The 230,686-nt window shown below is 69.7% G+C and carries 191 protein-coding genes, 2 tRNA genes, 4 pseudogenes and 2 riboswitches (1 of these 199 running past the window's edge); of the genes and pseudogenes, 88 read left to right on the forward strand and 109 right to left on the reverse strand.

Going from position 1 to position 230,686, the window contains the following annotated elements:
* The first annotated feature begins 111 nt into the window (after nucleotides 1-111).
* A riboswitch (glycine riboswitch) is annotated at nucleotides 112-215 on the forward strand.
* Nucleotides 216-348, forward strand: a riboswitch (glycine riboswitch).
* Nucleotides 349-386: 38 nt separating this feature from the next.
* From gcvT to IM697_RS35975, 7 genes are all read left to right on the forward strand, one after another.
* Nucleotides 387-1,505 (forward strand): glycine cleavage system aminomethyltransferase GcvT, encoded by a 1,119-nt coding sequence (gene gcvT / locus IM697_RS35945; protein WP_194040341.1) that lies wholly within the window; start codon nucleotides 387-389, stop codon nucleotides 1,503-1,505.
* A gap of 171 nt (nucleotides 1,506-1,676) precedes the next feature.
* Nucleotides 1,677-2,054: a glycine cleavage system protein GcvH gene (gene gcvH / locus IM697_RS35950; RefSeq protein ID WP_194040343.1), complete on the forward strand. Its 378-nt coding sequence runs from the start codon at nucleotides 1,677-1,679 to the stop codon at nucleotides 2,052-2,054.
* A 38-nt stretch (nucleotides 2,055-2,092) separates the two neighbouring features.
* The gene (gene glyA, locus IM697_RS35955) at nucleotides 2,093-3,364 is read left to right on the forward strand and encodes a serine hydroxymethyltransferase (protein ID WP_228045089.1); all 1,272 of its coding nucleotides are present in this window, start codon (nucleotides 2,093-2,095) and stop codon (nucleotides 3,362-3,364) included.
* 91 nt (nucleotides 3,365-3,455) lie between these two features.
* The gene (locus IM697_RS35960; protein ID WP_194040344.1) at nucleotides 3,456-4,823 is read left to right on the forward strand and encodes an L-serine ammonia-lyase; all 1,368 of its coding nucleotides are present in this window, start codon (nucleotides 3,456-3,458) and stop codon (nucleotides 4,821-4,823) included.
* Nucleotides 4,824-5,006: 183 nt separating this feature from the next.
* Complete coding sequence (locus IM697_RS35965) at nucleotides 5,007-5,621, forward strand: type IV toxin-antitoxin system AbiEi family antitoxin domain-containing protein (RefSeq protein WP_194040346.1); 615 nt, start codon at nucleotides 5,007-5,009, stop codon at nucleotides 5,619-5,621.
* Nucleotides 5,621-6,520 (forward strand): nucleotidyl transferase AbiEii/AbiGii toxin family protein, encoded by a 900-nt coding sequence (locus IM697_RS35970; protein WP_194040348.1) that lies wholly within the window; start codon nucleotides 5,621-5,623, stop codon nucleotides 6,518-6,520. The genes IM697_RS35965 and IM697_RS35970 overlap by 1 nt, the downstream gene beginning before the upstream one ends.
* Nucleotides 6,521-6,850: 330 nt before the next feature.
* Nucleotides 6,851-7,408 carry a glycoside hydrolase family 25 protein gene (locus tag IM697_RS35975; protein ID WP_194040351.1) on the forward strand — a complete coding sequence of 186 codons (558 nt, stop codon included), beginning with the start codon at nucleotides 6,851-6,853 and terminating at the stop codon, nucleotides 7,406-7,408.
* Nucleotides 7,409-7,454: 46 nt separating this feature from the next.
* Here IM697_RS35975 and IM697_RS35980 read toward each other — a convergent pair whose 3' ends face one another.
* Together IM697_RS35980 and IM697_RS35985 are read right to left on the reverse strand one after the other, a co-directional pair.
* The gene (locus IM697_RS35980) at nucleotides 7,455-7,673 is read right to left on the reverse strand and encodes an EF-hand domain-containing protein (protein ID WP_194040353.1); all 219 of its coding nucleotides are present in this window, start codon (nucleotides 7,671-7,673) and stop codon (nucleotides 7,455-7,457) included.
* A gap of 76 nt (nucleotides 7,674-7,749) precedes the next feature.
* Nucleotides 7,750-8,664, reverse strand: a complete 915-nt coding sequence (locus IM697_RS35985) for a helix-turn-helix domain-containing protein (RefSeq protein WP_194040355.1) — start codon at nucleotides 8,662-8,664, stop codon at nucleotides 7,750-7,752.
* A 66-nt stretch (nucleotides 8,665-8,730) separates the two neighbouring features.
* On the opposite strand from IM697_RS35985, the gene IM697_RS35990 reads away from it, so the two are divergent.
* Entirely contained in the window at nucleotides 8,731-9,366 is a 636-nt protein-coding gene (locus IM697_RS35990) for a GNAT family N-acetyltransferase (RefSeq protein WP_194040357.1), read from the forward strand.
* A 65-nt stretch (nucleotides 9,367-9,431) separates the two neighbouring features.
* Here IM697_RS35990 and IM697_RS35995 read toward each other — a convergent pair whose 3' ends face one another.
* Nucleotides 9,432-10,628 (reverse strand): YncE family protein, encoded by a 1,197-nt coding sequence (locus IM697_RS35995; RefSeq protein ID WP_194050020.1) that lies wholly within the window; start codon nucleotides 10,626-10,628, stop codon nucleotides 9,432-9,434.
* A gap of 267 nt (nucleotides 10,629-10,895) precedes the next feature.
* Between IM697_RS35995 and IM697_RS46115 the strand changes: the two are divergent.
* Nucleotides 10,896-10,961, forward strand: a pseudogene (locus tag IM697_RS46115) (hypothetical protein); the annotation flags it as partial.
* Nucleotides 10,962-11,096: 135 nt separating this feature from the next.
* On the opposite strand, the gene IM697_RS36005 reads toward IM697_RS46115, so the two are convergent.
* From IM697_RS36005 to IM697_RS36020, 4 genes are all read right to left on the reverse strand, one after another.
* Nucleotides 11,097-11,600, reverse strand: coding sequence for an ATP-binding protein (locus tag IM697_RS36005; RefSeq protein WP_194040359.1), 504 nt, complete (start codon nucleotides 11,598-11,600; stop codon nucleotides 11,097-11,099).
* Between the two features lie 290 nt (nucleotides 11,601-11,890).
* Complete coding sequence (locus tag IM697_RS36010) at nucleotides 11,891-12,658, reverse strand: enoyl-CoA hydratase/isomerase family protein (RefSeq protein WP_194040361.1); 768 nt, start codon at nucleotides 12,656-12,658, stop codon at nucleotides 11,891-11,893.
* A gap of 91 nt (nucleotides 12,659-12,749) precedes the next feature.
* Complete coding sequence (locus tag IM697_RS36015; protein ID WP_194040363.1) at nucleotides 12,750-13,988, reverse strand: L,D-transpeptidase; 1,239 nt, start codon at nucleotides 13,986-13,988, stop codon at nucleotides 12,750-12,752.
* Between the two features lie 179 nt (nucleotides 13,989-14,167).
* Nucleotides 14,168-15,406 (reverse strand): L,D-transpeptidase, encoded by a 1,239-nt coding sequence (locus IM697_RS36020; protein ID WP_194040365.1) that lies wholly within the window; start codon nucleotides 15,404-15,406, stop codon nucleotides 14,168-14,170.
* Nucleotides 15,407-15,563: 157 nt separating this feature from the next.
* Between IM697_RS36020 and glgX the strand changes: the two genes are divergently transcribed.
* Complete coding sequence (glgX, locus tag IM697_RS36025) at nucleotides 15,564-17,819, forward strand: glycogen debranching protein GlgX (protein ID WP_194040367.1); 2,256 nt, start codon at nucleotides 15,564-15,566, stop codon at nucleotides 17,817-17,819.
* 98 nt (nucleotides 17,820-17,917) lie between these two features.
* On the opposite strand, the gene IM697_RS36030 is transcribed toward glgX, so the two are convergent.
* The 4 genes from IM697_RS36030 to IM697_RS36045 are packed head-to-tail and all read right to left on the reverse strand — an operon-like array spanning nucleotide 17,918 to nucleotide 21,482.
* Nucleotides 17,918-18,565, reverse strand: a complete 648-nt coding sequence (locus IM697_RS36030) for a response regulator (protein WP_194040369.1) — start codon at nucleotides 18,563-18,565, stop codon at nucleotides 17,918-17,920.
* Complete coding sequence (locus IM697_RS36035; protein ID WP_194040371.1) at nucleotides 18,558-19,820, reverse strand: sensor histidine kinase; 1,263 nt, start codon at nucleotides 19,818-19,820, stop codon at nucleotides 18,558-18,560. The genes IM697_RS36030 and IM697_RS36035 overlap by 8 nt, the downstream gene beginning before the upstream one ends.
* 25 nt (nucleotides 19,821-19,845) lie before the next feature.
* Nucleotides 19,846-20,580: an ABC transporter permease gene (locus tag IM697_RS36040; RefSeq protein WP_194040373.1), complete on the reverse strand. Its 735-nt coding sequence runs from the start codon at nucleotides 20,578-20,580 to the stop codon at nucleotides 19,846-19,848.
* A complete protein-coding gene (locus IM697_RS36045; RefSeq protein WP_194040375.1) occupies nucleotides 20,577-21,482 on the reverse strand; it encodes an ABC transporter ATP-binding protein in 906 nt (301 codons plus the stop codon). The genes IM697_RS36040 and IM697_RS36045 overlap by 4 nt, the downstream gene beginning before the upstream one ends.
* 206 nt (nucleotides 21,483-21,688) lie before the next feature.
* On the opposite strand from IM697_RS36045, the pseudogene IM697_RS36050 reads away from it, so the two are divergent.
* The 4 genes and pseudogenes from IM697_RS36050 to IM697_RS36065 all read left to right on the forward strand — a co-directional run.
* Nucleotides 21,689-23,473: pseudogene (locus tag IM697_RS36050) on the forward strand (ABC transporter ATP-binding protein); the annotation flags it as partial.
* A 587-nt stretch (nucleotides 23,474-24,060) separates the two neighbouring features.
* On the forward strand, nucleotides 24,061-25,914 hold the full coding sequence (locus tag IM697_RS36055; protein ID WP_194040376.1) for an ABC transporter ATP-binding protein: 1,854 nt from the start codon (nucleotides 24,061-24,063) through the stop codon (nucleotides 25,912-25,914).
* A gap of 37 nt (nucleotides 25,915-25,951) precedes the next feature.
* Nucleotides 25,952-27,655, forward strand: coding sequence for an ABC transporter ATP-binding protein (locus IM697_RS36060; protein ID WP_194040378.1), 1,704 nt, complete (start codon nucleotides 25,952-25,954; stop codon nucleotides 27,653-27,655).
* A gap of 131 nt (nucleotides 27,656-27,786) precedes the next feature.
* Nucleotides 27,787-29,529 (forward strand): ABC transporter ATP-binding protein, encoded by a 1,743-nt coding sequence (locus tag IM697_RS36065; RefSeq protein ID WP_228045098.1) that lies wholly within the window; start codon nucleotides 27,787-27,789, stop codon nucleotides 29,527-29,529.
* Between the two features lie 12 nt (nucleotides 29,530-29,541).
* Here the strand turns inward: IM697_RS36065 and IM697_RS36070 are convergent, their stop codons facing one another.
* The 5 genes from IM697_RS36070 to IM697_RS36090 form a co-directional block, all read right to left on the reverse strand.
* Complete coding sequence (locus IM697_RS36070) at nucleotides 29,542-30,057, reverse strand: DUF1990 family protein (protein WP_194040380.1); 516 nt, start codon at nucleotides 30,055-30,057, stop codon at nucleotides 29,542-29,544.
* 80 nt (nucleotides 30,058-30,137) lie between these two features.
* Nucleotides 30,138-31,790, reverse strand: coding sequence for a M4 family metallopeptidase (locus IM697_RS36075; protein WP_194040382.1), 1,653 nt, complete (start codon nucleotides 31,788-31,790; stop codon nucleotides 30,138-30,140).
* A 209-nt stretch (nucleotides 31,791-31,999) separates the two neighbouring features.
* On the reverse strand, nucleotides 32,000-34,066 hold the full coding sequence (locus tag IM697_RS36080; protein WP_194040384.1) for a M4 family metallopeptidase: 2,067 nt from the start codon (nucleotides 34,064-34,066) through the stop codon (nucleotides 32,000-32,002).
* Nucleotides 34,067-34,367: 301 nt separating this feature from the next.
* A complete protein-coding gene (locus tag IM697_RS36085) occupies nucleotides 34,368-36,434 on the reverse strand; it encodes an NAD(+) synthase (protein WP_228044307.1) in 2,067 nt (688 codons plus the stop codon).
* A gap of 56 nt (nucleotides 36,435-36,490) precedes the next feature.
* Nucleotides 36,491-39,109: a glycosyltransferase family 1 protein gene (locus IM697_RS36090; protein WP_194040386.1), complete on the reverse strand. Its 2,619-nt coding sequence runs from the start codon at nucleotides 39,107-39,109 to the stop codon at nucleotides 36,491-36,493.
* 342 nt (nucleotides 39,110-39,451) lie between these two features.
* On the opposite strand from IM697_RS36090, the gene IM697_RS36095 reads away from it, so the two are divergent.
* The 5 genes from IM697_RS36095 (at nucleotide 39,452) to glgB (ending at nucleotide 48,875) form a co-directional block, all read left to right on the forward strand.
* On the forward strand, nucleotides 39,452-40,654 hold the full coding sequence (locus IM697_RS36095; RefSeq protein WP_194040388.1) for a S8 family peptidase: 1,203 nt from the start codon (nucleotides 39,452-39,454) through the stop codon (nucleotides 40,652-40,654).
* 237 nt (nucleotides 40,655-40,891) lie between these two features.
* Entirely contained in the window at nucleotides 40,892-43,003 is a 2,112-nt protein-coding gene (locus IM697_RS36100; RefSeq protein WP_194040390.1) for an alpha-1,4-glucan--maltose-1-phosphate maltosyltransferase, read from the forward strand.
* Complete coding sequence (gene treS / locus IM697_RS36105) at nucleotides 43,000-44,700, forward strand: maltose alpha-D-glucosyltransferase (protein ID WP_194040392.1); 1,701 nt, start codon at nucleotides 43,000-43,002, stop codon at nucleotides 44,698-44,700. The genes IM697_RS36100 and treS overlap by 4 nt, the downstream gene beginning before the upstream one ends.
* An 84-nt stretch (nucleotides 44,701-44,784) precedes the next feature.
* A complete protein-coding gene (locus tag IM697_RS36110; RefSeq protein WP_194040394.1) occupies nucleotides 44,785-46,230 on the forward strand; it encodes a maltokinase N-terminal cap-like domain-containing protein in 1,446 nt (481 codons plus the stop codon).
* Nucleotides 46,227-48,875, forward strand: a complete 2,649-nt coding sequence (gene glgB, locus IM697_RS36115; protein ID WP_194040396.1) for a 1,4-alpha-glucan branching enzyme — start codon at nucleotides 46,227-46,229, stop codon at nucleotides 48,873-48,875. The genes IM697_RS36110 and glgB overlap by 4 nt, the downstream gene beginning before the upstream one ends.
* 151 nt (nucleotides 48,876-49,026) lie before the next feature.
* Here glgB and IM697_RS36120 read toward each other — a convergent pair whose 3' ends face one another.
* The 4 genes from IM697_RS36120 to IM697_RS36135 form a co-directional block, all read right to left on the reverse strand.
* A complete protein-coding gene (locus IM697_RS36120) occupies nucleotides 49,027-51,252 on the reverse strand; it encodes a HelD family protein (RefSeq protein ID WP_194040398.1) in 2,226 nt (741 codons plus the stop codon).
* A gap of 176 nt (nucleotides 51,253-51,428) precedes the next feature.
* A complete protein-coding gene (locus IM697_RS36125) occupies nucleotides 51,429-51,743 on the reverse strand; it encodes a thioredoxin family protein (RefSeq protein ID WP_194040400.1) in 315 nt (104 codons plus the stop codon).
* 14 nt (nucleotides 51,744-51,757) lie between these two features.
* Nucleotides 51,758-52,144: a MerR family transcriptional regulator gene (locus IM697_RS36130; RefSeq protein WP_194040402.1), complete on the reverse strand. Its 387-nt coding sequence runs from the start codon at nucleotides 52,142-52,144 to the stop codon at nucleotides 51,758-51,760.
* Nucleotides 52,145-52,191: 47 nt separating this feature from the next.
* Nucleotides 52,192-52,710, reverse strand: a complete 519-nt coding sequence (locus IM697_RS36135) for an Lrp/AsnC family transcriptional regulator (protein WP_194040404.1) — start codon at nucleotides 52,708-52,710, stop codon at nucleotides 52,192-52,194.
* Nucleotides 52,711-52,755: 45 nt separating this feature from the next.
* Between IM697_RS36135 and IM697_RS36140 the strand changes: the two genes are divergently transcribed.
* Together IM697_RS36140 and IM697_RS36145 are read left to right on the forward strand one after the other, a co-directional pair.
* Complete coding sequence (locus IM697_RS36140; protein ID WP_194040406.1) at nucleotides 52,756-53,667, forward strand: NAD-dependent epimerase/dehydratase family protein; 912 nt, start codon at nucleotides 52,756-52,758, stop codon at nucleotides 53,665-53,667.
* A 1-nt stretch (nucleotide 53,668) separates the two neighbouring features.
* On the forward strand, nucleotides 53,669-54,574 hold the full coding sequence (locus tag IM697_RS36145) for an aldo/keto reductase (RefSeq protein WP_194040408.1): 906 nt from the start codon (nucleotides 53,669-53,671) through the stop codon (nucleotides 54,572-54,574).
* 253 nt (nucleotides 54,575-54,827) lie between these two features.
* On the opposite strand, the gene IM697_RS36150 is transcribed toward IM697_RS36145, so the two are convergent.
* On the reverse strand, nucleotides 54,828-56,213 hold the full coding sequence (locus IM697_RS36150; RefSeq protein ID WP_194040410.1) for a cation:dicarboxylate symporter family transporter: 1,386 nt from the start codon (nucleotides 56,211-56,213) through the stop codon (nucleotides 54,828-54,830).
* Nucleotides 56,214-56,403: 190 nt separating this feature from the next.
* Here IM697_RS36150 and IM697_RS36155 point away from each other — a divergent pair, with 190 nt between their 5' ends.
* Both IM697_RS36155 and IM697_RS36160 read left to right on the forward strand, forming a co-directional pair.
* Nucleotides 56,404-58,092 (forward strand): ATP-binding protein, encoded by a 1,689-nt coding sequence (locus tag IM697_RS36155; RefSeq protein WP_194040412.1) that lies wholly within the window; start codon nucleotides 56,404-56,406, stop codon nucleotides 58,090-58,092.
* Nucleotides 58,089-58,793, forward strand: a complete 705-nt coding sequence (locus IM697_RS36160; protein WP_194040414.1) for a response regulator — start codon at nucleotides 58,089-58,091, stop codon at nucleotides 58,791-58,793. The genes IM697_RS36155 and IM697_RS36160 overlap by 4 nt, the downstream gene beginning before the upstream one ends.
* Nucleotides 58,794-59,056: 263 nt before the next feature.
* On the opposite strand, the gene IM697_RS36165 is transcribed toward IM697_RS36160, so the two are convergent.
* Complete coding sequence (locus IM697_RS36165; protein WP_194040416.1) at nucleotides 59,057-59,617, reverse strand: hypothetical protein; 561 nt, start codon at nucleotides 59,615-59,617, stop codon at nucleotides 59,057-59,059.
* A gap of 142 nt (nucleotides 59,618-59,759) precedes the next feature.
* Between IM697_RS36165 and IM697_RS36170 the strand changes: the two genes are divergently transcribed.
* From IM697_RS36170 to IM697_RS36180, 3 genes are read left to right on the forward strand one after another with little or no spacing between them, the layout of a single operon-like run.
* Nucleotides 59,760-61,136 carry an extracellular solute-binding protein gene (locus tag IM697_RS36170; RefSeq protein WP_194040418.1) on the forward strand — a complete coding sequence of 459 codons (1,377 nt, stop codon included), beginning with the start codon at nucleotides 59,760-59,762 and terminating at the stop codon, nucleotides 61,134-61,136.
* Between the two features lie 10 nt (nucleotides 61,137-61,146).
* Entirely contained in the window at nucleotides 61,147-62,010 is an 864-nt protein-coding gene (locus tag IM697_RS36175; RefSeq protein WP_194040421.1) for a carbohydrate ABC transporter permease, read from the forward strand.
* Nucleotides 62,011-62,015: 5 nt separating this feature from the next.
* On the forward strand, nucleotides 62,016-62,855 hold the full coding sequence (locus IM697_RS36180; protein ID WP_194040423.1) for a carbohydrate ABC transporter permease: 840 nt from the start codon (nucleotides 62,016-62,018) through the stop codon (nucleotides 62,853-62,855).
* A gap of 32 nt (nucleotides 62,856-62,887) precedes the next feature.
* Here the strand turns inward: IM697_RS36180 and IM697_RS36185 are convergent, their stop codons facing one another.
* On the reverse strand, nucleotides 62,888-63,325 hold the full coding sequence (locus IM697_RS36185) for a PPOX class F420-dependent oxidoreductase (protein WP_194040425.1): 438 nt from the start codon (nucleotides 63,323-63,325) through the stop codon (nucleotides 62,888-62,890).
* Nucleotides 63,326-63,512: 187 nt separating this feature from the next.
* Between IM697_RS36185 and IM697_RS36190 the strand changes: the two genes are divergently transcribed.
* Complete coding sequence (locus IM697_RS36190) at nucleotides 63,513-64,250, forward strand: XRE family transcriptional regulator (RefSeq protein ID WP_194040427.1); 738 nt, start codon at nucleotides 63,513-63,515, stop codon at nucleotides 64,248-64,250.
* Nucleotides 64,251-64,307: 57 nt separating this feature from the next.
* Here IM697_RS36190 and IM697_RS36195 read toward each other — a convergent pair whose 3' ends face one another.
* Nucleotides 64,308-65,333 (reverse strand): ATP-dependent 6-phosphofructokinase, encoded by a 1,026-nt coding sequence (locus IM697_RS36195; protein WP_194040428.1) that lies wholly within the window; start codon nucleotides 65,331-65,333, stop codon nucleotides 64,308-64,310.
* A 200-nt stretch (nucleotides 65,334-65,533) separates the two neighbouring features.
* On the opposite strand from IM697_RS36195, the gene pta reads away from it, so the two are divergent.
* The 3 genes from pta (at nucleotide 65,534) to pyk (ending at nucleotide 70,346) form a co-directional block, all read left to right on the forward strand.
* A complete protein-coding gene (pta, locus tag IM697_RS36200) occupies nucleotides 65,534-67,624 on the forward strand; it encodes a phosphate acetyltransferase (protein WP_194040430.1) in 2,091 nt (696 codons plus the stop codon).
* Nucleotides 67,621-68,829: an acetate kinase gene (locus IM697_RS36205; protein WP_194040432.1), complete on the forward strand. Its 1,209-nt coding sequence runs from the start codon at nucleotides 67,621-67,623 to the stop codon at nucleotides 68,827-68,829. Before pta ends, IM697_RS36205 begins: the two co-directional genes overlap by 4 nt.
* An 86-nt stretch (nucleotides 68,830-68,915) precedes the next feature.
* Entirely contained in the window at nucleotides 68,916-70,346 is a 1,431-nt protein-coding gene (gene pyk, locus IM697_RS36210; protein WP_194040434.1) for a pyruvate kinase, read from the forward strand.
* A gap of 153 nt (nucleotides 70,347-70,499) precedes the next feature.
* Here the strand turns inward: pyk and IM697_RS36215 are convergent, their stop codons facing one another.
* The 4 genes from IM697_RS36215 to IM697_RS36230 all read right to left on the reverse strand — a co-directional run bounded on the left by IM697_RS36215 (nucleotide 70,500) and on the right by IM697_RS36230 (nucleotide 74,880).
* Nucleotides 70,500-71,888, reverse strand: coding sequence for a hypothetical protein (locus IM697_RS36215; protein WP_194040436.1), 1,389 nt, complete (start codon nucleotides 71,886-71,888; stop codon nucleotides 70,500-70,502).
* Nucleotides 71,878-72,441 carry a DUF6114 domain-containing protein gene (locus tag IM697_RS36220; RefSeq protein WP_194040438.1) on the reverse strand — a complete coding sequence of 188 codons (564 nt, stop codon included), beginning with the start codon at nucleotides 72,439-72,441 and terminating at the stop codon, nucleotides 71,878-71,880. The genes IM697_RS36215 and IM697_RS36220 overlap by 11 nt, the downstream gene beginning before the upstream one ends.
* A gap of 134 nt (nucleotides 72,442-72,575) precedes the next feature.
* Nucleotides 72,576-73,235, reverse strand: coding sequence for a DUF6230 family protein (locus IM697_RS36225; RefSeq protein WP_194040440.1), 660 nt, complete (start codon nucleotides 73,233-73,235; stop codon nucleotides 72,576-72,578).
* Between the two features lie 658 nt (nucleotides 73,236-73,893).
* Entirely contained in the window at nucleotides 73,894-74,880 is a 987-nt protein-coding gene (locus tag IM697_RS36230; protein ID WP_194040442.1) for a tetratricopeptide repeat protein, read from the reverse strand.
* 213 nt (nucleotides 74,881-75,093) lie between these two features.
* On the opposite strand from IM697_RS36230, the gene IM697_RS36235 reads away from it, so the two are divergent.
* Nucleotides 75,094-75,717 (forward strand): TetR/AcrR family transcriptional regulator, encoded by a 624-nt coding sequence (locus IM697_RS36235; protein WP_194040444.1) that lies wholly within the window; start codon nucleotides 75,094-75,096, stop codon nucleotides 75,715-75,717.
* Nucleotides 75,718-75,798: 81 nt separating this feature from the next.
* Here the strand turns inward: IM697_RS36235 and IM697_RS36240 are convergent, their stop codons facing one another.
* From IM697_RS36240 to IM697_RS36250, 3 genes and pseudogenes are all read right to left on the reverse strand, one after another.
* Nucleotides 75,799-76,542: a hypothetical protein gene (locus tag IM697_RS36240; protein WP_194040446.1), complete on the reverse strand. Its 744-nt coding sequence runs from the start codon at nucleotides 76,540-76,542 to the stop codon at nucleotides 75,799-75,801.
* Nucleotides 76,539-80,999 (reverse strand): RICIN domain-containing protein, encoded by a 4,461-nt coding sequence (locus tag IM697_RS36245; RefSeq protein ID WP_194040448.1) that lies wholly within the window; start codon nucleotides 80,997-80,999, stop codon nucleotides 76,539-76,541. The genes IM697_RS36240 and IM697_RS36245 overlap by 4 nt, the downstream gene beginning before the upstream one ends.
* A 473-nt stretch (nucleotides 81,000-81,472) precedes the next feature.
* A pseudogene (locus IM697_RS36250) lies at nucleotides 81,473-81,892 on the reverse strand (methylmalonyl-CoA mutase family protein); the annotation flags it as partial.
* A gap of 242 nt (nucleotides 81,893-82,134) precedes the next feature.
* Between IM697_RS36250 and IM697_RS36255 the strand changes: the two are divergent.
* Nucleotides 82,135-82,491 (forward strand): hypothetical protein, encoded by a 357-nt coding sequence (locus IM697_RS36255; protein ID WP_194040450.1) that lies wholly within the window; start codon nucleotides 82,135-82,137, stop codon nucleotides 82,489-82,491.
* Nucleotides 82,488-82,739, forward strand: coding sequence for a hypothetical protein (locus IM697_RS36260; RefSeq protein WP_194040452.1), 252 nt, complete (start codon nucleotides 82,488-82,490; stop codon nucleotides 82,737-82,739). Before IM697_RS36255 ends, IM697_RS36260 begins: the two co-directional genes overlap by 4 nt.
* A 100-nt stretch (nucleotides 82,740-82,839) precedes the next feature.
* Here IM697_RS36260 and IM697_RS36265 read toward each other — a convergent pair whose 3' ends face one another.
* The 5 genes from IM697_RS36265 to IM697_RS36285 all read right to left on the reverse strand — a co-directional run bounded on the left by IM697_RS36265 (nucleotide 82,840) and on the right by IM697_RS36285 (nucleotide 87,209).
* A complete protein-coding gene (locus IM697_RS36265; protein WP_194040454.1) occupies nucleotides 82,840-84,540 on the reverse strand; it encodes a coenzyme B12-dependent isobutyryl-CoA mutase large subunit in 1,701 nt (566 codons plus the stop codon).
* A 74-nt stretch (nucleotides 84,541-84,614) separates the two neighbouring features.
* On the reverse strand, nucleotides 84,615-84,947 hold the full coding sequence (locus IM697_RS36270) for a DUF3817 domain-containing protein (protein WP_194040457.1): 333 nt from the start codon (nucleotides 84,945-84,947) through the stop codon (nucleotides 84,615-84,617).
* Nucleotides 84,948-85,012: 65 nt separating this feature from the next.
* Nucleotides 85,013-85,522 (reverse strand): MarR family winged helix-turn-helix transcriptional regulator, encoded by a 510-nt coding sequence (locus IM697_RS36275; RefSeq protein WP_194040459.1) that lies wholly within the window; start codon nucleotides 85,520-85,522, stop codon nucleotides 85,013-85,015.
* A gap of 83 nt (nucleotides 85,523-85,605) precedes the next feature.
* Nucleotides 85,606-85,935 carry an antibiotic biosynthesis monooxygenase family protein gene (locus IM697_RS36280; RefSeq protein ID WP_194040461.1) on the reverse strand — a complete coding sequence of 110 codons (330 nt, stop codon included), beginning with the start codon at nucleotides 85,933-85,935 and terminating at the stop codon, nucleotides 85,606-85,608.
* Entirely contained in the window at nucleotides 85,932-87,209 is a 1,278-nt protein-coding gene (locus IM697_RS36285; RefSeq protein WP_194040463.1) for a cytochrome P450 family protein, read from the reverse strand. Before IM697_RS36285 ends, IM697_RS36280 begins: the two co-directional genes overlap by 4 nt.
* A 103-nt stretch (nucleotides 87,210-87,312) precedes the next feature.
* On the opposite strand from IM697_RS36285, the gene IM697_RS36290 reads away from it, so the two are divergent.
* Both IM697_RS36290 and IM697_RS36295 read left to right on the forward strand, forming a co-directional pair.
* Complete coding sequence (locus IM697_RS36290; protein ID WP_194040465.1) at nucleotides 87,313-89,010, forward strand: FAD-dependent oxidoreductase; 1,698 nt, start codon at nucleotides 87,313-87,315, stop codon at nucleotides 89,008-89,010.
* A gap of 177 nt (nucleotides 89,011-89,187) precedes the next feature.
* Complete coding sequence (locus IM697_RS36295) at nucleotides 89,188-90,153, forward strand: amidohydrolase family protein (RefSeq protein WP_194040467.1); 966 nt, start codon at nucleotides 89,188-89,190, stop codon at nucleotides 90,151-90,153.
* Between the two features lie 51 nt (nucleotides 90,154-90,204).
* Here IM697_RS36295 and IM697_RS36300 read toward each other — a convergent pair whose 3' ends face one another.
* From IM697_RS36300 to IM697_RS36340, 9 genes are all read right to left on the reverse strand, one after another.
* On the reverse strand, nucleotides 90,205-90,528 hold the full coding sequence (locus tag IM697_RS36300) for a TcmI family type II polyketide cyclase (RefSeq protein ID WP_194040469.1): 324 nt from the start codon (nucleotides 90,526-90,528) through the stop codon (nucleotides 90,205-90,207).
* Entirely contained in the window at nucleotides 90,513-90,968 is a 456-nt protein-coding gene (locus IM697_RS36305) for an SRPBCC family protein (RefSeq protein ID WP_194040471.1), read from the reverse strand. Before IM697_RS36305 ends, IM697_RS36300 begins: the two co-directional genes overlap by 16 nt.
* Nucleotide 90,969: 1 nt before the next feature.
* Nucleotides 90,970-91,236 (reverse strand): acyl carrier protein, encoded by a 267-nt coding sequence (locus tag IM697_RS36310; protein WP_194040473.1) that lies wholly within the window; start codon nucleotides 91,234-91,236, stop codon nucleotides 90,970-90,972.
* A gap of 34 nt (nucleotides 91,237-91,270) precedes the next feature.
* Complete coding sequence (locus IM697_RS36315; RefSeq protein WP_194040475.1) at nucleotides 91,271-92,521, reverse strand: beta-ketoacyl synthase N-terminal-like domain-containing protein; 1,251 nt, start codon at nucleotides 92,519-92,521, stop codon at nucleotides 91,271-91,273.
* Nucleotides 92,518-93,789, reverse strand: a complete 1,272-nt coding sequence (locus IM697_RS36320) for a beta-ketoacyl-[acyl-carrier-protein] synthase family protein (protein ID WP_194040477.1) — start codon at nucleotides 93,787-93,789, stop codon at nucleotides 92,518-92,520. Before IM697_RS36320 ends, IM697_RS36315 begins: the two co-directional genes overlap by 4 nt.
* Nucleotides 93,786-94,250, reverse strand: coding sequence for a cupin domain-containing protein (locus IM697_RS36325; RefSeq protein WP_194040479.1), 465 nt, complete (start codon nucleotides 94,248-94,250; stop codon nucleotides 93,786-93,788). The genes IM697_RS36320 and IM697_RS36325 overlap by 4 nt, the downstream gene beginning before the upstream one ends.
* Nucleotides 94,251-94,294: 44 nt before the next feature.
* Nucleotides 94,295-95,422: a SchA/CurD-like domain-containing protein gene (locus tag IM697_RS36330; protein ID WP_194040481.1), complete on the reverse strand. Its 1,128-nt coding sequence runs from the start codon at nucleotides 95,420-95,422 to the stop codon at nucleotides 94,295-94,297.
* Between the two features lie 479 nt (nucleotides 95,423-95,901).
* Nucleotides 95,902-96,195 (reverse strand): MTH1187 family thiamine-binding protein, encoded by a 294-nt coding sequence (locus tag IM697_RS36335; protein WP_194040483.1) that lies wholly within the window; start codon nucleotides 96,193-96,195, stop codon nucleotides 95,902-95,904.
* Complete coding sequence (locus tag IM697_RS36340) at nucleotides 96,192-96,536, reverse strand: DUF3817 domain-containing protein (protein ID WP_194040485.1); 345 nt, start codon at nucleotides 96,534-96,536, stop codon at nucleotides 96,192-96,194. Before IM697_RS36340 ends, IM697_RS36335 begins: the two co-directional genes overlap by 4 nt.
* 196 nt (nucleotides 96,537-96,732) lie before the next feature.
* Here IM697_RS36340 and IM697_RS36345 point away from each other — a divergent pair, with 196 nt between their 5' ends.
* From IM697_RS36345 to IM697_RS36360, 4 genes are all read left to right on the forward strand, one after another.
* Nucleotides 96,733-97,365, forward strand: coding sequence for an AIM24 family protein (locus IM697_RS36345; RefSeq protein WP_194050023.1), 633 nt, complete (start codon nucleotides 96,733-96,735; stop codon nucleotides 97,363-97,365).
* A 1-nt stretch (nucleotide 97,366) separates the two neighbouring features.
* A complete protein-coding gene (locus tag IM697_RS36350) occupies nucleotides 97,367-98,017 on the forward strand; it encodes an AIM24 family protein (RefSeq protein ID WP_194040487.1) in 651 nt (216 codons plus the stop codon).
* A complete protein-coding gene (locus tag IM697_RS36355) occupies nucleotides 98,014-98,811 on the forward strand; it encodes an AIM24 family protein (RefSeq protein WP_194040489.1) in 798 nt (265 codons plus the stop codon). The genes IM697_RS36350 and IM697_RS36355 overlap by 4 nt, the downstream gene beginning before the upstream one ends.
* A 112-nt stretch (nucleotides 98,812-98,923) precedes the next feature.
* The gene (locus IM697_RS36360; protein ID WP_194040491.1) at nucleotides 98,924-99,400 is read left to right on the forward strand and encodes a MarR family winged helix-turn-helix transcriptional regulator; all 477 of its coding nucleotides are present in this window, start codon (nucleotides 98,924-98,926) and stop codon (nucleotides 99,398-99,400) included.
* An 18-nt stretch (nucleotides 99,401-99,418) separates the two neighbouring features.
* Here IM697_RS36360 and IM697_RS36365 read toward each other — a convergent pair whose 3' ends face one another.
* Both IM697_RS36365 and IM697_RS36370 read right to left on the reverse strand, forming a co-directional pair.
* Complete coding sequence (locus IM697_RS36365) at nucleotides 99,419-100,846, reverse strand: sensor histidine kinase (protein WP_194040493.1); 1,428 nt, start codon at nucleotides 100,844-100,846, stop codon at nucleotides 99,419-99,421.
* Nucleotides 100,843-101,511 carry a response regulator transcription factor gene (locus IM697_RS36370; protein WP_194040495.1) on the reverse strand — a complete coding sequence of 223 codons (669 nt, stop codon included), beginning with the start codon at nucleotides 101,509-101,511 and terminating at the stop codon, nucleotides 100,843-100,845. Before IM697_RS36370 ends, IM697_RS36365 begins: the two co-directional genes overlap by 4 nt.
* 116 nt (nucleotides 101,512-101,627) lie before the next feature.
* Between IM697_RS36370 and IM697_RS36375 the strand changes: the two genes are divergently transcribed.
* Nucleotides 101,628-102,248, forward strand: coding sequence for a PepSY domain-containing protein (locus IM697_RS36375; RefSeq protein ID WP_194040497.1), 621 nt, complete (start codon nucleotides 101,628-101,630; stop codon nucleotides 102,246-102,248).
* 226 nt (nucleotides 102,249-102,474) lie between these two features.
* Here IM697_RS36375 and IM697_RS36380 read toward each other — a convergent pair whose 3' ends face one another.
* The 3 genes from IM697_RS36380 to IM697_RS36390 form a co-directional block, all read right to left on the reverse strand.
* Nucleotides 102,475-103,710: an MFS transporter gene (locus IM697_RS36380; RefSeq protein ID WP_194040499.1), complete on the reverse strand. Its 1,236-nt coding sequence runs from the start codon at nucleotides 103,708-103,710 to the stop codon at nucleotides 102,475-102,477.
* A 163-nt stretch (nucleotides 103,711-103,873) separates the two neighbouring features.
* Entirely contained in the window at nucleotides 103,874-104,830 is a 957-nt protein-coding gene (gene meaB, locus IM697_RS36385; protein ID WP_194040502.1) for a methylmalonyl Co-A mutase-associated GTPase MeaB, read from the reverse strand.
* 35 nt (nucleotides 104,831-104,865) lie between these two features.
* Nucleotides 104,866-106,068, reverse strand: a complete 1,203-nt coding sequence (locus IM697_RS36390; protein WP_194040504.1) for an acetyl-CoA C-acetyltransferase — start codon at nucleotides 106,066-106,068, stop codon at nucleotides 104,866-104,868.
* A gap of 148 nt (nucleotides 106,069-106,216) precedes the next feature.
* On the opposite strand from IM697_RS36390, the gene mce reads away from it, so the two are divergent.
* The 7 genes from mce to IM697_RS36425 all read left to right on the forward strand — a co-directional run bounded on the left by mce (nucleotide 106,217) and on the right by IM697_RS36425 (nucleotide 116,131).
* Nucleotides 106,217-106,657 carry a methylmalonyl-CoA epimerase gene (mce, locus tag IM697_RS36395; RefSeq protein ID WP_194040506.1) on the forward strand — a complete coding sequence of 147 codons (441 nt, stop codon included), beginning with the start codon at nucleotides 106,217-106,219 and terminating at the stop codon, nucleotides 106,655-106,657.
* A gap of 233 nt (nucleotides 106,658-106,890) precedes the next feature.
* A complete protein-coding gene (gene scy, locus IM697_RS36400) occupies nucleotides 106,891-110,739 on the forward strand; it encodes a polarized growth protein Scy (RefSeq protein ID WP_194040510.1) in 3,849 nt (1,282 codons plus the stop codon).
* 183 nt (nucleotides 110,740-110,922) lie between these two features.
* The gene (locus tag IM697_RS36405) at nucleotides 110,923-111,861 is read left to right on the forward strand and encodes a coiled-coil domain-containing protein (protein ID WP_194040512.1); all 939 of its coding nucleotides are present in this window, start codon (nucleotides 110,923-110,925) and stop codon (nucleotides 111,859-111,861) included.
* Between the two features lie 85 nt (nucleotides 111,862-111,946).
* On the forward strand, nucleotides 111,947-112,915 hold the full coding sequence (locus IM697_RS36410) for an ABC transporter ATP-binding protein (protein ID WP_194040514.1): 969 nt from the start codon (nucleotides 111,947-111,949) through the stop codon (nucleotides 112,913-112,915).
* A 2-nt stretch (nucleotides 112,916-112,917) separates the two neighbouring features.
* Entirely contained in the window at nucleotides 112,918-113,688 is a 771-nt protein-coding gene (locus tag IM697_RS36415) for an ABC transporter permease (protein ID WP_194040516.1), read from the forward strand.
* A 293-nt stretch (nucleotides 113,689-113,981) separates the two neighbouring features.
* Entirely contained in the window at nucleotides 113,982-115,262 is a 1,281-nt protein-coding gene (locus IM697_RS36420) for an ABC transporter ATP-binding protein (protein WP_194040518.1), read from the forward strand.
* Nucleotides 115,259-116,131 carry an ABC transporter permease subunit gene (locus tag IM697_RS36425; protein ID WP_194040520.1) on the forward strand — a complete coding sequence of 291 codons (873 nt, stop codon included), beginning with the start codon at nucleotides 115,259-115,261 and terminating at the stop codon, nucleotides 116,129-116,131. The genes IM697_RS36420 and IM697_RS36425 overlap by 4 nt, the downstream gene beginning before the upstream one ends.
* A gap of 14 nt (nucleotides 116,132-116,145) precedes the next feature.
* Here IM697_RS36425 and IM697_RS36430 read toward each other — a convergent pair whose 3' ends face one another.
* Complete coding sequence (locus IM697_RS36430) at nucleotides 116,146-116,487, reverse strand: ATP/GTP-binding protein (RefSeq protein WP_194040523.1); 342 nt, start codon at nucleotides 116,485-116,487, stop codon at nucleotides 116,146-116,148.
* Nucleotides 116,488-116,709: 222 nt separating this feature from the next.
* Between IM697_RS36430 and IM697_RS36435 the strand changes: the two genes are divergently transcribed.
* Entirely contained in the window at nucleotides 116,710-117,738 is a 1,029-nt protein-coding gene (locus IM697_RS36435; RefSeq protein ID WP_194040525.1) for an LLM class flavin-dependent oxidoreductase, read from the forward strand.
* A 102-nt stretch (nucleotides 117,739-117,840) separates the two neighbouring features.
* On the opposite strand, the gene IM697_RS36440 is transcribed toward IM697_RS36435, so the two are convergent.
* Nucleotides 117,841-118,233 carry an SCO5389 family protein gene (locus IM697_RS36440; protein WP_155060615.1) on the reverse strand — a complete coding sequence of 131 codons (393 nt, stop codon included), beginning with the start codon at nucleotides 118,231-118,233 and terminating at the stop codon, nucleotides 117,841-117,843.
* A gap of 273 nt (nucleotides 118,234-118,506) precedes the next feature.
* On the opposite strand from IM697_RS36440, the gene nucS reads away from it, so the two are divergent.
* Complete coding sequence (nucS, locus tag IM697_RS36445; protein ID WP_194040528.1) at nucleotides 118,507-119,178, forward strand: endonuclease NucS; 672 nt, start codon at nucleotides 118,507-118,509, stop codon at nucleotides 119,176-119,178.
* A 78-nt stretch (nucleotides 119,179-119,256) separates the two neighbouring features.
* On the opposite strand, the gene IM697_RS36450 is transcribed toward nucS, so the two are convergent.
* The 4 genes from IM697_RS36450 to IM697_RS36465 all read right to left on the reverse strand — a co-directional run bounded on the left by IM697_RS36450 (nucleotide 119,257) and on the right by IM697_RS36465 (nucleotide 124,715).
* The gene (locus tag IM697_RS36450; protein WP_194040531.1) at nucleotides 119,257-121,809 is read right to left on the reverse strand and encodes an ATP-binding protein; all 2,553 of its coding nucleotides are present in this window, start codon (nucleotides 121,807-121,809) and stop codon (nucleotides 119,257-119,259) included.
* A 274-nt stretch (nucleotides 121,810-122,083) separates the two neighbouring features.
* On the reverse strand, nucleotides 122,084-122,407 hold the full coding sequence (locus IM697_RS36455; RefSeq protein WP_093906575.1) for an STAS domain-containing protein: 324 nt from the start codon (nucleotides 122,405-122,407) through the stop codon (nucleotides 122,084-122,086).
* Between the two features lie 176 nt (nucleotides 122,408-122,583).
* Nucleotides 122,584-123,432, reverse strand: a complete 849-nt coding sequence (locus tag IM697_RS36460) for a 3-hydroxyacyl-CoA dehydrogenase family protein (protein WP_194040534.1) — start codon at nucleotides 123,430-123,432, stop codon at nucleotides 122,584-122,586.
* A 161-nt stretch (nucleotides 123,433-123,593) separates the two neighbouring features.
* Nucleotides 123,594-124,715 carry a DUF4190 domain-containing protein gene (locus IM697_RS36465; RefSeq protein WP_228044308.1) on the reverse strand — a complete coding sequence of 374 codons (1,122 nt, stop codon included), beginning with the start codon at nucleotides 124,713-124,715 and terminating at the stop codon, nucleotides 123,594-123,596.
* 160 nt (nucleotides 124,716-124,875) lie between these two features.
* On the opposite strand from IM697_RS36465, the gene IM697_RS36470 reads away from it, so the two are divergent.
* On the forward strand, nucleotides 124,876-125,448 hold the full coding sequence (locus IM697_RS36470; RefSeq protein WP_194040536.1) for a cob(I)yrinic acid a,c-diamide adenosyltransferase: 573 nt from the start codon (nucleotides 124,876-124,878) through the stop codon (nucleotides 125,446-125,448).
* 16 nt (nucleotides 125,449-125,464) lie between these two features.
* Here IM697_RS36470 and IM697_RS36475 read toward each other — a convergent pair whose 3' ends face one another.
* Nucleotides 125,465-126,052 carry a hypothetical protein gene (locus IM697_RS36475; RefSeq protein WP_194040539.1) on the reverse strand — a complete coding sequence of 196 codons (588 nt, stop codon included), beginning with the start codon at nucleotides 126,050-126,052 and terminating at the stop codon, nucleotides 125,465-125,467.
* A gap of 152 nt (nucleotides 126,053-126,204) precedes the next feature.
* On the opposite strand from IM697_RS36475, the gene IM697_RS36480 reads away from it, so the two are divergent.
* The 3 genes from IM697_RS36480 (at nucleotide 126,205) to IM697_RS36490 (ending at nucleotide 129,971) form a co-directional block, all read left to right on the forward strand.
* On the forward strand, nucleotides 126,205-127,392 hold the full coding sequence (locus IM697_RS36480; protein WP_228044309.1) for a sensor histidine kinase: 1,188 nt from the start codon (nucleotides 126,205-126,207) through the stop codon (nucleotides 127,390-127,392).
* Nucleotides 127,389-128,030: a response regulator gene (locus tag IM697_RS36485; RefSeq protein WP_194040544.1), complete on the forward strand. Its 642-nt coding sequence runs from the start codon at nucleotides 127,389-127,391 to the stop codon at nucleotides 128,028-128,030. The genes IM697_RS36480 and IM697_RS36485 overlap by 4 nt, the downstream gene beginning before the upstream one ends.
* 117 nt (nucleotides 128,031-128,147) lie before the next feature.
* Nucleotides 128,148-129,971, forward strand: a complete 1,824-nt coding sequence (locus IM697_RS36490) for a glycoside hydrolase family 18 chitinase (protein ID WP_194040547.1) — start codon at nucleotides 128,148-128,150, stop codon at nucleotides 129,969-129,971.
* Between the two features lie 16 nt (nucleotides 129,972-129,987).
* Here the strand turns inward: IM697_RS36490 and IM697_RS36495 are convergent, their stop codons facing one another.
* The 26 genes from IM697_RS36495 to IM697_RS36620 form a co-directional block, all read right to left on the reverse strand.
* Nucleotides 129,988-130,434, reverse strand: coding sequence for a DUF2550 domain-containing protein (locus tag IM697_RS36495; protein ID WP_194040549.1), 447 nt, complete (start codon nucleotides 130,432-130,434; stop codon nucleotides 129,988-129,990).
* Between the two features lie 162 nt (nucleotides 130,435-130,596).
* On the reverse strand, nucleotides 130,597-130,971 hold the full coding sequence (locus IM697_RS36500) for a F0F1 ATP synthase subunit epsilon (RefSeq protein ID WP_194040551.1): 375 nt from the start codon (nucleotides 130,969-130,971) through the stop codon (nucleotides 130,597-130,599).
* A gap of 130 nt (nucleotides 130,972-131,101) precedes the next feature.
* On the reverse strand, nucleotides 131,102-132,538 hold the full coding sequence (gene atpD / locus IM697_RS36505) for a F0F1 ATP synthase subunit beta (protein ID WP_194040553.1): 1,437 nt from the start codon (nucleotides 132,536-132,538) through the stop codon (nucleotides 131,102-131,104).
* Nucleotides 132,538-133,455 (reverse strand): F0F1 ATP synthase subunit gamma, encoded by a 918-nt coding sequence (locus IM697_RS36510; protein WP_194040555.1) that lies wholly within the window; start codon nucleotides 133,453-133,455, stop codon nucleotides 132,538-132,540. Before IM697_RS36510 ends, atpD begins: the two co-directional genes overlap by 1 nt.
* Nucleotides 133,456-133,476: 21 nt before the next feature.
* Nucleotides 133,477-135,084 (reverse strand): F0F1 ATP synthase subunit alpha, encoded by a 1,608-nt coding sequence (gene atpA / locus IM697_RS36515; RefSeq protein WP_194040558.1) that lies wholly within the window; start codon nucleotides 135,082-135,084, stop codon nucleotides 133,477-133,479.
* Nucleotides 135,085-135,215: 131 nt separating this feature from the next.
* Nucleotides 135,216-136,031, reverse strand: a complete 816-nt coding sequence (locus IM697_RS36520; protein ID WP_194040560.1) for a F0F1 ATP synthase subunit delta — start codon at nucleotides 136,029-136,031, stop codon at nucleotides 135,216-135,218.
* Nucleotides 136,028-136,570: a F0F1 ATP synthase subunit B gene (locus IM697_RS36525; RefSeq protein ID WP_194040562.1), complete on the reverse strand. Its 543-nt coding sequence runs from the start codon at nucleotides 136,568-136,570 to the stop codon at nucleotides 136,028-136,030. The genes IM697_RS36520 and IM697_RS36525 overlap by 4 nt, the downstream gene beginning before the upstream one ends.
* 39 nt (nucleotides 136,571-136,609) lie before the next feature.
* Entirely contained in the window at nucleotides 136,610-136,843 is a 234-nt protein-coding gene (gene atpE, locus IM697_RS36530; RefSeq protein WP_033275524.1) for an ATP synthase F0 subunit C, read from the reverse strand.
* 75 nt (nucleotides 136,844-136,918) lie between these two features.
* Nucleotides 136,919-137,746, reverse strand: coding sequence for a F0F1 ATP synthase subunit A (gene atpB, locus IM697_RS36535; protein WP_194040564.1), 828 nt, complete (start codon nucleotides 137,744-137,746; stop codon nucleotides 136,919-136,921).
* 225 nt (nucleotides 137,747-137,971) lie between these two features.
* Complete coding sequence (locus tag IM697_RS36540) at nucleotides 137,972-138,418, reverse strand: Cg1360 family ATP-synthase-associated protein (protein WP_194040566.1); 447 nt, start codon at nucleotides 138,416-138,418, stop codon at nucleotides 137,972-137,974.
* Nucleotides 138,419-138,798: 380 nt separating this feature from the next.
* Complete coding sequence (locus IM697_RS36545) at nucleotides 138,799-139,134, reverse strand: hypothetical protein (RefSeq protein WP_194040568.1); 336 nt, start codon at nucleotides 139,132-139,134, stop codon at nucleotides 138,799-138,801.
* 314 nt (nucleotides 139,135-139,448) lie between these two features.
* Nucleotides 139,449-140,825 carry an MraY family glycosyltransferase gene (locus IM697_RS36550; RefSeq protein ID WP_194040570.1) on the reverse strand — a complete coding sequence of 459 codons (1,377 nt, stop codon included), beginning with the start codon at nucleotides 140,823-140,825 and terminating at the stop codon, nucleotides 139,449-139,451.
* A 140-nt stretch (nucleotides 140,826-140,965) separates the two neighbouring features.
* Nucleotides 140,966-142,204 (reverse strand): serine hydroxymethyltransferase, encoded by a 1,239-nt coding sequence (locus IM697_RS36555; RefSeq protein WP_194040572.1) that lies wholly within the window; start codon nucleotides 142,202-142,204, stop codon nucleotides 140,966-140,968.
* Nucleotides 142,205-142,278: 74 nt separating this feature from the next.
* A complete protein-coding gene (locus IM697_RS36560; protein WP_194040574.1) occupies nucleotides 142,279-142,959 on the reverse strand; it encodes an arsenate reductase/protein-tyrosine-phosphatase family protein in 681 nt (226 codons plus the stop codon).
* A complete protein-coding gene (locus IM697_RS36565) occupies nucleotides 142,956-143,603 on the reverse strand; it encodes an L-threonylcarbamoyladenylate synthase (RefSeq protein ID WP_194040576.1) in 648 nt (215 codons plus the stop codon). Before IM697_RS36565 ends, IM697_RS36560 begins: the two co-directional genes overlap by 4 nt.
* Before the next feature lie 49 nt (nucleotides 143,604-143,652).
* Nucleotides 143,653-144,492, reverse strand: a complete 840-nt coding sequence (prmC, locus tag IM697_RS36570) for a peptide chain release factor N(5)-glutamine methyltransferase (RefSeq protein ID WP_194040578.1) — start codon at nucleotides 144,490-144,492, stop codon at nucleotides 143,653-143,655.
* Nucleotides 144,493-144,596: 104 nt separating this feature from the next.
* Nucleotides 144,597-145,670 (reverse strand): peptide chain release factor 1, encoded by a 1,074-nt coding sequence (gene prfA, locus IM697_RS36575; RefSeq protein WP_194040580.1) that lies wholly within the window; start codon nucleotides 145,668-145,670, stop codon nucleotides 144,597-144,599.
* Between the two features lie 106 nt (nucleotides 145,671-145,776).
* A complete protein-coding gene (gene rpmE / locus IM697_RS36580; protein WP_194040582.1) occupies nucleotides 145,777-146,001 on the reverse strand; it encodes a 50S ribosomal protein L31 in 225 nt (74 codons plus the stop codon).
* Nucleotides 146,002-146,136: 135 nt separating this feature from the next.
* Nucleotides 146,137-147,273, reverse strand: a complete 1,137-nt coding sequence (locus IM697_RS36585; protein ID WP_194040584.1) for an LCP family protein — start codon at nucleotides 147,271-147,273, stop codon at nucleotides 146,137-146,139.
* Between the two features lie 298 nt (nucleotides 147,274-147,571).
* Complete coding sequence (gene rho / locus IM697_RS36590) at nucleotides 147,572-149,602, reverse strand: transcription termination factor Rho (RefSeq protein WP_194040586.1); 2,031 nt, start codon at nucleotides 149,600-149,602, stop codon at nucleotides 147,572-147,574.
* Between the two features lie 408 nt (nucleotides 149,603-150,010).
* The gene (thrB, locus tag IM697_RS36595; RefSeq protein WP_194040588.1) at nucleotides 150,011-150,928 is read right to left on the reverse strand and encodes a homoserine kinase; all 918 of its coding nucleotides are present in this window, start codon (nucleotides 150,926-150,928) and stop codon (nucleotides 150,011-150,013) included.
* A 337-nt stretch (nucleotides 150,929-151,265) separates the two neighbouring features.
* Entirely contained in the window at nucleotides 151,266-152,324 is a 1,059-nt protein-coding gene (thrC, locus tag IM697_RS36600) for a threonine synthase (protein WP_194040590.1), read from the reverse strand.
* Nucleotides 152,325-152,330: 6 nt separating this feature from the next.
* A complete protein-coding gene (locus IM697_RS36605; protein WP_194050025.1) occupies nucleotides 152,331-153,620 on the reverse strand; it encodes a homoserine dehydrogenase in 1,290 nt (429 codons plus the stop codon).
* 192 nt (nucleotides 153,621-153,812) lie between these two features.
* The gene (lysA, locus tag IM697_RS36610) at nucleotides 153,813-155,204 is read right to left on the reverse strand and encodes a diaminopimelate decarboxylase (RefSeq protein ID WP_194040592.1); all 1,392 of its coding nucleotides are present in this window, start codon (nucleotides 155,202-155,204) and stop codon (nucleotides 153,813-153,815) included.
* A gap of 13 nt (nucleotides 155,205-155,217) precedes the next feature.
* Nucleotides 155,218-156,366, reverse strand: a complete 1,149-nt coding sequence (nrtL, locus tag IM697_RS36615; protein WP_194040594.1) for an ArgS-related anticodon-binding protein NrtL — start codon at nucleotides 156,364-156,366, stop codon at nucleotides 155,218-155,220.
* 211 nt (nucleotides 156,367-156,577) lie between these two features.
* Nucleotides 156,578-157,060 carry a response regulator gene (locus IM697_RS36620; protein WP_407699568.1) on the reverse strand — a complete coding sequence of 161 codons (483 nt, stop codon included), beginning with the start codon at nucleotides 157,058-157,060 and terminating at the stop codon, nucleotides 156,578-156,580.
* A gap of 175 nt (nucleotides 157,061-157,235) precedes the next feature.
* On the opposite strand from IM697_RS36620, the gene IM697_RS36625 reads away from it, so the two are divergent.
* Together IM697_RS36625 and IM697_RS36630 are read left to right on the forward strand one after the other, a co-directional pair.
* Nucleotides 157,236-157,307: transfer RNA gene (locus IM697_RS36625), tRNA-Arg, on the forward strand.
* Between the two features lie 534 nt (nucleotides 157,308-157,841).
* A complete protein-coding gene (locus IM697_RS36630) occupies nucleotides 157,842-158,189 on the forward strand; it encodes a chromate transporter (protein WP_265582687.1) in 348 nt (115 codons plus the stop codon).
* A 226-nt stretch (nucleotides 158,190-158,415) separates the two neighbouring features.
* Here the strand turns inward: IM697_RS36630 and IM697_RS36635 are convergent, their stop codons facing one another.
* From IM697_RS36635 to IM697_RS36695, 14 genes are all read right to left on the reverse strand, one after another.
* On the reverse strand, nucleotides 158,416-159,543 hold the full coding sequence (locus tag IM697_RS36635) for an LLM class flavin-dependent oxidoreductase (protein ID WP_194040596.1): 1,128 nt from the start codon (nucleotides 159,541-159,543) through the stop codon (nucleotides 158,416-158,418).
* Nucleotides 159,544-159,563: 20 nt separating this feature from the next.
* Nucleotides 159,564-160,673 (reverse strand): LLM class flavin-dependent oxidoreductase, encoded by a 1,110-nt coding sequence (locus tag IM697_RS36640; RefSeq protein WP_194040598.1) that lies wholly within the window; start codon nucleotides 160,671-160,673, stop codon nucleotides 159,564-159,566.
* A 240-nt stretch (nucleotides 160,674-160,913) separates the two neighbouring features.
* A complete protein-coding gene (locus IM697_RS46050; protein WP_407699569.1) occupies nucleotides 160,914-161,042 on the reverse strand; it encodes a putative leader peptide in 129 nt (42 codons plus the stop codon).
* A 12-nt stretch (nucleotides 161,043-161,054) separates the two neighbouring features.
* Entirely contained in the window at nucleotides 161,055-162,038 is a 984-nt protein-coding gene (locus IM697_RS36645) for a glutathione S-transferase C-terminal domain-containing protein (protein ID WP_194040600.1), read from the reverse strand.
* Between the two features lie 400 nt (nucleotides 162,039-162,438).
* Complete coding sequence (locus IM697_RS36650) at nucleotides 162,439-163,608, reverse strand: LLM class flavin-dependent oxidoreductase (RefSeq protein ID WP_194040602.1); 1,170 nt, start codon at nucleotides 163,606-163,608, stop codon at nucleotides 162,439-162,441.
* A 188-nt stretch (nucleotides 163,609-163,796) separates the two neighbouring features.
* Nucleotides 163,797-164,354 carry an NADPH-dependent FMN reductase gene (gene ssuE / locus IM697_RS36655; protein WP_194040604.1) on the reverse strand — a complete coding sequence of 186 codons (558 nt, stop codon included), beginning with the start codon at nucleotides 164,352-164,354 and terminating at the stop codon, nucleotides 163,797-163,799.
* A 92-nt stretch (nucleotides 164,355-164,446) separates the two neighbouring features.
* Nucleotides 164,447-165,778, reverse strand: coding sequence for an NtaA/DmoA family FMN-dependent monooxygenase (locus IM697_RS36660; protein ID WP_194040606.1), 1,332 nt, complete (start codon nucleotides 165,776-165,778; stop codon nucleotides 164,447-164,449).
* Complete coding sequence (locus tag IM697_RS36665; protein ID WP_194040608.1) at nucleotides 165,775-166,899, reverse strand: LLM class flavin-dependent oxidoreductase; 1,125 nt, start codon at nucleotides 166,897-166,899, stop codon at nucleotides 165,775-165,777. Before IM697_RS36665 ends, IM697_RS36660 begins: the two co-directional genes overlap by 4 nt.
* A gap of 100 nt (nucleotides 166,900-166,999) precedes the next feature.
* The gene (locus IM697_RS36670) at nucleotides 167,000-167,983 is read right to left on the reverse strand and encodes an ABC transporter substrate-binding protein (RefSeq protein WP_194040610.1); all 984 of its coding nucleotides are present in this window, start codon (nucleotides 167,981-167,983) and stop codon (nucleotides 167,000-167,002) included.
* Between the two features lie 71 nt (nucleotides 167,984-168,054).
* Nucleotides 168,055-168,828: an amino acid ABC transporter ATP-binding protein gene (locus tag IM697_RS36675; RefSeq protein WP_322734538.1), complete on the reverse strand. Its 774-nt coding sequence runs from the start codon at nucleotides 168,826-168,828 to the stop codon at nucleotides 168,055-168,057.
* Nucleotides 168,825-169,862 (reverse strand): amino acid ABC transporter permease, encoded by a 1,038-nt coding sequence (locus IM697_RS36680; protein ID WP_194050028.1) that lies wholly within the window; start codon nucleotides 169,860-169,862, stop codon nucleotides 168,825-168,827. Before IM697_RS36680 ends, IM697_RS36675 begins: the two co-directional genes overlap by 4 nt.
* 38 nt (nucleotides 169,863-169,900) lie before the next feature.
* Nucleotides 169,901-170,857: an ABC transporter substrate-binding protein gene (locus IM697_RS36685; protein ID WP_194040613.1), complete on the reverse strand. Its 957-nt coding sequence runs from the start codon at nucleotides 170,855-170,857 to the stop codon at nucleotides 169,901-169,903.
* Entirely contained in the window at nucleotides 170,854-171,408 is a 555-nt protein-coding gene (locus IM697_RS36690) for a GNAT family N-acetyltransferase (protein ID WP_194040615.1), read from the reverse strand. Before IM697_RS36690 ends, IM697_RS36685 begins: the two co-directional genes overlap by 4 nt.
* Nucleotides 171,405-172,532 carry an LLM class flavin-dependent oxidoreductase gene (locus IM697_RS36695; protein ID WP_194040617.1) on the reverse strand — a complete coding sequence of 376 codons (1,128 nt, stop codon included), beginning with the start codon at nucleotides 172,530-172,532 and terminating at the stop codon, nucleotides 171,405-171,407. Before IM697_RS36695 ends, IM697_RS36690 begins: the two co-directional genes overlap by 4 nt.
* 713 nt (nucleotides 172,533-173,245) lie before the next feature.
* On the opposite strand from IM697_RS36695, the gene IM697_RS36700 reads away from it, so the two are divergent.
* The 17 genes from IM697_RS36700 to IM697_RS36775 all read left to right on the forward strand — a co-directional run bounded on the left by IM697_RS36700 (nucleotide 173,246) and on the right by IM697_RS36775 (nucleotide 189,044).
* Entirely contained in the window at nucleotides 173,246-174,301 is a 1,056-nt protein-coding gene (locus IM697_RS36700; protein WP_194040620.1) for an amino acid ABC transporter permease, read from the forward strand.
* Nucleotides 174,302-174,592: 291 nt separating this feature from the next.
* The gene (locus IM697_RS36705) at nucleotides 174,593-175,162 is read left to right on the forward strand and encodes a winged helix-turn-helix domain-containing protein (RefSeq protein ID WP_194040622.1); all 570 of its coding nucleotides are present in this window, start codon (nucleotides 174,593-174,595) and stop codon (nucleotides 175,160-175,162) included.
* 13 nt (nucleotides 175,163-175,175) lie between these two features.
* Entirely contained in the window at nucleotides 175,176-176,405 is a 1,230-nt protein-coding gene (locus IM697_RS36710) for an acyl-CoA dehydrogenase family protein (RefSeq protein WP_194040626.1), read from the forward strand.
* 483 nt (nucleotides 176,406-176,888) lie between these two features.
* Entirely contained in the window at nucleotides 176,889-177,932 is a 1,044-nt protein-coding gene (locus IM697_RS36715) for an ABC transporter substrate-binding protein (RefSeq protein ID WP_194040629.1), read from the forward strand.
* 4 nt (nucleotides 177,933-177,936) lie between these two features.
* On the forward strand, nucleotides 177,937-178,773 hold the full coding sequence (locus IM697_RS36720) for an ABC transporter ATP-binding protein (protein WP_194040630.1): 837 nt from the start codon (nucleotides 177,937-177,939) through the stop codon (nucleotides 178,771-178,773).
* Nucleotides 178,770-179,714, forward strand: coding sequence for an ABC transporter permease (locus tag IM697_RS36725; protein ID WP_194040632.1), 945 nt, complete (start codon nucleotides 178,770-178,772; stop codon nucleotides 179,712-179,714). Before IM697_RS36720 ends, IM697_RS36725 begins: the two co-directional genes overlap by 4 nt.
* A 97-nt stretch (nucleotides 179,715-179,811) precedes the next feature.
* Entirely contained in the window at nucleotides 179,812-181,167 is a 1,356-nt protein-coding gene (locus IM697_RS36730) for an LLM class flavin-dependent oxidoreductase (protein ID WP_194040634.1), read from the forward strand.
* The gene (locus tag IM697_RS36735) at nucleotides 181,164-182,777 is read left to right on the forward strand and encodes an FAD-dependent oxidoreductase (RefSeq protein ID WP_194040636.1); all 1,614 of its coding nucleotides are present in this window, start codon (nucleotides 181,164-181,166) and stop codon (nucleotides 182,775-182,777) included. The genes IM697_RS36730 and IM697_RS36735 overlap by 4 nt, the downstream gene beginning before the upstream one ends.
* The gene (locus IM697_RS36740) at nucleotides 182,774-183,142 is read left to right on the forward strand and encodes a 4Fe-4S dicluster domain-containing protein (RefSeq protein ID WP_194040638.1); all 369 of its coding nucleotides are present in this window, start codon (nucleotides 182,774-182,776) and stop codon (nucleotides 183,140-183,142) included. The genes IM697_RS36735 and IM697_RS36740 overlap by 4 nt, the downstream gene beginning before the upstream one ends.
* Before the next feature lie 41 nt (nucleotides 183,143-183,183).
* Nucleotides 183,184-184,083 carry a TauD/TfdA dioxygenase family protein gene (locus IM697_RS36745; RefSeq protein WP_194040640.1) on the forward strand — a complete coding sequence of 300 codons (900 nt, stop codon included), beginning with the start codon at nucleotides 183,184-183,186 and terminating at the stop codon, nucleotides 184,081-184,083.
* Nucleotides 184,084-184,190: 107 nt separating this feature from the next.
* Nucleotides 184,191-184,649 (forward strand): RrF2 family transcriptional regulator, encoded by a 459-nt coding sequence (locus IM697_RS36750; RefSeq protein ID WP_194040642.1) that lies wholly within the window; start codon nucleotides 184,191-184,193, stop codon nucleotides 184,647-184,649.
* 138 nt (nucleotides 184,650-184,787) lie between these two features.
* Nucleotides 184,788-184,889 carry a putative leader peptide gene (locus IM697_RS46055; protein ID WP_407699570.1) on the forward strand — a complete coding sequence of 34 codons (102 nt, stop codon included), beginning with the start codon at nucleotides 184,788-184,790 and terminating at the stop codon, nucleotides 184,887-184,889.
* Between the two features lie 318 nt (nucleotides 184,890-185,207).
* A complete protein-coding gene (locus IM697_RS36755) occupies nucleotides 185,208-186,314 on the forward strand; it encodes an aliphatic sulfonate ABC transporter substrate-binding protein (protein WP_194040644.1) in 1,107 nt (368 codons plus the stop codon).
* Between the two features lie 39 nt (nucleotides 186,315-186,353).
* Complete coding sequence (locus tag IM697_RS36760; RefSeq protein ID WP_194040646.1) at nucleotides 186,354-187,151, forward strand: ABC transporter ATP-binding protein; 798 nt, start codon at nucleotides 186,354-186,356, stop codon at nucleotides 187,149-187,151.
* Nucleotides 187,138-188,064 carry an ABC transporter permease gene (locus tag IM697_RS36765; RefSeq protein WP_194040648.1) on the forward strand — a complete coding sequence of 309 codons (927 nt, stop codon included), beginning with the start codon at nucleotides 187,138-187,140 and terminating at the stop codon, nucleotides 188,062-188,064. Before IM697_RS36760 ends, IM697_RS36765 begins: the two co-directional genes overlap by 14 nt.
* Before the next feature lie 306 nt (nucleotides 188,065-188,370).
* The gene (locus IM697_RS36770) at nucleotides 188,371-188,634 is read left to right on the forward strand and encodes a CopG family transcriptional regulator (protein ID WP_194040650.1); all 264 of its coding nucleotides are present in this window, start codon (nucleotides 188,371-188,373) and stop codon (nucleotides 188,632-188,634) included.
* Nucleotides 188,631-189,044, forward strand: coding sequence for a DNA-binding protein (locus IM697_RS36775; RefSeq protein WP_194040651.1), 414 nt, complete (start codon nucleotides 188,631-188,633; stop codon nucleotides 189,042-189,044). Before IM697_RS36770 ends, IM697_RS36775 begins: the two co-directional genes overlap by 4 nt.
* Before the next feature lie 77 nt (nucleotides 189,045-189,121).
* Here the strand turns inward: IM697_RS36775 and IM697_RS36780 are convergent, their stop codons facing one another.
* The 3 genes from IM697_RS36780 to IM697_RS36790 form a co-directional block, all read right to left on the reverse strand.
* On the reverse strand, nucleotides 189,122-190,567 hold the full coding sequence (locus IM697_RS36780; protein WP_194040652.1) for an argonaute/piwi family protein: 1,446 nt from the start codon (nucleotides 190,565-190,567) through the stop codon (nucleotides 189,122-189,124).
* Entirely contained in the window at nucleotides 190,564-191,841 is a 1,278-nt protein-coding gene (locus IM697_RS36785) for an HNH endonuclease (RefSeq protein ID WP_194040653.1), read from the reverse strand. The genes IM697_RS36780 and IM697_RS36785 overlap by 4 nt, the downstream gene beginning before the upstream one ends.
* Nucleotides 191,842-191,990: 149 nt before the next feature.
* Nucleotides 191,991-193,256, reverse strand: a complete 1,266-nt coding sequence (locus IM697_RS36790; protein WP_228044310.1) for a tyrosine-type recombinase/integrase — start codon at nucleotides 193,254-193,256, stop codon at nucleotides 191,991-191,993.
* Between the two features lie 376 nt (nucleotides 193,257-193,632).
* Between IM697_RS36790 and IM697_RS36795 the strand changes: the two genes are divergently transcribed.
* The 4 genes from IM697_RS36795 to IM697_RS36810 all read left to right on the forward strand — a co-directional run bounded on the left by IM697_RS36795 (nucleotide 193,633) and on the right by IM697_RS36810 (nucleotide 197,432).
* Nucleotides 193,633-195,033 carry a hypothetical protein gene (locus tag IM697_RS36795; RefSeq protein WP_194040655.1) on the forward strand — a complete coding sequence of 467 codons (1,401 nt, stop codon included), beginning with the start codon at nucleotides 193,633-193,635 and terminating at the stop codon, nucleotides 195,031-195,033.
* Between the two features lie 924 nt (nucleotides 195,034-195,957).
* Nucleotides 195,958-196,021: transfer RNA gene (locus IM697_RS36800), tRNA-Arg, on the forward strand.
* Between the two features lie 416 nt (nucleotides 196,022-196,437).
* Complete coding sequence (locus IM697_RS36805; RefSeq protein WP_194040656.1) at nucleotides 196,438-196,758, forward strand: hypothetical protein; 321 nt, start codon at nucleotides 196,438-196,440, stop codon at nucleotides 196,756-196,758.
* Nucleotides 196,758-197,432 carry a nucleotidyl transferase AbiEii/AbiGii toxin family protein gene (locus tag IM697_RS36810; protein WP_194040657.1) on the forward strand — a complete coding sequence of 225 codons (675 nt, stop codon included), beginning with the start codon at nucleotides 196,758-196,760 and terminating at the stop codon, nucleotides 197,430-197,432. The genes IM697_RS36805 and IM697_RS36810 overlap by 1 nt, the downstream gene beginning before the upstream one ends.
* A gap of 41 nt (nucleotides 197,433-197,473) precedes the next feature.
* On the opposite strand, the gene IM697_RS36815 is transcribed toward IM697_RS36810, so the two are convergent.
* Complete coding sequence (locus tag IM697_RS36815) at nucleotides 197,474-198,694, reverse strand: tyrosine-type recombinase/integrase (RefSeq protein WP_228044311.1); 1,221 nt, start codon at nucleotides 198,692-198,694, stop codon at nucleotides 197,474-197,476.
* Between the two features lie 771 nt (nucleotides 198,695-199,465).
* Between IM697_RS36815 and IM697_RS36820 the strand changes: the two genes are divergently transcribed.
* From IM697_RS36820 to IM697_RS36840, 5 genes are all read left to right on the forward strand, one after another.
* Nucleotides 199,466-205,543, forward strand: coding sequence for a DEAD/DEAH box helicase (locus tag IM697_RS36820; RefSeq protein WP_194040659.1), 6,078 nt, complete (start codon nucleotides 199,466-199,468; stop codon nucleotides 205,541-205,543).
* Between the two features lie 68 nt (nucleotides 205,544-205,611).
* The gene (locus IM697_RS36825) at nucleotides 205,612-208,020 is read left to right on the forward strand and encodes a hypothetical protein (protein ID WP_194040662.1); all 2,409 of its coding nucleotides are present in this window, start codon (nucleotides 205,612-205,614) and stop codon (nucleotides 208,018-208,020) included.
* Nucleotides 208,021-208,163: 143 nt separating this feature from the next.
* Nucleotides 208,164-211,694, forward strand: a complete 3,531-nt coding sequence (locus tag IM697_RS36830; RefSeq protein ID WP_194040664.1) for a hypothetical protein — start codon at nucleotides 208,164-208,166, stop codon at nucleotides 211,692-211,694.
* Nucleotides 211,695-211,736: 42 nt separating this feature from the next.
* Nucleotides 211,737-212,486, forward strand: coding sequence for a transposase family protein (locus IM697_RS36835; protein WP_194038166.1), 750 nt, complete (start codon nucleotides 211,737-211,739; stop codon nucleotides 212,484-212,486).
* Between the two features lie 12 nt (nucleotides 212,487-212,498).
* Complete coding sequence (locus IM697_RS36840) at nucleotides 212,499-215,039, forward strand: nSTAND1 domain-containing NTPase (protein ID WP_194040666.1); 2,541 nt, start codon at nucleotides 212,499-212,501, stop codon at nucleotides 215,037-215,039.
* 1,769 nt (nucleotides 215,040-216,808) lie between these two features.
* Here the strand turns inward: IM697_RS36840 and IM697_RS36845 are convergent.
* From IM697_RS36845 to IM697_RS36855, 3 genes and pseudogenes are all read right to left on the reverse strand, one after another.
* The gene (locus IM697_RS36845) at nucleotides 216,809-217,288 is read right to left on the reverse strand and encodes a hypothetical protein (protein ID WP_194040668.1); all 480 of its coding nucleotides are present in this window, start codon (nucleotides 217,286-217,288) and stop codon (nucleotides 216,809-216,811) included.
* A gap of 143 nt (nucleotides 217,289-217,431) precedes the next feature.
* A pseudogene (locus IM697_RS36850) lies at nucleotides 217,432-218,198 on the reverse strand (transposase).
* Between the two features lie 111 nt (nucleotides 218,199-218,309).
* Nucleotides 218,310-221,606, reverse strand: a complete 3,297-nt coding sequence (locus tag IM697_RS36855; RefSeq protein ID WP_194040671.1) for an AAA domain-containing protein — start codon at nucleotides 221,604-221,606, stop codon at nucleotides 218,310-218,312.
* Between the two features lie 142 nt (nucleotides 221,607-221,748).
* Between IM697_RS36855 and IM697_RS36860 the strand changes: the two genes are divergently transcribed.
* Both IM697_RS36860 and IM697_RS36865 read left to right on the forward strand, forming a co-directional pair.
* A complete protein-coding gene (locus IM697_RS36860) occupies nucleotides 221,749-222,012 on the forward strand; it encodes a CopG family transcriptional regulator (RefSeq protein ID WP_194040673.1) in 264 nt (87 codons plus the stop codon).
* A complete protein-coding gene (locus IM697_RS36865; RefSeq protein ID WP_194040675.1) occupies nucleotides 222,009-222,422 on the forward strand; it encodes a type II toxin-antitoxin system VapC family toxin in 414 nt (137 codons plus the stop codon). The genes IM697_RS36860 and IM697_RS36865 overlap by 4 nt, the downstream gene beginning before the upstream one ends.
* A gap of 354 nt (nucleotides 222,423-222,776) precedes the next feature.
* Here IM697_RS36865 and IM697_RS36870 read toward each other — a convergent pair whose 3' ends face one another.
* The 4 genes from IM697_RS36870 to IM697_RS36885 all read right to left on the reverse strand — a co-directional run bounded on the left by IM697_RS36870 (nucleotide 222,777) and on the right by IM697_RS36885 (nucleotide 225,317).
* Nucleotides 222,777-223,769, reverse strand: a complete 993-nt coding sequence (locus IM697_RS36870) for an MBL fold metallo-hydrolase (RefSeq protein ID WP_194040677.1) — start codon at nucleotides 223,767-223,769, stop codon at nucleotides 222,777-222,779.
* Nucleotides 223,770-223,919: 150 nt separating this feature from the next.
* Nucleotides 223,920-224,114 carry a hypothetical protein gene (locus IM697_RS36875; RefSeq protein WP_194050155.1) on the reverse strand — a complete coding sequence of 65 codons (195 nt, stop codon included), beginning with the start codon at nucleotides 224,112-224,114 and terminating at the stop codon, nucleotides 223,920-223,922.
* Between the two features lie 27 nt (nucleotides 224,115-224,141).
* Nucleotides 224,142-224,492, reverse strand: a complete 351-nt coding sequence (locus IM697_RS36880; protein WP_194040679.1) for a hypothetical protein — start codon at nucleotides 224,490-224,492, stop codon at nucleotides 224,142-224,144.
* A gap of 255 nt (nucleotides 224,493-224,747) precedes the next feature.
* Nucleotides 224,748-225,317, reverse strand: a complete 570-nt coding sequence (locus IM697_RS36885) for an ATP-binding protein (RefSeq protein WP_228044312.1) — start codon at nucleotides 225,315-225,317, stop codon at nucleotides 224,748-224,750.
* A gap of 198 nt (nucleotides 225,318-225,515) precedes the next feature.
* On the opposite strand from IM697_RS36885, the gene IM697_RS36890 reads away from it, so the two are divergent.
* A complete protein-coding gene (locus IM697_RS36890) occupies nucleotides 225,516-225,746 on the forward strand; it encodes a DUF397 domain-containing protein (RefSeq protein WP_194040681.1) in 231 nt (76 codons plus the stop codon).
* A gap of 262 nt (nucleotides 225,747-226,008) precedes the next feature.
* On the forward strand, nucleotides 226,009-226,932 hold the full coding sequence (locus IM697_RS36895; RefSeq protein WP_194040683.1) for a helix-turn-helix domain-containing protein: 924 nt from the start codon (nucleotides 226,009-226,011) through the stop codon (nucleotides 226,930-226,932).
* A gap of 26 nt (nucleotides 226,933-226,958) precedes the next feature.
* On the opposite strand, the gene IM697_RS36900 is transcribed toward IM697_RS36895, so the two are convergent.
* On the reverse strand, nucleotides 226,959-227,774 hold the full coding sequence (locus IM697_RS36900) for an SAM-dependent methyltransferase (protein ID WP_194040685.1): 816 nt from the start codon (nucleotides 227,772-227,774) through the stop codon (nucleotides 226,959-226,961).
* A 327-nt stretch (nucleotides 227,775-228,101) separates the two neighbouring features.
* Between IM697_RS36900 and IM697_RS36905 the strand changes: the two genes are divergently transcribed.
* The 3 genes in view from IM697_RS36905 to IM697_RS36915 are tightly spaced (at most 28 nt apart) and all read left to right on the forward strand, a layout consistent with a single transcriptional unit that may run on beyond the window.
* Nucleotides 228,102-229,511: an MFS transporter gene (locus IM697_RS36905; protein ID WP_194040687.1), complete on the forward strand. Its 1,410-nt coding sequence runs from the start codon at nucleotides 228,102-228,104 to the stop codon at nucleotides 229,509-229,511.
* Nucleotides 229,512-229,513: 2 nt separating this feature from the next.
* Nucleotides 229,514-229,720, forward strand: a complete 207-nt coding sequence (locus IM697_RS36910; RefSeq protein ID WP_194040689.1) for an MbtH family protein — start codon at nucleotides 229,514-229,516, stop codon at nucleotides 229,718-229,720.
* A gap of 28 nt (nucleotides 229,721-229,748) precedes the next feature.
* Nucleotides 229,749-230,686 carry the beginning of a non-ribosomal peptide synthetase gene (locus IM697_RS36915; protein WP_194040691.1) on the forward strand. 2,581 nt of this gene lie beyond the right edge of the window, so 938 of the gene's 3,519 nt are visible here — the first part of the coding sequence; it begins with the start codon at nucleotides 229,749-229,751; the stop codon falls past the right edge of the window.

The raw sequence follows: 230,686 nt of genomic DNA on the forward strand, positions 1-230,686 counted from the left end.
GGATCTCTCGCTTTTTCGTTCGCTTCCTGCCACAAGCCGGTTACAGACATGCCCTGCCGCGGGGCGGTCCAGGCATGCAATGATGTCCGCGCCAACTGCATACCGGCCGTTTGAATCCGCGCGGGAGAGTTCCCAGCAGTGCAGTGCAGCGCTGGGACGCCGAAGGAGCAAGTCCCTCCCTTGAATCTCTCAGGCCCCGTTACCGCGCGGGCGAGGCACATCTGAAAAGCGGGCCGCCCCCTCGCCCTGGACGACAGGCGAGGCGTGGCCCCACCCAAGGTGCAAGCCGTGATCGTCCCTGTGGCGGTCGTGGCGAACCTCTCAGGTTCCGATGACAGATGGGGAGGAACGACCTCGCCCGTCCTGCCTTGGGAGACGACCGTCCGATGAGCAGTACCCCACTCCGTCACACCGCGCTCGATGCCCTGCATCGCTCGCTCGGCGCGACGATGACCGACTTCGCCGGCTGGGACATGCCCCTGCGCTACGGCTCCGAGCGCGACGAGCACAACGCCGTGCGGACGAAGGCCGGGCTCTTCGATCTCTCCCACATGGGCGAGATCACCGTCACCGGCCCGCAGGCCGCGGCCCTGCTGAACCACGCCCTGGTCGGCAACATCGCCTCCGTCGGCGTCGGCCGCGCCCGCTACACCATGATCTGCCAGGCCGACGGCGGCATCCTGGACGACCTGATCGTCTACCGGCTGGCCGAGACCGAGTACATGGTCGTGGCCAACGCCTCCAACGCCCAGGTGGTGCTGGACGCGCTGGTGGACCGTTCCGCCGGCTTCGACGCCGAGGTGCGTGACGACCGGAACGCGTACGCGCTGCTCGCCGTCCAGGGCCCCGAGTCCCCCGGCATCCTGAAGTCCCTCACCGACGCCGACCTCGACGGCCTGAAGTACTACGCCGGCCTGCCCGGCACCGTCGCCGGAGTCCCCGCGCTCATCGCCCGCACGGGCTACACCGGCGAGGACGGCTTCGAGCTGTTCGTGAAGCCGGAGCACGCCGTCGAGCTGTGGCAGGCGCTGACCAAGGCGGGCGAGGGCGTCGGCCTGGTCCCCTGCGGGCTGTCCTGCCGGGACACGCTGCGCCTGGAGGCGGGCATGCCGCTGTACGGCCATGAGCTGTCGACCTCCCTGACCCCCTTCGACGCCGGGCTCGGCCGGGTGGTGAAGTTCGAGAAGGAGGGCGACTTCGTCGGGCGCGAGGCGCTGGCCGAGGCCGCCGACCGCGCCGATCGGAACCCGCCGCGCGTCCTGGTCGGCCTGATCGCCGAGGGGCGTCGCGTCCCGCGCGCCGGGTACCCGGTCGTCGCCGGCGGCGAGGTCGTCGGCGAGGTCACCTCCGGCGCCCCCTCCCCCACCCTGGGCAAGCCCATCGCCATGGCGTACGTCGACGCCGCGCACTCGGCGCCGGGCACGGCGGGCGTCGGTGTGGACATCCGCGGCAGCCACGAGCCGTACGAGGTCGTGGCGCTGCCGTTCTACAAGCGGCAGAAGTAGCGCCAGAAGAAGAGACTGACAGCGGTGCGTGCGTGGCCCCGCGCACATCCCCCGCCGATCACACACGCGCCGATCACACCTGCATCGTTCCCACCTGCATCGATACATATCGATACATATCGAGCAGTCCCCCTTTCCCACCACTCCCGCGCGTACAGGAGAATTCAGGCCATGAGCAACCCCCAGCAGCTTCGCTACAGCAAGGAGCACGAGTGGCTGTCGACCGCCGAGGACGGCGTCTCGACGGTCGGCATCACGGAGTTCGCGGCGAACGCGCTCGGCGATGTCGTCTACGCCCAGCTCCCCGAGGTCGGCTCGACCGTGACCGCGGGTGAGACCTGCGGCGAGCTGGAGTCGACGAAGTCGGTGTCCGACCTGTACTCCCCGGTCACCGGCGAGGTCACCGAGATCAACGAGGACGTGGTGAACGACCCGGCGCTGGTGAACTCCGCCCCCTTCGAGGGTGGCTGGCTGTTCAAGGTGCGCGTCGCGGAGGAGCCGGCCGACCTGCTCTCCGCCGACGAGTACGTGGCCCACACCGCCGGCTGAGGAGTCGTATCCGCATGTCTTCCCCCATGTCTTCTCCCATGTCCGACAAGTCCCTTCTGAACACGCCCCTGCACGAGCTCGATCCGGCGGTGGCCGCCGCGCTCGACGCCGAGCTGGAGCGTCAGCAGTCGACCCTGGAGATGATCGCCTCCGAGAACTTCGCGCCGGTCGCGGTCATGGAGGCGCAGGGCTCGGTCGCCACCAACAAGTACGCCGAGGGCTACCCCGGCCGCCGTTACTACGGTGGCTGCGAGCACGTCGACGTCGCCGAGCAGATCGCCATCGACCGGGCCAAGGAGCTGTTCGGCGCGGAGTACGCGAATGTGCAACCGCACTCCGGCGCCTCCGCCAACCAGGCCGCCCTGTTCGCCCTCGCCCAGCCCGGCGACACCATCCTCGGCCTGGACCTGGCGCACGGCGGCCACCTCACCCACGGGATGCGGCTGAACTTCTCCGGCAAGCAGTTCAAGGTCGTCCCGTACCACGTGGACGACTCCGGTCTCGTGGACATGGCCGAGGTCGAGCGTCTGGCCAAGGAGCACCGGCCGAAGGTGATCATCGCCGGGTGGTCGGCGTACCCGCGGCAGCTCGACTTCGCCGCGTTCCGGCGGATCGCCGACGAGGTCGGGGCGTATCTGTGGGTGGACATGGCGCACTTCGCGGGGCTGGTCGCGGCGGGGCTGCACCCGAACCCGGTCGAGTACGCGGACGTCGTCACCTCCACCACCCACAAGACCCTGGGCGGGCCGCGCGGCGGCATCATCCTCGCGAGGAAGGACTTCGCGAAGAAGCTGAACTCCTCGGTCTTCCCCGGTTTCCAGGGCGGCCCGCTGGAGCATGTGATCGCGGCCAAGGCGGTGTCCTTCAAGGTCGCCGCGTCGCAGGAGTTCAAGGAGCGCCAGCGCCGTACGGTCGAGGGCGCCAGGATCCTCGCCGAGCGGCTGACGGCGGCCGATGCCCGTGCGGCCGGGGTGAACGTGCTGTCCGGCGGCACGGACGTGCATCTGATCCTGGTCGACCTGCGCGCCTCCGAGCTGGACGGACAGCAGGCCGAGGACCGGCTGCACGAGGTCGGCATCACGGTCAACCGCAACGCCGTCCCCAACGACCCGCGTCCGCCGATGGTGACGTCGGGCCTGCGCATCGGCACCCCCGCCCTGGCCACCCGCGGCTTCACGGCCGAGGACTTCGCCGAGGTCGCGGACGTCATCGCCGAGACGCTGAAGCCGTCCTACGACGCGGACGCGCTCAGGGCCCGGGTCAAGGCACTGGCCGACAAGCACCCGCTGTACCCCGGTCTGAACAAGTAGTTCCTTTTTGTGGGGTGTCCCGCACACTGGTCGGTGAGCGGCGGGGCACCCCGCGGAAACCTTTCGCACCACCCCGTATTGAGGAGTCCCCGTGGCCATCTCGGTCTTCGACCTGTTCTCGATCGGCATCGGCCCGTCAAGCTCCCACACGGTGGGCCCGATGCGCGCGGCGGGCATGTTCGCCCGCCGGCTGCGCAACGAGGGCGTGCTGCCCTCCGTCGCGTCGATACGCTCCGAGCTGTACGGCTCGCTCGGCGCGACCGGCCATGGCCACGGCACCCCCAAGGCGGTGCTGCTCGGCCTGGAGGGCGATTCCCCGCGCACGGTGGACGTGGAGACCGCCGACGAGCGGGTGGAGAGGATCAGGTCGGAGGGCCGGCTCAGGCTCCTCGGCGACCACGAGATCCCCTTCGATTTCGACAAGGACCTCGTGCTGCACCGTCGTAAGGCACTGCCGTACCACGCGAACGGCATGACGCTGTGGGCGTACGACGCCTCCGGCGCCGAGCTGACGTCCAAGACGTACTACTCGGTGGGCGGCGGCTTCGTCGTCGACGAGGACGCGGTCGGCGCGGACCGCATCAAGCTCGACGACACGGTCCTGAAGTACCCCTTCCGCACCGGCGACGAGCTGCTGCGCCTCACGCGGGAGACCGGCCTGTCGATCTCCGCGCTGATGCTGGAGAACGAGCGGGCCTGGCGCACCGAGGACGAGATCCGCACGGGCCTGCTGGAGATCTGGCGGGTGATGCGGGAGTGCGTGACCCGGGGCATGTCGCGCGAGGGCATCCTGCCGGGCGGCCTCAAGGTCCGCCGCCGGGCCTCGAACACGGCCCGCAAGCTGCGCTCCGAGGGCGACCCTAAGGCGCTCGCCATGGAGTGGATCACGCTCTACGCGATGGCGGTGAACGAGGAGAACGCGGCGGGCGGCCGGGTCGTCACCGCCCCCACGAACGGCGCGGCCGGCATCATCCCCGCCGTCCTGCACTACTACATCAACTTCGTACCGGGCGCCGACGAGGACGGCGTCGTCCGCTTCCTCCTCGCCGCCGGCGCCATCGGCATGCTCTTCAAGGAGAACGCGTCCATCTCCGGCGCCGAGGTCGGCTGCCAGGGCGAGGTCGGCTCGGCCTGCTCGATGGCGGCGGGCGCGCTGGCAGAGGTGCTCGGCGGCTCCCCGGAGCAGGTCGAGAACGCCGCGGAGATCGGCATGGAGCACAACCTCGGCCTGACCTGCGACCCGGTCGGCGGCCTCGTCCAGATCCCCTGCATCGAACGCAACGGCATGGCCGCGGTGAAGGCGGTCACGGCGGCCCGGATGGCGATGCGCGGCGACGGCTCGCACAAGGTGTCCCTGGACAAGGTCATCAAGACCATGAAGGACACCGGCGCCGACATGTCGGTCAAGTACAAGGAGACGGCGCGGGGCGGGCTGGCGGTCAACATCATCGAGTGCTGAGAGAACAGGCCCTGACCAGCACGTTCGTGTCTTTCAGTGCTGTCGGGGCCTTCCCTTCTTACTCGGAAGGGGTTCTTGACCTGCGGGTTCGCGGTACGTGATCAACGCCGGATACACCGATCACCCATCGCTGGATGTATTAAATCGATCCCCTGAGCTGACGCGAGGGGTATCATTCGATACATGGACGCTGCGGAGAACTCGCGCCTGGAACAGCGGCTGGCCCGCCTCTCCCCCACATTCACGACGGCGCAGGCACGTCAGGCCCTGCTCTCCCCTCGCGATCTGGCGCACTTGGTCACGGAATCGGAGATAGACGAACTGTCCCGTGGGGTGTACCGGCGGGCAGACGCCCCGGAGACCGCGCACGCGGATCTGCTAGCCGTGTGCGCACGGGCCCCTCGCGCCGTCGTATGCGGTGAATCCGCCCTGGCCCTGCATGAGCTGATCGACGACATCCCCGCAGCAGTACACATCGCCGTGCCGCGCGGTACACGCCGCCCGACGATTTCCTACCCGCCGACCGTGGTGGCGCAGTACGCCGCAAAGACCTTCGGCCTCGGCGTCGAACGGTTCGAAGCGGCCCCGGGAGAGAGCATCCCCGTGTACAACGCGGCCCGCAGCGTCGTCGACGCAATGCGCCACCGCAGCCGCATCGGCGAGACCCTCGCCCTCTCCGCGCTCGGCCGCTACCTGCGCCGAAGCGGACGCGGCGGGGTCGGCGAACTACAGCACATCGCACGCGAGTTGGACGCTCTCTCCGTCATCCGCCCCGCCGTAGAAGCAGTGCTCGCCTGATGGCCAACCCCACCCGCGACACCACCACCGGCCGCGTCTACAACGACCTGCGCAAGCTGGCCCGCCGCAACAGCCGGTCCACGGACGAGGTCATGGTCGAGTACGTCCTCGAACGGTTCCTCTACCGCCTGGCGACATCGCCCCTCGGCCGGGAACACTTCGTCCTCAAGGGTGGCCTGCTGCTCGCCCAGTTCGGCGCACGTCGAATGACTCGCGACATCGACATCCTCGGCCGCTCGTTCCCAGGCACCGAAACCGAGATCATCCGCAGGGTCGCGGCCATCGCCGCCACAGAGATCGACGACGGCGTCGCATTCGATCCCGCGACGCTCAAGACCGTCCCCATTCGTGAGGAGGACGAATACCACGGTCTGCGCCTGTCCATGGCCGCCTCCATCGCCCGAGCACGACTCAAGCTCCAACTCGATATCAGCTTCGGCGACCCCGTCACCCCCGGCCCCAGGATCATCGACTACCCGCAGCAACTCACGACGGGCAGCTTCCAGATCCTCGGCTACCCACTCGCCACCGTCATGGCCGAAAAACTCTCCACCGCCATGTCACTCGGCGACCTCAACACCCGCGACCGCGATTACGGCGACCTCTACCGCCTGCTCACCCTCAACGACCTGGATGGCCAGGAACTCACCACAGCGCTGACCGCCACCGCCACACACCGCGGCATCGCCCTGAAACCCCTCAGCACCACCATCACCGACCTCGGTGAGCGGCGCCAGACCTCGTACGCCGCCTGGCGCCACCGACAAGGCACCGCCGCAACGAGCTACCCCGAACGCTTCACGGACGTCGTCCGGCAGGTCACTGCCTTCGCAGACACACTTCTCAACGGCGACGCCGTCACCCTCACTTGGAGTGCGGCGACCCTCACGTGGTCATGAACCAGACCTGGCCGACCGACCAGGCCTTCGGGGCGAACCCGGAACCTACGTAGTGCGAGTGCGGGGTTCACCGAAGCCATCGCATGCCGCCCGAGCATCAACTGCCAATCCCGCAAGCGACCAAGCATGCCAAAACTGCAGGTCAGTCAACCCCATGATCAACAGCTGTCCACAGGTAGGTCAAGTACAAGGAGACGGCGCGGGGCGGGCTGGCGGTCAACATCATCGAGTGCTGACAATTCCGCATCAGGTACGCGTCAGCAGTGGCACGGTGGGGCATACACCCAATCCAACTCCTCTCCCCCCACCGGCACTTCAGGGAGTCCCCCCATGATCCGCGGCATCGATGTCAGCGCGTACCAGTCGTCGTCCTACGGCACCGATGGCCTGTCCTTCGTCTTCATCAAGGCGACGGAGGGCCGCTCCTACATCAACCCCAAACTCGCCGCCCAGACGAAACGCGCCCGCGACGCCGGCCTGGTCGTCGGCTTCTACCACTTCCTGTGGCCAGGCAACATCTCCGCCCAGGCCGAGTACTTCGTCAGCAAGGCCCCCGAGAAGGCGGGCGACATCCTCGCCGTCGACTGGGAGACAACGAGCGAGGGGACGCACGCGAGCAACGCGCAGAAGGACCTGTTCATCCGGAAGGTGAAGGAGAAGCGGCCGAACAACCCGGTCATCCTCTACTGCAACCGGAACTACTGGCTGAACGTGGACACCACGTCCTACGCCGGCGACGGCCTCTGGATCGCCGACTACGTCACGGCGGGCAAGCCCCGCATCCAGGCCAAGTGGCGCTTCCACCAGTACACGGACAACCCGCTGGACAAGAACGTGGCGGATTTCTCCAGCAAGGCCGCCCTGCGGGAATGGGCCGAGAACGCATGACGAAGGGGCGCCCTTCCCGCTGGGGAGGGCGCCCCTTCCAGGGGCGTCACTTGCTCAGGAAGGCCCAGAACTCGTCGAACGACAGCAGCTTGTCGCCGTTGAGGTCACGGCTCTTGATGATCGCCTCGGCGACGGACTCGGTCACGTTCCAGTCGCCGCCCTGAGCCAGGGCGGACTTGAACTCGGCTGCGGTGATGGTGCCGTCACCGTCCGCATCGATGCGCTCGAACTGCTTGCGTGCTTCCTCGATGTCGATCTGCGCCACCGATCCGCCCCTTTTCGTCGTACTCTTCGTCGCACGTTGATGTCGTGCCTTGACGTTTTTGCTGACGACGGTCAGATTAACCGGCCACGCGTGCCTCCAACGCGGCGACCACCCACGCGAACTCCGCACGGTAGGTCGCCTCGGGCCCGCGGCCCTTCACGACCGACACCAACTCCCGATAGCGGGCGACCTCGTCGCTCACCGTGGACTTCAGGCGTGCGAGTACGGCGGCCGGGTCGGCGTCGCCGAGCAGGTCCCGCAGGATCCGCCCGGCCTCGGGCGACTCCGGCGCGATGCCCTGTCCTCGTGCCTCGGCGGCCAGCTGCACCAGCTTGCGGGAGAACCACATCGACGCCCCGGCAGGCGTCCCGGCTCCTCGGTCGGCCGCGTTGAACTCGGCCACCTGCCGCATCCGCGCCCGGAACCGGGGGTCCTGGAGCAGCTCGGCCAGCTCCACCCAGGCGTCCACCTGCTCGGCCGTCGCCTCGTCGGGCAGATCCACGGCCATCTCCCGCATCCGGTCGCGGATCACGGGATCCGCCGTGTCCAGGCCGTGGAACATCTCGTCCACGAATTCCTCCAGGATCCGTCGCCGTTCGGCTGCCGACAGTCGGGCGAGTCTGTTCATCAGCGTCATCTCCTCAGCGGTCGAGCCGCGTCGCGCCACGGTCGACAGCACCGCACGGGTCACCTTCAAGGAACGGATCTGGGCGTCCAGCGCGGCGACGTGCGCGGCCGCGACCGACGCCACGTCCTTCTCGCCGCTGATCACCTCGCGTACGTCGGCCAGGCCCAGACCCAGCTCGCGCAGGGTGCGGATCAGCTCCAGGCGGGCGACGGACTCGGCGTCGTAGAGGCGATAGCCGCCCGACGAGCGGGTCACCGGGTGCAGGACGCCCTCGTCGGACCAGTAGCGGATGGTCCGGACGGTGAGTCCGGTGACCCGGGCCAGCTCGCCGATGGTGAGAAGTCCGGTGCCGTCTTCGATCATGTCTGCGAGTGTGGGCCTTCCAGTGGGTGGAGACTCAAGGAGCGCGAGGATGGCGGGGTGGCGGCCGTGACGGAGACCTTGCGGGACATCCTGGACGCGGCGGCACGGGGTGTCTTCCCACCGCCGGACGGCCGTACGACGGTCGTGCCCCAGCCGTCTCCCCGGAGCGCGGGCGTCGTCGCCTTCACCGCGCACTCGGTCGTCTTCACGGACGAGGATCCGCGGTGGGTGTACGACACCCTGCGCGCGGCGGACTGCGACGCCCTCGCCGCGACGATGAACCCACGGTTCCTGGCGGCCTTGATGGAGCGGACGGGACGTACGACCGAGACCATCGACTCGGTCCTGGTCGGCACCCCGCTCCCGGGTGAGCCGCCGCTCGCCCTGAAGGAGATCGCGGACGCATGCCATCCCCGGATCGGCTACGCCCAAGGGCGGCGCGACGAGGTGCGCGCCTGGGCGGTGGAGGGCGGTGTGCTGGTGATGGGGCGCGGGGTCGCCGGGCGGCTGGAGGTGTCGGTGGAGGTGGACGAGTCCGTACGGCGGCGGGGGCTGGGGCGGCTGCTGGTGACCACGGCCCGGCATCTCGTGACCGAGCCGCTGTGGGCGCAGGTGGCGCCGGGGAACGCCCGCAGTGTGCGGGCGTTCCTGGCGGCCGGCTATCGGCCGGTGGGCGCGGAAATGCTGCTGCACGGCACGTAGACGTGCGCCGGGCATCTTCACCCGTTCGGCGGCGTGTCCGATGACCGGGGGCAACCTTTCGTCGGCTAGCGGAAGATGCCGGTGTGGCCGAGGGAGTAGCGGCCCGGCTGCGGGTAGACGGCGAGACCGTGCGGGCCCTCGCCGACCTCGATGCGGGCGAGTTCCTCACCGGTGCGGGTGTCGATGGCGTACACCTCGGAGTCATAGCGTCCCGAGAGCCACAGGACCTTGCCGTCGGCGGAGACGCCGCCCATGTCGGGGCTGCCGCCGTCGGGGAGGTGCCACTTCTTGGTGAGCTTGTCGCGGGTGAAGTCGAAGACGGAGACGCTGCCTTCGCCGCGGTTGGAGACGTACATCTCGCGGGAGTCGCGGCTGACGTAGAGGCCGTGGCAGCCCTTGCCGGTGGGCAGCAGCTTCGGGGTGTCGAACTTGTCGCCGTCCAGCACCCACATGCCGTCGGCCATCATGTCGGCGATGTAGAACTTCTTGCCGTCCGGGGAGACCTTGACGTCCTGCGGCATGGCGCCGTCGAAGGGGAGTTTCTGCTGGCCGACGACCTTCATCTTCTCGGTGTCGACCTTGAGGAGTTCACCGCTGAACTCGCAGGAGACGATGAAGTAGCGGCCGTCGAGCGAGAAGTCGGCGTGGTTGACGCCGTAGCAGGTGACCGGCTCGGTCTTGAGGCGCTTCATGGTGTGGGGGTCGCGGAAGACGAGTTCGCGGTCGAGGGAGGCCATGACGACGGCGTACTTGCCGTTGGGGGTGAAGTAGAGGTTGTAGGGGTCGTGGACCTTCACCTCCTTGCCCGCCTTGCCGGTCCTGGGGTCGATGGGGGTGAGGGTGTGGCCGCGGTTGTTGTTGACCCAGAGGGTCTTCAGATCCCAGGACGGGACGACGTGCTGGGGCTGGCGGCCGACGGCGATGGTGTCGATGATCTTGTAGGTCTTGGGGTCGATGACGGAGACGGTGTCCGACTCGGTGTTGGGGACGTAGACGCGGGAGGGGAAGTCCTTGACGACCGGGGAGAGCTTGTTGGGGCGGTCGGCGGCGTAGACGTCCTTCGGGTCCAGGACGGGGGGCATGCCGGGGAGGCCCCGGACGGTCTGCTCCTTCGCCGGGGCGGGCACGGCGGCCTGGGTGCCGTGGGGTGATTCGGGGTGGTGGCGGTCCCTGCCCTTGGCGGACTCGGTGCCGCAGGCGGCGAGGGCGAGGAGAGGGAGGGCGGCGAGGAGGGTGCGGTGCGTGCGGTGGGGGCGATTCATCGGCAGTTCTTCCGGTACGGCGCGGGTGGGGGCGCGGCGGTCACCAAAGATCACCGCACCATTTAATGAGCATTACGCCGAAAATCACGCTATTTACCCGATAAGCGGCGACTACGGGTCGCCGTCGCCGGCCTGGGAATCGCCGAGCCCGTTGATGAAGCCGTTACGACGAGGTCGTCGCGGCGCCGAAGGAGATGGTGGAGTCCCTGAAGGTCGGCGACCCGTCCGCGCCGGGGAGCCCGCCTCTGCGTCACTCCCGTCCTGGCCGTGATCGCCTACGACTCGTCGTACGGCCTGTCCGGAGGTGTCTGGTCGTCAAGCACCGACAGGGCCATGGCCGTTGCCCGTCGGCTCCGCACCGGAACGGTCACCCTCAATGGTTCGCCCATCGGCTTCGACGGGGCGCGAGTACGGCATGGCCGGTCTCTCCGAGTACGTCGAGCAGGAGACGATCGCCCACCACAACCCCTAGCGGTCCGCCACCCTCATCTCGAACCAGGTCGTCTTGCCACGCGGCAGCAGATCCACGCCCCAGCGGTCGGAGAGTTTGTCGACGAGGAACAGGCCCCGGCCGCTGACGTCCATCTCCTGGACCGGCATCAGGCAGGGCAGGCCGCGGGACGGGTCGCGGACCTCGATGCGGATCCAGCCCCGGCGGCGGCGCATGCGGAGGCCGAAGACGCGGGCGCCGGTGTGGCGGACGGCGTTGCCGACCAGTTCCGAGACGAGCAGGACCGCGTCCTCCGCCATCTTGGGGGTGAGGCCCCACTGGCGCAGAACGACCACCTGGGCCAGTCGGCGCGCCGTAGCGGCGGACTCGGGGCGGGACGGGAGCGGAACCTCGGCCTCCGTGGGATTGCCGAACAGTTCCAGCGCCTTTGATGCAGCTTCGTCCTCGACCGCCGGCGACCAGCGTGCCGCAGTCGCACGGCCGTTTCCCCGCGGGTGTTCGACACCCTCCAGCCCCGCCATGCCCCCATCATGGCCGCCCGTGGCGCCCCCCGGGGCCGTTCCGGAGGAATACACCCCCCGGAAGACCTCATTCCGGATCATCCGACTGGCATATGACACCGGCAGTTCGGAGGCCTTCACAGCCCGTCTGGCCTGCGACGAAGGGTCCACTGGCGGCAATCGACGGGCTCCCTCGACAAGACAGGCTTAAGGTTGCCTTAAGGCTGCCATAAACCGCCCCATCGAGGGACCCCGGATCAGACATCCCGTCAATTACAAGGGACGCGGACGACTTTGGAGGCGGGCAGCCGTCAGCGGAACTTCGCCTTGCCCGGGCCCTCCTCCACGAAGCTCCGCATCCCCCGCTCCCGGTCCTCCGTCGCGAACAGCCCCGCGAACCAGCTCCGTTCCACCGCCAGGCCGGTCTCGATGTCCGTCTCCAGGCCCGTGTCGATCGACTCCTTGGCCGCGCGCAGCGCGATGGCCGGGCCCTGAGCCAGCTTCGCCGCCCAGGCGTGCGCCTCCGCGTAGACCTGGTCCGGCGCCACGACACGGTCCACCAGGCCCAACTCCCGCGCCTCGTCGGCCTTGACCATGCGACCCGTGAAGATCAGGTCCTTCGCCTTGGACGGGCCGATCAGCCGGGCCAGCCGCTGGGTGCCGCCCGCGCCCGGGATCAGGCCGAGCAGGATCTCCGGCTGGCCCAGCTTGGCGTTGTCCCCGGCGATCCGGTAGTCCGCGCACAGCGCCAACTCGCAGCCGCCGCCGAGCGCGTAGCCCGTCACCGCCGCCACCACCGGCTTCGGGATCCGGGCGACCGCCGTGAACGACTCCTGCAACGCCCGGGAGCGCAGGACCATCGCGGTGTGGTCCATGGCCTGCATCTCCTTGATGTCCGCGCCCGCCGCGAACACCTTGTCCCCGCCGTAGATCACCACGGCGCGTACGTCGTCCCGCCGGGTCGCCTCCTCGGCGAGTTCCTTGAGCCGGTCCTGGGTGGCGACGTCCAGCGCGTTCATGGGCGGGCGGTCGAGACGGAGGGTGCCGACGCCTTCGGCGACTTCGAGATTCACGGTCATGCGAGCAGGTTAACGGGGGCTAACGGCTACGGCCCCGGTGCCGTACCTCACATCGAGGCGGGCGCCGGGGCCGTACGTCCGAAAGGGGGCCCTAGGCCTTCCACTTCTCCCACGACATGTTCCAGCCGTTCAGGCCGTTGTCGGGGGCGACCGTCGCGTCGTTGGAGTTCTTCACCACCACCACGTCGCCGATCATCGAGTGGTTGAAGAACCACGCGGCCGGTGTCCCGCTGTCGTAGGCGCCCTTGACGTCGCGCAGGCCGATGCAGCCGTGGCTGGCGTTGTAGTTGCCGAAGGCGCCGCCGCCCCAGTAGTTGCCGTGGATGAAGGTGCCGGAGTCGGTCAGGCGGGTGGCGTGCGGGACGTCCTTGATGTCGTACTCGCCCTCGTAGCCGACCGTGTCGCCGTTCATCCGGGTCTGGACGAACTTCTCGGTCATCACCATCTGGCCGTTCCAGGTGTCGTACCCGGGCTTGCCGGTGGTGACGGGGATGGTCTTGACGACCTTGCCGTCCTGGGTGACCTTCATCTGCCTGGTCTTCACGTCGACGACCGAGACCTGGTTGCGGCCGATGGTGAAGGTGACCTTCTTGTCCTGCTCGCCGTAGACGCCGGGGCGGCCCTCCACGCCGTCGAGGTTGAGCTCGACCGTGACCTTCGTGCCGGTCTTCCAGTACTTCTCGGGACGGAAGTCCAGGCGGTCGTTGCCGAACCAGTGGCCCGCGACCTCGACGGCCGGCTCGGTCTTGATGGTGATCGCCTTCTCGACGTCCTCCGGGTTGGTGATGCCCCGGGTGAAGCGGAGGGAGAACGGCATTCCGACGCCGACCTTGGAGCCGTCCTCGGGAGTGAAGCGTCCGATGAAGGTGTTCTTCGGAGTCAGAGTGGTGAAGTCGGCCTCCTTGGCGGCCTCCAGGCCCGCGGAGTCCTTGGCGACCGCGTGCACCGAGTACGTGGTGGCCGCGGCGAGGTGCGTGGACGGCGTCCAGGTCGCACCGTCACCGGATATCTCGCCGTCTATCGCGTTGCCCTTGGCGTCCTTGACCTCGACGCTCGTCAGCTTGCCCTTGGCCGCGGTCACCTTCAGCGCCCCGCTGGTGTCGACGGACTTCGCGCCGTCGCCCGGCGCTATGGTCACGACCGCCTGGGACTTCTCGGCCTTGGCCGTGCCGGCGTCCCCGCCCTTCCCGTTCCCGGCGCCCGAGTCCGATCCACCGCCCCCGCCGCACGCGGTGACGGCGAGCAGCAGCGCCCCCGCCACCACGGAGAGCCCCTTGCGGCTCCGTCCTCGCGCCCCCACCGACGCCCCCGATATCGGCCGCACGTTCAAGTCCTACTCCCCTCCCCGGGCACCAAGGCCCCGTCCCCCCGCGCGCCCGCCGCGCGCATCGGCGCATATTAACCTCCAGGCCAGGGGCGTCGGCGCCGTCTGTTTGTCACCGTTCCGTTCCAACATCGGCAGTTGGCCGGCTGTTCGGGCGGCGCACCGCAACTCACCCCCCTGTCGGATTACTTCACCGCACTACCTGCCTTCCACTCCTTCCAGCCCATATTCCATCCTCCGAGGCCATTGTCGGGAGCGACCTTTTTGTCTTTGCTGCGGACGACTTCGACGACGTCCCCGACCAGGCTGCGGTCGAAGAACCAGCCCGCGGGCGTGTCGGAGCCGCCGCCCTTGACGTCCATGAGGCCGACGCAGCCGTGGCTGACATTGGTCCGGCCGAAGATCGAGGCGTCGGCCCAGTAGTTGCCGTGCAGGAAGGTGCCGGAGTCGGTCAGGCGCATGGCGTGCGGGACGTCGGGGATGTCGTACTCGCCCTTGCCGTTCTTCTTCTTGAAGCCGACGGTGGCGCCGTTCATGCGGGTCAGTTCGAGCATCTCGGTGACCACCATCTTGCCGTTGTAGGTGGTGGTCTTCGGGGCGCCCGCGGTCACGGGGACGGTGGCGAGCAGTTCGTCGTCGCGCCGGACCTCCATGGTGTGCTTGGCGGCGTCGACGAGCGAGGCCTGATGGCGGCCGACGGTGAAGGAGAACGTCTTGTACTGGAGGCCGTAGACCCCGGGTGCCCCCTCGACGTCCCGCAGGCGCAGGGCGACGGTGACCCTGGTGCCGGGCTTCCAGTAGGTCCGGGGGCGGAAGTCGAGGCGGGCCCTGCCGAACCAGTGCGGGCTGACCTCCACGGCCGGCTCGGCGGTGACCTGGACGGCGCGTTCGACGGCCGCCCGGTCGCGGATCTCCCGGTTGAACTCCAGGGAGACGATCATCCCGGTGCCGACGGTGGAGCGGTTCTCCGGGGCGACGTAGCCGATGAACCGCTCGTCGGGGACGTACGTGGTGAAGGTCGTGTGCCGTGCGCTGCGGCGCCCGTGGCCGTCGAGGGCCACCGCGTCGATCGTGTACTTGGCGGCCAGCGCGAGCCTGTCGTCCTCGGGCTCCCAGCGCAGGCCGTCCTTGGAGATGTGCCCGGGGACGGGGGTCTCCTGGGCGTCCTGGGACTTGACGACCCTGACCGACTCCAGGCGCCCGCTGGGCACGCGGACGAGCAGCCGGTCGTCGGGGCGTGCGCCCTTGGAGCCGTCGTCTGGGGTGACCCGGATGACGTCCTCGGGTGCCGGCGCCTTGCCCAGCATCTCGCCGATGCCGCCGTCCGAAGTACAGCCGGCCGCCCCGGCCAGCAGTCCTGCCCATGTCAGTACGGCGGCCAACGCGGCCCCCGCGCGCCGCGCGCGCCCTTGTGCATGCCTCACGAAGACCCCAACGACCGGGGCGGCCCTGGGGAAACGTGAGTGCGAGCCATGCGGTGGGCAGAACATGTGGGAGGACGACGCGAAGGGGAGCCGCGGCTGGACGACCGCGTGCCCCCTTTCCACATCGTGTGGTCCGTGAGCCGTGGGAGGCCGACAGGTGTCGAGCGCAGCCGAGCAGGAGGCGGTGGCCGGGGCGGTCGCCGCTGAGGAGGGGCGCCCGGCCGCCGTCGTGAACGGCGCGCGGCACAAGGCCCCCGGGGTGCCCGTGTGGCCGGGCACTCCCGTGCCGCTCGGCGCCCGCTTCCGGGTCGGTCCGGACGGGGTGGCGGGCACCAACTTCGCGCTGTGGGCGGGCGGTGCGGAGGCCGTGGACCTGTGTCTCTTCGACGAGGAGGGGAAGGAGACACGGGCCCGGCTGACCGAGCTGACGCACGAGATCTGGCACGGGTTCGTGCCGGGTGTGATGCCCGGTCAGCGCTACGGCTACCGGGTCCACGGCCGCTGGGACCCCTGGACCGGCGGCCGCTGGAACCCGGCGAAGCTGCTCCTGGACCCGTACGCGCGCGCGGTGGACGGCGACTTCAGCCTGCCGCCGGAGGTGTACGGCCATGTCCGCGACTGGCCCCAGCAGCATGTCGCGGACACCGTGCGCGACGACCGGGACTCGGCGCCGTACGTCCCGAAGGGCGTGGTCGTCCACGACGACTCCCCCGACGACGAGTGGAGGGACGACCGCCGGCCGAAGACGCCATGGGCCGACTCGGTGATCTACGAGGTGCACGTACGCGGGTTCACCAAACTGCACCCGGGGATACCGCGCGAGCTGCGGGGCACGTACGCCGGTCTCGCGCATCCGGCGGCGGTCGAGCACCTCGTCAAGCTGGGCGTGACGGCCGTCGAACTGCTCCCCGTCCACCAGTTCGCGCACGAGGACCACCTGCTGCGCAAGGGCCTGCGCAACTACTGGGGCTACAACTCCGTCGGCTACTTCGCCCCGCACGCCGCCTACGCCGCCTCCGGCACCACGGGTCAGCAGGTCGGCGAGTTCAAGCACATGGTGCGCGCCCTGCACGCGGCCGGCATCGAGGTCATCCTCGACGTCGTCTACAACCACACCGCGGAGGCGGGCGAGCTGGGCCCGACGCTGTCGCTGAAGGGCATCGACAACCGGGGGTACTACCGGCTGCAGTCGGACGCGCGCAGGTACGCCGACTACACCGGCTGCGGGAACACACTGCACGTCGTCCAGCCGCACGTCCTGCGGCTCATCACGGACTCACTGCGCTACTGGGTGACGGAGATGGGCGTGGACGGCTTCCGCTTCGACCTGGCGGCGGCGCTGGCCCGCTCCATGCACGACGTCGACATGCTCTCGCCGTTCCTGGCGGTGATCGCCCAGGACCCCGTGCTGCGCCGGGTGAAGCTGATCGCCGAGCCGTGGGACGTGGGGTCGGGCGGGTACCAGGTGGGTTCCTTCCCGCCGCTGTGGACGGAGTGGAACGACCGGTACCGCAACGCCGTACGGGACTTCTGGCGGGGCGCGCTGCCCGACGTGCGGGATCTGGGGTATCGCCTGTCGGGCTCCAGCGACCTGTACGCGTGGGGCGGGCGGCGGCCGTACGCCTCCGTCAACTTCGTGACCGCGCACGACGGTTTCACGCTGCGGGACCTGGTGTCCTACGAGCGCAAGCACAACGAGGCGAACGGCGAGGGCAACCGGGACGGCTCCGACGACAACCGGGCCTGGAACTGCGGGGCCGAGGGGGAGACGGACGACGAGCGGGTACGGGCGCTCAGGCGGCGACAGTTGCGGAACCTGCTGACGACGCTGCTGCTGTCGACGGGCGTGCCGATGCTGGTCGCCGGGGACGAGCTGGGGCGGACCCAGCGGGGCAACAACAACGCCTACTGCCAGGACAACGAGATCAGCTGGCTGGACTGGGGGCTGTTGGAGGAGCCGGGCTGGAGGGCGCTGTTCGACCTGACCTCCCGGCTGATCGAGCTGCGGCACCGGCATCCGGTGCTCCGCCGCCGGGCGTTCTTCTCCGGGCGGGCGCACTCGGCGGACGGGCTGCGGGATCTGGCCTGGTTCACCGCGCGCGGCTCGGAGATGACGGAACGGGACTGGTACGCGCCCGCCGCGACGCTGGGCATGTATCTGTCCGGGCGGGACATCCCGGGCCGGGACGAGCGGGGCGCGCCGATAGTCGACGACAGCTTCCTGGCCGTGCTGCACGCCGGGGAGCGGCCGGTGAGCTTCGTACTGCCGGGGCCGCCGTGGGCGCAGCGGTACGAGGTGGTCGTCGACACCTCGCGGGAGGAGCAACAGGAGGCGCCGGGGGTGGAGCACCGGGCGGGGGCGGCGATCACGGTGCCGGCGCGGGCGGTGTTGTTGCTGCGGGTGGTGGGGTGAGGGGTTTTCGCCCCCGCCGCCCCTACCCGTCCCATCCCCAGGGGCCCCGCCCCTTCGACCCCGGACCCTTTCTGGGGGCTGCGCCCCCAGACCCCCCTTCAGCCCAGGATCCCCCGCTGGTAAGCCGTCGCGACCGCCGCCGCGCGGTCGTTGACGCCCAGCTTGGCGTACAGGTGGGTGAGGTGGGTCTTCACGGTCGCCTCGCTGATGAAGAGCTCACGGGCGATCTCGCGGTTGGAGGTGCCCTTGGCGACCAGGGCCAGGACCTCGCGCTCACGGGCGGAGAGGGGCTCGCCCGCGGGGGCCTTCGGCGCGCGGACGGCGGAGACCAGGCGGGAGGCGACGGCCGGGGAGAGTACCGTGCGGCCCTCGGCGGCGGCCCGGACCGCGGTGCACAGCTCGTCGCGCGGGGCGTCCTTGAGCAGGTAGCCCGTGGCTCCCGCCTCGATGGCGGGGAGGGTGTCGGAGTCGGTATCGTACGTGGTCAGTACGAGGATCTTGGCGCGGGCGCCGACGCGGGTGAGGTGGGCGATGGCCGCGACCCCGCCGCCGCCCGGCATGCGCAGGTCCATCAGGATCACGTCGGGGTCGAGGGCGGCGGCCCGTTCCAGGGCCTCCTCGCCGTTCGACGCCTCGCCGAGCACCTTGAATCCGGGTGCGGACTCGAACATGCCGCGCAGACCGTCCCGTACGACGGGATGGTCGTCGACGATCAACAGGGAGATGGCCGCCTCGTCGCTACTCATGGCGCACCAACGGTACGCGAGCCGACAGCGCGGTGCCGCGCCCCGGTTCGGACTCGACGGTCAGGCAGCCGGCCATGCGCTCGGCGCGGGCGCGCATGCCGGGCAGTCCGAAGCCGCCGTCGCTGCCGCGCTCGGGGAGGCTGAGCGGGTCGAAGCCCCGGCCGTCGTCGCGGATGTCGAGGATCACCTCGTCGCCGAGGAAGGAGAGGGTGACGCCGACGCGGGTCGCGCGGGCGTGCCGGGAGGCGTTGGACAGGGCTTCCTGGGCGATCCTGAGCAGGGTCGCCGACAGCTCGTCGTGGAGCTGTTCCGCGGTGCCGGTGACGGTGAAGTCGGCGCGTACGCCGGTGCGTTGCGCCCATTCGGTGACCGTGCTCCGCAGCGCCTGCGGAAGCCCGTCGTGCTCCAGCGCCACGGGGGCGAGGTTGTGCACCGAGCGGCGGGCCTCGCCGAGGCTGTGGCGGGCGAGGGCGCTGGCGCGGTCGAGGTGGACGCGGGCGGTGGGCAGGTCGGGGGCGTTCGCGACGACCTGGAGCTGGGCGATGATGCCGGTCAGGCCCTGGGCGATGGTGTCGTGGATCTCGGCGGCCAGCCGACGGCGCTCGTCGGCGACGCCGGCCTCGCGGGCCTGGACGAGGAGTTGGGTGTGGAGGGCGGCGTTCTCGTCGAGCGCCTGCTGCAACGCGGTGTTGGTGCGTTCGAGTTCGGCGATGGTGGCGACGCGTTCGCGGGAGCGCTGCTTCTCCTGCGCGGTGAAGTGAGCGACGAACAGATGCAAGGCGGCGTTGACGACGACGAGCCCGGCGAACGCCACCCCCTGGCCCGTGCTCTTTGGCGGCAGCCCGCCGGACTGTGAGCCGGCCATGGTGACGGCGGCGGCGAACACACCGAGCCGCCGCCACCCGCCCGGGAGCAGTTCGTCGGCGTCCATCAGCCCGGTGGCCGCGTAGAAGCCGAAGAGCGGGTTGATCCAGGTGAGCGCGAAGGCGATCGCCCAGCGGACGACGTAGTACGCGATCCCGGCCGGGGACGGCGCGCGGCCCCGGTCGGCCCGCCGGTGGCGGGTGCCGTTCCACCACAGCTGGAGCGCGATCGCGGCGACGAGCAGGACCCCGGCGGCATACCACTCGGCGGGGCCGTCCATCAGGTCAGCGGCGGCGGCCGAGAGGAGGACGCTGACGCCGAGCAGCCCGTACGGCCCCAGCCTGTGCAACTGCTCCCAGCGCTGCTCGAGTTGGGTGTCCCCCGCGGTCATCCCCCCAGTCTGCACGGTCGGCCCCCTACTCCCAGCGGAACCAGCGCGCCGCCGTGGCCGACAGCAGCACCGCCCAGCCGGCCATGACACCCAGGTGGGCCCAGCCGGGCCAGTCGCCCACCGCCGCCTGGTTCAGCGCTTCGGAGGCCGCTCCGAACGGGGTGAAGCCGACGATGTCGGCCAGCACGTCCGGCATGGTCTGCACCGGCAGCCACACCCCCGCGCAGAACATCGCCGGGAAGAACACGACGGACCCGACGGCCCCGGCGATCTTCGTCGTCGGCGACAGCGCGGAGACCACCGCGCCGAGCGCGAGCGCGACCAGGACGGCCAGGACGAGCGCGAGGGCGTATCCGAAGGGCTGGCCCGGCAGCCGTACGTCGAAGCCGATCCGGCCGACCGCGAGGGCCAGCAGCGCGGACAGCAGGGCCGCGCCGCCGTAGACCAGCATCTGCGCGGACAGCAGGGTGGACGGCCGTACCGGGGTGGTGGACATCCGGCGCAGGATGCCGCGTTCCCGGTAGCCGGTGAGGGTCTGGGGCATGGCCTGGAGCCCGCCGACGATCAGGCCGAGCAGCACGGCCACGGGGACGTAGACGTCGATGGTCCGCAGCCCGCCGAGGCCGGCCTCGGCGTCGCGGAAGGCCGGGATGGAGCCGAGGATCACCAGGAGCAGGTTCGGGAACAGCAGCATCCAGAAGAGGGCGCCCGGTTCGCGGCCCAGGAGGCGGATCTCGGTCCTCAGGACGGCGGGGTTCATGCCGAGGTCTCCTTGGTCAGGTCGAGGAACGCGTCATCGAGGGTGGCGTCGGTGACGCGGAGCTGGTGGGCGGTGACATGGCTGCGGGCGAGGAGGGTGATGACGGCGTTGACGGTCTCGTCGGTGCCGGCGAGCGTGACGCGGCCGTCCTTGTGCTCGACCGAGGCGAGCCCGGGCAGCGCGTTCAGGTCACTGTCGTCGAGCGCGGCGGACGGCGTGAAGCTGATGACGGTGGCGCCGGCGGAGCGGCGGATCAGTCCGGCCGGGGTGTCCAGGGCGGCGATCCGCCCCTTGTCGATCACGGCGATCCGGTCGCACAGCCGCTGCGCCTCCTCCATGAAGTGCGTGACGAGCAGGACGGTGACGCCGCTGGCGCGGACGTCCTCGATGAGCTGCCAGGTGTCGCGGCGGGCGCGCGGGTCCAGGCCGGTGGTGAGCTCGTCCAGGACGACGGCCCGGGGGTTGCCGATGAGGGCGAGGGCGATGAACAGGCGCTGCTTCTGGCCGCCGGACAGCTTCGCGAACCGGGTGGTCAGCTTGGCGGTCAGGCCGAGGCGTTCGGCGAGCGGCCGCCAGTCGAGCGGGCGCGGATAGAACGCGGCGTACAGCTCCAGCGCCTCGCGCACGGTGAGCTTGGCCTGCAGCTCGCTCTCCTGGAGCTGGGCGCCGAGGACGCGGGCCACGCGCGCGTGGTCGGCGACGGGGTCGAGGCCGGTGACCCGGACGCGGCCCGCGTCCGGGACGCGCAGTCCCTCGACGCACTCGACGGTGGTGGTCTTGCCGGCGCCGTTCGGGCCGAGGATGCCGAAGATCTCGCCCTCCTCGACGGCGAAGGAGACGCCGTCGACGACGGTGCGGTCGCCGTAGGACTTGCGCAGATCGGTGACTTCTATGACGGACATGGCATCAGGGTCGCGGGACGGCGGGGCCCGGCACATCGGCCGTCGCGCTCGAAAGAGCATCACCCGATCGGCTGATGAAGCGGGTACGACTTCACGGCCGCGCCTGTACGCCCCCTCGAACGCGCAGGTCGTAGGACCAGCGGCCGATTGCGGACCGGCCAAAACTCGGTGGGCAGTGTCAGTGGCGATCCGTAGGCTCGCTGCTGATGGTGACGACACGTGCAACCGCCGAGGACAGGTCCGAACGATCCGCCGTACGTACGCTTCTGCGCCTGTGGCCGTACGTCCGGCCGGTGCGGGTGCGGCTGTTCACCGCCGCGGGCGTCGCGGTCCTCGCCTCGTGTCTGGCGCTGGTCATCCCCCTCGTCCTGAAGTGGATGGTGGACGGGCCCGTCGCCGACCGCGATCCGGCCGGGGTGTGGCTCGGGGCGCTGGGTCTGCTGCTGCTCGGGTTCGCGGAGGCGCTGCTGTTCGGCCTGCGGCGATGGCTGGTGGCGCGGCCGCTGGCGGGCGTCGAGGCGGCGATGCGGGCGGATCTGTACCGGCATCTGCAGCGGCTGCCGGTGGCCTTCCACGACCGGTGGGCGTCGGGTCAGCTGCTGTCGCGGGGCACGACCGATCTGATGCTGCTGCGCATGTTCCTCGCCTTCCCGCTGACGTTTCTGCTGGTCAACAGTGTGACGATCCTCGTCGGCGTGATCATCATGCTGCTCCAGGACTGGACGCTGGGGCTGGTGATCCTCATCCCGGCGGTGCCCGTGATGGTCACCTGCGTGGTCTTCGAGAAGCGGTACGCCGATGTCGCGCGCCGCGCGCAGGACCAGGTCGGCGATCTGACGACGGTCGTCGAGGAGAGCGTCCTCGGCATCCGGATCATCAAGGGGTTCGGGCGGCATCGCAGTCAGGCACGGGCGTTCAGGGACCTGTCGCGGACGCTGCGCGGCACGGAGCTGCGCAAGGCGCGGCTGCTGGCGACGATCTGGGGCGTCATCGTGACGCTGCCGGAGGTGGCCATCGGGGCGGCGCTGGTGCTGGGCGCGGTGCGGGTGGCGGACGGGGAGCTGTCGGCGGGCACGCTGGTGGCGTTCCTGTCGACCGCGCTCGCGCTCAGGTGGCCGGTGGACTCGATCGGGTTCCTGCTGGCGATGAGCCAGGAGGCGGCGACGGCGACGGAGCGGTACTTCGAGGCGATGGACGCGCAGCCGGAGGGGCACGCGCTCACCTCGGCGGAGCAGGACCGTGCGGACCTCGGACTCCGGTTCCACGACGTGCGGTTCCGCTACCCGGACGCGCCCGCCGACTCCCCACCCGTCCTCGACCGCGTCGACCTGCACATCCGCCCCGGCGAGTCCATGGCGCTCGTCGGCGCGACGGGCAGCGGCAAGACGACGCTGACGGCCCTCGTGCCCCGCCTCCACGAGGTGACGTCCGGCCGGATCACCCTCGACGGGCGGGACATCACGGCGATGAGCCGCGAGGAGCTGCGCACCCTCGTCGCCGTCGCCTTCGAGGAGCCCACGCTCTTCTCGGCCAGCGTCGCGGACAACGTTCTCATGGGGGCGACGGACGGGGCGGGCGAGCCCGAGTTGGAGCGGGCGCTCGGCGTCGCGCAGGCCGGCTTCGCGCACTCCCTTCCCCACGGCACCGAGACACAGGTCGGCGAGCAGGGGCTCAGCCTCTCCGGCGGTCAGCGGCAGCGGCTGGCGCTCGCGCGGGCGGTCGTGGGCCGACCCCGCTTCCTCGTCCTCGACGACCCCCTGTCCGCCCTCGACGTGCACACCGAGGCCGCCGTCGAGGCCGCCCTGCGGGACGTGCTCGCCGAGACCACCGCCCTCATCGTCGCCCACCGCCCGTCCACGGTGCTCCTCGCGGACCGCGTCGCCCTGCTCTCCAACGGCCGCATCACCGCCGTCGGCACCCACCACGAACTGCTGCGCGGCAACGCCGAGTACGCCCATCTGATGGCCGGAGCGGAGGCAGCGGACGACGAGGACGCGGTGAACGGAACGGTTGCCGGGGCGGACCGGGCGGAGGGAGGGGGCCGGGTGGAGGAAGGGAGCCGGGCGGAGGGAGGGAGCTGGGCGGAGGGAGGGAGCTGGGCGGAGGGAGGTGGCCGGATGGACGAAGTCGGCCGAGCGGGCGAAGGCAGCCGAGCGGGCGAAGGCAGCCGGACGGACGAAGGCAGCCGAGCGGGCGAAGGCAGCCGGACGGACGAAGGCAGCCGGACGGACGAAGGCAGCCAGGCGGACCGGGTCACCCGGGCGGACGAAGAGAGCCAGGCGAACGAAGCCAGCCGGACGAACGAGGAGAGCCAGGCGGACCGGGTCACCCGGACGAACGAAGTGGACCGGGCGGACGTAGCAGGCCAGGAGGACCAGCGGCACCGAACCGGCCAGGACGACCAGCCGCACCGAACCACCCGAACCGGCCGAGAAGACCGGACCGGCGAAACCAACCGAGCCAGCCGAAGCGACCAGCCGCACCGGGACAGTCGAGTCGGCCCAGAAAGGCAGGCGCGCCGGACCGGCCCAACAGGCGACGGGCACCCGGCGGACGGAGCACACGAGGAGGCCCACCGATGAGCGCGCCCGCCACGACCGCCACCCCGGCCAAGGGCGGCGGCCGGCCCGGCGACGCGAGCCAGGACCCCTTCGACCGGGACGTCCTGCCCACTCCCCCGGGCGCCACCGCCGCCCTCCTGCGCTCCCTGCTCACCCCGATGAAGGCCCGCGTCGCCCTCACCACACTCCTGCTGCTGCTCCAGCAGGCGGCCGTGCAGGCGGGCCCCCTGCTGGTGGCGTACGCCATCGACACGGCCGTACCGGCGTTCCGGCGCGACGACCTCGGGCCGCTGGTCGCGGTCGGCGTCGGCTATCTGCTGTGCGCGCTGGTCTCCGGCGCGCTCCAGTACGCGTTCATCCTGGTCGCCGCCCGCGTCAACCAGGACGTCCTGCTCGATCTGCGCGGCCGGATCTTCCGCCACGCCCAGGCCCTGAGCATCGACTTCCACGAGCGCTACACCTCGGGCCGGCTCATCTCCCGCTCCACCACGGACGTGGAGTCCCTGCGCGAGCTGCTGAACGAGGGCCTCCAGGAACTCGTCACCGTCATCCTGTCCTTCGTCTACATCTCGGCGATGCTGCTGTGGCTGGACCTCGGCCTGGGCGCGGTCGCCGTGGCGTCCTTCGTGCCGCTATACCTCCTCGTACGGCTCTACCGGCGGCGCGCCGCGCGGGTGTACACCCTGCGGTCCACCGCGATCGCCGCCGTGATCGTCAAGTTCGTCGAGACGATGAACGGCATCCGCCCGGTGCGCGCCTTCCGCCGCGAGGCCGCCAACGACGCCGACTTCCGGGTCCTCAACACCCGGCATGAGCGGACCAACGGCGACGCGCTGCTGGAGATGGCGCGTTACGTCGTCGGCTCCCGGCTCGTCGCCAACACCGCCGTCGCGGGGATCGTGCTGTGGGGCGCCTACCGGGTCGCGGGCGGCACACTGGCCCTCGGTGTGCTGGCGGCGGCGGTGCTGTACCTGCGCCGGCTGTACGACCCGATCGACCGGCTCGGCATGTTCCTGAACTCGTACCAGTCGGCGGCGGCCTCCCTGGAGAAGATCGCCGGACTGCTGGCCCAGACGCCGTCCGTGCCCGAGCCGCGGGAGCCCGGGCGGCTTCCGGCGCTCCGGTCGGAGCACCCCGGCCGCGAGGTCGTCTTCGACGGCGTCCGGTTCGGCTACCGCACCGGCGGCGAGGTGCTGCCCCGTTTCGACCTCACGATCCCGGCCGGGCAGACCGTCGCCGTCGTCGGCTCCACCGGCGCGGGCAAGTCGACGCTGGCCAAGCTGCTCGCCCGGTTCTACGACCCCTCCGAGGGCCGGGTCCTGCTGGACGGCGTGGACCTGCGCGAGCTGGCCGTGCCCGAACTGCGGCGCGGGGTGGTGATGGTGACGCAGGAGGCGTTCCTGTTCTCCGGCACGGTCGCCGAGAACATCGCCATCGGCCGCCCGGACGCCACCCACGAGGACATCGAGCAGGCCGCGAAGGCCATCGGCGCGCACGACTTCATCAGCTCCCTGCCCGAGGGCTACGACACCGACGTACGCAAGCGCGGCGGCCGTATCTCCGCGGGCCAGCGTCAACTCGTCGCGTTCGCGAGGGCGTTGCTCGCCGACCCGGCGGTGCTGATCCTCGACGAGGCGACCAGCTCCCTCGACATCCCCGGCGAGCGGGCCGTGCAGCGCGCGATGTCGACGGTGCTGCACGGGCGCACGGCCGTCGTCATCGCGCACCGCCTGTCCACGGTCGAGATCGCCGACCGGGTGCTGGTCATGGAGCACGGGGAGATCGTCGAGGACGGCACACCGGCCGAACTCGTCGCCGGGACGGGCAGGTTCGCGGATCTGCATCGGGCGTGGCGGGACAGTCTGGCGTAGGTCGACGGCACGAGTGAGAGACGGGGCACGGGGAACGATGATCGACGCGTACGAGGATCCGGGCGAGCCCGACTGTCGTGGCGGCGGACGGTATCTGTGGTGGCTGGTCACCCAGCAGGCCGGACGGTCCGCCGCCGGGTCGCTGATCTCCGCCGTGTGGATGGTGCTGCTGGCGGCGACGCCGTACCTGCTCTCGCGTGCCGTGGACGAGGGGCTGGCGACGGGTGACCACGCGGCGCTGGGCGGGTGGACCGGCGCGCTGGTCGGGGTGGGCGTCTTCAACGCCTGGCTGAGCATCATGCGGCACCGCACGATGACGCGGGTGCGGATGGACGCCCTGTTCCGCACCATCAAGCTCCTGGTCGGGCAGTCGGTCCGGCTGGGTGCCGCCCTGCCGCGCCGGATCGGGGCCGGCGAGGTCGTCACGATCGGCGTGGGCGACGTCCAGACGATCGCCGGCTCCCTGACCGTCATCGGCCCCGGGTTCGGCGCGGTCGTCGCCTATCTGGCCGTGGCCCTGCTGCTGGTGTCGATCTCGGTGCCGATCGCCGTCGTGGTGCTGCTCGGCATGCCCGCGATCGGCGTACTGGTCGGACCACTGCTCGGACGGCTCCAGGGCACCGAGACGGAGTACCGGGAGCGGCAGAGCGTGCTGACCGCGCGGATCGCCGACCTCGCGGGCGGACTGCGCGTCCTCAACGGCCTCGGCGGCAAGGGCCTGGTCGCCGACGCCTTCCACCGGGACTCGCAGCGGCTGCGGGCGCAGGGGTACCGGGTCGGGGCGGTGACCAGCTGGGTGCAGGCACTCGGGATGGGGCTGCCGACGCTGTTCCTCGCCGTGGTGACGTGGCTGGCGGCGCGCCTGGCGGCCCAAGGCGCCATCACCGTGGGCGAGTTGGTCTCCGTGTACGGCTATGTGGCGGTCCTGGTCCGTCCGGTGGCGTTCTTCGTCGAGTGGGGGTACCAGGTCGCTCGCGGTCTGGTGGCGGCGCGGCGGGTCGTACGGTTCCTGCGGCTGGAGCCGATGGCGGACACCGGCACCCGGGACGCGCCCGCCGAACCGGCGGTGCTGCACGACCCCGAGTCGGGGGTGCGGGTGCTGCCGGGACGGCTGACCGCGCTGGCCGGTTCGCTGCCCGCCGACGCCGCGGCCGTGGTCGACCGACTCGGCCGGTACGTCCCGTCGACGGCCACGTGGGGCGGCGTACCCCTGGACGAGATCGCGTTACCGAAGCTCCGGGAGCGCATCCTGGTCGCCGACCACGAGGCGGACCTGTTCGCGAGCACACTGCGCGAACTGGTCGGCGGCCGCGACGAGGCGGCGATCGCGCAGGCGGTCCGCACGGCCGTCGCCGACGACATCGTCCGTGGCCTGCCCGACGGCCTGGACACCCCGATCGACGCCCAGGGCCGCAACCTCTCGGGCGGCCAGCGCCAACGCGTCCGTCTGATCCGCGCCCTGCTGGCCGACCCCGAGATCCTGCTGGCCATCGAGCCCACGTCAGCGCTCGACGCCCACACGGAGGCCCGGGTCGCCGAACGCCTGCACGAGGCCCGACAGGGCCGTACGACGCTGGTGACCTCCACGTCCCCCCTGGTCCTGGACCGCGCGGACGTCGTGCACTACCTGGTCGACGGCAAGGTGGCGGCGACGGGCACCCACCACGAACTGCTGGAGGGAGAGCCGGGATACCGGGCTCTGGTGGCCCGTGACGAAGACGCCGAGGAGGCTGTCAGGTGACGGAAGTACAGCCCACCCAGGGGCGCGGGGCAGTGACATCATGCGGCTCCGCCGCGGGGCGCGACAAGCCACAACGCACCCGCACCCGGCAGCGCACCCAAGCCCCCGAGCTCTCCCCCGCCCGCCTCCCCATCGCAGAACGCGCCGAAGTCCGCCGCGCCGCCCTCCACCTGCTCCGCGCGGACGCCCGCGCCTTCACCGCCGTACTCGCCCTGAACTCCCTCGCCGCCATCGCCGGACTCGCCGGCCCCTGGCTGGTGGGCCGCATCATCGACGAGGTACGCGCCGGCACCGGCGTAGGCACCGTGGACCGCCTGGCCCTGGCCATCCTGATCTGCTCGGCGGCGCAGCTGTTCCTCGCCCGCTGGGCAAGCTACGTGGGGCACCGGTTCGGCGAGCGCACACTGGCCCGCGTGCGCGAGACGTTCGTGGACCGCGCCCTCGCGCTGCCCGCGTCGGTCGTGGAACGGGCCGGCACCGGCGATCTGACCGCGCGCGGCACCGCCGACGTCGCCCTGGTCGGCACCACCCTGCGCGACGTCGGGCCCCAACTGCTCATCAGTTCGGTACAGGCGCTGTTCCTGCTGGGCGCGGTGATCGCGCTGAATCCGCTGCTCGGCGCGTGCGGCCTGCTCGGCTTCGCCGGCATCTGGTGGGCGCTGCGCTGGTATCTGCGCCGGGCCCGGGACGGCTATCTCGCCGAGGGCGCGGCCACCTCGGACGTCGCGGAGATCCTCGCGGCGACCGCGACCGGCTCCCGCACGGTGGAGGCGCTGCGGCTTCAGCGGCGGCGGGTGGCGGCGAGCCGGGACGCCCTGGAGACCTCCCGGCGGACCCGCTTCTACACCCTCTTCCTGCGCACCGTGTTCTTCCCGGCCGTCGAGGTGTCGTACCTCTTCCCCGTCGCCACGGTCCTGCTGCTCGGCGCCGTCCTGCTCGACCGGGGCACGATGAGTCTGGGCTCGGTCGTGGCGGCGGCCCTGTATCTGCAGCGGCTGAGCGAACCGCTGGACGAGATCCTGATGCGGGTCGAGCAACTGCAGTCCAGCGGCGCCTCGTTCGCCCGTGTGGAGGGCCTGGCCCAGGCCCCGCGCGCCACGGACACCGAGTCCCCCGTCCCCGCGGACGACCGCATCGACGTGACCGCCGTGCGCTACGCCTACGACCGCGGCGGCGAGGTGCTCAGCGACGTCGACCTGACGGTCCGCCCCGGGGAACGCCTCGCGGTGGTCGGCCCGTCCGGCGCCGGCAAGACGACCCTGAGCCGGCTGCTGGCGGGCGTGGACGCGCCGACCGCCGGATCGGTGACGGTCGGCGGGGTGCCGGTGGTCGCGCTGGGCCCGGAGCAGTTGCGCCGCCAGGTCGTGCTGGTCACCCAGGAGCACCATGTCTTCCTCGGCACGGTCCGCGACAACCTCCGTATCGCCGAGCCGTCCGCCACGGACCAGGACCTGTGGGCCGCCCTCACCGCGGTCGGCGCCGACACCTGGGTACGGCGGCTGCCCGACGGCCTGGACACGGCGCTGGGCGACGGGGGGCACGGCACGGACGGCTCGCAGGCCCAGCAGCTCGCCCTCGCGCGCGTGGTGCTGGCCGACCCGCACACCCTGATCCTGGACGAGGCGACGGCCCTGCTGGACCCGACGACCGCCCGGCACACCGAGCGCGCCCTGGCCGCCGTTCTGAAGGGCCGTACCGTCATCGCCATCGCGCACCGTCTGCACACCGCGCACGACGCGGACCGCGTGGCCGTGATGGAGAGCGGCCGCCTCACCGAGCTGGGCACCCACGACGAGCTGGTCGCGGCCGACGGGGCGTACGCGGCGCTGTGGCGGTCCTGGCACGGGGAGCGGCCCGCCGCCGGCGGCGCCTGACACCCAACGGCGTCACTCGTCATCACCACCGCACATCCGCCTGAGCACCACCCCGCACCGCCTCGCATACGCGTGCTGCAGACCACGGGTGGCCGGGCCGCCCGCTCGGGCGTACCACTTGGCCGGGCGGCTGAAGGCGCGGACGGTCAGCCACACCGTGCCGTCCCCCGTGCGCTCCACCAGGAACGCCTCCTCGCCGCACTCCGGATGGCCGGAGAGCGTGCCGTACGCCCAGCCGATCCTGCGGTGCTCGTCCACCGTCCAGACCACCCGGCACGGGGCCTTGATGACACCGGCGAGGGTGACCGTGACGTCGACGTCGGGGGCCGCGCGTTCGGCCGTGGCGTCGATGCCGACGCCCATCGCGCGGTGCATCTCCCAGGTCATGACCGCCTCGGCGGCTCTGTGGAAGACCTTTTCGCCCTCGCCGATGCGGGTGCGCACGTGCAGGGGGCGAAAGCCGGGCGGGCAGAAGCCGTTCTCCCGGGTCGCGCCGACGTCGTCGTACGTGAAAGGCCCCAAAGACATGGTTCCCAAGAGTAGGACGGCACCCGGGAATGCCTTCGTCCCGGGTGCCGTCCGTCAGCCCTGTGTCAACAGGTCCGTGCTCAGCTCACGTTGACGGCGGACCAGGCCGCCGCCACCGCCTTGTACTCGGTGCTGTCGGCGCCGTACAGGTCGGACGCCGCGCTCAGGGTGGCCGTGCGGGCGGCCTTGTACTTGGTCGTCGACGTCATGTACTCGGTCAGCGCCTTGTACCAGATCCGCACCGCCTTGTCGCGGCCGATCCCGGTGACCGTCGAGCCGTCGGACGTCGGGGAGTCGTAGCTCACCCCGTTGATCGTCTTCGCTCCGCTGCCCTCCGACAGGAGGTAGAAGAAGTGGTTCGCGGGGCCGGAGGAGTAGTGGACGTCCAGGCCGCCCAGCGAGGAGGACCAGTAGTCGGCCGAATTGCCGTCCTTGCTGGGCTTGTCCATGTAGCGCAGCGGGGTGCCGTCGCCGTTGATGTCGATCTTCTCGCCGATGAGGTAGTCGCCGACGTCGGAGGAGTTCTTGGCGTAGAACTCCACGGCCGTGCCGAAGATGTCGGAGGTGGCCTCGTTCAGGCCGCCCGACTCACCGGTGTAGTTCAGGCCCGCCGTGTTCGAGGTGACGCCGTGGGTCATCTCGTGACCGGCCACGTCCAGCGAGGTCAGCGGGTTGGTGTTGCCCTCGCCGTCGCCGTACGTCATGCAGAAGCAGCTGTCGTCCCAGAACGCGTTGACGTACGCGTTGCCGTAGTGGACGCGGGAGTAGGCGGCCTTGCCGTCGTTCTTGATGCCGCTGCGGCCGAAGGTGTCCTTGTAGAAGTCCCAGGTCTCCTGTGCTCCGTAGGCGGCGTCGACGGCGGCGGTCTGGGCGTCGGAGGCGTTGCCGGTGCCCCAGGTGTCGTCCGCGTCGGTGAACAGGGTGCCGGTGCCGGAGGTGCCGCGGGCCAGGTCGTACGTCTTGTGGCCGCCGCGTGTGGTGTCGTGGAGCTGGTACGTCGAGCCCGACTTGGTGGTGCCGAGGGTGACGGTGCCGGAGTACAGGCTCTTGCCGGAGCCGGTCTCGATGCCCTGGTACTCGTAGAGCTTCTTGCCGGTGGCGGCGTCGGTGATGACGTGCAGCTCGTTCGGGGTGCCGTCGTCCTGGAGGCCGCCGACGACCGTCTCGTAGGCGAGGGTCGGCTTGCCGTCGGCCGCCCAGATCACCTTGCGGGGCGCCTCGTCCGCCTCGGTCTTCTTCGAGCCGGCCGACTTGGCGAGCGAGAGGGCCTGGCCCTCGGCCCTGTCCGCGGTGATCGCCGGCTTCAGCGAGGCGACCTCGATGGTGGCCTTCGTCGCCTTGGTGACGCCCTTGGTCTCGCCGGCCGCCGACTCGTGGACGACGAGGTCGCCGCCGAGGACGGGCAGGCCTGCGTAGGTGCGCTCGTAGCGGGTGTGGACGGTGCCGTCGGCGTCCTTGACGACGTCCTTGACGACCAGCTTCTCCTGGGCGCCGAGGCCGATCCGGTCGGCGGTGTCGGCCGCCTGGGCCTGCTGGTCCTTGATGAGGGCGGTTCGGGCCGCGGGGGCGAGCGCCACCGGGACGGCGAGCGGGGTGGCCTCGGTGCCGGCGGCCGCGGGGGCCGCGGCGGCCGAACCACCGGTGGTCAGGGCGGTGGTGAGGAGGGCCCCGGCCGCCACGGAGGTGGCTATGGCCAGGGTTGTGCGCTTGCGACGCGCGTAGAGGGAGGTCACACAAGCTCCTTTGTGGGGGGAACTGCATTGGTGCTGTGCGGCGGGTGGTGGAAGCGTGACACCCAAGGCGCGTACATGTCAGGAGTGATCGATGATGTTGGCCAAAACTTGACCGTCGGGTGAACGTTTCAGAAAGGCGAACGGGCGCCGCCCCGGCGGGAGTTGAACCCACCGAGACGGCGCCCTGTCCTGGCCGCGTCGCGAACGGCTTACGGGAAGGTGAGCTTCCAGCCGTTGATGTAGCCGGTGTCGATGGCCGCGTTGTCCTGGACCCGCAGCGTCCAGGTGCCGTTGGCGGTCTCCGAGGAGGCGTTCACCGTGTACGTGGTGTTCAGGTTGTCCGAACTCCCGCCCGCGCCGTACGCCTTCAGCGTGTACGCCGTGCCGTCGGGGGCGAGCAGGTCCACCTTGAGGTCACCGACGTAGGTGTGCACGATGTCCACGCCGACCTGGAGGTTGGACGGCGCGTTGCCGGTCCGGCCGGAGACGGTGATCGCGGAGGTCACGGCCGCCCCGTTGTCCGGGATCGACACGTCGGTGCCGCTCTCGAAGGTCGTGCCGCCACCGCCGCCGCCCCCGTCGGAGCGCGTGCCCACGTTGACGCCGGCCCAGGCGTCCTGCACCGCCTTGTACTCGGCGCTCGTGGTGCCGTACAGCTCGCCGGCCGCCGCGAGGGTGCCGGTGCGGGCGCCCGAGTAGTTGGTGGTCGAGGTGAACTTGGTGGTCAGCGCGCGGAACCAGATCTTCTCCGCCTTGGCGCGGCCGATGCCGGTGACCGGAAGGCCGTCCGAGGTGGGCGAGTCGTAGGTGACACCGTTGATGGTCTTGGTGCCGCTGCCCTCGCTCAGCAGGTAGAAGAAGTGGTTCGCGGGCCCGGACGAGTAGTGCACGTCGATGGAGCCGATGCCGGAGTACCAGGCGTCCTTGGACGCGCCGTCCTTGCTGGGCTTGTCCATGTAGCGCAGCGGGGTGCCGTCGCCGTTGATGTTGATCTCCTCGCCGATGAGGTAGTCACCGACGTCGGAGGAGTTGTTGGCGAAGAACTCGACGGTCGAGCCGAAGATGTCGGAGGTGGCCTCGTTCAGACCGCCGGATTCGCCGCTGTAGTTGAGGCCCGCGGTGTTGGAGGTGAGCCCGTGGGTCATCTCGTGCGCGGCCACGTCGATGGACGTCAGCGGGTTGGCGTTGCCCGAGCCGTCGCCGTACGTCATGCAGAAGCAGCTGTCGGACCAGAACGCGTTGACGTAGTTGTTGCCGTAGTGGACCCGGGAGTACGCGCCCACACCGTCGCCGCGGATGCCGCTGCGCCCGTGCACGTTCTTGTAGTAGTCCCAGGTCAGCGCGGCACCGTAGTGCGCGTCGGCGCCCGCGGACTCGAGGTTGGACGGGCTGCCGTTGCCCCAGACGTCGTCGGAGCCGGAGAAGAGGGTGCCGGTGCCGGAGGTGCCGCGGCCCAGGTTGTACGTCTTGTGGTTGCCGCGCGCGCCGTCGGTGAGGTTGTACGTCGAACCCGACTGGGTGGTGGTGAGGTCGACCGTGCCGGAGTACACCGTGTTGCCGGTGCCGGTCTCGATGGCCTCCCACTCGTACAGCTTCGCGCCGGTGGTGGCGTCGGTGACGACGTGCAGCTCCTGCGGGGTGCCGTCGTGCTGGAAGCCGCCGACGACCGTCTCGTAGGCCACGGTCGGCTTGCCGTTCGCGGCCCAGATCACCTTGCGGGGCGCCCGGTTGACGTCGGGGCTCTTGGCGTCCTCGGCCTTCGCGGCGGCCAGCGCCTGCTTCTCGGCCTTGGCGGCGGGTACGGCGGCCGCGGTGGTGGCCGGCTCGATGGCGGTGCGGGTCGCCTTGACGACGGCCTCGGTCGCGCCGGACTCGGCGGTCTCGACGACCAGGTCGCCGCCGAGGACGGGCAGGCCGTCGTAGGTGCGCTCGTAGCGGGTGTGGAGCGTGCCGTCGCCGTCCTTGAGGACGTCACGGACGACCAGCTTCTCCTTGGCGCCCAGGCCCAGGTCCTTGGCGGTGTCCGCCTTGGTGGCGTTGGCCTCGCGTATCAGCGCGGCGCGCTGGGCGGGGGAGAGCTTGACGGACTCGGCGCCCGGTATGACCTTGCCCGCGGCCGACGGTGCCTTCTCCGGGGCTGCGGTGGCGGCGCCCGTCTGGACGGCCGCGGCGATCAGGGCGGAGACGCCGACGAGGGCGACGGCGGCGGCCCGGCGGTGCGTCGTGTGGCGTTGTGCTGTGTGGGGGGTGCGTCTGTGGGAGGAACTGTCTCTCAACACTGACTCCTTCTGCGCGGCCGCGGATCACGCGGCCAGGGGAGACCGGCCGGCGGGTGGGCCGTCCGGGCGGAACGTGGTGGTACGCAGAACGACGTGCGGGTGCGGGAGCTCGGCCGCGGGCACCGTCGGGCGACCGTGTGACGGTGTTGTGGGGTTGCTGTGTCGCGGCCGTGGGAAGCGTGTCAGGTGACCGCAGTTCCTGTCAGGGCCGCGTCAGAAAGTTGGCCGGAAATCGTCCGTTGTCCGGGAGTTCACGTTCGATAAACGAACCGGACGGCTTGGGCCGTGTCCTTCGGGCTCAGTCGTCGATGCGGGCGAGATCCCGCAGCCAGGCGGCCGCGTTGCCGTCCGACGGCGCGCGCCAGTCACCGCGCGGCGAGAGCGAGCCGCCGGCCGAGACCTTCGGGCCGTTCGGCATGGCGGACCGCTTGAACTGTGCGAACGCGAAGAAGCGACGGCAGAACACCTCGAGCCAGCGCCGGATCTCGGCCAGGTCGTACGCCACCCGCTTCGCCTCGGGGAACCCCGGCGGCCAGGCGCCCGCGTCCGCCTCGTGCCAGGCGTGCCACGCCAGGAAGGCGATCTTCGACGGCCGGAAGCCGTACCGCAGGACGTGGAAGAGCGTGAAGTCGTGCAGCGCGTACGGCCCGATCTTCGACTCCGTCGACTGCATCTCCTCGCCCGGCACCAGCTCCGGGCTGATCTCGGTGTCGAGGATCGCGGCCAGCGTCCTGCCGGTCTCCTCGTCGAACTGCTCGCTGCCGATCACCCAGCGGATCAGATGCTGGATCAGCGTCTTCGGCACACCGGAGTTGACGTTGTAGTGGCTCATCTGGTCGCCCACGCCGTACGTGGACCAGCCCAGCGCCAGCTCCGACAGGTCGCCGGTGCCGAGCACGATGCCGCCGCGCTGGTTGGCGAGGCGGAACAGGTAGTCGGTGCGCAGGCCGGCCTGGACGTTCTCGAAGGTGACGTCGTACACCGGCTCGCCGGCCGCGAAGGGGTGGCCCATCTCCTTGAGCATCAGGCGGGCGGTCGGCGTGATGTCCAGCTCGGCCGCGGTGACGCCGAGCGAGTTCATCAGCTTGTGGGCGTTGTCCTTGGTGTGGTCGCTGGTGGCGAAGCCGGGCAGGGTGAAGGCGAGGATGTCGCTGCGCGGGCGGCCCGCGCGGTCCATCGCCCGGGCGGCGACGATCAGCGCGTGCGTGGAGTCGAGCCCGCCGGACACCCCGATGACGACCTTCGGGCCGCCGATCGCGCCCAGCCGCTGCTGGAGGCCCGCGACCTGGATGTTGTACGCCTCGTAGCAGTCCAGGGCGAGCCGGTCGGCGTCGGCGGGCACGAACGGGAACCGCTCGACACGGCGTTCGAGCCCGAGGTCCGCCGTGGGCGGGTCGAGCCGGAAGCCGATTCTCCGGAAGTCTCCGGTCCGCCCGGCGTGCGCGCGCCGGTTGTCGTCGAACGTGCCCATCCGGTGCCGCTCCTGCCGCAGCAGGTCGAGGTCGACGTCGGCGACGGCGTACTGGTCGTCGAGCGGGAACCGGCCCGTCTCGGCCAGCAGCGCGCCGTTCTCGTAGATCATGGTCTGCCCGTCCCAGGACAGATCGGTGGTCGACTCCCCCAGACCGGCCGCCGAGTAGACGTACGCCGCGAGACAGCGCGCGGACGCCGCCCGGCACAGCAGCCGCCGGTCCTCGGCCCGGCCCACCGTGATCGGGGAGCCGGAGAGGTTGGCGAGCACGGTCGCCCCGGCCAGCGCGGCCTCCGCGCTCGGCGGCACCGGCACCCACATGTCCTCACAGATCTCGGCGTGCAGGACCAGCCCCGGGACGTCCTCCGCCTCGAACAGCAGGTCGATGCCGAACGGCACCTCCTCGCCGCCGACCCGGATGGTCCCGCCGCGCTCGTCCTCACCGGAGGCGATCTGCCGGCGCTCGTAGAACTCCCGGTAGTTCGGCGGGTACGACTTCGGCGCCACGCCCAGGATCCGGCCGCGATGCACGATCACCGCGCAGTTGTAGATCCGGTGGCGATGGCGCAGCGGCGCCCCGACGACCAGCACGGGCAGCAGCTCCGCCGACCCGGCGACCACGGCCCGGACCGCCTCCTCGACCTCGTCGAGCACCGCGTCCTGCAGCAGCAGGTCCTCGATCGAGTACCCCGTCAGCCCCAGCTCGGGAAAGACGGCGACGGCGACCCCCTCCCGCGCACACCGGCGCGCCTGCCGCAGCACGGCCTCCGCGTTGGCGCGCGGGTCGGCGATGACTGTGTGGCCCGTACACGCGGCGACCCGCGCGAAGCCGTGCTGGTAGATCGACCAGAAGTTCAACGGGACTTCCCCAGGAGAGGCGGACAGTACTGCCATCGAGCATAGATCGCCTGCTCAGCCGGGCCACCGGTACCGGTCCCCCGGTACCCCTGTCACCGCATCAACACCCCGGCCCCCTCCCCCACCTCCTCGGAAGGCACGGCCACCAGTCCCAGCTCCGTGCTCGACGCCAGCAGGCGGTGCGCCGGGAGGATGCGGACCGTGTAGCCGTACGGTCCCGTGCGGTCCAGGGACAGGGGCCCCTCGTACACCCAGCGACCCTCCGCGTCCGGGCTGCCCTCCGGTTTCAGCGGCACCGTCGACGCGTCCGCGATGCGGTCCTCCGAGTCGACGCGGCCCGAGACGACCTGGACCTCCACGTCGTCCGGTCCCAGCCCGCCCAGCCCGACCCGCACCCGCAGACCGAGCGTCGAGCCCAGTTCCGCCGTGGCCATGGCCGCGGACGTCTCCACGTGGTCGACGCTCACGTCGTGCCACGCCGAACGGACCCGTGCCTTCCAGGTGGCCAGCTCACGCGCCGCGTCCGGCGTCATCGCGCGGTGGGCGTGCGCGGCGGGGGTGTAGAGGCGTTCCACGTACTCGCGGACCATCCGGCCCGCCAGGACCTTCGGGCCCAGCAGGGTGAGGGTCTGGCGGACCATCTCGATCCAGCGGTCCGGCAGGCCGGCCGGGCCGCGCTCGTAGAAGCGGGGCGTGACGCGCTGTTCCAGCAGGTCGTACAGCGCCGCCGCCTCTATGTCGTCGCGCCGGTCCGGGTCCGTGGCGGTGCCGTCCGCCGTGGGGATCGCCCAGCCGAAGTCGGGCTGGAACCATTCGTCCCACCAGCCGTCAAGGACCGACAGGTTCAGGCAGCCGTTCAGGGCCGCCTTCATGCCCGAAGTGCCACACGCCTCCAAGGGCCGCAGCGGGTTGTTCAGCCAGATGTCGCAGCCCGGGTAGAGCTTCTGGGCCATCGCCATGCCGTAGTCCGGCAGGAAGACGATGCGGTGGCGCACGCGCGGGTCGTCCGCGAACCTCACCAGCTCCTGGACCAGGCGCTTGCCGCCGTCGTCCGCCGGGTGCGCCTTGCCCGCCACCACGATCTGGATCGGCCGCTCCGGGTGCAGCAGCAGGTCCATCAGGCGGTCGCGGTCGCGCAGCATCAGCGTCAGCCGCTTGTACGACGGGACCCGGCGCGCGAATCCGATCGTGAGGACGTCGGGGTCCAGCACCCCGTCGATCCAGCCCAACTCGGCCGTTCCGGCGCCGCGTTGCCGCCAGGAGACACGCAGGCGCTCGCGCACCTCCAGCACGAGCTGCTCGCGCAGCGCCCGCCGCAGTTCCCAGACGTCCTGGTCGGGGATCTCCCCGACCGCGTCCCAGCGGTCCGAGCCGCCGACGGTCATCGCGTCCTCGGTGCGCCGGGCGCCGATCTGGCGGGCGCCGAGGCGGAAGACCTCGGGGGCGACCCAGGTGGGGGCGTGCACGCCGTTGGTGACGGAGGTGATCGGGACCTCTTCGGGGTCGAACCCCGGCCACAGTCCCGAGAACATCTCGCGGCTGACGTTGCCGTGCAGCAGCGAGACGCCGTTCGCCCGCTGACCAAGGCGCAGGCCCATCACGGCCATGTTGAAGAGGTTGGGCTCGCCGCCGGGGTAGGTCTCCATGCCGAGCCGGAGGATGTGCTCGACCTCGATGCCCGGGAGTTCGGCGTCGGAACCGAAGTGGTGGGCGACCAGCTCGCGGTCGAAGCGGTCGATGCCGGCCGGGACGGGGGTGTGGGTGGTGAAGACGGTACCGGCGCGGACCGCCTCCAGGGCGGAGTCGAAGTCCAGGCCCCTGGCGGCCAGTTCGGCGATGCGCTCCAGGCCCAGGAAGCCGGCGTGCCCCTCGTTGGTGTGGAAGACCTCGGGGGCGGGGTGGCCGGTCAGGCGGCAGTACGTACGGACCGCCCGGACCCCTCCTATGCCCAGCAGCATCTCCTGGAGCAGCCGGTGCTCGCTGCCGCCGCCGTAGAGCCGGTCGGTCACGCCGCGTTCGCCGAGGTCGTTGTCCTCGACGTCCGAGTCGAGCATCAGCAGCGGCACCCGGCCGACCTGCGCCAGCCAGACGCGGGCGTGCAGCGACCTGCCGCCGGGCAGGGCCAGGGAGACCTGGGCGGGGGTGCCGTCGGGCTCCTTCAGGAGGGTGAGCGGCAGCTCGTTGGGGTCCAGGACGGGGTAGTGCTCCTGCTGCCAGCCGTCCCGGGACAGGGTCTGGCGGAAGTAGCCGTGCCGGTACAGCAGCCCCACGCCGATCAGCGGCACACCGAGGTCGCTGGCCGCCTTGAGGTGGTCGCCGGCCAGGATGCCGAGGCCGCCGGAGTACTGCGGCAGGGCGGCGGTGATGCCGAACTCGGGCGAGAAGTAGGCGATGGCGGCGGGCAGTTCGGCGGACTGGTCCTGGTACCAGCGCGCACCGGTGACGTAGTCGTCGAGGTCGCCGGCGACCGCGGTCAGGCGGCGCAGGAACCGGCGGTCCTCGGCGAGCTCGGCCAGCCGCTCGGACGACACGCTGCCCAGCAGCCGGACGGGGTCGTTGCCCGAGGCGGCCCAGCGCTCGGGGTCGACGGACTGGAAGAGGTCGCGGGTCTCGGCATGCCAGGACCAGCGCAGATTGCGCGCCAGGTCGCTCAGGGGCCGGAGGGGTTCGGGGAGGACAGGTCGGACGGTGAATCGACGGATCGCCTTCACGGTTCACCTCGGGCAGCGCGTGGCAGGGGGCCCACGGCGGTGTGGGTCCCGTCATCGCCCCCGACGGTATCGGTATGCGGGGCTTCGTAACCACAGCGCGTTTTGCGACTCTCCAGCCAAGAGGGCGCCCGTCCGCAGGTCGGCAGAAGCCGTGCCTCCGGCTGAAATCGGCCGCAACCTTTACACATCCCCCATGGCCGGTATGGCCGATTCCGCCCCCGTAGGCGTCCTTGTGGCGACTTCTCACCTCACGAGAGGGTGACAGTCGGCGCATCGGCCGGGCCGGGTGCACCTGGCGTTCCAGGGCCGCGGTGCGCCGAGTCGAGGAGGGGAACTCACACCATGGCACGGACGCTTTCGCGGCGTCTGCGCCGGGCGGGTGGCCTGACCGCGGTGACCTGTGTCGCCGCACTTTCGGCCACCACCATGCCCGCGCACGCCGCACCGGAGGGGCAGATACTCGGCGCCGGGAAACCCGGCACCGTCAGCGGCAGTTACCTGGTGACACTCAAGGGGGGAACGAAGGCTCCGTCGTCGGCCGGAAAGAGCCTCGCCGAGAAGTACGGGGCGAAAATCAGCCACACCTACGGCACGGTTCTCAACGGCTATGCCATCCAGGCGGGCGAGAGACAGGCCAGGCGCCTCGCGGCGGACCCCCGGGTCGCCTCGGTCGTCCAGGACACCCGTGTGACGCCGGCCCACACCCAGAAGAACCCGCCGTCCTGGGGGCTCGACCGCATCGACCAGCGCAACCTGCCCCTGGACCGGAGCTACACCTGGCCCGAGTCCGCGGGGGCGGGAGTGACGGTGTACGTGATCGACACCGGCATCCGCGTCTCGCACAAGGACTTCGGCGGCCGGGCGAGCCACGGCTGGGACTTCGTCGGCAATGACCGCGTCGCGAGTGACGGCAACGGTCACGGCACCCATGTCGCCGGCACCATCGCGGGCAAGAAGTACGGCGTCGCCAAGAAGGCCAAGGTCGTCGCCGTACGCGTCCTCGACAACGCCGGCGGCGGCACCACGTCCGACGTCATCGCGGGCATCGACTGGGTGACCAGGCACGCCAAGAAGCCGGCGGTCGCCAACGTCAGCCTCGGCGGCTACCGCAACACACAGCTGGACGCCGCCGTACGCAACTCCATCGCCTCCGGCGTCACCTACACGGTCGCGGCGGGCAACGACGGGCTGCCGGCCGGCCTGTACTCCCCCGCGGCGGTACGGGAGGCCATCACGGTCGGCGCCACCGACCGCAAGGACGCACGGACGGGCTTCTCCAACACCGGCCCGGCGCTGGACCTGTTCGCCCCGGGCGTGTCGATCACCTCCGCGTCGTACCGGAGCGACACCGGCCGGGCGACCTTCTCCGGTACGTCGATGGCGTCGCCGCACGCGGCGGGCGCCGCCGCGCTCTATCTGGCCGACCATCCCAAGGCACCGCCCGCACAGGTGTCCAGGGCGCTCGTGGCGCAGGCCGCGTCCGGCAAGGTGTCCGGCCGCGGGCTCGGCTCGCCGAACAAACTGCTGCAGGTACCGGGCTCGTAGCGCCCTCTTCACGCCGAAGTGCGGACACCGGCCCCGTTCTGCTGGAACGGGGCCGGTCTTGTGCGTAGACATACGCGTGAGTAGTTAACAAAGTGCCGGATTGCCCACCCGAATAGGGTGGGAAGGCTCCTTCGGTACACCCCACCCGTGCGCCCCCGGGCGCACTGCGCACCACCACGCAGGACCCACCTCCCCACAGCCATCCGCCCACCCACGTTGACGCGGACAGGAGCGGTCATGCCCGCCATGCACCACCAGTCGTCCTCACCCCCGACGCCTCGCGCCGAAGCGCCACCGGCGCCCCGCACCGTCACCGCCGACCCCGGACCGCCGGCCCCGGAGCGATCCTCCATGACCGACCTGGCCGGCGGCGTCGGGCGCATACCGGTTCTCGACGTCCGTCCGATCGTCCAGCACGGGCGCAGGCCCGCGAAGGCGGTGACCGGCGAGACCTTCGAGATCTCGGCGACCGTGTTCCGCGAGGGCCACGACGCCGTGGCCGCCAATGTCGTGCTGACCGACCCGGACGGCCGTCCCGGCCCGTGGACACCGATGCGTGAACTGGCCCCCGGCACCGACCGCTGGGGCGCCGACGTCACCGCCGGTGCACCCGGTCACTGGACCTACCATGTGGAGGCCTGGGGCGACCCGGTCGCGACCTGGCGGCGCCACGCCCAGATCAAGATCCCGGCCGGGATGGACACGGACCTGGTGCTGGAGGAGGGCGCGCGGCTGTACGAGCGCGCCGCCGCCGATGTGCCCGAGGGCGAGGGTCGGCCGGTGATCCTCACGGCCGTCGAGGCCCTGCGGGACGAGGACCGCCCGGCCGCCTGGCGGTTGGCGGCGGCGCTGACGCCTGAGGTCGACGCGGTGTTGGGGCGGTATCCGCTGCGGGATCTGGTCACCGCGTCGGATCCGCTGCCGCTGCTGGTGGAACGCGAACGGGCCCTGTACGGCTCCTGGTACGAGTTCTTCCCCCGCTCCGAGGGCACCTCCGAACACCCCCACGGCACCTTCACCACCGCCGCCCGCCGACTGCCCGCCATCGCCGCCATGGGCTTCGACGTCGTCTACCTGCCGCCGATCCACCCGATCGGTACCACCTTCCGCAAGGGCCCCAACAACACCCTCTCCGCCGGCCCCGACGACGTCGGCGTGCCCTGGGCGATCGGCTCCCCCGAGGGCGGCCACGACGCGATCCACCCCGGTCTCGGCACGATCGAGGACTTCGACCGGTTCGTGGCGCGGGCGGGTGAGCTGGGCCTGGAGGTGGCCCTGGACTTCGCCCTGCAGTGCTCGCCGGATCACCCCTGGGTGGACAAGCACCCCGAGTGGTTCCACCACCGCCCCGACGGCACCATCGCCTACGCGGAGAACCCGCCGAAGAAGTACCAGGACATCTATCCCATCGCCTTCGACGCGGACCTGGACGGCCTGATCGCCGAGACCCTGCGGGTGCTGCGGCACTGGATGGCCCACGGGGTGCGCATCTTCCGCGTCGACAACCCGCACACCAAACCGGTGCTGTTCTGGCAGCGGGTGATCGCGGACATCAACCGCACCGACCCGGACGTGATCTTCCTGGCCGAGGCGTTCACCCGCCCCGCGATGATGCACACCCTGGCCCAGACCGGCTTCCAGCAGTCCTACACCTACTTCACCTGGCGCAACACCAAACAGGAACTGACCGAGTACCTGACCGAGCTGTCGGGGGAGGCGGCGGCCTACATGCGGCCGAACTTCTTCGCCAACACCCCCGACATCCTGCACGAGTTCCTGCAGACCGGCGGCCGGCCCGCCTTCGAGGTCCGCGCCGTCCTGGCCGCCACCCTCTCCCCCACCTGGGGCATCTACAGCGGCTACGAACTGTGCGAGAACACCCCCCTGCGCCCCGGCAGCGAGGAATCCCTCGACTCCGAGAAGTACCAGCTGCGCCCCCGCGACTGGGACACCGCCGAACGCGAGGGCCGCACCATCACCCCCCTGCTCACCCGCCTCAACGCCATCCGGCGCGAGAATCCGGCCCTGCGCCAGCTCCGCGACCTCCACTTCCACCACGCGGACAAGGAACCGGTGATCGCGTACTCGAAGCGGCACGGCTCGAACACGGTTCTGGTGGTCGCCAACCTCGATCCCCACCACACCCAGGAGGCGACGGTCTCGTTGGACATGCCGCAACTCGGCCTGGACTGGCACGAGTCGGTGCCGGTGCGCGACGAGCTCACCGGCGAGACCTATCACTGGGGCAGGGCCAACTATGTGCGCCTCGAGCCGGGCCACGCGCCCGCGCACATCTTTCGTGTTCTGCGACCGTCCACCCCGCAGATCGGAGGGTCACCCACAAAATGATCGTCAACGAGCCCGTTCAGGACACCTTCGAGGACACCCCTGCCAAGGATCGTGACCCCGACTGGTTCAAACGTGCCGTCTTCTACGAGGTCCTGGTCCGCTCCTTCCAGGACAGCAACGGCGACGGCGTCGGCGACCTCAAAGGCCTGACCGCCAAACTCGACTACCTGCAATGGCTCGGCGTCGACTGCCTGTGGCTGCCGCCCTTCTTCAAATCCCCCCTGCGCGACGGCGGCTACGACGTCTCCGACTACACCTCGGTCCTGCCCGAATTCGGCGACCTCGCCGACTTCGTGGAATTCGTCGACTCCGCCCATCAGCGCGGCATGCGCGTCATCATCGACTTCGTCATGAACCACACCAGCGACCAGCACCCGTGGTTCCAGGAGTCGAGAAGAGATCCCGAAGGGCCCTACGGCGACTACTACGTATGGGCCGACGACGACAAGGCCTACGCCGACGCCCGGATCATCTTCGTCGACACGGAGGCGTCCAACTGGACCTTCGACCCGGTCCGCAAGCAGTACTACTTCCATCGCTTCTTCTCCCACCAGCCGGATCTGAACTACGAGAACCCGACCGTCCAGGAGGAGATCCTCTCGGCGCTGAGGTTCTGGCTGGATCTGGGCATCGACGGCTTCCGGCTGGACGCGGTGCCGTACCTGTACGCCGAGGAAGGCACGAACTGCGAGAACCTTCCCGCGACGCATGAATTCCTCAAGCGGGTGCGGAAGGAGATCGACGCCCACTACCCGGACACGGTGCTGCTGGCGGAGGCGAACCAGTGGCCGGAGGACGTCGTCGACTACTTCGGCGACTACCAGAGCGGCGGCGACGAGTGCCACATGGCGTTCCACTTCCCCGTGATGCCGCGGATCTTCATGGCGGTGCGCAGGGAGTCGAGGTATCCGGTCTCGGAAATCCTCGCCAAGACCCCGTCCATTCCCTCCCGCTGCCAGTGGGGCATCTTCCTGCGCAACCACGACGAGCTGACCCTGGAAATGGTCACCGACGAGGAACGCGACTACATGTGGGCGGAATACGCCAAGGACCCCCGCATGCGCGCCAACATCGGCATCCGGCGCAGGCTGGCGCCGCTGCTGGACAACGACCGCAACCAGATCGAACTGTTCACCGCCCTGCTGCTGTCGCTGCCGGGCTCGCCGATCCTGTACTACGGCGACGAGATCGGCATGGGCGACAACATCTGGCTCGGTGACCGGGACGCCGTCCGCACGCCGATGCAGTGGACCCCGGACCGCAATGCGGGATTCTCGTCGTGCGACCCGGGACGGCTGTATCTGCCGACCATCATGGACCCGGTCTACGGCTATCAGGTGACGAACGTCGAGGCGTCGATGTCCTCGCCGTCCTCCCTGCTGCACTGGACCCGGCGCATGATCGAGGTCCGCAAGCAGAACCCGGCGTTCGGACTCGGCACGTACACCGAGCTCCAGTCGTCGAATCCGGCCGTGATCGCCTTCCTGCGCGAATACGAGGACGATCTCGTCCTGTGCGTGAACAACTTCTCCCGTTTCGCCCAGCCGACGGAACTCGATCTGCGGAGGTTCAATGGTCGACATCCCGTCGAGCTGTCCGGCGGGGTGCGATTCCCGGCCATCGGTGACCTCCCGTACTTGCTGACCCTCGGGGGCCACGGCTTCTACTGGTTCCGGCTGCGCAAGGACGCCGCCTGAGAGCCCGGGCGGGGCGGTTTCCGCCGTCCCGCCCGGGGCACGCAGAAGTAACACCCCGACCGCCCGGGGAAAGGACGCGACGCCATGTCGGAAGCCGTCACCCGTACCGTCACCACCTCGCCCGGCCTCCTTGCGTCACTGGATCCACTGCTGCGGGAGTGGCTGCCGCGGCAGCGCTGGTTCGCGGGCAAGGGGCGTCCCGTCACCGGGTTCTCGCAGGTCGCGGCCACCGAACTGCTGCCCCCCGGCGGCAAGCTGGGCCTGTACCACCTGCTGGTGCGCGCCCATCAGCCGGTCACCCCCGTGCCGGGCGCGCCCGAGCAGCCCGCGGACTGCTACCAGCTCCTCATAGGGGATCGCGAGGCGCTGCCGCCGCGGCTCGCACCGGCGCTGATCGGACATGTGGCCGACGGCCCGCTCGCCGGCCGCACGGTGTACGACGCCCTGTACGACCCCCGCCCCGACGAACTGCTCCTGGAGGCGCTGCGCACCGGGGCCCGCGTCGGCGCGCTGCGCTTCGAACGGGACGGGAGCCGGCGGATCCGTTCCGCCCTGGTGCCGCGTCTGGTCACCTCCGAGCAGTCCAACTCGTCGGTCGTCTACGGCGATACGTTCATCCTCAAGCTGTTGCGCCGGGTCGTGCCCGGCGTCAACCCCGACCTGGAGCTGCCGCTCGCGCTGGCCCGCGAGGGCTGCGACCGGGTGCCGGCGCCGACGGCGTGGTTCCATGCCGACCTGGCGGGCGAGTCGTATGTCCTGGGTGTGCTCCAGCCGTTCGTGCAGGGCGCGGCGGACGGCTGGGAGCTGGCGTTGCGCGAGCTGGCCAAGGGCGAGGACTTCGCCGCCGAGGCGCGGGCGCTGGGGCGCGCGACCGCCGAGGTGCACATGGCGCTGGCCCGCACGCTGCCGACCGTGACCCTGGGGCACACCCAGGTGCAGCAGCTCGTCGACGGCATGGTCGAGCGGCTGGAGACAGCCGCGCAGGCGGTGCCCGCGCTGCGGCCGTACGCGCCCGGTCTGCGCTCCGCCTTCGAGGCGCTGGCCACCCTCGCCGCCGAGGGCCGCACCTGGACCGCCCAGCGCATCCACGGCGATCTGCACCTCGGGCAGTGCCTGCGCTCGCCCGGCGGACAGTGGTGGCTGATCGACTTCGAGGGCGAGCCGTCGAAGCCGCTGGCCGAGCGGCGGATGCCGCAGCCGGTGGTGCGGGACGTCGCGGGCATGCTGCGCTCCTTCGACTACGCCGCCCACTCGGCCGACCTGCCGGCACCCGGCTGGGCCGACACCTGCCGGGCGGCGTACTGCTCCGGATACGCGCAGGTCAGCGGGGTCGATCCGCGGACCGATCCGGTGCTGCTGCGCGCGTACGAGACCGACAAGGCGATCTACGAGGTCGTCTACGAGGCCCGCCACCGCCCGGACTGGCTGCCGGTGCCGATGTCCGCGATACACCGCCTGGCGGCGGACGCCGGCACCCCCGCTCCCTCCACCCCCTCATCCCCACCCTCGCCTAGGAGGCCCCGCCCGTGACCCCCCGCACCACTCCCTCCAGCGGTTCGGAACCCGAGAACACGGCCGAGCAGTCGGCCGCGAAGAAGAGCGTCGCCAAAAGGGCGACGACCAAGGCCGCGGAGGCCGCGGAGGCCGTGAAGAAGGCGACGGCGAAGAAGACGACGGCGAAGACCGCCGGGCAGAAGAAGACGGCCGCGAAGAAGACGGCCGCGAAGAAGGCCCCGGCGAAGAAGGCCGCCGCGAAGAAGGCGGTGGCCAAGAAGGCAGTGACCAAGAAGGCGGTGGCCAAGAAGGCCACTGCGAAGACGACCACGGCATCGAAGACCGCCGCCAAAAAGGTCCCAGCCCAGAAGACGGCCCCCAAGAAGATCCCGGCACAGAAAGCGGCCACCAGGAAGGCCCCGGCGAAGAAGCTCGGCCCCGACGGGATCCCCTCGCCGAACGCCGCTCCGCCGCCGGAGGCACCCGTCGCCGTCTCGCCCGCCCTCGACGCCGCCGACCGCGACCGTCTCCTCACCGGCACCCACCACGACCCGCACTCCGTCCTCGGCGCGCACCCGGTCCCCGGAGGTGTGGCCTTCCGCGCCTTCCGGCCGTACGCCCTGTCGGTGACGGTCGTGGCCGGGAACCTGCGGGCGGAACTGCACGACGACACGGAGGGGTTCTTCTCGGGGCTGCTGCCGCTGCGGGAGGTGCCGGAGAGTTACCAGCTGCTCGTGGCGTACGAGGGGACGGTGCAGGAGACCGAGGACGCGTACCGCTTCCTTCCCGCGCTGGGCGACCTCGATCTGCATCTGATCGGCGAGGGACGGCACGAGGAGCTGTGGCGGGCGCTCGGCGCCGAGCCGATGACGCACCAGGGCGTGACCGGCACCCGGTTCACGGTGTGGGCCCCGAACGCACGCGGCGTCTCCCTGGCCGGCACCTTCAACTTCTGGGACGGCACGGGGTATCCGATGCGCTCGCTGGGCGGCACCGGCGTCTGGGAGCTGTTCGTGCCCGAGATCGGCGAGGGCGAGCTGTACAAGTTCGAGATCACCCGTCCCGACGGTTCGAAGACACTGCGCGCGGACCCGCTGGCCCGCCGGACGGAGGCCCCGCCCAACACGTCGTCGATCGTGCACGCCTCGCGGCACGAGTGGGGTGACGCGGCATGGCTGGAGCGGCGCGGTACGACCCCGACGCACGAGGCGCCCTTCTCGGTCTACGAGGTCCATCTGCCGTCCTGGCGCCCTGGACTGACCTACCGTCAACTGGCCGAACAGCTCCCCGCCTACGTCAAGGACCTGGGCTTCACCCACGTCGAGCTGATGCCGGTCGCCGAGCACCCCTTCGGCGGCTCGTGGGGCTACCAGGTCACCGGCTTCTACGCGCCCACGGCCCGCCTCGGCACCCCGGACGACTTCAAGCACCTGGTGGACTCCCTCCACCAGGCCGGCATCGGCGTACTGATGGACTGGGTGCCGGCGCACTTCCCGCGCGACGACTGGGCGCTGGCGGAGTTCGACGGCCGCCCGCTGTACGAGCACGAGGACCCCCTGCGCTCCGCGCACCCCGACTGGGGCACGCTGGAGTTCGACTTCGGCCGGAAGGAGGTGCGCAACTTCCTGGTCGCCAACGCCCTGTACTGGTGCGAGGAGTTCCACATCGACGGCCTGCGGGTGGACGCGGTCGCCTCCATGCTCTATCTCGACTACTCGCGTGAGCCGGGCCAGTGGGTGCCGAACGAGCACGGTGGGCGGGAGAACCTGGACGCGGTGGCGTTCCTGCAGGAGATGAACGCGACGGTGTACCGGCGGGTGCCGGGGGTCGTGACGATCGCGGAGGAGTCCACGGCCTGGGACGGAGTGACGCGTCCGACGCATGTGGCGGGACCGGGCGGCTTCGGCGGCCTCGGGTTCGGGCTGAAGTGGAACATGGGCTGGATGCACGACTCGCTCCAGTACATGGCCAAGGAGCCGGTGCACCGCAAGTACCACCACAACGAGATGACGTTCTCGATGGTGTACGCCTACAGCGAGAACTATGTCCTGCCCATCTCGCACGACGAGGTGGTGCACGGCAAGCGGTCGCTGGTGTCGAAGATGCCGGGCGACTGGTGGCAGCAGCGGGCCAACCACCGTGCGTACCTGGGCTTCATGTGGGCGCACCCGGGCAAGCAACTGCTCTTCATGGGCCAGGAGTTCGCACAGGGCGCCGAGTGGTCGGAGGCGCACGGGCCCGACTGGTGGCTGCTGGACCCGGCGTACGGGGCGGAGCCCGACCACCGGGGGGTCCGAGACCTGGTCCGCGACCTCAACACCGTCTACCGCCACACCCCGGCCCTCTGGCAGCGGGACACCGACCCGGCCGGGTTCGAATGGGTGGTGGGTGACGCCGCGGACGACAACGTCCTCGCGTTCCTCCGCTACGACGCGGAGGGTGCCCCGCTGCTGGCGGTGTCGAACCTGTCGCCGGTCGTGCGGCACGAGTACCGCCTCGGGGTGCCGGACGACGTCCCGGCGTGGCACGAGGCGGTGAACACGGACGCGGCGAGGTACGGCGGCGGCGACGTGACGAACCCCGATCCTCTCAAGCCCGAGCCGCAGCCGTGGCACGGCCGCCCGGCCAGCGTCCGGCTGACGCTGCCGCCGTTGGCGACGGTGTGGTTGCGCCCGGCGTAGTCTTCTCACCCCCGCCGCCCCTACCCGTCCCATCCTGAAGGGGCTCCGCCCCTTCGACCCCGCCAGGGGGCTCCGCCCCCCGGACCCCCGCTCCTCAAACGCCGGAGGGGCTGATCTTTCAGCCCGTCCGGCGTTTGAGGACGAGGCCCGTTCAGGTGGCGGCCAACGCCCCCGGCAGTCGGCCCGTGTGCAGCACCCCCAGCCGCTGTGTCGCCCGCGTCAGCGCCACGTACAGGTCGCTCGTGCCGTACAGCCCGGGCTCCACCACCAGTACCGAGTCGAACTCCAGGCCCTTCGACTGGCGTGGGTCGAGGAGGACGACGGTGTGGGTGAGGTCGGGCTCGGTGTCCGCCGTCACCCCGTCCAGCCGCGCCGCGAGCCTGCGGTGCAGATGCCGTGGGGCGATGACCGCGAGCCGGCCCTCCGCGGGGGTCAGTTCGGCGACCGCCTTGGCGACGGCCTCCGGGAGGTCGTCGGTGGCGCGGATCCAGGGCCGTACCCCTGTCGAGCGCACTGAACTCGGCGGCTCGAAGCCGGGGTTCTCGGCGCGCACGACCGCCGCCGCGAGGTCCATGATCTCGGCCGGGGTGCGGTAGTTGACGCCGAGGCGGGTGTGCTCCCAGCGGTCCTCGACGTACGGGTGCAGGATGCCCGACCAGGAGCCGACACCCGCCGCCTCCGCCGTCTGCGCCGGGTCGCCCACCAGCGTCATCGAGCGGGTCGGGCTGCGCCGCATCAGCAGCCGCCAGGCCATCGGCGACAGCTCCTGCGCCTCGTCGACGATGATGTGCCCGAACGCCCAGGTGCGGTCGGCCGCCGCGCGCTCGGCGGCGCTGCGGTGGTCGTCCTCCTCCTGGCGCTCGGCGAAGCGCTCGGCGTCGATGATGTCGTGCGCGGAGAGCACCTCCGAGGCATCGGGATCACTGTCCTGCTTGTCCTCGAACTCGTACGTCCGGGACGCGTACGACACGTCCAGCACACCCTGCGCGTACGCGACCTGGGTCTCCCGCTCGCGTTCCGCGCGCGCCCGCGCCAACCGGTCGTCCTCGCCCAGCAGTTCCGCCGCCTCGTCGAGCAGGGGTACGTCCGCCACCGTCCACGCACGCGTCACCGGCCGGCGGATCGCGGCCGCGTCCTCGTCGGGGAGGTAGCCGACGGGGTCGGCGAGGAAGTCCGCGAGCAGGCGCTGCGGGGTCAGCCGGGGCCACAGCTGGTCGATCGCCGCCCACACCTCGGGGTTCTCGGCGAGCTCGTCGCGGATCTGGGTGATGTCGCTCGCGTCGAGGAGGCTGCCGCCGTCGTACGGGTCGGTGCCGACCCGCTCGGCGTACAGCTCGGTGAGGGTGTTGAGGATGTGCCCCTCGAAGTGCTCCCGCGCCGCGTTGTGCGGCAGCCGCGCGGCACGGGCCTTCTCGCGCGCCACCTGCACCAGGCCGTCGTCGAGCATCAGGACCTCGCGGTCGTGCTCGATCGCGATCACCGGGTCGGGCAGCGCCTGCCAGTCGCGTACGACCTCGGCGAGCACGTCCGCCATGTCGGCGCGCCCCTTCACCGCGGCCGCCTCCCGGCTGTCGGTCGCCGTCGCCCGTACGCCGGGGAACAGCTCGCCGACCGTGGCCAGCAGCACGCCCGTCTCGCCCAGCGAGGGCAGCACCTCGCCGATGTAGCCGAGGAAGGCGGGGTTGGGGCCGACGATCAGGACCGCGCGCTTGGCGAGCAGTTCGCGGTGTTCGTAGAGGAGATACGCGGCGCGGTGCAGGGCGACGGCCGTCTTGCCGGTGCCCGGGCCGCCCTCCACCACCAGCACCCCGCGGTGCGGCGCCCGGATGATCTCGTCCTGCTCGGCCTGGATGGTCTGCACGATGTCGTGCATACGGCCGGTGCGGGCGGCGTCGAGGGCGGCGAGCAGCACCGCGTCGCCGGTCGGGTCCTCGTGGCCGGTGCGCTCCTGGTCGCCCAGGTCGAGGATCTCGTCGTGCAGGGCGGTGACGGTACGGCCGCTGGTGGTGATGTGCCGCCGGCGCCTGAGCCCCATCGGGGTGTGGCCGGTGGCCAAGTAGAAAGGGCGGGCGACGTCGGCGCGCCAGTCGATGAGGATCGGGGTGCGCTCGGCGTCGTCGGTGCGCAGGCCGATCCGGCCGATGTGGTGGGTGACGCCGGAGGAGAGGTCGATCCGGCCGAAGCACAGGGAGCCGTCCACGGCGTTCAGCGCGGCGAGCAGCCCCGAGCGCTCGGCGACGAGGATGTCCCGCTCCAGCCGGGCCTGCATGGGCGTGTCGCCCTGGGCGAGCGCGTCCCCGACCGAGGTCTCGGTGTCACCGCGCAGCGCGTCCACGCGTGCGTACAGGCCGTCGATGAATTCCTGCTCGCGACGCAATTCACCGTCTTGAAATTCGGTGTTTGACAATTCCGCTCCCGCCCGGATATACTGCGCTCAGTGAACTTCTTCGCGATCCAATGCCATTGGAAGTCGCGAACCATTGAATATACGCAATGAAATCCCCCGAGCGCAATTACTCGAGGGATTTTTCTGCATTCGGGCGAGGAGTGGGGTCAGAGCACGTCTGACAGCTCCTCCAGCAGCCGCCGCTTGGGCCGCGCCCCCACCATCGACCTCACCGGCTCACCGGCTCGGAACACCATGAACGTCGGCATGGATAGCACCTTGTAGGCGTTCGTGGTCAGCGGGTTGGTGTCCACGTCGAGCTGCACCACCTTCAGCCGTTCCCCCTCCTCCGCCGCCAGCGCGCGCAGCACCGGCCCCATCTGCCGGCACGGCGGACACCAGTCGGCCGTGAACTCCACCAGCACCGGCAGCTCCGATCCGATCACCTCCGCCTCGAAGTCCGCGTCCGTCACCTCGGCCACGCCCGCCGCCTTGATCACAGCTTCCGCCCTCCCAGTTCGCACAACGGTGGTTCCCCTTCGGCCATCGCAAGGCGCAGGCCGATCTTGGCCCGCACTGCCTGCAACTCCCCGATCAGCGCGTCGAGTTCGTCCAGCTTGCGCCGGTAGACCGCGAGCGAGGCGGGACACGCGTCGCCCTCCGGGTGCCCGGCCCGCAGGCACTCCACGAACGGCCGGGTCTCCTCCAGGTCGAACCCGAAGTCCTGCAGCGTCCTGATCTGCCGCAGCAGCTTCAGGTCGTTCTCGTCGTAGCTCCGATAGCCGTTGCCGCTGCGCCGCGCGGGCAGCAGCCCCCGCGACTCGTAGTAGCGCAAGGTGCGCGTCGTGGTTCCGGCCCGCGCGGCCAGCTCGCCGATTCGCATGCCTACGAACGTAATCCTTGACGCCGACGTCAGGGCAACCTCGGCAGTCAGGGCAGGCGCGGCAGCAGGGGCTTCGTGCGCACCGGCGAGGACAGCACGATGGACGTCGTCGTACGGCCCAGCGCCGAGGTCTGTTCGAGGATCTCCTCCAAGTGGGCCGTGTCCTCGACGGCGACCTTGAGGATCCAGCAGTCCTCGCCGACGACGTGGTGCACCTCGACGATCTCCGGGCGGTCGATCAGCTCCAGGGTGCGGGGGTGCCGGAGGTTGTAGCCGCCGTGCGGGCTGACCCGGATGAAGGCCTGGATGCCGTAGCCGAGCCGGGCGGGGGCGACCTGGGCGCCGTACCCCGTGATGACGCCCGCCGCCTCCAGCCGCCGTACCCGCTCGGTGACGGCCGCCGGGCTGAGCCGCACCCGGCGGCCCAGCTCGCTCAGTTTGATGCGGCCGTCGGTCTGGAGCAGCTCCAGGATCTGCCGGTCCAGGGCGTCGAAGGTCACCGCTGTTTCGTTGGCGTACGGGCGCAGGTGCCGTGGTTCTTTCGGCGCGTCGGCCGGATCTCCCATGTCTTCCCCTTCAGAACGCGGTGTATGGCCCGGAGAATTATGGTCATGGGAAAGGCACGAGAGGTATTGGTCATCGGCGGCAACCGCTACTTCGGCAAGCGGCTGACCGCGCGGCTGCTCGCCGCCGGGGACCGGGTGACGGTGCTCAATCGCGGCTCGTCGCCGCCACCGCCGGGCGTGGTTCACCTCGTCGCCGACCGGGACGACGAGAAGTCCCTGACGGCGGCGCTGGGTTCGCGGATGTTCGACGCCGTGGTCGACCAGGTCTGCTACACCCCCCGCCAGGCGGAGATCGCCCGCAGAGCGTTCGCCGACCGCGCGCGTCGCTACGTACTGACGTCGACGGTGGAGGTGTACGAGTACGAGGACTCGATCGCCCCCGTGCGCGAGTCGGCCGTGGACCCGCTGGGCGTGCCCGTGGACCTCGAACTCCCCTGGGACGACCGGGAGTTCCTCGGCACCCACTACGGCGAGGGCAAGCGGCAGGCGGAGGCAGTCCTCGCCGCCGACTCGGCCTTCCCGTACACGGCGGTGCGTGCCGCCCATGTGCTGGGCGGGGACGACGACTTCACGGGCCGTATGGCCCACTACGCGAGCCGCATCCGCACCGGCGAGCCGATTGCCGTGCCGGTGGTGAACCACCCGGCGACCTACATCCATGTCGAGGAGATCGCCGACTTCCTGTACTGGGCGGTGGGCCAGGACTTCACGGGCCCGGTCAACGCGGCGTCCCATGGCCTGCTGACCACCGAGGAGCTGTGCGACGCGATCGCCGCGCACCTGCCGGACGGGCGGACCGTCTTCCGGCAGGTCGAGGTCGGCGAGGTCTCCCCGTTCTCCTTCACCCGCGCCTACGGCATGGACAACTCCCGTGCCGCACGGCTCGGTTTCCGCTTCACACACGCCCGGCACTGGCTCCCGAAGGCCGTCGCCGAGACCCTCGGAAAGGACAAGTGACATGCGGCACCGCATGCTCGGCCCCCACCGTGTGAGCGCGATCGGCCTCGGTGTGATGCCCTTGTCCATCGAGGGCCACCCTGACCAGCGGCGCGCCCTGGCCACCGTGCACGCCGCCCTGGACTCGGGGGTGACGCTGCTGGACACGGCGGACTCGTACCATCTGCCGGGCGCCGAGCCCGGTCACAACGAACTGCTCGTGGCCCGCGCACTGGCCGCCTACGGCGGCGAAACCGACGGCGTCCTGGTGGCCACCAAGGGCGGCCGCGGCAGACCGGCCGACGGCAGCTGGACCGTGAACGGCGACCCCCGCCGTCTCAAGGCCGCCGCCGAGGCCTCGCTGCGACGGCTCGGCGTCGAGGCGATCGGGCTCTACCAGCTGCACAAGCCTGACCCGGCCGTCCCGTTCGAGGAGTCCGTCGGCGCCCTGCGCGAGCTCCTCGACGAGGGCAAGATCCGTCTGGCCGGTGTCTCCAACACGGACGTGGACCAGATCCGCGCGGCCCGTCGCATCCTCGGCGACCGGCTGGTGTCGGTGCAGAACCAGTACTCGCCGGCCGTACGCGACAGCGAGGCCGAACTGCGGCTGTGCGCGGAGCTGGGGCTGGCGTTCCTGCCGTGGAGCCCGCTGGGCGGTGTCTCGCGCAGTTCGCTGGATGGGCCGTCGCGGATGGACGGCGGGGCGCGCTTCGGCGCCTTCCATGCTGTGGCTAAGGCGCGTGGTGTCAGCCCTCAGCGGGTGTGTCTGGCCTGGCTGCTGACGCGGTCCCCGGCGGTGATCCCGATTCCGGGGGCGAGCCGTCCGGAGACGGTACGGGACTCGGCGGCTGCGGCGGACCTGGTTCTGAGTGCGGAGGAGCTGGAGGAGCTGGGGCGGCTGGGCGGTGCGGCCGTCACGGTCGGTTGACCTCGGCCTCCCCATCCCGGTCCCCGCGGACTCCGAGCAGGCGGCGGGTGAGGTGGTCGTGGTCGGAGAGAAGTTCGTCGAGGGCGCCTCCCGCCGGACGGCCTGCATCCGGCCCCCCAGCGGGCGGCCCGGCGGATGGCGGGTCAAAGGGATTTCGGCGCGACGGCCGGACGCCCGGCCCCGGTTCAGGCGGGGCCGGGCGTCCGGAGTGAGGGACCGGGCCGGACTGCAGGGGTCGGGCCGGTCAGCCGGGTCAGGCCTTGGCGAGCTCCTTGTCGCCGTCCTGCTCGGCCGCCTCGGCCGGTGCGCCGTGGCTGTCGTCCAGGAGGGTCGTCTCGTCGAACGGGAGCTGCCCGGAGAGCACCCGGTCGACCTGGCCCTTGTCGATCTCCTTCGTCCAGGTACCGATCAGCACCGTGGCCACGGCGTTGCCCGCGAAGTTCGTCAGCGCACGGGCCTCGCTCATGAAGCGGTCGATGCCGACGATGAGGCCGATGCCGTCCACCAGGGCGGGCTTGTGCGACTGGAGTCCGCCCGCGAGGGTGGCCAGGCCCGCGCCCGTCACACCGGCCGCGCCCTTCGAGGCGACCAGCAGGAACAGCAGCAGCGGGATCTGCTCGCCGACCGACATCGGCGTGCCCATGGCGTCGGCGATGAACAGGGACGCCATGGTCATGTAGATCATGGTGCCGTCGAGGTTGAAGGAGTAGCCGGTCGGGACGGTGATGCCGACCACCGGCTTGCTGACGCCGAGGTGCTCCATCTTCGCGATCAGGCGCGGCAGCGCCGACTCGGAGGACGAGGTCGACAGGATCAGCAGGAACTCACGGCCCAGGTACTTGAAGAGCGAGAAGACGTTGAGGCCGGCGACGATCCGCAGCAGCGTGCCGAGCACGACGAAGATGAACAGCACGCAGGTGACGTAGAAGCCCAGCATCAGCACGGCGAGGCTCTTGAGCGCGTCCAGTCCGGCGGAGCCGGTGACGGCGGCGATGGCGCCGAAGGCACCGATCGGCGCGGCCCACATCACCATGCCGAGGATGCGGAAGACGAGCCGCTGGATGTGCTGCACACCGCGCAGGATGGGCTCCCCGGCCGAGCCCATGGCCTGCAGCGCGAAACCGGCGAGCAGCGCGACGAGCAGGGTCTGCAGGACCGATTCCGAGGTGAAGGCGGAGACGATCGTGGTCGGGATGATGCCGAGCAGGAACTCGGTGGTGTCCTTGGCCTCGGCGTCGACCTGCGCATGCCCGGCGTCCTTGACGGCGTCGGTCACCGCGAGACCGGTGCCCGGCTCCACGATGTTGCCGACGACGAGACCGATGGCGAGGGCCACCAGCGACATCGCGAGGAAGTAGGCCAGGGCGATACCGCCGACGGCGCCGACCTTGGCCGCCTTCCGTACCGATCCGATGCCGAGCACGATCGTGCAGAAGATGATCGGCGAGATCATCATCTTGATCAGGCTCACGAAGCCCTTGCCGATGGGCTTCAGCTCGACCGCGAAGTCGGGCGCGGCCAGGCCCACGGTGATCCCGAGGGCCACGGCGATGATCACCGCGATGTAGAGGTAGTGCGTGCGATCCCGCTTGGCGACGGGTGCGGCAGGTGCCGTATCGGGGGAACTGGCGGCGGCCACGGCTGCCCTCCTTGACGTCTTCGTCGGTATCACCGGCGTGCGGCTCACGTCCGGGGTGGGGGGTTCGGCTGGCGAGCCCCGGGGGGACGGGGTCGTACTTCAGCGATGCGGTGACTATCTCCCGCCGTGTGAGGGCGGTCACCCTTCCGTTCATTTAGTTCACAATCAGCCATGGAGGCAGACTGACGACATGCGCATCCCCCTCCCGAGACCCCGCAGCCTGGCCGGGCAGCTCTTCGCCATGCAGGCCGTGCTGATAGCGGTGCTCGTCGCCGGGTACGCGGTGTTCAGCTACGTCAGCGACCGCGGCCAGGCCGAGGACGCCGCGGGGCGCCAGGCCAAGGCGGTGGCCCAGTCGATCGCCGACGCCCCGTCGGTACGGGAGGCGATCCGCACCGCCGACCCCACGGCCGAGCTCCAGCCGTACGCGCTGCGTGTCCAGCGCGACGCCGAGGTCGACTTCGTCACGATCATGAACCCCGAGGGCATCCGCTGGACGCACCCGGACCCGGCCCAGATCGGCCGGCACTTCCGCGGCAACACCGAGCTCGCCCTGCGCGGGCAGCCCTTCACCGAGACCTACACCGGCACGCTCGGCCCGTCCGTCCGCGCGGTCGTGCCGATCTACGACGGCGGTCGGGACACGGCGCACATCGTCGGGCTGGTCAGCGCGGGGATCCGGGTCGAGGAGATCAGCAAGCGGGTGCAGGACCAGCTCACGGCCCTGATCGGGGTGGCGGCGGGCGCGCTCACACTGGGCGCGATCGGCACGTACGTCGTCAATGCCCGACTGCGTCGGCACACGCACGGCATGAACGCGGCCGAGCTGAGCCGGATGCACGACTATCACCAGGCCGCGTTGCACGCGGTGCGCGAGGGGCTGCTGATGCTGGACGGGCAGTACCGGGTGGCGCTGATCAACGACGGCGGGCGGGAGCTGCTCGGGGTCGGCGACGACGTGGTGGGGCGGTCGGTGGCGGAGCTCGGGCTGCCGGCCCCCCTCACCGGGGCGCTGCTGGCGTCCGAGCCGAGGGTCGACGAGGTGCATCTGGCGGCGGAGCGGGTTCTGGTGGTAAACACCTCCCCGGTGTCGGGCGGCGAGCGCCGCGGCACGGTGGTCACCCTGCGCGATGTCACCGAACTGCAGTCCCTGATGGGTGAGTTGGACTCGGAGCGGGGCTTCACGCAGGCGCTGCGCTCGCAGGCCCACGAGGCGGCGAACCGGCTGCACACGGTGGTCTCGCTGATCGAGCTGGGCCGGGCGGAGGAGGCGGTGGAGTTCGCCACCGCCGAGCTGGAGCTGGCCCAGGCGCTGACGGACCAGGTCGTCGCGGCGGTGAGCGAGCCGGTGCTCGCGGCCCTGCTGCTGGGCAAGACGGCACAGGCCAACGAGCGTGGCGTGGAGCTGGTCGTGTCGGAGGACAGCCGGCTGGACGACGGCCTGCTGCCGGACACCCTGCCCGCCCGGGACCTGGTGACGATACTGGGCAACCTGATCGACAACGCCGTGGACGCGGCACAGGGCAGCACAGGGGCGCGGGTGACGGTGACGGCGTACGCCGAGGAGGGCGAGCTGGTGCTACGGGTGTCGGACACCGGAGCCGGGGTGGACCCCGCGCTCGCCGAGACGGTCTTCCAGCGCGGGTTCTCCACGAAGCCGGCCGGGCCGGGGGGCCGGGGGCTGGGGCTGGCGCTGGTGCGGCAGGCCGTGATCCGGCACCAGGGAGTGTGGTCGGTGGCGGACGCCGACGGGGGCGGGGCGGCGTTCGAGGTGCGGCTGCCGTTGGCGGAGGGGGCGGCGGCGCCGAACGGCTCTCTGTCGTCCTCGCCGCAGAGGACCGCCGGCGAGGACGCGGTGATGTCGAGAGGTGACGTATGACGGCGGCGGCCGAGCAGGCGATTCGCGTCCTGGTCGTGGAGGACGACCCGGTGGCCGCGGACGCGCACATGATGTACGTCGGCCGGGTGCCGGGCTTCGTCGCCGTCGGCAAGGCGCACACGGGCGCTCAGGCGCGGCGCGCGCTGGAGCGGACGCCGGTGGATCTGCTGCTGCTGGATCTGCACCTGCCCGATGTGCACGGGCTGCAACTGGCGCGGTCGCTGCGTGCGGCGGGCCATCACGCCGACGTGATCGCGGTGACGTCGGCGCGGGACCTGGCCGTGGTGCGGGAGGGGGTGTCGCTGGGGGTCGTGCAGTACGTACTGAAGCCCTTCACGTTCGCCACGCTCCGGGACCGGCTGGTGCGGTACGCCGAGTTCCACGCGGCGGTGGGGGAGGCGAGCGGCCAGGACGAGGTGGACCGGGCGCTGGCGGCGTTGCGGGCGCCGGGGCCGGCGGCGCTGCCGAAGGGGTTGAGCGGGCCGACGCTGGAGCGGGTGACGGGGGCGGTGCGGGACGCCGTGGAGGGGCTCACGGCGGCCGGGGTGGCCGAGGCCGTGGGGATCTCCCGCATCACGGCCCGGCGGTATCTGGAGCATCTGGTGGAGGCGGGGAGGGCGGAGCGGGCCCCGGTCTATGGGCAGGTGGGGAGGCCGGAGCTGGTGTACCGGTGGGTCCCGGGGGCGGGGATGGGCCGGTAGGCCGGCCGCGTCTGCTCCGAGGGTGCGCGCGCCCGGCGTGCCTGTTGTGTTTGCCGCCGTCGTTGAACGCTGGGCTCCGTCTCGGCTCAGTCTCGGATCCCCGTTGCGCCCCCGGTCTTGTGGTCTCCGCCGTCGCCGGACGCCGGGCTCCGCCTCGCGTCCCGCACCGCCTCCGCCCGGTCCTCGCCCCGCGTCTCCGGCGGCTGCCGGGCCGCGCCTTGCGTCGGGAAGTGGCCGGTAGGCCGGAGGGCCACCGCGGCCGTTCATCCCGCGCTGCCGTCCGCCGACCCGAACGGCACCGCGTACCGCACGATGTACGTCGCCAGCCCCGCCACCGCCAGCGCCTCGGCCACGGAGAGGACCACGAGGCCCGCCGAGACGCCGTCCCCGGCCCAGTACACGACGAGCGCGCTCAGCGGTACGGCACAGAAGGCGAGCAGGTCGACGGCGAGCTGCACGACCTTGCGCTGCCGGCGCCGGGCGTCCCCGCGATGGAAGCCCTCCCAGCCGAAGGCGGCGTCGGCACCGGCGAGTCGGGCGAGGCGCGGACCGAGTTCGCGGCGCACATACCTCCCGATCGCCGAGATCTTCTCGTCGTTCACCAGATACGTCCAGCCGAGCACGACACACACCGGCGGCAGCGCGAGCAGCATGGCCGTCCGCCCGGTCTGGGCCGCCGCGGCGACCACGGCGGCGACCACTGCGAGGGTGACGTAGAGAAGGTTGTCCCGGAAGCCGATCCGTGCCTTCTGCTCGTCCTTGAGGCTCTGGTACTCGGCGAGCAGCAACTGCCCGACGGTGACGTCGCGTTCTGTCCCGGCCATGACGCTGGTCCCCTTTCGTCCGCGGCCTGCCGAAGCCACCGTGCCCAATCCGCCGCAGGGGCATTGACCTGACTAGACCACTCAACCTACGTTCACCGGGCAGCCATCCCCGCGCCACAACGAAGTGCGTTCGCAGGAGGTCATGCCCGTGCGCCCCACCGCCTCCCTCCCCACACTCCTCGCCGTCACCGTCGTCGCCGCCGGCGGCCTCACCGCATGCGGCGGTGGCTCCGGCAGCGATCCGGACACCGTCAAGGTCTCCTTCAAACAGTCCACGGACAACTCCATCAAGGTGATGGACACCTACCTCGCGGACATCAAGAAGCAGTTCGAGAAGGCCAACCCCGGCAAGAAGGTCGAGTTCGTGCCCATCAAGGCCCCGGACTCGGAGTACTACACCAAGCTCCAGCAGATGCTCCGCTCCCCCAAGACCGCCCCGGACCTGGTCTACGAGGACACCTTCCTCATCAACTCGGACATCACCAGCGGGTACTTGAAGCCCCTCGACCCCTATCTCGCCCAGTGGAAGGACTGGGACCAGTTCATCGACACGGCGAAGGCCGCGGCCAAGGGCGAGGACGGCAAGACGTACGGCGTCCCGGACGGGACGGACACGCGAGGGCTGTGGTTCAGCAAGGACATCTTCGACAAGGCCGGTCTGCCCGCCGACTGGCAGCCGAAGACCTGGGACGACGTCCTGGACGCGGCGCGGACCATCAAGACCAAGGTGCCCGGCGTCATCCCCCTCAACGTGTACACGGGCAAGCCCGTCGGTGAGGCCGCGACCATGCAGACCTTCGAGATGCTGCTCTACGGCACGAACGACGGCAAGGCGGATCCGCTGTACGACAAGTCCGCCAAGAAGTGGGTCGCCGGCAGCCAGGGCTTCAAGGACTCGCTCGAGTTCGTCGAGACCGTCTACAAGGAGAAGCTGGGTCCGGACGTCTCCGACGCCCTCGACCCCAACGTGATGACCCGTGTCCGCGGCGAGTGGCTCCCGCAGGGCAAGCTCGCCATCGCCCTCGACGGCTCCTGGCTCCCGCAGGACTGGCTGGCCGGCAGCGGCCACGAATGGCCCGAGTGGTCCGAGGAGCTCGGCCTCGCCGCCATGCCCACCCAGAACGGCCAGGCCCCCGGCAAGGTGAGCATGTCCGGCGGCTGGACCTGGTCCATCCCGGCGAAGGCGGGCAACCCCGACCTCGCCTTCGAGTTCATCAAGACGATGCAGACGAAGGCGAACGCCCAGAAGTGGTACGTCGCCAACTCCGGCATCGCCGTACGGCAGGACGTCGCGAACGACCCCGCGTACATCGACGCCCAGCCCGGCATCAAGTTCTTCACGGACCTCGTGGCCAGCACCCACTACCGGCCCGCCTACCCGGCGTACCCGATGGTCTCCACCGCCGTGCAGGAGGCGATGGAGGGTGTGACGACGGGTGACCTGTCGGTCGACGACGCGGCGAAGGCGTACGACGAGGAGCTGAGGTCGGCGGCCGACGACCAGGTGATCGAGAAATGACCGCACGCCCATGAGGAACGCCCGCTCCCTCATCCGTGCCCTCCCCGTCTCCCCCGCCGTCGTCCTGCTGGTCCTCTTCCTCGGCGGCCCCATCGCCTACTGCGCCTGGATCGCCTTCACCGACCTCCAGCTCACCGGCCAGGCCGAGGAGTCGTTCGTCGGCTTCGACAACTTCCGTACGGCGTTCGGTGACGAGGCGTTCCTCAACGCGGTCTGGCTCACCCTCGTCTTCACCGTCGTCTCGGCCCTGGTCGGCCAGAACACCCTGGGCCTGGCCCTGGCCGCCCTGATGCAGCGCGCGTCGAAGCCCGTACGGACCCTGGTGGGCGGCATCGTCGTCACGGCCTGGGTGCTGCCGGAGGTCGTCGCCGGGTTTCTCCTCTACGCCTTCTTCCGCCGCGAAGGCACCCTGAACACCCTGCTGGAGTGGCTGCACCTGCCCACCCAGAACTGGCTGTTCACCCTGCCCATCCTGGCGGTGTCCTTCGCCAACGTCTGGCGGGGCACGGCCTTCTCGATGCTGGTCTACACGGCGGCACTCGGCGAGATCCCCAAGGAGATCACCGAGGCCGCGGAGGTCGACGGCGCCGGCGGCTGGCGCCGTATGTGGCACATCACCCTCCCGATGATCCGCCGCTCCATCGGCACCAACCTCATGCTCATCACCCTCCAGACCCTGTCCGTCTTCGGACTGATCTGGGTGATGACGCGGGGCGGCCCGGGCGGCAGGAGCCAGACGCTGCCGCTGTTCATGTACGAGGAGGCGTTCCAGAAGAGCATGATCGGCTATGGCACCGCGGTCGCTCTCCTGCTGCTGGTGGTGGGCTCGCTGTTCTCGGTGGTCTATCTGCGTCTGCTGCGCACGGAGGTCTGACGCCCATGCCGCGCTCTCCCGCGTCCCGCAGGACCACGCACCGCCTGGCCGCCGACGCCGGGCTGCTGGTGCTGGCCGGGGCGTTCGTGCTCCCGCTGGCCTGGGTGGTCCTGTCCTCCCTCGACACCGGCGCGAACCTCCGGGTGAAGGTCCCGGACGGCCTGACCCTGGACAACTTCGACGCGGTCCTGACCCCGGAGATCACCTTCACACCGCTGCTGAACAGCCTGCTGCTGTGCGGCGGCGGCACGGCCCTGACCGTCGGGTGCGCGGCGCTGGCCGCCTACCCGCTCTCCCGGTTCCGCTCGCGCTTCAACCGACCGTTCCTGCTCACGATCCTGTTCGCGACGAGCCTGCCGATCACGGCGATCATGGTGCCGGTGTACGCCCTGTTCGTGCGGGTGAACCTGATCGACACCATGCAGGGGACGATCTTCTTCTTCGCCGCCTCCCAACTGCCGTTCGCCATCTGGCTGATGAAGAACTTCATGGACGGGGTGCCGAAGGAGCTGGAGGAGGCCGCCTGGACGGACGGGGCGTCCTCACTGCAGTCGCTCCTCAGGGTCGTACTGCCGCTCATGGGGCCCGGAGTCGCCGTGGTGACGGTCTTCTCCTTCGTGATGATGTGGGGCAACTTCTTCGTCCCGTTCATGCTCCTGCTCAGCCCCGACCAGATGCCGGCGTCCGTGAGCATCAACGACTTCTTCGGCAACCGCGGGATGGTGGCGTACGGCCAGCTCGCGGCGTTCTCGATCGTGTACTCGACGCCGGTGATCCTGCTGTACGTACTGGTCGCCCGGCGGCTGGGCGGCGGCTTCGCGCTGAGCGGGGCGGTCAAGGGGTGAGGGTGGCGGTCAAGGGGTGGGCGCGGCGAACGTCACTCGGGCAGCACCCCGGCCCGGAACGCCTCCACCCCCACGACCCTGCGCACCCGCACCGGCTCGATCAACAGCATCACCCGACGCTCTCCGGGCAGCAGCCACGGATACCGCTCCTCCCCGATGTACTTCCGCGTCAGCCGGTCCATGGCCCGCAGCGCCTCCTCCCCCTCCACGAACCGAGCGACCCGGCCCCGGATCTCGGCCCGGTCGTACGGGTTCTCGGCGTCGTGGTGGGACAGCGAAACGTTGGGATTGAGCCGCAGGTTGTCCACCTTGACGCGCCCGATGGACGTGTTGACCATGACGTACTCATCTTCGATGTCCGCCCACATGGGCGACACCTGCGGCATCCCGTCCGGGCCCACCGTCGCGAGGTGCCAGAAGTTCGGCGCGAGGAGACGCTCGCGAATATGCCCGTTGAGCTTGCCGTTCACCGACGGTCACCGCCTTCCGCGGGGTGCCGCCGTGACACCCCGGCGCCATCCTGGCCGTCACCCCACCCGGTCGACAGACGATCTTCGGCCAGCCGCGAACCCACGAGTAGCCGTACTTTCCTACAATCCGTGATCCTGGCCGAACAGACCGTAGTCACCCCACCCCGCCCGCCCTACGTTGAGGGCCGTGCGCCGACCCCCAGCCCAACCGAACCAGCCCCCCAGCCGCTCCAGCCGCCGTAACCCGCCCACTCCCCCGTTCAACGCCCCCGCAGCCCGAAGACTGCGCGCCGGCCTCAACATGGGCCCCGAGCACGTCGCCCACGGCCTGCGGACCTCGTACGGACTCCCCTACGTCACCGAGGACCTCGTCATCGCCTGGGAGCGCGAGCTCGCCTCCCCCACCAACCACGAGCTCACCGCCCTCGCGGGTGTGCTGTGGTGCTCGCCGGGCGAGCTGCTCGGCAGGCCGCGGACGCTGCGCGAGCACCGGATCGCCCGGGGCCTCGCGCCCGAGGACGTGGCCCGTGCCGTCGGGCACGAGGTCCTCGCCTATCTCCGCATGGAGGAGGACGACGCCTGGCACGGCACCGACCGCCAGTGCGCCGCCCTCGCCGATGTGCTCGCCCTGACGCTGCCCGACTTCATCACCGTCACGGGCCGCGAGCCCAGGCTCGCAGAGCTGCTGCGCAGTGCCGTGACGACGCGCTGGCAGGCGTATGTGCGCCCGGTCGGCAAGGTGGTGCCCCTGGACCGGCGCCTGCTGGAGACCAGCCTCCAGCAGCTGCACCAGGTCTACCAGGGGCAGATGACCGCCACGCTGAGCTGGGGCGGCGGCAGCGGCGAGGCCGGGGCGGCCGGCCTCGAGTTCATGGACCGGATCGTGGAGCACTTCTGGACGGCGGTCCAGGGGAACGGGCCCTGAGGCCCGGAAGACGGTGGAGCCGAGGCCAGGGGTGTCTTGAAAGTCCCCCTAGACCCCCTAGAAGACCGACTCCGCCTCGTCCATCCGGTCCTTGGGCACCGTCTTCAGCTCGGTGACCGCCTCCGCCAGCGGCACCAGCACGATGTCCGTGCCGCGCAGCGCGGTCATCCTGCCGAACTCGCCCCGGTGCGCGGCCTCCACCGCGTGCCAGCCGAAGCGGGTGGCGAGCACCCTGTCGTACGCGGTCGGGGTGCCGCCGCGCTGGACGTGGCCGAGAATGACCGGCTTGGCCTCCTTGCCGAGGCGGCGCTCCAGCTCGAAGGCGAGGGCGGTGCCGATGCCCTGGAAGCGCTCGTGGCCGTACTGGTCGATCTCGCCCTTGCCGTAGTCCATGGTGCCGTCGGCGGGGTGGGCGCCCTCGGCCACGCAGATCACGGCGAACTTCTTGCCGCGCGAGAAGCGCTCCTCGACCATCTTCACGAGGTCGGCGGGGTCGAACGGGCGCTCCGGGAGGCAGATGCCGTGTGCGCCCGCCGCCATACCGGACTCCAGCGCGATCCAGCCCGCGTGGCGGCCCATGACCTCGACCACCATCACGCGCTGATGGGACTCCGCCGTCGTCTTCAGGCGGTCCATGGCCTCGGTGGCGACGCCGACGGCCGTGTCGAAGCCGAAGGTCCGGTCCGTCGAGGAGATGTCGTTGTCGATCGTCTTCGGCACCCCGACGACCGGCAGACCGGCGTCGGACAGCATGCGGGCCGCGGTCAGCGTGCCCTCGCCGCCGATCGGGATCAGCGCGTCGATGCCGAAGTCGCGGGCGATGTCGGGGGCGCTCTCGCAGGCCTCGCGCAACCGGTCGCGCTCCAGCCGGGACGAGCCCAGTATGGTGCCGCCGCGGGCCAGGATGCCGCTGACCGCCTCCAGGTCGAGGCTGCGGTAGTGGCCGTCCAGCAGGCCCGCGTATCCGTCCTCGAAGCCGATCACCTCGTCGCCGTAGTGGGCGACGGCCCGGTGCACGACCGACCGGATCACTGCGTTCAGGCCGGGGCAGTCGCCGCCTGCGGTGAGAACTCCGATGCGCATCGTGCTGTGTCTCCTGGTCGCTGTTGATACCGGTGAGCAAGTCCGATTGTTTCATGTCGCCGAGAGTGGTGTCGCAGCCGTACTGACGGGCGCCTTATCCACCGCCAAGGGTATTGTCAAGAGGGTTTCGCTCACCTCACTGGGCGATTTTGCGACCCCGCCGACGGACTGCAGAAGACGAGATGAGAGGGAGAGCACGCGTGACGCGCAGCGTGTACGTGACCGGCATCGACCGCGGCGACGGCCGCCAGGTCGTCGAACTGGGGGTCATGGAGCTTCTGACCCGGCAGGTCGACCGGGTGGGGGTGTTCCGGCCGCTGGTCCATCACTCGCCCGACCGCCTGTTCGAGCTGCTGCGCGCCCGCTATCGCCTCTCCCAGGACCCGGCGACGGTCTACGGCATGGACTACCACGAGGCGTCCGCCCTCCAGGCCGAGCGTGGCACGGACGAGCTGGTGTCCACCCTCGTCGACCGCTTCCACGCCGTCACCCGCGACTACGACGTCGTCCTCGTCCTCGGCACCGACTACGCCGACACCCAGCTCCCGGACGAGCTGTCGCTCAACGCCCGGCTCGCCAACGAGTTCGGCGCGTCCGTGATACCCGTCGTGGGCGGGCGCAAGCAGAACACCGAGTCGGTGCTCGCCGAGACGCGCAACGCCTACCGGGCGTACGAGACCCTGGGCTGCGACGTGCTCGCCATGGTCACCAACCGGGTCGCCCGGGCCGACCGGGACGAGATCGCCGAGCGGCTCGACTCACGGCTGCCGGTGCCCTGTTACGTCGTCCCGGACGAGCTCGCCCTGTCCGCGCCGACGGTCTCGCAGATCGCCCAGTCCCTGGACGCGAAGGTCCTGCTCGGCGACGACTCCGGGCTCGCGCGCGACGCGCTGGACTTCGTGTTCGGCGGCGCGATGCTGCCGAACTTCCTGAGCGCCCTGACCCCGGGCTGCCTGGTCGTCACCCCGGGCGACCGCGCCGACCTGGTCGTCGGCTCGCTGGCCGCGCACAGCGCCGGCACCCCGCCGATCGCCGGTGTGCTGCTCACCCTGGACGAGCGCCCCGGCGACGAGATCCTCACCCTCGCCGGCCGTCTCGCCCCGGGCACCCCGGTGCTGTCGGTGCCGGGCTACAGCTTCCCCACCGCCGAGCAGCTGTTCGCCCTGGAGGGGAAGTTGAACGCGGCCACCCCGCGCAAGGCGGAGACGGCGCTCGGCCTGTTCGAGCGGTACGTCGACACCGGCGAGCTGCTGAAGCGGGTCTCGGCGCCGAGCACCGACCGGGTCACGCCGATGATGTTCGAGCACAAACTGCTGGAGCAGGCCCGCTCGGACATGCGCCGCATCGTGCTGCCCGAGGGCACCGAGCCGCGCGTCCTGCACGCGGCGGAGGTGCTGCTGCGGCGCAACGTCTGCGCCCTCACGCTCCTGGGCCCCGCCGACCGGATCCGCAAGAAGGCCGCCGACCTCGGTATCGACCTGGGCGACGCCCAGCTCATCGACCCGGCGACCAGCGAGCTGCGCGACGCCTTCGCCGAGCAGTACGCCCGGTTCCGCGCCCACAAGGGGGTCACGGTGGAGCTGGCGTACGACGTCGTCTCCGACGTGAACTACTTCGGGACGCTGATGGTGCAGGAGGGGCTGGCCGACGGCATGGTGTCGGGGTCCGTGCACTCGACGGCGGCGACCATCCGCCCGGCCTTCGAGATCATCAAGACCAAGCCGGACGCCGACATCGTCTCGTCCGTCTTCTTCATGTGCCTCGCCGACCGGGTCCTGGTCTACGGCGACTGCGCGGTGAACCCGGACCCGAACGCCGAGCAGCTGGCCGACATCGCCATTCAGTCGGCGGCCACCGCCCAGGGGTTCGGCGTGGAGCCGCGCATCGCGATGCTGTCGTACTCGACGGGTACGTCCGGGACGGGCGCCGACGTCGACAAGGTGCGCGAGGCGACCGAACTGGTGCGCGCGCGGCGGCCCGATCTGAAGATCGAGGGGCCCATCCAGTACGACGCCGCCGTCGAGCCGTCGGTGGCCGCGACCAAGCTGCCGGAGTCGGAAGTGGCGGGGCAGGCAACGGTTCTGATCTTCCCCGACCTCAATACGGGTAACAACACCTACAAGGCCGTGCAGCGCTCGGCCGGCGCGATCGCCGTCGGACCGGTGCTGCAGGGTCTGCGCAAGCCGGTCAACGACCTGTCCCGGGGCGCCCTCGTCCAGGACATCGTCACCACCGTCGCCATCACCGCCATCCAGGCCCAGTCCCCCAGCCAGAAGGTTTCCCAGCAGTGACCGCGTCCCGCATCCTCGTCCTGAACTCCGGCTCCTCGTCGGTGAAGTACCAGCTGCTCGACATGCGCGACAGCAGCCGGCTGGCCGTGGGCCTCGTCGAGCGCATCGGCGAGGAGGGCTCGCGGCTCAGGCACACCCCGTTGGGGAACGGCGGCGAGACCCGTGAGTGGACGGGCCCGATCGCCGACCACGAGGCGGCGCTCAAGGCCGTGTCGGCGGAGCTCGCCAAGGACGGCCTCGGGCTCGACTCGCCGGAGCTGGCCGCGATCGGCCACCGGGTGGTGCACGGCGGCAAGCACTTCACCGAGCCGACCGTCATCGACGACGCCGTGCTCGCCGAGATCGAGCGCCTGATACCGGTGGCCCCGCTGCACAACCCGGCCAACCTCACCGGCATCCGCACCGCCCAGCACCTGCGCCCCGACCTGCCCCAGGTCGCCGTCTTCGACACCGCGTTCCACACCACGATGCCGGAGTCGGCCGCCCGCTACGCCATCGACGTGGAGACCGCCGACCGGCACCGGATCCGCCGCTACGGCTTCCACGGCACCTCGCACGCGTACGTCTCCCGGGCGACGGCGAAGCTGCTGGGCAAGGACCCTTCCGAGGTCAATGTGATCGTGCTGCACCTCGGCAACGGAGCCTCCGCGTCCGCCGTGCGGGCCGGTCGTTGCGTGGACACCTCCATGGGGCTGACGCCTTTGGAGGGGCTCGTGATGGGTACGCGCTCCGGTGACCTGGATCCCGCCGTCATCTTCCATTTGGCGCGGGTTGGGGAAATGTCCATCGCGGAAATCGACACTCTTCTCAACAAGAAGAGCGGATTGATCGGCCTGTGCGGCGACAACGACATGCGGGAGATCCGCCGACGTATCGACGAAGGTGACGAGACGGCCCAATTGGCCTTCGACATCTACATTCACCGACTGAAGAAGTACATCGGCGCCTATTACGCGGTGCTCGGCACGGTGGACGCGATCGCGTTCACGGCCGGGGTCGGCGAGAACGCGGCGCCGGTGCGGGAGGCCGCCCTGGCCGGCCTGGAACAACTGGGCCTCGTGGTGGACGCCGAACTGAACGCCCTGCGCGGTGACGAGCCGCGGCTGATCTCCCCCGCCGGCGCGAGGGTGGCGGTCGCCGTGGTTCCGACGGATGAAGAACTGGAGATTGCCACACAGACCTACGCGCTGGTGGGCAACGCCTGAGTAACACGGCTGAGCAATACGCAGCTCATTTGTATCTTCCGCCAGACGGAATATTCCGTAGCGAAACAAACCGATAGGATCGTCCCATGCGCCGTTCGAAAATCGTCTGTACTCTCGGCCCCGCGGTCGACTCCCACGAGCAGCTTGTCGCGCTGATCGAGGCGGGCATGAATGTGGCCCGCTTCAACTTCAGCCATGGCACGCACGAAGACCACCAGGGGCGGTACGAACGCCTCCGGGCCGCCGCCGAGGAGACCGGCCGCGCCATCGGCGTGCTCGCCGACCTCCAGGGGCCGAAGATCCGCCTGGAGACCTTCGCCGAGGGCCCGGTCGAGCTGGAGCGCGGTGACGAGTTCGTCATCACGACCGAGGACGTCCCGGGTGACAAGCACATCTGCGGGACGACCTACAAGGGTCTGCCCGGCGACGTCGACAAGGGCGACCAGATCCTCATCAACGACGGCAACGTCGAGCTGAAGGTCACCGAGGTCGACAGCCCCCGGGTCAAGACGATCGTGATCGAGGGCGGCGTCGTCTCCGACCACAAGGGCATCAACCTGCCCGGCGCGGCGGTGAACGTGCCGGCCCTGAGCGAGAAGGACGTGGAGGACCTCCGCTTCGCCCTCCGCATGGGCTGCGACCTGGTCGCGCTGTCCTTCGTCCGGGACGCCAACGACGTGCAGGACGTGCACAAGGTCATGGACGAGGTCGGCCGCCGCGTGCCGGTCATCGCCAAGGTGGAGAAGCCGCAGGCGGTCGCCAACATGGAGGACGTCGTGCTGGCGTTCGACGCCGTGATGGTCGCGCGTGGCGACCTGGCCGTCGAGTACCCGCTCGAGAAGGTCCCCATGGTGCAGAAGCGGCTCATCGAGCTGTGCCGCCGCAACGCCAAGCCGGTGATCGTGGCGACCCAGATGATGGAGTCGATGATCACCAACTCCCGCCCGACCCGCGCCGAGGCCTCCGACGTGGCCAACGCCATCCTGGACGGCGCGGACGCGGTCATGCTGTCGGCGGAGTCCAGCGTGGGCGCGTACCCGATCGAGACGGTCAGGACGATGTCGAAGATCGTCGCCGCCGCCGAGCAGGAACTCCTGGCGAAGGGCCTGCAGCCCCTCGTCCCCGGCAAGAAGCCGCGCACCCAGGGTGGTTCGGTCGCCCGCGCCGCCTGCGAGATCGCCGACTTCCTCGGCGGCAAGGGCCTGGTCGCCTTCACCCAGTCCGGCGACACCGCCCGCCGCCTGTGCCGCTATCGCGCCGCCCAGCCGATCGTCGCGTTCACCACGGACGAGTCCACCCGCAACCAGATGACCCTCAGCTGGGGCGTCGAGCCGCACGTGGTCCCGTTCGTCAACAGCACCGACGAGATGGTCGACCTGGTGGACCAGGAGATCGTCAAGCTGGGGCTGTTCAACGAGGGCGACATCGTGGTGATCACGGCGGGGTCGCCGCCTGGGGTGCCGGGGACGACGAACATGGTGCGGGTGCACCATCTTGGGGGCGGGGCGCGGGACTGACCGCCCAAAGGCTCTTGTACGGCACTGAGGGTGCCCCCTGCCTTGTTCAGCAGGGGGCACCCTTTCGGCTACTACGACAGAGCTGTGGCCCGGACCTCGTGTGTGGAGGGCCGGGCCACAGCCGGGTGCGGCTCCCGAACGGGCTTTGAGGGCTCAGTCGGTGGTGTATTGGTGCAGTCCGGGCACGGTCAGCGTTCCGCCGAACTGGCCGGCCTGGGTGACCTTCACGTTGGTGAAGTAGATCCAGGGGATGTTCAGCGGCGGCGGGTGCTCCGGGTCGAACGTGATCGGGATCAGACCGAGCAGGTTGCCCGAAATGCTCTCGGTGTACATCACCGTCTTGCCGCCGGTGATCGTCGACGTCGAGCCCTTGGCCGCCTGCACATGGTAGGTCTTGCCGGCCTGCTTGTCCTTGACGATCTGGTGCAGGTCGCCGATGTCCGTGCCGTCGGATATGACGTACTTCAGGACCTTCTTCTTGGTGCCGTTGGCGGTCTTCACCTCGACGATGCCCTGGTAGTCCGCGCCCTTGAGGGTCAGCGAGCTGGCCTCCAGGTACCAGGGGTCGTCCGCCACGAACTGCTTGTTGTCGACGCCGCCCTCGTCGTCGGTGGCGGCCGGGCACGCGTCCGGGTCCACGGTGGGGCTCGCGGACGGGCTGGGCGAGGCGGTGGCCTTGTCCGCGGCGTCCTCGGCCGCCTTCTCGGCGGTCTCGGTGGTGTCCTCGGCCGCCTTGGACGCCGTGTCGGTCGTGTCCTTGACGGTGTCCTTCACCGTGTCGGTCGTGTCCTCGACGGTGTCCTTGACCGAGTCGGTGACCTTGTCGGTGGTCTCCCTGACGGTGTCGGACGTGTCCTTGGCCGACGCGTCGGACGACGCGTCCTCGCTCGTGCTCGGTGACGCGGACGGCGTCGGGCTCGCGGTGTCCGAAGAGCCGGCACCACCCGTGAAGATGCCGCTGATCGCGTCGCCTATCTCCTCCAGCAGGTTGCCCCCGCTCTCGGACGGCGAAGGGCTCGGCGTGGCGGCGTCGTCGCCGGCCTTGTCCTCGCCCGACTCGCTCTCGGACGGGGACGGCGTGGGCTCGGCCTCGTCGTCGGAACCTGAATCCGACGCAGCGGCCTCGCCCGAGCCGGAGGAACCCGAGGAGTCGGAGGAGTCCGCGGAGTCCTGGTCACCGGCCGACGCCGACGGGGTCGGCTTCGCCTCGTCGTCCTTGTCGCTGTCGGCGCTCGCCGACGGCGAGGGAGAGGACGCCTCGTCCTCGGAGTCCTCCAGGGCCGCGACACACTCCTTGTACTCGTCCGCCGTCAGGCTGTTCGCCGTCGGCTTGGAGGAGCTGTCGCTGTCGGCGATGGCAAGGCTCGCCGTGAACCCCATGCCCATGAGGACCGCCGTGGGCATCGCGGCCATGGCTATCGCCTTGCCGGCAGGCATGTGGAACCTGGTGAACAGCGGCTTCTTGGGTGCCGCGTGGCGCGGCCCGGTTCTCACACGGGACGCTTCCACATCAGCCCCGTGGGTCACCTCGTCAGCCGGCACTGTGCCTCCCGTTCGCCCCGTTCGCCGGGCTCGTTCCTGACAGATCGTTCGGCCCGCTCATCCCGTCCCCCACGGGCTTGAGGATCGTCGTGTCCGGGTCCGCGGCCTGAGGCGCGTCGTCCGTTGCCGGGGTGCCGCCCGCGGCGGGCTCCGCCTCGGGCTCGCCCGGCGCCCACGCCACGGCCATCGCGCCGCCCACGAGGGCGAACAGGAAACCGACGATGAAGCCGCCGAAGTTGGACACCGGGATGGACACCAGGCCCAGCAGAATCGCCGCGACACCCGCGAAGGTCCGGATGTGCTTCTGGAACCAGAGGCTGATGCCCAGCACGACGAGCAGCACACCGATGATCAGGGAGCCGGCCCCCGCGGTGGTGGACATCGCCAGGGTCAGGTGGCCGATCGTGATGTTCGCGTACGGGAAGTACATGATCGGAAAGCCGCCGATCATGATGAACAGGCCGGCCCAGAACGGCCTGGTGCCCCGCCAGGCGCGGAACTGCAGCCTCCGGCGGGTGACAAGGCCGGGCGCGGCAGAGGTCTCGGCGCTCATGGAAAACAGCTCCCTGGTGCGGCGTTGCTGTAGTGAGGGTGGTACTGCGATGGAGATGTGGGGGGTGGGTGAAGAGCCGGATGGATGGCGGACGGGCGGGGGCGCCGTCGGCTCCCCCGCCCGTCACGGAGTGCTCAGTAGCACTCGATGCCGGGGCCCTTGCCCTTGTGCAGCGACATGTGCAGACCGCTCAGCTTGAAGGTTCCGGCGGTGGTCGCCCACGCCGTCTGCTCCACGCCGGTCAGCTTGACCGACCCTGCCTCCTGGCCGAAGCCATTCGGGTTGGCCTGCTCCTTGCCACCCTTCATGCCGGGGCCGGGGCCGCCCTTCATGGACCCGGCCGCGACACCGATGTTGATGTCCTTGAACTCTGCGTCCGCGTCGAGTTCCTCGACGTCGATGTACAGGTTCTTGGCGTGGACCTGCTTGGCCTTGTCGCTGCTGTCACCGGCCGTCAGCTTCAGGGTGATGTCCCCGACGAACGGCACGTTCGGAGTGACGACGGACTGGCACATCTTCTCGATGCGCGCCGACTTGAACGCCGAGACCGCCACCGCGTGAGCGGTCTTCTCGCCGGAGAGGGTGGTCCCCGGGTCGACGGCCCCGTACTGGGAGAAGCCCGTTCCGTTGAGCTCCTTGGCCGTGACCTTGAACGACTGCCCCGACACACTGAACGACGCGGCAAGAGCGCCCTGCGCGAGGGCGACACCTATCGCAGCCGTGGCGGCCACGCTGGGCACCATGACCACAGCGAACCGCTTCCATCTGGTCCCGCCACGCACCTGGGACTCCATATTTCCTCCTTCTCGGACGTACATCACTGCCCCGGCCCAGCGCCCAAAGGCCGCTCAACCAGGCAGGGATGGGAGAAGTGCTACGTCCTCGGGAAGGAGAGCGCCCGTACTCGAAAGGCGCGAACCCGCGCCCGAAACACCGGCGATCACCCCCGAGCGACAACCACTGGTCGCGCCTGACACGCATCACGCACAACCTTGCCGGACAGGCTTCGCCGGGTGGGCGAAGACCCCCCTGTCCAAGAGCCGGCGCCACTGCCGCCGACTCTGCTCGGTGGGGACCCAGGAACTCCCGCGACCCAACCGGCTGTCGGGGTACGGGAAAGGACCGAGCGTGGCCGATCGTGGTGCATTCTCGCCGCCCGCACAAGGGGCTTCGTTACTCAGTAGTAACGGCCGGATAACCGAACAACGACCCGTCGGTCTCGGACAGCGACTCAGGGTGGCCTCGGGTCACCGGACAAATCCGGGAATCACCGGACAGGATCTGACAGAAAGATGCCCACGACTTACCCGCAGTAACTACGGCCGTGATTACCAAGTTTTGGTAAAGCACGGCCGCAGTGGTCGTCTCCCGCCAGATCTTTCACTCGGGCAACACGCGCCCGCGCGTTTAGCGACTGGTCAGAACGGGGCCGGCGCCCCGCTCGCGAACACGTCAGAACAAGGCGCGCGCCAGCGCCCTGCGCGCCGCCGCCACCCGCGGATCCTCGGCGCCCACGACCTCGAACAGCTCCAGCAGCCGAAGCCGTACGGTGTTCCGCTCCTCACCCACCGTGCGCTGCACGGTGTCGATGAGCCGCCCGAAGGCGTCCTCGACATGCCCGCCCACCAGATCCAGGTCGGCCGCGGCGATCTGCGCCTGCGCGTCCGCGGGCTTCTCGGCGGCGTCCTTGCGCACCTGCTGCGGATCGGCGCCCTGCACCCGCTGGAGCAACTCGGCCTGGGCGAGCCCGAGTTTGGCCTCCGAGTTCGCGGGGTCCTCGTTCAATACGTTCTTGTACGCCTGCACAGCACCGCCCAAATCGCCCGCGTCCAGGGCCTGTACGGCGGCCTCGAGCAGGGCGTCGTAGGGACCGGCCGGCGCGGTGGGAGCCGCCTGGGCGGCGCCGCCCGGCTCGGCGTCGGCGTCGGCGTCGACCGTCAGACCGGTCAGGCCGAACCGCTGCTCGGCTACGGTGACGAGCTGGTCGAGCGTCTGGCGGATCTGCGCCTCGCTCGCCGCCCCCTGGAAGAGCGGCAGCGCCTGCCCGGCGACGACGGCGAACACGGCGGGGATGCCCTGCACGCCGAACTGCTGCATCAGCATCTGGTTGGCGTCGACGTCGATCTTGGCGAGGAGGAAGCGGCCGTCGTACTCGACGGCGAGGCGTTCGAGGACCGGGCTGAGCTGCTTGCAGGGCTCGCACCACTCGGCCCAGAAGTCGATGACGACGGGTACCTCGGCGGAGCGCTGAAGGACTTCACGCTCGAATCCGGCCTCGTCGACATCGATGACGAGATCGGCGGGCGAGACGGCGCCGGCGCCCCCGCCCTGCCGGGCGGCCTCGGCGCGCGCCTGCTCCGCCTTCGCCTTGGCCTCCTGGGCCGCCTTCACCGCGGCGAGGTCGACGACTCCGCTCATGGACATGTTCCGTGGCTGCATGCGTCTATCCTCCCCCGTTCGGCGCGCGTGTGTGAAAAGTGCCCCGAAACCCGGTCCCGGCTCGGTGGCGCCCGGCGCCGGGTCCCCACCCGACACCTGTGGTCATCGCTTTCGCTACGAGTCGTAGCGTAATGGCAGGCCGACCCCCTGGAACACCACCTACCCGTGATCTCCCTCACGACCACCCACGAACCACCCGGATATGGTCAGGGGATGCAGAGCCGCACCGCCGCGTCCCGCCCCGGACGCCCGCGCAGCGCCGCCGCGGACGCCGCGATCCTGGCGGCGACGCGGGAGGCGCTGGTCGAACTGGGGTGGTCCAAGCTCACCCTGGGAGACGTGGCCACCCGCGCCGGGGTTGCGAAGACGACGCTCTATCGCCGCTGGTCCGGCAAGAACGAGCTGGTCGTCGACGCGGTGGCCGAGCTCTTCGACGAACTCCGACTGCCCGACCGGGGCACCCTCGCCGCCGACATCGAGGGCGTCGTGCTCCAGTTCGCGGCGATCCTGGCCCGCCCCGAGGCGCGGAGCGGGCTGATGGCGGTGGTGGCGGAGTCGACGAGGGACGACGCCCTGCGCGACCGTATCCGCGAGTCGATCGTGGACCGCCAGAAGCGCCTGGTCCTGGAGGGCCGGGCCAGAGCCCAGGCCCGCGGCGAACTGCCGCCGGAGCCGGACGCGTCGGAGTCGGCGCGCACGGTGGACCTGATCTTCGACGTGATCGCGGGCGCGGTGGTGCACCGGGCCCTGGTGAGCGCGGAGCCTGTGGACGCGGCGTGGGCCCGGGGTTTCACAGCACTTCTGCTGGAGGGCCTGGCGGCGGCCGGGACGGCCTGACGTCGATCGCCGTTCACGCAGCGAGGCCGGACGGTGGAGCGGGGGATTTTCCCCGCTCCACCGTCGGTGTTCGGCTCGGGACTACAGCTGACGATCTCCCTGCCAGGTGACCGACGTCAGCGCGGCGAGACCACCATGGGCCAAGCCTTTATAGGTCACCGTCCGCGCGGGACCGAGCTCGTGCGCGACCCGCCTCGCCAGCTCCATCCCTTCGCGGAACAACCGTTCCCAATCGGCGTCGTACTTCCCGTCCTCCCGGTCACGCAGGTCCAGATCCAGGGTGGTGTCGACCCCCTCCGCCCATGCGTAGAGGGAGGAGACCAGCCCGTCGGACAAGTCCAGGGCGGCGGCGGGATCGTCCGGGAAGAAGTCCCCGAACCCCTCGGAGCGCAACGGTCCGAATTTGTACTCGCCTTCGACGGTGAGGTGAACGGGGTGTGGTGGCGTGCCGTGACTGTCGCGTTCCCAGTGCAGGCGATCGCAGCCCCAGCACACCCACTTCGCCGACCTGTGGCGCTCGTCCCAGTAGCGCACCACCCATGACGGCCCCAGATACCGGGCCAGTCGCTGGGCGGTCGCCAGGCCCTGGTTGGCATGCCCCCGCAGATCCGGGCGGGAGACGAAGCCCTCCGGGGGGCGGGACAGCGACCAGGAGCGCAGCGCGTCAACCAGTTCCTCGGGCAGGCCGAGCCCGGCTCCGTCCAGCGGGACGTTACGGGTGAAGGCGCCGAGGTCGTCGTGAGCCTCGGCATCCTGCGGCTCGTACAGGGGAGATGGCTCGCCCCTGGCGTGCACGAGCACGTGCCGCGGTTCCTCGAAGGTCATGCGATGTTCGCTCCGATCACATAGCCGTTGTCGCCCACGCTAACGGCCACCCGCTGGGTCTTTCCCTGGAAGGCGACCTCGAAGATCGGCCTTCCGGCTCCCTGGGTGCCGACCCGCGTGCCCTGAGTGAGGGCCGTCTTCACGAGGGCGGGAATGTCCTCCACCCGGACCCCCGCGTTCGCGAACTCTCCCGCATGCCGGAAGGCAATGTGGGTGAGGCCCGCGTTGACGTTGCCCTTTTCGAGCCAGGCGAGGGGCACACCGGGCTTGGCGTACTCGATCACCCAGATCGTGTCCGGTCTGTTGAACTTCACGCCGGCGTCCTTGAGCCGGTCCAGCAGCTTCGGGTCGAGGGTGCCACGGTGGATCTTGGCACGTTCCGCCACGGCGGCCGCGATGCGCAGTCCCAGGCCCGCCGCGCTCGTGGCGTCGCCGACCTTGGCGGCACCCTTCTCCCCGTAGATCTTCTTCAGGTCCGCGAGTATCTGCGCAGCGTCCTCACCGGTCTTGATGGCACGTTCAGCCCTCGCGGCGATCTTGGCCGCCTCGGCGAGCTTCGTAGCGATCGACGGCGGCACAAGGATCGCGGCGGCCCAGGCACAACTGGACTTGTCGCCGTGGTAACACCGGGCGGCATCGCCCAGCACGATCTCGTACAGGACTGCGCCGGCCTTCTCTCCGAAGAGGTTCTGCCAGCCGATCCTGGTGATCTGCCCGAAGGTGAAGTGGTGGGTCCAGTTGTTGGTCTGGTCCTTCAACGTCTCCGTGCCGAGGAACAGCATGTCCGGCTTCGGGCAGCCGGCCTCGGTGGCGGGCACGTCCGGGTTGGCACAGTAGTAGTAACTGACCGTGACATCGAGGTGCAGCTCATACGTCACCGTGCAGCCGTCGAGCGTGTAGACACACTCGTTGAGCTGCTTGGCCGGTCCCGCCTCGGTGACCTTGTCGACGACGTAGAAGACGCGGTCGATGCCGATTCCGGCGCCCGACGAGACCTGCTTGTTGGCCTCCTTGCGCTCCGCGGACTCCGCGGCCGCCTGTGCTTCTTCGGCGTACTTCTGGGCGTCCTTGGCCGCTTCCTCGGCCGCGGTGGCGGCGGCGTCGGCGCGCTGCGCTGCGGCGCGGGCGTCCTTCGCCGCCCGCTCGGCCTGTGCTGCCGCCGTTCGGGCGGCGGACGCGTCGAGGGCTGCCTGGTCGGCGGATTCGCGAGCCTGCTTGGCGTGGCCCTCGGCCCGCCCGGCCGCCTTGTCCGCCGCGGCTGCGTCCTGGGTGGCCTTGCGGTCGTATTCGATCGTGCGGGCCAGGGAGGCCTGCGCCTTGGAGGCTGCCGTGGCGGCGTCGGCCGCGTAGCCGAGGGCTTCCTTGGCGTAGGTGCGGGCGTTCGCCGCGTAGCCGGCGGCCTTGGCGGCGTGCTGGTAGGCGGCCTTGGCGTCGCCCTTGGCCTGGTCGGCGATCGACTTGGCCGCGTCGGCCTCCGCCTTCGCGTTCTTGGCGTGGGCGTCGGCGACGGCCTTCTGCTGCTCGGCGATCGACTTCGACGCCTGGCCAGTCAGGACCACCAGGCCGGCGGCCGAGTCGGTGTCGACGTACGGGGAGCCGAGCTGGATCGCGTCGTTGGCCGGCTTGGCGACCTGGGCGGCGGCGTTGCCGGCGTCCACGGCGGCCTGGGCGGTGACATGGGCGAAGCCCGCGGCCTTCGCGGAGGCGGCCAGGGCCTTGGCGGCTTCCTTGTTCGCCTCGTCGGCGTGCCCCTTGGCGGTCTTGGCGTCCTTCTCCGCCTCGTCGGCCAGCTTGACCGCCGCCTTGGCTTCGGAGGCGGCGTGCTGCGAGGCGCTGATGGCGTCCGCTGCGGCGCTGGTCGCCGTCCTCACCGCGGCGTCGGCCTTCAGCTTCGCGGCCTGAGCGGCGTCCGCGTGCGAGCGGGCCCGCTTGGCGGCTGCCTCGGCGCGCGTGGCTGCCGCGTCGGCGTCGGCCGCCGCCTTGGTCGCGGCGTTGGCCGCGGCGCGGGATCTGCCGGCCGCTGCCTCGGCGTCGTCGGCGTGCCCATCCGCCGCGTCCGCCGCCGCCCTGGCTTCCTTCGCGTTGCTGTCGGACTCGTGGGCCTGGGCGTACGCCTCCTTGGCGTCGGCCTTGGCGCGGGCGGCATCCGCCTTCTGCTCGGCGTCCCAGGCGTCGTCGCGCAGGTCGCGGGCCTTGTCGCGGGCCTTCTCCGCGTCGTTCTTTCGGTCGACCGCGGTCTTCTCTGCGGCCTCGGCCTTGTCCCGGGCGTTCTGCGCGTTGGTCGCCTCGGTCTCGGCGGTCTTCCTGTGCCGGGCTGCCTCGGCCTGCTTGGCTGCGGCGGTCGCCTTCTCCGCCTTCGCCGTCTTCTCCTCGGCTTCCGCCGCCAGCCGCTTGGCGTGGGCCTCGGCGGCGGCCGCCTTGGCCTCGCCCTCGGCCTTCAGGGCCACGGCGAGCTTGGCCTCCGCGGTCTCCTTGTCCTTCTTGGCGTTGTCGCGATGCACCTTGGCGGCATCCGCCGCGGCCTTCGCCTGCAACTCGGCGGTGTGTGCCGCCTCCTTGCGGAACTCGGCCTTGGCCTGGGCGGCCTGGGCCAGCGCCCGCTGCATGATGGTCTGACTGTCGCCGGCGGATGCGCGGGTGGCGGCTTCGGCGGTCTCGCCGGCCTTCACCATCGCCTCCAGCGCGGCGGCCGCGCCCTTGGTGACCTGCGCCTTCTGCTGGCCGACGAGCAGGCCGCGGCCGCGCGGCGTGCCGCCTGCATCAGCGATGGTGTAGGCGGTCTCCTGCACGTCGTCGCTAGTGTCGGCGAGAATCCTCGCGTACTTGGCTTCCTGCTTGAGGTCGGCGAGCTGGGCCTTCGCCGCCGCCCGCGCGTCCGCGATGCCCTTCTTCGCCTTGGCGAACTGGGCCTTGTCCGGGTAGAACTGGGAGTCGGCACCCTTGTGGCCGTTTGGGACGATCTTGAACTTCTGCGGGTTGGTGCCGTTGCACGCCCACAGCCACGCGTTGTGCCCATTGGTGAACTTGTTCAGGTCCAGGCACTTGCCCGTGCCGGTGTTCTTCAGGCTTGTGGTGGCGCGGAGGTTGGCCTCCCACGTCTGTGCCGGGGAGTTGTTGCACGTCCAGATCTGGATCTTCGTGCCGTTCGCCGAATTGTTGCTCGACACGTCCAGGCACTTCGCAGAGTTCACGTTCCGCAGGTGAAGCCCCAGGCTGTCACCTTCGAGTGTCCACCTCTGCGCCGCCGAGCCATTGCACTTGTACACCTGGACCGGCGTGCCATTGGTCTTCTTGCCGCCCTGAACATCGAGGCACTTGCCCTTGGCGGCCTGCACCTGAATCACCGCCGAGCTGTCGCCGATCCAGCCGACCCCGCCAGGCGACCAGTAGTCCTGCCACCTGGCCAGGTGGTCGGCCACCCACGAGTGGCCCAGCATCGCTCCAAGGGCCTCCGCTCCGTCGGCGAGGGAGCTGGTGGCGACCTCGTTGAGGTCCAGGAGCTGGTTGCGCTGCTTGGCCTGCGAGGCGATCTCCTGCTGCCACTCGTCTGCCGCGGTGCCGGTGATGCGGCCCAGCGCCTTGTTGGGGTCGACCGGGTCACGCCACGCGCACGACGCAAACCGGGACTTCAGATCCTCGACCGCTATGCGGAACTCTGCCGTGCCCGGCTGGGGGGCGGTGCGCGGGAAGCCTCCGGCGGCGAGGAAGATGCGGGCGTTGTCCGCGCCTGCGGGCTCCAGGGCGAACCCGTGCAGCCACTCGAACGCGGAGTGCTCGGCAAGCGCACGATTCCACTCGTCCTGCGACAGCCCGGTGGGGTCCGGGTCCTTGCCGTAGAGGGGGATGCCCAGGTCGTCTACAGCCTTGAGGGTCTTCTCGTCAGCCTCGGGTGTGGGGTCCTCGTAAAAGTCGAACTCGCTCTTCCAGAACCGGTCGGCGATCCACTTGGTCAGACCGGTCTGAGAGTAGAAGTCCTTCTTCCCGTCACCCGGCGACCCCGGAGGCCAGTGGAAGTCGGCGACGGTGAAGCCGCCCGGAGTCTCCAGCCCATCGAGAGGTTTCTGCCACCCTTCGCGGCGGGCATGGATGGCGTCCAACTCCTTGTCCGCCGCGTCCTTGTCCTTCTCGTACGCCACCGCCAGCGGGGTTTCCTCCCAAAGCTGCCGGTTGGCCAGGGCGTGTAGCTTGTCCGGGGGCTGGTTGAGGCCGTCCTGTGCCGTCGCGGCCATAGCCGGACCGCCCAGGCGCAGCACATCGGCCATCAGGCACTGGTCCTGCCGCAGCTGCTCGGCGGCCGTGTCTTCGAACCAGTCGTACGAGTCGCCCGCCAGAGCGGTCCTGTCCTCGCTGAGCCGGTCGGCGAGGTCGGGCTGCACGGCAAGCGTGGCCAGCATCGCGACCGCACTGGACTGAAGAACGATACGGGCGAAAAGCCCATGCCTTCCCGACCTTGGCATCAGGAAGGCTGGTGGTCTGGAACGCAAGAGCGCACCCCTATCATCGCAAGGAGACAACCGGGAGCCCTGTCGATGAGGCTCAGGCGGCGTTGAGAATGAGCGACGTGGGACGCACAACAAGCTGGTACCGCGGCATGGAAGGCCCTCCCCGTAGCGACACCGTTCCCCCGGTCGCTGTCTGACGCGCGCAATGACGGACTGGTCATGATCCGGTCATGCGCGACGATCACCATACGCACGGGTAACCAGGGTGGGACAGTGCTGACTTTGGGACCGAGGCAACGTGGCGCGAAATCACCTTTGCCGGCTGTTCACACCCGCCACACGCAACTTACGTGCTCAAACTGCGGATTACTTGTGTTACTCCTGTGAAGAGAGCGGACTTTTGAGTCCCGCCACCGCAAAAAGATTGACGGAATCCGATCGCACCGCACGAAACCGTACGAAGAGGCCGTGAGGGAAGCGACAACCGTTCACGGCCCCAGCGAACAACACACCCGGCGCTGGAACCCCGCCGGCTCCGTGTACACCCCCACTCCTCCCGCAGCACCCCACAGATCTCCCCCAACGTCACCCCAGCACCGCACCGCATCCAGCATCGGCTCGATCACGCTGCCCCCACCTCGCGCGGCAGCCAGCATCCCGTCCAGCGCCCTCCGCACCGCGGCGCCGTCGCGGGCCTCCTTGCGCGCGGCCAGCACCCGTACCTGGTCCCGCTCCACCTCATGGCTGACCCGCAGGATCTCCAGGTCCCCGGTGACGGATCCGGTGTGGGCGTTCACGCCCACCACCCGCTTGTCGCCCTTCTCCAGCGACTGCTGGTACCGGAACGCCGACTCGGCGATCTCCCCGGTGAACCAGCCGTCCTCGATCCCCCGCAGAATCCCGGACGTGTCCGACGCGCCGGCCCACGATCCCCTCCAGCGTGGCCTCGCCGCCCCGAGGGCCGGTGAACCACTTGGTGAGCCCGCTGAGCCCGAAGTCGAGCCAGTTCGTTTTGCACCGGCCCACCCACGCGGCGGCACCCGTGCGTTGCCATCGATGACACAAACGGAGGCAGAGCGGTGAACCTGGCCCTGTTGTCCGACGCCACCGCTACCGTGGTCGGCAAGAGCACAGATCGAAGGAGCCTCGCGTGACCACTCAGCCTGATCATGGACAGGAGCTGATCCCCCGACCGGAACGAACCCCTGACGCCGTCCGTGTCGCCCTCGCTCGCATCGCCCCCCATCGACTGGGGGAGATGGAACGGCACAAAGAGCAGGCGCTCGCAGCCGCTATCGCAGATGGCAAGATCGGCCACCTCCAGCACTGGCTCACGTACTGGCACGCGCAGGTCGAGATCGAGCGCCGCCCCGACCTGTCCACCCGCTACCGCACCGCGCTCGCCGCGGTACACGGCACGGAGGGTAGGGACGACCCCTCATTCCGGTCCGGCATGAACGAGCTGACCGCGGTCGAAGCGGAGGCAAAGCGGGCGGTGTCCGCGTGACCTGGGGCTGGGAGTACGACCCGGACGAAGCGCACGTCGCAGGAGGCGCCCCTCCCGCCTTCCTTGCCGAGGTCGAGAAGAAGGCCGACGAGTTGGTCCGCGCCGCTGCGGCCTTCTACCTCGACGGCACCACCTACCAGGGAGAAGGGCCGAACGGAGGCTTTGCCCACGTCCCCGGCGGCTTCTTCAACTACCTGATCGTCCCCCGGCACGAGCGGCTCTACATCATGCAGGTGACCTTCCTGTGATGAGGCGCATGGGCTTGTCAGGGCGCGTGACATGCCCTTCCCACACTGCGAGAAGGAGGCTCCAACCCCGCACCGCCCTAGGCCGACGACACCATCGGTCCTAGAACCCCGCCGGCTCCGTGTAAACCCCCCACTCCTCCCGCAGCACCCCGCAGATCTCCCCCAACGTCGCCTCGGCCCGCACCGCGTCCAGCATCGGCTCGATCATGTTGCTCCCGTCCCGCGCGGCGGCGATCATCGCGTCCAGAGCCGAACGCACCGCGGCGTCGTCCCGCCGCCCCCGCCGCTCGGAGAGCACCCGCACCTGCTCCCGCTCCACCTCATGGCTGACCCGCAGGATCTCCAGGTCCCCGGTGACGGATCCGGTATGGGCGTTCACGCCCACCACCCGCTTGTCGCCCTTCTCCAGCGACTGCTGGTACCGGAACGCCGACTCCGCGATCTCCCCGGTGAACCAGCCGTCCTCGATCCCCCGCAGAATCCCGGACGTGATCGGCCCGATGGGGTGCTGCCCGTCCGGGTGCGCGCGCAGCCCGCGCTCCTTTATCTGCTCGAAGATCTTCTCGGCGTCGGCCTCGATCCGGTCGGTCAACTGCTCCACGAACCACGAACCGCCCAGCGGATCGGCCACGTTGGCCACCCCGGTCTCCTCCATGAGGACCTGCTGGGTGCGCAGGGCGATCTCGGCCGCCTGCTCACTCGGCAGCGCGAGGGTCTCGTCGAGGGCGTTGGTGTGCAGGGAGTTCGTGCCGCCGAGTACCGCCGCCAGCGCTTCCACGGCCGTACGCACGACGTTGTTGTACGGCTGCTGGGCGGTCAGCGAGACACCGGCGGTCTGGGTGTGGAAGCGCAGCCACTGGGACTTCTCGGACTTCGCGCCGTAGACGTCCCGCATCCAGCGTGCCCAGATCCTGCGCGCGGCGCGGAACTTGGCGATCTCCTCGAAGAAGTCGACGTGCGCGTCGAAGAAGAAGGACAGGCCGGGGGCGAACACGTCCACGTCCAGGCCGCGCGACAGGCCCAGCTCGACGTATCCGAAGCCGTCCGCCAGTGTGTACGCCAGCTCCTGCGCCGCCGTCGCGCCGGCCTCGCGGATGTGGTAGCCGGAGACCGACAGCGGCTTGTAGGCGGGGATGCCGGCCGCGCAGTGCTCCATGAGGTCGCCGATCAGGCGCAGGTGCGGCTCGGGCTGGAAGAGCCACTCCTTCTGGGCGATGTACTCCTTGAAGATGTCGGTCTGGAGGGTGCCGTTGAGCACGCCCGGGTCGACGCCCTGGCGCTCCGCGGCCACCAGGTACATGCAGAAGACCGGCACGGCCGGGCCGCTGATCGTCATCGACGTCGTCACGTCGCCCAGCGGGATGTCCTTGAACAGGACCTCCATGTCGGCGGCCGAGTCGATGGCGACACCGCAGTGCCCGACCTCGCCCAGCGAGCGCGGGTCGTCGGAGTCGCGGCCCATGAGCGTCGGCATGTCGAAGGCGACCGAGAGTCCGCCTCCGCCGTTGCCGAGGATCATCTTGTACCGCTCGTTGGTCTGCTCGGCGTTTCCGAACCCGGCGAACTGCCGGATGGTCCACGTCCGCCCTCGGTAGCCGGTCGGATACAACCCGCGGGTGTAGGGGTACTCCCCGGGCCAGCCGATCCGCTCGAAGCCCTCGTACCTGTCTCCCGGCCGGGGCCCGTACACCGGCTCCACGGGATCGCCGGAGAGCGTGGTGAAGTCCGCGTTGCGCTTGCGCGCGGCGTCGTACCGGGCCTGCCAGCGTCGGCGGCCCTCATCGATGGCGTCAGCGTCCATACCTTCGAATTTACTAGGACGTCCTAGTAAATGTCGATGGGAAGCCGCCGCACGCGTTCCGTACGGCGGTTTCGTCAGGCCTTGGCTACGGCCGCCTCCGGACCGCTGACCAGCGGTTCCACGGTGCGGGTGACCTTGCGCTCGACGAAGAACGCGGCCAGCGGAATCGTCCCGGAGAGCAGCACCCACAGCAGCTTGCCGAACGGCCACTTGGCCTTGGAGCCGAGGTCGAAGGCGAAGATCAGGTAGACGATGTAGAGGAAACCGTGGACCTGGGAGACGGCGAAGGTGACGTCCTCGCCCATGTCGAAGCCGTACTTGAACACCATGCAGGTGCACAGCACGAGCAGCATGACGGCGGTGACGTAGGCCATCACCCGGTAGCGGGTCAGGACGCTCTTCTTCATGCGCACGAGCGTAACCACCCGTTCCGGGAGATCTTGACCCGGGCCCCGGTCGGCCTTCCCGGAGGTCAGCTCTCCTCGAAGTCGTGTGCCGCGACCCGCAGCGGGCGCAGCATCGCGAAGATCTCCGCGCACTCCTCGGCGTCGTACACCCCGAGCCCGAAGTCCATCGCCATCAGGTCGCGGGTGGCCGCCTCGACCACCTCGCGGCCCTTGTCGGTGATGGAGGCGAGGGTGCCGCGTCCGTCGTTGGGGTTGGGCCGCTTGTCCACCAGGCCGGACTTGACCAGCCGGTCGACGGTGTTGGTCACCGACGTCGGATGGACCATGAGCCGCTCGCCGATCTTGGACATCGGCAGCTCGCCGGCCTTGGAGAAGTTGAGCAGCACCAGCGCCTCGTACCGCGCGAACGTCAGGCCGTACGGCTTGACCACCGCGTCGACCTCGGAGAGCAGGATCTGCTGGGCGCGCATGATCGAGGTGATGGCGGCCATGGACGGCACGCTGCCCCAGCGTTGCTTCCAGAGCTCGTCGGCGCGTGCGATCGGATCGAAGGGAAGACTGAGCGGCTTCGGCACGTGACCGACCTTACCGGCCGGTCACATGCTGGTCAGCCCCGTCTCGCCTTTCGGTCCGGCCGGGCCAGGTGTCCGGACCTGACTCATGTGTCCGGACCCGACTCCCCGACCCGGAAGACCCCTGTCCACCGGTCGTCGTGCAGACAGGCGTTCATCGGCTCGACCAGGTCCTGATGGGCGGGGGCGGTGCGCCAGCGCCGGACGGCCTCCAGGCCGGCCCACTCGCTGGTGAGCAGCCACTGGGCGGGGTCGTCCAGGGAACGGCACAGTTGTTCGCCGAGGTGCCCGGGGAATCCGGCCGCTGCCGCGCGGACGTCGTCGTAGGACCGTACGAACCGCTCCTCCATCCCCTCGCGCACCCGCAGCAGCCGGATCACCCGCACCCGCTCGGGGGCCGCGGCACCGGCGGTCATGACGGGTCGAGGACGACGGGCAGCTCCGCCAGCCCGCGGAAGGCGGGGAACGGCACGGTCAGCCAGCGGGCGTCCTCCGGCGCTACGGCGAGGGTCATCCGGGGGTGCCGGCGGAAGAGGGTGCCGAGGGCGATCTGCATCTCCAGGCGGGCCAGCGGGGCGCCGATGCAGTAGTGCGGGCCGTAGCCGAAGGCGAGATGGGTGGCCTGGACGCCCGGGCGCTGGACGTCCAGCTCGCCCGGGGCAGTGAACATCTCCGGGTCGCGGTTGGCCCCGGTGATCGAGATCTGGACGAGCGCGCCCTTGGGGATGAGCGTGTCCCGGATCACGACGTCTTCCTTGGCATGGCGGAAGGTGGAGTTCTCCACCGAGGTCTCGAAGCGGAAGATCTCCTCGATGGCCATGTTCATCGCGTTCGCGTCCCGCAGGGCCAGGTCCTTCTGGTCCGGCCGGCTCAGCAGGTGGTAGACCGCGTTTCCGATCTGGTACGCCGTCGACTTGTGGCCGGCGAAGAGGAGCACCCACGCCGTCGAGACGAGTTCGTGGTCGGTGAGCGCGCCCTCCTGGTCCTGGGCGGTGACGAGTGCGCTGAGCAGATCCGATTCGGGCGCGCTGCGCTTTCGCGCGCAGAGGTCCACGAGATAGTCGCGCAGATTGCCCTCGGCGATCTCCAGCGCCTTTCTGGCCTCCGGTCCGAAACCGGTCTGTGCGACGGTGGCGGACCATTCCTGCGCCTGTTTCCGCTCGTTCTCCGGAACGCCCAGGAGTTCACAGATGACGTGGAGCGGAAGCGGGAAACAGAACTCCGGGAGCAGATTCACCGGCCCGGACGTCGGGCATGCGTCGAGCAGTTCGTCGGTGATCTGCTGAACGCGCGTCCGCAGTGATTCCACCCTTTTCGGAGTGAAGGTGCTGCCGACGATCCGGCGGAGCCTGGTGTGCTTCGGCGGGTCCGAGAAGAGCATGTTGTCGTCCAGCGCGATCGACGAGTCACCGAAGATGCGGTGGTAGGCGTCGATGGCGCCGTACATGTCCTTGCTCAGCCGCGGGTCGGCCAGCGCGGCGCGGGCGTCGTCATAACGCGTGATCAGGTATGTCTCCACGCCATGGGGCGGCGAGAGCGGGCACACGGGCGCCTGCTCGCGGAGCGCGGCGTAGACGGGATGCGGGTTGGCGCGGAACTCCCGGCTGCACGACGAGGCCGCGGCGGCGGCCGCCTCGGACGACATTGCCTCGGATTCCGAGGATTCCTCGGATGTGAACGCTTGCGTCATGACTGGTCCCCGGGTTGGGCGTGAACTTCCGTGGTCAGAGCCACCGTTTCCCGGTCGACACGGCGCCGCAAACGGCGCTGCGCCATATGGGTCGGCTCGCCGGATGACGTGTGTGTGGCAGGGCTGCTTGGTAAACATCGACGACGTGAGCGGACACGAAGCGGAATCTGTACCAGTTCTCGTCGTCGGCGGCTCCCTGGTGGGTCTTTCCACTTCGGTTTTCCTAGGCCGCCTCGGGATCGAGCACATGCTCGTGGAGCGCCATGCCAGGACATCGACGCATCCGCGCGGCCGTGGCAACAACGTGCGCACCATGGAGATCTACCGGACCGCCGGACTGGAGTCGCGTATCCGGGACGCGGCCAGCGTGCTCGCCGGGAACGACGGCATTCTCCAGGTCGACACCCTCACCGGGCGCCAGCGCCGCTGGATCGTCGGGGACATCTCCGGCGGCATGGACGTCTCCCGGGTGAGTTCCTCGGACTGGTGCCTGTGCAGCCAGAACGACCTCGAACCGGTGCTGCTGGAGTACGCCCGCGAGCAGGGCTCCGACATCCGCTTCAACTCCGAGCTGCTCTCCTTCACCGAGCACGGGGACGGCGTACGGGCCCGGATCAAGAACCGGGACTCCGGCGAGACGTACACCGTGAACGCCGACTATCTGGTGGCCGCCGACGGGCCCCGCAGCCCCATCCGCAGTCACCTGGGGATCGGCCAGTCGGGGCCCGGTGAGCTGTTCCACAACGTCAGCGTCACCTTCCGCAGCAGGACCCTGAAGAACCACGTCGGAGAGAAACGATTCGTCGTCTGCTACGTCACCGACCCCCGGGGCGAGGGCGCCCTGCTGCCGGTGGACAACGAGGAGCGCTGGGTGATCCACGTTCCCTGGTATCCCGACCGGCGTGAGGAGTTGACGGACTTCACCGACGAGCGGCTGGCGGCACACATCCGCGCCGCCGTCGGCGTGCCCGGCATCGACGTCGAGATCACCGGCCGGGCGCCCTGGCACGCGTCCAAGCGGGTCGCCGACGCCTATGGCGCGGGCCGGGTGTTCCTGGCCGGCGACTCGGCCCACGAGATGCCGCCCACCGGGGCGTTCGGCTCCAACACCGGCATCCAGGACGCCCACAACCTCGCCTGGAAGCTGGCCGCCGTGCTGCGCGGCTGGGCCGGCCCGTCGTTGCTCGACAGCTACGAGCTCGAACGGCGGCCCGTCGCCCTCGCGACCGGCACGCGCGCGTGCGTGCAGGCGGCCGACGAAGAGCACCCGGGGTTCAGCCCCGCCGCCGGCCGCAACAACGACCCGGCGGACCTGATGACCGTCGCCCTGTGCTACCGGTACGCCTCCCACGCCGTGGTGGGCGCCCCGCCGGAGCGACCGATCGTCCCCGACGCCTTCCATCTGGGCGGCGAACCGGGCAGCCGCGCCCCCCACATGTGGGTGATGCGCGGCGACCTGCGGATCTCCACGCTCGACCTGTACGAGCGCTCCTTCGTGCTGCTCGCCGGATCCGGGGGGCAGAAGTGGCGTACGGCCGTGGAGCGGGCCTCCCGCAATCTGGGCGTGCCCGTCGAGGCGTACCTCGTGGGTACCGGACCCGATCACGACCTCGCCCCCGACACGGACGCCGACTGGGCGGAGCTGCACGGCACGGCCGAGGACGGTGCCGTGCTCGTGCGCCCCGACGGCTTCGTCGCCTGGCGGGCGGACGCCGCGATGCCGGACGCCGACCGCGTCCTGACGAACGTGCTGCAGAGCGTGCTCTGCCGCGATCGCGCTCCGCTGGAGGCGCCGCGATAGGCCGTCGACCATCTGCCGGCCCGTCGTGGCTGGTCGCGCCCACGCGGCGGTAGCCGCAAGTCGATGACCGCCCCGCGCCCCTTAAAGGGCGTTGCCGAACCGCAGCCGAATTCGCCAGGCCTGCTCAGACCCCCGCTGGAATCCAGATGCCCCGTACCGAACGACTAGGACGCTGTCATGACCCTTGCCGGACGCATCGACGTCCATCACCACTTCACCGCCCCGGCCTGGCTGGACTGGGCCGAGGAACGCGGTGTCGTCCACCGCGAGAAGCTGCCCTGGTGGACCCGCTGGGACCTGAACGCGGCGCTGGAGATCATGGACAAGACGGGGATCGGCACCTCCGTCATGACCGTGGCGATGCTCGGCCGGTTCCGTGAGCGCGCCGAGCGGCAGGAGAGCGCCCGGGTCGCCCTCGGGGCCGCGGCCGAGGTCGTCGAGGCCAACCCCGCGCGCTTCGCCTTCTTCACCCCCGTCTTCCTCGACGACCTGGAGCTCTCCTCGTGGAGCGTGCGCCACGGTCTCGACGAGCTGGGTGCGATCGGGGTGAGCACGCGCACCAGCGTCAACGGCGTCTTCCTCGGCGACGAGTCGCACGACCGTCTGCTGCGGGAGCTGAACGAGCGGTCCGCGGTCATCAGCACGCACCCCATGGAGGTGGCGGCCGGCAAGGACGGCGCCGAGGGGCTGCCGGGGATGCCGCCCTTCGTGTGCGACTTCCTGCTGGACACCACGCGCGCCGCCATCAACCTCATCAGGAACGGCACCCTGGACCGCTATCCGAACCTCAGCTTCATCCTCCCGCACGGAGGGGGCTTCCTCCCCTACATGGCCACCCGGCTCGACCTGTTCGGCGGGCGGATCACGCCCCCGATCGAGCCCGGCCGGGTCCGTGATTACCTGCACCGGTTCTACTTCGACACCGCCGGCCCCATGTCCCCCTCGGCCACGCCGACCCTGCTGGCGACGGTCGACCCCGACCGCATCCTCTTCGGCACCGACTGGCCGCCCACCCCGGCCCATGTCCTCGTCGACAGCGTGACGCCCGCCCTGGACGGCGACCCCCTCCTCTCGGAGCGGCAACTGCGGGGCATCAACCGGGAGAACGCGCTGCGGCTGCTGCCGGGGCTCGCGCGCCGGTAGCCGTACACATGAGAAGGCCGCCGCCCGCGATCGGGCGGCGGCCTGCGTCGTTCAGTCCCGCTCCCAGTGGTAGAAGCAGCGCGCCATCGCGTCCTTCGGGCTCCTCCAGGTCTCGGGGTCGTACGGGCTGACGAAGGCTTCGAGCCGCTTGCTGATGTCGACGAACTCGGGGTGCCCGGCCACCTTCGCGATGGCCGGCCCCGGGTCCTGCTCGGCCTCGATGAAGTGCATGTACACATCGCCGAACTGGAACAGGGAACGCTTGGTCACCCCGACGAGGTGCGGGAGTTCGCCCCGGTCGGAGGCCGCGAAGACGCCGGCGATGTCCTTGGCCGACTGCGGGGCCATCCTGGCGACGATCAGTGCGTGGTGCATGCGGCCTCCACCCGGTCGCGGATGAGCGCCATCTGGATGGGCGAGTTGCGGTTGATGATCTCCGTCATCCCGACGTCGTCGACCGGGGCGTCGGGCTTCATCGCGAAGTCCTGCGTCCAGTGCATCCGGGTGCCGGCCGGGGTCTCCTCGTACTCCCAGACGATGTTCATGTACTCGAAGGGGCCGGTCTCGACACGGCGGGCGCGCACCACGAGCTTCTCTCGGTCGGCGACCCGTTCCGAGACCCAGCTCCACACCTTGCCGTTCTCGTCGGGGTGCATGGTCAGGCGGAAGGTCACCGTGTCGCCCTCGCGGGAGAGCACCTCGCAGGAGGCGTACTCGCTGAACAGCTGGGGCCAGCGCTCCAGGTCGTTCGTCATGTCCCAGACGAGGTCGACGGGAGCGGCGATGGTGATCTCGTTCTCGGTGTGTCCAGCCACTTCAGGCTCCTGTCGTGAGTGCGCCGTTGACGAGGTCGAGGAAGGCGCGGGGGCTCTTGCAGCGCTCCGCGTCGGTGGGCAGCGCCCGGCCGTGCCGGTTCTCCAGCTCGCCCACGATGCCGAGGAGGCCGAGCGAGTCCAGCCCGAACTCGGCGAAGGGGGCGTCCGCGCGGCGTTCGAGGTCGTGCGGGTCGACCGTCACGCCGGCGCCCTTCTTCATCAGCGTGGCCAGTTCCTCGACGGTCACTTTGGTCACTTCGGTGGTCATGAGGGTTCTCCTTGTCTTCCTGGGCCTTGTCTTCCTAGGCGGCGGATCCGGGACCCCGCCTCAGGACGAGCGCCGCGTTGGAGCCCATGAGTCCCCGGCTGAGGACCAGGGCCGTGCGCGGCTCGGCCGGGCGCGCCGTGACGGTCACCAGGTCGATGTCGTGGCAGATGTCGAACACGCCCGGCGTCGGCGGGATCAGCCCGTGTTCCATGGCCTGGACGGCGGCCACGACGTCCAGCAGCGGTGCCCCGCAGTACGACCGCCCGATGCCGGCCTTGGGAGCCGTGACCGGCACCCGGGTGCCGTGCCGGCCGAGGGCGTCGGCGAGGGCGAGCGCCTCGGCGCGGTCCGCGTCGGGGACGCCCATCGCGTCGGCGAAGACCACGTCGATCTCCTCCGGTGCGCAGCCGGCCTCGTCGAGGGCGCCCCGGATGGCCTGCGCGAGCCCGTCCCGCGACCGGTCCCAGCGGGAGGCTCCGGTGAAGGTGGCCGCGTGTCCGGCCACGGTGGCGCGGACCACCGCGTCCCGGCGCCGGGCCCGCTCCAGGTCCTCCACGACCAGCACGGCACCGCCCTCGGCGGGCACGAAGCCGCAGGCCGCCGAGGTGAAGGGGCGGTAGGCGCGGGCGGGGTCCGCCTCGGTGCTGAGCTCGGGGTAGCCGAGCTGGCAGACGCCCGAGTAGGGGGCGAGCGGCGCCTCGGCCGCGCCGACCACGATCACCTCCGTCCCGCGGCGCACGGCGCGCGCGGCGTGCGCGACGGCGTCCAGGCCGCCGGCCTCGTCGCTGGCCACCACCGAGCAGGGGCCCTTGAAGCCCTTGCGGATGGATATCTGGCCGGTGCTGGCGGCGTAGAACCAGGCGATGGACTGGTAGGGCCCGACGAACCGGGGGCCCTGCCCCCACAGCTTCTGCAGTTCCCGCTGGCCGAACTCACCGCCGCCGGACCCGGCCGCGGTGACGACTCCCACGGAGTACGGCGCGTCGGCCCAGGCGGCCCTGCTCAGCCCCGCGTCCTTCAGGGCCGCGTCGGCGGCGGCGAGCGCGAAGTGGGTGAACTTGTCGGTCTGGACGAGGAAGGTCTCCTCGATCAGCGCCGACGCGTCGAAACCGCGGACCTCGCCGGCGACGCGGAGCGGAAGGTGCTCGCAGCCCTCGCGGGTGACGCGGTCCAGGACGCTCGTGCCGTCCTTGACGTTCTTCCAGTAGGTGTCGGCGTGCAGGCCGCCCGGCGCGACCACGCCGATGCCCGTGACGGCGGTGTGCCGGGCGCGTGGACCACTCATCGTCGTCTCCTCCCGTTCGGCCCCGTCAGGAGCACCGCGGACTGGAACCCGCCGAAGCCGCTGCCCACGGAGAGCACGTTGTCGAGCCGGCGGGAGCGCGCGGTGCGCGGGACGTAGTCGAGGTCGCACTCGGGGTCCGGGGTCTCGTAGTTCGCCGTCGGCGGCACCACCTGGCGGGCCAGCGCGAGCACACAGGCGACGACCTCGATGGCGCCGATCGCGCCGAGCGAGTGGCCCACCATGGACTTGATCGAGCTCATGGGCGTGTCGTAGGCGTGCGCGCCCAGCGACTTCTTGACGGCGGCGGTCTCGTGCCGGTCGTTCTGCCGGGTGCCGGAGCCGTGCGCGTTGACGTAGTCGATCTCGGTGGGGTCCACGCGCGCGTGGGCGAGCGCGTCGTCGATGGCCCTGGCCATCTCCAGGCCCTCGGTGGTCAGCCCGGTCATGTGGTAGGCGTTGCCGAAGGTGGCGTAGCCGCTGATCTCGCAGTAGACGTGCGCGCCGCGTGCGCGGGCGTGGTCCAGTTCCTCCAGTACGAGGACGGCGGCGCCCTCGCCCATCACGAAGCCGTCGCGGTGGGCGTCGAAGGGGCGGGAGGCGTGCTCCGGGTCGTCGTTGTGGGGCGACGTGGCCTTGATGGCGTCGAAGCAGGCCATGGTGATCGGGGAGATCGGGGAGTCCGAGGCGCCGGCTATGCAGACGTCGGCGCGGCCCTCCTCGATGGTGTGGAAGGCGTAGCCCACGGCGTCGAGTCCGGAGGTGCAGCCGGTGGACACGGTCTGCACCGGGCCCTGGGCGCCGAACCGTTCGGCGATGTCGGCCGCGAGCGTGCTGGGCGAGAACGCCCGGTGCAGTTCGGGCCGCGCGGCGCGGTGGTCGACATCCCAGCGCCGGCCGTGCTCGCTGACCAGGACGTAGTCGTGCTCCAGGCGGGTCGTGCCGCCCACCGCGCTGCCCAGGGACACGGCGACGCGCCAGGGGTCCTCGGCGGCGAAGTCGACGCCGCTGTCGGTGACCGCCTCCTCGGCGGCGACCAGGGCGAACTGTATGTACCGGTCGGCGCGTTCGACGACCTCGGCGTCGAGGCCGTGCGCGAGCGGGTCGAAGTCGCACTCGGCAGCTATGCGGGAGCGCAGGCCCTCGGGGTCGAACAGGGTGATGCCACGGGTCGCCGTACGGCCGCCTGAGAGGAGGTCCCAGAACGCCGGCACTCCTGTCCCGCCGGGGGCGACCACGCCTATGCCGGTGACCGCCACCCGCCGGGTCACGACAGCACCTCTGGGCGTTCGGGATGCGCGCCCTCTTTCTGGACGAGCGGGTACGGCTTGATGTCGTCGCTGATCTCCGGGGCCTCGGTGTCGACGTGGCCGAGGCTCGGCTTGGGCGCCAGCGGGCCCAGATGGAAGACCATGCGGGCCTCCTCGTCACCGACGTTGCGGAAGCGGTGCCGCATGTCGATGGGGATCATCAGGCCCTGGTCGGCACGGAGAGGAAACGTTTCACCATCGAGATCGACCTCCAGCCGGCCCTCGACGACGTACACGAACTCCTCGGAGTACGGGTGATAGTGCTCGCTGATGCGTTCGCCGGGCCGCATGATGGCCAGGCCCATGAAGCCGCTCGTGGCGCCCACCGTGACGGGGGTGAGCAGGGTGCGCAGGTCGCCGCCGCGCTTGCGGTTGGGCTCGATCTCGTTCAGGTCGACGACGCGCGGGCGCATCTTGTCCATGGTTCTGTCTCCAGGTCGGTCGGTGGGATGTCGGTCCCGTGCCGTCAGGACTGCGCGGCCCTGCGGTCGGTGATCAGCGCCATGTCGGCGTGCGCCAGGAGGCGGTTGGCGTCCCGTTCGCCGGTGAGCCGTCCTGTGACACCGAGTGCGACGCCGTCCAGCAGGCGGGCCAGTACGGCGGCCTTCCTGGGGCCGTGGATGCCGAGCGCCATGACCGGATCGGTCTCGGGGTCGCCCTGTACGTCGATGAGGCGGACGACGATGTCCTCGCGCTGGAAGACGGTGCTGCGGTGCACGGGGGACGCGGGGTCGGCCGCGGCCGCCTCGTCCTGCCGGCCGAGCAGCCGGGCCAGCGCCATGCCGCAGCCCTGTCTGGCCGGGTAGTACAGGGCGTGCCGGCGCAGGTCGTCCGGTTCCGGTCCGCCGCGCGCCACGTGGTGGACGGGTGGCATGGCGGCGCGGATGAAGAAGGTGCGGGCGGACTCGGGGTCGGTGAGATCCCGGTCCTGCTCCAGGTACGGGTTGATGGCTTCCTCCACGGCCCGTACCTCGGGCTGGCGGGAGACGTGGCGCAGGGCCGCCGTCAGGTCGCCCTCCACCTCGACGGTGCGCACGATCCGGTTGCCGTGCATGAACAGGGTGGTGCGGCGCAGCCGGGTGGTGTCGTCGACGCGGGCCTCGGGCGGGGCGTAGCCGGCGAGGATCTCGGCGGCCTTGGACTCGGCGCCGGGCTTGACGGTGAAGGTCAGGGCGTGGCGGATCACGCCGTCGCCGACCCGTGCGGCCGTCTGGAGGGTGCCGGTGGTGCCGGTGGTGCCGGTGCGGGGGCGGTCGCCGCCGGTCTCACGGACGATGCCGTAGCGCATCGAGCGGAGCTCACGGACGCAGCGCTGCAGCGGCCGGACCGTCTCCAGATGCTCTTCGCTGTTCACCCAGGCGAGGTACGGCGGGGCGGTCGCCCACTCGCTCGTGATGACCCACTGGGAGGGGTTCTCCACGGACTGGCACAACTGGTCACCGAGGTGACCGGGGACCGACGCGACTCGGTCACGCATCTGCTCGTACGCGTCCAGGAACTGTTGCTGGGCGCCCTCGTGGAGGTCGACGAGCAGGAGGACGCGCATCCTGGATCCGTCGAACGCCGACTGGGTGATATAGGGCGAAGTGGTCATCCGGCAGACCCTTCCTTCGCGGGAGCAAGCGGCGGCCGTCCCTGTTCCACCTGCGTGAACGCGGGTTTCGGCCCTGAGCCTTCATCGTGGGTCAGGGCCCTGGGGTCCGCGAGCCATGCGGGCCAATTGAGGGACTGGGCGCGGGGGTGTGCGCGCCGGGTGCCGACGTTGTGTCAGGCGGGTCTGCGGGGGCGGCATGTGCCGTGGGTGGGGGGCCGGTTGGTGGTGGTGCGTGTTGATGCCTGCGGCGCCGCTGCGGGTTCGGTGGGGGTGCGCGTAGCGCCTGCGGGTGGGGGGTGAGTCGGGGCCGTGGCGGGGGTGTCCGTCCTCGGACCGGCGGCTGGCCTTGGGCAGGGTGGTCATCGTTTCTTGACGCCGGCCACTGCGGGCGGACACCCCCCGCCACGTCCCCTTCCCGCCGTACGCGACCGCGGGTGCTTGGGGGTGCGCCGAAGTCCCCGTGCGGGGCGGGGACTTCGCTACTCGGCCAGGTGGCGCTCCACCGTTTCCACCTTGGTGGTGAGGCCGTCCGTCACGCCGGGGCGGATGTCGGCCTTGAGGACCAGGGAGACCCGCGGGGCCCGCTCCTCCACGGCGGCCACGGCGCGCCTGACGACGTCCATGACCTCGTCCCAGTCGCCCTCGACGGAGGTGAACATCGCGTCGGTGCGGTTGGGCAGGCCCGATTCCCGGACCACGCGGACGGCGTCGGCGACGTACTCCCCCACGTCCTCGCCCACGCCGAGCGGCGTCACGGAGAACGCGACGATCATGCGTTGACGATTCCTTCCTTGCGGGCGCGGGAGGCGATCACCGCGTCCTCGGCCTCGCGCTTGAGCTTGCGCTCGGCGAAGAAGCCGCCGGTGGGCAGGACGGAGAGGACGAAGTAGAGGGCCGCGGTCTTCAGGGGCCACTTGGTGCGGTTCCAGGCGTCCGCCCAGAAGATCACGTAGAGGATGAAGAGGACGCCGTGGATCATGCCCATCACGGGCACCGCGTTGAAGTCGGTGGTCCGCTTCAGCACCGAGCAGACGAGCAGCAGCAGGAACGACACCGCCTCGGGGGCCGAGACGAGACGGAGGCGGCGGAGGGCGGTGGCGGTCTTGTTGTCCACGGGTCACCTTCGGTGGGGTTCGGGGGCGGATCGGCTTGTGAACGTAAGCACAAGGGCTCGGCCATTGTGGCAAACCCCGGCCGGTGGGCGGGGCCCGGGGTCGGTGTCGTACGCCCCTAAGGGTCCCGTCAGGGGTGAAGTCCGCCTTCGGGATCTGTTGGCGGCGGGCGGTGGCGGTTACCTTCGCTGCGTGGCGATGTTCCGACTCCAGGGCAGCAAGGTGCTCGCCGTCGACATGACCGGGGACGCCGTGAAGGCGAAGAACGGCTCGATGGTCGCGTACGACGGGCAGATGGCCTTCAAGAAGATGAGTGGCGGCGGTGAGGGCATCCGGGGGATGGTCACCCGGCGCCTGACCGGTGAGCAGATGACGGTGATGGAGGTGAAGGGGCACGGGACGTGCTGGTTCGCGGACCGCGCCTCCGAGATCAATCTTGTGAGCCTCCAGGGCGACAAGCTGTACGTGGAGTCGAGCAATCTGCTCGCGACCGACGCGGGGCTGCGGACTGGTACGTCCTTCACGGGGCTGCGCGGCGCCTCGCAGGGCAACGGGCTGTTCACGACCACCGTCGAGGGGCACGGGCAGGCGGCGATCATGTCCGATGGGCCCGCTGTGGTGCTGCGGGTCAGTGCGCAGTATCCGCTGACCGTCGATCCGGGGGCCTATGTGGCTCATCAGGGGAATCTGCGGCAGTCCTTCCAGTCGGGTGTGACCTTCCGCACGCTCATGGGCGAGGGCGGTGGCGAGGCCTTCCAGATCCGCTTCGAGGGGGACGGGCTGGTGTACGTACAGCCGAGCGAGCGGAACACGATCGCGGGGGACGTGTGACATGGGCTTCCGTGAGATCAACTCGAAGATGATCGAGGCCACCGTGGTGCCGGGGCAGCGGCTGTTCAGTCAGCGTGGCGCGATGCTCGCCTACAAGGGCGAGGTGTCCTTCACCCCGAACGTGACCGGTGGTCAGGGCGGGGTCATGTCGATGATCGGGCGGCGGGTCGCGAACGAGGACACTCCGCTGATGAGCGTCGAGGGCAGCGGCACGGTGCTGTTCGGGCACGGGGGCCATCACGTTCAGGTGATCAACCTTTCCGGCGACACCCTGTGCGTGGAGGCGGACCGGCTCCTCGCCTTCGAGGGCACCCTCCAGCAGGGCACGATGTTCCTCGGCTCGCAGGGCGGCGTCATGGGCATGGTCCGGGGACAGATCAGCGGGCAGGGGCTGTTCACCACGACCCTCAAGGGGCATGGGGCCGTCGCAGTCATGGCGCACGGTGGTGTTTTCGAGGTTCCGATCACTCCGCAGCGGCCCGTCCACGTCGATCCGCAGGCCTACGTCGCCCACCACGGCGACGTGCGCAACAAGCTGTCCACGGCGCTGGGCTGGCGCGACATGGTGGGCCGGGGTTCCGGCGAGGCCTTCCAGCTGGAGCTCAGCGGCAACGGTGCGGTGTACGTCCAGGCGTCGGAGGAGAAGCTGTGAGCCAGTACCCGAACGGGGGCCCGAGCGCGTACGACCCCATGACGCTGCCCTCCGACGACAACGTCAACGACTACACCTTCTGCGTGGAGCTCAAGGGGAGCCAGTGGTTCCTGCAGAAGGGGAAGATGATCGCCTACTACGGGCAGATGGAGTTCAACGGGATCGGGCACGGGCGGCTCGACGGGCTTGTCCGTACGTCCTTTCATTCGCCACTGCACGCGAGCGACTGGGTCGTGGCGGCGGGCTCCGGGAAGATGCTGCTCGCTGACCGGGCCTTCGACGTGAACTCCTACGACCTCGAAGACGGCAATCTGACCATTCGCTCGGGCAACCTGCTCGCTTTTCAGCCAAGTCTCGCGCTCAAGCAATCGATCGTGCCGGGATTTCTGACGCTGATCGGAACCGGGAAGTTCGTGGCCGCATCTAACGGTCCGGTGGTGTTCATGGAACCCCCGATCCGGGTGGACCCGCAGGCACTCGTCGGCTGGGCCGACTGCCCGTCGCCGTGCCACCACTACGACCATGGCTACATGACCGGCGTAATGGGCGGTCTACGTGCACTGACAGGCCTCGGCGGGGCCTCCGGGGAGGAGCATCAGTTCGAGTTCGTCGGAGCCGGCACCGTGCTGCTCCAGTCGACCGAGACCCTCATGGCCGAGCAGGCCACGGGGGCGGTCCCGCCGGGCGCCGGAGTACCCGGTTCCGGTGCCGCCCACACAGGCCCTTCACAAATGGCTGGGTCACCGCGCCTTCCCGGACAGCTGGGAGACCTCCAGCGTCGCTTCGGGCTGTGAGCGGTAGTCTGCGGAGTGTGACATCGAACGTGTGAGCACAACGGGTTCACACGGACGTGTCACAGAAAACCCTCACTAGTTCGCCTTTCAACTTCTTAGGTAGACTTCATTCATGGAGACCGAGACGGCCACCCGCTGGCTGACCGATGCGGAGCAGTGCGCCTGGCGCACCCACCTGGAGGTCAACAGGCTGTTGAGCTACCAGCTCGAAAAAGACCTTCAGCCGTTCGGCCTGACAATGAACGACTACGAGATCCTGGTGAACCTCTCCGAGTCGGAGGACTTCCGGATGCGGATGAGCGACCTCGCCTCCGCCACCCTCCAGTCGAAGAGCCGACTCTCCCACCAGATCACCCGGATGGAGAACGCGAACCTGGTCCGGCGTGAGAACTGCGAGTCCGACCGTCGCGGGCTGTACGCGGTGCTCACCGATCACGGCATGGAGACGATGCAGAAGGTCGCACCGCACCATGTGGCGTCCGTGCGCCGGCACTTCATCGACCTGCTGTCCCTCGACTCCCTGACCGAGCTCGACAAGGCCCTCAAGCCCATCGCGGAGCACCTGCGCGGGCAGCGGGGACGCCCCTGACCCCGGCGGCCCCGGCGTCTACCCAGCCTGCGGCAGGCGGAGCTCGAACAGGGCTCCGCCGGTCGGCGCCCGCCCCACGGTGAGGGTGCCACCGTGCCGTACGGCGACGTCGCGGGCGATGGCCAGGCCCAGCCCGGCACCGCCGTCGTCGCGGCTGCGGGCCTCGTCCAGCCGTACGAACCGCTCGAAGATCCGCTCCCGGTCGGCCTCGGCCACCCCGTCCCCGTCGTCGGCGACCGCCGCCACGGCCCACTCCCCCTCGCCGCGGACGGTCACGGTGACCGCCGTGCGGGCATGCCGCCCGGCGTTGTCCAGCAGGTTGGTGAGCACCCGCCCCACCTGCCCCCGCGACCCGGCCACCGGTACGGCGTCCGCCGTCACCGTCACCCCGGCCCGCCCCTCGGCCTGCTCCCGGGCCAGCGCGCCCAGGTCGAACCGGGTCCGATCGGGCCGCTCCCCCGCGTCCAGCCGGGCGAGCAGCAGCAGGTCGGCCGCGAGGCCCTGGAGCCGTACGGTGTCCTCCACCGCGCCGTCGAGGTCCAGCAACTCGGGGTGTGCGGCCCCCACTTCGAGCTGGGTGCGCAGGGAGGCGATCGGGCTGCGCAGTTCGTGCGAGGCGTCGGCGACGAAGCGGCGCTGGCGTTCCACCGAGGTCTCCAGAGCGGCCAGCGTCTCGTTGGTGGTCAGCGCCAGGCGGGCGACCTCGTCATGGGTGTCCGGCACCGGAACCCGGCGTGCGAGGTCCTCGGAGGCGGTGATCGCGGCCATCTCGCCGCGGATGCCCTCGACCGGGCGCAGGGCGCGCCGGGTGACCAGCCAGGTGACGCCCGCGACGACGCCGAGCAGCAGCGGGAAGCCGATCAGCATGACGGTGAGCGCGGCCCTGACGGCACTCTGTTCGGCGGAGAGCTGCGCGCCCGCGTACACGGTGAGCCGGCCCCTGCCCTCGACCTCGACATGGACGGCGGCGAAGCGGTAGTCGTCGGTCTCGCCGTCGATCGTCGCGGTGCCGTTCGTGAAGGTGGTGTGCTCGCTGATCTCGCCGGGTTCAAGGGCTTCGGGGGAGGAGTCGTCGTCCGTGTCGTCGTCGGAGTCCTCCCCGCTGCGACTCCCGCCGGGTGTCGTCTGGGGCTGCGGCCGTACCGCGTCGGTGCCGGTGCCGTTGATCCGCTCCAGGTCCTCACTGGCCGCGAGCAGGTTCTTGTTCTCGTCGACGACCTGGACCGGCTCGTCGTCGTCCACCGACAGCCGGTCCCGCGGTCCGGTGAGCGCGATCTCCGAGGCGACGGCCCGTGCGGTGCGTTCCGCCTCGGTACCGGCCTGACCGATCAGGTTGGACCGCAGCGACAGCAGGACGGCGGTCCCGGCCGCGACCAGGGCCACGGCGACGACGAGGGTGGCGCCGAGGGTGGCCCTGGACCGGACCGAGCCGAAGAGCCTTCTCATTGCTCCGTCTCCAGCCGGTAGCCGGCCCCGCGCACCGTCCGGATGAGCCCGGCGCGCAGCTTGCGCCGCAGGGTGCTGACGTACACCTCGACGATGTTGGGATCGCCCTCGTACGCGAAGTCCCAGACGTGCTCCAGGATCTCGGCCTTGGACACCACCTCGCCGGCCCGCGTCACGAGCTGCTCCAGGACGGAGAACTCCTTGGTGGTGAGGGCCACTTCGGCGTCGCCGAGGAAGACCCGGCGGGCGGCGGTGTCGACCTTGAGGTCGCCGTGGACGTGCACGGGCGAGGCCCCGGCGCCCTGTCCCCCGCGCCGCAACAGCGCCTTGACGCGGGCGACGAGGACGACGTACGAGAACGGCTTGGTGAGGTAGTCGTCGGCGCCGGTGTCCAGCCCCTCGGCCTCGTCGTACTCGCCGTCCTTGGCGGTGAGCATGAGGATCGGCACCTCGTGGCCGGCGGCGCGCAGGGCGGCGCAGACGCGGTAGCCGTTCATGCCGGGCAGCATGATGTCGAGGATCACGAGGTCGTACGTCCCCTCCGAGGCCCGGTACAGCCCTTCCCGGCCGTCGTGGACGACGTCCACGGCGTACCCCTCGGCCGTCAGGCCCTTGGCGAGCGACAGGGCCAGCCGCTTCTCGTCCTCCACGATCAACAGGCGCATGCGTACAGCCTGGCAAAGCGAAGCTGAAGATCTCTTCAGGGTCCTTCAGGTTCCTCTCAGCGTCGGTTCGGCAGATTGATTCACGTCGAAACGACAGCGACTCGGGAGGAACCGTAATGAAGCGCAACATCGTCATCGCCACCGTCGCCGCAGCGGCCCTGATCGGGGGCGGCACCGTCGCGGCCTACGCGTCCGGTGACGACGACGGCGCGGCCACGCAGCGGCAGTCGAGCGTTCGGGTCGCCGACGACCGGGACGACAGGGCGGAGGACGCCGCGGAAGACACAGCCGACGACCGGGACGACGACACCGTCGAGGTCCGCGACGAGGCCGCCACCGCCAAGGTCACCGCCGCCGACGCCATCGCCGCCGCGCTGCGGCACACCCCGGGCAGCGCCGTCTCCGCCGACCTGGACGACGACGGCTCGGACGTCTGGGAGGTGAGCGTCGTCGAGGGCGACGGCTCCGGCCACGACGTCCGGGTCTCCGCGACGACCGGCAAGGTCCTCGGCGCCCAGCGCGACGACGACGGTGACGACGCCCGCGAGGACCTCGCCGCGCTGAAGGGCGCGAGCGTCGACGCCCGCGAGGCCGCCCGGGCCGCCGCGGCGAAGGGCACCGTCACCGACGTCGACCACGACGACGACGGCCCCGCGGCCTGGAGCGTGGAGACCACCAAGGGCGAGTGGAAGGTCGACCTCAAGACGGGCAAGGTCACCCAGGACCACGACGACTGACGCCAGGCCGTCACACCAGGGGTACGGGGCCTCCCGTACCCCTTCCACGTCCCGCACCCCGCCCCACAGCCACCGCCGTCAGCAGCACCACCACCCCGGTCACCACGAAGCACACCCCCACCGACAACCCCCCGACCAGCACACCGGCGACCGCGGCACCGGCCGTAACCCCGGCGTTGACAGCCGTGTTGACCCAGCCTCCGGCGCGAACCCGGCCCTCGCGCCGTCACACCAGGGGTACGGGACCTCCCGTACCCCTTCCACGTCCCGCACCCCGCCCCACAGCCACCGCCGTCAGCAGCACCACCACCCCGGTCACCACGAAGCACACCCCCACCGACAACCCCCCGACCAGCACACCGGCGACCGCGGCACCAGCCGTGACCCCGGCGTTGACAGCCGTGTTGACCCAGGCTCCGGCGCGGACCCGGGCCTCGGGCGCGGCCGTCTCGTCGGCGATGAGGTACGCGGTGGTGATCAACGGGGAGACGAAGACACCGGCCACCGCGATCGCCGCGGCGAGCGTCCCCAGCCCCTGGGCCAGACCCGCACCGCACAGGGCGAGCCCCAGTCCGGTCGCCTGCGCGGAGAGCCTGAGCCCCGCGGGGGCCCGCCATGTGACGGCCCCGTTGAGGAGCCCGCCGACGGCGCTTCCGGCGGACAGGGCGGCGAGCACCCAGGCCGCGCCGTCACCGCCGTGGCCACGGGTCTCGGCGAAGGCGACCACGAGCAGATCGGTCACGCCCAGTGCGAGCCCGACCCCCGCGGCGGCGATCACCGGCCGCCCGAGCCCGCGCAGTACCCGCCGCCCGGCCGCACGCCGCTTCGGCTCGCGCCCGCCGGCCGGTACCGCACGCACGACCGGCGACGACACGAACCCGGCCGTCCCCACGACCATCAGCCCGGCCCCGACGAGCACCCCGACCGCCGGCGGAGCGAACCCGACGAGCACGCCCACCAGCAACGGCCCGGAGACGAAGAGCAGTTCCTCCGCGACGGCGTCGAGGCTGAACGCCCGCTGTGTCAGCGCCCGGTCCGGGGCCAGCCGCCCCCATACGGCCCGCATGGTCGGCCCGAGCGGCGGGGTACCGGCACCGGCGACGGCGGCCACCGCGCCGAGGACGAACGGCGAGCCGGCACCCGGCCGCCAGACGAGCACCGCCAGCAGCACCAGCAGCGAGGTGTGCGCCGCGACCATCGGCACGAGCGCCCGGCGCGGCCCGTACCGGTCGATCAGGGCCGCCCGCGCGGGCGACAGGAAGACACTGGCGCCGGAGAACAGCGCCATGACGACACCGGCCACGGCGTACGACCCGGAGGCCCGGGTCACGGCGAGCATCAGGGAGAGCGGGGCGACGCCGTACGACAGCCTGCCCAGCAGGGCGGCGGCGAAGGTGCGGCGGGCATGGGGGATCCGGAGAACGGCGGCATACGAAGGCCGCGCCACTGATGTGGAAGACACGGGAGTTCCTCGACTCGAGGCGGAAAAGGGGACGCCTTGGCGCCGCGCCGGTCACAGCCAGGAGGCCGTGCGCCGTGCGCGGGCGTGGCGTGCCCTATGCCAGGAGGAGGTACATGTGGATCAACCTAACAGCGGGCGGCCAGAGTTGACCAGGCGGTCGCGCTCAGGTCCGGGTGAGTCCCGCCACCAGTTCGTCCGCCGCCCGGTAGGGGTCCAGTTCCCCGGCGACGATCTTCTCCGCCAGTGCCCCGAGGCGGCGGTCGCCGTGCAGGTCGGCGATGCGCTCGCGCAGCGCGGTGACGGCGATGGTCTCCACCTCGCGGGCGGCGCGGGCCCGGCGGCGTTCGGCGAGGACGCCCCGCTCCTCCATCCAGGCGCGATGCTTCTCCAGGGCCTCGACGACCTCGTCGACGCCCTCGGCGCGGGCGGCGACCGTCTTGACGATCGGGGGGCGCCAGTCGCCGGGGCCGCGGGACTCGCCGAGGCCGAGCATGTGGTTGAGCTCGCGGGCGGTGGCGTCGGCGCCGTCGCGGTCGGCCTTGTTGACGACGTAGACGTCGCCGATCTCCAGGATGCCCGCCTTCGCGGCCTGGATGCCGTCGCCCATGCCCGGGGCGAGCAGGACCACGCTCGTGTCCGCCTGGGAGGCGATCTCCACCTCCGACTGGCCGACGCCCACCGTCTCGACCAGGATCACGTCGCAGCCCGCCGCGTCCAGGACGCGGATCGCCTGCGGGGCGGCCCAGGCGAGGCCGCCCAGGTGGCCTCGGGTCGCCATCGAGCGGATGTAGACGCCGGGGTCGGAGGCGTGGTCGGACATCCGCACCCGGTCGCCGAGCAGGGCGCCGCCCGAGAACGGCGAGGACGGGTCGACGGCCAGGACGCCGACCCGCTTGCCCTGCTTGCGGTACGCGGTCACCAGGGCGGAGGTGGACGTCGACTTGCCGACGCCCGGGGAGCCGGTCAGGCCCACGACATAGGCGTTGCCCGTGAGCGGGGCCAGCGCCGCCATGACCTCCCGCAGCTGCGGGGACGCCCCCTCCACCAGGGAGATCAGCCGGGCCACCGCCCGCGGCCTGCCCTCCCTGGCCTGGGCCACCAGCGTGGAGACGTCCTGCATCACAGCTCCGTTCCGAGAATCGCGTACAGACCGGTTCAGGCCTTGGGTACCCGCACGATCAGCGCGTCACCCTGACCGCCGCCACCGCACAGCGCGGCCGCGCCGACGCCGCCGCCGCGCCGCTTGAGCTCCAGGGCGAGGTGCAGTACGAGCCGCGCACCCGACATACCGATCGGGTGACCCAGGGCGATGGCTCCGCCGTTGACGTTCACCCTTTCCGTGGACACTCCGAGGTCCTTCATTGACTGCACCGCCACCGCGGCGAAGGCCTCGTTGATCTCGATCAGGTCGAGGTCGGAGACCTCCAGGCCCTCCTTCTTCAGGGCGTGCAGGATGGCGTTGGAGGGCTGGGACTGAAGGCTGTTGTCCGGGCCCGCCACATTGCCGTGCGCGCCGATCTCGGCGATCCAGTCCAGGCCGAGCTCCTGCGCCTTGGCCTTGCTCATGACGACGACCGCGGCGGCGCCGTCGGAGATCTGGGACGACGAGCCCGCCGTGATCGTGCCCTCCTTGGAGAACGCCGGGCGCAGCTTGCCCAGCGACTCGGCGGTCGTCTCGGCGCGGATGCCCTCGTCCTTGCTGAAGACGACCGGCTCGCCCTTGCGCTGCGGGATCTCGACCGGGGTGATCTCGGCCTCGAAGATGCCGTTCTTCTGCGCGGCGGCGGCGCGCTGGTGGGACTGGGCGGCGATCTCGTCCTGCTCGGGGCGCCGGATGCCCAGGCGCATGTTGTGCTTCTCGGTGGACTCGCCCATGGCGATGTTCTCGAAGGCGTCGGTCAGACCGTCGTGCGCCATCGCGTCGAGCATCTGCACCGCGCCGTACTTGAAGCCCTCGCGGGACTTCGGCAGCAGGTGCGGGGCGTTGGTCATGGACTCCTGGCCGCCCGCGACGATCACGTCGAACTCGCCGGCGCGGATCAGCTGGTCCGCGAGCGCGATGGCGTCGAGGCCGGACAGACACACCTTGTTGACGGTGAGCGCCGGCACGTTCATCGGGATGCCGGCCTTGACCGCGGCCTGGCGCGCCGGGATCTGCCCTGCCCCGGCCTGGAGCACCTGGCCCATGATCACGTACTGCACCTGGTCGCCACCGATCCCCGCACGGTCGAGGGCGGCCTTGATCGCGAAGCCGCCGAGGTCGGCTCCGGAGAAGGACTTCAGCGAGCCGAGCAGCCGCCCCATCGGGGTGCGGGCACCCGCGACGATCACGGATGTCGTGCCGTTTGACGAAGACATGAGGTGCGATCCCCTTCCAGCTTGGACAGCCGAGGAGTGAACGAGGGTTTACTTCGAATGTACTGAGTGGCACTCCGTGCCGTCACCGGGCCGTCGGTGTGATCGCGCGCACGTTGCGTAACCACCTCCCGAGCGCTGCACTGAATCCATGCTGACGCGAATCGACCACATCGGGATCGCCTGTTTCGACCTCGACAGGACCGTCGAGTTCTACCGGGCCACCTACGGCTTCGAGGTGTTCCACTCCGAGGTCAACGAGGAGCAGGGCGTCCGCGAGGCCATGCTCAAGATCAACGAAACCTCCGACGGCGGCGCCTCCTACCTGCAGCTTCTCGAGCCCACCCGCCCGGACTCCACCGTCGCCAAGTGGCTCGACAAGAACGGCGAGGGTGTCCACCACATCGCTTTCGGTACGGCGGACGTCGACCAGGACGCCGCCGACATCAAGGACAAGGGCGTACGCGTTCTGTACGAAGAGCCCCGACGCGGCTCCATGGGGTCACGAATCACCTTCCTGCACCCGAAGGATTGCCACGGCGTACTGACAGAACTGGTCACTTCGGCGCCTGTTGAGTCACCTGAGCACTGACCCTCGTACATATGGGCCGGTAGGGTTGGGGGCGGTCGCTCCCTGAACCGGGGTGGCCCGGTCCCGCCTTTTGCGGAGGGACCGTTCCGGGGTCCGGGTTTCGGGGGGCGAGCGTCGGGGCAGCAGCCCAGGCTCTGCCGTTGATCTGACACCATTCCCCGGGGGCCCCGTTCGGCGGACGGACGGAGCCCGTTTGGCCAGACTTGCGACCAGGGGACGGATGGGACCGCGCAGTGCGGGGCTACGAACGCCAGGAGCGAGAGCCGGCGGCTGACGTCGACCACCTCTCTCGGTTCGAGGCCGAGATGGATCGGCTGAAGACCGAGCGGGAGAAGGCGATCCAGCACGCCGAGGACCTCGGCTACCAGGTCGAGGTGCTGCGCGCCAAGCTGCACGAGGCGCGGCGGACCATCATGTCCCGGCCCGCCTTCGACGGCGGCGACATCGGCTATCAGGCCGAGCAGCTGCTGCGCAACGCCCAGGTCCAGGCCGACCAGCTGCGCCAGGAGGCCGAGCGCGAGCTCAGCCAGGCCCGCGCGCAGACCCAGCGCATCCTCCAGGAGCACGCCGAGCAGGCCGCCCGGCTCCAGGCCGAGCTGCACCAGGAGGCGGTGACGCGCCGCCAGCAGCTGGACCAGGAGCTGGCCGAGCGCCGCCAGACCGTCGAGTCGCACGTCAACGAGAACGTCGCGTGGGCCGAGCAGCTGCGCGCCCGCACCGAGCAGCAGGCCCGCCGTCTCCTCGACGAGTCGCGCGCCGAGGCCGACCAGGCCATGGCGGCCGCGCGCGCCGAGGCCGAGCGGCTCACCAGCGAGGCCGGCCAGCGCCTGACGAACGCGGCCGAGGAGGCCCGCACCGAGGCCGAGCAGATCCTGCGCCGCGCCCGCACCGACGCCGAGCGGCTGCTGAACGCCGCCTCCACCCAGGCCCAGGAGGCCACCGACCACGCCGAGCAGCTGCGCAACTCCACCGCGACCGAGTCGGACACCGCCCGCCGGCAGGCCACCGAACTCAGCCGGGCCGCCGAGCAGCGCATGGCGGAGGCCGAGGAGGCGCTGCGCAAGGCGCAGTCCGAGGCCGAGAAGCTGGTCGCCGAGGCCAAGACGGCCGCCGAGAAGGCGCTCTCCGGTGCCGAGTCGGCCAACGAGCAGCGCATGCGTACGGCCAAGGAGCAGGTCGCCCGGCTGGTCAGCGAGGCCACCAAGGAGGCCGAGGCCACCAAGTCGGAGGCCGAGCAGGTCGTCGCCGACGCGCGTGCCGAGGCCGAGAAGATCGTCGCCGAGGCCTCCGAGAAGGCCCGCACGATCACCGCCGAGGAGAGCGCGACCCAGCTCTCGAAGGCGGCCAAGACCGCCGAGGACGTCCTCAACAAGGCGCAGGAGGACGCCCAGAACACCACCAAGGCCGCGGCCGAGGAGGCCGAGCGGATCCGCAGGGAGGCCGAGGCCGAGGCCGACCGGCTGCGCTCCGAGGCCCATGACATCGCCGAGCAGCTCAAGGGCGCGGCGAAGGACGACACCAAGGAGTACCGCGCCAAGACGGTCGAGCTGCAGGAGGAGGCCCGCCGGCTGCGCGGGGAGGCCGAGCAGCTGCGCTCCGAGGCGGTCGCCGAGGGCGAGAAGATCCGCGCGGAGGCCCGCAAGGAGGCCGTCCAGCAGATCGAGGAGGCGGCCAAGACCGCCGAGGAACTGCTGTCGAAGGCCAAGCAGGACGCGGACGAGCTGCGCCAGAAGGCCACCACGGACAGCGAGAAGGTCCGCACCGAGGCCATCGAGCGGGCGACCACACTGCGCCGGCAGGCCGAGGAGACCCTTCAGCGCACCCGCCAGGAGGCCGAGCGGCACCGCGACGAGGTCGTGGAGCAGGCCGAGGGCATCAAGGCCGACGCCGAGCGGGCCGCCGCCGAACTGCGCGAGGAGACCGAGCAGGCCATAGAGGCCCGCCGCACCGAGGCCGCCGAGGAGCTGACGCGGCTTCACACCGAGGCCGAGCAGCGGCTCGCGGCGGCCGAGGAGGCGCTCACCGACGCCCGCGAGGAAGCCGCCCGCATCCGGCGCGAGGCCGCCGAGGAGACCGAGCGGCTGCGCACCGAGGCCGCCGAGCGGATCCGCACGCTGCGGCAGCAGGCCGAGGAGGAGGCCGACCGGCTGCGCACCGAGGCCGCGTCGGACGCCTCCGCGTCCCGGGCCGAGGGCGAGGCCATCGCCGTACGCCTGAGGTCGGAGGCCGCGTCCGAGGCCGAGCGGCTGAAGTCGGAGGCGCAGGACACCGCCGACCGGGTGCGCGCCGAGGCGCAGGCCGCCGCCGAGCGGCTCGGCACCGAGGCGTCCGAGACGCTGGCCGCCGCCCAGGAGGAGGCCGCCCGGCGCCGCCGCGAGGCCGAGGAACTCCTCGGTTCGGCCCGGCAGGAGGCGGACCAGGAGCGCGAGCGGGCCCGCGAGCAGAGCGAGGAGTTGCTGGCCGTAGCCCGGGGCCGGGTGGAGGAGGCGCAGGCCGAGGCGGTGCGGCTGGTCGAGGAGGCCGACCGGCGCGCCACCGAGATGGTGTCGGCGGCCGAGCAGCACGCCCAGCAGGTGCGGGACTCGGTGTCGGGGCTGCACGAGCAGGCCCAGGAGGAGATCGCCGGGCTGCGCAGCGCCGCCGAGCACGCGGCGGACCGTACCCGCCGGGAGGCCGAGGAGGAGTCGGACCGGGTCCGCGCCGACGCCTACGCCGAGCGGGAGCGGGCGAGCGAGGACGCGGGCCGGGTCCGGCGCGAGGCGAACGAGGAGTCCGCGGCCGCCAAGTCCCTCGCCGAGCGCACCGTCGCGGAGGCCATCGCCGAGGCGGAGCAGCTTCGGTCGGAGGCCGCCGAGCACGCCCAGCGGATCCGCACCGAGGCGTCGGACAAGATCGCCGAGGCCGACCAGGCGGCGTCTCGCACCCGTGCGGACGCCCGCGAGGACGCCAACCGGATCCGCTCGGACGCGGCGACGCAGGCCGACACCCTCATCACCGAGGCGCGTTCGGAGGCGGAGCGGCTCCAGTCGGAGACGATCACGGAGGCCGACCGGGTGCGGACCGAGGCGCTCGCCAAGGCCGAGAAGCTGGTCGGGGACGCCGCGTCGGAGGCGGAGCGGCTGCGCGCCGAGGCCGCCGAGACGGTGGGGTCGGCCCAGCAGCACGCCGAGCGGGTGCGCAGCGACTCCGAGCGCCTCAAGGCCGAGGCGGCGACGGAGGCGGAACGGCTGGTCAACTCCGCGCGCGAGGAGGCCGAGCGCACTCTGGACGAGGCCCGCAAGGACGCCAGTAAGCGGCGCCAGGACGTGGCCGAGCAGGTCGACAAGCTCATCACCGAGACCACGGCCGAGGCGGACAAGCTGCTCACCGAGGCGCAAGCGCAGGCGCACAAGACGACCGCGGACGCCGAGGGGCAGGCCGACACCATGGTGGGCGCCGCCCGCAAGGAGGCCGACCGGCTGGTCTCCGAGGCGACGGTCGAGGGCAACTCCATGGTGGAGAAGGCCCGCACGGACGCGGACGACCTGCTCGTCGGCGCCCGTCGGGACGCCACCGCCATCAGGGAGCGCGCGGAGGAGCTGCGCGACCGCATCACGGGCGAGATCGAGGCGCTGCACGAGCGGGCCCGCCGCGAGGCCTCCGAGACGATGAAGTCGACCGGCGACCGCTGCGACGCGCTCATCAAGGCCTCGGAGGAGCAGCTGGCCAAGGCGCAGGCGAAGGCCAAGGAGATCGTCTCGGAAGCCAACTCCGAGGCCGGCAAGGTCCGCATCGCCGCCGTCAAGAAGGCCGAGGGCCTGCTGAAGGAGGCCGAGCAGAAGCGGTCCACGCTGATCAAGGAGGCCGAGGAGCTCAAGGCCGAGGCGATCCGCGAGGCCAAGCGCACCGTCGAGGAGGGCAAGCGCGAGCTGGAGGTCCTGGTGCGGCGGCGCGAGGACATCAACGCCGAGATCTCGCGGGTCCAGGACGTCCTGGAGGCCCTGGAGTCCTTCGAGGCGCCGTCGGGCGGCAAGGACGGTGGGGTCAAGGCGGGTGCGACAGTCGGAGCACCCCGATCGGGTGGCAAGTCGTCAGACGGCTAGCGGGAGCGCCGGTTTCCGGTGTCTCCTGGGGCCTTTGACCCAGTTTTTGGCAAGCCGTCCGACGGTTAGCCACTCAAAAGGGGTCTCATTCTCCAGATCAAACACGTATCCGCTCGATGACACACCGCTTCGGCCCCTAGGATTCCACTTATCACCTCACCGGTCTCATTCGACAGGAACCCCATGAGCGACACTTCCCCCTACGGCTTCGAGCTTGTGCGGCGTGGGTACGACCGCGCGCAGGTGGACGAACGCATCTCGAAGCTCGTCTCCGACCGCGACAGCGCTCTCGCCCGTATCACCGCTCTGGAAAAGCGCATCGAGGAGCTCCACCTCGAGACGCAGAACGCCCAGGCAGCCGTCACCGACGCAGAGCCGTCGTACGCGGGTCTCGGCGCGCGTGTCGAGAAGATCCTCCGCCTCGCCGAGGAAGAGGCCAAGGATCTGCGCGAGGAGGCCCGCCGCGCCGCCGAGCAGCACCGCGAGCTCGCCGAGTCGGCGGCCCAGCAGGTCCGCAACGACGCAGAATCGTTCGCTGCGGAGCGCAAGGCCAAGGCCGAGGACGAGGGCGTCCGGATCGTCGAGAAGGCCAAGAGCGAAGCCTCCGCGCTGCGTGCCGAGGCCCAGAAGGACGCGCAGTCCAAGCGCGAGGAGGCGGACGCCCTCTTCGAGGAGACCCGCGCCAAGGCCGCGCAGGCCGCCGCCGACTTCGAGACGAACCTCGCCAAGCGCCGCGAGCAGTCCGAGCGGGACCTGGCGTCCCGTCAGGCCAAGGCCGAGAAGCGTCTCGCCGAGATCGAGCACCGCGCCGAGCAGCTTCGCCTCGAGGCCGAGAAGCTGCGCACCGACGCCGAGCGCCGCGCCCGCCAGACGGTGGAGACCGCGCAGCGCCAGGCCGAGGACATCGTGGCCGACGCCAACGCCAAGGCCGACCGCATCCGTTCGGAATCCGAGCGCGAGCTCGCGGCCCTCACCAACCGCCGCGACAGCATCAACGCTCAGCTGACGAACGTCCGCGAGATGCTGGCGACCCTCACCGGTGCCGCGGTCGCCGCGACCGGCGCGCCCGCCGCCGAGGACGAGCCGATCTCCCGTGGGGTGCCCGCCCAGCAGACCCGGTAACGATCCGGCGCACATCTGCTGAATTTCGCAAAGCCCTCTGCCACTGGGGTGGCAGAGGGCTTTGTCCCGTTTTAGCGTGGGCGGCATGATCGAGCTCGAGGGGCTGACGAAGCGGTACGGCGAGAAAGTGGCGGTCAACAACCTCACGTTCAGCGTGAGACCGGGCATCGTCACGGGCTTCCTCGGCCCCAACGGTGCGGGCAAGTCGACCACGATGCGGATGGTCCTGGGCCTGGACCGGCCCACCGCCGGCGACGTGCGTATCGACGGCAAGCACTACGACCAGCTCAAGGATCCGCTGACGTACATCGGCGCCCTGCTGGAGGCCAAGGCCTGGCACGGCGGGCGCAGCGCCTACAACCATCTGCTGTGTCTGGCGCAGAGCAACGGCATCCCGAGCAGCCGGGTGCGCGAGGTGCTGGACACGGTCGGGCTGACGGCGGTCGCGAAGAAGAAGACCAAGGGCTTCTCGATGGGCATGGGCCAGCGGCTCGGCATCGCGGGCGCGCTGCTCGGCGATCCGCGGATCCTGATGTTCGACGAGCCGGTCAACGGCCTCGACCCCGAGGGCATCCACTGGATCCGGAACCTGATGAAATCGCTGGCCGCCCAGGGGCGCACGGTGTTCGTCTCCAGTCACCTGATGAGCGAGATGGCGCTGACCGCCGACCACCTCGTCGTCATCGGCCAGGGCCGGCTGCTCGCCGACACCTCCATGCCCGACTTCATCGCCCGCAACTCACGGGCCTACGTCCGTATCCGCACCCCGCAGCGCGAGCGGCTGCTCGATGTGCTGCACGAGGCCGGGATCACCGCCGTACAGACCGGCAACGGCACGCTGGAGGTGGACGGCGGCAAGTCCGAGCAGATCGGGGAGCTGGCGGCGCGCCACCAGGTCGTGCTGCACGAGCTGAGCCCGCAACAGGCCTCTTTGGAGGAGGCGTTCATGCAGCTGACCGCGGAGTCGGTGGAGTACCACGCGCACACCGACGCACCGCAGCCGCCTCCGCAGCCGCCGCAGCGGCAGTGGGGCGAGGACTGGAGGAGGAGCTGAGCATGGTGGTCACCCAGGTCATCCGCTCCGAGTGGACCAAGATCCGGTCCGTGGCATCGACCGTGTGGACGCTGTCGCTGGCCGTGGTGGTCACCATCGCCCTCGGCATCCTGATCTCGGCCCTGTCGAAGAACGAGTTCGACAACATGAGCCGGCGCGACCAGCTCTCCTTCGACCCGACCTTCATCAGCTTCGCCGGGATGAGCCTCGGTCAGCTCGCGATGATCGTGTTCGGGGTGCTCGTCGTGTCGAACGAGTACAGCACCGGCATGATCCGCACCTCGCTGGCCGCCGTGCCCCAGCGCGGCACCTTCCTGTTCAGCAAGATCGCGGTGGCGACCGGCCTCTCCCTGGTCGTCGGCCTGGCCACCAGCTTCGTCACCTTCTTCCTGGGGCAGGCGATGCTGGGCGAGCACAAGGCGCAGATCGGCGACCCGGGCGTACTGCGCGCGGTGATCGGCGGCGGGCTCTACATGACCCTCATCGCGATGTTCTCGATGGGCGTCGCCGCGATGCTGCGCTCGCCGATGCTGTCGCTGGGCATCCTGATGCCGTTCTTCTTCCTGGTCTCCAACATCCTCGGCAATGTCTCGGCCACCGAGAAGATCGGCCGGTATCTGCCCGACCAGGCCGGCAGCAAGATCATGCAGGTGGTCACTCCGATCGACGACGACGTGCCGTACGGCCCCTGGGGCGGGCTGGGGATCATGGTGCTGTGGGTGATCGCGGCGCTCGCGGGCGGGTACGCCACGCTGAAGAAACGGGACGCCTAGCTTACGGTGCACGAGGGCGGTTCGGTGGTGCCGCAAACGCGGGTGGTGGATCCGGCCCGGCATGCTGACGGGCCCCGGCACTGGCGCGGTCGCGCGAGGTTCCGCTCGGGCTTTTCCTCGCGATGTCCGCGCCGGCCGCGCCGACCGACCTGCCTTTCTGCCGGGGGTCCGGGGGTTGTCCCCCGGAAAATGCAGCACCTGCCCTTGAGTGGAACCGTCAGCGCCCCGATATCCTCCTAACCCTTACGGGGGCGTGTGCCCCGCTGTCCTGATCCTTTCGATGGGTGCGGAGCATGATCGAAGCAGTCGGCCTGACCAAGCGCTACGGCGACAAGACCGCTGTGTACAACCTGTCCTTCCAGGTGCGGCCCGGTTCCGTCACCGGCTTCCTGGGCCCGAACGGCTCCGGCAAGTCCACGACGATGCGGATGATCCTCGGTCTGGACAACCCGACCGCGGGCCATGTCACCATCGGCGGCTATCCGTACCGCAGGCTGCCCAACGCCCCGCGTCAGGTCGGCGCGCTGCTGGACGCCAAGGCGGTGCACGGCGGCCGGGCCGCGCGCAACCACCTGCTGAGCCTGGCCCAGCTCTCGGGCATCCCGGCCCGGCGCGTGGACGAGGTGCTGGGCGTGGTCGGCCTCCAGGACGTGGCCAGGCGGCGCTCCAAGGGCTTCTCGCTCGGCATGGGCCAGCGGCTCGGCATCGCCGCCGCGCTGCTCGGCGACCCGCAGGTGCTGCTGTTCGACGAGCCGGTCAACGGCCTCGACCCCGAGGGCATCCTCTGGGTGCGGAACCTGATGAAGTCGCTCGCGGCCGAGGGCCGCACCGTCTTCGTCTCCTCGCACCTGATGAGCGAGATGGCGCTGACCGCCGACCACCTGATCGTCATCGGGCGCGGCCAGTTGCTGGCCGACATGAGCGTGCAGGACTTCATCGCGGCGAACTCCGCCGGCTTCGCCCGGGTGCGTACGCCCGACACCGAGCCGCAGCTGCGCGAGAAGCTGTCCACCGCACTCGCCGAGGCGGGCGGCCATGTGCTGCCCGAGCAGGACGGCGCGCTCAGGGTGACCGGGCTGCCGCTCCCCCGCATCAGCGACATCGCGCACGACACCGACGTACGGCTGTGGGAGCTGTCGCCGCACCAGGCCTCGCTGGAGGAGGCGTACATGCGGATGACGCAGGGCGCGGTCGACTACCGCTCGACCATCGACCAGAAGGAAGGGCTCCAGCAGCCGCTGCCGCCCGGCGCACAGCCGCCGATGCCGGTGCCGGGCCAGGGCCAGCCCGGCTGGTACGCCCCGCCGCCGCCCCAGCAGGGCGGGCAGCCGTTCGCCGCGCCGCAGGGCCAGCCTGGGCCGTACGGCGGCGCCCCGGGGGCGCCCGGCGCAGGGACGCCCAACCCGTACGCGCAGTCCGCTCCCCAGCCGCCTCAGGCGGCCCCAGGCCAGGCTCCGGCACAGCCCGCGCCACCGGCCCCGCAGAGCCCCGCCCAGCCGCCCGCCGCGCCGCCGGCGGCCCCGTCCGCCCCCGCCGCCACCTCCGCCCCTTCCGAGCCCGAGGACGCCCGATGAGCACGCCCCAGCCCCCGATGCCGCAGACCGCCGCACCGAACTGGCAGGCGGCCCCCGGCCCGTCGTACCCCACCTACAACTCGCCGATCCCCGTGGTGCGCACGCACCTCGGGCACGCGCTCGCCTCGGAGTGGACCAAGATCCGGTCGGTGCGCTCCACGATGTGGACGCTCGGCGTGTTCGTGGTGCTCGTCGTCGGCATCGGCATGGCGACCGCCGCGCTGGTCTCGGCCAACTCGACGGAGGAGGGCCTGGCCGACCAGAACCCGCTGTCGTTCGGCGTCTTCGGGCTGCTGCTCGGCAGCATGTGCATCATCACGCTGGGCGTGCTGACCACCGCCTCGGAGTACGGCACCGGCATGATCCGCACCACGATGACCGCGTGCCCGACCCGCGGACGGGTGCTGGCGGCCAAGGCGATCGTGTTCTTCGTGGTCGCGCTCGTGGTGACGCTGGCGTCGGTCGTGCTGGTCGCCCTCGCGGACGTGGCGATGCTGGAGGGCGCCCGCGAGCCGTCCGGTCAGGAGTGGCTGAAGGGCACCCTCGGCATCTCGCTCTACATCGCGCTGCTCGGTCTGCTCTCGCTCGTCGTCGGCTCGATCATCCGGCACTCGGCGGGCGCGATCACCGTCATGATCGGCGTGGTGCTGGCCCCGCTGGTCATCGCGATGTTCATGTTCTCGGCGTCGCTCCAGGACCTTCAGCAGGCCTTGATCGAATACTCCATCCCGAACCAGCTCAGCGTCTTCTACGCCCAGTCCCTCAGCGAGTCCGGCCCGTCCGGCTGGGACCCCCTGTGGATCATGCTGGGCGTGACGGCCGCCGCGTTCGCGGGTGCCTACGCACTGCTGGAGAAGCGGGACGTGTAAGCCGCGTCCGGAGTTCAGAACCTCGGCGCGTTACGGGACCGCTGCACCCGCGTGGTGCGGCGGTCCTTCGCGTTCCAGCACGCCTTGTGCCAGTGGCGGCGGTCGTCGACGCCCGCGTGGTCCGGCCAGGCGACGACGTGCGGGACGCCGTCCGGGATCAGCTGGTCGCAGCCCGGGCAGCGGTACGCCTTGCCCTGGGCGCTGGCGCCCGCCACATGCCGCACGTTCCAGTCCTCGCCCTGCCAGCTCTCCGAGGACTGCCAGCCGCCGTAGCGGACGGGACGGTCGCCCTCGGCACTGCGCCCGGACGAGGCGGCTCCCTTGGGGCCGTTGGAACGGTTGCGACGCGGGGACACGGAACACCTCACGGGGCTATACAGGATGCACGGGTCACGTCCAGCCTACGTGGCACGGACCGGGGTAGCCGTACGGCACCAACCCCCACAAGTCCCCCATCATGACCATCGATTCTGCAGACAATCCGCAAATCTCTTCGCCAAGCCGTGTCCTCGGCACGTGTCAGACGGTTATGCCCGGTGGGGGAGCTCCACGTCGGAGCCAAGGAAGCAGGAAAAGCAATGCGCGTAGGAAGTTTCGTGTTGGCGGCCCGGTTCCCGGGGCAGGGCGACGGGGAGGCGCTGCACCGCGCGGTCCGCTCCGCCGAGGTCGCCGAGGAAGCGGGGCTCGACTCGGTCTGGCTGGCCGAGCACCACTTCGTGCCGTACGGCACCTGTCCGTCCGCGATCACCCTGGCCGCCTTACTGCTCGGCCGCACCAGCAGTCTGCGGGTCGGCACGGCGGTCACCGTGCTGCCCACCGCCCACCCTGTGTCCGTCGGCGAACAGGCCGCGCTGCTGCACATCGCCTCCGGCGGACGGTTCTCGCTGGGCGTGGGACGCGGCGGGCCCTGGGTCGACCTGGAGGTGTTCGGCTCGGGTCTCGAGGCGTACGAGGAAGGGTTCCCGGAATCACTCGATCTGCTGCTGCGCTGGCTGCGCGAGCCCTCGGTCGCGGCGTCCGGCGAGCGGTTCGACTTCCGTGAAGTCCCCGTCGTCCCCAGGCCGTCGGAGTGCCTCACGGACGTCGAGGGCCCCGAGGTCGTCGTCGCCTGCACATCGCCGCGGAGCGTGCGCCTCGCGGCCGAGCGCGGGCTGCCGATGCTGCTCGGGATGCATGTGGGCGACGAGGAGAAGGCCGAGATGGTCGCCCTGTGGCGGGAGCACGCCCGCGCGGCCGGACGACCGGCCGACGAGATCCGCGGCGCGGCCCATGTGTCGGCCGGCATCTGCCAGATCGCGGACCGGCGCACCGACGCCGTGGAGGCGCTCACGAAGGCGATGCCGGGCTGGCTCAGGCAGGGCCTGGAGGCCCATGTGACGGTGGACGGGCGTCATCGGGCGATGCGCGACCCGCTGGCGTACACCGAACTGCTCTGCGGGCTGCACCCGGTGGGCACCCCGCGCCTCGCCGCCGACCGCCTGGCGGCGACCAGCGAGCGGACCGGCATCTCCCGCTTCGCGCTGCTCGTGGAGGGCTCGGGCGATCTGGCGGCGACCGAGGAGAACGTACGGCGGCTGGGCGCCGAAGTGCTTCCGCACCTCGGCTGAATCGCCCTGGGCCCGCCGAACGGCCCGGTCCGCCAGAGGGCTTGCCGCCCCGGTACTGATTGCACCTCCCGCGTACGGAGCGGCAAGCAAGCGGTCACTGCGTCAGCAGTCCCGGAATTCCGGGGACTGGTTCAGCAGCTGACTGCGGACCGAGGTGAAGCGAGCCAGCGTCTCGTCGACCGAGGAGTCAAGCGGGAACACCGCCACCCGGTGGCAGTTCTGGAAGGCCAGTCGCACCCCGAAGTGCCGCTGCAGCGCGCCGCGTATCGCGTCACTCGCAAGCGCACGCAGCAGCTGGCCACGTGCCTGCTCGTCCGGCGGGGGCGTCAGGTTGTCGGCGAACTGACCGCCGTCGACCTTCAGCTGGGCCACCAGGGAGCTGATCATCTCCCATGCGTAGGGCAGGGAGGTCCGGACGCAGTCGACGAAGGCGGCTTCGTCGACCTCGCCTCGCTCGGCCTGTTCGAGTAGGGCCGGTGAGACGTCGAGCGACATGGGTTCTCCTCTCGCACCCCCACCGCGGCGGGGGTTGCCGGACAGATGAGGGAGTCCGCGATACCGGACACGCTGTGTACACGCCTCGCGACCTCCCGTTTAATACGGTAGGCAACGGACGGTGACGGCACCAGGAGATTGCGTACATGGGCGGTCCTCGTTGGGCACACGAGCACACAATCGGCCAGAAATGAACAGGGGCAGTCCGGGGTCATACGGACTCCCCCGGGGCGAATCGCGTCGACACCGGCCCGTCGAGTAGCGTTGCCGACCATGCGTCTCGTCATTGCCCGATGCTCCGTCGACTACGCGGGCCGGCTCACCGCCCACCTGCCCTCGGCGCCCCGTCTGATCCTGGTCAAGGCGGACGGCAGCGTCTCGATCCACGCGGACGACCGGGCCTACAAGCCCCTGAACTGGATGTCGCCGCCCTGCACTCTGAAGGAGGGGGACGGCGAGCAGCAGGACGTCTGGACCGTCATCAACAAAGCGGGCGAGAAGCTGATCATCACGATGGAGGAAATCCTCCACGACTCCTCGCACGAACTGGGTGTGGACCCCGGTCTGATCAAGGACGGCGTGGAAGCGCACCTCCAGGAACTCCTCGCGGACCGCATCGAAACGCTCGGCGAGGGCTACACGCTCATCCGCCGCGAGTACCCCACGGCCATCGGCCCGGTCGACATCCTGTGCCGGGACGCGGACGGCGCGACGGTCGCGGTCGAGATCAAGCGGCGTGGCGAGATCGACGGTGTGGAACAGCTCACGCGCTACCTGGAGTTGCTCAACCGCGACCCCCATCTCGCCCCGGTGCGCGGCATCTTCGCGGCCCAGGAGATCAAGCCCCAGGCCCGCGTCCTCGCGACGGACCGCGGCATCGGCTGCCAGGTGCTGGACTACGACGCGCTGCGCGGCATCGAGGACGACAAGCTGCGGCTGTTCTGACCGGGGGCGTCCGCGGTCGTACGACGGTGAGGGCCGGGTCCGTTGGACGGACCCGGCCCTCTTGTCCTGATCGCCGCGTCAGATCACCGGATCCGAGCCGGTGCTCGGTGTGCCCTCGTCCGTGGACGTGGGCGCGCTCGCCGTGGTGGTGGTCTCCGCCGGGCTCGAGGTGGCCGAGCCACTGGCCGACGTCGAATCGGACGGCGGATCGGTCGGTGTGTCCGTCGGGTCTGTCGGGCCGTCCGTCGGGTCCGTGGGACCGTCCGTTGGATCCGTCGGGCCGTCCGTTGGATCTGTCGGGCCGTCCGTCGGATCTGTCGGGCCGTCCGTCGGCTTCGTGGGGTCATCGGTCGGCTTCGTCGGATCGTCCGTCGGATCCGTCGGCCGGCCGCCCGACCCCTGCGTCTCGCTCGGGCGCTCAGACGGCTCGTCCGACTCCGTCGGCGTGGGGTCGCCCGACGTGCCCTCGGCCCCCGGATCCGTCGGCCGGCTCGTCGCCTTGCCCGTGTCGCCGGAGTCCTGGTCGTCGTCGCCCTCCACCTTGTCCGCGCCCAGGCTGTCGTCGCCGGGGCCCTGGCTGGCGGACGGGTTGACGCCGACCTGGTTGGACGGGGCGTTCGGGTCGTTGTCGGACGTGGCGCCCAGTGTCACCACCGTGCCGAGCACCGCCACGAGCAGCGCGCCCGCGCCGGCCGCGACGAGGTTGCGCCGGGCGAAGCTGCGGACGCCGCCCCGGCCCTTGTGCGAGGCCGTCGGCGAAGGCGAGGACGCCTGGTGCGTGACGAGGGTCGTGGTGTCCCCGGCGGGCGGGAACGCGGCCGGCACACCGCCCGGCGGCGACTGCGACTCCTCGTAGCGCGCGTCCGGCACCTCCTCCCCGGCCGTCGCGGCGAACGCGGCCACGCCCGGCGTGGTACCGGAGCGGTCCGAGACCAGCGCGAGGGCGCGGCGGCCCGCGACGGTGCCGCGCTTGTCGGCGAGGGCGCCGCGCAGGCCGATGGAGGTCTCCAGCTCGGCACGGGCCCGGTCAAGCCGGTCGCCGCAGAGCGCGAGGATGCCCAGCTCGTGGTGGAAGTAGGCCTGTTCGGAGACGTCACCGACGAGGCGGGCGGCCTCGGCGCCGGCCCGCAGCGCCCGCTCCCAGGCGCTCCAGTGCAGCCCCGCCGCGAACGCGGGCGCCGCCGTGCGGGCGAGCCGCACGGTCGGGCTCTCCTCGCCCTCGGCGGGCGGTGTCGTGCTCGGCACCAGCAGGCCCAGCGCGGCGAGCACGGCGTCGGCCTCGGCGCAGACGCGCTCCGGCGTGACCGAGGGGTGCCCGGCCCACCAGGCGTAGTGCCGGGCGGCGGTGAGGGCGTTGTCCTGGGCCTCGTCGGCGTATCCGGCGGACTCCAGCTGGGCCAGGACGCCGGCGGCGAGCCGGTAGCGGGAGCCGACCGGTGAGACCAGCCCGCAGTCGGCCAGTTCGCCGAGTGCGGCGTCCGCGTGGGTGTCACCGACCAGCGCGGGCAGATGCGCCTGGTGCGGCACCTCGCCGCCGAGCGCGACGGCGAACCTCAGGGTGGTGCGGGCCGATGCGCTGAGCCGCGAGGCGAGCAGCCGCGCCGGTCCGGCGGCCTCGCCGAGCGACGGCAGGGGCGTCTCCGCGCCGTCCTCGGTGTCGACCGGAGTGTCGGCGGGCGGCGGGGCGTCCTCGAAGACGCCGTACTCGTCGACGGCGTCCGCCCCGGCCCGCAGCCGGTCCCGCTGCCGCAGCAGCGCCCCGGCCTGGACGAACCGCAGCGGCAGGCCCTCCGACTCGAACCACAGGTCGCCGCCCCAGTTCAGCTCGTCCTCGGTGAGGACCCGGCCGACCCCGCGCTCCAGCAGCTCCATGCTCGCGGTGCGGTCGAGCCCGTCGAGGGCGACGTCCTCGATGCCGGACTCGGCGGACGGCGCGGGCACATCGGGCGTGGCGCCGATCAGGAAGGCGCACTCGGGGGTCGCGTCGAGCAGCTCGTCGAGCGCGGTGCCGCCGAACTCGATGTCGTCCAGGACGACGACCGCGCCGATCTCCCGCACGCAGGAGAGCAGTTCGTCCTGATCGGGGCGGTACAGGGGCGCGCTGTAGACCGAGTGCAACAGGTCGTACAGCAGGTCGGCCGGGGTGCGGTGGAAGCCGTTGAGGCGGACGACGCCGTCGGGGGCGAGGTCCGCGCAGTCCTCGGCGACGAGGTCGAGGAGGCTGGTGCGGCCGGCACCCCGGGGGCCGACCAGACGTACGGAACGGCCGCGGGCGAGCAGCCGTACGAGCTGTTCGCGCTCTTCCTGGCGGGCCAGGAGCGGCTGTGCGGGACGGGTCGGCCCGGGCGGGACGGGCGGCTTGGCGGCGCGCTCGGCCTCGGCCCGTTCGGCCGGGGCCAGCTTCTCGGGTCGCGCCGGCCGCTCCGCGGGCGGGCAGACCTCGATCTCGCTGCCGTCGACGGGGTTGACGGTGAGCAGGAAGTCGCCCGAGACCAGTTGCACCGTGCGGGCGAGTGCGGGCGTGTGCTGTCCGAAGTCGGGTGTGAGGGGGTCCCTGGGCGGGCGCGGGCGCGACGACTGGCCGCCGGCCTCATGGCCGTACTCCTCGGGTCCCCGGTTGTTCGGGTCCATAGGTTCAAGCCCCCCAAAAGCGTCGTGTGCGTAAGCCAAGCCCCTCCCGGCCTTGCTGCACACCGCGCTGTCGCTTCTGGTCCGGGCCCGCTCGAAGGGGTTTGTCCATGGGGTTTGTCCATGCAGCGGGCAGCCGAACCCTAAACCTTTGCACAGTATCTACGACAGGTCGGGGTACCGCGCCGCCCGAGACATCACAGTCTCGTGAGAATTGTGCGTGACGTGCGCTTCGCAGCCGGAACGCCCGACTGCCCCGCCCCACCCGTGCCGGGCGTCACACCCGGGGCAGGGACTCCACCCCGATGCCGCCTTCGATGGCCAGGATCCGGTGCAGCCGGGTGGCCACCAGCAGACGCTGCATCTGCGGCGGCACGCCGCGCAGCACCAGGCGCCGGCCGCAGCGGCCGGCCCGCCGATGGGCCCCCATGATCACCCCGAGTCCGGTGGCGTCCCAGAACTCCAGCTCGGACAGGTCCAGCACCAGGTCGCCGACTCCGTCGTCGACGGCCGAGTGCAGGACCGTACGGGCGTCCGCCGCGCTGCGGACGTCGAGGCGGCCCCCGACGACCAGCTCGGCGTGGTCGCCCCTGATGTACATATGCGCTCCCCAAGCGTGCGTACGTGCGTGCTCCGCGATGCGTCGTCTGTGCTGTGGCCGGTGATGCAACCTCTGACTGCGTTGGACGGTCAGAGGTTTCCGTCTGTAAGCGAACCGATACCGAATTCACCCCATCGCGTGACGTGCGCAGGGGCTGTGCGGTGGTCTACGAAACCTCAGTAGCTGTAAAAGCCTTGCCCGCTCTTGCGCCCGATGTCACCCGCGTCCACCATCCGGCGCATCAGCTCCGGCGGGGCGAACTTCTCGTCCTGGGACTCGGTGTAGATGTTGCCGGTGGCGTGCAGCAGGATGTCGACGCCGGTGAGGTCCGCCGTGGCGAGCGGGCCCATGGCATGACCGAAGCCCAGCTTGCAGGCGAGGTCGATGTCCTCGGCGGTGGCGACGCCCGACTCGTAGAGCTTGGTGGCCTCGACGACGAGCGCCGAGATCAGCCGGGTGGTGACGAAGCCGGCGACGTCCCGGTTGACGACGATGCAGGTCTTGCCGACGGACTCGGCGAACTCTCGCGCGGTGGCGAGGGTTTCGTCGCTCGTCTTGTAGCCGCGGACCAGCTCGACGAGCTGCATCATCGGCACCGGCGAGAAGAAGTGCACACCCACCACCCGCTCGGGGTGCTCGGTGGCCGCCGCGATCTTGGTGATCGGGATGGCGGAGGTGTTGGAGGCGAGCACGGTGTCCGCCCGCACGATCTTGTCGAGCGTGCGGAAGATCTCGTGCTTGACCTCGAGCTTCTCGAAGACCGCTTCGACGACGACGTCGGCGTCGGCGGCGGCGTCCAGGTCGGTGGTCGCGGTGATGCGGGCGAGGGCGGCGTCGGCGTCGTGCGCCTCCAGCTTGCCCTTGCCGACGAACTTGTCGTACGACGCCTTGATGCCGTCGGTGCCACGCCTGAGCGCCTCGTCGGTGACATCCCGCAGGACGACGTCCCAGCCCGCCTGAGCGGAGACCTGGGCGATCCCGGAACCCATCAAGCCGGCGCCGATGACGGCAAGCTTCCGTGCCACTGTTGCGACTCCCCTTTGAAACGCCTTACACCCTGTTTACGTTGCCTCTCGGCGGACCTTAGCGCTCGTGAGGGACTGTGTGACCGGTTAGTAACGCGAGTCACGTCTCAGCTGACGGACATCACACCGGCGGCGGCACACGGGACCCAATTGCGCGTTTCTCACCGTTGGTTCGCTGACGCCGGCAGGCCCAGTGCGGTGCGGATCCGTTCGACGTGCTCCGCCCCGTCGTGCCGGTTCACGGAGCGCAGTGACTTCAGGAAGGCGTCCGCGTCGGAGGCGTCGGCCGCCTTCCGCCAGAGCGGCAGTCCCGTCTTCAGTTCGGCCACGAGCCGCTCGGTGGGGCGTTCGACGCCGGCCAACTCGGTCTCCTCGAGCCGCTGGATGGTCTCGGCCTGGGCCGTGGCCATCCGCTCGGCCCAGGCCTTGGCGCCGGCGAGGTCCTGTTCGGGGCTCTTCGCCGGGCGCTGCGCCGTCACCACGTACATCGGCTTCGCGGCGGACAGGAAGGCCAGTTGGTCGGTGTCGAAGTCGGACTCGTCGCGCCGGACCGAGCCGTCGAGTTCGGCGTCGCCCGGCCGCGCCGCCCAGCACAGCACGGTGCGGCGCCCGGCGTCCCAGCCCACCTCGTCGGGACGGAAGTAGTAGGTCTGCAGCGTCCCGGAGCCCTCCGGGTCCACGGAGTAGTCGACGAAGAGCTCGGCGCAGCGCTGCCACGCGACCTCGGCGATCGCCTCCCGGCCCGGGAACTCCTCCTGCTCGGCGAGCCGGAACGTGGCGTAGGCCTCCGCGCGGTGCGTCTCGTCGCACGGGATCACCTGAACGCCGCCCTTGCCGAGCGGCGGTGTGTCCCTCTCCCGCATCCAGGCGCCGGGGGTGAAGCAGTCGCCGACGTCGAGCGACTGGACCGGGGCCCACCCCGGCTGCGTCACCGCACCGTTGTCGTCCCGGGCCGGCAGCGTCCAGACCCGGAAGTCGGCCACCGTGGCGAGGCCGGCGGCCAGCACCAGAACCGCGCCGGAGACGGAGACCCCGGCGATGGCGAGGCCCTTGCCCCGCTGGCCCTTCCTGGGTATCTGCCACAGCGCGACCAGGCCGAAGACCAGCCCCAGGGGCGCCAGGCACACCAGCAACGCCGTCACCAGCGAGGTGACCGCGAAGGCGTTCAGGGCCGGCGGTGCCATCGGCATCGGATTCCACTGCGGTCCGGCCCCGTACGGCGGAGTGGGGGGTTCCTGCGGGTACTGCGGGTACTGCGGATGCTGCGGCGGAGGCACCGACATGCGATCACGCCCTTCGTGTTCGGCTGCTCACGAATATCAGGGCATGGCTGAAAAGGAACGTGCCCGAGATCACAAAGCACCGGCATCGTTATCCATCAGCCGCCCAGGACCGGGCAGACGCACGTGGTCCGAACGGCGGGGGCGTAACTACGCTGGTCGCATGGTCAATCTGACGCGTATCTACACCAGGACCGGCGACCAGGGCACCACCGCCCTCGGCGACATGAGCCGGGTAGCCAAGACCGATCTGCGGATCTCGGCGTACGCCGACGCCAACGAGGCGAACGCGGTGCTCGGCACGGCGATCGCGCTCGGCGGGCTCGACGAGGAGGTCGTCAAGGTCCTCACCCGTGTGCAGAACGACCTGTTCGACGTGGGTGCGGACCTGTCGACGCCGGTCGTGGAGAAGCCGGAGTTCCCGCCGCTTCGGGTCGAGCAGTTCTACATCGACAGGCTGGAGGCGGACTGCGACCGCTTCAACGAGGAGTTGGAGAAGCTGCGCTCCTTCATCCTCCCCGGCGGCACACCGGGCGCGGCCCTGCTGCACCAGGCCTGCACGGTCGTACGACGGGCCGAGCGCTCCACGTGGGCGGCCCTGGAGGTCCACGGCGAGACCATGAACCCGCTGACCGCGACCTATCTGAACCGCCTGTCCGACCTCCTGTTCATCCTGGCCAGGACGGCGAACAAGGAGGTCGGTGACGTGCTGTGGGTGCCGGGCGGCGAACGCTAGCCGCCCGACGCCCGGCTCATGAGCGGACGCGGTCCTTGTCGGTCGTGAGCCTGGGCGGGTCCTCGACGCCGGCGGGGGCCTTCTTCGGCCAGATCCAGTACCCCAGGGCGATCAGCCCGTAGATGCCGACCGTGCGGATCGCCACCCACTGGAACGCGCGCAGGGAGCTGATGTCGCCGGAGTCGCCCACGTACCAGACCGCGAGCTGGAGCAGGCCCAGGGCCACCACCGCGCCGTACACCGCCCGCAGCCACAGCCTGGCCTCGTGCCGGGCGCGGGCGCGGCCGTAGCGCGGGGGCTTTCGCGGGGGCGGGGCGCCGCCCAGGCGGTGGGCCGCGTGGCCGTCGAGCCAGCGGATCGTGTAGTGGCCGAAGGCCACGGTGTAGCCGATGTACAGCGCCGCCACCCCGTGCTCCCAGCCCGGCTCCGCACCGTTCTTCAGGTCGATCGCGGTGGCGATGAACAGCACCAGCTCCAGCACCGGCTCGCACAGCAGCAGCACCACGCTCGTACGGCGCCACTTCAGCAGGTAGCGGACGGCGAGCCCCAGCGCCAGCAGCACCCAGAAGCCGACCTCGCAGGCGATGATGAGGGCGACGATCACAACATGCTCCCTTCGGTCACCGTTCCAGGCTCCCGTCGGGCGCGGCTCCTTTCGTCGTCGGCGGTGACGAAACCGCGGTACATCGAAGGATGCAGTCCAGGACCGTTCCCCGGCATCAGGCACCGAGCGCGGACACCGTGTTGGATGGAGTCATGGCCTTCCCGCGCCCACACCGCGTCGACGTGTACATCGGCGTCGGCGGGCTGCTCGGCGGCCTGCTGCTGGTGGGCGTCGGCCTGGGCATGCGGACCGCCAAGGACCCGATCACCCTCTTCGACGGCCCCTGGCCGATCCTGGTGCCGCTCACCGTGATGGCCGGCTGCGAGTTGCTGCGCCGGACGGCACCGCGTACGGCCCTGCTGATCGGCACGCCCGCTTTCTGCGCGGACGTCGTGACCCAGGGCACCCTGCCGACATGGATGATGTTCACGGACCTCGTCTATGCGGCCGTGCTGTACGGTCCGCTGGTCTCGGCCCGCCGCATCCAGTGGATCACCGGGCTGCTCACAGTGGCCGCGACGCTGGTGCCGTTCGCGGTGTTGCGCGTGCCGGAGGCGCTGCTGATCGGCGTGGTCGTCGGCGTCGTGGCCTACGGGCCCGCGGCCACGGGCTGGATCGTCCGCAACCATCGCGATGCAGCCGAGGCCGCCCGGCTGCGTGCCGAACAGACCGCGCTGCTGGCCGAGATGGACCGCACCCAGGCGGTCACCGCCGAGCGCGCCCGCATGGCCCGCGAGCTGCACGACATGGTCGCCAACCACCTCTCCGCGATCGCCATCCACTCCACGGCCGCGCTCTCCATCGACGATCCGTCGACCTCCCGCGAAGCCCTCTCCGTCATCCGGGAGAACAGCGTCGAGGGGCTCGCCGAGATGCGCCGGCTGATCGGCATCCTGCGCGACGGCGGCGACGACCACGAACCCTCCGCCGTCCCCACCCTCGACGGCCTCACCGCCCTGGTCGAGGGCGCTCGCGCCAACGGCCTGGACGTCCGCCTCGCCACCGATCACGGCACCGTCCCGGCCCCCGTCGAACTCGCCGCCTACCGCATCGTCCAGGAGTCCCTGACCAACGCCCTCAAGCACGCCTCACCCGGCCGGGTCGCGGTCGAGCTGATCCAGCGGGACGACAGCCTCACCGTCGCCGTGACCAGCCCGTTCGGCGACCGCGACGGGCCGCGCGCACCCGGCTCCGGCGCGGGTCTCGTCGGGATGCGGGAGCGGGTCGCGCTGCTGGCCGGCGCGTTCGAGGCGGGCCCCGTCGACGACCCGGTCGCCACGGACGGCAAGATCTGGGTCGTACGCGCCACGCTTCCGCTGACCGGAGGAGACCCCGCATGATCCGTGTGCTCGTCGCCGAGGACCAGTCCGCCGTCCGCGCCGGTCTCGTCCTCATCCTGCGCAGCGCGCCGGACATCGAGGTGGTCGGCGAGGCGGCGGACGGCGAGCAGGCGGTGGAGCTGGCCCGTGAGCTCCGGCCGGACCTGGTTCTGATGGACGTTCAGATGCCGCTCCTGGACGGGGTGTCGGCCACCCGGCGGGTCGTCGGGGAGCGGCTCGCGGACGTGCTCGTGCTCACCACCTTCGACCTCGACGAGTACGTGTTCGGGGCGCTGCGGGCGGGCGCTGCGGGGTTCCTGCTGAAGAACACCGACGCCAAGGACCTGCTGGCGGCGGTCCGCACGGTGGCGGGCGGCGAGGGCCTCATCGCCCCGGCCGTCACCCGGCGCCTGATCGCCGAGTTCGCCGCGAAGCCGGTCCGGGAGCCGACCGCCGACCCCGCCGTCCTCGACACCCTCACCCGACGTGAACGTGAGGTGCTGTCCTGCCTCGGCGAGGGCCTGTCCAACGCGGACATCGCGGCCCGGCTCGACATGGCGGAGGCGACGGTGAAAACGCACGTCAGCCGTCTGCTCGGCAAGCTGGAGCTGCGCAGCCGGGTGCAAGCGGCCGTATTGGCACAGGAATTGGGCGTCTGAACGGACCTACACAAGAGTGGTCCAGACCTATTGACCCGTGGTCCAGACCTTTCTATTCTCGCGGCACCGTGGGCGTGAAGGCTCAGTCGCGCCCCAAGACTCCCAAGGAGGCGCGTGATGCGCTTCAGACACAGAGCCGCGGCAGGGTTCGCGACCCTGCTGCTCCCGCTGGCCGGTCTGGTCGGGCTCGCGAGCCCCGCCGAGGCCGCCGGCTCCGCCACCGCCACCTACGCCAAGACCCAGGACTGGGGCTCCGGCTTCGAGGGCAGGTGGACGGTGAAGAACACCGGCACCACCGCTCTGACCTCCTGGACCGTCGAGTGGGACTTCCCCTCCGGTACCTCCGTCACCTCCGCCTGGGACGCCGACGTCACCTCCTCCGGCACCCACTGGACCGCCAGGAACAAGTCCTGGAACGGCACCCTCGCCCCCGGCGCCTCCGTCTCCTTCGGCTTCAACGGCACCGGCTCCGGCTCCCCCGCCAACTGCAAGCTGAACGGCGGCAGTTGCGACGGCGGCAGCACCGAGCCCGGTGACAGCGCCCCGAGCGCCCCCGGCACCCCGACCGCCTCCGCCATCACCAACACCTCGGTGAGGCTGTCCTGGAGCGCCGCCACCGACGACAAGGGCGTCAAGAACTACGACGTCCTGCGCGACGGCGCCAAGGTCGCGACGGTGACGACCACGTCGTACACGGACACCGGGCTCACCGCCGGCACCGACTACTCCTACACCGTCCAGGCCCGTGACACCGCCGACCAGACCGGCCCGGTCAGCGGCGCCCGCGCGGTGCGCACCACCGGCGGCACGACCGAGCCGCCCACGGGTGACAAGGTCAAGCTCGGCTACTTCACCGAGTGGGGCGTCTACGGCCGCAACTACCACGTCAAGAACCTGGTGACCTCCGGCTCCGCCTCGAAGATCACGCACATCAACTACGCCTTCGGCAACGTCAAGAACGGCCAGTGCACCGTCGACGACACCTACGCCGCCTACGACAAGGCCTACACCGCTGACCAGTCCGTCAGCGGCACCGCCGACACCTGGGACCAGCCGCTGCGCGGCAACTTCAACCAGCTCCGGCAGCTCAAGGCGAAGTACCCGCACATCAAGGTGCTGTACTCCTTCGGCGGCTGGACCTACTCCGGCGGCTTCGGCCAGGCCGCGCAGAACGCGGCCGCGTTCGCCAAGTCCTGCAAGGCCGTCGTCGAGGACCCGCGCTGGGCCGACGTCTTCGACGGCATCGACATCGACTGGGAGTACCCGAACGCCTGCGGCCTGACCTGTGACACCTCCGGTCCGGCGGCCTTCGGGAACCTGATGCGGGCGCTGCGCTCCGAGTTCGGCGAGAACTACCTGGTCACCGCCGCGATCACCGCGGACGGCTCGGACGGCGGCAAGATCGACGCGGCCGACTACGGCGGCGCCGCGCGCTACGTCGACTGGTACAACGTGATGACGTACGACTACTTCGGCGCCTGGGACCGGACCGGACCGACCGCCCCGCACTCGCCGCTCACCTCGTACGCCGGCATCCCGAACCCCGCCTTCAACTCGGCCGCCGCCATCGCCAAGCTCAAGGCCAAGGGCGTCCAGGGCGGCAAGCTGCTGCTCGGCATCGGCTTCTACGGCCGCGGCTGGACCGGCGTCACCCAGTCCGCCCCCGGCGGCACGGCCACGGGCCCGGCGACCGGCACCTACGAGGCGGGCATCGAGGACTACAAGGTCCTCAAGACGTCCTGCCCGGCCACCGGCACGGTCGGCGGCACCGCGTACGCGCACTGCGGCAGCAACTGGTGGTCGTACGACACTCCCGCCACCATCGGCACGAAGATGGCGTGGGCCAAGGCCCAGGGTCTCGGCGGCGCGTTCTTCTGGGAGTTCAGCGGTGACACCGCGGGCGGCGAACTGGTGAGCGCCATCAACAACGGGCTGTCGTAAAGGGGATCACTGACCTCTAGGCGACATTGACGCGCTGACCGGGCGGGGCTGCCTCCAGCCACGCGAGGAAACCGGTCAGCGCGTCCTCGCTCATGGCGAGTTCGAGGCGGGTGCCCCGGTGCAGACAGGTGAGGATCACCGCGTCGGAGAGCAGCGCCAGCTCCTCCTCGCCGTCGGGGACCCGGCGGCCGGCCACCTCGATGGCGGACCGCTCCAGGATGCGGCGCGGACGGTAGGCGTAGGAGAAGACGCGGTACCACTCGACGCGGTCGCCGTTGTAGCGGGCGACGCCGTAGCTCCAGCCCTTGCCGCTGGTGTCGGTCTTCTCCGGCACGTCCCAGCGCAGCGAACAGTCGAAGGTGCCGCCGGAGCGCTGGATGAGTCTGCGGCGCAGACCGAAGACGAACAGCCCCAGCACCACCAGGGCGACGACGATTCCGCACACAGTCAGAGCGAGGACCATCGACACCGACCTCCTCGTCTCCTAGGTAACGGAACGGAAAAAACTTCCATATCTGCCTCAGCCGCGACCGGCACCGGATTGCTCCGGTCCCAGCCGCGGCTGAGTGACGTCATCGCGTGCGCTCCCCCAGAGCCTAGACGGCCCGGAAGGTGACCCCGTGGGTCAGCGCGCCGTCGCCGCCCGCAGGCGGACCTCCGCGCGGCGCTCGGCGGACGCGTCGTCGTCCGACTTCGCGCGCTCCAGTGCCCGCTCCGCGCGCTGGACGTCGATCTCGTCCGACAGCTCGGCGATCTCGGCCAGCAGCGACAGCTTGTCGTCCGCGAACGAGATGAAACCGCCGTGCACCGCGGCGATGACGGTGCCGCCATCACTCGTACGGATGGTCACCGGGCCCGACTCCAGCACACCGAGCAGCGGCTGGTGACCGGGCATGACGCCGATGTCGCCGGACGTGGTGCGCGCGACGACCAGGGTGGCCTGGCCCGACCAGACCTCACGGTCGGCGGCGACCAGCGCGACGTGCAGCTCAGCAGCCAAGGTGGCTCCTCGGGTCACCACCCGGCGGTTCTGCCGGGTGTTGGTTACAAGTCTAGTAGGCGTGGATGAGGGGGCGGGACGAACCCCCGCCCCCTCATCAAGAGCTCAATGGCTCACGAAGACCGGTGCGTCAGGAGACGCCCAGCTCCTTCGCGTTCTTCTTGAGGTCCTCGAGACCACCGCACATGAAGAACGCCTGCTCCGGGAAGTGGTCGAACTCACCGTCGCAGATCGCGTTGAACGCGGTGATCGACTCGTCCAGCGGCACGTCGGAGCCGTCCACGCCGGTGAACTGCTTGGCGACGTGAGTGTTCTGGGACAGGAAGCGCTCGACGCGGCGGGCACGCTGGACGACCAGCTTGTCCTCCTCGCTGAGCTCGTCGATGCCGAGGATCGCGATGATGTCCTGGAGGTCCTTGTACTTCTGCAGGATCCCCTTGACGCGCATGGCGGTGTTGTAGTGGTCCGCCGCGATGTAGCGCGGGTCCAGGATGCGGGACGTGGAGTCCAGCGGGTCGATCGCCGGGTAGATGCCCTTCTCGGAGATCGGACGGGAGAGCACCGTCGTCGCGTCGAGGTGGGCGAACGTGGTGGCCGGGGCCGGGTCGGTCAGGTCGTCCGCGGGGACGTAGATCGCCTGCATCGAGGTGATCGAGTGACCACGGGTCGAGGTGATGCGCTCCTGGAGGAGACCCATCTCGTCGGCCAGGTTCGGCTGGTAACCCACCGCGGAGGGCATACGGCCGAGCAGGGTCGACACCTCGGAACCGGCCTGCGTGAAGCGGAAGATGTTGTCGATGAAGAACAGCACGTCCTGCTTCTGGACGTCACGGAAGTACTCGGCCATGGTCAGGCCGGCCAGCGCGACGCGCAGACGGGTGCCCGGGGGCTCGTCCATCTGACCGAAGACCAGCGCGGTCTTGTCGATGACGCCGGACTCGCTCATCTCGTCGATGAGGTCGTTGCCCTCACGGGTGCGCTCACCGACACCGGCGAACACCGACACACCGTCGTGGTTGTTGGCGACGCGGTAGATCATCTCCTGGATGAGCACCGTCTTGCCGACGCCGGCACCGCCGAACAGACCGATCTTTCCACCCTTGACGTACGGGGTGAGCAGGTCGATGCACTTGACGCCGGTCTCGAACATCTCGGTCTTCGACTCGAGCTCGTCGAAGTTCGGGGCCTTGCGGTGGATGGACCAGCGCTCGCCCTCGTACTGCTCGTCGACGTTCAGCACCTCACCGAGGGTGTTGAACACCTTGCCCTTGGTGAAGTCGCCGACCGGGACGGTGATGCCCGTGCCGGTGTCGGTGACCGGGGCCTGGCGGACCAGACCGTCGGTGGGCTGCATGGAGATGGTGCGGACCAGGCCGTCACCCAGGTGCTGGGCGACCTCCAGGGTCAGCGTCTTCTTCTCGCCCGCCTTCGCCGGGTCGGCGACCTCGACGTGCAGGGCGTTGTAGATGTCCGGCATCGCGTCGACGGGGAACTCCACGTCGACGACCGGGCCGATGACCCGGGCGACGCGGCCCGTGGCCGTCGCGGTCTCAACAGTGGTGGTCATTATCGGTCACTCCCCGCGGTCGCGTCGGCCAGGGCTGCAGAGCCACCGACGATCTCGCTGATTTCCTGGGTGATTTCGGCCTGGCGGGCCGCGTTGGCAAGCCGGGACAGCGTCTCGATGAGCTCTCCGGCGTTGTCGGTGGCCGACTTCATCGCGCGCCGCGTGGCGGCGTGCTTGGAGGCGGCCGACTGGAGGAGCGCGTTGTAGATACGGCTCTCCACATAGCGCGGCAGCAGGGCGTCGAGGACGTCCTCCGCCGAGGGCTCGAAGTCGTACAGCGGGAGGATCTCGCCCTTGGTGGCGGTCTCCTCCGCGACCTCTTCGAGGCTGAGCGGCAGCAGCTGCGCGTCCAGCGCCTGCTGCGTCATCATCGACACGAACTCGGTGTAGACGATGTGGAGCTCGTCCACGCCGCCCTCGGCCGTCGCCGTCTCGATGGCCTCGATCAGCGGGGCCGCGACCTTCTTGGCGTCCGCGTACGACGGCTCGTCGGTGAAGCCGCTCCACGACTCCGCGATCTTGCGCTCACGGAAGTTGTAGTGCGCCACACCGCGGCGGCCGACGATGTAGACGTCGACCTCCTTGCCCTCGCGCTCCAGCCGCTCGGTGAGCTGCTCGGCAGCCTTGATCGCGTTGGAGTTGAAGGCGCCGGCGAGGCCGCGGTCGCTCGTCAGGAGCAGCACCGCGGACCGCGTGACCGTCTCGGCCTGCGTGGTCAGCGGGTGCTTGGTGTTCGAGCCGGTGCCGACCGCCGTGACCGCGCGGGTGAGCTCGGTCGCGTACGGCGTGGAGGCCGCCACCTTGCGCTGCGCCTTGACGACGCGCGAGGCGGCGATCATCTCCATCGCCTTCGTGATCTTCTTGGTCGCGGTGACGGATCGGATGCGACGCTTGTAGACCCGGAGCTGGGCTCCCATGAGTCAGGTCCCTTCCTTACGTCACTTGGAGGCGCTGGTCGCCTTCGGGGCGGCCGGAGCCTCTTCGCCGAGCAGCTTGCCGTCCGCGGTCTCGAACTGCTTCTTGAACTCCGCGATGGCGTCGGCGACGGCGGTCAGGGTGTCGTCCGACATCTTGCCGCCCTCCTTGATGGAGGTCATGAGGCCCTGCTCCTTGCGGTGCAGGTACTCGAGCAGCTCCTTCTCGAAGCGGCGGATGTCGCCGACCGGCACGTCGTCCATCTTGCCGGTGGTGCCGGCCCACACGGAGACGACCTGGTCCTCGGTGGACATCGGCTCGTACTGGGCCTGCTTCAGCAGCTCGACCATGCGCTGACCGCGCTCCAGCTGCGCCTTCGACGCGGCGTCCAGGTCGGAACCGAAGGCGGCGAACGCCTCCAGCTCACGGAACTGGGCGAGGTCCACGCGGAGACGACCCGAGACCTGCTTCATCGCCTTGTGCTGCGCGGAACCACCGACTCGGGAGACGGAGATACCGACGTTCAGCGCGGGGCGCTGACCGGCGTTGAACAGGTCCGACTCCAGGAAGCACTGGCCGTCGGTGATGGAGATGACGTTGGTCGGGATGAACGCCGAGACGTCGTTGGCCTTGGTCTCGACGATCGGCAGACCGGTCATCGAGCCGGCACCCATGTCGTCGGAGAGCTTGGCGCAGCGCTCGAGGAGACGGGAGTGCAGGTAGAAGACGTCACCCGGGTAGGCCTCACGGCCCGGCGGGCGGCGCAGCAGCAGGGACACGGCGCGGTAGGCGTCGGCCTGCTTCGAGAGGTCGTCGAAGATGATGAGGACGTGCTTGCCCTCGTACATCCACTGCTGGCCGATGGCCGAACCGGTGTACGGCGCCAGGTACTTGAAGCCGGCCGGGTCGGACGCCGGGGCGGCGACGATGGTCGTGTACTCCAGCGCGCCGTTCTCCTCCAGCGCGCGGCGGACCGACGCGATGGTCGAGCCCTTCTGGCCGATGGCGACGTAAATGCAGCGGACCTGCTTCTTCGGGTCGCCCGAGCGCCAGTTGTCGCGCTGGTTGATGATCGTGTCGACGGCCAGCGCGGTCTTGCCGGTCTGACGGTCACCGATGATCAGCTGACGCTGGCCACGGCCGATCGGGGTCATCGCGTCGACGGCCTTGTAGCCGGTCTCCATCGGCTCGTGCACCGACTTGCGCTGCATGACCGTGGGGGCCTGCAGCTCAAGGGCGCGACGACCGCTGGTCTCGATCTCGCCGAGGCCGTCGATCGGGTTGCCGAGCGGGTCGACGACGCGGCCGAGGTAGCCCTCGCCGACGGCCACGGAGAGCACCTCACCGGTGCGCTGCACCGGCTGACCCTCCTCGATGCCGCTGAACTCACCGAGGACGATGGCACCGATCTCGCGCTCCTCGAGGTTGAGGGCGAGGCCGAGGGTGCCGTCCTCGAACTTCAGCAGTTCGTTGGCCATGGCCGAGGGCAGACCCTCGACCTTCGCGATGCCGTCGCCGGCAAGGGTGACCGTACCGACCTCCTCGCGCGAGGCCGCGTCCGGCTTGTACGACTGGACAAAGTTCTCCAGCGCGTCCCGGATCTCCTCCGGCCGGATCGTGAGCTCCGCCATCTGGGTTCCCTGCTCTCCTTGTTGGGCCCGAAGTTTCACTTGGGGGGATGGGGACTCCCCCCTGAACGAGGTGAATCCTCTGCACGGCCCAACATGGGCCGTCGTAAGTACGTACTGCTATGAAGTTGCTGCTAGCTCGCCATGCGGCGGCCGGCGTCCTCGATGCGGTCCGCGAGGGAGCCGTTGATGACCTCGTCACCGACCTGCACCCGGATACCGCCGACGACCTCGGGGTCCACGTCCAGGTTGAGGTGCATCTTGCGGCCGTAGAGCTTGGCGAGGGCCGCGCCCAGGCGCTGCCTCTGCCCGTCGCTCAGCGGCACCGCGGAGGTGACCACGGCCACCATGCGGTCCCGGCGCTCGGCGGCGAGCTTGGACAGGGACTCCAGTCCCGACTCCAGGCTACGTCCGCGCGGCGCGGTCACAAGACGCGTCACCAGACGCTCGGTGGTCGCCTTGGCCCGGCCGCCCAGCAGGCTGCGCAGCAGCTCGCTCTTGGCCGAGGTGGTGGCGGCGCGGTCGGTGAGCGCGGCGCGCAGCTCGGTGCTGGAGGAGACGATCCGGCCGAACCGGAACAGCTCGTCCTCCACGTCGTCGAGCTGGCCGGCCTTCTGCGCGGCGGTGAGGTCGGCGGTGTCCGCCAGCTCCTCCAGTGCGTCCACCAGGTCGCGGGACTGCGACCAGCGGGAGCGCACCATGCCGGCCAGCAGGTCAGCGGCCTCGCCGCCGACCTGACCGCCGAGCAGGCGCTGGGCCAGATCGGCCTTGGCCTCACCGGCCTGCGCCGGGTCGGTCAGGACCCGACGCAGCGACACCTCGCGGTCGAGCAGCGCGGTGACGGCGGCCAGCTCGTCGGCGAGCCGTCCGGCGTCCACGGACGTGTTGTCCGTCAGCGCGTCGAGTCGCTCGCGTGCGGCTGCCAGGGCCTCGCGGCTCGCTCCGTTCATCGTCCGGCCTCGGCCTTCTCCTCGAGCTCGTCGAGGAAGCGGTCGATGACGCGGCTCTGCCGGGCGTGGTCCTCGAGGGACTCGCCGACCAGCTTGCCGGCCAGTTCGGTGGCGAGCTGACCGACGTCCTGGCGCAGCGCGGACGCGGCGGCCTTGCGGTCGGCCTCGATCTGGGCGTGACCGGCGGCGACGATCTCCTCACGCTGCCGCTGGCCTTCCGCACGCATCTCGGCGATGAGCGCGGCGCCCTGCTCCTGCGCCTCCTGGCGCAGACGCGCGGCCTCGTGTCGGGCCTCGGCGAGCTGGGCCTTGTACTGCTCCAGAACGCTCTGGGCCTCGGTCTGGGCGGCCTCGGCCTTCTCGATACCGCCCTCGATGGCCTCGCGGCGCTCTTCCAGAACCTTGTTGATGTTCGGGAGGAGCTTCTTGGCGAGGAAGCCGAAGACGATGGCGAAGGCGATCAGGCCGATGACGAGCTCGGGGATCGGCGGGACGAGAGGGTTCTCCCCCTCGCTCGCCGCGATGAGCAGGTTGCTCATGTGAGTGCCTTTCGTCTAGTCGGCTGGTCCGGCGGCGGTTTAGTTGTAGCCGTAGACGAACGGCATAACCAGACCGATCAGGGCGAGCGCCTCACAGAAGGCGAAGCCGAGGATCTGGTTGGCACGGATCAGGCCGGCGGCCTCGGGCTGACGGGCAAGAGCCTGGGTGCCGTTACCGAAGATGATGCCGACGCCGACGCCGGGGCCAATGGCAGCGAGGCCGTAACCGATGGAGCCGAGCGAGCCGGTAACGGCGGCAAGGGTCTGGGACATGCCAGTTCTTCCTTTTCTTAACGGACCGGTGGGGGTTGACCACCGGACGGTCTGTGGAGGTGAGAGGGCGGTGGCTCAGTGGTGCTCGGCGAGCGCGCCCTGGATGTAGGTGCACGTCAGCAGGACGAAGACGTACGCCTGCAGGGCCTGGATGAACAGCTCGAAGGCGGTCATCACGATGACCATCACGAACGAGACGCCCGCGTAGGCGATGCCGAGGCCGTTCAGCATGTACCAGCTGGCGATCGTGAAGAGCAGCAGCAGGGTGTGCCCGGCGAACATGTTCGCGAAGAGTCGCACGGCGTGGGTGAACGGCCGGATCAGCAGGTTCGAGAAGAGCTCGATCGTCATCGACAGCGGCAGCACCGCGCCGAGCGTCTTGTCGTAACCGGTGACGTTCTTCCAGAAGCCGACGAAGCCCTGTCGCTTGAAGGTCAGCGACACCCACGTGATGTAGACGATCACGGCCAGGACCAGCGGGTAGGAGATGATCGCCGTCACCGGGAACTGGGCGACCGGGATGATCGACCAGAGGTTCATCATCCAGACGAAGAAGAAGAGCGAGACGACGAGCGGGACGTACTTCTCGCCTTCCTTCTTACCGATGGTCTCGTAGACGACACCGCGCCGGATGAAGTCGTAACCCGCCTCGGCGACCATCTGCAGCTTGCCGGGGACGACCTGCGGCTTGCGGAAGGCCGCCCAGAAGAACCCGATGATGATGACCGAGCCGAGCAGCGCCAGCAGCATCGTCTTGTTGAAGTACAGGTTGCTGTCACCGTCACCCCACAGGGGCTGGAACAGGAACGAGTGCAGGCCCGGGGACACTTCGGTGAAGCCACATCCGTCGAAGAGGTGGCAGTTGGTGTCGAAGGCGAGCACCTGCGTCGGGTCAGCACTCACCGCGGGCTCCTTCAGCGTGGCGCATGGATACGGCAACCTCGTTGTGTCGGCGCGGCGCGCAGCCGCGGTTCGGCACGGGACTGGTGTTACGGATATGGGGGCGGCTGTGGGGCATCTCGCCTCGCGATTGAGCAGGCGTCAGCTCAGATGCCCGCGCCCGCGATGCCGCAGTTGGCACCGGACGATAGCAGGATCTCTTCAGCGCCTTTATCCCGCCCCTACCTCTCACGACGAGTGCCCCGTCTTTTCGGACGTGCCGCCCTTCGAGGAGGCGTCCGAATCGGGTTCCACGTAGAGGATCTTGGCCTTCATGTGGGCGCGCGTCTGCATGGCGATCCACACGAGCGTGGCCGCGAGCAGCGTGAAAGCGAAGGCCCGGGGGTTGAACAGCGTCGTGTTCTTGAACGCGGCCATGAAGATGAACAGCAGCAGGATCTGCGCGGCGTACAGCATCAGACCCATGGCCTGGAACAGATGCGGAAGCGATTTGGCAGTGCGCTGAAGGATGTAGAGACCGAGTCCCATGAAAAGGATCACGACCGCCGTCGCGACGACTGCCCCGATCGTCCCCTTGCCACCGGCGACCACGCCACTGACGACGGCGGCGACAGCGCCGGCGACGGCTGTGGGCACAGCGGCCTGGAGCAGGGTGCGGGCGTCATTGGACGGCATGGCGGCAACTCCGCTTTCACGGTGGGGGCAGGGTGTCGTCATGGACGAGCGTAGTCCCGGACAGAGAGAGAACCTCACGCCGGTGGACCGTCGCACTTCGGTCCTTCGGCTCTGTCCCGGGTTCTCGTGAACCGTATCACAAACTATTTGATGAGGTCTTTACCTGGAGGATGTGCTCGGCGTCACACATGAGAGTGAAGATGCGCGTCTGTGCAGAATCGTGGTCGCCTTGTCTGGTATTGGGGTGCTTCGCTCCCCCATGACTTGGCAATGCTCTAGTCAGATTCTTACCTTCAGGTACGACCCCCTGCTCCGGCAAACACGCCTGTGCCCCGGCGGGACACGCTTCCCGCCGGGGCACAGGACTATAGTCCGCTGATTCAGCAGCTTATGTTCTTGATGCCGGTCGCCTCGGTCCAGAAGGCTCCGCCGTAGCGGAAGCTCTGCGTCTTGTTGGCACCGATGCTGAACTCCGGGTCACGGCGCGCGGCCACCGTGACACTGAAGCACGCCTTCCGGGCACAGGAGTTCTTGACCTTGATGTACCGGTTGAGCCGCTGGTTGTAACGGTCGAGCATCTTGACGCAGTTGGCAGCCCGAGTGGACTGCGCGGCCTCCGCGAACTGCGGGCCGGCCACCGCCTGAGTCGCGCCCACGAGGCCGAGTGAACCACTCAACGCCACCGCCGCGGCGAACCCGCTGACGAACCTACGCATGTTTCCTCCGTTTCACTGTTTGCAGGCGACTCGAAGCGTCCTGGTCATGAACGCGTCGCCTCCGAGCGAGAACTTAGATCATTCTCACCAGCCGCCACAAACGCATATGTACTGCTCAGACGCCCAATCCCCTGACGGAATGGCTCATTCCGTGCTTGCGTGTCATAGCGGGGGACACGAGACAACCCGTTCACATTGGGGAACATGCCTGATCATGGGTGCGATCACGGCCCGTATCGGCCGCCTCGAGAGTCACAGAAGGAACGTTTCAGCCAACCTGGGCGGCGCGAATAGGCGCCGCCCACAAGCCCGACTTACGAGCGATTGCTTCGCCGGTAGGCCGGGGTGCGGCCCACCAGGCCATGGCCGCCCGCTCCGGCCTTGTCGGTGTCCAGGCGGCGTGAAGGCGCGCTGAGCGCCGTAGCGCCGTTGGCGCTCCGCGCGCCGGCGGCAACCGGAGTACGAGGCTCCTCCGCAATGGGAACCGCGGGGGCGGCGACCGGTCCGGACGCCGTGGCGGCGGCGCCGCGGCGGTAGCGCGGCGGCACGAAGTGCTCGGCCCAGCGCGGGGCGCGCGGTGTGAAGCGCGGGAGCAGGAGCAGGACCAGGCCGATGGCGCTGAGGAACACCACGCCGAGCACGATCCACATGGACGCCGAGTTCACCGAGTAGGCGAGGGCGCCGAAGGCGATCAGCGCCGACCAGAAGTACATGATGAGCACCGCGCGGCTGTGCGAGTGGCCGATCTCCAGCAGGCGGTGGTGCAGGTGGCCGCGGTCGGCGGCGAACGGGGACTGGCCGCGCCAGGTGCGCCGCACGATCGCCAGGATCAGGTCGGCGGCCGGGATCGCGATGATCGTCAGCGGCAGCAGGAGGGGGATGTAGACGGGCACCGTCTGGTGCACGGCCTCCTTCTCGGAGCCGGCGAACAGCTTCAGCGCGTCCGGGTCGACCTGCCCCGTGATGGAGATCGCGCCCGCGGCGAGCACCAGGCCGATCAGCATCGAGCCGGAGTCGCCCATGAAGATCCGCGCCGGGTGCATGTTGTGCGGCAGGAAGCCCAGGCACATGCCCATCAGGATCGCCGCGAACAGGGTCGCCGGGGCGGCGGCCTCGATGCCGTACGACACCCAGACCCGGTAGGCGTACAGGAAGAACGCGGCCGAGGCGATGCAGACCATGCCGGCCGCGAGGCCGTCCAGGCCGTCGACGAAGTTGACCGCGTTGATGGTGATGACGACCAGGGCGACCGTCAGCAGGGTGCCCTGCCACTGGGTCAGCGCCACGTTGCCGAGGCCCGGGATGGGCAGCCACAGGATCGTCAGACCCTGCATGACCATCACGCCGGCGGCGATCATCTGGCCGCCCAGCTTGATCAGGGCGTCGATCTCGAACTTGTCGTCGAGGACGCCGATCAGCCAGATGAGCGCCGCTCCGGAGAGCAGCGCCCGCGGTTCGTTGGAGTTCTCGAAGACGGTACTGAGGTTGGTGAGGTGGTCGGCGACCAGCAGGCCCGCGCACAGGCCGAAGAACATCGCGATACCGCCGAGCCGCGGAGTGGGTTCCCGGTGCACGTCACGGGCCCGGATCTCCGGCATCGCTCCGGCCACGATCGCGAACTTACGCACCGGCCCTGTCAGCAGATACGTCACCGCGGCCGTGATGCAGAGCGTCAGCAGGTATTCACGCACAGGCTTCCCCACAAGTCTCGCTGGCCATCTCAGCCCCACACACTAGCGATGGACGCATACGCGACGCATATGTGTGGGGACTTCCGGGTAGCGACGATGGTTGCATGCGTGGCTGTGTGCTCAGTGGCGCCTACCCCGCCTCAGCCGGGATACGGCGGAAATCTACCGGTGAGCTCCCGCACTTCTTCACGGACCTTCTGGCTTTCGGTCTCACCCCTGAGCACCCGCGCCAGCGTCGCGGCGAGCCAGACCATCTCCTCCTCCCCCATGCCCTGGGTGGTCACGGCCGCCGTACCGAGGCGCAGACCACGGGCGTCACCGTGCGGCAGCGCGCAGCAGTCCAGCACGATCCCGGCCGCCGCGAGCCGCCCGCGCGCCTCGCGGCCGTCGACGCCGAGGGGCGCCGGGTCGGCGGTGATCAGGTGGGTGTCGGTGCCGCCGGTGGTGACGACGAGGCCCTCCTCGGCCAGGTGGGCCGCGAGCGTCCTGGCGTTCGCGACCACCTGATGGGCGTACACGGCGAACGCCGGAGTCGACGCCTCACCGAAGGCGACGGCCTTGGCGGCGATGGTGTGCATCTGGGCGCCGCCCTGGGTGAAGGGGAAGACGGCGCGATCGACGCGCTCGGCGAGATCGGACCCGCACAGCAGCATCCCGCCGCGCGGACCGCGCAGCACCTTGTGGGTGGTGGCGCACACGACATCGGCGTACGGCACCGGACTGGGCGCCGCTCCCCCGGCGACGAGCCCCATGGGGTGGGCGGCGTCGGCGATGAGATAGGCGCCCACCTCGTCGGCGATGTCGCGGAAGAGGGCGTAGTCGATGTGCCGCGGATAGGCGATGGACCCGCACACCAGGGCCTTGGGCCGGTGGTTGCGGGCGAGCGTGCGCACCTGGTCGTAGTCGAGGAGCCCGGTCTCGGCGTCCACGCCGTAGCCGACGAAGTCGAACCAGCGGCCCGAGAAGTTGGCGGGCGAGCCGTGCGTGAGGTGTCCGCCGTACGGCAGCCCGAGGGCGAGGACGGTGTCGCCGGGGCGCAGCAGGGCGGCGTAGGCGGCGAGGACGGCAGAAGACCCCGAGTGCGACTGGACGTTGGCGTGCTCGGCGCCGAACAGCGCCTTGGCCCGCTCCACGGCGAGCCGTTCGGCGACGTCGACCATCTCGCAGCCGCCGTGGTACCGGGCGCCCGGATACCCTTCCGCGTACTTGTTGGCCAGCGACGACCCGAGCGCCGCCAGCACCGCCGGCGAGGTGAAGTTCTCCGCGGCGACGAGCTGAAGCGTCGTCGACTGCCGGTCGAGCTCCCCGAGCAGGATGTCGGCGAGCTGGGGGTCCTGCCGCCGCAGGACATCGGCCTCGAGGGTATGGGTGACCGACATAGTGCGCTCCGGGCGTGCGTCGACGGTGACGTACGTCCAATGTAGGCCCGCGACGTCAGGGACGCCCGGCGTTGTCACGTCCTCGCGGGAACTCCCGTGAGCGCGGTGACGACCGGATCGAGCGCCTCGTGTATCTCGTCCCCCACCGACCGGAAGAACGTGAGCGGCGCCCCGTACGGGTCGTACACCTCGTCCGCCTCCGCCGTGGGCGCCAGAAGCCACCCGCGTAGAGCCGCCGCCGCGCGGACCAGGGCGCGTGCCCGGTGGACCACGCCGTCCTCCAGGGGCGGCAGGGTCGTGGGGTCTATGGCACGGACCAGACGGGTGAACTCCTTCAGGGTGAAGGTGCGCAGGCCCGCCGAATGGCCCATGGAGATGACCTGGGCGCGATGGTCGCGGGTGGCCGTGAGGACTAGGTCGGCCATGATGACGTGCTCGTCGAGGAGCTCGCGGCCGACGAAGCCGGAGGCGTCCGCGCCGAAGTCGGCGAGGACCGTCTCCGCGTTGGATTCCATGGGCGCGCCCTCATGGCCCCAGGTGCCCGCGCTCTCCACGATCAGCCCGCCGCCGAGCACCCCGAGCCGCTGCGTCACGAAATGACGGGTCAGCCGCTCGGTGATCGGTGAGCGGCACACGTTGCCGGTGCTGACGTGGAGGATGCGGAAGCTGTCGCGCGGGAGTCCCACGAAGGTCGTCGTGATCTCTGCCGCGCTTTCCCCGTTGCCTATGCCACGCCCCGCTTCAGGGGCTGTCAATTGGCCACCTCGAGGTCGGGTACGACCTTGCGCAGTTCCTCCGCCGAGATGGCACCGGCGCGCAGCAGCAGGGGCACCTCGCGGGTGACGTCGACGATGGAGGACGGGACGTTGCCGGGGGTCGGGCCGCCGTCCAGGTAGACCGAGACCGAGTCGCCGAGCATCTCCTGCGCGGCGTCGCAGTCCTCCGGCGCCGGGTGCCCGGTGAGGTTCGCCGAGGACACGCCCATCGGGCCGACCTCCGTCAGCAGCTCGATCGCCACCGGGTGCAGTGGCATGCGCACGGCAACCGTGCCCCGGGTGTCCCCCAGGTCCCACTGCAGCGACGGCTGGTGCTTGGCGACCAGCGTCAGCGCGCCCGGCCAGAAGGCGTCCACCAGCTCCCAGGCCAGCTCGGAGAAGTCGGTGACGAGACCGTGGAGCGTGTTCGGGGAGCCGATCAGAACCGGGGTGGGCATGCTGCGGCCGCGCCCCTTGGCCTCCAGCAGATCGCCCACGGCCTCCTTGGAGAACGCGTCGGCGCCGATGCCGTACACCGTGTCGGTCGGAAGGACCACGAGCTCGCCACGGCGGACGGCGGACGCGGCCTCACGCAGACCGGTCGTGCGGTCGGTCGCGTCGTTGGTGTCGTATCGCCGTGCCATATCTAGCGGGCCTCCTCGTACACGTACATCTGAAAGGGCTTGGGGGTGCTCACGGCAGCGCCTTGCGGGCCGTGGCGAACCTGGGGCGGTTGTTGAGGTCGGGGTGGTCCGCCGCGTCGGCCCAGCCCCGCTCCTCGGTGAAGATCCACGGCACCTGGCCGCCCTGGGTGTCGGCGTGCTCGATGACGACGACGCCGCCGGGGCGCAGCAGACGGTGTGCGGTCCGTTCCAGACCGCGGATGAGGTCGAGGCCGTCCTCGCCGGAGAACAGGGCGAGTTCGGGATCGTAGTCCCGCGCCTCGGGAGCGACGTACTCCCATTCGGTGAGCGGGATGTAGGGCGGATTGGAGATGACCAGGTCGACCTGGCCGTCGAGGTCGCGGAAGGCGTCCAGCGCGTTGCCCTGCCGCAGGTCGACACGGGAGCCCGCCACGTTCTTGCGGGTCCAGTGCAGGGCGTCCTCGGACAGCTCCACGGCGTGCACGCGGGAGCGCGGGACCTCCTGGGCGAGGGCGAGCGCGATGGCGCCGGAGCCGGTGCACAGGTCGACGATGCAGGGCTCGACGACGTCCATCGCGCGTACGGCGTCTATGGCCCAGCCGACCACCGACTCGGTCTCGGGGCGGGGCACGAACACCCCCGGCCCGACTTGGAGTTCGAGATAGCGGAAGTACGCCCGCCCGGTGATGTGCTGCAGCGGCTCGCGCTGCTCACGCCGGGCGATGACCTCCCAGTACCGGGCGTCGAAGTCCGCGTCCTTCACGGAGTGCAGCTCGCCCCGCTTCACACCGTGCACGAACGCGGCGAGCTCCTCCGCGTCGTTGCGCGGCGAGGGCACGCCGGCGTCCGCCAGCCGCTGGGTGGCCTGGGCCACCTCCGCGAGCAGCACGCTGCGAGGGCTCGGGGTTCGCCCCCCAATGTATTGCTGCACGCAAGTCCTCCGTGTCGTACTCGTACGTGCGTACGTCCCTTGCCTCTGCTACCTCTGCGCCCTTACGCGGCCGCCAGCTTCGCCGCCGAGTCCGCGTCGACACAGGCCTGGATCACCGCGTCGAGGTCGCCGTCCAGGACCTGGTCCAGGTTGTACGCCTTGAAGCCGACGCGGTGGTCCGAGAGGCGATTCTCCGGGAAGTTGTAGGTACGGATCTTCTCGGAGCGGTCGACGGTGCGGACCTGGCTGCGGCGGGCGTCGGCCGCCTCCCGCTCGGCCTCCTCCTGCGCCGCGGCGAGCAGCCTGGAGCGCAGGATACGCAAGGCCTGCTCCTTGTTCTGCAGCTGGCTCTTCTCGTTCTGGCAGGAGGCGACGACTCCGGTCGGGATGTGCGTGATGCGCACGGCCGAGTCGGTGGTGTTCACGGACTGGCCGCCCGGTCCGGACGACCGGTACACGTCGATGCGCAGGTCGTTCGGGTTGATCTCGACGTCGACCTCCTCGGCCTCCGGCGTGACCAGCACACCGGCCGCGGAGGTGTGGATACGGCCCTGGGACTCGGTCGCGGGCACGCGCTGCACACGGTGCACACCGCCCTCGTACTTCAGCCGCGCCCAGACCCCCTGGCCGGGCTCCGGCGTCCGCCCGCCCTTGGTCTTCACCGCGACCTGGACGTCCTTGTAGCCGCCGAGTTCGGACTCGGTGGAGTCGATGATCTCGGTCTTCCAGCCGACGCGCTCCGCGTAGCGCAGGTACATCCGCAGCAGATCGCCGGCGAAGAGCGCGGACTCGTCGCCGCCGGCGCCGGCCTTGATCTCGAGGATGACGTCCTTGTCGTCGCTGGGGTCGCGCGGGACGAGCAGGAGGCGGAGCTTCTCCGTCAGCTCCTCGCGCTGCTTCTCCAGCTCCTTGACCTCGGCGGCGAACTCGGGGTCGTCGGCTCCCAGTTCACGGGCCGTCTCGATGTCGTCGCCGGCCTGCTTCCAGGAGCGGTACGTGGCGACGATCGGGGTGAGCTCGGCGTAGCGCTTGTTGAGCTTGCGCGCGTTCGCCTGGTCGGCGAAGACCGACGGGTCGGCGAGCTTCTTCTCCAGGTCGGTGTGCTCAGCGACCAGTTCCTCGACGGCCTCGAACATCTTGGGCTCCTGTGTGAATGCGTCTGTGAAGGGCGGGCGACCAAAAACGCCGGTCCCGGGCGCGCCTGGGAAGGGGCGCGGCCGTGGACCGGCGAATTGGAGCTCGCTACTTCTTGGAGCCGGCAGCAGCCTTGCCGAAGCGGGCCTCGAAGCGGGCCACACGGCCACCGGTGTCGAGGATCTTCTGCTTGCCCGTGTAGAACGGGTGGCACTCGGAGCAGACCTCGGCACGGATGGCGCCGCCGGTGATCGTGCTACGGGTGGTGAACGACGCGCCACAGGTGCAGCTGACCTGCGTCTCGACGTACTCGGGGTGGATGTCGCGCTTCAAGGTGTCTCCTAGTTTCGGGAGGGCGCCGGGTCGCCGCCGCGGGATGCGGGGGCGTGAACCGGAGCCGACGTACCAGTCTGCCAGGACTGGTGCCATCCACCCAAACCGGGGGTTGCCATCAGGTATTCCCCGGGGCTAGCCGGCGCTGACGACGCCGTCGGCATCGCCCTTCGCGGTGCCCTGCGTGGCCGACTTGGGGATCGGCTTGTCGTTCTTCAGGGCCGTCCAGACCTGCTGGGCCTTCTTCTCGGCGACGATCACCCGGTTCGGGTCCGCCGGGTCGTACTGGACCGGCATCGTGACCATGGACATGTTCTTGGAGCTGATGCCCTTGAGGCCGTCTGCGAAGGACATGAGCCGGTTGACCGAGCCCAGGTCGGAGTCCGTGGTCACCGTCTTGGTGGCGGTGTCGGCGAGGTCGTAGAGCCGCTTGGGGTTGCCGAACAGGTCGATGTCCTTGGCCTGCTCGATCAGCGCCTTGATGAAGGCCTGCTGGAGCTGGATGCGGCCGAGGTCGGAGCCGTCGCCGACGCCGTGGCGGGTGCGGACCAGGCCCAGGGCCTGCTTGCCGTTGAGGCGGTGGGGGCCGGCCTCGAGGTCGAGGTGGCTGTCGGGGTCGTTGATGTCCTTGGTGGTGGTGACCTGGACGCCGCCGAGCTCGTCGATGAGCTTCTGGAAGCCGGAGAAGTCGACCTCCAGGTAGTGGTCCATGCGGATGCCGGTGACGGACTCGACCGTCTTCACGGTGCAGGCGGCGCCGCCCGTGGAGTACGCCTCGTTGAACATCACGCCGGACGCGGCCTGGTGGGTGTCGCCCTTGGTGTCGGTGCACTCGGGGCGGTCGATGAGGGTGTCGCGCGGGATGGAGACCACGCTGGCCTTCCTGTGGCCCTCGTAGATGTGCAGGATCATCGCCGTGTCCGAGCGGGCGCTGCCGTCGTCGGTGCCGCCGCCGAGATCCTTGTTGCTGCCGGAGCGGGTGTCCGAGCCGAGGACGAGGATGTTCTCCGAGCCGTTGTCGACCTTCTTGGGCCGGTCGGTGCCGAGGGCCTGGTCGATGTCGACGCTCTTGAGGTTGCCGTTGAGCTTGAAGTACAGATATCCGGCGCCGGTGCCGCCCAGGACCACGATCCCGGCGGCCGTCCAGGCCATGATCTGCAGCCCCTTGCGCTTCTCACGGGGCTTGCGGCGGCGGCCCTTGGCGCGGTGACGCGGGCCGTTGGTGCCGGACCCACCCGGTATGCCGGGCTCCGGCGTGCTCTCGGCGGACACTGTGCTCCTCGGTTCTCGTCCGGTCGGTTACCCCCTGCTTTCGCGGTCAGGCCTGGTCGATTACGACCCGTACCGCACCATCGTCACCCCGTCCGGTCAGACGGGGAAACCCGGGAAAGGGTTGCACAACGGACGGTGCCCACCGCCTGCCGGGCGATGGGCACCGTCTGTAGTCGTGACGCCGGGGTGATACCGGGTGGACCGGCCTCACCTGCGATTTCAGCCGAAGAGGCCGTACTGCTTGTCATCGGTGCCGCCGGACCTCGGTGTGGCAAAGATCTCCCGCGGCCCCGAGCTGCTAGTCGCCGTTGGGCATCGGCGTCGTCTTCTGGATCTGAAGCAGGAACTCGGCGTTCGACTTCGTCTGCTTCATCTTGTCGAGCAGCAGCTCGATCGCCTGCTGCTGGTCGAGCGCGTGCAGCACCCGGCGCAGCTTCCAGACGATGGCGAGCTCCTCGTTGCCCAGCAGGATCTCTTCCTTACGGGTACCGGACGCGTCGACGTCCACCGCCGGGAAGATGCGCTTGTCGGCGAGCTTCCGGTCGAGCTTGAGCTCGGCGTTGCCCGTGCCCTTGAACTCCTCGAAGATCACCTCGTCCATGCGGGACCCGGTGTCGACGAGAGCCGTCGCCAGGATGGTGAGCGAGCCACCGTCCTCGATGTTGCGCGCCGCGCCGAAGAAGCGCTTCGGCGGGTACAGCGCGGTCGAGTCGACACCACCGGACAGGATGCGGCCGGAGGCGGGCGCCGCCAGGTTGTAGGCACGGCCCAGACGCGTGATCGAGTCGAGCAGCACGACCACGTCGTGGCCCAGCTCCACCAGACGCTTGGCGCGCTCGATGGCGAGCTCGGCGACCGTGGTGTGGTCCTCGGCCGGGCGGTCGAAGGTCGAGGAGATGACCTCGCCCTTGACCGACCGCTGCATGTCGGTGACCTCTTCCGGACGCTCGTCGACCAGGACGACCATCAGGTGGCACTCGGGGTTGTTGTGGGTGATCGCGTTGGCGATCGCCTGCATGATCATGGTCTTGCCGGTCTTCGGCGGGGCCACGATCAGACCGCGCTGGCCCTTACCGATCGGCGACACGAGGTCGATGATGCGGGTGGTCAGCACGCCCGGGTCGGTCTCCAGGCGGAGCCGGTCCTGCGGGTACAGCGGGGTGAGCTTGTTGAACTCCGGTCGGCCACGGCCGTGTTCGGGCGCCATGCCGTTGACGGAGTCGAGCCGCACCAGCGCGTTGAACTTCTCGCGCCGCTCGCCCTCCTTGGGCTGACGGACCGCACCGGTGATGTGGTCGCCCTTGCGCAGGCCGTTCTTGCGGACCTGGGCGAGGGAGACGTACACGTCGTTCGGACCGGGCAGGTAGCCCGACGTACGGATGAAGGCGTAGTTGTCGAGGATGTCCAGGATGCCCGCGACGGGGATCAGGACGTCGTCCTCGGCGATCTGCGGCTCCTGCACGTCGTCGCGGCCGCGACGGCCCCGGCGGTCGCGGTAACGCCCGCGACGGCCACGGCGGCCGCCCTCGAAGTCGTCCCCGTCCTCATCGGCCCGCTGGCCGCGGTCCTGACGGCCGCCGCCCTGCTGCTGGTTCTGCTGCTGGCCGCGCTGGCCGCCCTGCTGGTCGTCGCCCTTGCGGCGGTCGCGGTCCCGGTCGCGGTCCCGGCCGCGCTCACGGCGGTCGCGACGGCGGCCCTCGCCGCCCTCACCGGCGTCGCCCTTGGCCTCGCTCCTGCCTTCGCCCTTGGCCTCGCCCTGCTGGGCCTGCGGCTGCGCGGGCGTCTCGGCCTTGGGCTCGTTCTTGGCCTCGGCGGCGATGGTCTCGGGCGCGCCCGCGGGGCTGCCCGCGTCGGCGGTGGCGCGGCGACGGCGGCGCTCGGCCGGGGCGTCGTCGCTCGCCGGCTGACCGGGGATCTCGATCTGCTGCTGGGCCGCGGCCTTCTCGGCGGGAGCCTCAGCGGCCTTCGCCGCCTTCTTCTCGGCGGCGGCCTCGTCGCCCGTGCGGGCGCGGGAGGTGGTGCGGCGCTTCGGCTTGGTCTCGGTGGCGGTCTCGGCCTTCGCCGAGGCCGCACCCGCTCCCCCAGAGGGGGCACCCCCAGCCTGCGCCTCCTTGATGACCTCGATCAGCTGGCTCTTGCGCATGCGCGCGGTGCCCCTGATGCCGAGGCCGGATGCGACCTGCTGCAGCTCGGCCAGCACCATGCCCTCGAGGCCGGTACCGCGGCGCCGCCGGGAGCCGGCACCGGTGGCAGGCGCGGAGGCGTCCGTGGCGGGCGCGGCAGCGGTCTCCTCGACACGTGCGCCCATCAGATCGGTGGTGTCGCTCACGAAGGGTCCTTCCCTGGAGCGGACGTCGGCCTGTCTGGCTCGGCGACCGGTTGTGCTGTCCGGCTTCGGTCCCTGGTGTGTGGACCGTGCCGGGGCGGTGGTCCGCCAAAGCGGCGGAGGAAATATCTGGTGATGACGCTTCCCAGAACCGTGGCACTGAGTGTCTGTGTCACTCGGCTCGGTCGCGCCGGTTCCGGAGCGTGTCCGGCAAGTCGCTCAGTGCTCGTGTACGACGTACTGCCCGCGTACGTCCTACGGAACACAGTGCGGCTTGGGAGGCTCCCGGAAGGATGTCTGTCCCGGACGGGGACACGAAGCACCTCGCCATGGTGGGGTCGGGTGCAGACTTGAGGTTAACACTACCGGATCCAACAAACATTCCCCCTCTCGAAATCCGGCAACCGTGTGTCAGGTCGCAAGCGGCAGCACGCTCGCTCCCTGGGCGTCGAGGTCGAGCCGGTTGGCGGCCCACCCCTCGCCTGCCAGATGGGCGACCTTGTCGGCGCTGTCCTCGTCGGCCAGTGCCAGCACAGTGGGTCCCGCGCCCGAGATGACCGCCGGGACTCCGTCGGCCCGCAGCCGCTCCACCAGCGCCGCGCTCTCGGGCATGGCGGGCGCGCGGTACTCCTGGTGGAGTCGGTCCTCGGTGGCGGGCAGCAGCAGCTCGGGGCGCCTGGTGAGGGCCTCGACGAGCAGCGCGGCACGGCCCGCGTTGGTGGCGGCGTCGACATGCGGGACGGTGCGCGGGAGCAGACCGCGCGCGGTCTCCGTCAGCACCGGCTTACCGGGCACGAAAACCACCGGAACGATGGAATCGGCGGGCTCCATCCTGATGGCCCGGGCGGCGCCGGCCTCCATCCAGGACAGGGTGAAACCGCCCAGCAGACAGGCCGCGACGTTGTCGGGGTGGCCCTCGATCTCGGTGGCGAGCTCGAGCAGGGCCGTGTCGTCGAGCCGGGCCTCGCCGCCTATGGTCACGGCGCGCGCGGCGACGATGCCGGCGCAGATGGCGGCCGAGGAGGAGCCGAGGCCCCGGCCGTGCGGGATGCGGTTGGCGCAGACGATCTCCAGGCCGCGCGGCTGGCCGCCCAGCAGATCGAAGGCGGTGCGCAGGGAGCGTACGAGAAGGTGGTTTTCGTCACGTGGGAGCGTCTCGCTCCCCTCCCCGGCGATGTCGATGTGCAGCCCGGAGTCGGCCACCCTGACGACGACGTCGTCGTAGAGCCCCAGCGACAGGCCGAGGGCGTCGAAGCCCGGGCCGAGGTTGGCGCTGGTGGCGGGGACGCGCACCCTCACGGCGGCGGCGCGGAACGCTGGACCGGCCATCGCTCGATGACTCTCCTTGAGCTGCGTGATTGTCGAAGACATTCGATGACGTACGAGACCCTCTGGGGCCGCTTCCGGGCCGCGGAGACGGCGCGGCACCGCACCCCGTGCGGAGGCATATGCGGCGGGCGGGTTCAGTACAGCCTATCGAAGGTAGGTTCTGTGGCGACATAGGGCGCACAGGAGGCGCACGATGCGTGTCGTATGCCCCCTGTGCACCCCCTGTAGGGAACTTCCCCAGGTGAGCGCCCTCTTAGTCGTGAGCACGAGCCCCGTACGACGGGGCTGGCGCCCCGGGCGCCAGGGTCGCGTGCCCGCGCCGGACCGAGCCGCTCGGCTACGCCAGCCCGAGCCGCTCGGCCGCCGTCGCCGCGTCGACCGGGACGGTGACCGGCTGCGGGGCGCCGGCGACGGCCCAGTCGGGGTCCTTGAGGCCGTTGCCGGTGACGGTGCACACGATGCGCTGGCCCGGGTCGACCTTGCCCTGCTCGGCGGCCTTCAGCAGACCGGCGACCGACGCGGCGGAGGCGGGCTCCACGAAGACGCCCTCCTGCGCGGCCAACAGCCGGTAGGCGCGCAGGATTTCACGGTCCGTCACCTCGTCGATGAACCCGCCGGACTCGTCGCGCGCGGCGAGCGCGTACTGCCAGGAGGCCGGGTTGCCGATGCGGATGGCGGTGGCGATGGTCGACGGGTCCTTGACGACCTCGCCGCGCACGATGGGCGCGGAGCCGGAGGCCTGGAAGCCCCACATGCGGGGGGTCTTGGCGGCGACCCCGTCGGCGGCGTACTCCTTGTACCCCTTCCAGTACGCGGTGATGTTGCCCGCGTTGCCCACCGGAAGGACGTGGATGTCGGGGGCGTCGCCCAGCATGTCCACGATCTCGAACGCGGCCGTCTTCTGCCCCTCGATCCGCACCGGATTGACCGAATTGACCAGCGCCACGGGGTAGTTGTCGCTCAGGTCACGGGCGAGTGTGAGGCAGTCGTCGAAGTTGCCGTCGACCTGGAGGATCTTCGCGCCGTGGACGAGCGCCTGCCCCATCTTGCCGAGCGCGATCTTGCCCTGCGGGACGAGAACGGCCGAAACCATACCCGCGCGCACGGCATAAGCGGCGGCGGAGGCGGAGGTGTTGCCGGTGGAGGCGCAGATGACCGCCTTCGCCCCCTCCTCCTTGGCCCTGCTGATGGCCATGGTCATGCCGCGGTCCTTGAAGGACCCGGTGGGGTTGGCACCCTCCACCTTCAGGTGGACCTCGCAGCCCGTGCGCTCGGAGAGCACCTGCGCGGGCACGAGGGGCGTGCCGCCCTCGCGGAGCGTCACGACCGGCGTGGTGTCGGAGACGGGCAGCCGGTCCCGGTACTCCTCGATGATTCCGCGCCATTGGTGGGTCATTGCTGGTTACTCTCCTTCAACCCGCATGATGCTGGCGACACCCCGCACGGTGTCGAGCTTGCGCAACGCCTCGACGGTCCCGCCGAGGGCCGCGTCGGACGCACGGTGGGTGACGACGACGAGGGAGGCCTCGCCGTCCTTGCCCTGCTGGCGAACCGTATCGATCGAGACACCGTGCTCCGCGAACACGGTCGCCACCTGGGCGAGAACACCCGGTTTGTCCGCCACGTCGAGGCTGATGTGATAGCGCGTGACGACGTCGCCCATCGGCGAGACGGGCAGGGCGGCATACGCCGACTCGCCGGGCCCCGTCGCCCCGCTGAGCCGGTTGCGGCAGACGGCGACGAGGTCGCCGAGCACGGCGGAGGCGGTCGGGGAACCGCCCGCGCCGGGGCCGTAGAACATGAGCTGCCCGGAGGCGTCCGACTCCACGAAGACGGCGTTGTACGCACCGCGCACGGAGGCGAGCGGATGGGTCAGCGGAATCATGGCGGGATGCACCCGCGCGGTGACCGACGCCCCGTCCTCGGCCCGCTCACAGATGGCGAGCAGCTTGATGGTGCAGCCCATCTCCTTGGCGGAGGCGAAGTCGGCCGCGGTCACCTCGGTCATGCCCTCGCGGTGGACGTCGTCGAGGCGCACACGCGTGTGGAAGGCGATACCGGCGAGGATGGCGGCCTTGGCGGCCGCGTCGAACCCTTCGACGTCGGCGGTGGGGTCGGCTTCCGCATACCCCAGGGCGGTGGCCTCGTCGAGGGCCTCCTGGTACCCGGCCCCGGTCGAGTCCATCTTGTCGAGGATGAAGTTGGTGGTGCCGTTGACGATGCCGAGCACCCGGTTGACCTTGTCGCCGGCGAGGGACTCGCGCAGCGGCCGGATCAGCGGGATGGCACCGGCGACGGCGGCCTCGTAGTAGAGGTCCTTGCCGTTGGCCTCCGCCGCCGCGTGCAGGGCGGCCCCGTCCTGGGCGAGGAGCGCCTTGTTGGCGGAGACGACGGAGGCGCCGTGCTCGAAGGCGGTGGTGATGAGGGTGCGGGCGGGCTCGATGCCCCCGATGACCTCGACCACGACGTCGATGTCGCCGCGCTTGACGAGGGCGGTGGCGTCGGTGGTGATGAGGGCCGGGTCGATGCCCTCACGCACCTTGGAGGGCCGCCGTACGGCCACCCCCGCGAGCTCCACGGGAGCCCCGATCCGGGCGGCGAGGTCGTCGGCGTGCGTCGTCATGATGCGCGCCACCTCTGAGCCGACAACCCCACAGCCCAGCAGCGCCACCTTCAGCGGACGCGTACGCATCATCCGACCTCGTTTCCTCATACCGTCTACGGTTGCACCAGTCTCACTCACCGGACGGAAGTTTCTGCCCTTCGTCCGGATCGTGAGACATCGATTTCATTTGTACGGCCCCGGCAGACAGGAGATCTTCCGCCACCGGGTCCTTCTGCGGTCCCTCTGCGATCCCTCTGCGGTCCCTCTGCGGTCTCCGGGTCACCCGACGTCGAGCCGCAGCAGATCCTCCTCCGTCTCACGGCGGACGATCACCCGGGACTCACCGTCGTGCACGGCGACGACGGGCGGCCGGAGCACGTGGTTGTAGTTGCTGGCCATGGACCGGCAGTAGGCACCCGTGGCCGGCACGGCGATGAGGTCACCCGGTGCCAGGTCGGCGGGCAGGAAGGCGTCCTTGACCACGATGTCCCCACTCTCGCAGTGCTTGCCGACGACGCGCGCGAGCATCGGCTCCGCCTCACTGGTCCGGGACACGAGCGCGACGCTGTACTCGGCGTCGTACAGCGCCGTACGGATGTTGTCCGACATGCCGCCGTCGACGGAGACGTACGTCCGCAGCCCGTCGAGCGGCTTGATGGTGCCGACCTCGTAGAGCGTGAAGGCGGTGGGCCCGACGATGGCGCGCCCCGGCTCGACGGAGATACGCGGGGTCCGCAGCTTGGCGGCCTCGCACTCACGGGTGACGATCTCGGTGAGCGCCTTGGCGATCTCGTGCGGTTCGCGGGGGTCGTCGTCGCTGGTGTAGGCGATGCCGAGGCCACCCCCGAGGTCGATCTCGGGAAGCTCGACCCCGTGCTCGTCACGAATGTCCTTGAGCAGCCCGACGACCCGGTGGGCGGCGACTTCGAAGCCGGACATGTCGAAGATCTGCGACCCGATGTGCGAGTGGATGCCGATCAGCTCGATCCCGTCGAGCCGCAGCGCCCGCCGCACGGCCTCGGCGGCCTGCCCGCCGGCCAGCGGAATCCCGAACTTCTGATCCTCGTGAGCGGTGGCGATGAACTCATGGGTATGCGCTTCGACGCCGACGGTGATCCGAATCTGGACGCGCTGCCGCTTGCCGAGTTCCTGGGCGATGTGGGCGACCCGCACGATCTCCTGGAACGAATCGAGAACGATCCGCCCGACACCGGCGTCGATGGCACGCCTGATCTCGTCCACGGACTTGTTGTTGCCGTGGAAGGCGATGCGGTCGGCGGGCATGCCGGCGGACAGGGCGGTGGCGAGCTCGCCCCCGGAGCAGACGTCGAGGTTGAGCCCCTCCTCGTGCAGCCACCGCACGACGGCGCGGGAGAGGAACGCCTTGCCGGCGTAGAAGACGTCGGCGTCGGCCCCGAAGGCACCGCGCCAGGCACGGGCACGCGACCGGAAGTCCGCCTCGTCGAGGATGTAGGCGGGGGTGCCGTGCTCTTCGGCGAGCGCCTTGACGTCGACCCCGCCGACGGTGACGACACCGTCGGAGTTACGGCCGACGGTCTCGGCCCACACCTTCGCGTCGAGGCTGTTGAGGTCGGCGGGCGGGGCGGAGTAGTGCCCCTCGGGGAGGACATCGGCGTGACGGGGCCCGGCGGGGTGTGCGGAACGGCTCATCGTGCGTGCTCTTTCAGATGTGTTCGGGTGCGTCGATGCCGAGCAGGGACAGGCCACCGGCCAGCACCGCCCCGGCGGCTTCGGCAAGAGCGAGCCGGGCACGGTGGGCGGCCGAGGGTTTCTCCGCACCACGCGGGAGGACGGCGGGCAGGAGCGGGAGAACGGCATCGGCGACGGTGACGAGGTGCCGGGCGAGACGGTCGGGGGCGCGGTGCGCTGCCGCTTGGGCGAGGACGCGGGGGTGGGCGGCGAGGTGGGTGGTGATGTGGGTGGTGCTGTGGTGCAGGGCGTCGGGTCGTACGTCTTGTCTAACGTCTCGTCTAACGTCTTGTCGTAGATCTTGTCGTACGTCGCCTGGCTCGGCGTCGAATCCCAGGTCGGCGGCGTTACGGCTGAGGGCCCGGGTGCGGGCGTAGGCGTACCGGACGCGGAAGAGAGGGTTGCTCTCGCGCTGGACGAGATGCTCGTCGGCGATACGGGGCCGGTCGTGCCCGGCGGGGTGAAGCAGGGCCCAGCGGGCGGCGTCGCGGCCGAGGGGGAGGGGGTCGGCGGGGGCAGGGAGCGGGCGCAGGGTGTGGCGGGGTCCAGCGGGGTACGGAGCGGTGGACGGTGTCTGCCGCTGCCGCGGCGTGGGCCGCGCGGGCTGGTCGTCGACACGTACGCCCAGGATGTCGACCCACTCAGGCGCGAGCTCGCCCTCGCAGCGGGTGTGGACGGCGACGCCCTGGGAGCGCAGGATCCGGGCGAGGGCGTCCATCACGACGACGGCCCGCACCTCCCGGGGACAGGCCAGAGGCAGAAGGTCCACGGAGCGGCCCTGGGCATGCCCGTACCGGATGCCGCGCCGCAGGATCTCCTCGACGAGGGCGACCGAGGCGGTGTCGCCGAGAGTGATGTTGAGGAAGCCGGGCCCGGTGATGACGACGTCGGTGACGCCGTCGGTACCGAGGAGGCGGGCCTGGAGGATCTCGGCGACATGTCGGGGCGGCTGCCCGGCCGGCCGGGCGAGCTGGAGGGCGATGTTGGTGGCGTAGTCACCACACCCACCGGGCCCGGGCACGGTCACCAGGGCCCGCTCCGGCACGACGACCCGCAGTTCCCCCTCGTCGACAGCACGACGCACCGCGCACAGCACGGTACGGGAGAGCTCGACGGGGGTCACGGGACAAGCGTATGGGAGGAGGGGGGTGGGTATGCGAATGGGTTTAGGGCGGGGTCCGGCATATGGACGTGGACGGGGGTGGAGGCCGACGCGGTTGGCTTGAGGTGTGTGGACTGAGGTGCGTGGACTGAGGTGTATGGACTGAGGCGCAGGGACAGGTCGACGCCTGACGCGAGAAAGTCCGAAGCCCTGAGGGCGGATGATCAGATGCTCAGCCCCCGGCCCTCCCGGCGGCCTCTCCGGCCCCAAGGGCACCTCCGACGACGGCCTCGCCCGCGCCCCGCCCCTCACCGGCACCGCCCTCAGCCGCCCCGCCCCGCTTCCCCTCGATCAACCGCCGTACGACGCTGACGAGTTCGGCGGGCTCGAAGGGCTTGGCGAGAAAGGCGTCGACGCCGACGTCGAGGCCGCTGTCGACCTCGTACTGGGTGCAGGCGCTGATGATGGCGAGGGGAAGATCACGTGTGCGCGGGTCCGCACGCAGCCGCGCGGCGGTCCGGAGCCCGTCGAGCCTCGGCATGACGACATCGAGGGTGACGACATCGGGCCGCACCTGATGAACGACATCCAGACACTCGGCACCATCGGCCGCGGTCACCACCTCGAGCCCCTCCAGCTCGAGATTGACCCTGATCAGCTGCCGGATGACCTTGTTGTCGTCCACAACAAGGACCCGACCGGACGCGCCTGGCACAACTCGAGCGTAGGTCGAGACCGGCCATCGCGTCCGGGTTTTCCCGACTTCCACCCCCCTGCGGGCAGGCCGTCCCAGGTCGCACCCGGTGCCACCACCCCGGAAACCCGTTCATGAACACCCCACCAGAGCTGGTAGGGTTCTACCCGTCGCCGCCAAGCAAGGCGCCCGACACGCCCCCGTAGCTCAGGGGATAGAGCAACGGCCTCCGGAGCCGTGTGCGCAGGTTCGAATCCTGCCGGGGGCACTCCGGAAAAGGCTCCTGACCTGCAGAAATACAGGTCGGGAGTTTTTGCGTGCATGCCAAAAAGCACACGGTCTTATGACCGCCGTCCTTTTCGACGCGGATGCCGCTCCACATGCTGTGGATAGCCACTTCCACTGGCAGATTTTCGCAGGTCAAAGACCCGCGGTGGGGCGTTTGATGGTCTCGCCTACCAACGCATATTGGCCGCACCTCGCCGTGGGCATCAGAGCGCCGCTTTTCCGCGCACCTCGCGCGTGACCTGCATTGATGTGACTGACGACACACAGAAACGTAAGCGGTCTGGTTGGTCGTTACTCTTTCATCCAGCATCTACCACTCAGCCCACAGCGGACACTCCTGTAACAGCACGCGATGCTCAGCCAAGTGCAGGTAAGCGCGATCACAGCGCTGGCCGAGACCACGCCCGGTCCGCTGATCATGGTGGTGCAGTTCGTCGCGTTCCTGGGTGCCTAACGTGACCCCGGCGGCCTCGATCCCTGGGCCGCCGCGCTGCTGACCACATGGGTCACCTTCGTGCCCTGCTTCCTGTTCATCTTCCTCGGCGCCCCCTACATCGAGCGCCTGCGCGGCAACCGCTCCGTCTCCTCCGCACTCACCGGCATCACTGCGGCCGTCGTCGGGGTCATCGCCAACCTCGCCGTGTACTTCGCGCTGCATACGCTGTTCACCACGGTCGACGAGACAGCCCTGGGCCCCTTGCACCTCCAGATCCCGGACCTGTCCACGGTCCGTCCGGCGGCACTGGCCATCACACTCGCCGCCCTCGTCATGATCTTCCCGCTCAGATGGAGCGTGCTGCGTACCCTCGGCATCTGTGCCGCACTCGGTCTCTCCTCGGCCGGGCTCGCGGCGCTGTGGTGAGCGACCGGAGGCGACCGGCCCTCATAGCCGCGCAGAGGTACGCCACCGCCGCGTGCCCATGGGCGGAGCCCGGAGACGCGACCATCGGCAGCGGCTGCCGGGGGAAGGCGGCGCCCATCAGCCCTCACTCGGTGATCGCAGGCCCCGGCCCACCACCCGACTGCCTGCCCAGGTGTGCCCGGGGATGTGGCTGCCGCACGACGTCAGGAAGCGGGCCGCGACCACCTCATCTGCGTTGCCACTCCTCTGCGAGGAGTTGGTAGGAGCGCACCCGGTCGGTGTGGTCGTGGGTGATGGTGGTGATGATCAGCTCGTCCGCGCCGGTGGCCTCCTGGAGTTGTTCGAGCTGGTCGGCGACGCACCCCGGAGAGCCGACGAACTGGGTGTCGACGCGGTCGGCCACCAGTGCCCGGTCCGCCTCGGTCCAGGTGTGGGCGCGGGCCTGCTCCGGAGTCGGGAAGGGGATGGCGCCCTCGGCGGTGCGGATGCTGCGGACCCACGGGCCGTAGCCGGTGGCCAGTTCGCGGGCGGTCGCGTCGTCTTCGGCGACGACGACGTCGGCGGAGACGCTGACGTAGGGCTTGTCGAGGTGGTCGGACGGCTGGAACGCGGCGCGGTAGCCCTCGGCGGCCTCCAGTACGGTGGCCGGGCTGACGTGGTAGTTGGCGGCGAAGCGCAGGCCATTGCGGCCGGCTACGTCGGCACTTTGTCCGCCGCTGCTGCCGAGGATCCATACCTGTACCTCGGCGCCCTCGCCGGGGACGGCGTGTGCTTCGATCCCGTCCGCGGAGCGGTAGTCGCCGCGCAGGAGCGCGAGTATGTCGTCGACCTGCTCGTCGTAGTCCTGAGGGCGAGCTCCGGGCTGGTGCAGCAGCTGCTGCTGGAGCTGGAAACGCGGCGAACCGATCAGGTGTTCAGCAGAGAACCTTGGCGGGATCTTCAGCCCGTTGGGGGTGCGCCCGTCGAGGACGGGGGTCGTGGTCGGCCGGGGCTCTGCCGTCTGTCCTGGGGGGCGTCCGCCCGAGCGGCCGAGGCCCAGGTCGAGTCGTCCGGGGTGCAGGGCGTCGATCAGCCCGAACTCCTCGACGGTGGACAGGGCGGTGCGGTGACCGAGTTGCACGGCACCGGAGCCGATTCTGATCGTGGAGGTCGCGGAGGCGGTCAGGGCCAGCACGACGGCGGGAGAGGTCCCGGCCACGCCCGGGTTGAGGTGGTGTTCGGCGAACCAGTAGCGGGTGTAGCCGAACCGCTCGGTCTGCTGGGCGAGGTCGATGGTGTTGCGCAGGGCCTCGGCGGCGGTGGAGCCGGACGAGATCGGGACGAGGTCGAGAACCCCGAGGGGGATGCCGGACATGATCAGGTGCTCCTCAGCGGTCAGTGGACGCGGGTGCCCGGCGCGGGCGCGGGCTCGGGTGCGGATGCCGGTTCGCCGAGGACCGGGGCCCAGGGGAACGGCGGGTCGGGGATGTCGCGGCGTAGAACGGGGGCGATGTCGGACTGGAAGAGTTCGAGCGAGGCACGGTGCTGGGCCTGGGTGAGCCCGCCTGCGTCGGCGTGCATGTGGAGCACGCTGTGGCCGAACTGCTCGTGGTAACGGTGCACTTTGTCGATGACCTGCTGAGGGCTGCCGATCAGCGCCGAGCTGCGTTCGACGAAGTCCTCCAGGGTGGCGAACACCGGCTCGACGCCCAGCCGTTTCTGGAACGCGAGATAGCCCTCGAACACCGGCCGGTATGCGGCGATCGCTTCCTGCGAGGTGCGGGCCGCGTAATAGCCGGCCGTCCCCGCGCCGACAACGGCCTGAGCCGGGTCGCGGCCGTAGTGCTCCCACCGCTCCCGGTAATGGCGGACGAGTTCGGCGTACGGCTCTATCGGGTGGGTGACGTTGGCCGAGAAGAGCGGATCTCCGTAGCGGGCGGCGAGGTCGACCGACTCCCGGCTGGTCGCGCTGCCGTGCCAGACCCGGATGGGCTGCTGGAGCGGCCTCGGCCACACCTCGGCCTCGGTCAGCTGGGGGCGGAAGCGCGGGGAGGCGCTCACCCTGTCCTGCCGCCAGATCCGGCGGAACAGCTCGTAGCTCTCGGCATTGCGGTCCCACTGGTCCTCGGGAGCGACGTGGAACAGCTCGCGCTGGGCGGCGCCGTTGCCCTTGCCGATGATCAGGTCGAGACGGCCCGCGGACAGGTGGTCCAGAGTCGCGTAGTCCTCGTACGCGCGTACCGGGTCGAGCAGGCTGAGGGTGGTGACGGCGGTGAAGAGCCGGATCCGGGAGGTGAGCGCGGCGATGTGGCTGAGCACGACCGGTGGCGAGGAGGAGATGAACGGCCGCTCGTGGCGTTCACCGACGCCGAAGCCGTCGAATCCGAGTTCCTCGGCCAGCAGCGCGTTGTCGATCACCTCGCGGAAGCGCTCGCTGGTGGACTTCTGGACCCCGGTCACCGGATCCGGGGCGTGCACGATGAGGGTGATGGCCAGGAACTTCACGGCGCCGTCCGCCGGGTCTGCGGCTGCGCGCGTGTGTCGGGGTGTGCGCCCGGCTCGCGCCATGCGGCTGGGTGCTGGCCTGCGCCGTCCAGCGCGACGGCGAGGTGAAGAGGGGGAAGTGCGGACACGAACAGGGTGCCTTCCTGGTCGACCGTTTGTGATCACCGGTCCTCATGCGGAGGGCTCGGCGGCAGCGAGCGCAGCGAGATGGGGGTCCCCCGGCCGAAGGCTGGGGGAGGGTCAGGAACGACAGAGCGCACCGGCCACCCGTTGCAGATCGATGTGGGGCCGGAAGTACAAGCGGACGCAGCCGCGTGCGGCGAGAACCTTCTCGGGCCGGACAAGGCCGCTGGGAACGGGTGACTTCATCTCAGTCGCAGGCTAGGCGGAGCCGGACGGACGGAGGTGGAGAGCGTATTGCGGTTCCATGAAACCGTCCGGGTGCTCCTGGGAGGGCTGAGCGGCGCGTTCCGTGATGTGAACCGCCCAGTCCAGGATCTGCACCGCTGCCCCTGCGGCCTCCAGCCCTTGGCAGTGCGCATGGTGCCTGCGGGCGATGCCGTCCAGGTCGAGGTGGGGGCCGAAGGCCGGATGGGCGGCCAGTCGCCGTGCGTAGGCCCACAGGTGCGGATGGTCGGCGATGCGGTGGACCGCGGCGGCGTCCAGATGCTGTCGGTGCACGGTGTCGAGCTGAACCAGGGTCACCCACAACTGCACGTCGGCGGCGGTCATTTCGTCGCCCAGGATGAAGTCCTGGAAGGCGAGCCGCCCCTCCAGTGTGCCCAGGACACGAAGCAGGGAGCTGAGGGCGGTCTGGCGCACCCCGGCGTCGGCGCCGACCTGGCCGGCGTGTTGTGCGGCTTCGTTGATGCGGTACTCGCAGAGGCGCTCGACCGCCGCGATCTCCGACGCCGTGCCGTGCGGGTACAACGCGGGCCGGTCGGAGCAGTCGGGCCGCTCGGGGCGGTCACAGCCGAAGTGCCGGGCCATGTCACGCAGGATGTCCGGGGTGTGCGTGCTGACGATCCGTCCCGTCCAGTCGTCGCTCAGCACCGGTGCCGCGGCGGGTCCGGGATGCCGGTGCGAACTGGCCTCGTACAACGGGCGCAGAGCGGAGTGTCCGCCGTCGGGGCTGTCGGGCACGGCCGGCAGCAGCGCCACCGCAAGGGTCTCTTCCAGGCCGAGCAGGCTGTGGGTGATGGCGATCCGCAGACAGTGGGGGCAGGACGGCGAGAGGTGGAGGCGGTAGCGGCGCGGCACGGCGTAGTAGCCACTGCTCGCGTCACGGCCGATCCTGCCCCGGAACGACAGCGTCGAGGGGAGGGCGGAGGGGAGGGACGGCACGGTGGTCGGTGCGGCAGGCATGGTTCTCCCTGGGTCCGGGTCCGGCTTCTGGTTCGCAGAGTGCGGCGGGCGGCGCACGTGGGGTGCCGGGCGCGCGGCGGCGTTGGCGCGTACCCATGCGCGGCGAAAGGTGCGGTGCCGGTGGGCACCGTCGGTTCAGTGCAGAGAGCCGGCCGCGCTGCAGACGCGCAGGAGATCGATGTGACGGCGGGAGGTCAGGAGGAGAGACGGCCGGCCCGCGCGCACTGCCCTGTCGGCGGGCGACTCCGGACGCTCCATCATTTCCTACCTATTCACTAGGGAATCTGTAATGGAGTGTCAGTCGACATTCGAGCCTCGTCAAGAGGGCCGTCTCGCATCGCGCCTGCTGTCTCACATGGTGGGAGGACATGTGAGCGACCCTGAGGCCGAGGGGCAAGGGTCATCGCGGGGTTCGGGAGCCCGCGAAGGGGACCTGGGCGACCGGCACGGTGCCCGTCGCGGCGCGGAACGGGTGGGTCCACAGGCCCTGCGCCTGAAGCTTCGGCAGCACTCCCTCGCCGAACCAGTACGTCTCCTCCAGGTGCGGGTAGCCGGAGAGGATGAACTCCTCGATACCGAGGGCGTGGTACTCCTTGATCCGCTCGGCCACCTCGTCGTGGCTGCCGACCAGCGCGGTGCCCGCGCCGCCGCGCACGAGGCCGATGCCGGCCCACAGGTTGGGGTGGATCTCCAGGGACTGGCGACTGCTGCCGCCGCCGTGCAGGGCGAGCATGCGCTGCTGGCCCTCGGACTCGCTGCGGGCGAGCCCGGCCTGCACCGACCGCACCGTCTCCGGGTCGAAGCCGTCCAGGAGCCGGTTCGCCTCCGCCCACGCCTGCCCGGAGGTGTCGCGGGTGATGACGTGCAGCCGGATGCCGAAGCGGAGGGTACGGCCCTGCTGGGCGGCCAGTCCCTTGATCCGGGCGATCTTCTCGGCGACCTGGGCGGGAGGCTCGCCCCAGGTGAGGTAGACGTCCACGTGCCGCGCGGCGACCTCACCGGCGATGGGCGAGGAGCCGCCGAAGTACACCTCGGGGACGGGATCGGGCACGCGGGCGAGCCTGGCGTCCTCGACCTGGAGGTGCTCACCGGCCAGGTCGACGGTCTGCCCCTCCCACAACCCCCGTACGACCTGCAGGAATTCGCCGGTACGGCGGTAGCGCGCGTCCTTGTCGAGGAAGTCGCCGTAGGCGCGCTGCTCGTGGCTCTCCCCTCCCGTGACGACATTGAGCAGGAGCCGTCCGCCGGTCTGCCGCTGGAAGGTGGAGGCCATCTGGGCGGCGAGCGTGGGCGAGACGAAGCCGGGGCGGAAGGCGACCAGGAATTTGAGCCGTTCCGTGTTCTGGCTGACCATCGCGGTGGTGAGCCAGGCGTCCTCGCACCAGGCGCCGGTGGGGGTGAGCGCGGCGGTGAAGCCGAGGTCCTCGGCGGCGCGGGCGATCTGGCTCAGGTAGGCGACCGTCGGAGGCCGGTCGCGCCCGGACTCCGTGGCGGGGGTGCCGTGGCCGCCGCCCACGACGTGGCGGCTGTCACCGTTGGTGGGCAGGAACCAGTGGAAGGTGAGGGACACGTCGGGCGCTCCGATCAGAGGTGTTCTCAGCGTTCGTCAGCGTTCGTCAGAGGGGGTGGCAGTGCCGGGGCGGCGCGGACTCCGTTTGCTGTGGGGTCCGCTGACGGCTGCTTGGACTCCTTGGGGTCCGCTGCCGGCGCGGCTCGTGGAGAGAGCCTCGGTGGCGTCGGCGATCACGGTCGCGGCGCTCACCCGGTGGCCACCAGCAGCGTCGTACGGCCGCCCAGCGCGGCGGAGAACTGGTCCGTGACCTGGGCCAGGGCCTCGGCCGAAGCCGGCGCAACGGTCAGCGCGCCGTCGTCGCCCACCGTGATGTCCTTGTCGAGCGTGAACCAGCCCGGCGTGATGTGGGCGGGGCCCATGGAGGCGAGCACCGGGCGCAGGGCGTAGTCGATGGCCAGGACGTGGGCGGTGGTGCCGCCGGTGGCCAGCGGGAGGACCGTCTTGCCCGTCAGGGCGTACTGCGGCAGCAGGTCGAGCAGCGACTTCAGCAGCCCGGAGTAGGCGGCCTTGTAGACGGGGGTACCGATCACGACGCCGTCCGCCTGCTCGAACAGGGCGGTGGTCCGGGCGATCGCCGGGTGCCGGAAGTCGGCTCCGAGCAGCGCCTCGGCGGGGAGCGTGCGGACGTCCAGCGGGATCACGTCGTGCCCCTGTGCGGTGAGCCGGGCGTCGAGGTAGCGCAGCAGCCGTGCGGTGCGGGAGGTGACGGAGGGGCTTCCGGAGACGGACAGGATGGTGGCCATGGGAGGACCTTTCAGTTCTTCGTTTCGCGATGCGGGTGTCGGTCAGGCGTGGACGGCTACGGGCTCGGAACCGGGCTCCTGGGATTGGAGGTTCACTCCTCCCTCCCCGGGTGTGGCGTGGGCAGTTGGAGGTGGTGGCGCAGGGTGGTGCCCTCGTACTCGGTGCGGAACACGCCGCGTTCCTGAAGCAGCGGGACGACCCGGTCGACGAACTCGTCCAGGCCGCCCGGGGTGAGGTGCGGTACGAGGATGAAGCCGTCGGCGGCGTCGGTCTGCACGTACTCGTCGAGGGCGGCAGCGACCGAGGCCGGGGTGCCGATGAAGGACTGCCGGGCGGTCTGCTCGATGGCCAGCTCGCGGATGGACAGCTTCTTCTCTTCGGCGAGAGCCCTCCACCGTGCCGCGACGCCGAACCGGTCGCCCGCGTGGGCCCAGCCCTGGACCACGTCGCTGTCCGGCACCGGGTCGATGTCGGGCACCGGCCCGTCGGGGTCGTACGCGGACAGGTCGCGGCCCCAGACGTTCTCCAGGAACGCGATGGCCGTCTGTGGGCTCACCTGCTGGCGGCGGATGTGCGTGGCGCGCTCCTGTGCCTCGGCGTCGGTGTCCCCCAGCACGAAGGTCACCCCGGGCATGATCTTCAGCTCGTCGGGTGTGCGGCCGTACCGCGCCAGGCGCCGTTTGACGTCGGTGTGGAAGGCACGGCCTGGCTCCAGGGTGCCGTGGCGGCTGAAGACGACGTCGGCGGTGCGGGCGGCGAACTCGCGCCCCTCGTCGGAGTCCCCGGCCTGGATCAGGACCGGGTGCAGCTGCGGTGAGTGCGGCAGGGTGGGGCGGGCCGTGATGTCGAACTGGGGCCCCGTGTGGCGTACGGTCCGCGGGGCGCCGCCGGGCCGCCAGGAGTTCCACAGGGCGCGGGCGACCTCGACGAACTCGGCGGCGCGGTGGTAGCGGTCGGCGCGGTCGAGGTAGCCGCCGCGGCGGAAGTTGGCGCCGGTGAAGGCGTCGGAGGTGGTCACCACGTTCCAGGCGGCGCGCCCGCCGGAGAGGTGGTCCAACGAGGCGAAGCGGCGGGCGAGTTCGTAGGGCTCGTTGAAGGTCGCGTTGACGGTGGCGGCCAGGCCGAGGTGCTCGGTGACGGCGGCGAGCGCGTTCAGCACGGTCAGGGATTCGGGGCGGCCGACGACGTCGAGGTCGTGGATCAGGCCCTTGCGTTCGCGTAGCCGCAGGCCCTCGGCCAGGAAGAGGAAGTCGAACCTGCCGCGCTCCGCCGTGCGCGCGAGATGCCGGAAGGAGGAGAAGTCGATCTGGCTGCCGGAGTCCGGGTCGGACCACACGGTGGTGTTGTTGACGCCGGGGAAGTGCGCGGCGAGGTGGATCCGCTTGCGGGGCCTGGTCGTTGCCGTCGTCGCCGGGTGCGTCATCGGGCCGGCTCCGTCTCTCGCCTGCGGGCGTAGCGGCTGGCGGGGCGGGGCAGGTCCAGGTGGTCGCGGAGGGTGCGGCCGGTGTAGTCGGCGCGGAACAGGCCGCGCTCGCGCAGCTGCGGCACGAGGTCGTGGACCACCGTGGGCAGATCGTCGGAGGCAGAGGCCGACAGGAGGTGGAAGCCGTCGACGCCGGCGGTCGCGTGCCAGTCGGCGAGCAGTTCGGCGAGGTCCGCGGCGGCACCGGTGAAGTGCGCCTCGGCGGATGGGAGAGACCGGTGCCCGGCAGCCGGGAGGGATCCGGGCCCGGCGACACGCCCCGTTCCACCGGTGAGATCGACCGCGACACGTACCAACACCCGCAGCGCCTCCGGGTCGCGTCCGGACTCCGCCACTCGATGCAGCAGCGCCGTGCGGGCGAGCCGGGCGGTGGTCGGCTCGTCGGCGTCCAGCAGGACGACGTCGGCGTGGCCCGCGGCCAGCTCCCACTGCCCGTCCGAGTCGTGCACGTCGAGGGCGATGGCCACGGGCGGCCTCCCCTGCGGCGGACGGGGAACGATGGCCGGCCCGCGGACGGAGAAGTGCGAGCCCTCGAAGTCGACGTAGTGGAGCCGGTCGCGGTCGATGAAGCGGCCGGTGGCGGCGTCCCGTATCTCCGCGTCGTCCTCCCAGCTGTCCCACAGCCGGGCGGCGACCTCGACGGCATCGGCCGCCTCGGCCCACAGCTCGGCCTCGGGGGTTTGAAGGCGGCGGCCCACGGCGCGGGCTTCTGCCGGGGTTGTGGAGACGTCGACCAGCCAGCCGGCCCGGCCCTCGCTGACGAAGTCCAGGGTGGCCAGGGATGTGGAGGTGTGAAACGGCTCGGTGTGCGTGGTGGTCACGGTCGGGACGAGGCCGATCCGGCTGGTCACAGGTGCGACGCGGGCTAGGACGGCCACCGCGTCGAGCCGTCCGGGGCTGTCGTCCGGTGGCGGCGCGAAGGAATCGTCGAGGGTGACGAAGTCCAGGGCGCCCTGTTCGGCGAGACCGATCAGGCCGGCCCAGTGATCGGCGGTGAGGGGTTCGGCAGGGGTATGGCTGCTGCCGTCGAGGGCGACCGAGAGGTGGAGTTGGCGGGGCATGACCTCGAGTCCTGTGTGGAGGAGTCCTGCACGGAGGAATGGGGCGGCGGACGCTGAGGCAGGGCGCGTAAGCCGCACGGCCGCCGCGCCCCCGGATCGGCTACTTGTTGGTCTTCGGCAGACCGGGCGGGTTGATCTCCGACTTGGTCACGGCCTCGTCGGACAGGCCCCAGCGCCCCAGCACCTTGGCGTAACTGCCGTTCTCGATGACATGGTTGAGCGCGTCGGCGAGCGGCTTGGCGAGGCCGCTGTCCTTCTTGGTGGTGGCCGCGATGAGGCCCTGGAGGGTGGAGCCTGCGCCGGAGTAGGTGCCGACGACCTCGGTCTTGCCGGTGGTGGCCGCGTGGTAGGCGGCGGTCGGGTTGGGGCCGAGGTAGAGGTCGATGCGGCCGGACTGGAGGGCGAGGTAGGTGTCGCTGTCGTTCTGGTAGTACTTGATGTTCACCGGCTTGCGGCCGGCCTTCTCGTTCTCCTTGCTCCACTCGATGAGCAGCTTCTCCTGGTTGGTGCCGCTGCCGACGGCGACCGTCCTGCCCGCCACGTCCTCGGGTCCGGTGACCTTCAGGCCGCTGCCCTTCTTCGCCTCGAAGCCCAGGTTGTCCTCGCGGTAGGTGGCAAAGTCGTACTTCTCCTTGCGTTCCTCGGTGACGGTGATGTTGCTGAAGCCGACGTCGTACTTGGCGCTGTCCAGGCCGACGAAGATGTTCTCCCAGGAGACCGTGTTGATGTGCGCCTTGAGGCCGAGCACGTCGGCGACCAGGTAGGCGATGTCGGGCTCGACGCCGATGACGGTCTTGTTGTCGGTGGCGTAGAAGGTCAGCGGCGCGGCGGAGCCGGACGAGTCGACGATCTCCAGGGTGCCTCTCTTGCGGATCTCCTCCGGGACCTCGGCGGCTATGGAGTCGACCCTGTCCGTGGTGATGCGGTTCTGGTCGGGACTGATGTTGATTTTCGTCGTCCTGCCCGACGTGTCCGCGACCTCGGTGGTGCCGCCGTCGGAGGGGTTGCCGCAGGCGGCGAGGACGAGGGCGGTGGCGAGTCCGAGCGCGACTGCGGCGGTGCGGCGGGGGATGAGGGTGGACACGGTCGTTCTCCTTGCGTGCGAAAAGGATCTTGCGTACAAAAAAAGGGGGTGGTCGGTCGGAAGACCGGGAATCAGAGGACCTTGGCGAGGAAGGCGCGGGTGCGCTCCTGCTGCGGGTCGTCCAGGACGGCCGCGGGCGGCCCCTGCTCGACCACGACACCGCCGTCCATGAACACCACGGTGTCGGCGACCTCGCGGGCGAAGCCGATCTCATGGGTCACGACGATCATGGTGGTTCCGGTGCGGGCCAGGTCCTTGATGACGTCGAGGACCTCACCGACCAGTTCCGGGTCGAGCGCCGAGGTGGGCTCGTCGAAGAGCAGCACCTTCGGTTCGAGGGCGAGCGCGCGGGCGATGGCCACGCGCTGCTGCTGGCCGCCGGAGAGCTGCCGCGGGTACGTGTCGGTCTTGTCGGCGAGACCGACCCGGTCCAGCAGCCGGCGGGCTGTCTCCTCCGCCTCCTTGCGCGGGCGGCGCAGCGCGGAGACAGGGGCCTCGACGAGGTTCTCCAGCACGGTCAGGTGCGGGAAGAGATTGAAGTTCTGGAAGACGAACCCGATGTGGGTGCGCTGCTTCAGAACGTCCTTCTCCTTCAGCTCGTGCAGCTTGCCGCCGCCCCGGCGGTAGCCGATGAGCTCGCCGTCGATGCTGATCCAGCCGCGGTTGACCTTCTCCAGGTGGTTGATGGTGCGCAGCAGCGTGGACTTCCCGGAGCCGGACGGGCCGAGGACCACGGTGACCTCGCCGGCGCGGACCTGCAGGTCGACGCCGCGCAGCACCTCCAGCGGACCGAAGCTCTTGTGGACGCCGTGGACGTCCACCATCAGCGCGCTCGCGTCGCTCATCGGCTGTCTCCCAAGGGTCCCGGGGTCTTCAGGGGTACGACGGGCTGGTTGCGCTGGGCCGCCGCCGCACGCAAGGTGCGGATGACGCGCCGGGCGCGCTGGAGCGGGGTGGGCGGCGGGGTGCGGTTGGCGCCGCGGGCGAAATGGCGCTCCACGTAGTACTGGGCCACCGACAGCAGGGAGGTCAGCACCACGTACCAGGCGGTGGCGACCAGCAGCAGCGGGATCACCCGGCCATTGCGGCCGTAGATGACCTGGGCCTGGTAGAACAGCTCGCCGATGGACATCACGTAGACCACCGAGGTGCCCTTGAGCAGGCCGATGATCTCGTTGCCGGCCGTGGGCAGGATGGCGCGCATGGCCTGCGGCAGCACGATCCGGCGGATCTGCCGCAGCCGCGGGATGCCCAGCGCCGCGGCGGCCTCCAACTGTCCGTGGTCGACCGAGATGACCCCGCCGCGGACGATCTCGGCGGCGTAGGCGGCCTGGTGCAGCGAGAGCCCGATGACGGCGGCGCCGATCGTGCCGATGAGACTGTTGCTGTCGACGGACCAGAACACCGGCCCGAAGGGGATACCGACCCCCAACTCCTCGTACAGGGCACTCAGGTTGAACCAGAACACCAGCTGGACGATCATCGGGATGGACCGGAAGATCCAGATGTAGGTCCAGGCGACGGTCTGCAGGAGCGGGCTGCGCGACAGGCGCATGAAGGCCAGGACGGTGCCGAGGAGGAAGCCGAGCACAGTGGCGTAGGCGGTGAGCTGGAGGGTCACCCACACCGCCTGGACGATCGTCTCGGACAGGACGTAGTCGCTGAAGACGCCCCACTCCCAGACCGGGTTGGTGGCCAGGCCATGCACGAACTGGGCGACCAGCACGGTCACGGCGACGGCCGCCGCCCACCGCGCGTAGTGGCGCGCGGGGACGACCTTGAGAGATGCCGGATCGTCCGGCGCGGGCAGGGCCCCCGGGCCGGTGCCCGGGGAGGCCGCGCCCGGTGGCGCGGCGGCGGAGTCGGTGGTGAGTCCCATCATGGCGTTCCTGCTCGCTGGTTACTTGTGGCCGGGGGTTACTTGTGCTCGGGCGGATTGATCCGCGACGCGTCGATCGCGGAGGCGGTGGTGCCCCACTTGTTGAGGATCCGGGCGTACGTGCCGTCCTTGATCAGCTCGTTGACGGCGGCCTGGAACGCCTTGGTGAGCGGGGAGCCCTTCTTGAAGGCGAAGCCGACGTCGAGGCGGTGGTACTCACCGAGGAAGGTCGTCTGCGAGGCGGGCTGTGCGGCCTGGTAGCGCAGGCCGTTGATGGTCGACATGATCACGTCGATGCGGCCCTGCTGGAGCGCGGTGAGGGTCGCGGCGTTCTCCGAGTAGACCTTCACGTCGTACGGCTTCTTGCCCGCCTCGGCGCACACGCCTTTCTGCGCGGTGAGGGTCGCCTCGAAGGTGGTGCCGGCACCGGTGCCGATGGTCAGCCCGCACAGCTGGGTGAGGTCGGTGACCTTCGTCTTGAGTACGGTGCTGCCCTTCTTCACCGCGAAGCCCTGGCCGTCGTTGATGTAGGTGACGAAGTCGACGGTCTTCAAGCGATCGCTCGTGACGCCGAAGTTGCCGGTGCCGACGTCGTACTTGCCGCTGCCGAGAGCGGGCAGGATCGTCTCGAAGGAGGCGTCCTGGCGTTGCAGTTTGACGCCGAGGACCTTGGCCACCGCCTCGGCGAGGTCGATGTCCTGGCCCGCGGGCGCCTTGTCCGAGCTGTTCGGGTAGTACGCCCCGGGCGGGAATCCGATCGAGCTGCCGACCCGCAGCGTGCCCGACTTGCGGACGTCGGCGGGCAGCAGGGCGGCGACGGCGTCCACCTTGCGCACGGCGGCGACCGGGTCGTCGGTCGGGGCGGGGGATGCCTGGGCGCCCGCCGGCGCGGTGCCGGAGGTGTCGCCGGAGCCGCAGGCGGTCAGCGCCAGTACGGGCAGCAGCGCGATGCCGGTGGCGATGCGCAGACGGGTTCTGATCCCTCGGAGGTTCACAGGTCGGCTGCCTTTCCCGTACCTGCGGTACGTGCGGTACGTGCTGCGGCCGGCAGGTGCTTCTCGAAGGGCAGCGGGCCGATGGCTTCCGGGTCGGCCTCCGTGTCGAACAACGGGGTGTAGCCGGTGACCAGATACAGGCCGCGCGCCTCGGGCTGGCGCGGCCCGGTGGTCAGGTAGATCCGCCGGTAGCCGCGAGCACTCGCCTCGCGTTCCAGCTCGGCGACGACGCGTCGGGCCAGGCCACGCCGCCGGTGGGCGGAGTGCGTCCAGATCCGTTTCAGTTCGGCCGTGGCCGCGTCGTATCGGCGGAAGGCGCCGCCCGCGACCGGCTCACCGCGCTCAAGGAGCAGCAGCAGGACACCACCGTACGGCGCGGTGAACTCCTCATCGGGGTACCGGGCGAGCTCGGCATGGGCGTCCCTGCCGTAGCGTCTGGAGTACTCATCGCCGAGTTCGCGGATCAACGGCTCCACCAGCAGGTCCGACACAGGGACATGAATGACCGTCAGTTCGGTTGCAGACGACGGCGGTTGAGCGACGGAGGTCATCCACCCACCGCCGCGAGGTTCTGCGTGCCGCGCGCCGCCCGCTCGGCGTCGCGCTTGGCGACCTCCTCGCGGACGATCGGGATCACGTACCGGCCGAAGTCGATCGCGTCGCCGAGCAGGTCGTAGCCGCGGGCGGAGAGGATGTCGACGCCGAGGTCGTAGTAGTCAAGGAGCGCCTGAGCCACTGTCTCGGGGGTGCCGACCAAGGCGTTGGAGTTGCCCGCGCCTCCGGTGGCGGCGGCCGTCGGGGTCCACAGGGCACGGTCGTAGCGCTGCCCCGCCTCAGCGATGGCGATCAGCCGCTGCGAGCCGACGTTTTCGGGGGCACCGCTGCGGTGGTGCCGTACGAGACCAGCCTCGCGCCGCTCCCGGATGGCGCCGACCGTGCGGTGGGCCTTCTCCCAGGCCAGTTCCTCGGTCGGGGCGATGATCGGGCGGAACGCCACCTGGATACGAGGAATGTCGGTGCGGCCCGCAGCCTTCGCAGCCGCCTTCACGTCCTCGATCTGCTCGGCGGTCTTCGCCAGCGGCTCGCCCCACAGGCAGTAGATGTCCGCTTCGGCGCCCCCGGCGGCGTACGCGGCGGGCGACGAACCACCGAACGACACGTTCGGGCGGGGCTGTTGGACGGGGAAGACATCGCTGACGAAGTCGTGGAAGCGGTAATGATCGCCCTCGTGGTCGAAGGGCTCGTGGGTGGTCCAGATCTTCTTGACGATCCGGATGTACTCACGGGTGCGGGCGTAACGCTGGTCCTTGGTGAGGGTGTCGCCCTCTCGGCCCTGCTCGTGGTCGTTGCCGCCGGTGATGAAGTGCACGGTCAGCCGGCCCCCGCTGATCTGATCCAGGGTGGCGAAGGTCTTCGCGGCGAACGTCGGATACGAGACGTTCGGGCGGTGGGCGAGCAGGATCTGGAGCCGGTCCAGCCGGCTCGCGATGTACGCGGCGGCCGGCCCGGGATCCGGCGATCCGGAACCGTAGGCGAACAGCACCCGGTCCCACCCGTGGTCCTCGTGTACGCGGGCGAGCCGGAGTGTGTACTCCTTGTCGAAGGCGGCGCCGGAGCGCGGGGTGGTTTCGGAGCCGTCGTTGGTGGCGGCGATGCCGAGGAACTCCACTGGCATGGGAGATGGCCTTTCCTGTCCTCAAGTCCTGAAGTCCGTTGGTGCCACGCCGTGGTCAGCACGTGGGCACGGCAGAGCGACCCCTGGGTGCGGCCGGGTGTGACGGCGCGCTGCGGGGGGCTGGGAACCGGGGGGGTGAGCAGGTGTGATGACGCCGGGGCATGGGCCTCGGGCGAGTTGGAGCGGCGGCAGCGAATGTCAAGTCTCGCGGGACGTCCGTACGCGATTTCAGCGTGTGTTCAGGGCGTGCGTACGGCGAAACCGCGACGGGAGGAACTCGGCCCGCGACGGGGGTACCGAGGGAGGGAAGGGCCGGTCAGACGGCCCGCTGCCGCATCAGGCGCAACACGCGGCGGACCACACCCGACCGAAGTCGATGTGGTCACGGGTGACCAGGCGCTGTCCGGCATTCATGCGATTAATTGAGCAGTACATCTCGCGTCCCGTCAACTACGGCCCGTATGCCGGACCCGCCTTGAGGGGTTCCTGTGCGTGGTTGACACATGCGCGCGTTGGACACATACGATCGAGGACGGACCGGCTCCGCCGCGCGCGGCAGCCGAACCGGCCGCGTTGAGGGACGCGGCGAGCGTGATGACGCCGAAACCGGGCCTCCGCCCCGTACCCGCGCTGTGTCTGCGCGTATTCCGCGAACGTGTGTGCCGCCGGGTGGTCACCGGCGCCCGCGCCTCCCTCTTCTGGAGAGCTTCCTGATGGTTTCGCCGTCCGATCTCACCGACCCCTCCCGCGTCGCCGCATCCATCCCACCGGCAGGACGTCCGAAAGACCCAGGTCATGGCCCCGGCCATGGCCCCGGCCATGGCCCCGACGACGAGCTGCCGCGGATCGTGCCGCGCCGGCACATCGGCCGCCGGCTGACGGCCGGCGCGGCGCTGCTGGTCTTCGCGATGGTGGTCAACTCCGTTGTCCGCAACCGCGCCTTCCAGTGGGATGTGGTCGGCCGGTACTTCACCACCGCCGCCGTGCTCGACGGGCTGCTGCTCACCCTGTGGCTGACCGGTGTGGTGATGGTCCTCGGCTTTCTGCTCGGCACTCCCCTTGCCGTGATGCGGTTGTCCGCCAACCCGGTACTGCGCACGCTGAGTTGGGGCTATGTGTGGATCTTCCGGTCCACCCCGCTGCTGGTGCAGCTGCTGTTCTGGTTCAACATCGGCGCCCTCTACCCAACGCTCGGCCTCGGCATCCCCTTCGGACCACAGTTCGTCACCGTCAAGACGGTCAACCTGCTCGGCCCCGCCCTCACCGCCGTCATCGGCCTGACCCTGCACGAAGCCGCCTACGCCGCCGAGGTGGTGCGCGGCGGCATCCTCTCAGTGGACGCCGGCCAGACGGAGGCGGCCCAGGCTCTCGGCATCGGCAGACGGCGCACCCTGCGCCGGATCGTCATTCCGCAGGCGATGCGCTCCATCGTGCCGACCGCCGGGAACATGCTGATCGGCACCCTGAAGGGCACCAGCATCGTCAGCGTGCTGGCCGTGCACGACCTGCTGTACTCGGTGCAACTGGTCTACAACCAGACCTACCAGGTCATTCCGCTGCTGATGGTCGCCACCCTCTGGTACATCGCCGTCACGACCGTACTCAGTGCGGGACAGTTCTACGTCGAGCGCTACTACGCACGCGGCTCCGCCCGCGCCCTGCCGCCCACACCCCTGCAGAGGCTCAGGGCCCATCTGGCCGCACTTCGCGCCCGGCTGGACAGGGCGACCGCGCCGGAGGTCCACCCGGCGGTCAACAGTGACCGGTGAACCCCCCGCGGTGTTGCGTTCCCTACATTTCCTATCGATTTACTGGGGAAGTGTTGACGGTCCTCCCATCGGGTGCGCAGGATGACGTACATGGCCCACACGCAGCAACGACTCGTTCGTCGTCGGCATGTCGACTTCGGTCACGTCGTCAGCGCCGCCTGCTGTCGCGTGTAGGGCACGCGGCTCCCACCTCGCGCGTGCCACTCCGCTCCTTCTCTCTCATCCCAGGTGATCAGGCGCACCCACCCCCCTGCGCCTGATGGCCCGACGCACTTCTGAAGGACGACCGCCATGACCACGGCACTTCCGGCCCAGGCCACCCCACAGGGTTCGCAGCTCAGCGACATACGCCATCTCCGTCTCGTGGACGACACCGCGCGGGAGGGCGGCGAGGGACACGGCTCCCGTCCCCTCGTCGGCTACCTCGTGCTGGTCCCCGAGGGCACCGATCCCGCCCAGCTCTTCGCCAAGGACGTGACGCGGCCGGAGATCCGACCGGTCGCCTACACGCACTCACCACCTGTCCGACGGACGGGAGGCGATGTCGTCCACATCGATCCCGCGCGCCATGTCGCAGAGCTGGACGGACGCGAACTCGACCTCACCTACCTGGAGTTCGAGCTACTGGCGCATCTCGTGCTGCATCCCCACCAGGTGCACTCCCGCGAGCAGTTGGTGGCCTCCGTCTGGGGCTACGACCACATCGGCGACGGCCGCACTGTGGATGTCCACATCGCGCGCCTGCGCCGCAAGCTGGGCACGGCTCACCGGCACCGGATCGTCACCGTACGCCGCGTGGGTTACAAGTACATGCCCGACCAGCAGGAGAGCCCCAACGCCGCGGCGTGCGGCCGACCTTGAGGAGACCACTGCCATGGGCCTTGCCCTTGCGCCGTCCAGCCCCACCTCGGAATCCGGCCGGACCGGGCCCGGCCGTGCGCACTGGCTGCGCGTGACCCGCGAGACAGCGGACGACCTGGCCACGGACGCGGTGGCCAGGGAGCAGGCAGGCAAGGCCCCGTTCGACGAGGTGTCCCGGCTGCGTGAGGCAGGGCTGCTGACGCTTCTCATACCGGCCGAGCTGGGGGGAGGCGGCGCGGACTGGCCCACGGTTTACGCCGTGGTCCGGGAGATCGCCGCGGCCGACGGCGCGATCGGTCAACTGCTCGGCTGTCACTACTTCCTGTCGTGGAGCGCCCGGTTCTTCACCGAGCACTCTCTCGCCACCCGGCTCGAGCGGCAGTCCGCAGCCGAGCAGTGGTGCTGGGGTGGTGGTTTCGCCCGGCAGGAACCGCCTCTGACGCTGGCCAGGACGGGCAGAGGCCATGTGCTCGACGGCCGGCAGAGCTACGCCACTGGGGTCCTGGTCGCCGACCGCCTCGCCGTACGGGCCGTGCGGGCCGACACCGGCGAACCACTCGCCGTCCTCGTCGATCCCGCCCGGCACGGTGTGGGGATCGACGGCGACGCCGACACCTTCGGCCAACGGCTCGCGGCCGGCGGGAGCGTGGAGTTCGACGCCGCACCGGTCACCGCCGACGACATACTCGGTTCCCTGTCCGCGGACGAGGACGTCCTGTCGCCTCCGGCTGCTCTGGTATCGCCGGTCGGGCGTCTCGTCTCCGTCCAACTCCGTCTCGGCATGGCCGAGGGAGTACTCGCCGAAGCCCGTGAGTACAGCCGGACCGGCCACTCACCCTGGCACCCCGCCTGGCCGGTCGACTCCCCGCAGGACCCGCACGTGCTGAGCGTCTACGGAGAACTCACCGTCCTCACCCGCTCCGCGTCGGCGCTCGCCGATCAGGCACGGGAAGCCGTCCACGGCGGACTGGCACACGGCGAAGACCTCACCTACGACGAGTACGCGGAGGTCTCCGTCCTCGTGGCCATGGCCGAAGCCGCCGCTTCCAAGGCCGCGCAGGAGACCACCGCCAGCGCCCTCGACATCATCGGCGCCCGCTCCGCCTCCTCGCGGCTGGGCTTCGACCGCTTCTGGCGCAATGCCCGGACCCACACCTTGTACGAGCCCGTCGGCCACCGGCTCCGCGATGTCGGGGACTACTTCCTCAACGGTGCCCACCCTCCGTTCGTCCTGCCATTCTGACCGTGCGATGCCGCTCGAATTTCCCGGCCGGCTCGGCGCGAGCAGCATTCGCCACGCAACCCGGCATCCAGGCAATTGTGAACGCCGCACTTCACTCACATGTCGAGCGGTTCAGAATGTGAGATGTCCGCGCAGACTGCATTGACTTGGCCGAATTTCGCTGCAACTCTCATGAATGTGAGCAAGTCCGAGAATCTCGCCGCGCGCCTGCACGTCGATCTGCGACGCCAGGCCAGCGCCATCTGTGCCGTCGGCCGCTGAACGCGCTGACGGGCGCTGCTCTCCCGCTCCATTTTCACAGTCGGCCACCACGACCGTTTTCGGCGCAGACGACTGATTCCTAGCAGGCATTGCTGATGGGTCACTTTCCCCCTTTCGGTTTCCACCCTGCTTGCGCCCAATTGCCGAGCCCTCTCTCGGCTATGGCTTCTTCATGGCATCGATTCCGCCTCAGTCCCCATTCGTGTGAACAGGACCTTTTCCATGGCCACTACGGCATCGACCCGACGCCAGTTCCTCTCCCTGCTCGGTCTTTCTGCGGTGGCCGTGAGCTGCGGCACGACCGCCGGAGCCACTTCCGGCAAGGACCAGACCAAGACGCTCCGGTACCAGGGCTGGGCGGGTCAGGTGACCCTGCCGGAGCTGGCCGAGGATCTCGGCTATCTGCAGGACGTGAAGCTGAAGTGGGTCGGCAACACCATCAGCGGACCGCAGGACATCCAGTCCGCGGCCACGGGCCAGGTCGACTTCGGCGGCGCGTTCAACGGCGCGGTCGTCAAACTGGCAGCGAACAACGCCCCCGTCAAGGCCGTCATCAGCTACTACGGATCCGACAAGTACGCCTACAACGGCTTCTACGTCCTCAAGGACAGCCCGATCCGCTCGGCCAGAGACCTGACCGGCAAGAAGGTCGGGATGAACACACTCGGAGCCCACTCCGAAGCCATGCTCGACATCTTTCTGCAGCGAGGCGGCCTGTCCCGGGCGGAGATTGGCAAAGTCGAACCACTCGTGGTTCCACCGGTCAACACCGAGCAGACGCTGCGGCAGAAGCAGATCGATGTGGCCGTGCTCGGCGGCATTCTGCGCGACAAGGCCCTGGCAACCGGGGGCATCCGCCCGCTGTTCACCGACTTTGAACTGCTCGGCGCATTCAGCGCCGGCACCTACGTGATGACGGACCGCTTCCTGAAGCAAAACGCCGACACGGCCCGGATCTTCGTCACCGGCGTGGGGCGGGCCATCGAGTGGTCCCGTTCCACTCCGCACGAAGAGGTCATCGCCCGGATGACGGACATCGTGAAGAAGCGCGGCCGCAACGAGGACACCGCACCCCTGAAGTACTGGCGCTCCTACGGCGTCGCCGAGCAGGCGGGCCTGATCACCGGCAAGGAACTCCAGCTGTGGATCGACTGGCTGGCCGACCGCGGTGACATCAAGAAGGGTCAGGTCACGTTGTCGGACCTCTACACCAATGAGTTCAACGGCAACCAGAAGTCCTCCTCCACCGCGAAGAGCGGGAGCTGATCCCATGCCGGAATCCATCACACCCAAGATCGTGTTCGAGGACGTACGGAAGGACTTCGCCGTCAAGGACCGTGCAGGGACTCGGCAGGGCACCCGGTTCACCGCCCTCGACGGCATCGATCTGGAAATAGCGGCCGGCGAGTTCATCGTCCTGGTCGGTCCCAGCGGCTGCGGAAAGTCGACGCTCCTGGATCTGCTCGGCGGCCTCGCCGAGCCCACCGGCGGGCGGATCCTGCTGGACGGTGAACCCGTCACCGGCCCGGGCCTGGACCGCGGCATCGTGTTCCAGCAGTACGCACTGCTGCCGTGGCGCACGGCGCAGGGCAACGTCGAGTTCGGTCTGGAGGCCACCGGCGTCCCTCGGCGTCAACGGGCCGCACGTGCCAGGGAGTTCCTGGACCTGGTCGGCCTTACCGGGTTCGAGGACCGCCATCCGCATGAGTTGTCGGGTGGGATGCGGCAGCGGGTGGCGATCGCCCGCAGCCTCGCCTACGACCCTGATGTGCTCCTGATGGACGAGCCGTTCGCCGCGCTGGACGCCCAGACCCGGGAGTCGCTGCAGGACGAACTGCTGCGCATCTGGCAGCGCACCGGCAAGACCGTCGTCTTCATCACCCACGGCATCGACGAGGCCGTCTACCTCGGACAGCGCGTCGCCGTCATGACATCAAGGCCGGGCCGCATCAAGCAGATCCTGCCGGTCGCCCTCGGCTCCCGTACGGCGACGGACGACCTCCGCTCCAGCCCCGAGTTCGCGCGATACCGGCACGAGATCTGGTCGCTGCTGCGCGACGAGGTGGCCAGGGCCCAGCAGTTGGAGAAGGAGGAGGCTTCCGTATGAGCCCCACAACCGGCACGGCCACCGAGAAGACCAGGGCGCCCGGCGTGGAGAGCGCCGCCGAGCCCGTCCCTGCCCCTGCTACGTCCGCCGCAGCCCCGACACCAGGAACAGCACCGTCGGACATACGCCGAGTCCCTTCCTCCACGGCCCGGGCCCGCCGGGCGGTCCGCCGACTGCCGTACCTGCTGCTGAAGGGGGCGACCAAGTCAGCGGCGATCGTGGCCCTGCTGTTGCTGTGGGAGACCGCACCGCGACTCGGCCTGGTCGACCGGACCTTCCTGCCGCCGTTCAGCGAGGTCGCCCGCGCCTGGTGGGAGCTGGCCGCCGACGGTCAGCTCGCCGACAACGCGCGCGCCAGCCTGGTGCGTTCGTTCAGCGGATTCGGTCTCGCCGTCGCCTTCGCGGTGCCGCTCGGCCTGCTGATCGGCTGGTACCGGCCGGTCGCCGACCTCCTCGGCCCGCTCCTTGAGGTCTTCCGCAACACCGCCGCCCTCGCCCTGCTGCCGGTGTTCGTGCTGTTGCTGGGCATCGGCGAGACCTCGAAGATCTCCATCGTGGTGTACGCGTGCACCTGGCCGATCCTGCTCAACACCATCAGCGCCGTCCGCAATGTCGACCCAACCTTGCTGAAGCTCGCGAAGTCGATGGACCTGTCCGCGCCCAGGCTGTTCCAGAAGGTCATCCTGCCGGCGTCGGTTCCGGTGATGTTCACCGGCATCCGGCTGGCCGGAGCGGTGTCCATTCTGGTGCTGGTCGCCGCCGAGATGATCGGCGCCAAGGCGGGCCTCGGCTACCTGATCAACGCCTCCCAGTACAACTTCGCGATCCCCCAGATGTACGCGGGCATCATCACGATCTCCGCCATCGGCGTGGCCTTCAACCAGCTCCTGGTGACCGTGGAGCGGCGGCTCAGCTCCTGGCGCGTACCCGCCAACAGCTGACCCGGCCGGCGCTCATCTCACTGCTTCCCGGTCCCGTCAGCCAGCCCGTTCGTCTCGCTGCCCCCGTGCGTCTCGCTCCCCCGATCCGAGGAACCCCATGCCCGCGACCAGACCCCGTCAGCTGCATCTCAACGCCTTTCTGATGAACGCCGGCCACCACGACGCCGCCTGGCGGCACCCCCGTACCCAGCCCGAACGCGTCACCGACCTGCGCTACTTCCAGCACCTCGCGCAGACCGCCGAACGCGGCCTGCTGGACTCCGTCTTCCTCGCCGACGGCCTCGCCCTGTGGGGCAAGGTCCGGCACAACGCGCTCGGCGGCTTCGAACCGCTCACCCTGCTGTCCGCCCTGGCGGCCGTCACCGAACACGTCGGACTGATCGCCACCGTCTCCACCACCTTCAACGAGCCCTTCCACACCGCCCGTAAGTTCGCCTCCCTGGACCACATCAGCGGCGGCCGGGCCGGCTGGAACATCGTCACCTCCGGCACCATCAACGAGGCCCGCAACTTCGGGCAGGACGAGCACCTGGAGCACCGGCTGCGCTACGAGCGGGCACGGGAGTTCGTCGACGTCGCCACCAAGCTCTGGGACAGCTGGGAGGACGACGCGATCCTGCTCGACCGTGAGCGCGGCATCTACGCCGACACCGACAAGGTGCGGGAGATCAACCACCGCGGTGAGTACTTCGGGGTGCAGGGCCCGCTGAACGTCCCGCGCACGCCGCAGGGTTACCCGCTGCTGGTGCAGGCCGGTTCGTCGGAGGACGGCAAGGAGTTCGCCGCCCAGTACGCCGAGGCCGTCTTCACCGCCCAGCAGACCCTCGCCGACGGCCAAGCCTTCTACAAGGACCTCAAATCCCGGCTGGCCCGCCACGGCCGCACCGAGGACCAGCTGCTGGTGCTGCCCGGCATCGCTCCCGTCATCGGCTCCACCGAGGTCGAGGCCCGCGCACTCGAACAGGAACTGACGGACCTTCAAGTCCCGGAGTACGGGCTCGCCCAGCTGTCCGGAATGCTCGGCACCGACCTGACCGGGCTGCCGCTGGACGGCCCCCTGCCCGAACTCCCCGAGGAACGGGACATAAACGGCAACAAGAGCCGCTTCACGCTCGTCGCCGAACTCGCCCGCCGCGACGGCCTCACCCTGCGCGAGCTCATCGCCCGCCTCGGCGCCGGCCGCGGCCACCGCGTCTTCGCCGGCGCCCCCGAGCAGATAGCCGACCAGCTTGAGGAGTGGTTCACCCAGGGCGCCGCCGACGGCTTCAACATCATGCCGCCCCATCTGCCGGGCGGCCTGGAGGACTTCGTCGACCACGTCGTACCGATACTGCAGCGGCGCGGCCTCTTCCGCACCGAGTACACCGGCCACACCCTGCGCGAGAACTACGGCCTGGCCCGCCCCGCCAACCGGCTGGCCACGGTGGCCACAGCGGAGGGAGGGCCCGCATGACCGGGCTGGAACTCACCACCGATGTCCTGGTGGTCGGCGGAGGCCCCGCGGCCACCTGGGCCGCCCTCAAGGCGGCCCAGGACGGCGCGGACGTGATCCTCGCCGACAAGGGCTACTGCGGCACCAGCGGCGCCACCGCCTCCGCCGGCACCGGCGTCTGGTACGTCCCCCCGGAGCCCGCCGCCCGACAGACCGCCATGGCCAGCAGGGAGGCACTCGGCGGATACCTGGCCGACCCACGCTGGATGACCCGGGTACTGGACCAGACGTACACCGGGATGAACGAGCTGGCGGCGGCCGGGCGCTACCCGTTCCCGACGGGACCGGACGGCAAGCAGCTCAGGAACGGCCTGCAGGGACCCGAGTACATGCGCAGGATGCGCATCCGCGTCCAGCGGGCCGGGGCACGCATCCTCGACCACAGCCCGGTCACCGAACTGCTCACCGACCCCTCCGGGGCGGTCGCCGGAGCCAGGGGGCACCAGCGCCAGGCCGGGCAGCCGTACGAGGTGCGCGCCGGGGCAGTCGTCCTGGCCACCGGCGGCTGCGCGTTCCTCAGCGGCGCGCTGGGCTGCAACGTCAATGCCGGCGACGGGGCGCTGTTCGCCGCCGAGGCGGGCGCGGAGATGTCCGGGATGGAGTTCTCCAACGCGTACGGCATCGCACCCGAGGGCACCTCCGTCACCAAGACCGCGTTCTACTCCTTCGCGACCTTCTACCACGAGGACGGCACGGTCCTTGAGGGGGCCGCCAGCCAGGGCGGCCGGTCCGTGATCGCGCGTGCGCTGCTCAGCGAGAAGGTGTACTGCCGCCTGGACCGGGCCGATGCGGCGGCTCGGCAGGCGATGCGGCTGGCCCAGCCGAATTTCTTCCTCACCTTCGACCGGCTCGGCATCGACCCCTTCACCCAGCTCTTCGCCGTCACGCTCCTCGCCGAGGGCACCGTGCGCGGCACCGGCGGCATCCGCGTCACCGGCGACGACTGTTCCACCACCGTGCCCGGCCTGTACGCGGCTGGCGACGCGGCGACCCGTGAGCTGATCTGCGGCGGCTTCACCGGCGGCGGCAGCCACAACGCCGCCTGGGCCATCTCCTCCGGCACCTGGGCGGGCCGGGGCGCGGCCCGCCATGCCCGCTCCCTCGGCGGGCACGCCGGTACGAGGCTCCTGGCGGCAGCGGGCGGAGCGGGTCTCCGGCCCACCGGGACTCCGGGTCCGGCCGACGGCTTCCGCGAGGTCGTCACCGCGGTCCAGGGCGAAGTGCTGCCGTACGAGAAGAACTATCTCCGCCACGGCGACCGGCTCACCGCCTCACTGAGGGTCCTCGACAGCGTGTGGGAGGAGTCGCGCGCATCCCTGCATGCCGGGGGCGGGGACACCGTACAGGCCAGGCAGGCCGCGGCGATGGCGGCGCACGCCCGCTGGATGTACACCTCGGCGCTCGCGCGCACCGAGACCCGCGGCATGGCCAAACGGCTCGACTTCCCGGCGCAGGACCCCGCACAGCACCACCGCATCGTCACAGGGGGCCTCGACCGGGTGTGGACCCGCACCGAGCCCCTGCCGACCGCACCACACGCACCGTCGGCCCTGCTGGAGGTGGCGTCATGATCGAACTGGTCTCGGCGGAACGCTGTATCACCTGCGACAAGTGCATCAAGGTCTGCCCGACCAACGTCTTCGACCGCGGTGAGGGCGGCATCCCGGTGCTCGCCCGCCGCGACGACTGCCAGACCTGCTTCCAGTGCGAGGCGAACTGCCCGGCCGACGCCTTGTACGTCGCGCCCCTGACCCGCCCGCTGCCCGACGGCTCCACCGCCCGGGACGAGGAGCACCTGGACCGTACCGGCCTGCTCGGCAGCTACCGCCGGCACATCGGCTGGGGACGAGGCCGCACCCCCGGCGCGCTCCGAGCCGTCGGCCCGTCCCTCGGACCACCAGGGGCCAAGGAAGCCTCACCACCCATCACTTCCTGACCACCTCCCGATCAATCACCCCATGTGAAAGGAACCCGCGCATGACCACCAGCACCGGCTTCGACATCCGCAGGATCGGCGGCCGAATCGGCGCCGAGATCCTCGGCGTGGACCTCTCCACCGACCTCGACCCCGCCGTCGTCACCGAGATCAACTCCGCGCTCCTGGAACACAAGGCGCTGGTCTTCCGCGACCAGCGGCTCGACGACGCGGGCCAGCTCCGCTTCGCCTCTCTCTTCGGCGAGCTCACCACCGCGCACCCCACCGTGCCGTCCGTCGACGGTCAGCCCCACATCCTCCCGGTCGACGGCGACGAGGGCATTCGCGCCAACCAGTGGCACACGGACGTCACCTTCGTCCGGACACCCCCGAAGGCGTCCACGCTGCGCAGCATCGTCGTCCCGCCCTACGGCGGCAACACCCTCATCGCCAACTCGGCCGCCGCGTACCGGGACCTGCCCGAGCCGCTGCGCGAGCTGGCAGACAAGCTGTGGGCAGTGCACACCAACGCCTACGACTACGCCGCACCGAAGAGCGAGAAGGCCGCCGAGCACCGCAGGCGGTTCGTCTCCCGGAAGTACCGCACTGCCCACCCGCTCGTCCGCGTCCACCCCGAGACCGGGGAGCGCGGGCTGTTCATCGGCGGCTTCGCCCAGAGCATCGTCGGCCTCGGCCCCTCCGACTCCCGCGACCTGCTGCGCATCTTCCAGTCGTACGTCACCCGCCCCGAGAACATCGTGCGCGTGACCTGGACACCCGGCGACCTCGTCCTGTTCGACAACCGCATCACCCAGCACTACGCCCCCGACGACTACGGCGACCTGCCGCGCCTACTGCACCGGGTCACCGTCGCGGGCGACGTCCCCGCCGGGATCGACGGCACCCTCAGCCACGTAATCGAGGGCGACGACGCCTCCCACTACACCCCACCCGCGGCCTGAGGCCCACGGCCGCCGGACAGGGGACACCCGCCCCTGCCCGGCGGCCCGCCCGAAGCGGATGCCGGCCGAAGCGGATGCCGGCCGAAGCTGTACGGGATAATGGGCGCATGCGGATCTCAGCCAGGGCCGACTACGCGGTACGCGCCGCACTGCAGCTCGCTGCGTCACGGGACGACGGGCCGCTGAAGGCCGAGGCCATCGCCGACGCCCAGGACATCCCGCACAAATTCCTCGAAAGCATCCTGAACGACATGCGCCGGGGCGGTCTCGTACTCAGCCAGCGCGGCGGCAACGGCGGCTACCGCCTGGCCAAGCCCGCCGAGGACATCAGCATCGCCGACGTCATCCGCATTGTGGACGGACCGCTGGTCTCGGTGCGCGGGGTCCGCCCTCCGGAGCTGTCCTACACCGGCCCCGCCGAGTCGCTGCTCCCTCTGTGGATCGCACTGCGGTCCAATGTGCGCGAGATCCTGGACGGCGTGTCGCTCGCCGACGTCGCGTCCGCCCGGCTTCCCGCCGAGGTATCCGCGCTGACCGACGCCCCGAGCGCCTGGGTAAACCCCTGACACGCTGGGCCACTCCCCTCCCATCCCGAAAAGCGAGATAGCGGGGTCCATCATGTGAACACCCCCTTGGGGTGTGTGCCGCCTTCTGTCACGATCCCTAGCAACCAGATAGGAAAACTAGGGATCTGTGGGGTGGTCATGAGAGCGCTCAATCGCGCAGATCTGTTGCTGCCCCTTCTGACCTCGCGTCGCCACATCGACCTCGGCCGTACGTCCAGCGCCATCTGTCGGCCCATCTGAGATCGTCCACAGAACCTGTCGGCACTCCACAGAACGCCGCTGGGCCTCTGTCACCCCGCCTGCCTCTGCGGACAGGACACCGCCCCTTTCGACGGACAAACGCCACCCGCATCCCCGTGACCGCATCCTTCGAGTGCGGCACAGCTGTGCCGGGGGCACACCCCCACTTCCGCGATACCCCCCACGATCCGCTCCTCAGCCCGCGACGGCAGCCCTGCCGCCGAAGGCCGGCGAGTGGAGTACTGGTGCCTGCCCATGGGCTTTACGCCACGCATTCCCGTACCTCCTTGATCACCCATCCCCTGAGAGGACACCTCCGTGTCTGCCGCAAGACCGCTCACCACCCTGCGCACCCTCGCCGTCATAGCGACGCTCCCCCTCCTGCTGACCGCTTGCGGCTACGGCTCCGAGTCCACTGACGACGGCAAGCAGACCGAGGTCGCGGCGGGCGCCAAGAAGCTCTCCGCCGACGAAGTGAAGATCGGCTACTTCCCCAACCTCACGCACGCCACCGCTCTGGTGGGCGTCCAGGAGGGCCTGCTCCAGAAGGAGCTCGGCGGCACCACGATCAAGTCCTCGACCTTCAACGCCGGCCCCTCCGAGATCGAGGCGCTGAACGCCGGGTCCATCGACATCGGCTGGATCGGCCCCTCCCCCGCTATCAACGGCTACACCAAGTCGAACGGCAAGAACCTGCGCATCATCGGCGGCTCCGCCTCCGGTGGCGTGAAGCTTGTCGTGAACCCGGACAAGATCAAGTCCTTGAAGGACGTCAAGGGCAAAAAGATCGCCACGCCGCAACTCGGCAACACGCAGGACGTGGCGTTCCTCAACTGGATCGCGGAGCAGGGCTGGAAGGTCGACGCGGAGAGCGGCAAGGGTGACGTCTCTGTCGTCCGTACGGACAACAAGATCACCCCGGACGCCTACAAGTCCGGTTCCATCGACGGCGCCTGGGTGCCGGAGCCGACCGCTTCGAAGCTGGTCGCCGAGGGCGGCAAGGTGCTGCTCGACGAGGCCGACCTGTGGCCGGACAAGAAGTTCGTGATCACGAACATCATCGTGCGGCAGGAGTTCCTGAAGGAACACCCGGATGTCGTCGAGGCCGTACTGCGCGGCTCGGTGAAGACCAATGAGTGGATCAACGCCAACCCGGAGAAGGCGAAGGCGTCCGCCAACGCGGCGCTGAAGGAGCTGTCGGGCAAGGAGCTGCCCGCCGAGGTCATCGACCCGGCCTGGAAGTCCATCGCCTTCCTCGACGACCCGCTGGCCTCCACCCTCAACACCGAGGCGGAGCACGCGGTCAAGGCCGGCCTGCTGGAGAAGCCCGACCTGAAGGGCATCTACGACCTCACGCTCCTCAACAAGGTCCTCAAGGCCGAGGGCAAGGACGAGGTCGACGACGCCGGTCTCGGCGTCGAGTAACAACAACCGGACCCGATGAGTTCCCAGGAGGTGACGACCATGGCCACCGCGACCGCCAAGGCCGCTGAGGACGCCACGACAGTGACGCACGCCGCCCGCATCGAGCACGTCTCGAAGTCCTTCCGCGCACCGGGCACGCCCGGCGGACAGCAGCTCGTGCTGGACGACATCACGCTCGATGTCGCACCCGGCGAGTTCGTCACCCTCCTGGGAGCCTCCGGCTGCGGCAAGTCCACACTGCTCAACCTGGTCGCGGGGCTCGACCTGCCGTCCGCCGGCTCGATCAGCACGGACGGCCGGCCCGCCCTGATGTTCCAGGAGCACGCCCTGTTCCCATGGCTGACGGCGGGCAAGAACATCGAGCTCGCGCTGAAGCTGCGCGGGGTCGCGAAGCAGGAGCGGCAGCAGGAGGCGGAACGGCTGCTGGAACTCGTACGGCTGCAGGGCGCGTACCGCAAGCGGGTGCACGAACTGTCGGGCGGTATGCGGCAGCGTGTCGCGCTGGCCCGTGCGCTGGCCCAGGACAGCCGACTGTTGCTGATGGACGAGCCGTTCGCGGCGCTGGACGCGATCACCCGTGACGTACTGCACGACGAACTGACCCGCATCTGGCGGGAGACGGGACTGTCGGTGCTGTTCGTCACGCACAACGTGCGCGAGGCCGTACGACTCGCCCAGCGCGTCGTGCTGCTGTCCTCCCGCCCGGGGCGGATCGCCCGCGAATGGACGATCGGCATTCCGCAGCCGCGCCGCATCGAGGACAGCGCGGTCGCCGAGCTGTCCGTCGAGATCACCGAAGAACTGCGTGGGGAGATCCGCCGCCATGGCCAGCACTGACACTGCCGTCGACAACAACAAGGACGGCGCCCCGGCAGCCGAACAGCCCCAGGACCCGCACGATCTGGCGGGGCTGGAGGCCGGGCTCGACGCACTGGACTCGGTGCAGGCCGACCGTGCACCGCTGCGCGGGACCCTGCTGCGCAAGGTGCTGCCGCCCGTCACCGCAGTCGCGCTGGTGCTGGTGGTCTGGCAGCTGCTCGTGTGGGCCCAAATCGTCCCCGACTACAAGCTGCCCTCGCCGTCCGCGGTGTGGGACGAGGTGACCGACGCCTGGCTGCAGGGCACGCTGCTCGACTACATCTGGACCAGCGTCTCGCGCGGCCTGCTCGGCTTCCTGATGGCGCTCGCCATCGGTACGCCGCTCGGCCTGCTGGTCGCCCGGGTGGCCTTCGTCCGGGCTGCCATCGGCCCCATCCTGTCCGGACTGCAGTCTCTGCCGTCCGTGGCCTGGGTGCCGCCCGCCGTGATCTGGCTGGGCCTGAACGACTCGATGATGTACGCCGTGATCCTGCTCGGCGCGGTCCCCTCCATCGCCAACGGCCTCGTCGCGGGCATCGACCAGATCCCGCCGCTGTTCCTGCGCGCCGGGCGGACCCTGGGCGCGACCGGTCTGCGCGGGGCCTGGCACATCGTGATGCCGGGGGCGCTCCCCGGCTATCTGGCGGGCCTGAAGCAGGGCTGGGCGTTCTCCTGGCGGTCGCTGATGGCCGCGGAGATCATCGCCTCCTCGCCCGACCTGGGCGTCGGCCTCGGCCAGTTGCTGGAGAACGGCCGGAACAACGCGAGCATGCCGCAGGTGTTCCTGGCCATCTTCCTGATCCTGCTCGTCGGTATCGCCATCGATCTGCTGATCTTCAGCCCGCTGGAGCGGCGGGTGCTGCGCAGCCGGGGCCTGCTGGTCACCCGCTGAACGAACGGATCCCGAGCGGCACCGGATGCGCGCCCGTTCCTGTCGCACACCGGCACACCCGCGCACGGCACCGGGCCGACAGAGGCATCGTCACAGCCGAACTGGTGCTGCTGAGTGCGGAAAAAGCTGCCCCGCCCTCACGGGTACTACATTGCGCCGACCAGCAGACCCGCTGTGCGCGGTCAGAGCGTAGGCGTTGTCCCACCGGCCACTCTCCGGCCAGGCTCTCGTACGGCGAGGACGCAGGCATCCCGGCGCGAGAGGTTCGACCGTCACCCTGGGAGGACCATGAGTAGGATAGGTAGCATGAGTGAGCCTACCGGCAAGTACTCGATCACCATGCCGCGCGACATCGCCGAAGCCGCCAAGGCCCGCAGCGGCCCTTCCGGCCTGTCCGCCTACGTGGCCGCCGCGGTCGCCCGCCAGATCGAGCGCGACAACCTCAACGAGCTCATCGCCGTCGCCGAAGCCGAACACGGCCCCGTCACGGACGAGGAGATCCAGGCCCTGCGCGACCAGCTCCACCAGGCCCGCGACAACCAGGCGACGGGCGGAGCGGACGCCGCGTGAGCCGCTCCCCCGCCGTGCCCGGCGGCACCCTCGTGCTGGACAGCGAGGGACTGGCCAAGGCCGTCCTCCGCGACCGTGCCGTCACCGGCTGGCTCGCCCTGGCCCGCGCCGACGACCTACGGGTGATCACCTCCGCGGCCACCCTGGTGGAAGTCGTCCACCCGCGGATCAACCGCCCCGCCCTGGAGTGGACCCACTCCCGCCTCATCGTCGAACCGGTCACCGAACCCCTCGCCCGCCACGCCGCCGCCCTCCTCGCCGACGCCGGCCTGCACGGCCACAAGTACGCCATCGACGCCATGCTCAGCGCCACCGCCCTCGCCGCCCCAGGACCGGCCACGATCCTGACCTCCGACCCGGAGGACCTCACCGCGCTGTGCGGCGGACGCGTCACGGTGATCAAGATCTGACCTGGCGCGCTCCTCGATCACATGACCGTTCGCCCCAGAGCCTGGGGCTGCGCAGCCAGAGGTCCACAGCTGTGTATTCAGATGTAGAACTTGAATTGAGGCAGTGGCTCCCGGTCAGCGGGGATCTCCCTCATGATTTCGCCGACCAGCCCGGAGAACTTGATCGTGATCGGCAGGAGTCCGCCCAGTGCGGCCGAGTTCCAGTTGAGCTTGGTGAGGGCGAGAACTTCCTTCAGCAGGGCGTCCCGTGAAGAGTCCTGGCCGACGTGGTCAGCGACCTGGAGTGGCGCTGGAACGTGCATCCCGTGGAATTCGTTGAGCGCGGATATGTAGCCCGTCGTGTACAGGTAGTCCAACTCCCCGAAGCTGAAGCGGGTTCCGCGAAGCGGCGGATACTTCGAGGTGGTGATGAGACGGACCCGGCTCTGCGCCTCAAGCGCCATCAGGTCGTAGCGCCGCACGCGCGACTCGATGGCGGCGCGGAAGCCGTCACGTTCGTCCGGCCAGTAGCGTGAGGTCTTGTGGACCACGATACGAGCCGGGGTCTGCTTCATGACCGCCTCGTACCGGTCGAGCACTAGGGCCATCAGCTGGTGCGCGCCTTCAGCCGTCAGGTGAGGTGAACGACTCCCTGTCTTGTTCGGATCCCACTCGAATTCGTGCCCCCGGAGGACCAGTCCTTCTCCCCGCTCGTCAAACGCCTGCACGAGGCTGGTCTGCATCGTCGCCGCGGCGCTGCCCAGCGGCCGGTAGAAGCCGATGCCGACGTAGCAGGTACCGGGCGTGAGGCCGTACGGGCTCCACGGGTAGCCTCCCGCCTTGCAGTACATCGCGGTGAAGAAGTTCCATGCGATGCGGGAGGGCGGCGTTCTGTCGCGCCCGTCGAGTGTGGGCGCTCGGACGATCTGCGTCGGCAGGCGGTACTTCATGGCGCTTGCTTTGAGGGCGCGGCGCAGGTCGCGATGGACTGCGCCGGTCTCCTTGCTCGTGTAGTCGGCCGTGCCGCAGCGCGTCACGATCTGGTCAGACAGGGCGATCACGACGTAGTCGGGGATGCTGTCCCGCTCTGCCAGCTGCCGGAACTTCGTCTCGAACAGGGTCAGCGCAGCATAGAAGCGGTCCTTCTGCGACTTGATCTCGAGTACCTGGCGCAGTTCCGTCTGCCCGAGTTCTTCGTTCCAGGCATCGTCGAACTCCAGCGTCGAGAAGAACCCGCGATCGGGCATCCACCCGGGGAACTCGGGGTTGTTCACGTCGCCGAGCACGCCCTCGGCGCGACTGCTCATCCAGGCACGTGCCGCCTCGACAAGATCCGGGGTGCCGATCAGCCCCACGCGCAGACGTGTGGGGTGGCGGCCCGATGCCGTCCAGGAACGCGGCCCGTAGCGTGCGATGCCGGCCTTGGGGTCGATGTGTAGGCCGTCGTCGGCGAACTGCAGCAGCGGTTCGGGAAAGTAGGTGCTCGCGATGAGGGACGGGGAACCGGCGGGCGAGACACTCGGCGGGGCAGGGCGTGCCGTCATCGCAGGGCTTCCTCCTCGTCCTCGTCGTCGTCGCTCAGGCCCTCCGCCTCGGCCCAGGTGAAGAGGTCGTCCACGTACTCGACATTCTTGAAGGGCATGTCGTGCTCGGCGGGAATGCCCGGCCAGCGGACCTGCCCGCTGCTCAGTGACGTCGAGACGATCAGATTCTGCCTGTCGGTGCCGAAGGGGAAGAAGATCCGCGGAGTACTCCTGCCGAGGAAGTCCCGCCAGAACTGAACTTCGCCCAGGAGGTCGTGGTTGAACAGACGGGACTTTTTCCGGGTAACTTGCCGCCCGATGTACTTGGCCTGCATGGACTCGAAGCCGTCCGATGTGACACGCAGCTCGGGTCTGACGCTGAGGCACCACTGATTGTCACCGATGAGGAAGAAGCGCAGCGAAACAGCACGGTGAAGCCAGTAGTTGCGGGCCTCACCGGTCGCTCGCTTCTTGGGCTGCCATACGACGCTCCGAGTCGCCCTGTTGGCGTTCAACGGCCGATACGGCACCGAGCGTTCGACACCGGCCGCCTCCGGTTCGAAGTAGTAGCGGTGGTGGTCGTGATCCAGCCGCAGACCAAGTCGTCCGGTGAGTTTGTTCAGCGACCTGTTCAGCAGGGCGACGTACCACCCCAGCTTGTCGGGGTCCGTCCACCACTCCTTGGTGGAAAAGCGCTCGGTCTCGGTGCACGCCACCGCGTCAGCGAACGGGTTGCCGCTGTCCCGCAAATCCTGGAATGCCCACAACCGCCCCTCACGCAGGATGAACGGCGTCATCACCCCAGCAGACGTCGCGGCCGGCCTGACCTCGCTCTCCCGCCCGGCAGAACAAGGCGCTCCGTAGATGTAGCGCGGCATCTGCGTAACCGGCAGCACGTTGCTGTACACGGTGTCGTTGACTATCGGGGGCAGCTCCGACGGAACGTTGGAACGTCCGCCAAGCCTGCGCTCGATCCGCTGTTCGTGAGCCTCCTTCATGGCGTGCAGCCGCTCCACCGTGTACTTCGCGAGCGCGCCTTCGGAGTCGATCAGCTGATGATGCTGATTGCACAGCAAGATCAGATTCTCGTACCGATTGCGCTCCTCCGGCGTCAACGGCGAGTCGCCCCGCGGACCGTTCGGACTCTCCGCCACGATGTGGGCCATCTCGCCGAGCACCACGACGGGGTCCTCCGGCGTCCCTTGAGCAGTCAGCAGCAAACCGCAGTCGGGAAAGGCGCAGATATTGCCGGAACGCTGGGTCAGCTTGCGCTGCTGCGCGACAGGTACGGCCACAACACCTCCTCCAGGTACCCACATGCTACGGACGACCTCTGACAAAGGCCCTCCCTCGCACAAGAGGGGCGAAGTGCCGCATGCTTGACTGCCCCGCAGCCCGCCGGTTCCCGTTGCCTTAACGGATCATCGACAATTCCGCCCCGAGGCTACTGATCTACCTCGGGGGGTCGGTCGTAGGAGCTCAGGAGCCCTTCGATGCGCTGGTTGTTGATGGACTGCCGGTCGTACAGGCACTTCGCGTAGCGGCTCAGCAGGACCTCGACGCTGTTGCCGGCCCGCTGGGCGACCTCGGCCGGGTCCGCGCCCGCACACAGCCAGGTGGACAGGGCCGAATGCCGCAGGTCGTACGGGCGCTTCGCGAGCGGGGTGCTGGTGAGCGCGGGCGGCAGAGCCAGTTCGCGGGTCTCGTGCCAGACCCGGTTGTAGGTGGTGTAAGTGATGATCCGGCCCTGCTCGGTGAAGAACAGCCGGCCGTCGTCAGCCGTGCCGAACGTGGCGACGTGCTCCCTCCACATCGTCACCAGGTGCGGCGGCAACGGCACCACCCGCGTCTCTCCCGGCGGGCGGTTCTTCAGCCCGCGCTCGTCGTGGAACTTGCCGCTGTCGGTCCACCGCTTGCCCGCCTGCGGCAGCGTGCGATGCAGGACCAGCCGCCCCCAACCGGTTAGGGGCAGACGACAGTCCGGCAGCGCCACCGCGACCGCCTCTTCCGGACGCAGACCCGCGTAGTACATGCCAGCGAAGAACCCGACCAGCCGACGCCCCCGGGCCCGCCGAAAGTCGCCCACGTAGGAGACGGCGTCCAGCAGCTCCCTCGCCTGGTGAGGGTTGGCCACCACCCGCGGGTCCACCGAGACCGACGGCTTGGGGACCCTCCATCGGATTTTTTCCAGCGGATGACTGCCCAACTCACCCCGCTCCACCGCGTAGTGGAGCGCGTGCACCAGCACCTTGCGCTTGCGGCGCATCGTCTCCACCGCCGCCTCACCCCCATCGAGCTTGCGGCGCAGCGACTCCAGCACATCCCGCGCCAGGACCGGATCATGCAGGTCGACCAACGGCCGAGACGCCTTCGCCACCCACTGCAAGACCAGCCGGTCCTCCGCCGGGATCTCCCGCTGCTCCGGACCGGGTACGACAAAGGCCCAGTGCCGCAGGGCACGGCGCAGAAGCTGCCCCTTCGGGCGGCCGGGCATGTCCCAGCACATCGCCATGGTGATCGCGGTGAGCGCCTCGCTGACCTCGTCCCGGGTCTTCGCCGCACGGCCGGGCCAGTGCGCCCGCGCGTACTCGGTCGCGAAGGCGTACCAGCTCATCTTGGACGGACCGCGGGGGCCGTACATGGGGCTGGCGCCCTGGGCCAGGCCCGCCCGGATGGCCCGCACCAGCTCCGCACCGAACTCGCCGGCCATGTCCGCGACCGCTCTACCGCGGTCCTGGGATTTTTCACTGGGCGGCTGCGCCGGGGATTGGTTCGGCGTCTGTTCGAGGTCCGGTGTGGCACGGTTGTGATGTTCGTTTGAGTTCATGCCCGCCTCCTCTTGATCGGCGGGGCATGACTGCCCGGAAGATCCAGTCGAACATCCCCCGACAAGAAGGCATTGGGGCGGCGCCAGATTGACGGCTGCGGATTGTCGGACCTTCGGCACGGCTTCCGTCGCCGCTGGTCATGCCCTGTCCCGGTGTGGCCGGTTCCGCGCGAGGACTCACTGTGCGCACTTGTATGCGCCCCATTGCGCCGAACTACCGTTCTCGGCCGACCAGGGCACGCGGACATGTGGGGGATGCATGGCGAGAACCGCGCGACAGATCCTGAACGCACTCAGCCGCTCGACGAGCGTTCACATCCACTCGACGACCGAACTGGCCGCACATGTGGACTCTGCAGCGGCTGCTATCGACAAGAGGCGCCGGGAAAAGGGCCAGGAAGCGGCACGCAGGAAACCCGAGCTGCGCCCCGTCGCGCGGGCCGAGCACGGCCGGTACATCGAGCTGACGCCGTGGCAGGTGCTGCACGCCGTGGCCCGCGGCTACGTGCTGGCCGGCCAGGGAATGGGGCGCGGGCTCGCGGAACACTGGCTGAGCCTGAAGTTCTGCGAAGCACTGGACCGCAATCGCGCCGGTTCCATGGATCTCACCGACAAGGGCCGCAGCTCCGAGCGCTGGTACAAGGGCATGCAGGCCCGGGAACTGGCCGTCGGCTTCGGACTCGCCGTGGCAGAACACATCGTGCAACAGCGATACCCGGACCACATCGTCTCCGTCGTGGACACGAGCACGGTGCTGCGAGCCGGCTGGCCCCTGAGCGTCTCACAACGAAACAAGACCTCACGCCCTCGCCCCGACTACCTGATCGAGGCATGGAAGCCCGGCGAGCCGTCGAAAGTCACCTTCGTGGCCTGCCGGGGAAACCACCAAAAACCGAGCAAGCGGACCGGCCGGACCCGCAGCACCACCATCCAGCAACTGGTCAAGGGGGCCGAACTGACCGAGGGCATGCAGATCGGCCCGTGGAACACGACCCCGTGCCTGATGCTGTCCACCGAGCTCATGGGACCGGGCGGCATCGTGGTCAATGCCCTGCAGTCCCCCGGCGAAACGCTGCTTCCCCTCCGCACACCGGGCGCCCCGGGAAACGCCGGCGAGGAGATCAAGGACAAGTCCGGTATCCCCTACCCCAACGCCATTCGCATACCGGCCCGCGAGGGCAGGCGGACGCGCACCGTTGACGGCTTCCAAGTAGGCGAGGACGACCTCGCTTGGTTCGGTCAACTCCTGGCCCGCACCGCGGCCGCCGGCCTGACCGCGTTCTCGGGCGGAGGACAAAATACAGCCCGGTACCTCACCGCACGCCAAGGACGAGAGCACTACAACGTGCCCACCTTCGCCGCCACATCGAGCGTCGACGACGCAGATATCGAGGTGGACTATACGAAATTCGTCGGCACGGACCACGTCTTCCGCATGGGGAGCGCACGCATCGAGGCATTCTCCGGAATGGCAGAGGATCTGTACGGACTGATCAAAGACGGCCGCGTGGAGGAGTACCGGCAAGCCGCCTACGAACTCCACTGCAAACGGTCCAACTCGCGTGAAGCGGGGAAATGGAACGGCCCGATCTCGTTACACGCCGACGGCACCGTCATGGCCCTGAGCATTCTGCCTGTCCGCAGAAGGCGCCCGCTCTGACACCTCCTGACGCCACCCAGCCCAGCACAGCGATTCAGAGATCGTTCTCGGTCGCATGGGCCGCTTTGAGCAGCGCAACATAGCGCGGGATCGCCGGTTAGCCAAACCGGCGATGGTCCGCATCATTGGAGAACCACCGCCACGCCCTGTCCACCCCGTCGAAAGGCCGCATCCCAAAACCAGCTCACACCTTCATACGACTCGCGCACCCCCGACCCGAGCACGGCCCGGCTGACCGCCGCGGTGACCGCGCAGTCGCCTGCCTTCACGACGAGGTGCGGCGGCATCCTGCCTGCCGACGTTCCAGGTCACCATCGACTCACGCGCGGTCTGCACGTCTGCCTCGATACGCGTCGGCCCGCCCGACGCGATCCGGTTTTCGCCTTCCGGTTGCGCAATTGCCAGCTGGACAGTCCGGCGCAGGACTCGAGTGTTCATCCACGGGGCCGCAGGTCCTGCCCTCCGACCGCCGCCGCCCCCACCATCATGGGGAGAGCCGCGGCGCGGATCTCGCGGCTCAGGATGGACGGCGACCCTCCCGTTGCCTTCGGCCCGCCTCGGTCACAAGCCGGGGACTGTGCACCGACTCTCGGACGCCTCCCCCGGCCATCTGCGGGAGGCCATGACGCATGCCCGCCAGCCGCCACCGTGCTCGAGCGAGGTGTCGTGCGAAAGTGCCTTCCCGGGCCAGGCGCACACCCGGCGCACTCGGCTGCCCGCGCGCTCCCGACCGTCTCCCCGTTCGATGGAAGCGTGCAGAATACACCCTCTACCCTGGCAAGGTATTCGTGATCTGCATCACCCGACGCGAGCCGACCACCACAGCGAGACAAGCGGAGCAAGACGACCAAACGGGACATTTCTTTTCCGTGGGCTATTTGCGGGACGGCGGGCCTGACAGTTCGTCAGACATGCCGCTGACCAGGGAAAACGTGTGATAATCCGACGGCCTCCGGAGCCGTGTGCGCAGGTTCGAATCCTGCCGGGGGCACCGGAAATCTAGGCCCTGACCAGCGGAAACGCCGGTCAGGGCCTTTCTTGTGCATGCCAAAACGCACACGCACCTTGGCCATGACTACTCCATTCAGCAAGCCTTCGACCTGCAACTTTGTGGTGCCAGGCAGAAGGAATCCCAAATGTCCGATCCCGCACAATGGCTTCCCGTGGGACATTCGCGGGACGGGAAAGCCGCAATGCGGAGCCGCCGCCGTAGGGCATCTGCCGTGACCTGCGCTTTTGCCGACAAGGACGGTCGGAAAACATACGGACGATCAGGCCGTTTGACTTTTCCGGGTCAGTGCTGGACACGGCTGTGATCAGGCGTTTCATCGAACGTCACGCTCACTGCTCACGCGGATGCCGGTGTCGGCACCACGACGCAGCTGGTTACGGCATGCTGGACGTATGAGCAGGTACGCAGCCGCGAGGATCTACGCCCTCCCGGAGTCGCTCGACGAGATGGTCGGGCCGACTTCCGGCACCGTGACCCTGCCCCGGCACATCGACTGGGGCCCGCACTACGAGTACGACCTCGCCGACCAGGCCGACCTGCTCCTTATGTACGAACGGGTCATCCGGGAAGCCCAGACCGCAGCCGACCTGCGGGCGCACTTGGACGGCGATCTGCTGCGTCGGCACTGGACGGACCTGTTCCTGCCCGCTCCGGCCCGTGCGGCCTGGCAGGCCCGCTTCCCCGAGCTCGCACCTGCGGCGGCCGCAGCGTAGTGGACGAGCTGCACCGCCGACTGATCCGCATCGGGCTCGACGCACTCGCCGACGACTTCGGCTACGCCTTGGCAGGCGGCTACGCCGTCCAAGCCCACCAGATCGTCAACCGGGTCAGTGACGACGTCGACCTCTTTGCTCCCATCAACCGGGCCACCACCGAGATGCCCGAAGCCACCGAACGCGTCATCGCCGCCTACGAAGCCGCAGGCTTCACCGTGGAACTGGCCCACCAGAACTCCGAGCACACCTACACCCGACTGAACGTCACCGACCCCGTCAGCGGTACGCAGAACAAGGTGGAACTCGTCGCCGAGTTCCTCAACCACCCGCCCGTGCCCTCCGAACTCGGCCCAGTCCTGCACCCCGACGACGTCGCCGCCGGGAAGACCACCGCCCTGGACGGCCGGGCCGAGGTCCGCGACGCCATCGACGTCGACGGCCTCCTCAAGGCCGGATACACCCGCGAACGCCTGATGGAACTGGCCAAGCAGAACGACGGCGGCTTCGATCCGCGGATGTTCGCCGACTCACTCGCCCGCGTCCAGCGCTACACGGACAAGCAATTCGCCGCCTACGGCCTTTCCGCCACCGAGGCCGGGGCCTTGCGCGAGCGGTTCGCGGACTGGCAACGCCAGCTCACGGCATCGCAGAACGAGAACCCGGCCCAGTAACGACCCAGGCTGTAAGGCTGTCCAACCATCATCTCCGGAGTTCAGTCGTATTCGTCCAGTAGAGCCTCGATGCGCTGGTTGGCGATCGTGGCCCGGCCGTACAGGCACTTGGCGTACTTGGTCATGAGGACCTCGACACTGTTGCCGGCGCGTTCCGCGACCTCCGTGGGATCAACGCCCGCGTTGAGCCAGGTGGACAAGGCCGAGTGCCGCAGGTCGTAGGGGCGAGCCGCGAGTGGAGTGCTCAGCAGGCCGGGCGGCAGGGCCAGCTCCCGGGCTTCGTGCCAGACGCGGTCATACGTGCTGGAGGCGAGGATGCCACCGCGTTCGTTGAAGAACAGCCGCCCGTCATCGGCGGTACCGAAGGTGAGGACACTTTCTCGCCACTGCGCCACCAGCTCAGGCGGCAGCGGCACCGGGCGGGTGTCCCCCAGCGGACGCCCCTTCAGGCCACACTCGTCATGGAGACGCCCGGTGTCGGTCCACTTCTTGCCCGCCTGAGGGCGAGTGATGTGCAGAATCGCCCTGCCCCAGCCCTCCGCTGGCAATACGCAGTCCGGCAGGGTCACGGCGACCGCCTCCTCGGGCCTCAGCCCGGCGTAATACATGCCGGCGAACAGCCCGACCAGCCGACGCCCGCGGGCCCGCCGGTGGCTGCCGACGTAGGAGACGGCGCAGAGCAGGGAGCGGGCCTGGGCGGGGTTGGCGACCACCCGCGGGTCGACCTGTTTGACAGTCTTGGCGATCCGCCAACTGACATTGGCGATCGGATCCCCGCGGAGCATGCCCTGCTCGATCGCGTACCGCACGGCGTTCACGAGGGTCATGCGCTGGTGCCGCTGGGTCTCGGCCGCCGCGACTGTACCGTCCTGTTTCAGCCGTAGGGCTTGCAGCACGGCCCGCATCACGGCCGGATCCATCAGGTCGGTCAGCGGGCGTGACGCCCTCTCGGCCCAGCGCAGAGCAAGCCGCACGTCCGAGGGCGCCGTCCGCTGCTCCGGCCGGGGCACGACAAACGCCCAGTTTCGAAGCGCCTGCCGCAGCAGCTCGTCACTCGGGCGGCCTCGCACATCCCGGAGCATCGCCAGGGTGATCGCGCACAGTGCATCATTGGTTTCGTTGCGTGTCTTCGCAGCAACCTGCGGCCAACGCATCACCAGGTATTCCAACGCGAAGGTGTACCAGCTGATGCTGCCCGAGCCGTGGCCCGTCCCTACCGTGGCCAGCGAATCATCCGCGTTCAGCCGGACCGCTCGGACCAACGCAGCACCAAGTTCCTCGGCCAGCGCATTGCCATCCGTCGCGCCTGCCGTGGAGCGACTCCTGCCAGACCTAGCCCCGATCACCGTCCTGCCACGACGTCTGCTTCTGGGGACGCCGCGTGTATGCGATGCAGAACTCCTCATGACGACCACCACCTTTCCGATGAGGTAAACGCAGAAGAGCCCGGAGACAATGGCGCCCTCAAGCGGAAGCGCTCTGGTCCTGGACAGCGAGAAGGATCTAAGGACACTCTTCGTGACTGTGTGATCACCAAGTGGCTCGCCCTGGCTCGCACGGACAAACGAGGAGTGGCGAGTCGTCGCCTCAGTGGCCTCCTGGACGTGACCCAGCCTCGTATCAACCGCCCGCCCCTGGAGTGGACCGCTCTCGCCTCATCAACGAACGGCCACCGAATCCACCGCCCAGCAGGCACCGCCCTCGTCACCGAAGCCGACCTGCACGGCCATGAGCACGCACGCGCCGACGCTGATCACGTCACAATCCTCGCCTCATGCCCAAGGACCCACTCGTCGCGCCTGGGGGACGAGGTCTGATCAGGTCTTTCCGGCACCAAGAGAGAGGACGCCAGCGACTGGAGCACTACAGCCGACGCAGCTGCCTCCGGCCAGGACCGAACCGACGCCACTTGTTTTGGCCTAACACTCCCACAACAGCCGGTTACGGCAGCACAATAGTCAAGTTCCGCAAGACTATGCCGGATTAGGGCCATTGGCCCCTATCCGGCATGCCAGCACCACCGAGGATGGTTCATGGGCGCATCCAGCAGCAGGAGAACGTCAACCGCTGCCGCCCCCTTGATCCAACTCGTCGCCACACACCCTCGAGGCATCACCGCCGACGATCTGATAGCAACGGCTCAAGACCGCTTCAAGCGTGTGCCGCCCCAGCGCCTGACGATGCTTCTTGACCAGGCTCTGTCCACAGGCCAGTTGTACGAGCGGGATGGTCTGCTGTTCACCAGAGAGGGCGAAGGTCGCCAAGAACCGGAATCCCAGAGCGAAAATCCCGACGCTCGGCGCTGCGCGCGTGGCGTCGCCATTGACGTCGAGACCGTGGTACGCACAACTGCCACGCCCCCGTACGTGGACCGCCGCATCTTCCAAATCGGTGCCGTACGAACGGGAACGGATGCCGCCTGGGTTGCGGAGCAACCGCGGCTACAGGTTTTTCTGTCCCTGCCCAGCGATGACTGGGCCATCCACGCTGAGAGGCTCCGGGAGCAGCATCAGGCCCATGCCTTGGACCCCCGCACAGCGCTGGAGCGCATCCATGAGTTCTGCGCCCATCAGGACGTACTAGTCGCGCATAACGGCACCGCAGCGGACTTCCCTCTTCTCGACGAAGCCTGCGCACGCGAGGGGTTGTCCCCGCTTCCCGGACACCGCGTGGACTCCCTCTACTTGGCACACTGCCTGTGGCCTCTCGCCGCCAGCCATCGGCTCGCGCCGCTCTGTGATGCCTCTGGGGTCGACCGTTCGGACCTTCGGTGGCACGACGCGGCAGATGACGCGGAGTTGTTGGTGCGGCTTCTGTCCCGATGCGCCAGCGAGCTCGCCTCATGGCCTATGAACCTGCGCGCACTCGTCGCTGCCGCATGCCCTGATTCCCCCGCATGGAACCTGCTCCACGACCTTGCCCGCGGGAGTGCAGGCCCACCAGAGGCAGTCGATATCGACATCGCCTGGGACCGGCCGACGGTCTCGGCCTCACTTACCAGTTGGCTCAAGAACCACGCACCACGTCGCAGTGGACCACCCGCCGCCGCACCCGGCCGCAGACCACTCTCCGTTCCTGAGCGGCTGTGCTCTGACGGCCGAGTCGATCCCGGAGAACTGGCCAAGTTGGTCCATGGCGGCGCAGCCCGTCCGCGACCTGCGCAGCAGCAGATGACCGCGGGCCTGCATGCTTGGGCCGACGCTGGCATCTCCGCTCTCGTGGAGGCACCGACCGGTACGGGTAAGAGCTTCGCCGTGCTGGCCGCCGCGATGGACTGGCTCGGCGGCAGGGAGGCTCGTAGCGTTGTCATAGCCACGTACACCAAGCAGTTGCAGAGCCAGATCGCTCGGGACGTCGACACTCTCAGCCGTGCCATGCCCGGCCTGCTGCAGGCCACGGACCTGGTGAAAGGCAAGGCGAACCGGCTCTCCCTGCGCGCCTTGACAGCTGCTCTGTCCGACGCCACCGCCCTCGGTGCGGACGCTGGCTCCCGTGCCCGCTCACGGTTCGTCGAGCGCCCAAGGTTCCGGGAACTGGGAATCCTCCTCCTTTTGCGGCTGATCGCGGCTCCGTCTGCCCCCGATGCGTGGACTGCCCGTTCGGTGGACCCTGTCGACGTGCCCGCCTTCCTCGACGAATATTGCGGCCCGGTCCTGTCCCTCTGGCTTCAGTCGCTCTCACAAACTGGCGGGGACTACGCGGCCACGGCGGCCACACCGTTGGCGGCGCACACGAACAGCGTGCGCGAGGCGATCGCCTCCCATCGGCTGATCCTGGCCAATCACGCGGTGCTCCTGGCCCATCTGGAGGATCTCCGGGCCCTCCCCGGCGAGACGATGCTGATCGTCGACGAAGCCCACCTGCTTGAGGACGCCGCCACTTCGGCCTTGACCTCTTCTCTGGACTACGGTGCGGTAGAGCAGCTTGCCGCGTCCGTCCGTACCTGGCTGAAGGAGGCGATATCGGGGCCGGCCCGGGATCGGGTGGCGGATGCTGTCGCGGAACTGGAAACGCTCCTCGACCACGAGTCCCTCCCCCAGGCTGCCAGCCGTGCGTTCGACGCGCTGGGTGGGCAGGACGCATCCGTTATCGGCTCACGCTCAGTCACCCTGGCCAGTCCCTACGGTGGGGGAACGGGACTCGGACAGGTCCGGACACTGACCGTGCTGATCCGTCGGCTCTCCTCGATAACCCTCCGGCTGGAGCGGGCACTGGCCGCCTTCGCGCAGGCTCACGCTCCCGCACTCGACTTCTTCTCGTTGGACGCACTCTCCGCTACGCAGAACCAGGTGTCCGAGCTGCGTGAGACGGCCGACGAGCTGCTGGCGGACGCGCAAGACATTCTAGGCGCGCTCCCCCGGGAAGGCTCCACGGTCGGCCGTGCCCAGCTGTCCGGTGAACCCGCGGCACCCGTCGAAGAAGAGGAAGATCAGGAAGAGGAACCCGAGGGCGAAACCGAAGCGGGTGACACGGCGGACGACGTGTCACCATCCGATGACGCTCCTGATGCCCAAGTCAGCCTGCTTCCGCCACCGCTACCCAACCGGATCGTCTACGCCGAAGAGCTCGCCATCCCCCTCGCTGGGCTGCGCCACTATCGGTTCCGCATTTCCTCCAGTCCCGTGGAACTGCCTGGTGACGCCCGGTGGAGGCGGTTCCTGAGCTCGTTCCCTCGCACGTACTACGTGTCCGCGACACTGCGCGTCGCTGGCGACTGGGACTTCATCATGGGGCGCCTGGGGCTGGCCGGACTCGCGACCATGTGCGTGGACACCCCTTTCGACCTGCGCCGTCAGGCAGAGCTGGTTTGTTTCTCAGACTTTCCGTCCTGGGTGGAACAGCAGGAAGGAGCCATGCGGACCGTGGCTCACCAACTCGGTGGATACGCCACGGAGCTGGTGCGCCCCGCCGCCGGCGGCCGGGGGATGGACGGTGGCGCACTGGTCCTGACCACGGCGCGGTCGACGGCAGCCGGGATCGCGGAGTTCCTGACAGACGAGCTACGTCGGCGCGGTGACTCCACGCATGTGGTCAACGCACTGGCGCTGGGCAACTCCCGCGCATTCGAGCAATTCACCGAACCCGGCAGCGGGGGCGGATTCCTGGTCGGCACCAAGGGCCTGTGGCAGGGCGTGGACGTCTCGGATGAGCACCGCCTACGGCTCGTCTGGATCAACAAGCTGCCCTTCGCGCCCTTCGCGGCACCGCTGGTGGAGGCCCGGCGCGCTGCCGTGCGCGCGCGGGCGGAAGCCGCAGGTCGGGAGGACCCGGACGCCCATGCGACGGAGCACTACTACATCCCGCTTGCGGCCCTGCAGTTACGCCAGGCCGTAGGGCGTCTGATTCGCTCTGAACGGCATCGGGGCGTGGTCGTGATCAGCGACCGGAAGCTGGCCGGGCACACGGCCTTGCGCCGCGCCTATCGCCGGGCCTTCCTGGGGAGCCTGGAGCAGGGACTGCTCCGCACCGACCCGCGCACCGGGGAGCAAGGCGCCGCCAACGTCGTAACCATGGCTGAGGGATGGGGCCGGATCTGGTCGTTCTTCGCTCGGCACAGCCTGCTGTCTCCTCAGCGAGCGAATGAGCTGTCCGAGCCCGAGGCCCTGCAGCGGCATACCCTGCTGCCGCAGACCCTCCGGATCAGACAGCTCGAGCTGTCGGCTGAAGATGTCCAGAAACTCGTGGCCGACGCTCAACTCGAAGAGGAGGTCCTCCGACGCGCTTCAGAAGTGGCCGGGCTGCTCCGCCTTATGGACGATCCGAGCAAGTTCCGGCTCAAGCCCGCCCAGCGGGCCGTCATCGAGGCAGTGGCGCAGGGGCGCAACGTTCTCGGCCTGCTCCCGACCGGATACGGCAAGAGCTTCACCTTCCAGCTCCCTGCCCTGGTGCTGCCGGGCGTGACCCTCGTTGTCAGCCCCCTCGTGGCGCTGATGCAGGATCAAGCACTGGAGCTCAACCGATCGATCGGCGGTGCGGTTCGGGCACTGATCGCACCGCTGCGCGAGTCGAGCAGCAGAGCGGGCAAAACGGAGGTCGCGGACCAGCTGCTGGGGCGGGCGAGCCACGGGATCAAGATCGTGTACGTCAGTCCGGAAAGGCTCTGTCAGCGCCGGTTCCGAGAACTGATACGAGCCGCAGCGGCGGCGGGCGCCCTCAACCGTGTCGTGCTGGACGAAGCGCACACGATGGTCCAGTGGGACGACTTCCGGCCCAGCATGCAGCGGGTGGAGCAGTTCCTCCGACAGCTACGGCGCTCGTACGCAATTCCGGTGACCGCTTTGACCGCCACCGCCAACCACGCCGTGCATACCGGTCTGCGGACAGGAGTCTTCGAAGTACCAGAGGATCCCCCGCCTTCGGACAGCGAGGCCGCTCGCCAGGAAGCCGCGCGGCCGGTGGACGATGGCGGCCTGGTGACCGTACGTGAGAACCCCATTCGCCCGGAGCTCGCGGTGTTCCGGCGCTCCCTCAACCAGTCGAGCCCCGCCGTGGTGGCCGGTCTCGCCCGGCACGTCTTGGAAGCGCTGACGGGGCACGCGGTGTTCTACTGCCTCACCGTCAAGGAAGTGGTCGCACTCCACGCCTACCTCCAGGAGTACGTCGGTGACCTGGGAGTCCGGGTGCGCCGCTTCCACGGCAGGCTGACGCAGGCCGAGAAGTCGGCGGTCATGACGGAGTTCCGTGAAGCCCCGCGCCTGGGTGAGGAGGGTTTCGCTCCCTTGGTCGTCGTGGCGACCTCTGCCTTCGGGCTGGGCATCGACCGCGATGATGTGCGCACCGTGTTCTGCGTATCGGCTCCGACGGACCTGGCCTCGCTCTACCAGCAGTTGGGGCGGGCCGGCCGTGATGTCGCGGGGAGTGGTAAGTCCGCCGAGCCCGGGGCTCCCACCAACACCGCCCTGGCGTTGCTGACCTCCAGAGGGCTGCGCACGGTCGCCTTCATGACTGGGCAGGACCTGCGCCCTGAGCTGGTCAGGCGCATGGGGCGGGCGGTGTTGGCCTGCGACGGGGTGATGGACGCCCGAGACATCGCCGACCGCCTGATCGGCGAGGATGTGCGATCGGGGCGGATCAGCGACCAAGAAGCGCGTTCGGCACGCGTAGCGGACACCTATGTGGCCGGTGTGATGCGGGCGTTCAGTCAGTTGGCCCGACTGGGCGCAGTCACCGACCACGGCGACTTTCCACCTTTGTGCAGGGTACGGCGCGGCGAGTTGCTCCCTGAGAACGATGAGGAGTCAGTCGTTCTCGAGGTCCTCGGGGTGGTGAACGGCCTCCCACAGTCGCGGCAGTCAGCACAGGGCCTGGCCAGGGCACGGCTCGACGTGGCATCGCTGGATGGTCTGCTGGCAGGCCGAGTTTCCGGATACCGAGAGCTGGTGGAAGGTCCCGCGAGCACCTGGCAGTTGCTCAGTGACCTGCACGACCGGGGACTGCTGGACGTCTCAGCCGCGCCAAGCCGTCACTGGGTCAGCGGAGTCGACGTCCGCCGCGCCGAGCTGCCGACAGGCTTTCTAACGGCCATGTCCGGAAAGGCCAGGCGAGCAGCCGCAGAAATCGCCCGCCTGCGCGACTTCTTCGACGATTCGGCCACCTGCGCGCACCGTAAGTTCGCCGACTACTTCGGCGTGACCGAGTTACCCGAAACCTGCTGTACCACTGAGGCGAACCGCTGCGGCGCGTGCTGGGGCAGGCCGGACTGGCCGCCGGGCGAGACCATGCCGGCATCAGCAAGGGCCCTGCTCACGCCTCGGCCTCGGCCGATCGACAGCGGCACCCAGCCGGAATCACGGCTGCGGCGCCTGGACGAACAGGTGTATCGACTGATCTGGGCACTACCACGGGGAGTGCACGCACGAAGTGTCTGGCGAGCGCTGCGCGGCGAGGACAGCTCGTACTCACCGAAGCTCGGCCGGCGTGTACGGCTCCCCCAGGGGCTCGTCGGCAGCCGGTATTTCGGAGCGCACGCGGACGTTCCGTTGCGCGCCGTGGAAGAGAGCGTCGAACGACTGGCGCAGGCCGGGCGTGTGACGCCGTCGGAGGGATGGTGGCGCGTGGTGCCGCCCGGTGGCACGGGTTCTCCGACGGCGCGGAAGGGGGGAACCGTATGACGAGTACGTTGCAGGGTGCCGAACGTGTATGGCGGCCGTACGACGACGATCCGCTGATCACACGAGACATGATCAACGGCCTGGATGCCTGCGAACCGGCGGCGCGGGAAGCGCTGCTGGCCCATCTGGCCGCGGTCATCGCCCGCCGTACGACCCCGGTGCACACGGCTGTGGCCTTCAACACCGTCTACTTCGGTTATGACGTGGAGGCTGGCGGCTACGTCGGGGGCCCCCTGGACTTCGAGGATTTTCCATCAGTCGCCCTCGGTGACACGGTGGAGGCTCTGCCGGTCGGCGCAATGATCAACATTCGTACGGGCGGTGACCTGCTGCCCGCGGAGATCGTCTACAAGGAGGGCGCCCACGCCGACCTCGACCCGTACGGCGAGACTCCGGCCTGGGTGTCCGGAGCGCCAGCTGGGGCCCGGGGCCCCGGTCTCCTCGCTCCCGACGAGACCTCCGTGCTGCGTGAGCGGCTGGTCTTCGACACCTCCGCCTTCGGGCAGGACCTTGCACCAACGAGGGAACGTCTTCAGCGGCTACGCCGTCGGCGACGTACTGACGACTTCGGACACCTCGTCGTGGAAGCCCAGTACGAGTGGGCGGACGCGGACCTGAGCGACGCCGAATATTACGCCCGCTATCTGGTCACGCGAGGCCGGGATCAGATCACCAGCGCCTTGGTACCAACGCCGTTGCCGACGCTGCTGGCGCCAGGAGTCGGGGGCGCCGAGTTGCTGGCGGCGGTGAGAGGGCTAATGAGCACCTTGCGCCAGGCTCTGGCGGAGCTCAACGCAGCGAGGATGTGGGGGGATTACGCCTTCACTCGGGCTTCGTTGGCCCGGCGGCTGGCGGACCCCGGGCCACTGGGGCGCAACGACCTGGCCCGGCTGGCCGATTCGACGGTGCGCCATGCGATACCTCGGGCCGGGCGCCGGACCGGGGTCCTGCGGCCCAGGCCGGCTTACACCGCGCTCGGCCCCGCGCTGCGCTCACACCAGGAGTGGCAGGATCAGCTCCACGGCACGGCCTATCCACTGGCTGTCTGCCACGCCAACTCCGTAGTGTCCGACTGTGCGCGGCGTGAGCAGGACGAGACGACAGGGCTACTTCCGACCGGCGTCCGGCTGAGCCTGGACGACCGATGGCAGGGAGGAGGTGTCTGGCGGGCCGAGTTCGTGGAGAGCGGCACAGATGTCGCGCCCTCGCCCGACGCTGTGGACAAGCCCGCTGGCCTGGGCTGGGCGGACAGCCTCCCGCACCAGCCTGGCCATCAGGCTCCACCACCCCCCATGCCCACGACACCGCCGCATCCCGAGTCGCAGAGTGGCCACCATGACCACCCCAGCGCCCTGCCCTTCCCAGACACCGCTGTGGATGCTCCTCCGGCCACGTCCCCTGGAGCGCTCCCGGCCATAGAGCGGACACCGGTTGGTGGGGAGGAAGCGGCACATCCGCCGCTGTGGCCAGAGGACAGCGACCTCGGCCACCACATCGACCTGGCGGCGAACGACAGCCAGATCGAGTGGGCTCAACCGCTGCGGCTGTTCCACGTGCTCCAGGAATGTCTGCCGCTCCCCGACCATGTCGCCGCCGAACTTCTCTCGCCCGGTGCTCCGCAGGGATGCGTCAGAGTAGTCCTCCACCACACAGGCCGTGATTTGCCGACCGACCAGTCGTGCCATGACGCGTACGTCACGGTGGACCGACAGGGAACACGGCTCAACGGCATCGAGTGGCCGCTAGACCTGTTCCCCGGTATATGGCTGACGTTCACCTGGCAGCGGGGGAGCAGAGTAATCCACGCGCGGACCACCCTTCTGCTACAGCCAGTGACCGTCGACGGTGAGCTGATTGAGCACCGTTACGACCCGAGAGTCCTCACCCGCGACGGATCGAACGGCCTATACGCCGGGACGGAACCTGCCGGTGAGATCCTTCCGGCGCATCAGGCCATGACCACGGTCCAGCTTCTGACCACGATCCGCAGACTGGGACTTCTGGACCGGTACGGCTGTGCGCTGCTTGCCAGGACGGATCTGCCAGCGGCCGTCCGCGCCATCACAGGCGAAGACGGCATCAAGGCCACCGGAATCGAGGCAGCCCTTGCCGAGCTGCTCAGTTCCGCACGGCTCACAATCGCCTGGGGCAGCCGTGGTGTGGACGACACCACGCACCATCCGCCTCAGCCAGGCGAGCCGACCGTGGAGCTCGTCTGCTACCGGCCGCATTGCGTCGATGCTCCGGGCGCTACGCCGGCCGGGGAAACGAACGACGTCGCAATGGCTTCCACAGGCCGGGCGGTACGCGAGCACAACGTAGCCGGGTTCCTGCGCCGGATCGGGCACCTCAAGAAAGAGGCCACCCCAGAGCAACGCGCCCTGTACCGCGAGGACCACCGAAGGTTCCGGCTAAGCGGCCCCGCCGAGTTGCCGGACGGATTCACCTACGTACGCCCACACAAACGGAGCAGATGACTCCGCATTCCCGTGATCTACCCGCACGACCCGTATCAGCCGTTGGAGCCCGTATGAGCCATCCTCGCCCATCCCACGCCGTACCCGGCGGGGAGAGCGACACCCCTTACCCTGTCGACCTCGGCACCCGCGACCGGCAGGAGGTGCCTGCCGAATTACTCGCGGCCCTGGAGGATCTATCGGCCGCGCTCACCCAGTCCCTGGACACGCGCCCGTCCCCGACGGCTGATGCCCTTCTGCGCCTCAGCGAGGCAGACATCGAGTACGCGCTCAACTCGACGCGCGTATCGTGGCGGCGCCATCTGCTCCACACGCTCCGCATTCCCATGGACGGGACCAAGGTCAACCGTGCCCTGTGCCACGACGTCCTGACACGCATCCGGCGCGACCCGGAAGCGCCCCGCGCCCGTCAGGCGGCCTGGCATCTAAGCCTTCCCGTCCTCGACGACCTGGCGCAGGCCGGCCGACAGAACGCCGCAGGCCCGTCCGATGACGGCCTTGATCCGCTCACTCACCGATGGACCCCAGCCCTGCTGCAGTTGACTGTCTGGTCGCACCTCAAGGCGAGCGCTGAGCATGCTCCCCTGTGGGCCTGGGCTCTGGACCAGCCGTGGCTGGCGGAAACGGACGTCCCGGTCCAGGCGGTGCGGGAAGCCGCACACCGGGTCGTGGAGCTGACTCAGCAAGCCCCCGCTACGCCCGAAGACAACACGATCACCAGCCACGAGACGACCGCTGCCATCAACGTCACTGCTGCGGATGCATCGGCCGCCCTCCCCGCCGGCCCCCCGGACGCGGACCAGTTGAAAGCCGCGCTGGCACGCATCGATGATGCGCTGAACGCTGCGGCCGAACCGGCCCGCCGTATAGCGGAGAACGTTGCCGCCCAAGCCCGACCGTCCACCGACGATCTGAACGTGCTGTCCGGGGTGACCGAGGCGTTCGACTCCGCCGCGCGGTGTCTGAAGGCACACGGAGTGACACCTGCCGTGGCCGACCTATCCCACTTCCGGCAGGCGACCGACACAGCACTGAGCCGGTTGTCCACCGGGCACATGCGCCGCCGGCTCGCCAAGGTGGCACAGCTGGAATGCGCCTCGGGTGACCCGGCGCTCGCTCAGGACCTGGAAACTGCCCGTGATCGGGCAGGCGCCCTGGTGGGGGCCAACGACTGGGACGCCACAGACCAAGTGGACGCCGAGGCCCTCGACGCGCTCCTGACGATGGTCGAGCGACACGCGGCGGACCATGCCCCTAACGACGTCCTCGCACTGCTACCCACGGCCGTGAAAGGCCGCTGTGCAGCATATCCAGCTGGGCGCTACAGCGAACTCCGGCTTGGATCAGCCGACCAGGAGGCTGCCGCGCCGTGTCCCCCTGAGGCCAACTCCACGCCATCCGCACCAGTCACGGCACCCCGTCCAGCCTCATCAGCCACGCAGGAAGCCTTCCCTGCCCCGTCCACGACGGGGCACACCGCGGCGCAACAGGGGCCTGCGACCCCAGACAACAGCGACCGCCATGCCACGGAGCCCCGTGACACAGGCTCCGCTGAGGCGCTCCCCGCCGTCCCCAGCCCTCGGACATCGGCACCCGAGCACCGGACCGCCAGCCCGAGTAAGACGCACCCCTCCTCGACCACGAACGCCCCCGAGAGCAGTACATCTCCCGTCGCACCGCCGAAAGATTCCGCAGTGCACAAGTCCCAGGCCGAGCAGTCGGAGATCCGCAACTCTCTGGCGGAGTTCATCTCGGCTGAGCGCTACGGTCTTGCCGCCGCCCTCGCCGCCCGTCTCGGCGAGCCACCGCAAAGGACCACCGCGCTACAACTCGCTGCCTGCACGGATGCCGTGCACTCAGCCAGCAGCGAAAGCCTTACCAAGATGCGCGCCCTTCTCGCGGATCACACCATCGACGAGTTGACGGGGGATCGTCCCGCCGCAGCGCTCACCACAGCGGCACTGCTGCGCACTGTCCTGGTGACGGGTGATCCGGAAGTAGGCGCCTCCCTGAGCCGAGTAGCGAATGGCGTGCCACCGAGCCTTGCGCGTGTAGCAGATGAGGTGGCCCAGCGAGCCCTGAAGTCGCTACTCCTGCACTCCCCGTCTCTGACCCTGGCCCGCGATCGAGCGGAACTCGAAAGGGCCGTGGAGGACGCCTGTGACGAGTGCCGGCGGAGCCTCGAGCAGGTGCCCACCATCCGGTTCCCACGCGGGCAGAAGATCGCCCACAACTGGTGGGACTCCGAAAGAGGGCTTATCGGTTCGCTGCTGCGACAGGCGGCGAACAACAACCGGAATGGGCTCGACACGCTCGCGCAAAGGGTTCGAGAACTACGCGACCCCTCAGTCCTGCAATCCACGCTGGACAAGGCAGACCGGGACTTCATGGCACCCGGAGCCCGAACGCGGCTTGAGGGATCGTCGCGCCAGGACCTATTGCGCCACGCCACAAAGAGCATCACCTTCGTTGACCGGTGGCTCCGACAAACCCAACAGCTCACTGCACAGGACACGGACTGGAGCGCCGACCAAGTGCAGGAGATGCGCACCGTGGTTCTGAGGCTCCGCGAGGACGTCCTGCGTGAGGTGGGGGAACAAGCGGTGACGGCCGATGTGCTCACGGCTGCCGCCCTGGATGCCACGGTCGCCTCCCTCTCCACGACCTTCGCCCTGCTGGCGGGGGAAATGCGACTCGACGAAACCGAGTTGCCCGCGGAACTCGCCTTGCGATCTGAGCTTCTCAAGGTTCCCGGCGCTGTGATCGGCGAAGCTGGCACCGTTCAACCGCCTGCCGAGGCATCCGTCCGCGAGTTGGTGAAAGCGGGCGGCCGTTCCTGGGAGGAGGCAGTGCAGGCCCAGGTGTCCAGCGATGTATTCACCACAGCGCACAAGATCCTCGATCTATGGGCCAACCAGCAGCTTCCACTTCTGCCTCCGCAGAGCGTGCCTCCCGAGGAATTGTGCGCCCACGTGGCGGAAGCCGGTCGGAGGGTCGCCCAGGAGCTGCGTGACATGCGGGAGCGGCTTGAGGAGACGCTGCGTCACGCCCGGGTTGACGGCGCGCTCAACGAGGAGCAGGAGCGCCTGTTCGAGCGTCGCCTGCGGGACGCCGAGCCGCGGCCCGACGGTGATCTCGCCCATGTGCGCCGGACTCTGGTGGCCCTCTCCGAGGAACTGAACCGGGCCCGAGCGGGCCACGCCGCCAAGTTGCGCACCAGGCTCGGTGGCATCAACGGGCTGTCCCCCGAGGACCAGGGCCGCGTTGAGCAGCTGATCGATGCCAGTGATTTGCTCACTGCCCACGAGCTGATCTCCCACTTGGTGAACGGTGAGAGCATCCCCGACATCCAGTCGTCCGACCGCAACTTCGCCGCCTTCTTCCCCGATGTCCCGAAGGCCATGGCCGACACGGGAGTCTGCGGCGCGCTGATCGATGCCGTCCGTCAGCGGACGCGCTACCTGGGGTTGAAAGCGCTCGACTATTCCTCTCTGTCTCCGGAGATCGCGGAGCAAACCGCGCAGGCGCTCGAAGGCTGGGCGAACCTCGCATCTCGCAAGGGCCGGGAACGCACCCACAGCGTTCGTGAAAGCGAGCTATTGAGCTTCTTCGAGTTGGCCTCCGATCAGGCGACCGCCGACGAAGCGCAACGAGCGAGGCCCCCGAGCTGTTGATCGAGATGTCTGACGTCTCAACCACGCTGCTCGGGGGCCTCGTTGGTCATCTATCCTGCCGCACTCGACCTGCCCCATGCACTCGTGGAGTGGGTGACCATGCTCGTCGTCACCCGTGAGGGCGACCGGCGATGCAAGCTCCGTCCGTCCCAGCGCGCGATGGTGGCACTGGTGTACCTGCGCGAACACACCACCCTGGCAAAGATCGCTGCCGGGTTCGGGATCAGCGAGTCCACCGCCCACGCCTACACCAGCTCGGTCATCCACCTGCTCGCCGAACGCGCACCGGGTCTGCTGAAAGTCCTGCGCGAGACCGATGCGGACTTCGTCCTGCTGGACGGCACGCTCGCCGAGTGCGACCGCGTCGGCGACGGACGAGCTGACTACTCCCACAAGCACCGCCGGCACGGAGTGAACGTGCAGGTGGTCACCGATCCGGGCGGTCGGCTGCTATGGCTCTCACCCGCACTGCCCGGCCGAGCCCACGACCTGACCGCTGCCCGCACCCACCGCATCATCCGCATCTGCGAGCGCCAAGGCGTCCCTGTCCTCGCCGACCTCGCCTACCAGGGCGGCGGCCCCTGGGTGACCACGGGCATCAAGCGCAGGCCACTGCGGGAACTCACTCTCACCGAGAAGACCATCAACCGGGCCCTGGCCGCGGCACGTGCACCGGTCGAACGCGGCGTCGCACGCCTCAAAGCCTGGCGCATCTTCCGCAGATCCCGATGCAGTCCGAACCGCATGACGTCAATCGCCAAAGCCATCCTCACCCTGGAGCGGCAACGCTGAAGAAGCTCATTGATGCCCGCCCTTCGCCTGATTGGCTACAGCAGCAAGAAGCTCCCCCAACGGATCGACAGGCCCCGCTCCGTCAGTTACCGCTTCATCGACATACCCGCAATCGAGTACACCGGGTCGGCCCTGGTGCCGGCATTCGGCTCGGGGCTGCGCGGCAGCCTGCGTGTGATGCTGGTTTGGGACCGGCCATCGTCAGAGCGGCTCATGTCCTGGATTCAGCAGGATCTGAACGACGACAGCCTGCTCATCGCATACTTCGGCACGCTGCCGGTGCGTGACCGCGAAGTACTCGCGGCGCAGTGCGCGGGCGGACGGCGGGCCCTCGTGGTACTGGACGACTCGGCCCTGGCCCATCTGGCCGCCTGCGGCAACCAGCGTCTGGACTCTGCCATGCGCGTGCTACTCCCCTTCTCGGCGGTCAATCCGTACGTGATGGGCAAACGCGCTCCGGTGGCTGAGGAGATGTTCTACGGCCGTGACACGGAACTCGACGAGGTACTGAGCACCACAGGTGAGCAGGTCGTATTCGGTGGGCGTGGCCTCGGCAAGTCGGCCCTGCTGAAGGCCGCTGGGCGCAAATACGAAGCTCAGTTGCCTGGAGCGCGGCTCAGTCTGCTCATCTCCCTGGACTCGACGTTCACCGGCACAAACGCTCCGTCATCCGTCGTCTGGGACCGGATCGGCCGCCGTCTTCTGGAACGTGAAGAGTTCACGCCGTCTCGTAAGGTGAAATCAGGCTCCGCGCTCACCCGCGAGCATGTCCTAGCCGACATTCAGGCGTGGCTGCGCACGGAACCGAAGCGGAGACTACTGATCATGCTCGACGAGGCGGACGGCTTCTTTGAGTCCGACTCACCCCAGTTCACCGAGACCAGGCTTCTGCGCGATCTAGGTGCCGATACGGATGACCGAGTGAAGGTGTTCTTCGCGGGCCTCCACTCCGTGCAGCGCTACGCGAAGATCGCCGAGAACAGCCCGTTCGGACATCTCTCTCAGAATCCCACTGTGATCGGTCCGCTGCCGCCGCAAGACGCGGTCGACCTGCTCACGAAGCCACTCCAGGCACTGGGGTACCGGTTCGAGGAACCCGCGCTGGTGCACCGCATCCTCGGCCACTGCTCGTACCAGCCGTTCCTGCTCCAGATGTTCGGACACCGTCTGGTGCAGACCATGCACGGCAAGCGGACTGGTATGGCGTCCGGTCCGCCGTACACCATCACCAGGGCCGATGTGGAGACGGTCCAGTCGGACAAAGACCTGCGGTTCAGCATCACTGAGGCTTTCCACGACACACTACGGCTCGATCCCCGCTATAACGTGATCGCGAACGTGGTCGCGCACCATGCACACCACTACGGCTTGGACGCCCGGCTCAGCCAGGTGCAGTTGCGGGAAGAGTGCACGTACTGGTGGCACGAGGGTTTCGAAAACCTGGACACGGACCGGTTCCGCGCCTACCTGTCAGAAATGGAAGGGCTCGGCGTACTCGCGCCCGACCCGGATCACCGGGGCTGGCACCTGCGCAGTGCCAATGCGCTCAGCATGATCGGGACTCTGGGAACGGTGGAGGCCGAACTGGCTCAGGCATCCAACCGGAAAGTGCCCGAACACTTCGACAGGTTCGAAGCGCGCCACCGCTCGCGTAACGGGCACTCGCACTCCCCTCTCACCGCCGATCAGATCGCGGACGTGCTGCCCGGACATGGCAACCAGGCACGCCTGGTCATCGGGACACCCGCGACCGGCGTCGACCGGGTTGCCGCGGCTCTCAAAGACGTCGCCCAGGCAACCGGCTGGGAAATGCCGCAGGTGACCAAACGCTTGGACTTCGATCGCCACCTCATGGATGGCGTCCCTGGCCGCAAGCGGGTCGTGGTGTCGGACCTCACGGAGAAGTGCCCCCGTGACAACGCCTGCCTGGAGACGATGGAGAGCGCAGTCAGCCGCATCCCCGACCGGGCCGGTGTCACTCGCTCCGCCGTGATCGTCGCAGGCCCCAACCAGCGGGCCTTGTGGTCGCTGGCCGCTGGCGGCGGACTCGAGGACGATGCCAAGATTGAGGTGCTCACCCTGCGGCGGTTCAGCTCAGACGGACTGCGCGCCTGGGCCCAGGACAACGAGGCATTCACATCCGACGCCCAGATAGAGCAGCTGCGGCAGTCCACCGGAGGCTGGCCTCTCCTCGTCGACCGGCTCTCCGCTGGTCTGTTCGCCAAGCTCCCCGAAGATGAAGCACTGCGCCAAGCGGTGGCCAGTTTGGAGGACGTCGAGGGGGCGAGGGAGTTCTTGACGGAGGCCGGCCTCGTACCGCGGACGCCGCAGTGGATTGCCTACCGCGCGGTCACTGAGTTCATGACGGATGAAGGCATGAGTGCCGGTGATCTCCTGGCTGCTGTGGAAGCCGCCACGGACGGTGACCAGATCGATGCCGTGGAGGCACTCAGCGCGCTGCGGGCCCTCCAGGTCTTCGACTCAGACACAGCGGGCAGACACCGCCTTGAGAGAGTGCTGCACGCATGCTGGGCTCGGGTTCACGCAGCCTGACTACTGGGAGTGAAGTGCTACTGCGCACCGCGAACAGGCGGGGTGCGCAGTAGCACCGAGGTGACGTTCATCCACAACGGAAACTGAGCCCCTTCGCCTGATGCAGTGGAATAACACCCAGCCGGTGCCCGCAGGGCACACCGAGTCCAGCACTCGAACAGAAAAGTAAAAAATCCGGGCATTTCTTTCTAGCGGGCTATTTGCGGGACGGCGGGCCTGACAAGGCATCAGATAGGCTCCTGACCTGGGGAAACGCCTGGGAGTCCAACGTCCTCCGGAGCCGTGTGCGCAGGTTCGAATCCTGCCGGGGGCACTCGCCGAGGATCAGCAAGAATCAAGCGCTGACTAGGGCGGATGCCGACATGAAAGAGCGGGAGACAGTCTCACTGTCTCCCGCTCTTTCTCGTTGCTGATCACGGTTCACGCGTGAGTAGCGTGTGAGGCCAACGGTCCGTGAACGCGCCACGCGCTCACTTCGGCCAGAGGGCGGCAGACAGTACCTCGTGAGTTTGCACGACCGAAAGCGCGGGCACGCCGGCGGCTAGGCTTTGCGGCGGGCCCAACTTCAAGGGGGGTTGATGACGGGATCATTTCCGACGGCAGTACCTCGGCGTTCTCATCTGCCTCGACCCGCTCCCGTAGCTTCTCTGAGATGACCAAGTAGGTTCCGCGCGGACTGGCCTCCGACACTCCGACTCCTCTCACTGCCTCCACTGCCCGCTGCCAAGAGTGCCACGAGGTGCGCAGGGCAACGCCGGACAGATCGTGTCCCAGCTGTCCGACTGTCCCAAGACTGGGCCTGACCTGCACGAATGAGCCGGACACTTAGATAGTTGACTGTCCCACGTGTCCTACCGCATGCACCCCTGCCACGTCCGATGCAGTCGCCGACTGAGGTCGAACTTAGTTGCCGTTACCAACGGCACACTCGTACCCGGACACACACAGAGACCGGGCAGCCACACTGAAATTCTGATAGGAACCAGACCAAGAAAACGTTGGCCCCGTCATCTTAATTACATAAATCTTCCCATCCGGGCCGCGAGACGCGCGCATAATTACGCGCCGCACCCCGTCAGGTACAGCCTCGAAGTAATACTCCAGCTCAGCGGGATCACTTGGATTCTCGCCAATCCTTCCCGACCGGATAATGCGGTAACCAGGCTCTTTCGAGGCGACCTTTTCCGCTGACCTAATTTCCCCCAATGGAGTTTCGCCTGCCATAGCCACCACTCGTATCTCAAGTTTTCGCCCTTTGGATTTCTCGATGTAGGTGGCGTACCCCGCATCCACATCTCGATCGAATGCGCGAGGGATGTAGAGTGAAAATCCGCCGGGATCCGTCACCCATTTGTAATCCGACTTCCTCGCGCCAGTCTCGCCTAGCGCCCATTCTGAAGGTTGATATGGGCTCGGTGTGGACGAAGAAGTCGCTCCAAGAGTCACAACCGTTCCTAGTAATCCAACCAGGAGAGCTCCAGCACCAGCCGCCATCAAATTGCGACGCGCGAAACTCTTGACGGGACCACCCAATACGCCTGCCGTGGAAGGCTCCTGAGATTTGAGCGACGAGTATTTACCCTTCTTGGACGATACTTCACTCAAAGATTGCCCAGGGAGAGTGATACCCAGAATCGCGGCTACACATCGACGCACAACGCCATATTCACCTCGCGTGGTACGACGCCCAACTGAGACATCAGTCAGAGTCTGACGGCCGAGGCCTAGCGTCGCAGCAAGCACACGCCGTGTCACATTCGCGCGGGCCATCACGCAGCCCCCTCCTGCCCCACACCAGATGGAGCATGAGACTGTGTTACCGCGCTCGAATTCTGCGGTTGAGTGGAATCGTTTGGTGGCGAACCAACCCCCTGTCCCACACCCGTAACCGCATCATTAATCGTCTGCACTCGCCCAAGCTGGGTCAACAATGCAGGAGCCGAGATTCCTACAGCGATTGCCGCATAAGCACCCGAAATTTGGCCTGACATCCCAAACAGAGCAGCCCCCGCCGCACCCAGGACCATATGGAATATGGCCGCCGTGATATCTGCCACTGGATCAAGGAACTCTCGCAGGCTCGGCGGCGGCTGCGCATCCTCTACAGTTTCTGCTCTTTGATGCTCGCGCCGTGCCGCCTGCCACGCCATGGTCTGGTTGTAGACGTCGACCAACCCGCGTAGCGATCCACCTGCGGCTCCGAGCGCGAACAGCGTTGCCGTACCCACTACCCCCTCCAATGCCTCCACGGCCCCCTCCCCGAGCCCCACACGACAACTCTGCACGAGTTCATGGCGAACGGCAGCCCGCTTGGCGTAGAGATCTCCAAACGTCACTCGGGGTCCGGACGCCCCGCTGCAACATCTAGAGGTTGTCCCGTATGAGGCGTGAGTTATCCGGTGAGGGCCAGGTTGTGGAGCCGGGCGATGCCCAGCATGGCCTGATGAACACCGTTGCCCTTGAGCCGACAGTCCCGCAGGATCTTCCAGTTCTTCACCGCGCCAGGGCGTGTTCCACCCGGGCCCGCGCCCTGCGGTGGACGGCATTCTCCGCTTCCTGGTGTGGGCTGAGGCGTGTCTGACCTCGTCGTTTGCGGTGCGGGACGAGCAGGCCGGTGCCTTGGTACCCGCCGTCGGCGATGGTCGGTGCGCCGCGGCAGGCCCGGTCGACGCCGGACTCGGTGAATGCCCGGCAGTCGTTGCGGCTGCCGGGCAGCGGAAGGCCGATCGCCACGACCAGACGGCTGTTGGCGTCGATAACGACCTGCAGGTTCGTCGAGTAGCGGTAGTTCTTGCTGGAGGCGGCGATGCTGCGGTCGCGGGTGGGCACGAGGGTGCCGTCGACGATGTAGACGGTGTCTTTGCGCGGCCGACGGGCCGGCGAGATGGCCAGCAGGGGCGCCAGGTGATCGAGGATGCGGTCGGCCGCAGACTTCGAGACCCCGAACAGCGGCGCCACTTGCCGCAATGTGAGGTTCGTGCGCCAGTACGTCGCCACCAGCAACACGCGGTTCTCCAGCGGCAGCCGCCAGGGACGGCCGCGCTGAACATCACCACCGCGACGCCGCACCAGAGCCACCAGCCTGGTGAACTGCGACTCGGTCAGTCCGGAGAACGGCTCAATCCACTTCGGATCATCCGCTGAGATCACCCCACCCATGCTCAGCCAACGCACCAACTGCCCCACCAGTTACGGGACAACCTCTAGCGGCGCGCTGGGGTACCGTGCCGCGTCCCCCGTCCGGCAAGACCGTGGGGGCGGAGATCGAGCTCAGCGGCGACGCCCCGAGCCGAAGCGCACCGGTGCTTCCCACGCCCGGGTACCCTGCCGCGCCGGGCACGCCCGGTTGAAACACCTCCAGTGCCAGGAGCCGTCGCCTCGACGCCGTAGGTCCACGTCGTCTCCCTTGCACGCACCGCATCGCGGCGGCCTCGCGAAGTCCTCCGCGTGTTCGTGAGTGAGGATCTTGCGGGCGAAGTGGCCGCCCTTGATGGTCAGCATCACCTCGCGGGAACGGCTCTGCGAGAGGGAGTTGAGGCTCCCCAGCAGAACCGTGTGCTCGTCGATGACGACGATCTTCTGGTGCATGACGTTGACGGAGACGACGGTGGGGACCACGGTCCGCAGTTGCCTGACCAGGTGTGCCTGCTTCTTCTGGCCGGTGTCGTAGGGGTCGCGGACGAAGACCGTCACGCGCACTCCACGGCGTACCGCGTCCTCCAGTACCGGGAGGATGCCGAGTAGGCGTTTCGCGGTCCAGGGGGACCAGATCCACAGGGAGGTGCGGGCCTCGGCCAGGCGGTCGGCGAACGTCTCGTAGAAGGAGATCTCGTCGTGAACGTCGGTGACTTCCACGTGGCGTGAGAGTACGTCCGCGAGGCGGGTGCTGAACGGGCCGAGAGGGATATCGGGCTGCCCACCGGGGGCAACGAGCTGACTCGCCGGGACCCACTTGGCGCGCCGGTCGTGGATCAGCGCGGCGAGCTTGCCCATGGCCGTCTGCTCGCCCGCGGCGAGGATGCGGCTGCGGCTTCCAAGGACGTACAGCCTGGTCTGTACGCGGGTGACGGCGACGTTGAAGAGGCGTACACCGTTGCGGGCCCAGGTCGTCGCCTCGGGGACCCGAGTTGCCTGGGACATCCAGAGACCGTCGCCGTAGTCGTCCTCTACCGTGTCGAAGACGACCACCGGGAACTCACGGCCCTGGAAGCGGTGTGCCGTCCCAACTTCGGCGACCTGGCCATCTGTCGACTCGTTGTCGCGGAGTGCCTCCAGAGTGGCTTCCGCCTGTACCGGGTAGGGCGTGACGACTCCGGCCGCCTCGCCGTCCTCGCGGTGGAGGTCGACCAGTGCCCGCGCCAGCAGGGCGCCGGCCGGCCACCATCCCTTGCGGCGACCCGTGCGGTGGGCCTGGGCCAGGCTCTGGAGTCCGTCGGTATCGATGATCACGATTTCGGCGTCGTCGGGTGCGCGCCGCGCGGCACGTTGTTCGACGCCGGGGCCGGGTTTCAGCACGCCGTCGTACGCGAGGGCGTTCGCGAGGCTCATGACGTCGTGGCCGAAGCGGTGCTGGATGTCCAGGACGACACAGCCGGGGTGGCTGACGGCAGCTGCGGGTGACTCGATGCCGAAGTGTTCGTAGACCTCGCGCAGGATCCAGCGGGCGACATCAGGCCTTTTCCTGGCGTCGAGTTTCGGCAGGACAGGGCCGAGCTGCATGAAGTCTCCGAGCAGAACGGCCGTGGTCTTCGCCTTGCCCACGGCCAGGAGGACTTCGGGCAGGGTCGCGGCTCCGGCCTCGTCGACCAGGACGACGTCGTACTCACCCTCGAACACGGCTCTGGTGGTTCGGAAGCGGGCGAGCGTGGTGGCCACGAGCTTCGCGCCGCGGATGATCTCGCCCTGGGCGTCGCGGGCGAGTTTGTCGTACTCCTCCTGGAGTTCGCGGTGGCGGCGTTCCAGAGCAGGACGGCTCTCCTGGTCCGCGACGACTTGAGGCTTGAGGGCTGTCGCCAGAGCATGGCGCCTGGGATGGCCGAGGTGGTCGGCCTCCGCAACGCGAGCCTCTGCCGCTTGCGAGAGGCCGAGTTCCCTGGCAAGGGTATCCAGGCGGGCGGCGGTGGTCCTGTGGGTTCGCCGGGCCTGGTCCAGGTCGTTCTCCACCGTGCGCAGGGTCGTCTGCCGGAGCGTGATCTCCTGCTTGCCGAACAGGATCCGCGCGCGCAACTCCGCCAGTCGTCCTGTGATGCCTCCCTCCTGGCGGGCGAGGACGGAACGGGCATCCGCCGCCTTCTTCTCGGCCTCCCGGGCCTGGGTTCGTACCGTCTCCAGTCTGACCCGCGCCGTTTCCCTGTCCCGCCTGGCCCGGCGCTTCGCGAAGCCCTTCAGCTGCTCGAGTCCGTCCAGAAGCTCCTGAGCCGCTGCACGATCGCTGTCAGCCAGGAGGGCCTTCGCCTCCAGGTCGGTGACCACCGACCGGAGTCGGGCGAGGTGTGCCTCGTGCTCGTCGTGGGACTTCCAGTCGGCTTGGGCCTGTTCCGTCGCCTTCACTGCTTCGACCGCGGACCGGTACGCCTCTTCCAGTCGGGTGACCGTATCTCCTTCCGCCTGAGAGTCGCGGTGCGCCTTGTCGCGCGCCCTCTTCAGGGCCCCGGATGTACGGGCGGGATCGTCCAGCCTCGTGCGGTCTGCCGCGTACGCTACTGGATCGAAGTCGGTCAGGCTCCGCTCCAGCTCCTCCAACTGACGTGCCCGCTCCCGGCCTTCGACCAATTGCGCGGCGACCGCGCGGCGCCGTGCATCGGCTTCGGCCAGCCGTTCACGCACCATCAGGGTGAGACAGACACTCGCGTCCTCTGCGACCTCTCGTAGGTGGGGCGGTCCCACTCGGACGATCTCCCCGTCTGCGTGCCGCCGCTGCTTCACTACGCCCCACAGGGCGTTGTCCACGGCGATGTTGGTGGCCGAGGCCAGCAGAACCCGTTTGCCCCGCGCGATCAGGTCACCGATGGCCCGCTTGAGGACCGTGGTCTTGCCGGTGCCCGGCGGGCCCCAGACCAGCCACAGGCCCTCACCCGTGCACGCGCGATACGCGTGCTCCTGGGCCGGCAGGAGCACGCCCTGCGGCGGCGGGGTCGGTGCGAGCCGACCCGTGCCCGCCTCGCCGCGGGCCATGAGGTGGGCCAGCGGGGCGTCGGTGAGCGCGGCCATGCCCTCCCGTAGCGCTTTGACGAGGAAGCCGGTGGGCTGCGGTTTCATCCACAGATGGGGGTCAGTGGGATCGGCGAACTCGGGAACGCGCACCCGCAAGGCGGTACCGTCCTTGAACACGTCGAGGACGGAGTGGCCGGTATCGACACCCCTCTCGTCGGGCCCGGCCAGTCTCAGGCTGTCGCCCTGAAGCTGATCCGTGCCGATGTCGGAGCCGCGCACGTCGACGACGTACTCTCCGGGCTTTCGGCCCCGTACCGCCCGCCCCAGGAGACGCCACCGGGGCTCCCGCGCCGGTACGCCCTCGTGGGCCACCCAGGCATCCAACGCCGAGACGACTTCTTCCTGCCAGCCCACATTCCCCCGCTACGACCGCGCTGCCCGGATCTTGATCCCGTAGTACCAGGGCAGACCAGCGCTGACCACCACCCAATCTGGCCATGGTGAACGCCGACCGACTCGACACCCAGGCGGTAGCATCCGGAGTAGGATAAGGAGCATGAGTGAGCCTACCCAGAAGTACTCGATCACGATGCCCCGGGACATCGCCGAAGCCGCCCGCGCCCGCAGCGGGCCCTCCGGCCTGTCTGCCTACGTCGCCGCCGCCGTCGCCCGCCAGATCGAGCGCGACAACCTCAACGAACTCATCCAGGTCGCCGAGGCAGAACACGGCCCCATCACCGAGGACGAGGTGCAGGCCCTGCGCGACCAGCTCCACGAAGCACGCGCACAGCAGACCGGCGATGAGGCGAGCGCGGCGTGACACGCTCGCCGGCCACCCCGGGCGGCACGCTGGTGCTCGACAGCGAAGGGCTGGCCAAGGCCGTGCTGCGCGACCGCACAGTCACCGGCTGGCTCGCCCTTGCACGCGCCGACGACCTGCGTGTGATCACGTCGGCGGCCACTCTGGTGGAAGTCGTCCATCCGCGCATCAACCGCCCGGCCCTGGAGTGGACACTCTCCCGCCTCGTCGTGGAGCCGGTCACCGACGCAGTCGCGCGCCACGCCGCCGCCCTGCTCACCGATGCCGGCCTGCACGGCCACAAGTACGCCATCGACGCCATGCTCAGCGCGACCGCCCTCGCCGTTCCGGGGCCCGTCACCGTGCTCACCTCCGACCCGGAAGACCTCACCGCCCTCTGCGGAACGCGCGCCACTGTCATCAAGATCTAACGCCCAAAAGTGAATGAACCACACATTTCACGATCGCGGGGCATAACCGGGATCTCACTCCTGACGCAGCATCAGAGAGCGCGCTGACCTGCGAGAACGACTGGGAGGGGTCCGGCCTCCGGAGCCGTGTGCGCAGGTTCGAATCCTGCCAGGGGCACCGGGCGTATGTCGCTCCGAGCGGCCCCGTGTCGGGGTCCCTGAACTCTTCAGCGGCTCTTCGATGTCGGTCGCGTCGACGACGGGGTTGGGTCAGGTCGGCGGGGGCGAGGGCCGGCTCTTCCGGGTGAGTGTCGGGTGCCGTCGGCTGCGCTGACGGTCGTAGGTCCGAGGGGGCGGCCTCACCGTGCCGTGTGGTCAGCCGTCGTCGGCTGTTGTCTCGGCGTCCGCCAGTCTGCCGCGGAGCATCAGGTCCATCACCCTCATGTACCGCTGGGTGCGCGGGGCGCCGAGGATGAAGGGGTTGGGGCCGTGGGGGTCGGTGCGTAGTTGTTCGGCTCGTTGGAGGCCGTAGTCGTTGGGGTGGTTGGAGAGTTCCACGTCCGTGCCTGCTTGGTGCATGTGGGTGCGGAAGGTGTGGATGGAGGACAGGTAGGTGCGGAGTTCGGCGGGGGTGGGGGGTGGGTTGGTGCCGCCCCAGAGCATGGCCGTGTGGCGGTGGGGGCCGGTGTGGACGGGGAAGATCGGGGAGACGGTGCCGGGGGTGTGGCCCGGGGTGTGGTGCAGGTGGATGGTGGTGGCGCCGAGCGTGAGGCGTTGGCCGTCGGTGATGTCCAGGTCCCGGGTGGGGGCGTGGGGTGAGTCGGAGTGGGCCGTCAGGTTCCAGTCGGCCGGTGTCATCAGGATGCGGGCGCCGTAGTGGTCGGCGAGGTGCTGTGCGCCGCCGTAGTGGTCGTCGTGGCCGTGGGTGACCACGATGTACTTGATGGTGTGCGGGTCGGCTCCCAGCGTGCGCAGGCCCGCTACGACGGTGCCTTCCGCCTCCTCCGGGGAGGTGAGGGCGTCGATCAGCACGATGCCGTCGTCCGTCAGTACGGCCGTCGCGGAGACCCAGCCCACGCTCAGCATGGCCACGTTGTCGAAGAGCAGCAGCGGCTGCGGCGCGGGTGGGCGGGGTACTACGGCGCCGGGGGTCAGTGCCTTCACGAGGGTGAGGAGCACCTGGTCGTCTCCGGCCAGTGCGCGGGCGCGGTCGTAGTACGCCTGGGCGGCTGATGTGGTGGCGCTCGCCGGTGTGGCCAGGGGGAGGGCGCCGGCTCCGGCCGTGAGGGTGAGGGCCGCGAGGTGGGTGAAGCGGCGCCTGGAGAGGGGGGCGGCCGGGTGATCGGGGTGCGGTAAGGGGGAGGTCACGGTGGTCCTCTCGGTGACTCGGAGGGCTGGGCCTGCCCTCGGGCACCTTGATCCTCACCTGTCGGCCTGCTCGCGTGGGCTGTTTGCCGTCGTGTTGGCCGGATGCGAGCCCTCAGCGGGCCGCCCCCGACTGTTCCGTCGTGCCGGCGGCTATCCGGCCTGGGGGCGGGGAGGCGGCCCCTGCTGTCGGTTCCAGTGGGCCGCATCCTCGTCGCTGAGCAGTTCCGCTGCCTGGTTCTGGGTGTGTGCGGCTGCCATTTGCGCCTCCGCCACCACATCTCCGCGTTCGCGCACCAGGTCTTCATAAATCGGCAGGTGATCGTTTTCGGCGGGTGTGCGTGTCACTGTGCCGTCCTTTCGCTGGTAATGCCGTCAGGCCCGGTTGAGGCGTGCGGCAATTCCGTGCCCGAGCAGCAAATAGAGGACGGCCGGGAGGCCGTAATTGAGGATGACCCGTAGGCCTTCCGTGTCCATCGTGAAAATATCCCGTGCCCATCCGGACAGCAGGTTCGCCGAGCCGCGCACGAACTCCACGAACGCGTTCCCCTGGTTGGCGTCGAGCAGGTACAGCACGATCCACAGGCCGAGCAGCCCCGCCGACACATCGGCGATCGTGCAGATCGTGACGGCCGTTCTGCGTGCGGTGGCCCGGTTGTCCCGGGGGCGGTTCTGGGGTGTGTGACCGTCGTGTGTCTGGTATCCGGGAACCGGGTCGGTGTTCACGAGAAATCCGATCTGACGCGTTACTGGGGACGAGACGACGGGTCACCCCACAGTGCCGGGATTCGGCCATTGCGGGGCGACTCGCTTCCACTTGGTTCTGCGCCAGGGAAAGACGGCTGTGTTACACCGCGGTCCGGGACGTCCCAAATATGGCGCCAGCGCCATAAGGCGGGTTAAGGGCCCGGTCGGGTACTTGTCCAAATGTTCCCGTGCCAAGGCACATTTACCGAACGCGGTGCCGTGGCAGGGAGAGGGTCAGGGCTGGTCCGTCGTGGGGAGCATGGCCCAGACCGTTTTGCCCATGGGGTGTCTTCTCGTCCAGCCCCAGTGTTCGGACAAGGCGTCGATGATGCGCAGCCCGCGGCCGTGCTCGTCGAAGGGGTCGCTCGTGTGCGGGTACACCGGCGGGTGGTCGCTGGGGTCGGTGACCGCGCAGACCAGGTGGGCGGGGCGGCGGATGCTGAGGCGGAGCCAGATCTCGGCCTCGGCGTCGGCGGGGGCGCGGCGGGCCGCGGGGCGGGGTGCGGCGTGCAGTACGGCGTTGGCGAGCAGCTCGGTGACCACCATGAGGGCGTCGGGGCCGCAGTGGCCCAGCTCCCAGCTCTCCAGGGTGCGGCGGACGAAGTCGCGGGCCTGGCCGCAGCCCTGTTCGGCGCCCGCCAGGGGCAGGACGGCGGATCGCGGCGAGGTGAGCGGGGGTTCGGGCCCGGTGAGCCGAGGACGCGGACCGGAGGCGTCGGGGCGCGCCTGCTGCGTCGCGGTCGAACCCGCGGGTGACGCAGGGCCGCTGGGCAGTCGGAGCCCTTCGTACGCAGGTAAGGACACAACGTCTCCCTGATACATGGTCAGGACGGGTCGTCCGCGCCGCTCTTGACGCCAAGGGCTATTATCCACGCCGACGGCGTCTCCGTGCAATTTCACGGGAAATTGCGCGAGCGGTGTCGACGCAGAGCGCGTGGTGCGGTCCGGGCCCGGTGGGGCGCGGAGGCGTACGCGTGACGGAACGTGAGCAAGGAGAGTGCAGTGCCAACAGCACAGAACGGCGTACGGGCAAGCTCGTTGGGCGTCCGCTGGATCAAGAGCCGGCACAGCAATGCCGAGGGCAACTGCGTCGAGGTGGCCTCCCTCGGCGACGGCAGTGTCGCGATGCGCAATTCCCGTCACCCCGATGGCCCGGCCCTCGTCTACACCCCGGCCGAGATCTCGGCCTTCCTGGCGGGCGCCAAGGACGGGGAGTTCGACCACCTCGTGTGAGCCCCGCCCCGTGTGAGCCTCCCGTGGCCGGCGGCGGCCCGCCTCGTGCGAGTCGTCCGCCTGCCCGGGAACGGAACGCCATACCCCGGAGCACCGCATCCCGGAACACCACGCCCCGGAACACCGCACAACACCCGGCCGCGACGGACGAAACGTCTCCCGCAAGCGGAAGTTGACTCTTCCACTTCCTGCGGTTCCGGCGGCGTGAGGCAGCGGGATGCGATAATGCGGTCTGTCGTATGCCGGTCTACGGGGAGTCAGGATGTCCGCCGAGTTCCCTCGCATCTCCCGCCTGGAACCCTATCTGGAGCGGACCGAGCCCGCGCCGACCCTGCTGAAGATGCTGGTCGGCGTCCAGTTGGCGGGTATCCGGGAGGACCTCGGCCTGTCCCAGGACCAGGCGGCCCGTGCCGTGGGGTTCAGCCCGGCGAAGCTGTCGCGCATCGAGGCGGGCAAGAGCCGTCGGCCGCCCACTGAGGCCGACGTCCGCAAGCTGCTGGAGCACTACCGCGCCGAGGAGTACGAGGTCTCGCTGCTGCTGCAGTTGCTGCGGCGGGCCGGTGAGCCGGGGTGGTGGCAGCGTTACGACAAGCGGCTGATGCCGGAGTGGTTCGACCGGCTGGTCGGGCTGCAGGAGGCCGCGACGGCCATCCGTACCTTTGAACTGCAGTACGTCCCCGGTCTACTGCAGACCGACGCCTACACCCGAGCCGTGGTGGAGCGCGGGCTGCCGACGGCGCCGACCCGTGAGGTGCTGCGGCGGGTGGAGCTGCGGACGCGCCGGCGCGAGCTGCTGTACCGACCGGACGCGCCCCAGCTCTGGGCGATCATGGACGAGTCGGTGCTCCTGCGCGTCCTGGGCAGCCGTGAGATGATGCGCGCCCAGCTCGAGCACCTCGTGGAGATGGCCCAGCGGCCGCAGGTGACCGTGCAGATCGTGCCGCTGGACGTGACCAACGCCTCGGCGCCGGCCATGCCGATCACCTATCTCCGGTTCGGCGGCATCGATCTGCCCGACATCGTCTACCTGGAGCACATCAAGAGCGCGGCCTTCCTGGAGGACCGCGACGAGACCGAGGAGTACCGCCTCGCCCTGGACCGGCTGGGTGACGAGGCCCTCAACCCGCGCGAGTCCCTGGAGCGGCTGCGCGAGACGGCGGAGCGGTACTCCCGCATGGGCTCATGAGTCGCCCTGAACTTGTCACCTGAGCTCTACGGGAGTCGGCCCACGCCGCCGTACTCGATCCACTCCATGGTCAGCTGACGCGGCGTCACCTCGGTGTCGGGGCGCCAGGTGGAGACCTCCACCAGGCCGGGGTCCAGGATCTCCAGGCCCTCGAAGTACTCCGCGACGTCCTTCTCCTGGCGCACCCGGCCCCAGTGGCCCTGCGTCGCCTGGTCCATGAAGTCGGTGACGAAGTCGCGGACCTCGGGGTCCTCGCTGACCAGCTGGCACATCACCATGTAGCTGCCGGGCGCGAGGCGATCGCGCACGCGGCGGGCAACGGCGAGCGGGCCGTCGGTGTCGCTGTCGGGGATGCAGTGGAACACCGAGTTGAACAGCACGGCCACCGGCTGCGAGAAGTCGATCAGGCGCTTGGTGTCGTCGTGGGCGAAGATGCCGTCGGTGTCGCGCATGTCGGCGTGGATGACGGCGGTGTTGTCGTTCTGGTCCAGCAGGGCGCGGCCGTGGACCAGGACCATCGGGTCGTTGTCGACGTACACCACGCGCGAGGACGGGTCGACGGCCTGCGCGACCTGGTGGACGTTGTTCTGGGTGGGCAGGCCGGAGCCGTGGTCGAGGAACTGCCGGATGCCGTACTCGCCGGCGAGCGTGCCGACCACGCGCTGGAGGAAGCGCCGGTTGTTCAGCGCGAGGGCGCGGGTGCTGGGGACGACCTTGTCCAGCTCTTCGCAGGCGGCTCGGTCCGAGGCGTAGTTGTCCTTGCCTCCGAGGTAGTGGTCGTACATGCGCGCGGCCGTCGGGACCGTGGCATCGATCGACGTGGACAGCTTTCCAGGCTCCATGGCTTCCCCCAGGGGCAGGACGGCCGAGGAGATCACCTCGCCGACAACACATCCTAGGGAGAGGGCAGTTGGTCGAGCCAGTCCATCGGTCAACCAGCGGGTGAATACCACCCTTGACGGGGACGGCGGATGTGGAAGCCGCTGATGGAACGCGCGGGACGTGTCCGGTATGGGGGCCCTCGCCCCGGACATCTCGAATGCCGCTGTGTCGTCAATTGTTCGTAGGTGCCTACGAGGTGAGTGTGCGACCACCCGGTTCGGGCTGTGCGGCACTCCGTTTCGAACTAGGGTTCTCGATCGGAAGCCACATTCGACGGGGGTATGTACGTGGCAGATGCGGCGCGCTCGCACAACGACACCGCGCACGACGGGGGAAAGACCGGCCGGTTCACCGGCATGGGTCCCTTCATGCTCGTCTGGAGCGGGCAGGCGATATCCCTGGTCGGCAACTCCGTCCTGCGGTTCGCCTTCGTCTTCGAGACCTGGTCGGCCACCGGCCGGGCCACCGCGCTCACCACGCTCTCGCTGTGCGCGCTGCTCCCCCAGGTGCTGCTGAGCCCGCTCGCCGGGGCCTTCGTCGACCGGGTCAGGCGGCGTACGGCGCTCCAGCTCGCGGACGGCGGCGGGCTGTTGATCGTGGCGCTGCTCGGCGTGCTGCACTTCACCGGCGGGCTGCACACCTGGGAGGTGTACGGCGCGGTGATGCTGCTCGGCTGCGCCGCCGCGTTCCAGTTCCCGGCGCTGGGCGCCGCCGTGCCGCTGCTGGTGGACAAGAGGCAGCTCCAGCGCGCGAACAGCCTGTTGGCGAGCGCCAAGAGCACGGCGGACGTCGGCGGTCCGGCGCTGGGCGGGCTGCTGGTGGCGTTCTCCGGGCTCGGCTTCATCCTGGTCGCCGACCTGGTGAGCTTCGCTCTCGCGCTGGTCGCGATCCGCGTCGTACGGCTGCGGGGGGACGGCGGCGCGGCGAAGCCGAAGGGCGGGGCGCGGGGGAAGCTCGTCGCCGAGGCCGTCGAGGGGATGCGGTTCCTGTTCCGGTTTCCGAGCCTGCGCGATCTGATGCTGGCGTTCTGCTTCGTCAACCTCGTCATGGTCTTCGGCTTCGCCGCCGTACAGCCGATGGTGCTGGCCCGGTCCGGGGGCGAGACGTCGGCGCTGGCGAGCGTCAACACCGCGATCGGGGTCGGCGGGGTCGTCGGCGGGCTGCTGATGGCGGCCTGGAGCGGGCCGAGGAACCGGGCCCGGGGCATGCTGCTCGGCATCATCGGCATGTGCCTGTCCGCCCAGGTGGCGATGGCGCTGGTGGGCGGGGTGGTCGGCTGGTGCGCGGCCATTCTCGTGGGCGCGGCGCTGATGCCGATGATCAACGGCACGATGCAGGCGATCGTGCAGACCAAGGTGGACCAGGAGTGGCACGGCCGGGTCTTCGGCGCGGTGATGTTCCTGTCGCAGATCTCCGTCCCGCTGGCCACGGCGGTCTCCGGCCCGCTCGCCGACCATGTCTTCGAACCGCAGGCCGCCGCCGGCACCGGGATCTTCGTGGTGCTCGGGCCGCTGCTGGGCGACGGTCCGGGCAGCGGCATGGCCGCCATGCTGCTCATCGCGGGCCTGTGCGGCATCACCGTCGCGGTGGTCGGCATGTCCCGGCGCACGGTGCGGGACATCGACGCGCTGCTGCCCGACGCCACCACCGACACCGCCGACGACAACCCCGAGAACAGAGAACTCGTGGAGGGCTGACCATGACCACCAACCCCTTCGAGGACGAGGACGGCACCTATCTCGTGCTCACCAACGCCCAGGGCCAGCACTCGCTGTGGCCCGACGAGATCGCCGTGCCGGACGGGTGGGACGTGGCGCTGACCGCGAGCAGCCGTGCCGAGTGCCTCGCCTTCGTCGAGGAGCACTGGACGGACATACGTCCCACCCGCACGGGTGCACATGCCTGAGGCGGGGGCAGCGGGGGCGTCGCACGGCGTGCATGGACGCTTCGAGGAACAGGCCCGGCGGACACCGGCGGCGACCGCGCTGGTGTGCGGTGACGAGCGGCTGAGCTACGGCGAACTCGACGCCCGCGCCGCCCGGTTGGCCGCGCTGCTGCGGCGGCGCGGGGTGCGGCCGGGGGCCCTGGTGGGCGTGCACCTCGAGCGGTCCGCGGAGATGGTGGTGGCGCTGCTCGGCGCGCTGAAGGCCGGCGCCGGCTACGTGATGCTCGACCCGGACTTCCCGGCGGAGCGGCTGCGCGGGATGGCGGCCGACGCGCGGGTCGCCGTGGTCGTGTCGCGGCGGGGGTGCCAACAGCCGCTGCCCTCCGTCGAGTCGGTGGCGGTGGAGGACGCCGAGCACTCCGGACCTCTTGAGCCCGGGTCCGTGGCCGTACGGCCGCACGACCCCGCCTGCGTCATGTTCACCTCCGGCTCCACCGGCCGACCGAAGGGCATCGTCGCCTCCCACTCCGCGATCACCGGGACGCTGACCGGGCAGGACTTCGCCTCCTTCGGGAGCGGCGCGGTGTGGTTGCAGTGCTCGCCGGTGTCCTGGGACGCGTTCGCGCTGGAGCTGTGGGGTCCGCTGCTGGGCGGCGGCCGGTGCGTCCTGCATCCCGGGCAGCGGCCCGACCCGGTGCTGATGGCGGACCTGGTCGACCGGCACGCCGTGACGTCCCTGTACCTCTCCGCCTCCCTGTTCCATGTGATCGTCGACGAGTACCCGCGCGCCCTCGACGGAGTGCGCGAACTGATCGTCGGCGGCGAGCCGATGTCGCCCGCGCACGCGGCCCGCGCCCTGGAACGCCACCCCGGGCTGCGGCTGAGCAACGGCTACGGCCCGGTCGAGGGCATGGTCTTCCTGACCGTCCATCCGGTCACCGCCGAGGAGGTGCGGGACGGAAGGCCGGTGCCGATCGGGCGCCCGCT

The organism is Streptomyces ferrugineus (assembly GCF_015160855.1).
Taxonomy (GTDB): domain Bacteria; phylum Actinomycetota; class Actinomycetes; order Streptomycetales; family Streptomycetaceae; genus Streptomyces; species Streptomyces ferrugineus.

What these genes read in the sequence shown, in the direction of transcription:
- IM697_RS35975 (WP_194040351.1), top strand. Translation starts at nt 6,851, where the DNA reads ATGATCCGCGGCATCGATGTCAGCGCGTACCAGTCGTCGTCCTACGGC.
- IM697_RS36155 (WP_194040412.1), top strand. Translation starts at nt 56,404, where the DNA reads ATGCGCATCCCCCTCCCGAGACCCCGCAGCCTGGCCGGGCAGCTCTTC.
- IM697_RS36195 (WP_194040428.1), bottom strand. Translation starts at nt 65,333, where the DNA reads ATGCGCATCGGAGTTCTCACCGCAGGCGGCGACTGCCCCGGCCTGAAC.
- IM697_RS36135 (WP_194040404.1), bottom strand. Translation starts at nt 52,710, where the DNA reads ATGGGAGATCCGGCCGACGCGCCGAAAGAACCACGGCACCTGCGCCCG.
- IM697_RS36310 (WP_194040473.1), bottom strand. Translation starts at nt 91,236, where the DNA reads ATGACCACCGAAGTGACCAAAGTGACCGTCGAGGAACTGGCCACGCTG.
- prfA (WP_194040580.1), bottom strand. Translation starts at nt 145,670, where the DNA reads ATGTTCGAGGCCGTCGAGGAACTGGTCGCTGAGCACACCGACCTGGAG.
- IM697_RS36010 (WP_194040361.1), bottom strand. Translation starts at nt 12,658, where the DNA reads ATGACCGTGAATCTCGAAGTCGCCGAAGGCGTCGGCACCCTCCGTCTC.
- IM697_RS36740 (WP_194040638.1), top strand. Translation starts at nt 182,774, where the DNA reads ATGATCGAACTGGTCTCGGCGGAACGCTGTATCACCTGCGACAAGTGC.
- IM697_RS36415 (WP_194040516.1), top strand. Translation starts at nt 112,918, where the DNA reads ATGGTGGTCACCCAGGTCATCCGCTCCGAGTGGACCAAGATCCGGTCC.
- ssuE (WP_194040604.1), bottom strand. Translation starts at nt 164,354, where the DNA reads ATGGCCACCATCCTGTCCGTCTCCGGAAGCCCCTCCGTCACCTCCCGC.
- thrC (WP_194040590.1), bottom strand. Translation starts at nt 152,324, where the DNA reads ATGACCCACCAATGGCGCGGAATCATCGAGGAGTACCGGGACCGGCTG.
- treS (WP_194040392.1), top strand. Translation starts at nt 43,000, where the DNA reads ATGATCGTCAACGAGCCCGTTCAGGACACCTTCGAGGACACCCCTGCC.
- IM697_RS36465 (WP_228044308.1), bottom strand. Translation starts at nt 124,715, where the DNA reads ATGTCGGTGCCTCCGCCGCAGCATCCGCAGTACCCGCAGTACCCGCAG.
- IM697_RS36110 (WP_194040394.1), top strand. Translation starts at nt 44,785, where the DNA reads ATGTCGGAAGCCGTCACCCGTACCGTCACCACCTCGCCCGGCCTCCTT.
- IM697_RS36710 (WP_194040626.1), top strand. Translation starts at nt 175,176, where the DNA reads ATGGGCCTTGCCCTTGCGCCGTCCAGCCCCACCTCGGAATCCGGCCGG.
- IM697_RS36545 (WP_194040568.1), bottom strand. Translation starts at nt 139,134, where the DNA reads ATGCGTAGGTTCGTCAGCGGGTTCGCCGCGGCGGTGGCGTTGAGTGGT.
- IM697_RS36405 (WP_194040512.1), top strand. Translation starts at nt 110,923, where the DNA reads ATGAGCGACACTTCCCCCTACGGCTTCGAGCTTGTGCGGCGTGGGTAC.
- atpD (WP_194040553.1), bottom strand. Translation starts at nt 132,538, where the DNA reads ATGACCACCACTGTTGAGACCGCGACGGCCACGGGCCGCGTCGCCCGG.
- IM697_RS36675 (WP_322734538.1), bottom strand. Translation starts at nt 168,828, where the DNA reads ATGAGCGACGCGAGCGCGCTGATGGTGGACGTCCACGGCGTCCACAAG.
- IM697_RS36745 (WP_194040640.1), top strand. Translation starts at nt 183,184, where the DNA reads ATGACCACCAGCACCGGCTTCGACATCCGCAGGATCGGCGGCCGAATC.
- IM697_RS36455 (WP_093906575.1), bottom strand. Translation starts at nt 122,407, where the DNA reads ATGTACATCAGGGGCGACCACGCCGAGCTGGTCGTCGGGGGCCGCCTC.
- IM697_RS36735 (WP_194040636.1), top strand. Translation starts at nt 181,164, where the DNA reads ATGACCGGGCTGGAACTCACCACCGATGTCCTGGTGGTCGGCGGAGGC.
- IM697_RS36440 (WP_155060615.1), bottom strand. Translation starts at nt 118,233, where the DNA reads ATGTCGCTCGACGTCTCACCGGCCCTACTCGAACAGGCCGAGCGAGGC.
- IM697_RS36325 (WP_194040479.1), bottom strand. Translation starts at nt 94,250, where the DNA reads ATGGACAAGATGCGCCCGCGCGTCGTCGACCTGAACGAGATCGAGCCC.
- gcvH (WP_194040343.1), top strand. Translation starts at nt 1,677, where the DNA reads ATGAGCAACCCCCAGCAGCTTCGCTACAGCAAGGAGCACGAGTGGCTG.
- IM697_RS36060 (WP_194040378.1), top strand. Translation starts at nt 25,952, where the DNA reads ATGATCGACGCGTACGAGGATCCGGGCGAGCCCGACTGTCGTGGCGGC.
- IM697_RS36145 (WP_194040408.1), top strand. Translation starts at nt 53,669, where the DNA reads ATGCGGCACCGCATGCTCGGCCCCCACCGTGTGAGCGCGATCGGCCTC.
- IM697_RS36540 (WP_194040566.1), bottom strand. Translation starts at nt 138,418, where the DNA reads ATGCCGTCCAATGACGCCCGCACCCTGCTCCAGGCCGCTGTGCCCACA.
- thrB (WP_194040588.1), bottom strand. Translation starts at nt 150,928, where the DNA reads ATGGCCGGTCCAGCGTTCCGCGCCGCCGCCGTGAGGGTGCGCGTCCCC.
- IM697_RS36900 (WP_194040685.1), bottom strand. Translation starts at nt 227,774, where the DNA reads ATGGAGCCTGGAAAGCTGTCCACGTCGATCGATGCCACGGTCCCGACG.
- IM697_RS36365 (WP_194040493.1), bottom strand. Translation starts at nt 100,846, where the DNA reads ATGAGAAGGCTCTTCGGCTCGGTCCGGTCCAGGGCCACCCTCGGCGCC.
- IM697_RS36525 (WP_194040562.1), bottom strand. Translation starts at nt 136,570, where the DNA reads ATGAGCAACCTGCTCATCGCGGCGAGCGAGGGGGAGAACCCTCTCGTC.
- atpE (WP_033275524.1), bottom strand. Translation starts at nt 136,843, where the DNA reads ATGTCCCAGACCCTTGCCGCCGTTACCGGCTCGCTCGGCTCCATCGGT.
- IM697_RS36715 (WP_194040629.1), top strand. Translation starts at nt 176,889, where the DNA reads ATGGCCACTACGGCATCGACCCGACGCCAGTTCCTCTCCCTGCTCGGT.
- IM697_RS36350 (WP_194040487.1), top strand. Translation starts at nt 97,367, where the DNA reads ATGGGCTTCCGTGAGATCAACTCGAAGATGATCGAGGCCACCGTGGTG.
- IM697_RS36335 (WP_194040483.1), bottom strand. Translation starts at nt 96,195, where the DNA reads ATGATCGTCGCGTTCTCCGTGACGCCGCTCGGCGTGGGCGAGGACGTG.
- gcvT (WP_194040341.1), top strand. Translation starts at nt 387, where the DNA reads ATGAGCAGTACCCCACTCCGTCACACCGCGCTCGATGCCCTGCATCGC.
- IM697_RS36705 (WP_194040622.1), top strand. Translation starts at nt 174,593, where the DNA reads ATGACCACGGCACTTCCGGCCCAGGCCACCCCACAGGGTTCGCAGCTC.
- IM697_RS36180 (WP_194040423.1), top strand. Translation starts at nt 62,016, where the DNA reads ATGCCGCGCTCTCCCGCGTCCCGCAGGACCACGCACCGCCTGGCCGCC.
- IM697_RS36725 (WP_194040632.1), top strand. Translation starts at nt 178,770, where the DNA reads ATGAGCCCCACAACCGGCACGGCCACCGAGAAGACCAGGGCGCCCGGC.
- IM697_RS35995 (WP_194050020.1), bottom strand. Translation starts at nt 10,628, where the DNA reads ATGAATCGCCCCCACCGCACGCACCGCACCCTCCTCGCCGCCCTCCCT.
- IM697_RS36240 (WP_194040446.1), bottom strand. Translation starts at nt 76,542, where the DNA reads ATGACCTTCGAGGAACCGCGGCACGTGCTCGTGCACGCCAGGGGCGAG.
- IM697_RS36295 (WP_194040467.1), top strand. Translation starts at nt 89,188, where the DNA reads ATGACCCTTGCCGGACGCATCGACGTCCATCACCACTTCACCGCCCCG.
- IM697_RS36790 (WP_228044310.1), bottom strand. Translation starts at nt 193,256, where the DNA reads ATGGCCGGCGAGTTCGGTGCGGAGCTGGTGCGGGCCATCCGGGCGGGC.
- meaB (WP_194040502.1), bottom strand. Translation starts at nt 104,830, where the DNA reads ATGCAGGACGTCTCCACGCTGGTGGCCCAGGCCAGGGAGGGCAGGCCG.
- IM697_RS36760 (WP_194040646.1), top strand. Translation starts at nt 186,354, where the DNA reads ATGGCCACCGCGACCGCCAAGGCCGCTGAGGACGCCACGACAGTGACG.
- IM697_RS36330 (WP_194040481.1), bottom strand. Translation starts at nt 95,422, where the DNA reads ATGACCACTTCGCCCTATATCACCCAGTCGGCGTTCGACGGATCCAGG.
- IM697_RS36700 (WP_194040620.1), top strand. Translation starts at nt 173,246, where the DNA reads ATGGTTTCGCCGTCCGATCTCACCGACCCCTCCCGCGTCGCCGCATCC.
- IM697_RS36420 (WP_194040518.1), top strand. Translation starts at nt 113,982, where the DNA reads ATGATCGAAGCAGTCGGCCTGACCAAGCGCTACGGCGACAAGACCGCT.
- glyA (WP_228045089.1), top strand. Translation starts at nt 2,093, where the DNA reads ATGTCCGACAAGTCCCTTCTGAACACGCCCCTGCACGAGCTCGATCCG.
- IM697_RS36070 (WP_194040380.1), bottom strand. Translation starts at nt 30,057, where the DNA reads ATGTCTTTGGGGCCTTTCACGTACGACGACGTCGGCGCGACCCGGGAG.
- IM697_RS46055 (WP_407699570.1), top strand. Translation starts at nt 184,788, where the DNA reads ATGAGAGCGCTCAATCGCGCAGATCTGTTGCTGCCCCTTCTGACCTCG.
- IM697_RS36425 (WP_194040520.1), top strand. Translation starts at nt 115,259, where the DNA reads ATGAGCACGCCCCAGCCCCCGATGCCGCAGACCGCCGCACCGAACTGG.
- IM697_RS36635 (WP_194040596.1), bottom strand. Translation starts at nt 159,543, where the DNA reads ATGTCCGGCATCCCCCTCGGGGTTCTCGACCTCGTCCCGATCTCGTCC.
- IM697_RS36005 (WP_194040359.1), bottom strand. Translation starts at nt 11,600, where the DNA reads ATGGCGGGGCTGGAGGGTGTCGAACACCCGCGGGGAAACGGCCGTGCG.
- IM697_RS36030 (WP_194040369.1), bottom strand. Translation starts at nt 18,565, where the DNA reads ATGAGTAGCGACGAGGCGGCCATCTCCCTGTTGATCGTCGACGACCAT.
- IM697_RS36485 (WP_194040544.1), top strand. Translation starts at nt 127,389, where the DNA reads ATGATCCGTGTGCTCGTCGCCGAGGACCAGTCCGCCGTCCGCGCCGGT.
- IM697_RS36220 (WP_194040438.1), bottom strand. Translation starts at nt 72,441, where the DNA reads ATGAGCGCCGAGACCTCTGCCGCGCCCGGCCTTGTCACCCGCCGGAGG.
- IM697_RS36245 (WP_194040448.1), bottom strand. Translation starts at nt 80,999, where the DNA reads ATGCCAAGGTCGGGAAGGCATGGGCTTTTCGCCCGTATCGTTCTTCAG.
- IM697_RS36100 (WP_194040390.1), top strand. Translation starts at nt 40,892, where the DNA reads ATGCCCGCCATGCACCACCAGTCGTCCTCACCCCCGACGCCTCGCGCC.
- IM697_RS36435 (WP_194040525.1), top strand. Translation starts at nt 116,710, where the DNA reads ATGCGCGTAGGAAGTTTCGTGTTGGCGGCCCGGTTCCCGGGGCAGGGC.
- IM697_RS36390 (WP_194040504.1), bottom strand. Translation starts at nt 106,068, where the DNA reads ATGTCTTCGTCAAACGGCACGACATCCGTGATCGTCGCGGGTGCCCGC.
- IM697_RS36665 (WP_194040608.1), bottom strand. Translation starts at nt 166,899, where the DNA reads ATGCCCCGCCAACTCCACCTCTCGGTCGCCCTCGACGGCAGCAGCCAT.
- IM697_RS36265 (WP_194040454.1), bottom strand. Translation starts at nt 84,540, where the DNA reads ATGGACGCTGACGCCATCGATGAGGGCCGCCGACGCTGGCAGGCCCGG.
- IM697_RS36720 (WP_194040630.1), top strand. Translation starts at nt 177,937, where the DNA reads ATGCCGGAATCCATCACACCCAAGATCGTGTTCGAGGACGTACGGAAG.
- lysA (WP_194040592.1), bottom strand. Translation starts at nt 155,204, where the DNA reads ATGAGCCGTTCCGCACACCCCGCCGGGCCCCGTCACGCCGATGTCCTC.
- IM697_RS36605 (WP_194050025.1), bottom strand. Translation starts at nt 153,620, where the DNA reads ATGCGTACGCGTCCGCTGAAGGTGGCGCTGCTGGGCTGTGGGGTTGTC.
- IM697_RS46050 (WP_407699569.1), bottom strand. Translation starts at nt 161,042, where the DNA reads ATGAAGTCACCCGTTCCCAGCGGCCTTGTCCGGCCCGAGAAGGTTCTC.
- IM697_RS36130 (WP_194040402.1), bottom strand. Translation starts at nt 52,144, where the DNA reads ATGCGAATCGGCGAGCTGGCCGCGCGGGCCGGAACCACGACGCGCACC.
- IM697_RS36695 (WP_194040617.1), bottom strand. Translation starts at nt 172,532, where the DNA reads ATGCCAGTGGAGTTCCTCGGCATCGCCGCCACCAACGACGGCTCCGAA.
- IM697_RS36045 (WP_194040375.1), bottom strand. Translation starts at nt 21,482, where the DNA reads ATGTCCGTCATAGAAGTCACCGATCTGCGCAAGTCCTACGGCGACCGC.
- IM697_RS36370 (WP_194040495.1), bottom strand. Translation starts at nt 101,511, where the DNA reads ATGCGCCTGTTGATCGTGGAGGACGAGAAGCGGCTGGCCCTGTCGCTC.
- IM697_RS36555 (WP_194040572.1), bottom strand. Translation starts at nt 142,204, where the DNA reads ATGTCGGTCACCCATACCCTCGAGGCCGATGTCCTGCGGCGGCAGGAC.
- IM697_RS36910 (WP_194040689.1), top strand. Translation starts at nt 229,514, where the DNA reads ATGACCACCAACCCCTTCGAGGACGAGGACGGCACCTATCTCGTGCTC.
- IM697_RS36520 (WP_194040560.1), bottom strand. Translation starts at nt 136,031, where the DNA reads ATGAACGGAGCGAGCCGCGAGGCCCTGGCAGCCGCACGCGAGCGACTC.
- IM697_RS36035 (WP_194040371.1), bottom strand. Translation starts at nt 19,820, where the DNA reads ATGACCGCGGGGGACACCCAACTCGAGCAGCGCTGGGAGCAGTTGCAC.
- IM697_RS36690 (WP_194040615.1), bottom strand. Translation starts at nt 171,408, where the DNA reads ATGACCTCCGTCGCTCAACCGCCGTCGTCTGCAACCGAACTGACGGTC.
- IM697_RS36680 (WP_194050028.1), bottom strand. Translation starts at nt 169,862, where the DNA reads ATGGGACTCACCACCGACTCCGCCGCCGCGCCACCGGGCGCGGCCTCC.
- IM697_RS36450 (WP_194040531.1), bottom strand. Translation starts at nt 121,809, where the DNA reads ATGGACCCGAACAACCGGGGACCCGAGGAGTACGGCCATGAGGCCGGC.
- IM697_RS36820 (WP_194040659.1), top strand. Translation starts at nt 199,466, where the DNA reads ATGGGCGCATCCAGCAGCAGGAGAACGTCAACCGCTGCCGCCCCCTTG.
- IM697_RS36730 (WP_194040634.1), top strand. Translation starts at nt 179,812, where the DNA reads ATGCCCGCGACCAGACCCCGTCAGCTGCATCTCAACGCCTTTCTGATG.
- IM697_RS36510 (WP_194040555.1), bottom strand. Translation starts at nt 133,455, where the DNA reads ATGGGAGCCCAGCTCCGGGTCTACAAGCGTCGCATCCGATCCGTCACC.
- IM697_RS36410 (WP_194040514.1), top strand. Translation starts at nt 111,947, where the DNA reads ATGATCGAGCTCGAGGGGCTGACGAAGCGGTACGGCGAGAAAGTGGCG.
- IM697_RS36495 (WP_194040549.1), bottom strand. Translation starts at nt 130,434, where the DNA reads ATGGTCCTCGCTCTGACTGTGTGCGGAATCGTCGTCGCCCTGGTGGTG.
- IM697_RS36270 (WP_194040457.1), bottom strand. Translation starts at nt 84,947, where the DNA reads ATGAAGAAGAGCGTCCTGACCCGCTACCGGGTGATGGCCTACGTCACC.
- IM697_RS36225 (WP_194040440.1), bottom strand. Translation starts at nt 73,235, where the DNA reads ATGGAGTCCCAGGTGCGTGGCGGGACCAGATGGAAGCGGTTCGCTGTG.
- IM697_RS36360 (WP_194040491.1), top strand. Translation starts at nt 98,924, where the DNA reads ATGGAGACCGAGACGGCCACCCGCTGGCTGACCGATGCGGAGCAGTGC.
- IM697_RS35970 (WP_194040348.1), top strand. Translation starts at nt 5,621, where the DNA reads ATGGCCAACCCCACCCGCGACACCACCACCGGCCGCGTCTACAACGAC.
- mce (WP_194040506.1), top strand. Translation starts at nt 106,217, where the DNA reads ATGCTGACGCGAATCGACCACATCGGGATCGCCTGTTTCGACCTCGAC.
- IM697_RS36645 (WP_194040600.1), bottom strand. Translation starts at nt 162,038, where the DNA reads ATGCCTGCCGCACCGACCACCGTGCCGTCCCTCCCCTCCGCCCTCCCC.
- IM697_RS36765 (WP_194040648.1), top strand. Translation starts at nt 187,138, where the DNA reads ATGGCCAGCACTGACACTGCCGTCGACAACAACAAGGACGGCGCCCCG.
- atpA (WP_194040558.1), bottom strand. Translation starts at nt 135,084, where the DNA reads ATGGCGGAGCTCACGATCCGGCCGGAGGAGATCCGGGACGCGCTGGAG.
- IM697_RS36085 (WP_228044307.1), bottom strand. Translation starts at nt 36,434, where the DNA reads ATGGCAGTACTGTCCGCCTCTCCTGGGGAAGTCCCGTTGAACTTCTGG.
- IM697_RS36165 (WP_194040416.1), bottom strand. Translation starts at nt 59,617, where the DNA reads ATGGCCGGGACAGAACGCGACGTCACCGTCGGGCAGTTGCTGCTCGCC.
- IM697_RS35985 (WP_194040355.1), bottom strand. Translation starts at nt 8,664, where the DNA reads ATGATCGAAGACGGCACCGGACTTCTCACCATCGGCGAGCTGGCCCGG.
- nucS (WP_194040528.1), top strand. Translation starts at nt 118,507, where the DNA reads ATGCGTCTCGTCATTGCCCGATGCTCCGTCGACTACGCGGGCCGGCTC.
- IM697_RS36140 (WP_194040406.1), top strand. Translation starts at nt 52,756, where the DNA reads ATGGGAAAGGCACGAGAGGTATTGGTCATCGGCGGCAACCGCTACTTC.
- IM697_RS36055 (WP_194040376.1), top strand. Translation starts at nt 24,061, where the DNA reads ATGAGCGCGCCCGCCACGACCGCCACCCCGGCCAAGGGCGGCGGCCGG.
- IM697_RS36840 (WP_194040666.1), top strand. Translation starts at nt 212,499, where the DNA reads ATGCCCGCCCTTCGCCTGATTGGCTACAGCAGCAAGAAGCTCCCCCAA.
- IM697_RS36490 (WP_194040547.1), top strand. Translation starts at nt 128,148, where the DNA reads ATGCGCTTCAGACACAGAGCCGCGGCAGGGTTCGCGACCCTGCTGCTC.
- IM697_RS36285 (WP_194040463.1), bottom strand. Translation starts at nt 87,209, where the DNA reads ATGACGCAAGCGTTCACATCCGAGGAATCCTCGGAATCCGAGGCAATG.
- IM697_RS36040 (WP_194040373.1), bottom strand. Translation starts at nt 20,580, where the DNA reads ATGAACCCCGCCGTCCTGAGGACCGAGATCCGCCTCCTGGGCCGCGAA.
- IM697_RS36300 (WP_194040469.1), bottom strand. Translation starts at nt 90,528, where the DNA reads ATGCACCACGCACTGATCGTCGCCAGGATGGCCCCGCAGTCGGCCAAG.
- IM697_RS35965 (WP_194040346.1), top strand. Translation starts at nt 5,007, where the DNA reads ATGGACGCTGCGGAGAACTCGCGCCTGGAACAGCGGCTGGCCCGCCTC.
- pyk (WP_194040434.1), top strand. Translation starts at nt 68,916, where the DNA reads ATGCGCCGTTCGAAAATCGTCTGTACTCTCGGCCCCGCGGTCGACTCC.
- IM697_RS36160 (WP_194040414.1), top strand. Translation starts at nt 58,089, where the DNA reads ATGACGGCGGCGGCCGAGCAGGCGATTCGCGTCCTGGTCGTGGAGGAC.
- IM697_RS36470 (WP_194040536.1), top strand. Translation starts at nt 124,876, where the DNA reads ATGGTCAATCTGACGCGTATCTACACCAGGACCGGCGACCAGGGCACC.
- IM697_RS36805 (WP_194040656.1), top strand. Translation starts at nt 196,438, where the DNA reads ATGAGCAGGTACGCAGCCGCGAGGATCTACGCCCTCCCGGAGTCGCTC.
- IM697_RS36280 (WP_194040461.1), bottom strand. Translation starts at nt 85,935, where the DNA reads ATGACCGCCGGTGCCGCGGCCCCCGAGCGGGTGCGGGTGATCCGGCTG.
- IM697_RS36290 (WP_194040465.1), top strand. Translation starts at nt 87,313, where the DNA reads ATGACGTGTGTGTGGCAGGGCTGCTTGGTAAACATCGACGACGTGAGC.
- IM697_RS36750 (WP_194040642.1), top strand. Translation starts at nt 184,191, where the DNA reads ATGCGGATCTCAGCCAGGGCCGACTACGCGGTACGCGCCGCACTGCAG.
- IM697_RS36345 (WP_194050023.1), top strand. Translation starts at nt 96,733, where the DNA reads ATGTTCCGACTCCAGGGCAGCAAGGTGCTCGCCGTCGACATGACCGGG.
- IM697_RS36315 (WP_194040475.1), bottom strand. Translation starts at nt 92,521, where the DNA reads ATGAGTGGTCCACGCGCCCGGCACACCGCCGTCACGGGCATCGGCGTG.
- IM697_RS36770 (WP_194040650.1), top strand. Translation starts at nt 188,371, where the DNA reads ATGAGTGAGCCTACCGGCAAGTACTCGATCACCATGCCGCGCGACATC.
- IM697_RS36230 (WP_194040442.1), bottom strand. Translation starts at nt 74,880, where the DNA reads ATGCAGCCACGGAACATGTCCATGAGCGGAGTCGTCGACCTCGCCGCG.
- IM697_RS36170 (WP_194040418.1), top strand. Translation starts at nt 59,760, where the DNA reads ATGCCCGTGCGCCCCACCGCCTCCCTCCCCACACTCCTCGCCGTCACC.
- IM697_RS36095 (WP_194040388.1), top strand. Translation starts at nt 39,452, where the DNA reads ATGGCACGGACGCTTTCGCGGCGTCTGCGCCGGGCGGGTGGCCTGACC.
- IM697_RS36175 (WP_194040421.1), top strand. Translation starts at nt 61,147, where the DNA reads ATGAGGAACGCCCGCTCCCTCATCCGTGCCCTCCCCGTCTCCCCCGCC.
- IM697_RS36375 (WP_194040497.1), top strand. Translation starts at nt 101,628, where the DNA reads ATGAAGCGCAACATCGTCATCGCCACCGTCGCCGCAGCGGCCCTGATC.
- IM697_RS36780 (WP_194040652.1), bottom strand. Translation starts at nt 190,567, where the DNA reads ATGACGGCACGCCCTGCCCCGCCGAGTGTCTCGCCCGCCGGTTCCCCG.
- IM697_RS36825 (WP_194040662.1), top strand. Translation starts at nt 205,612, where the DNA reads ATGATCAACGGCCTGGATGCCTGCGAACCGGCGGCGCGGGAAGCGCTG.
- IM697_RS36860 (WP_194040673.1), top strand. Translation starts at nt 221,749, where the DNA reads ATGAGTGAGCCTACCCAGAAGTACTCGATCACGATGCCCCGGGACATC.
- IM697_RS36565 (WP_194040576.1), bottom strand. Translation starts at nt 143,603, where the DNA reads ATGGCACGGCGATACGACACCAACGACGCGACCGACCGCACGACCGGT.
- IM697_RS36795 (WP_194040655.1), top strand. Translation starts at nt 193,633, where the DNA reads ATGGCGAGAACCGCGCGACAGATCCTGAACGCACTCAGCCGCTCGACG.
- IM697_RS36660 (WP_194040606.1), bottom strand. Translation starts at nt 165,778, where the DNA reads ATGACGCACCCGGCGACGACGGCAACGACCAGGCCCCGCAAGCGGATC.
- IM697_RS36895 (WP_194040683.1), top strand. Translation starts at nt 226,009, where the DNA reads ATGTCCGCCGAGTTCCCTCGCATCTCCCGCCTGGAACCCTATCTGGAG.
- IM697_RS36235 (WP_194040444.1), top strand. Translation starts at nt 75,094, where the DNA reads ATGCAGAGCCGCACCGCCGCGTCCCGCCCCGGACGCCCGCGCAGCGCC.
- IM697_RS36480 (WP_228044309.1), top strand. Translation starts at nt 126,205, where the DNA reads ATGGCCTTCCCGCGCCCACACCGCGTCGACGTGTACATCGGCGTCGGC.